General features: G+C 65.1%; 157 protein-coding genes, 1 tRNA gene and 1 pseudogene. 82 read left to right on the top strand and 77 right to left on the bottom strand.

Annotated features, from left to right (window positions below; translation table 11 throughout):
- The 3 genes and pseudogenes from AC1Q7Q_RS30660 to AC1Q7Q_RS30650 all read right to left on the bottom strand — a co-directional run.
- Positions 1 to 191 (bottom strand): annotated as a pseudogene (locus AC1Q7Q_RS30660) (peptidyl-prolyl cis-trans isomerase); the annotation flags it as partial.
- A 104-nt stretch (positions 192 to 295) separates the two neighbouring features.
- Complete coding sequence (locus AC1Q7Q_RS30655) at positions 296 to 2,110, bottom strand: ShlB/FhaC/HecB family hemolysin secretion/activation protein (RefSeq protein ID WP_492387247.1); 1,815 nt, start codon at positions 2,108 to 2,110, stop codon at positions 296 to 298.
- Positions 2,107 to 4,653, bottom strand: a complete 2,547-nt coding sequence (locus AC1Q7Q_RS30650; protein ID WP_492376750.1) for a filamentous hemagglutinin N-terminal domain-containing protein — start codon at positions 4,651 to 4,653, stop codon at positions 2,107 to 2,109. The genes AC1Q7Q_RS30655 and AC1Q7Q_RS30650 overlap by 4 nt, the downstream gene beginning before the upstream one ends.
- Before the next feature lie 611 nt (positions 4,654 to 5,264).
- On the opposite strand from AC1Q7Q_RS30650, the gene AC1Q7Q_RS30645 reads away from it, so the two are divergent.
- The gene (locus tag AC1Q7Q_RS30645; protein ID WP_492376751.1) at positions 5,265 to 7,571 is read left to right on the top strand and encodes a putative bifunctional diguanylate cyclase/phosphodiesterase; all 2,307 of its coding nucleotides are present in this window, start codon (positions 5,265 to 5,267) and stop codon (positions 7,569 to 7,571) included.
- A 350-nt stretch (positions 7,572 to 7,921) separates the two neighbouring features.
- Here the strand turns inward: AC1Q7Q_RS30645 and AC1Q7Q_RS30640 are convergent, their stop codons facing one another.
- From AC1Q7Q_RS30640 to AC1Q7Q_RS30630, 3 genes are all read right to left on the bottom strand, one after another.
- Positions 7,922 to 8,206: a hypothetical protein gene (locus tag AC1Q7Q_RS30640; RefSeq protein ID WP_492373185.1), complete on the bottom strand. Its 285-nt coding sequence runs from the start codon at positions 8,204 to 8,206 to the stop codon at positions 7,922 to 7,924.
- A gap of 25 nt (positions 8,207 to 8,231) precedes the next feature.
- Positions 8,232 to 8,555: a hypothetical protein gene (locus tag AC1Q7Q_RS30635; RefSeq protein WP_492373186.1), complete on the bottom strand. Its 324-nt coding sequence runs from the start codon at positions 8,553 to 8,555 to the stop codon at positions 8,232 to 8,234.
- 167 nt (positions 8,556 to 8,722) lie between these two features.
- The gene (locus AC1Q7Q_RS30630; protein ID WP_492373187.1) at positions 8,723 to 9,580 is read right to left on the bottom strand and encodes a DUF6348 family protein; all 858 of its coding nucleotides are present in this window, start codon (positions 9,578 to 9,580) and stop codon (positions 8,723 to 8,725) included.
- Positions 9,581 to 9,794: 214 nt separating this feature from the next.
- On the opposite strand from AC1Q7Q_RS30630, the gene AC1Q7Q_RS30625 reads away from it, so the two are divergent.
- On the top strand, positions 9,795 to 10,871 hold the full coding sequence (locus AC1Q7Q_RS30625) for a helix-turn-helix transcriptional regulator (RefSeq protein WP_492373188.1): 1,077 nt from the start codon (positions 9,795 to 9,797) through the stop codon (positions 10,869 to 10,871).
- Between the two features lie 8 nt (positions 10,872 to 10,879).
- Here the strand turns inward: AC1Q7Q_RS30625 and AC1Q7Q_RS30620 are convergent, their stop codons facing one another.
- Positions 10,880 to 11,641, bottom strand: coding sequence for a hypothetical protein (locus AC1Q7Q_RS30620; protein ID WP_492373189.1), 762 nt, complete (start codon positions 11,639 to 11,641; stop codon positions 10,880 to 10,882).
- Between the two features lie 226 nt (positions 11,642 to 11,867).
- Between AC1Q7Q_RS30620 and AC1Q7Q_RS30615 the strand changes: the two genes are divergently transcribed.
- The 9 genes from AC1Q7Q_RS30615 (at position 11,868) to AC1Q7Q_RS30575 (ending at position 26,170) form a co-directional block, all read left to right on the top strand.
- On the top strand, positions 11,868 to 12,374 hold the full coding sequence (locus tag AC1Q7Q_RS30615) for an SMI1/KNR4 family protein (protein WP_492373190.1): 507 nt from the start codon (positions 11,868 to 11,870) through the stop codon (positions 12,372 to 12,374).
- A 57-nt stretch (positions 12,375 to 12,431) separates the two neighbouring features.
- Positions 12,432 to 14,009, top strand: a complete 1,578-nt coding sequence (locus tag AC1Q7Q_RS30610) for an AI-2E family transporter (protein ID WP_492373191.1) — start codon at positions 12,432 to 12,434, stop codon at positions 14,007 to 14,009.
- Between the two features lie 13 nt (positions 14,010 to 14,022).
- The gene (locus tag AC1Q7Q_RS30605) at positions 14,023 to 14,766 is read left to right on the top strand and encodes a hypothetical protein (protein WP_492373192.1); all 744 of its coding nucleotides are present in this window, start codon (positions 14,023 to 14,025) and stop codon (positions 14,764 to 14,766) included.
- A gap of 345 nt (positions 14,767 to 15,111) precedes the next feature.
- Positions 15,112 to 15,912: a hypothetical protein gene (locus tag AC1Q7Q_RS30600; RefSeq protein ID WP_492373193.1), complete on the top strand. Its 801-nt coding sequence runs from the start codon at positions 15,112 to 15,114 to the stop codon at positions 15,910 to 15,912.
- Between the two features lie 438 nt (positions 15,913 to 16,350).
- Positions 16,351 to 17,505, top strand: a complete 1,155-nt coding sequence (locus AC1Q7Q_RS30595) for a hypothetical protein (protein WP_492373194.1) — start codon at positions 16,351 to 16,353, stop codon at positions 17,503 to 17,505.
- A gap of 361 nt (positions 17,506 to 17,866) precedes the next feature.
- On the top strand, positions 17,867 to 19,399 hold the full coding sequence (locus AC1Q7Q_RS30590) for a TIGR02677 family protein (RefSeq protein WP_492373195.1): 1,533 nt from the start codon (positions 17,867 to 17,869) through the stop codon (positions 19,397 to 19,399).
- A complete protein-coding gene (locus AC1Q7Q_RS30585) occupies positions 19,396 to 20,682 on the top strand; it encodes a TIGR02678 family protein (RefSeq protein ID WP_492373196.1) in 1,287 nt (428 codons plus the stop codon). The genes AC1Q7Q_RS30590 and AC1Q7Q_RS30585 overlap by 4 nt, the downstream gene beginning before the upstream one ends.
- Positions 20,683 to 20,684: 2 nt before the next feature.
- On the top strand, positions 20,685 to 24,878 hold the full coding sequence (locus tag AC1Q7Q_RS30580) for a TIGR02680 family protein (RefSeq protein WP_492373197.1): 4,194 nt from the start codon (positions 20,685 to 20,687) through the stop codon (positions 24,876 to 24,878).
- A gap of 14 nt (positions 24,879 to 24,892) precedes the next feature.
- On the top strand, positions 24,893 to 26,170 hold the full coding sequence (locus AC1Q7Q_RS30575) for a TIGR02679 family protein (RefSeq protein ID WP_492373198.1): 1,278 nt from the start codon (positions 24,893 to 24,895) through the stop codon (positions 26,168 to 26,170).
- 66 nt (positions 26,171 to 26,236) lie between these two features.
- Here AC1Q7Q_RS30575 and AC1Q7Q_RS30570 read toward each other — a convergent pair whose 3' ends face one another.
- The 3 genes from AC1Q7Q_RS30570 to AC1Q7Q_RS30560 all read right to left on the bottom strand — a co-directional run bounded on the left by AC1Q7Q_RS30570 (position 26,237) and on the right by AC1Q7Q_RS30560 (position 28,629).
- Complete coding sequence (locus AC1Q7Q_RS30570; protein ID WP_492373199.1) at positions 26,237 to 27,160, bottom strand: hypothetical protein; 924 nt, start codon at positions 27,158 to 27,160, stop codon at positions 26,237 to 26,239.
- Positions 27,161 to 27,164: 4 nt separating this feature from the next.
- Complete coding sequence (locus AC1Q7Q_RS30565; protein WP_492373200.1) at positions 27,165 to 28,250, bottom strand: type IV toxin-antitoxin system AbiEi family antitoxin; 1,086 nt, start codon at positions 28,248 to 28,250, stop codon at positions 27,165 to 27,167.
- Positions 28,251 to 28,362: 112 nt separating this feature from the next.
- Positions 28,363 to 28,629: a hypothetical protein gene (locus AC1Q7Q_RS30560; protein ID WP_492373201.1), complete on the bottom strand. Its 267-nt coding sequence runs from the start codon at positions 28,627 to 28,629 to the stop codon at positions 28,363 to 28,365.
- Positions 28,630 to 28,839: 210 nt separating this feature from the next.
- Between AC1Q7Q_RS30560 and AC1Q7Q_RS30555 the strand changes: the two genes are divergently transcribed.
- Positions 28,840 to 29,184 carry a hypothetical protein gene (locus AC1Q7Q_RS30555; RefSeq protein WP_492373202.1) on the top strand — a complete coding sequence of 115 codons (345 nt, stop codon included), beginning with the start codon at positions 28,840 to 28,842 and terminating at the stop codon, positions 29,182 to 29,184.
- Between the two features lie 51 nt (positions 29,185 to 29,235).
- Here the strand turns inward: AC1Q7Q_RS30555 and AC1Q7Q_RS30550 are convergent, their stop codons facing one another.
- The 9 genes from AC1Q7Q_RS30550 to AC1Q7Q_RS30510 form a co-directional block, all read right to left on the bottom strand.
- Positions 29,236 to 29,403: a hypothetical protein gene (locus AC1Q7Q_RS30550; protein ID WP_492373203.1), complete on the bottom strand. Its 168-nt coding sequence runs from the start codon at positions 29,401 to 29,403 to the stop codon at positions 29,236 to 29,238.
- Between the two features lie 11 nt (positions 29,404 to 29,414).
- Positions 29,415 to 29,852, bottom strand: a complete 438-nt coding sequence (locus tag AC1Q7Q_RS30545; protein ID WP_492373204.1) for a hypothetical protein — start codon at positions 29,850 to 29,852, stop codon at positions 29,415 to 29,417.
- A 103-nt stretch (positions 29,853 to 29,955) separates the two neighbouring features.
- Complete coding sequence (locus tag AC1Q7Q_RS30540; RefSeq protein ID WP_492373205.1) at positions 29,956 to 30,417, bottom strand: hypothetical protein; 462 nt, start codon at positions 30,415 to 30,417, stop codon at positions 29,956 to 29,958.
- 2 nt (positions 30,418 to 30,419) lie between these two features.
- Positions 30,420 to 30,647, bottom strand: coding sequence for a hypothetical protein (locus AC1Q7Q_RS30535; protein WP_492373206.1), 228 nt, complete (start codon positions 30,645 to 30,647; stop codon positions 30,420 to 30,422).
- 263 nt (positions 30,648 to 30,910) lie between these two features.
- Entirely contained in the window at positions 30,911 to 31,192 is a 282-nt protein-coding gene (locus AC1Q7Q_RS30530; RefSeq protein WP_492373207.1) for a DUF1484 family protein, read from the bottom strand.
- Positions 31,193 to 31,509: 317 nt separating this feature from the next.
- Entirely contained in the window at positions 31,510 to 31,851 is a 342-nt protein-coding gene (locus tag AC1Q7Q_RS30525) for a DUF1484 family protein (protein ID WP_492373208.1), read from the bottom strand.
- Between the two features lie 188 nt (positions 31,852 to 32,039).
- Positions 32,040 to 32,333 carry a DUF1484 family protein gene (locus AC1Q7Q_RS30520; RefSeq protein ID WP_492373209.1) on the bottom strand — a complete coding sequence of 98 codons (294 nt, stop codon included), beginning with the start codon at positions 32,331 to 32,333 and terminating at the stop codon, positions 32,040 to 32,042.
- 244 nt (positions 32,334 to 32,577) lie between these two features.
- The gene (locus tag AC1Q7Q_RS30515; RefSeq protein ID WP_492373210.1) at positions 32,578 to 32,955 is read right to left on the bottom strand and encodes a hypothetical protein; all 378 of its coding nucleotides are present in this window, start codon (positions 32,953 to 32,955) and stop codon (positions 32,578 to 32,580) included.
- 179 nt (positions 32,956 to 33,134) lie between these two features.
- Positions 33,135 to 33,425, bottom strand: a complete 291-nt coding sequence (locus AC1Q7Q_RS30510; RefSeq protein ID WP_492373211.1) for a hypothetical protein — start codon at positions 33,423 to 33,425, stop codon at positions 33,135 to 33,137.
- Positions 33,426 to 33,713: 288 nt separating this feature from the next.
- Between AC1Q7Q_RS30510 and AC1Q7Q_RS30505 the strand changes: the two genes are divergently transcribed.
- The 4 genes from AC1Q7Q_RS30505 (at position 33,714) to AC1Q7Q_RS30490 (ending at position 38,562) form a co-directional block, all read left to right on the top strand.
- Entirely contained in the window at positions 33,714 to 35,291 is a 1,578-nt protein-coding gene (locus AC1Q7Q_RS30505; protein WP_492373212.1) for an AAA family ATPase, read from the top strand.
- 20 nt (positions 35,292 to 35,311) lie between these two features.
- Positions 35,312 to 36,187 carry an HNH endonuclease gene (locus AC1Q7Q_RS30500; RefSeq protein WP_492373213.1) on the top strand — a complete coding sequence of 292 codons (876 nt, stop codon included), beginning with the start codon at positions 35,312 to 35,314 and terminating at the stop codon, positions 36,185 to 36,187.
- 687 nt (positions 36,188 to 36,874) lie between these two features.
- The gene (locus AC1Q7Q_RS30495) at positions 36,875 to 37,870 is read left to right on the top strand and encodes a hypothetical protein (RefSeq protein ID WP_492373214.1); all 996 of its coding nucleotides are present in this window, start codon (positions 36,875 to 36,877) and stop codon (positions 37,868 to 37,870) included.
- A gap of 251 nt (positions 37,871 to 38,121) precedes the next feature.
- Complete coding sequence (locus tag AC1Q7Q_RS30490) at positions 38,122 to 38,562, top strand: very short patch repair endonuclease (protein WP_492373215.1); 441 nt, start codon at positions 38,122 to 38,124, stop codon at positions 38,560 to 38,562.
- Between the two features lie 45 nt (positions 38,563 to 38,607).
- Here AC1Q7Q_RS30490 and AC1Q7Q_RS30485 read toward each other — a convergent pair whose 3' ends face one another.
- The 7 genes from AC1Q7Q_RS30485 to dnaA all read right to left on the bottom strand — a co-directional run bounded on the left by AC1Q7Q_RS30485 (position 38,608) and on the right by dnaA (position 51,804).
- A complete protein-coding gene (locus AC1Q7Q_RS30485; protein ID WP_492373216.1) occupies positions 38,608 to 39,561 on the bottom strand; it encodes a PD-(D/E)XK motif protein in 954 nt (317 codons plus the stop codon).
- Positions 39,554 to 41,869, bottom strand: a complete 2,316-nt coding sequence (locus AC1Q7Q_RS30480; RefSeq protein WP_492373217.1) for a Z1 domain-containing protein — start codon at positions 41,867 to 41,869, stop codon at positions 39,554 to 39,556. Before AC1Q7Q_RS30480 ends, AC1Q7Q_RS30485 begins: the two co-directional genes overlap by 8 nt.
- The gene (locus AC1Q7Q_RS30475) at positions 41,862 to 43,811 is read right to left on the bottom strand and encodes an ATP-binding protein (protein ID WP_492373218.1); all 1,950 of its coding nucleotides are present in this window, start codon (positions 43,809 to 43,811) and stop codon (positions 41,862 to 41,864) included. The genes AC1Q7Q_RS30480 and AC1Q7Q_RS30475 overlap by 8 nt, the downstream gene beginning before the upstream one ends.
- The gene (locus tag AC1Q7Q_RS30470; protein ID WP_492373219.1) at positions 43,808 to 45,373 is read right to left on the bottom strand and encodes a DNA cytosine methyltransferase; all 1,566 of its coding nucleotides are present in this window, start codon (positions 45,371 to 45,373) and stop codon (positions 43,808 to 43,810) included. Before AC1Q7Q_RS30470 ends, AC1Q7Q_RS30475 begins: the two co-directional genes overlap by 4 nt.
- Before the next feature lie 299 nt (positions 45,374 to 45,672).
- Positions 45,673 to 48,210: a DNA topoisomerase (ATP-hydrolyzing) subunit B gene (gene gyrB / locus AC1Q7Q_RS30465; protein ID WP_492373220.1), complete on the bottom strand. Its 2,538-nt coding sequence runs from the start codon at positions 48,208 to 48,210 to the stop codon at positions 45,673 to 45,675.
- A gap of 227 nt (positions 48,211 to 48,437) precedes the next feature.
- Positions 48,438 to 49,562, bottom strand: coding sequence for a DNA polymerase III subunit beta (gene dnaN / locus AC1Q7Q_RS30460; protein WP_174424425.1), 1,125 nt, complete (start codon positions 49,560 to 49,562; stop codon positions 48,438 to 48,440).
- A 457-nt stretch (positions 49,563 to 50,019) separates the two neighbouring features.
- Positions 50,020 to 51,804: a chromosomal replication initiator protein DnaA gene (dnaA, locus tag AC1Q7Q_RS30455; protein WP_492373221.1), complete on the bottom strand. Its 1,785-nt coding sequence runs from the start codon at positions 51,802 to 51,804 to the stop codon at positions 50,020 to 50,022.
- 1,011 nt (positions 51,805 to 52,815) lie between these two features.
- On the opposite strand from dnaA, the gene rpmH reads away from it, so the two are divergent.
- The 6 genes from rpmH to AC1Q7Q_RS30425 all read left to right on the top strand — a co-directional run bounded on the left by rpmH (position 52,816) and on the right by AC1Q7Q_RS30425 (position 56,313).
- Positions 52,816 to 52,950, top strand: a complete 135-nt coding sequence (rpmH, locus tag AC1Q7Q_RS30450; protein ID WP_006578231.1) for a 50S ribosomal protein L34 — start codon at positions 52,816 to 52,818, stop codon at positions 52,948 to 52,950.
- A 118-nt stretch (positions 52,951 to 53,068) separates the two neighbouring features.
- Positions 53,069 to 53,530 (top strand): ribonuclease P protein component, encoded by a 462-nt coding sequence (rnpA, locus tag AC1Q7Q_RS30445; RefSeq protein ID WP_492373222.1) that lies wholly within the window; start codon positions 53,069 to 53,071, stop codon positions 53,528 to 53,530.
- 13 nt (positions 53,531 to 53,543) lie between these two features.
- Positions 53,544 to 53,828, top strand: coding sequence for a membrane protein insertion efficiency factor YidD (gene yidD / locus AC1Q7Q_RS30440; protein WP_082054956.1), 285 nt, complete (start codon positions 53,544 to 53,546; stop codon positions 53,826 to 53,828).
- Positions 53,829 to 53,850: 22 nt separating this feature from the next.
- Positions 53,851 to 55,521: a membrane protein insertase YidC gene (gene yidC / locus AC1Q7Q_RS30435; protein ID WP_492373223.1), complete on the top strand. Its 1,671-nt coding sequence runs from the start codon at positions 53,851 to 53,853 to the stop codon at positions 55,519 to 55,521.
- A gap of 223 nt (positions 55,522 to 55,744) precedes the next feature.
- Positions 55,745 to 55,981, top strand: coding sequence for a type II toxin-antitoxin system ParD family antitoxin (locus AC1Q7Q_RS30430; protein WP_492373224.1), 237 nt, complete (start codon positions 55,745 to 55,747; stop codon positions 55,979 to 55,981).
- A complete protein-coding gene (locus AC1Q7Q_RS30425; protein WP_492373225.1) occupies positions 55,978 to 56,313 on the top strand; it encodes a type II toxin-antitoxin system RelE/ParE family toxin in 336 nt (111 codons plus the stop codon). Before AC1Q7Q_RS30430 ends, AC1Q7Q_RS30425 begins: the two co-directional genes overlap by 4 nt.
- A gap of 173 nt (positions 56,314 to 56,486) precedes the next feature.
- Here the strand turns inward: AC1Q7Q_RS30425 and AC1Q7Q_RS30420 are convergent, their stop codons facing one another.
- Entirely contained in the window at positions 56,487 to 56,873 is a 387-nt protein-coding gene (locus AC1Q7Q_RS30420; protein WP_043351066.1) for a VOC family protein, read from the bottom strand.
- 65 nt (positions 56,874 to 56,938) lie between these two features.
- Complete coding sequence (locus AC1Q7Q_RS30415) at positions 56,939 to 57,376, bottom strand: PaaI family thioesterase (protein WP_441639335.1); 438 nt, start codon at positions 57,374 to 57,376, stop codon at positions 56,939 to 56,941.
- Positions 57,377 to 57,618: 242 nt separating this feature from the next.
- On the opposite strand from AC1Q7Q_RS30415, the gene AC1Q7Q_RS30410 reads away from it, so the two are divergent.
- Both AC1Q7Q_RS30410 and mnmE read left to right on the top strand, forming a co-directional pair.
- A complete protein-coding gene (locus AC1Q7Q_RS30410) occupies positions 57,619 to 58,455 on the top strand; it encodes a CHAD domain-containing protein (protein ID WP_492373226.1) in 837 nt (278 codons plus the stop codon).
- Between the two features lie 14 nt (positions 58,456 to 58,469).
- A complete protein-coding gene (mnmE, locus tag AC1Q7Q_RS30405; RefSeq protein ID WP_492373257.1) occupies positions 58,470 to 59,924 on the top strand; it encodes a tRNA uridine-5-carboxymethylaminomethyl(34) synthesis GTPase MnmE in 1,455 nt (484 codons plus the stop codon).
- 155 nt (positions 59,925 to 60,079) lie between these two features.
- On the opposite strand, the gene AC1Q7Q_RS30400 is transcribed toward mnmE, so the two are convergent.
- From AC1Q7Q_RS30400 to AC1Q7Q_RS30390, 3 genes are all read right to left on the bottom strand, one after another.
- On the bottom strand, positions 60,080 to 60,790 hold the full coding sequence (locus tag AC1Q7Q_RS30400) for a hypothetical protein (protein WP_492373227.1): 711 nt from the start codon (positions 60,788 to 60,790) through the stop codon (positions 60,080 to 60,082).
- Between the two features lie 556 nt (positions 60,791 to 61,346).
- Positions 61,347 to 61,886 carry a hypothetical protein gene (locus tag AC1Q7Q_RS30395; RefSeq protein WP_492373228.1) on the bottom strand — a complete coding sequence of 180 codons (540 nt, stop codon included), beginning with the start codon at positions 61,884 to 61,886 and terminating at the stop codon, positions 61,347 to 61,349.
- Positions 61,887 to 62,463: 577 nt separating this feature from the next.
- Positions 62,464 to 63,303, bottom strand: coding sequence for an AraC family transcriptional regulator (locus AC1Q7Q_RS30390; RefSeq protein ID WP_492373229.1), 840 nt, complete (start codon positions 63,301 to 63,303; stop codon positions 62,464 to 62,466).
- Between the two features lie 426 nt (positions 63,304 to 63,729).
- On the opposite strand from AC1Q7Q_RS30390, the gene AC1Q7Q_RS30385 reads away from it, so the two are divergent.
- Positions 63,730 to 64,182 carry a PA2169 family four-helix-bundle protein gene (locus AC1Q7Q_RS30385; protein WP_006162538.1) on the top strand — a complete coding sequence of 151 codons (453 nt, stop codon included), beginning with the start codon at positions 63,730 to 63,732 and terminating at the stop codon, positions 64,180 to 64,182.
- Between the two features lie 95 nt (positions 64,183 to 64,277).
- Here the strand turns inward: AC1Q7Q_RS30385 and AC1Q7Q_RS30380 are convergent, their stop codons facing one another.
- Positions 64,278 to 64,955 carry a methyltransferase family protein gene (locus AC1Q7Q_RS30380; RefSeq protein ID WP_492373230.1) on the bottom strand — a complete coding sequence of 226 codons (678 nt, stop codon included), beginning with the start codon at positions 64,953 to 64,955 and terminating at the stop codon, positions 64,278 to 64,280.
- Between the two features lie 242 nt (positions 64,956 to 65,197).
- Between AC1Q7Q_RS30380 and AC1Q7Q_RS30375 the strand changes: the two genes are divergently transcribed.
- The 7 genes from AC1Q7Q_RS30375 to AC1Q7Q_RS30345 all read left to right on the top strand — a co-directional run bounded on the left by AC1Q7Q_RS30375 (position 65,198) and on the right by AC1Q7Q_RS30345 (position 70,664).
- A complete protein-coding gene (locus tag AC1Q7Q_RS30375) occupies positions 65,198 to 66,373 on the top strand; it encodes an acyltransferase family protein (RefSeq protein ID WP_492373231.1) in 1,176 nt (391 codons plus the stop codon).
- Between the two features lie 170 nt (positions 66,374 to 66,543).
- Complete coding sequence (locus AC1Q7Q_RS30370; protein ID WP_492373232.1) at positions 66,544 to 67,761, top strand: acyltransferase family protein; 1,218 nt, start codon at positions 66,544 to 66,546, stop codon at positions 67,759 to 67,761.
- Positions 67,762 to 67,879: 118 nt separating this feature from the next.
- Positions 67,880 to 68,293: a hypothetical protein gene (locus tag AC1Q7Q_RS30365; RefSeq protein WP_416050059.1), complete on the top strand. Its 414-nt coding sequence runs from the start codon at positions 67,880 to 67,882 to the stop codon at positions 68,291 to 68,293.
- A gap of 351 nt (positions 68,294 to 68,644) precedes the next feature.
- Positions 68,645 to 69,223, top strand: coding sequence for an OB-fold protein (locus tag AC1Q7Q_RS30360; RefSeq protein WP_492373233.1), 579 nt, complete (start codon positions 68,645 to 68,647; stop codon positions 69,221 to 69,223).
- 45 nt (positions 69,224 to 69,268) lie between these two features.
- Entirely contained in the window at positions 69,269 to 69,472 is a 204-nt protein-coding gene (locus AC1Q7Q_RS30355) for a hypothetical protein (protein WP_174424410.1), read from the top strand.
- A 247-nt stretch (positions 69,473 to 69,719) separates the two neighbouring features.
- Positions 69,720 to 69,953, top strand: a complete 234-nt coding sequence (locus AC1Q7Q_RS30350) for a hypothetical protein (protein WP_492373234.1) — start codon at positions 69,720 to 69,722, stop codon at positions 69,951 to 69,953.
- A gap of 183 nt (positions 69,954 to 70,136) precedes the next feature.
- On the top strand, positions 70,137 to 70,664 hold the full coding sequence (locus tag AC1Q7Q_RS30345; RefSeq protein WP_492373235.1) for a hypothetical protein: 528 nt from the start codon (positions 70,137 to 70,139) through the stop codon (positions 70,662 to 70,664).
- A gap of 73 nt (positions 70,665 to 70,737) precedes the next feature.
- Here the strand turns inward: AC1Q7Q_RS30345 and AC1Q7Q_RS30340 are convergent, their stop codons facing one another.
- From AC1Q7Q_RS30340 to AC1Q7Q_RS30330, 3 genes are all read right to left on the bottom strand, one after another.
- Positions 70,738 to 71,709, bottom strand: a complete 972-nt coding sequence (locus AC1Q7Q_RS30340; RefSeq protein WP_492373236.1) for a M14 family metallopeptidase — start codon at positions 71,707 to 71,709, stop codon at positions 70,738 to 70,740.
- Positions 71,710 to 71,831: 122 nt separating this feature from the next.
- The gene (locus tag AC1Q7Q_RS30335) at positions 71,832 to 72,800 is read right to left on the bottom strand and encodes a Bug family tripartite tricarboxylate transporter substrate binding protein (protein ID WP_416050054.1); all 969 of its coding nucleotides are present in this window, start codon (positions 72,798 to 72,800) and stop codon (positions 71,832 to 71,834) included.
- Between the two features lie 200 nt (positions 72,801 to 73,000).
- The gene (locus AC1Q7Q_RS30330) at positions 73,001 to 73,930 is read right to left on the bottom strand and encodes a LysR family transcriptional regulator (protein WP_492373237.1); all 930 of its coding nucleotides are present in this window, start codon (positions 73,928 to 73,930) and stop codon (positions 73,001 to 73,003) included.
- Positions 73,931 to 74,100: 170 nt separating this feature from the next.
- Here AC1Q7Q_RS30330 and AC1Q7Q_RS30325 point away from each other — a divergent pair, with 170 nt between their 5' ends.
- Positions 74,101 to 74,994: a MerR family transcriptional regulator gene (locus AC1Q7Q_RS30325; protein ID WP_492373238.1), complete on the top strand. Its 894-nt coding sequence runs from the start codon at positions 74,101 to 74,103 to the stop codon at positions 74,992 to 74,994.
- A gap of 30 nt (positions 74,995 to 75,024) precedes the next feature.
- On the opposite strand, the gene AC1Q7Q_RS30320 is transcribed toward AC1Q7Q_RS30325, so the two are convergent.
- The 6 genes from AC1Q7Q_RS30320 to AC1Q7Q_RS30295 form a co-directional block, all read right to left on the bottom strand.
- The gene (locus AC1Q7Q_RS30320; RefSeq protein ID WP_492373239.1) at positions 75,025 to 75,189 is read right to left on the bottom strand and encodes a rubredoxin; all 165 of its coding nucleotides are present in this window, start codon (positions 75,187 to 75,189) and stop codon (positions 75,025 to 75,027) included.
- Positions 75,186 to 76,058 carry a metal-dependent hydrolase gene (locus tag AC1Q7Q_RS30315; protein ID WP_492373240.1) on the bottom strand — a complete coding sequence of 291 codons (873 nt, stop codon included), beginning with the start codon at positions 76,056 to 76,058 and terminating at the stop codon, positions 75,186 to 75,188. The genes AC1Q7Q_RS30320 and AC1Q7Q_RS30315 overlap by 4 nt, the downstream gene beginning before the upstream one ends.
- A gap of 70 nt (positions 76,059 to 76,128) precedes the next feature.
- Positions 76,129 to 77,091, bottom strand: a complete 963-nt coding sequence (locus AC1Q7Q_RS30310; protein WP_492373241.1) for an alpha/beta fold hydrolase — start codon at positions 77,089 to 77,091, stop codon at positions 76,129 to 76,131.
- Complete coding sequence (locus AC1Q7Q_RS30305) at positions 77,088 to 78,002, bottom strand: SDR family NAD(P)-dependent oxidoreductase (protein ID WP_492373242.1); 915 nt, start codon at positions 78,000 to 78,002, stop codon at positions 77,088 to 77,090. The genes AC1Q7Q_RS30310 and AC1Q7Q_RS30305 overlap by 4 nt, the downstream gene beginning before the upstream one ends.
- A gap of 66 nt (positions 78,003 to 78,068) precedes the next feature.
- Entirely contained in the window at positions 78,069 to 79,667 is a 1,599-nt protein-coding gene (locus AC1Q7Q_RS30300; protein WP_492373243.1) for a flavin-containing monooxygenase, read from the bottom strand.
- 273 nt (positions 79,668 to 79,940) lie between these two features.
- Positions 79,941 to 81,044 (bottom strand): AraC family transcriptional regulator, encoded by a 1,104-nt coding sequence (locus AC1Q7Q_RS30295; protein ID WP_492373244.1) that lies wholly within the window; start codon positions 81,042 to 81,044, stop codon positions 79,941 to 79,943.
- Positions 81,045 to 81,237: 193 nt separating this feature from the next.
- Between AC1Q7Q_RS30295 and AC1Q7Q_RS30290 the strand changes: the two genes are divergently transcribed.
- From AC1Q7Q_RS30290 to AC1Q7Q_RS30265, 6 genes are all read left to right on the top strand, one after another.
- Positions 81,238 to 81,822, top strand: a complete 585-nt coding sequence (locus tag AC1Q7Q_RS30290) for a hypothetical protein (RefSeq protein ID WP_492373245.1) — start codon at positions 81,238 to 81,240, stop codon at positions 81,820 to 81,822.
- A 21-nt stretch (positions 81,823 to 81,843) separates the two neighbouring features.
- On the top strand, positions 81,844 to 83,439 hold the full coding sequence (locus AC1Q7Q_RS30285; protein WP_492373246.1) for a GMC family oxidoreductase: 1,596 nt from the start codon (positions 81,844 to 81,846) through the stop codon (positions 83,437 to 83,439).
- Positions 83,440 to 83,717: 278 nt separating this feature from the next.
- Positions 83,718 to 84,653 carry a TetR/AcrR family transcriptional regulator gene (locus tag AC1Q7Q_RS30280; protein WP_492373247.1) on the top strand — a complete coding sequence of 312 codons (936 nt, stop codon included), beginning with the start codon at positions 83,718 to 83,720 and terminating at the stop codon, positions 84,651 to 84,653.
- Positions 84,654 to 84,944: 291 nt separating this feature from the next.
- Complete coding sequence (locus tag AC1Q7Q_RS30275; protein WP_492373248.1) at positions 84,945 to 85,820, top strand: DUF1571 domain-containing protein; 876 nt, start codon at positions 84,945 to 84,947, stop codon at positions 85,818 to 85,820.
- Positions 85,821 to 86,203: 383 nt separating this feature from the next.
- Positions 86,204 to 87,427, top strand: coding sequence for a DUF2957 domain-containing protein (locus AC1Q7Q_RS30270; protein ID WP_492373258.1), 1,224 nt, complete (start codon positions 86,204 to 86,206; stop codon positions 87,425 to 87,427).
- Between the two features lie 35 nt (positions 87,428 to 87,462).
- Entirely contained in the window at positions 87,463 to 88,314 is an 852-nt protein-coding gene (locus AC1Q7Q_RS30265) for an OmpW/AlkL family protein (RefSeq protein ID WP_492373259.1), read from the top strand.
- 80 nt (positions 88,315 to 88,394) lie between these two features.
- Here the strand turns inward: AC1Q7Q_RS30265 and AC1Q7Q_RS30260 are convergent, their stop codons facing one another.
- On the bottom strand, positions 88,395 to 88,853 hold the full coding sequence (locus AC1Q7Q_RS30260) for an Lrp/AsnC family transcriptional regulator (protein ID WP_492373249.1): 459 nt from the start codon (positions 88,851 to 88,853) through the stop codon (positions 88,395 to 88,397).
- A 154-nt stretch (positions 88,854 to 89,007) separates the two neighbouring features.
- Between AC1Q7Q_RS30260 and AC1Q7Q_RS30255 the strand changes: the two genes are divergently transcribed.
- Positions 89,008 to 89,616: a glutathione S-transferase family protein gene (locus AC1Q7Q_RS30255; protein ID WP_492373250.1), complete on the top strand. Its 609-nt coding sequence runs from the start codon at positions 89,008 to 89,010 to the stop codon at positions 89,614 to 89,616.
- A 24-nt stretch (positions 89,617 to 89,640) separates the two neighbouring features.
- Here AC1Q7Q_RS30255 and AC1Q7Q_RS30250 read toward each other — a convergent pair whose 3' ends face one another.
- Positions 89,641 to 90,372, bottom strand: a complete 732-nt coding sequence (locus tag AC1Q7Q_RS30250) for an oxygen-binding di-iron domain-containing protein (protein WP_492373251.1) — start codon at positions 90,370 to 90,372, stop codon at positions 89,641 to 89,643.
- A 208-nt stretch (positions 90,373 to 90,580) separates the two neighbouring features.
- On the opposite strand from AC1Q7Q_RS30250, the gene AC1Q7Q_RS30245 reads away from it, so the two are divergent.
- Positions 90,581 to 91,717, top strand: a complete 1,137-nt coding sequence (locus AC1Q7Q_RS30245; RefSeq protein ID WP_492373252.1) for a CapA family protein — start codon at positions 90,581 to 90,583, stop codon at positions 91,715 to 91,717.
- Positions 91,718 to 91,721: 4 nt separating this feature from the next.
- On the opposite strand, the gene AC1Q7Q_RS30240 is transcribed toward AC1Q7Q_RS30245, so the two are convergent.
- From AC1Q7Q_RS30240 to AC1Q7Q_RS30225, 4 genes are all read right to left on the bottom strand, one after another.
- Positions 91,722 to 92,180, bottom strand: a complete 459-nt coding sequence (locus tag AC1Q7Q_RS30240; RefSeq protein ID WP_492373253.1) for a GNAT family N-acetyltransferase — start codon at positions 92,178 to 92,180, stop codon at positions 91,722 to 91,724.
- Between the two features lie 210 nt (positions 92,181 to 92,390).
- The gene (locus tag AC1Q7Q_RS30235; protein ID WP_416050037.1) at positions 92,391 to 93,866 is read right to left on the bottom strand and encodes an efflux transporter outer membrane subunit; all 1,476 of its coding nucleotides are present in this window, start codon (positions 93,864 to 93,866) and stop codon (positions 92,391 to 92,393) included.
- Between the two features lies 1 nt (position 93,867).
- A complete protein-coding gene (locus AC1Q7Q_RS30230; RefSeq protein WP_492373254.1) occupies positions 93,868 to 97,020 on the bottom strand; it encodes an efflux RND transporter permease subunit in 3,153 nt (1,050 codons plus the stop codon).
- A gap of 30 nt (positions 97,021 to 97,050) precedes the next feature.
- On the bottom strand, positions 97,051 to 98,283 hold the full coding sequence (locus AC1Q7Q_RS30225; protein ID WP_492373255.1) for an efflux RND transporter periplasmic adaptor subunit: 1,233 nt from the start codon (positions 98,281 to 98,283) through the stop codon (positions 97,051 to 97,053).
- 446 nt (positions 98,284 to 98,729) lie between these two features.
- Between AC1Q7Q_RS30225 and AC1Q7Q_RS30220 the strand changes: the two genes are divergently transcribed.
- A complete protein-coding gene (locus AC1Q7Q_RS30220; protein WP_492373256.1) occupies positions 98,730 to 99,491 on the top strand; it encodes a TetR family transcriptional regulator in 762 nt (253 codons plus the stop codon).
- 34 nt (positions 99,492 to 99,525) lie between these two features.
- On the opposite strand, the gene AC1Q7Q_RS30215 is transcribed toward AC1Q7Q_RS30220, so the two are convergent.
- Positions 99,526 to 100,683 (bottom strand): ABC transporter substrate-binding protein, encoded by a 1,158-nt coding sequence (locus tag AC1Q7Q_RS30215; RefSeq protein ID WP_492373260.1) that lies wholly within the window; start codon positions 100,681 to 100,683, stop codon positions 99,526 to 99,528.
- A 247-nt stretch (positions 100,684 to 100,930) separates the two neighbouring features.
- Here AC1Q7Q_RS30215 and AC1Q7Q_RS30210 point away from each other — a divergent pair, with 247 nt between their 5' ends.
- The 9 genes from AC1Q7Q_RS30210 to AC1Q7Q_RS30170 all read left to right on the top strand — a co-directional run bounded on the left by AC1Q7Q_RS30210 (position 100,931) and on the right by AC1Q7Q_RS30170 (position 111,071).
- Positions 100,931 to 101,605, top strand: coding sequence for a response regulator (locus AC1Q7Q_RS30210; protein WP_043352486.1), 675 nt, complete (start codon positions 100,931 to 100,933; stop codon positions 101,603 to 101,605).
- Positions 101,605 to 103,074: a sensor histidine kinase gene (locus AC1Q7Q_RS30205; RefSeq protein ID WP_492376765.1), complete on the top strand. Its 1,470-nt coding sequence runs from the start codon at positions 101,605 to 101,607 to the stop codon at positions 103,072 to 103,074. The genes AC1Q7Q_RS30210 and AC1Q7Q_RS30205 overlap by 1 nt, the downstream gene beginning before the upstream one ends.
- 372 nt (positions 103,075 to 103,446) lie before the next feature.
- A complete protein-coding gene (locus tag AC1Q7Q_RS30200; RefSeq protein ID WP_150986401.1) occupies positions 103,447 to 104,415 on the top strand; it encodes a tripartite tricarboxylate transporter substrate binding protein in 969 nt (322 codons plus the stop codon).
- A gap of 242 nt (positions 104,416 to 104,657) precedes the next feature.
- Positions 104,658 to 105,131 carry a tripartite tricarboxylate transporter TctB family protein gene (locus tag AC1Q7Q_RS30195; protein WP_043350988.1) on the top strand — a complete coding sequence of 158 codons (474 nt, stop codon included), beginning with the start codon at positions 104,658 to 104,660 and terminating at the stop codon, positions 105,129 to 105,131.
- A 16-nt stretch (positions 105,132 to 105,147) separates the two neighbouring features.
- A complete protein-coding gene (locus tag AC1Q7Q_RS30190) occupies positions 105,148 to 106,662 on the top strand; it encodes a tripartite tricarboxylate transporter permease (RefSeq protein ID WP_492376764.1) in 1,515 nt (504 codons plus the stop codon).
- 299 nt (positions 106,663 to 106,961) lie between these two features.
- Entirely contained in the window at positions 106,962 to 108,020 is a 1,059-nt protein-coding gene (locus AC1Q7Q_RS30185; protein WP_492375451.1) for an AbrB family transcriptional regulator, read from the top strand.
- A 39-nt stretch (positions 108,021 to 108,059) separates the two neighbouring features.
- A complete protein-coding gene (locus AC1Q7Q_RS30180; RefSeq protein WP_492375452.1) occupies positions 108,060 to 108,500 on the top strand; it encodes a PaaI family thioesterase in 441 nt (146 codons plus the stop codon).
- A gap of 67 nt (positions 108,501 to 108,567) precedes the next feature.
- Positions 108,568 to 109,497 carry a patatin-like phospholipase family protein gene (locus AC1Q7Q_RS30175; protein ID WP_492375453.1) on the top strand — a complete coding sequence of 310 codons (930 nt, stop codon included), beginning with the start codon at positions 108,568 to 108,570 and terminating at the stop codon, positions 109,495 to 109,497.
- A gap of 80 nt (positions 109,498 to 109,577) precedes the next feature.
- The gene (locus AC1Q7Q_RS30170; RefSeq protein WP_492375454.1) at positions 109,578 to 111,071 is read left to right on the top strand and encodes a dihydrolipoyl dehydrogenase family protein; all 1,494 of its coding nucleotides are present in this window, start codon (positions 109,578 to 109,580) and stop codon (positions 111,069 to 111,071) included.
- A 14-nt stretch (positions 111,072 to 111,085) separates the two neighbouring features.
- Here AC1Q7Q_RS30170 and AC1Q7Q_RS30165 read toward each other — a convergent pair whose 3' ends face one another.
- From AC1Q7Q_RS30165 to AC1Q7Q_RS30120, 10 genes are all read right to left on the bottom strand, one after another.
- Complete coding sequence (locus AC1Q7Q_RS30165) at positions 111,086 to 111,985, bottom strand: ChaN family lipoprotein (protein ID WP_492375455.1); 900 nt, start codon at positions 111,983 to 111,985, stop codon at positions 111,086 to 111,088.
- 52 nt (positions 111,986 to 112,037) lie between these two features.
- Positions 112,038 to 112,358 (bottom strand): DUF2149 domain-containing protein, encoded by a 321-nt coding sequence (locus AC1Q7Q_RS30160; RefSeq protein WP_441640460.1) that lies wholly within the window; start codon positions 112,356 to 112,358, stop codon positions 112,038 to 112,040.
- Positions 112,355 to 112,864: a MotA/TolQ/ExbB proton channel family protein gene (locus AC1Q7Q_RS30155; protein ID WP_492375456.1), complete on the bottom strand. Its 510-nt coding sequence runs from the start codon at positions 112,862 to 112,864 to the stop codon at positions 112,355 to 112,357. The genes AC1Q7Q_RS30160 and AC1Q7Q_RS30155 overlap by 4 nt, the downstream gene beginning before the upstream one ends.
- Before the next feature lie 6 nt (positions 112,865 to 112,870).
- Entirely contained in the window at positions 112,871 to 116,998 is a 4,128-nt protein-coding gene (gene cobN, locus AC1Q7Q_RS30150) for a cobaltochelatase subunit CobN (protein ID WP_492375457.1), read from the bottom strand.
- Between the two features lie 21 nt (positions 116,999 to 117,019).
- Positions 117,020 to 119,305, bottom strand: a complete 2,286-nt coding sequence (locus AC1Q7Q_RS30145) for a TonB-dependent hemoglobin/transferrin/lactoferrin family receptor (RefSeq protein ID WP_492375458.1) — start codon at positions 119,303 to 119,305, stop codon at positions 117,020 to 117,022.
- Positions 119,306 to 119,586: 281 nt separating this feature from the next.
- On the bottom strand, positions 119,587 to 122,784 hold the full coding sequence (locus AC1Q7Q_RS30140) for an efflux RND transporter permease subunit (RefSeq protein WP_492375459.1): 3,198 nt from the start codon (positions 122,782 to 122,784) through the stop codon (positions 119,587 to 119,589).
- A gap of 18 nt (positions 122,785 to 122,802) precedes the next feature.
- Positions 122,803 to 124,047, bottom strand: a complete 1,245-nt coding sequence (locus tag AC1Q7Q_RS30135) for an efflux RND transporter periplasmic adaptor subunit (protein WP_492375460.1) — start codon at positions 124,045 to 124,047, stop codon at positions 122,803 to 122,805.
- 198 nt (positions 124,048 to 124,245) lie between these two features.
- Positions 124,246 to 124,875, bottom strand: coding sequence for an MOSC domain-containing protein (locus AC1Q7Q_RS30130; RefSeq protein ID WP_492375461.1), 630 nt, complete (start codon positions 124,873 to 124,875; stop codon positions 124,246 to 124,248).
- A gap of 147 nt (positions 124,876 to 125,022) precedes the next feature.
- Positions 125,023 to 126,198 (bottom strand): MFS transporter, encoded by a 1,176-nt coding sequence (locus AC1Q7Q_RS30125; RefSeq protein WP_492375462.1) that lies wholly within the window; start codon positions 126,196 to 126,198, stop codon positions 125,023 to 125,025.
- Positions 126,199 to 126,351: 153 nt separating this feature from the next.
- Positions 126,352 to 127,365 carry a D-2-hydroxyacid dehydrogenase family protein gene (locus AC1Q7Q_RS30120; protein ID WP_492375463.1) on the bottom strand — a complete coding sequence of 338 codons (1,014 nt, stop codon included), beginning with the start codon at positions 127,363 to 127,365 and terminating at the stop codon, positions 126,352 to 126,354.
- Positions 127,366 to 127,933: 568 nt separating this feature from the next.
- Here AC1Q7Q_RS30120 and AC1Q7Q_RS30115 point away from each other — a divergent pair.
- Positions 127,934 to 129,790 (top strand): phosphoenolpyruvate carboxykinase (GTP), encoded by a 1,857-nt coding sequence (locus AC1Q7Q_RS30115; protein WP_492375464.1) that lies wholly within the window; start codon positions 127,934 to 127,936, stop codon positions 129,788 to 129,790.
- A 284-nt stretch (positions 129,791 to 130,074) separates the two neighbouring features.
- On the opposite strand, the gene AC1Q7Q_RS30110 is transcribed toward AC1Q7Q_RS30115, so the two are convergent.
- Both AC1Q7Q_RS30110 and AC1Q7Q_RS30105 read right to left on the bottom strand, forming a co-directional pair.
- Positions 130,075 to 130,743, bottom strand: a complete 669-nt coding sequence (locus AC1Q7Q_RS30110) for a response regulator (protein ID WP_492387246.1) — start codon at positions 130,741 to 130,743, stop codon at positions 130,075 to 130,077.
- Positions 130,740 to 132,185, bottom strand: a complete 1,446-nt coding sequence (locus AC1Q7Q_RS30105) for a cache domain-containing protein (protein ID WP_492376162.1) — start codon at positions 132,183 to 132,185, stop codon at positions 130,740 to 130,742. The genes AC1Q7Q_RS30110 and AC1Q7Q_RS30105 overlap by 4 nt, the downstream gene beginning before the upstream one ends.
- A 391-nt stretch (positions 132,186 to 132,576) precedes the next feature.
- Here AC1Q7Q_RS30105 and AC1Q7Q_RS30100 point away from each other — a divergent pair, with 391 nt between their 5' ends.
- From AC1Q7Q_RS30100 to AC1Q7Q_RS30090, 3 genes are all read left to right on the top strand, one after another.
- The gene (locus AC1Q7Q_RS30100) at positions 132,577 to 134,649 is read left to right on the top strand and encodes a carbon starvation CstA family protein (protein ID WP_183035997.1); all 2,073 of its coding nucleotides are present in this window, start codon (positions 132,577 to 132,579) and stop codon (positions 134,647 to 134,649) included.
- A 93-nt stretch (positions 134,650 to 134,742) separates the two neighbouring features.
- Complete coding sequence (locus tag AC1Q7Q_RS30095) at positions 134,743 to 134,937, top strand: YbdD/YjiX family protein (RefSeq protein ID WP_006162283.1); 195 nt, start codon at positions 134,743 to 134,745, stop codon at positions 134,935 to 134,937.
- Positions 134,938 to 135,170: 233 nt separating this feature from the next.
- Positions 135,171 to 135,641: a hypothetical protein gene (locus AC1Q7Q_RS30090; protein WP_043350936.1), complete on the top strand. Its 471-nt coding sequence runs from the start codon at positions 135,171 to 135,173 to the stop codon at positions 135,639 to 135,641.
- A gap of 338 nt (positions 135,642 to 135,979) precedes the next feature.
- On the opposite strand, the gene AC1Q7Q_RS30085 is transcribed toward AC1Q7Q_RS30090, so the two are convergent.
- Complete coding sequence (locus AC1Q7Q_RS30085) at positions 135,980 to 136,285, bottom strand: hypothetical protein (protein ID WP_150987611.1); 306 nt, start codon at positions 136,283 to 136,285, stop codon at positions 135,980 to 135,982.
- Between the two features lie 192 nt (positions 136,286 to 136,477).
- Here AC1Q7Q_RS30085 and AC1Q7Q_RS30080 point away from each other — a divergent pair, with 192 nt between their 5' ends.
- A complete protein-coding gene (locus AC1Q7Q_RS30080) occupies positions 136,478 to 137,380 on the top strand; it encodes a LysR family transcriptional regulator (RefSeq protein WP_150987609.1) in 903 nt (300 codons plus the stop codon).
- A 76-nt stretch (positions 137,381 to 137,456) separates the two neighbouring features.
- On the opposite strand, the gene AC1Q7Q_RS30075 is transcribed toward AC1Q7Q_RS30080, so the two are convergent.
- The 4 genes from AC1Q7Q_RS30075 to AC1Q7Q_RS30060 all read right to left on the bottom strand — a co-directional run bounded on the left by AC1Q7Q_RS30075 (position 137,457) and on the right by AC1Q7Q_RS30060 (position 143,276).
- Positions 137,457 to 140,171, bottom strand: a complete 2,715-nt coding sequence (locus AC1Q7Q_RS30075; RefSeq protein WP_492376173.1) for a DNA topoisomerase III — start codon at positions 140,169 to 140,171, stop codon at positions 137,457 to 137,459.
- Between the two features lie 269 nt (positions 140,172 to 140,440).
- Positions 140,441 to 140,845, bottom strand: coding sequence for a thioredoxin family protein (locus AC1Q7Q_RS30070; protein WP_492376172.1), 405 nt, complete (start codon positions 140,843 to 140,845; stop codon positions 140,441 to 140,443).
- Between the two features lie 98 nt (positions 140,846 to 140,943).
- Positions 140,944 to 142,107 (bottom strand): DNA-processing protein DprA, encoded by a 1,164-nt coding sequence (dprA, locus tag AC1Q7Q_RS30065; RefSeq protein ID WP_492376171.1) that lies wholly within the window; start codon positions 142,105 to 142,107, stop codon positions 140,944 to 140,946.
- Entirely contained in the window at positions 142,104 to 143,276 is a 1,173-nt protein-coding gene (locus AC1Q7Q_RS30060; protein WP_492376170.1) for a LysM peptidoglycan-binding domain-containing protein, read from the bottom strand. The genes dprA and AC1Q7Q_RS30060 overlap by 4 nt, the downstream gene beginning before the upstream one ends.
- Positions 143,277 to 143,438: 162 nt before the next feature.
- Between AC1Q7Q_RS30060 and def the strand changes: the two genes are divergently transcribed.
- The 10 genes from def (at position 143,439) to AC1Q7Q_RS30010 (ending at position 154,058) form a co-directional block, all read left to right on the top strand.
- On the top strand, positions 143,439 to 143,954 hold the full coding sequence (def, locus tag AC1Q7Q_RS30055) for a peptide deformylase (RefSeq protein WP_492376169.1): 516 nt from the start codon (positions 143,439 to 143,441) through the stop codon (positions 143,952 to 143,954).
- A gap of 134 nt (positions 143,955 to 144,088) precedes the next feature.
- Complete coding sequence (gene fmt, locus AC1Q7Q_RS30050) at positions 144,089 to 145,102, top strand: methionyl-tRNA formyltransferase (RefSeq protein WP_492376168.1); 1,014 nt, start codon at positions 144,089 to 144,091, stop codon at positions 145,100 to 145,102.
- 91 nt (positions 145,103 to 145,193) lie between these two features.
- Positions 145,194 to 145,835 carry a LysE family translocator gene (locus AC1Q7Q_RS30045; RefSeq protein ID WP_492376167.1) on the top strand — a complete coding sequence of 214 codons (642 nt, stop codon included), beginning with the start codon at positions 145,194 to 145,196 and terminating at the stop codon, positions 145,833 to 145,835.
- A 187-nt stretch (positions 145,836 to 146,022) separates the two neighbouring features.
- The gene (htpX, locus tag AC1Q7Q_RS30040; protein WP_174424359.1) at positions 146,023 to 146,883 is read left to right on the top strand and encodes a zinc metalloprotease HtpX; all 861 of its coding nucleotides are present in this window, start codon (positions 146,023 to 146,025) and stop codon (positions 146,881 to 146,883) included.
- A 232-nt stretch (positions 146,884 to 147,115) separates the two neighbouring features.
- Positions 147,116 to 148,468 carry a 16S rRNA (cytosine(967)-C(5))-methyltransferase RsmB gene (rsmB, locus tag AC1Q7Q_RS30035; protein WP_492376166.1) on the top strand — a complete coding sequence of 451 codons (1,353 nt, stop codon included), beginning with the start codon at positions 147,116 to 147,118 and terminating at the stop codon, positions 148,466 to 148,468.
- 175 nt (positions 148,469 to 148,643) lie between these two features.
- Complete coding sequence (locus AC1Q7Q_RS30030; protein WP_150987592.1) at positions 148,644 to 149,363, top strand: DUF4390 domain-containing protein; 720 nt, start codon at positions 148,644 to 148,646, stop codon at positions 149,361 to 149,363.
- Positions 149,360 to 151,828: a sensor histidine kinase gene (locus AC1Q7Q_RS30025; RefSeq protein ID WP_492376165.1), complete on the top strand. Its 2,469-nt coding sequence runs from the start codon at positions 149,360 to 149,362 to the stop codon at positions 151,826 to 151,828. The genes AC1Q7Q_RS30030 and AC1Q7Q_RS30025 overlap by 4 nt, the downstream gene beginning before the upstream one ends.
- 52 nt (positions 151,829 to 151,880) lie before the next feature.
- On the top strand, positions 151,881 to 152,585 hold the full coding sequence (locus AC1Q7Q_RS30020; protein WP_043350899.1) for a response regulator: 705 nt from the start codon (positions 151,881 to 151,883) through the stop codon (positions 152,583 to 152,585).
- A gap of 60 nt (positions 152,586 to 152,645) precedes the next feature.
- Positions 152,646 to 152,721 (top strand) — tRNA-Phe (locus AC1Q7Q_RS30015).
- 536 nt (positions 152,722 to 153,257) lie between these two features.
- Positions 153,258 to 154,058, top strand: a complete 801-nt coding sequence (locus tag AC1Q7Q_RS30010; protein ID WP_492376174.1) for an aquaporin — start codon at positions 153,258 to 153,260, stop codon at positions 154,056 to 154,058.
- On the opposite strand, the gene AC1Q7Q_RS30005 is transcribed toward AC1Q7Q_RS30010, so the two are convergent.
- Entirely contained in the window at positions 154,042 to 155,775 is a 1,734-nt protein-coding gene (locus AC1Q7Q_RS30005) for a carbohydrate porin (RefSeq protein WP_492387245.1), read from the bottom strand. The genes AC1Q7Q_RS30010 and AC1Q7Q_RS30005 overlap by 17 nt on opposite strands.
- A gap of 480 nt (positions 155,776 to 156,255) precedes the next feature.
- Between AC1Q7Q_RS30005 and AC1Q7Q_RS30000 the strand changes: the two genes are divergently transcribed.
- On the top strand, positions 156,256 to 157,389 hold the full coding sequence (locus tag AC1Q7Q_RS30000) for a TRAP transporter substrate-binding protein (RefSeq protein WP_174424353.1): 1,134 nt from the start codon (positions 156,256 to 156,258) through the stop codon (positions 157,387 to 157,389).
- A 105-nt stretch (positions 157,390 to 157,494) separates the two neighbouring features.
- Positions 157,495 to 158,385: an EamA family transporter RarD gene (gene rarD / locus AC1Q7Q_RS29995; RefSeq protein WP_492375414.1), complete on the top strand. Its 891-nt coding sequence runs from the start codon at positions 157,495 to 157,497 to the stop codon at positions 158,383 to 158,385.
- A 241-nt stretch (positions 158,386 to 158,626) separates the two neighbouring features.
- On the opposite strand, the gene AC1Q7Q_RS29990 is transcribed toward rarD, so the two are convergent.
- The 4 genes from AC1Q7Q_RS29990 to AC1Q7Q_RS29975 form a co-directional block, all read right to left on the bottom strand.
- Positions 158,627 to 159,610: a 2-dehydropantoate 2-reductase gene (locus tag AC1Q7Q_RS29990; RefSeq protein WP_492375415.1), complete on the bottom strand. Its 984-nt coding sequence runs from the start codon at positions 159,608 to 159,610 to the stop codon at positions 158,627 to 158,629.
- Positions 159,611 to 159,657: 47 nt separating this feature from the next.
- Positions 159,658 to 160,422, bottom strand: coding sequence for a class II aldolase/adducin family protein (locus AC1Q7Q_RS29985; protein WP_492375416.1), 765 nt, complete (start codon positions 160,420 to 160,422; stop codon positions 159,658 to 159,660).
- Positions 160,423 to 160,627: 205 nt separating this feature from the next.
- Positions 160,628 to 161,596, bottom strand: a complete 969-nt coding sequence (locus AC1Q7Q_RS29980) for a DUF2272 domain-containing protein (RefSeq protein ID WP_492375417.1) — start codon at positions 161,594 to 161,596, stop codon at positions 160,628 to 160,630.
- A gap of 238 nt (positions 161,597 to 161,834) precedes the next feature.
- Entirely contained in the window at positions 161,835 to 162,113 is a 279-nt protein-coding gene (locus AC1Q7Q_RS29975) for an HU family DNA-binding protein (RefSeq protein WP_006162250.1), read from the bottom strand.
- Between the two features lie 1,399 nt (positions 162,114 to 163,512).
- On the opposite strand from AC1Q7Q_RS29975, the gene AC1Q7Q_RS29970 reads away from it, so the two are divergent.
- Complete coding sequence (locus tag AC1Q7Q_RS29970; RefSeq protein WP_492375431.1) at positions 163,513 to 164,070, top strand: SET domain-containing protein; 558 nt, start codon at positions 163,513 to 163,515, stop codon at positions 164,068 to 164,070.
- A gap of 46 nt (positions 164,071 to 164,116) precedes the next feature.
- Here AC1Q7Q_RS29970 and AC1Q7Q_RS29965 read toward each other — a convergent pair whose 3' ends face one another.
- The 4 genes from AC1Q7Q_RS29965 to phhA form a co-directional block, all read right to left on the bottom strand.
- Complete coding sequence (locus tag AC1Q7Q_RS29965) at positions 164,117 to 165,736, bottom strand: sensor histidine kinase (protein ID WP_492375418.1); 1,620 nt, start codon at positions 165,734 to 165,736, stop codon at positions 164,117 to 164,119.
- A gap of 25 nt (positions 165,737 to 165,761) precedes the next feature.
- Positions 165,762 to 166,466: a response regulator transcription factor gene (locus AC1Q7Q_RS29960; protein WP_043350877.1), complete on the bottom strand. Its 705-nt coding sequence runs from the start codon at positions 166,464 to 166,466 to the stop codon at positions 165,762 to 165,764.
- Positions 166,467 to 166,610: 144 nt separating this feature from the next.
- Positions 166,611 to 166,928, bottom strand: coding sequence for a 4a-hydroxytetrahydrobiopterin dehydratase (locus AC1Q7Q_RS29955; protein ID WP_253929198.1), 318 nt, complete (start codon positions 166,926 to 166,928; stop codon positions 166,611 to 166,613).
- A gap of 156 nt (positions 166,929 to 167,084) precedes the next feature.
- Positions 167,085 to 168,017 (bottom strand): phenylalanine 4-monooxygenase, encoded by a 933-nt coding sequence (gene phhA / locus AC1Q7Q_RS29950; RefSeq protein ID WP_441635869.1) that lies wholly within the window; start codon positions 168,015 to 168,017, stop codon positions 167,085 to 167,087.
- 290 nt (positions 168,018 to 168,307) lie between these two features.
- Here phhA and AC1Q7Q_RS29945 point away from each other — a divergent pair, with 290 nt between their 5' ends.
- The 4 genes from AC1Q7Q_RS29945 (at position 168,308) to pbpC (ending at position 177,819) form a co-directional block, all read left to right on the top strand.
- Positions 168,308 to 168,787 carry an Lrp/AsnC family transcriptional regulator gene (locus tag AC1Q7Q_RS29945; RefSeq protein ID WP_150987569.1) on the top strand — a complete coding sequence of 160 codons (480 nt, stop codon included), beginning with the start codon at positions 168,308 to 168,310 and terminating at the stop codon, positions 168,785 to 168,787.
- A gap of 109 nt (positions 168,788 to 168,896) precedes the next feature.
- Complete coding sequence (locus tag AC1Q7Q_RS29940; RefSeq protein WP_492375432.1) at positions 168,897 to 174,905, top strand: alpha-2-macroglobulin family protein; 6,009 nt, start codon at positions 168,897 to 168,899, stop codon at positions 174,903 to 174,905.
- Entirely contained in the window at positions 174,902 to 175,603 is a 702-nt protein-coding gene (locus tag AC1Q7Q_RS29935) for a lysoplasmalogenase (protein ID WP_441635822.1), read from the top strand. Before AC1Q7Q_RS29940 ends, AC1Q7Q_RS29935 begins: the two co-directional genes overlap by 4 nt.
- Positions 175,600 to 177,819: a penicillin-binding protein 1C gene (gene pbpC, locus AC1Q7Q_RS29930; protein WP_492387244.1), complete on the top strand. Its 2,220-nt coding sequence runs from the start codon at positions 175,600 to 175,602 to the stop codon at positions 177,817 to 177,819. Before AC1Q7Q_RS29935 ends, pbpC begins: the two co-directional genes overlap by 4 nt.
- On the opposite strand, the gene AC1Q7Q_RS29925 is transcribed toward pbpC, so the two are convergent.
- Together AC1Q7Q_RS29925 and AC1Q7Q_RS29920 are read right to left on the bottom strand one after the other, a co-directional pair.
- A complete protein-coding gene (locus tag AC1Q7Q_RS29925) occupies positions 177,820 to 178,746 on the bottom strand; it encodes a LysR family transcriptional regulator (protein WP_492375420.1) in 927 nt (308 codons plus the stop codon).
- Between the two features lie 55 nt (positions 178,747 to 178,801).
- Positions 178,802 to 180,346: an MFS transporter gene (locus tag AC1Q7Q_RS29920; protein WP_492375421.1), complete on the bottom strand. Its 1,545-nt coding sequence runs from the start codon at positions 180,344 to 180,346 to the stop codon at positions 178,802 to 178,804.
- A 185-nt stretch (positions 180,347 to 180,531) separates the two neighbouring features.
- Between AC1Q7Q_RS29920 and AC1Q7Q_RS29915 the strand changes: the two genes are divergently transcribed.
- From AC1Q7Q_RS29915 to AC1Q7Q_RS29900, 4 genes are all read left to right on the top strand, one after another.
- Positions 180,532 to 181,422: a LysR family transcriptional regulator gene (locus AC1Q7Q_RS29915; protein ID WP_492375422.1), complete on the top strand. Its 891-nt coding sequence runs from the start codon at positions 180,532 to 180,534 to the stop codon at positions 181,420 to 181,422.
- Positions 181,423 to 181,574: 152 nt separating this feature from the next.
- The gene (locus AC1Q7Q_RS29910) at positions 181,575 to 182,579 is read left to right on the top strand and encodes an aldo/keto reductase (protein ID WP_492375423.1); all 1,005 of its coding nucleotides are present in this window, start codon (positions 181,575 to 181,577) and stop codon (positions 182,577 to 182,579) included.
- A gap of 85 nt (positions 182,580 to 182,664) precedes the next feature.
- Positions 182,665 to 183,624: a delta(1)-pyrroline-2-carboxylate reductase family protein gene (locus AC1Q7Q_RS29905; RefSeq protein ID WP_492375424.1), complete on the top strand. Its 960-nt coding sequence runs from the start codon at positions 182,665 to 182,667 to the stop codon at positions 183,622 to 183,624.
- Positions 183,625 to 183,853: 229 nt separating this feature from the next.
- A complete protein-coding gene (locus tag AC1Q7Q_RS29900) occupies positions 183,854 to 184,582 on the top strand; it encodes an OmpW/AlkL family protein (protein WP_492375425.1) in 729 nt (242 codons plus the stop codon).
- Positions 184,583 to 184,648: 66 nt separating this feature from the next.
- On the opposite strand, the gene AC1Q7Q_RS29895 is transcribed toward AC1Q7Q_RS29900, so the two are convergent.
- Positions 184,649 to 184,861 (bottom strand): heavy-metal-associated domain-containing protein, encoded by a 213-nt coding sequence (locus tag AC1Q7Q_RS29895; protein WP_043350852.1) that lies wholly within the window; start codon positions 184,859 to 184,861, stop codon positions 184,649 to 184,651.
- 263 nt (positions 184,862 to 185,124) lie between these two features.
- Here AC1Q7Q_RS29895 and AC1Q7Q_RS29890 point away from each other — a divergent pair, with 263 nt between their 5' ends.
- The 5 genes from AC1Q7Q_RS29890 to AC1Q7Q_RS29870 form a co-directional block, all read left to right on the top strand.
- Positions 185,125 to 187,605 carry a heavy metal translocating P-type ATPase gene (locus AC1Q7Q_RS29890; RefSeq protein WP_492375426.1) on the top strand — a complete coding sequence of 827 codons (2,481 nt, stop codon included), beginning with the start codon at positions 185,125 to 185,127 and terminating at the stop codon, positions 187,603 to 187,605.
- Positions 187,602 to 188,102, top strand: a complete 501-nt coding sequence (gene cueR, locus AC1Q7Q_RS29885) for a Cu(I)-responsive transcriptional regulator (RefSeq protein WP_492375427.1) — start codon at positions 187,602 to 187,604, stop codon at positions 188,100 to 188,102. Before AC1Q7Q_RS29890 ends, cueR begins: the two co-directional genes overlap by 4 nt.
- Positions 188,103 to 188,152: 50 nt before the next feature.
- Positions 188,153 to 189,100 (top strand): alpha/beta hydrolase, encoded by a 948-nt coding sequence (locus AC1Q7Q_RS29880; RefSeq protein ID WP_492375428.1) that lies wholly within the window; start codon positions 188,153 to 188,155, stop codon positions 189,098 to 189,100.
- Positions 189,101 to 189,270: 170 nt separating this feature from the next.
- Positions 189,271 to 190,971, top strand: a complete 1,701-nt coding sequence (locus AC1Q7Q_RS29875) for a GMC family oxidoreductase (protein WP_492375429.1) — start codon at positions 189,271 to 189,273, stop codon at positions 190,969 to 190,971.
- Between the two features lie 402 nt (positions 190,972 to 191,373).
- Positions 191,374 to 191,520 (top strand): ATP-binding cassette domain-containing protein (locus AC1Q7Q_RS29870; RefSeq protein WP_492387248.1); only part of this gene is annotated, 147 nt, incomplete at its 3' end.

The following is a 191,520-nucleotide window of genomic DNA, read 5'->3' as shown; positions in this document are numbered from 1 at the left end:
AGCTCGCGCGCGATCAGCTGCTGCTTGATGGCGTTGCGTGTTGCGTCGTTGTCGGGGAGTTGTGCCTGCTGCATGGCACGGGTGATCTGGTCATCGGGGATTGCCACGCCGTTGACCGAAGCGGCAAGGACAGGCTGCAGGCTGAAAGCCAATGCGGTGGTGGCGATAAGGCGAAAGATCTGCGATTGCATGTTGGTTTCCTTTGACATCGGGTATCGGGTATCGGGTATCGGAGTTCTGCGTTCTGCGTTCTGCGTTCTGACGGGCCGCTTCAAGCCCAGCACATCGGCACAGCTCAATAGGTCCAGTTGAGCGTGGCCAAAAAAAGCGGCGCCTTTGTGCCCAGGTAGCTGGGCTGCGCGAGCGGCACGCCAACCAGCAGCTCACTGGTGAATGTTTGCTTGGCCCACTGGGCCGAGAGACGAATGCCGGCGCCGGTGCCAGCCACCGATTGCCAGTCACGGGTTGCGACCGATTGGGTCTGGCCGCCGTCCAGGAACAGGTACGGCTCCATGCGGATGCCGGCCAGCGCCGGCGCGTTGGCCCACACCATCTCGTTGCGCAGATACGCGCCACGGTCACCAGCGATGGCGCCTTCGCGGAAGCCGCGCACGGTGCTGACGCCGCCCGCGTAGATCTGCTCGGAGCCGAACAGCGCCACGTTGGCCCACTGCGCGACGAGCTGCGCACGCCAGGCCAGCAGGGCGTCGAATGCCCGCGGCAACGGCAGTTGCAGGCTCGCATTGGCATCGAGCTTGGTGAACTGCGCATGCGCTTCGTCAGAGCGGATGTCGGCGGGGTCGCGGGTGGCATTGATCAGCCGCAACCCGCGCGAGACGCCCGCCTCGGCCGTGGCATAGCCCTGCTGGTCGTTGGCGGCAAAGCGCCGCAATCCGCTCCAGGCCGCGCGCAGCACGGTGAGCCGCTGGGGATCCAGCTCCAGGTTGTTGATCTCGCGCTCGCTCTTGCGATAGGTGAGGGTCAGGTCGAAAGCCTGCCGCCCGCTCCGGTCGCGGGTAAGGACCCGGTTCCAGCCCAGCGTGTGGCCAAAGGTGCGGCCGTACAGCAGCGCGGTATCGCCAATGGCGGTCTGGTACTCGGATATCGAGCCGGTATAGCTGAAGGTGTTGTAGCCGAACGGCGCCGCCGCCGAGAGCACGGCCGCATTGGTATCGCGCGTGCCCACATAGCTGGCGGAGACCGCCTCCTGCAAGCCCAGTGCGTTGTCGGCATCGATGCCCAGCCGCGTGCGCGAGATGCCCGTGGTCCGGCTGCCATAGTTGTCGACGCCGGCATTGAAGCGAAAACGGTCACCGGGCTGGTTAGCCAGCGCCACCACCGAGCTGCCCGGCGTCTGCCCCGGCAGTATCTGCAGCTCGGCCCGGTTGCGGCGCAGGCGGTTGACCTGGTCAACCCCTTGCTCCAGATCCTGCAGGCGCAAGGTGTCGCCCGGCGCGGGGAATTGCCAGCCCGTGCCAGCGTCTGTCAGCAGCCCGCCGCCCACGGTATCGAGCCATCCGCTATCTTTGCCATCGACGCTACCATCGCCGCCGCGCAGGCGGATGGCGCGCCCGTTGAGGCGGATCGATTCGACCGTGCCCGGCACAACCGTGACCATCAGCACGCCGGAGGCAAGATTCTGCTCGCCCAGATAAGCACGCGTGGTGATAAACCCCCGCGCCACAAAGGCTTCGGTAAAGCGCCGCAGCAACAGGTTGATGCGATTGGTCCCCAACGACTTGCCAACGAAGGGGGCCGTGATGGCGCTGATCTCGGCATCCGACAGCACGGTATTGCCGATCACCTGGATACGTTGGATCTCGAACGTGGCCGATGTCTCGGGCACCGCCTCGATGGGTGTGTCGGGTGGCAGAACCTGCTGGCTCTCGATCCGGGCCGGTGGCTGGGTGGCCTCACGCTCCAGGTCGCGCTGGCGCTGCTCGCGCAACAGGCGCTGTGCCGGATCTTCCGGCGTGAGTTGGGGCAATGGCGCCGCCGATGGCAACGGCATTGGCGGTACCTGAGCCTGCACGGAACCGGCAGACAGGATCGCCAGGGCCGTCATGGACAGCCGGAGCCGGAATCGGAGCGGGGTAGCGCGCCGCATCATTGCCACACCCAGGAAGTGAAACCGAGATGGTTCTCGACGGTGACGGGAACGCGCTGGCGCGGCCGCTTCACCATGGTGGTGCCCGCAATGGCCACGTCACCCTCGAAACTGCCCCCATCCGCTACGGTGTCGCCGCTGATGCGCGTGCGGCCCGCCGCCATCCAGCTGCCGCCGATGTCCGTGGCGTAGAGCCTGGCCCAGGTGTCGCCAAAGAAGGCCTTGAAGCCCCGGTCGCGCGCGATCGCCGAGTAGCCGGTCACACCAGCGGCGTAGGTCAGCGGCGCATTGACCGTCAAGTCACCCAGCGCCAGCACGCGCCCACCTACGTTCGCGGCCAGCTTGCCCGCCTGAATGTCGATATGGCCACCGGCGGACAACAGGCCACCCGTCACGGTGGTGGTCGATGACGCCGAGGTGCGGCAGATGATCATGCAGCTGCGGGAATAATGCGCGGCGCCCCTGGTGATCCCTTCGGTGCGGAACGTGTCAGCCGCGCGCACCTTGATGTCGCCGTTGTTGGCATAGATTTCCCCGCCGGTGTTGATGACGTTGCGCCCGGTGAGCGTGGTGCCCTTGTCCGAGAGCAGATAGGCAATCTGCGCCGGCCGGTCAACCTGGCCATAGTCCACGTCAAAGCGCGCGCTGGTCTTGGTCAGCACCAGCCAGCGCTGGCCGCTGCCGGTCTGGTAGCTTGGCTGCTCGCCATTGGCACCGGCCTGCTTGGTGATCTCGTTGCGCAGGTCGCCGCCGGCCGTCACGGCAAGGTAGCCGTTCGACAGCATGCGGCCATAGCGGTTGATGACATCGCCCCCGGCCCGGACCGTGACATCGTCGCCCGCACCGAAGAAGATCCCAAGATAGTCCGGGGTGGAGGTATTGAGCACGGTGCCGCCCGTCAGCACGGTCACGGCGCCGGCGGACTGCGCTTGCCCCACGATGCGCGATTGCCCCTGGATCAGCGCGCCCTGGCTGGTCAGCTCGCGGTCGGACTGCAGCAGCACGCCACCCTGGGTGGCCACCAGCGTCGATTGCGCGGCGGCCGAGTCAAGCAGCACCGACCCCGCATGCAGCCGCACATCGGTCGCGGCCAGCACGCTGCTGTCACGCTGGACATAGCTGCCGGTGGCATCGATGGCCACGGCGGCGCCGGAGGCGCGTATGGCGGTGCCCTGCAACGCAAGATCGCGCACCTGGATACCAGTGCCGGCGACGCCGTCGACATCGGTACCGGACAGCGCCGCCGTATCTGCCTGGATGCTCAGCGAGCCATTGCGCGAAGTCAGTGCCGTGCGCGTGTCAGCCTGCGTGGTCTGGAGCCGCGATGTCGCAATGACGAGGTTGCCCGCGGCCGAGGCCTGCGTGCCGGCAAGCGCAATGCCCGCGCCAGCGTCCAGAAGCCCGATACCGCCGCTGGCGCTCAGCACCGAGCCGGTCAGCCTGATGGGTTCGCTGTGTGCCTGGCCTGCCGCGCCCATCACCAGATCCCCCGTTGCGTGGGTGCCGGCTGCCAGCGTGGTGGCATGCAGGTCAATGCGGTCGGAGGTGACTTGCAGATGCCGGCCGGCATCCAGGTTGCCTGTGCCAAGCATGCCGCCAGTGCCAATCACCACATCCTGCAGCGCTTGGATCTTGCCGGAGGCGAGTTGCAGATCACCGGTGCCGGAGACCGCGAAATCGCCGGCGATGGCGTAGGCCGAGCCGGCATGGCGCACCCCGGCGCCTTGGTCGGTCACCAACAGTGCGATCCGCCCTGAACTCAGGCTACCCGCGGCCGTGATGTCCAGCGCGATGCCCTGGCCTGGGTTCACCGCGGGCGCGGTGTATTTCACCCACGGGTGCTTTCTTTCCGGATCGTTGTCCGTCGGAGACAGGCTTGTATCGATCTCGGCGCTGCCGGTCCCCGCCACGGCACGGATGCTTGCGTTGGCATCCCCATAAAGATTCTCGACCCTACCGCCCACCCGGATTTGCTTGGCTACGAGTTCCAGGTTCTGCAAAGTGCCTGACAGACCGCCGGGGCCGATATCAATGGTGCCCTGGCTGGTAGTGAGGACAACATTGCGCTGTAGCTGGCCGTTGGCGACGGTGAGATTGTTGAACGACACCTGCCCGGTAGTCAGCGCAAGATTGCCAATGTTATGCACCGTCATGCCATTTACGGTGATCCCGTTGGGATTGGCCACAATGACATTGGCGCGGTTTCCCAGCACATTCAACGGCCCTTCAAGCAATGACGGATTGGTACTCGTGACCTGATTCAGGATGGTGCGGGCCAGCGCCGCGCGGTTATCAAGATCGACGCCGGCGCGCGGGACGTTGAAGTCCCGGTAGGTGTTGGTGGAAACGCCGCCAACCGCATTGGTGATGCCAACGGTGATGCGGCCATTGGCCCCCACCGTGACCGTGGGCGCGCTGTTGCCGCCATCGGGCACCACGCCTGCGGCAAGGCAAGTGCCGGTGAGCAGGAGCGCCCCCCAGGCCAGAGCGGAAAGCCGCAGGCCGTGCGCCGCCATTGCGGTGACCGTCGTCTTTTGCTGCTCCATCCCAGTCTCGCCACGCCGCACAGGACCTCTCCCATTCTCAAAGTGCGCGCGAACGAAATTGGATAAGACGATGCGTAAGGCGATTCCCATGCTCAACAAGGAAACGCCGCCACGATGCTGCCGATTCTGTCGCGCTGAATTTTGACGCGACATTAGCAGAGTGCCATCGTAAAAAATTTGGGAAATTTCCCAATCTTCCGGCGTTTATTCGCTTCCGATGGCTCGGCGAACGCATCAGTCAAAGGATTTAACAAAAATTCAACAATTGTGTCCGCAACAACGGCCATGCTTTAATCAGGTGTTAGTGAAACTGAACTCATGGTCTCAACCGCGCTTTCCGCAGGGGCAGTGATCGCTCCTGAAGAGGCAAAAGGAAGAAGGGCAGTTGTTTATAACGGCGCCCCGACCGCGAGGCATCACCCTACGTAGGGAGGGCGGAGCGCTGGGGGGGCCGATGACGAGAGGGATGCGGGCAAAGGAAGACAGCTCGCGTATTGAGGCTAGCGGCAGCCGATGACAACGACTTCACCGAGGCAGCAGTTTTGGTCGCAAGAACGCGCCAATGTTCGTAGAATGTTGCCACCCGCTAGGCTCAAACAGGGAGCGCAGCCATGAAAGAAAGCCCGGTGCCAGCCGATTCCGGCGATGCCGCATCGCTCCCAACCAGTCGCCCTCCCTCCGACCTGGCCGACGAGATGCTGGCATTCGAGCAAACGGTACTGCGGCTGATCACGCGCAATATGCCGCTTCCGGCGCTGCTCGCCGAGGTATGCCGCCGCGCCGAGACGATGCTTGGCGAAGGGCCGTCATGTTCCATCCTCCTGCTCGATGGCGATGGCACGCACGCGAAATTCGGCGCGGCGCCCTCGTTGCCCGACGCGTTCAGCGCGGCGATCGACGGGCTCCAGATCGGCCCCGGTGCCGGCTCATGTGGCACGGCCATGTTCGAGCGGCGCATGGTGGTGGTGGAGGATATCGCGACAGATCCCTTGTGGGACGATTATCGGCAGCTTGCGTTGCCGATCGGGCTGCGCGCCTGCTGGTCGATTCCGTTCCTGGACGATGCGGGGAAGGTGCTCGGGGCGTTTGCGGTCTACTATCGCGTCCCGCGGCGACCGACCGCCAAGGAAGAGACGATCCTGCACAACATCGGGCAGAGCGTGGGCCTTGCCGTGCATCAGGATGCGATTGCGCAACGGCTTGCGCAGAGCGAAGAGCATCACCGCTTCGTTGTCGATCTCCTGAGCGAAGGCATCCTCGTGCTAACGCCAAGCGGTATCGTGTTGGCATGCAACCCAAGTGCGCAGCGCATGCTACGCTCGGCGACGTCGCTGGTTGGCAGCAATATCTACGGCAACGTGGCGCGGTCGTTTCATGACGACGGATCGCCGATCGCGTTCTCGGACCGGCCAACGTCCCGCGTGATAGCGACGGGGCAACCGGTTCTTGGCGAGGTGATCGGGCACGAACTGACCAATGGCGAGATCATCTGGATCAGCGAGAATGTGGTCCCGATCATCAAGCCCGGCGAGACGGCACCGGGTTCCCTGCTGGTCTCCTTTGTGGATATCGGGCCGGTACGCGACGCCACCCAGCGCTTGAAGTATCTCGCGACGCGAGACTCCCTGACGGGACTATTCAATCGCAGTTATCTTGCCGACCGGATGACCGAAATACTCGCGCCCGGCGACAACGACGGACAAGACCCGCTGCGCGTTGCCATCGTCTACGTCGACCTGGACGGCTTCAAGCTGGTCAACGACTCGGCCGGGCATGAAACCGGCGACGCCCTGTTGCGCAGCGTCGCCCAGCGGCTGAGCGGATGTGTACGAGAGGACGACACGCTCGCACGCGTGGGCGGCGATGAATTTGTGATCGTGATACGCGGCTATCGCAGCACCGAAGAGATCGCCGCGCTGTCCGCGCAGCTTCTCGAGTCCATTGCACTGCCGTTCACGGTCGGCGAGAACGCCTATTTTATTGGCGCTTCGATCGGCATCAGCCTGTTTCCAGAAGACGGCCGTGACGCCGCAACGCTGCTGCGCAATGCGGATTCCGCCATGTACTACGCCAAGCAACTGGGGCGCAACAGCTTCCAGTTCTTTACGGCGTCGCTTAACTTACGCATGCAGCGCCGCTTTGCCGTGGAGCAATCCTTGCGGCGCGCGCTGACCGCGGGCGAGCTCAGTGTCGTCTACCAGCCCATCGTGGAAAGCCAGAGCACAAGCGCGGTTGGCGCGGAAGCCCTCCTGCGATGGCACAGCGCCGAACTCGGTCACGTCTCGCCGGAGGAGTTCATTCCGGTCGCGGAAGAGACAGGCATGATCGTAGCCATTGGCCAGTGGGTGCTGGAGCGGGCATGCGCGCAAGCAGCAGAATGGCGACGCACCATCGCACCGGATCTTTCAATGGCGGTGAACCTGTCCCCGCGCCAGATCAACGCAGGGTTGGCGCAGATGGTCCAGGGCTGCCTCACGCGCGCGGGGCTCGATCCCAGTGCGCTGGAGTTGGAAATCACCGAGGGGCTCTTGATGATGGATAGCGAAACGGTGATGCCGGCGCTGACATCGCTGACCCGTACCGGCGTGAGGATTTCCGTCGACGACTTCGGCACGGGATACTCGTCGCTATCCTATCTGAAGCGCTTCCCGCTTCATAACCTCAAGATCGATCGATCATTCGTCGCCGGGCTGCCAGACAATCGCGACTCCACCGCGATTACCCACGCTGTCGTCGCGATGGCGCACTCGCTCGGCATGAGCGTAACGGCGGAGGGCGTGGAAACCCCGGAACAGGCAGCCTATCTACGTTCCTTAGGCTGTGAAAGACAGCAGGGCTTTCTATTCTGCCGGCCCGTGGAGCCTGCGGAATTTGCACGCCGGCTAGGCGAGCTTGGCTCGGCGGCGGACGCAAAGTAGGGAAAATCCGGCGCTACCGTAACGCCCCTCTCCCATTTCATGGGAGAGGGGAGCAAACCAGCGTATTGCTGCTGGCCACTCGCACCCGTATGCCGTACTCACACAAAGTCCGAAGCTCCAAACTTTCTAACGGATCAATACACCTTTTCGTGTGGGCTGATGCATCGCTGGGCTAAATCCAGCGCCGCCGTGGCTCCCCTCTCCCGCATGACGGGAGGGGTTGGGGGAGAGGGCGGGCCTGCGCAAAAGCGAGGCGCATCACGTTGAGCGTGCGCCCGCCCTCTCCCCCGGCCCCTCTCCCATTTCATGGGAGAGGGGAGCAAATCAGCGTATTGCTTCCGGCAGCCGCGTTACTCAAGATCCTCCACAAGCACCTTTCCGTATGCGGCGGCAGCGGCAACGATGAAGCCAAGCACTTCGGCACTCAGGCCATTGATTCCCGAGAAACTGCAAAAATAGAATCCGTAGGGCTCCACGCTGGCGATGGCATCGGGCATTTGGCCCGAATTCCCCGGCGACCGGAAATCAAAGCCGGAGGAACCCTTCTGGCCTGCCCCGCCGCCCGCGCGGCCAAGGATTTTCTCGGCGATGTCTTCTGACGGCAGGTCAACGACGATCTTGTATTCAATACCCATTCTGACATCTCGGTAAATGCTGGCGCTACCAGAAGCGGATCGCCCCGCCCAGCATGAAGAAGATCAAGACCAGCCCGTACTCCCCGAGGAGCAGCGGCGCGATCGTCAGCAAGCCCTGGAGGACCACCGCCACCTTCCAGCGCCTGGACAAGCCATAGCGCCACCAGTACAGCGCATGCAGGATCATGGTCAGGCCGTTGGCCACCCAGACCACGCCAAGGGCCATGATGTAGTTCTGCTGTGCGATCCGCAACACCAGGAGCAGCACACCTACCATCAAGATCAGCAGCGATCCGACGCCAAGCAGAGCACGGCCCGTGGTGACCGGGTCGGACGTAGATCGTGGCATTGCATTTCCTTTGTCAGCGTGAGGCACGCCAACCAACGTTTTCAAGGTCAGCGTGTTTGTGTCCGCCGTTCCTAACCAAGCCAGCTGCGCAGGGACCGGCCACAGCGCTGGCAAACGCGCGGCGGCAAGAGCGGTGGCAGCTGCCACCCAATCGCCCTATCGCTCTTTCAGTCCAGGTTGCGCACCACCACAAGCTGCTTGCGGAATTCAAATCCCATCTCCGGCCAGGTCTTCACGTAGTCCATCAAAGCCAGCTGGCCTGCCGGATAGTCTTCGCCGTTGACACGGCAATCCGCCTGGATCTCGCCCTCGGCATCGCGCGCGGCGTACAGGCGGATGGCGGCGAACTCGGATGCCTCAAGCAAGGGACGAAAGGCGTCAATCGAGTTCGTCAGCAAGCAGCATGGGCAGAAGTCGTGCGCATCGCTCTCGCTCTCACTCTCGCTATCCTGCTCGCTCGCCTCGCGGGCGGCGGCCGGGCATGACGGCTGCGCATGCGGCTTCGCCATGTAATGCGAGGCTGGGCCAAACACCACGCGGCGACGCAACGCCCGGTGGCCCGCCTCGCCAGGGAACTCCATCGTCATCGACATGCACTCGGTGACTTCGGCGCGGGTGCCCTCGCGCAGCGCCACGGCGTCGGTCCTGGCCCATTGCGTAAAGCCATTGCGCATGGCAGTTGCCGCGTCGTTATCGCTGGCCGCATGCTGGAACTCGAAGCACCCATCGGGTACGAGCCGTTCATGGCAGACCTGGATGGTAGTCGATGACTGCCCCATGCCGTTCTCGTGCAGATGCCATCTCACCAACCGCGGAAGCAGCCACAGGCCCTCGGCGGTCTGCAGCCAGGCTCCATGACGGGACACCGGCTGGCTCTCGGCCATCAGCACGTCCTGGAGCAAGCTCGTCAGGTCGATGTTCTCCGCCCGGCTTTCGTCGTTGCGGGTAGAGGCAATGGAGAACACAGAGGTCGTGCCGGGATTGCCCGGGTGGATCCGTGGCGTGTAGTTGGATTCCGATGTCATCTGAATACTGTGCTGCTTGGTAATAGGCTTTGGGATCGATCCGCGCCGAGTTTACAGGTTTATGCCGTAGCCGGCATAGGCTGGGCTCGATCAGCGTGCGGACGTACGGCTGGACAACGCTTGTCCGGTCCGAATACGATACCGGCGATAACAAAACTCATGCCTCACCCAAATGCCGACTCCCGCCGAAGTACAACGCGCCGTCCTGGACATCATGGCTTCGCAGCGTCGCGATGCATGGAAGTCTCCCGAACTCAAGCACGCAGTCATGGCAAAGCTGGGGATGTCAGGGGACCAGGAAAAGGACGTTCGCCGTGCCTTCGCCGCACTGGAAGAACAGAACTACCTGGCGGGTGAAGGCAATGGTTCCGCAAGACAGTGGAGACTGCTGGCAAACGGGCCGGCAGCTGCCGTCCGGCCATCAATCGATCTTTCGCTGGCGCTGCTCAAGCTGCGTCAGCTTGCGCGACACCACCTTCCCAACAGTGTCATCGGCGACCTCGAAGGATACTTTGAAGGTGCTGCGCGCGTGCTCCGCGCGAACCCCATCGACAGCCGCTCGGAAAGCGCGCTGGCGTGGATGGGCAAGACCGCGCGCCTGGACGCCGGCTACCCCTTGATCCCGCCAACAGTCGACGAACAGATCTTCGAGACCATCTGGGCCGCGCTGTACCTGGACCAGACGCTATTCGTGCGCTACCAGGTGGCGGCCAGGGAGATCACGCAGCCCAAGGAATACGAGGTGCTGCCCTATGCCATCGTCGAGAAAGGCTCGTTCTGGTACCTGGTGGTCAAGCACCGGCGCTCCAGCGGCAAGCAGGGCTCGCCATGGTTGATGCGGCTCGACCGCATGCTTGCGGTAGAGAACCGCGGCTTCGTGCTCAAGCGCGAGCACGGGTTCGACCTGCAGGCCTTTATCAAGGAGGAGAAGGCGCTGGAGTGGTTCGCCAGCACGCCCGAGCCACTCGTTCTGCGCGTGCGCGAGCGTGGGTCCGTCCCAAGCCAGTTCCGATCCGTGCGGCTCTCCGACGATCAGTGCATCACCGAGGAGGAGGGCGGCTTTGTCCTGACCGCCACCGTTGCGCCGTCGATCGCGCTGAACAACCTGCTGCTGGAGCGCTCGCCGTTTGTGGAGGTCATTGCCCCGGCAAGTGTCCGGCGCGAGATCGGCAAGCTCCTCAGGGAAGCCGCTTCGAGGTACGCCGACGACGGCTGCAACGATGACGATGACGATGACAACACCGCCGGGCCAGCGTCCACGCAGCCATCGTCCCTGGGGTCGGTCACGTAAGGGAAGCCCTAGCGCATCAGATCCGGCCAGGGAAACGCAACCACCAGATCCGCGCTCGCCTTTTCGAAAGGGCGCGCGGAGTACATCAAGCGCCGGGCGATGACCCCGGTGCGCTGGCGCAGCGCGGCAATGGCCGCGCTCGGGCCCGCAATGGAGATCCAGGAGGGCGCCGCGTATCCTCCACCGATCAAAGCGACCAGATCCTCTTCGATCTTGCCGGCCAGGCGCTCGGGCGCGGGGTCGGTTTGCTGCAGCAGCAAGCAGGTGGTATCCAGCGATGCCAGCTCCCGCAGCCACCTGAGCGGCTCGCTGCCCGCAGCCAGCAGCGCGGCCGGATCCAGCGTCGAGCGCAAGAGAATGCCCAGCGCACTCGCCAGGCTGCGCGAGCCAGCGAGGATCCAGCTGCCCGCACGAACGGCCGGCAGCTGGCTGGCAGCACCGAGCACAAGCGCAATCTCAAGGCTGCCCGTGTTGCGCGCCTTCCTCATCGCCTGCACCGGCCCCATGGCATTCCACGTCGCGCCCCCGTTAGCGCCGGTCAGGCGCGCAGCGTCAACCAGGTGGACAACCACGTCGGCGCGCGCGCCGGCATGCCCGGCCTGCATCCATTCCAGGGCACCCGCAAACGTCGGGCAATCCATGATCACGCCCTGCACCTCCTCCGCCGAGAAACCCCACCGCTGAATCGCAACCCGCAGCGGCTTGATCGGGGTCAGCACGTCGTGGCCGATGGTCACGATGGTCATGTCGAGGGGGTCGTTCTGATGCATTTGCAGGCTCCTGTGTATCGGTAGCCGCAAGTCTGCTGCCCGCACCGGACAATTCGCTGTCCGGTATCGCCTCCAATATTCACTCCTGTCATGCAGTGGAATGCCATGCAACCTCAATCGGCTGCCCAAGAAAAAAGATCCAAGATTTCCCTAAAGTTATCCGAGGAATGGCCGATCTGGAATTGGCGAACGCATCACACGGCAACGCGCATCACTGGAATCCAAGATGAACACGCAATGGCAACGCCTGATAGCCCGGCTGACAGCACACCACCCGGACCGTCTGGCAGGACTCAACCCACCCGCATCGGCCGAACGGGTGGCAGACCTTGAGCGCGAGCTCGGCGTGTCCTTGCCCGATGACTACGTGCAATGCCTGCTGGTGCACGACGGCCAGGATCGCCACGCCGAATGGCTCTTCGACGGCGCCGAATTCCTATCCACCACACGCGTGCTGCGTGAATGGACGGTGTGGCACGAACTCTGGGCCAGCGGCGAGTTCGCGCAAATGACCGCAAGGCCGGATCCCGGGGTGAAGCCACTGTGGTGGTCGCCAAAATGGATCCCCTTCACCTACAACGGCGCCGGCGATCACCTCTGCCTGGACCTGGACCCGGATACCGGCGGCCAGTACGGCCAGGTCATCGCCCTGTGGCACGACGCCCCCAAGAGAGAGCGCATTGCGGACAGCTTCGGGCAATGGTTCTCGCAATTCACCGAGCGCCAGCGCTAAGCAAGCGAACCACAGCCAAGTCCAACCAAGCCCAACCAAGAGAAGCAAGAGCAAGCAATGAGAGAATCCGCAACGCAGCTGCGTGAGCAACGGCTTCAAACCCTATTCGACGATTGCCAGCAGCATGTGCTTGCCCAGATCATCGGCCCCTTTGGCTTGTCCACGGCGATGTTCCAGGACAAGACCGGCGGCAACGTCACCACCGCTCACAACTTCGCCCAAGGCACCACCGCAACGGACGACGACCAGGCGCGATACGCGCGCTTCCGGCAAAGCGCCGACGAGTTCGACCGCGCCAGCTACGCGGCAAGCACCACCGACTGGCAACGCAAGCGCGACAGCGCGGCGCAAAGCGGCATCGATGGCTACACCGGCAAGCCGCTCAGTGAAGACTTCGACCTGGACCATGTCGTTCCGCTCAAGGCCGTTGCCACCGATCCCCGCGCGCACCTTGCGCTTGGCGAAGTCAAGGACGGCACTGCCAGCGTCGACAAGATCAAGACGCTCCTGAACGACGACGCCAACCTTGTCGGCACCGACGCCAGCCTGAACCGATCGAAGAGCGACAAGGATGCCCAGGAATGGGCCCGCGCCAATAAAGCCGGCCAGGACGACAAAACCAACGCCGAGCACTACGAGGTGGATCCCAAGCGCATGGACGAGGCCTACCGCACGGCCTCCGACAAGATCAACGCCACCATCGACACCAGCCTGCTCAAAAAGCAAACGGGCGAGCTCCTGACCACGGGCCTGGACCAAGCCGCGCGCATGGCCGTGCGCCAGGCGCTAGGGCTGCTGCTCACCGAACTGGTCAACGGCCTGTTCAATGAGTTCAAGGTCCTGATCAAACGGGGCGTGGAGGCAGGAAAAACGCTCTTCCAGGACATTCGCGAGCGCCTTGGCCGCGTCATCCAAACCGTGGCGGCCAAGCTGCCAGATGCCATGGGGCAACTGCTTGGCGGCGGCGTCAGCGGCTTCATGAGCAATCTGCTCACGTTCCTGATCAACTCGTTCATCACCACGGCCAAACGCATCGTCACCGCCTTGCGCGAGGTACTGCTCGGCCTCTATCGCGCGTTCAAGCTCATCGCCATGCGGCCCGCACACATGACGCCGCGCGAGGCCATGCAGGCGGCGCTGAAGATCCTTGCCACCGTCGTCGCCACCACGGTCGGCGTGCTGCTTGAAGAAAGTGTGTCAGCCTTCATGCTCACCATTCCCTTCCTCAAGCCATTTGCCGATGTGGTGTCCCCCGTGCTGGTGGGCATTGTCAGTGGCCTGCTGTCCGCCTACCTCGCCTATCAGATCGACAGCGCATTTGACCGGCAGGCACGCGACGAGAAGCTGCTGGACGAACTCATGGCCGACGCACAACGCCGCGCCGGGTTCGCGGAAGAACTGCGCGCCCTGTGTGACGCCTCCCTGCGCAATGTCGAACAGTACGCCCAAGCCATGCAGGGCTACGCCGACATCGGCGCGGCCTATGGCCAGGCAGGACAGACGAGCGCCCTCACCCTCGCCAGCCTGGAGCACACCAATGCCCAGACGCGCGAGCAGGTTCGCCGCAGCCACGAAGGCGTTGCCAGCATCGAACACCGTCAACAGCAAATCGACGCATTCCTGAACCATCTCTAAAACGGACAGCAGCATGAGTTACGCAGGCAAGCAGGATCTACAGATCGTTCACGCATTCTCCTCGGTGGAGCTGCCAGAGCATATTTTTAGTTCCGGCAAGATCCAAGAACTGGTCTCCCGCATGGCAGACGCCAAGAACGCCACCGAAGGCGACGGCAATCGCCTCGCCCGCCTGCGCCGCGAGAAGTCCAGCAGCAATTTTGTCAGCAACTGGTGGAACGACCTCGACGACAAGATCCAGGATGCCAGCCTTGACCTTAGCCAATCCATTGGCAGCCTGACCCAGCGATCCGCGGAACTGCTGGCCGTCAATACTGCCATCTCCAAGGTGCTCAGCGACCAGCAGCAGGTGCTGCTAGAGCAGCAATCACAACTGCGCCAGCAAGCCACCGCGCTTGCCGAGCAGAACAAGCAGATCCGCGCCCAGCAGGACGAACTCGCGCAGCAGCAAACCGCGATCAACGCCGCAAACGAAGGCCTGCTGCAAGCCAAGGGCGTGTCCCAGGAACAAGCCCTCAAGCTCATCGGCTGCGTGCAACGCGTGGAAGCCGCCGAAGCCAAGATGGAATCGGCGAACCAGGCACTGCTCCAAGGCATGGAAGGCCAACTCGCCCAGGCCGCGCAGACACAACTCGCCAAGCTCCGTGCGGAGCAGCTGCAGGGCACAAAGCGCACCCGCTATGCCATCGCGGCCGCGCTGAGCCTGAGCGTGCTATCGATTGCGCTGCAGCTGGCGCTGCACTTCGGCGCCAGGTAAGTCACTGAAGGTGTGGCACCGGATCGGGCGGTGCGTCCCCCGGTTGCAAAAAACGGTTCATCCGACGTTTGTGTGGGTCGATGCATCGCTGGGCTAAATCCAGCACTGCCGTAGCTCCCCTCTCCCGCATGGCGGGAGAGGGGTTGGGGGAGAGGGCGGGCCTGCGCAAGCGCGAGGCGCATCACGTTGAGCGAGCGCCCACCCTCTCCCCCGGCCCCTCTCCCATTTCATGGGAGAGGGGAGCAAACCAGCGTTGATGCAGAAGTCGCAAGAACCAAAAAAACAAGCGCGTCACGCGATAGCGGCGCCGCATTGCCAGATAAAAAAGTAGAGGAAACCGAGTCCATGTCGGCAGCCAGCCAAATCCTGAGATTCTTCGTGTACCTGTCGATATTCGCGGGGCTGCTCATGCTGCGCAACGCGCTCGTCCCCCACAGTTATGACGAGCCGGTGCTCTTTCTCCTGACGGTTGCCGCAGCCGCGATACTCTGCATGCTGTATTACATCGTGTCCGAAGGACACTGGGCGGAGATTGCCGGCAACATCGTGATCTCGCTCGCGCTCACCGTTGCCGCGGCCCTGTTTCCGCCGCTGGGCATCCTGGTTGTGCTCTGGGTGCTCTTCAACATCGCCAAAACGCTTGCGTCCATCGTCCAGCTACTGCCGCTAGCCATAGCCAGTGTGCTGTTGTACGTACTACTCTTCCCTGCGCCAGTTCTGCGCGCGGTAGGGCTGCAAGGATTCCTCGGACTGCCGGTGCTGATCGCATACGCGGCATTCAGCATCCTCTACGCCGCAAAGGCCGCTCGAGACCCCATGAAGCTTGGACTGTTCAAGCTATCCATCATGCTGCTCTCCGTCCCACTGCTGGCTCTGCTGATCGCGTCGATTCGGTCGGGACTGCAAAATCTGTTCAGGCAATCGCTCACCTCAACGTCCCGGGCCATCCAGATGCCTCAGACCGTCCAGGCACACGTCCGCGCTGGCGTGCAGGTTGACGCCTACACGCGAGCCGTCTCGAAGACCATCACCGAGACGGCAATCTCCACGACGGTTGGGACCGGCGGCGTCATGATTGGCGTGGGTGCGGAACTGGTGAAGGGAAACAAGCCGTCTGAGCGTGGCGATCGCGACGGCGCGCGGTAACACGGAAGGCCGCCGTACTGCCGGGCCGTGAGACATCGCTGTGCGGCGATGGGCGCCTCAAGCATCGTTCGCCGCTCGCTGCCGCTGGCTGGCCACACCAGCCAGACCGCTCGAGATCGGGCGTTTGCAGCGTTGTTTGGTGTGGATGGATGGCCGGCCTAACTACTTTAACAGCGTGAAGTGGCCGTCGAAGACGGCGTCGCATCCGAGGTGAATTTGTGAGGCATCGGGGTATCTTGAGCGGTAGAGTGGCTCAAGATTGGACCGAGCCGATTGCCGAGGTTACAATGCCGCCACAGGTGCCCACCTTACTTGCACACGAGTAAAAAAAGGCGTTGCTCCACTGTCACTGAAGAACTTCTCTTTAAGCCTCGTCGTCGGGGACTTAAACGTGTGCGCCTGACCCGTATTCGGCGTGGCGTTGAGGAAAGTTTTGTCATGACAATCAATGAACTCGCGCACTCCGCGCAGCAGCATCTCCTTGCCAGCACAGGCACCCAGGTCAAGAGAACGCACATCTACGAGTTGCTGGCGGCCACGTTTGGTTTTCGCTCCTATGCCGCATTCAATGCTGCGGCCGTTTTCACTGAGCGCCACCTATCCACGCGAACGACGCGTATCGATGACGCCGACATCCGACATCGCTGCGCGCAGCTCGGATACCAGCCAGAAGTTGCGAACGCTGTCAGCCTCGCCCTGCCGGCCTTCTTGGCCTTGCACCACATCGGAGCCATTCGCATCGCGGCATTGGTGAATGTACTGCGCGGCGAGCTGGCAAGGCATGACGGCTATCCTGCGGTTCAAGACGATCCAGAAGACGACGGATTAGATGAGCGTAACTACGATCGCGCTGATCGCTGGGCGGAGCCTGACGATTTGGCATTTCCCATCCTGCTCGACGGACTGGAAACGCATGCAGCGAAAGGACGTGCTCTGGCCCACTATGCACTGGCACTGCTCCACGCTCCCGACGACGAGGATGAGGATCGGGAGGTTGGCCGCGGCTACTGGTACTCCCAAGCCCAAAAGGGACTGATCTTGACTGGCGTGGAAAAGGAGTGGGCGGATGCGGAAGCCGCGCGTCTCGCCAAAGAAGGGAAATACGCTCGCCACCTTCGCGAGGCGGCACGGCTGGGGCAGCGGGACGCCATGCTCGAGTTGGCCGAGCAGTTTGATGATCCGGCCTTCTTCGAGCAAGAAAGCGCAGAGGTCAATGCGGACCCCGCCTTCGTCGCCGAAATCGCCGAGCGCCTCGGTAGACAGGACGACGCAAGGAAGTGGCTCACCAAAGCGGCCGAATCCGGTGACACTGAGGCGATGCGACAATTGATCGAGGAGTATGACCACGGCGATTTGCAGCGCTGCTGGACCTGGATATACCTCGCGGAATTATTCGGAACCGACCTGACCAAAGACGACTATTACGCCATCGACGAGCATGGCTCCCCATACGACGACGATGTTGGCGGGCCAGCGTACGTTGGGGGACAGGACGGGGTGAAGTTGGATCCGATCAGCCCGGAGCAGGACGCTGCCGCTCGGCTTGCAGCAGAAAGGCTTTTCCGCGAGATCGAGCCGACTTCGGGCAAGTGAAATAGTTGGGGCGAGGCCCTGCGCCTCGCCAAACGCTAAGCAAAGGCTGCCTGGAGATCAGTTGGCGGAGGCTTAGGCATTTTCCATGGCTGCAGACTGTTCTAGCCCTGCCATTTAGACGCGCCAACAAGAGGCCTCCCTGGGCTCTTGATGCGTAGGATAAGTCCGACCTCCCCTCCAAATTCAGCACACGCCTTACCGGAGATGCAACATTACCGATCTGTGCTGCGGCCACTCTGCCACATGAAAAGCGGATGCAAGCCGACTTATTTGCGCCCCATTCGCCACAAATTGGCATACCATTGCAAATCTGGACCACCGTCTTGCTCCCAACGCAGCATCCACCGTAGGAGGCGGCCAAGTGTCAACCTCAAGCGATTCTGCCGATTTGTTCCGGCACGTAAGCGCCGAGAAGGCTTTGCTCTATCGCGCCATCATGAGCGTCTTCGCCGCCGCAAAGCGGCAGTACCGCTTGCAATTGCGCCCTGATGAAGTACTGGCGGAGGCCGAATGGCCGGACGGTACACCCCGCATTGAAGACGTCAACCTCGCGCTGGCGCAACTCACCGCCTGGGGCAATTTGCAATCGCAGCCGGATACCGCTCGGGTGGCCAGCCTCAACGATTTCTACCGCGCGCGCTTTTTGTACCGGCTCTCACTCGGCGGGGAGGCGGTCGAAGCTGCCCTCGTGGTATTCGCCCATAGCTTGCAGCGCCGCGCCGAATTGCAAACTGTGGCGCTTGAGGATATCGCCAGCCGGCTCGCCGCGCTGCAAGCACTGCTCGATGGCAACGGCGACACCAGCGACGCCGATGTCGCCAAGGTCCACGAAATCCTGCGCGATCTCGTTCTCGTCTTCGAGAACCTGGCCGACAATGCCCAGGCGTTCATGGCCGGGATCGCTCGCAGCATCGAACTGCAACGCGCCGAAGCGACTGCCGTGGCCTCCTACAAGCGGCGTCTGATCGACTATCTTGAACGCTTCATGGGCGACTTGGTGCGGCGTTCGGACACAATCGCGCGGCTGCTGCTAGCCCTGGGACCACGCATTAACCTGGCGCTGCAGCAGGTGGCGGAGCGTGAAGCACGCGACGCTGCGCCAGGCGACGAACTCGAACTCGCCGAAGAGCGTGCACGCCGCTGGCGAGCCTGGCTCGAACGCTGGAAAGGCCTGCGTGGCTGGTTCCTTTCCACTGGTCAGGAGCCGCCACAGGCCGAACTGCTGCGGGCCCGGGCGCGTGCTGCGATTCCGCAATTACTTGGAGCAATCGCCGCGCTCAACGAGCGCCGCAGCGGTCGTAGCGACCGCTCGGCCGACTTCCGTACGCTTGCCGGGTGGTTTGCCTCCTGCGACAACGACGACGACGCCCACCGTCTCGCACGGGCCGCGTTCGCGCTCAATCCCGCGCGACATTTTTCCCTCAACCCACTGAATGATGCTGACTTACCAGCCAGCACGCCCTGGGCCGACGCACCACCATTAGAGATCAACCCACGACTGCGCGAATATGGCGAAGCCGCACCGCGCGGCCCTTTGCCAAAGGTGCGGGACCGCAGCGCAGAACGCGCTCTGATGGCAGTCCAGTTTGCAGAAGAGTCCCGCCAGGTCGAAGCCGCGAGGCAGCACCTGGCAACTGGCCGCGCAACGCTACTTTCGGAGCTCGGCGAACTCGATCTGCCGACGTTCGGACTGTTCCTGAACCTACTTGGCGAAGCGCTGAGCGAACAGGCCCGCCCCGACAAGCCGGTCGAACGGCAAACCGGCGACGGGCTACTGCGAATCTGCCTTGAACCCCTCGAGGCCGACAGCCTTGCACTCATCACTACGCCCTCGGGCGTGTTCTCAGGGCGCGATCACCGGCTGACAATCAGCTCCACCCAGGAGTTAGAATGACCGCGCGCCGCCGGAGCCCGCGTGGTGCGGGTAGTCCAAGCAGCCAGCACATCGGCGAGCTGCAGACGCGCCAGCAACAGGACGAATTTCGCAGCGCGCTGCGCGCCTTGCTGATGCAGCCGTTGCTCAACCCCGCGCATGCCGACTTCCCGGCCGTACGGCGCCAAGCCGACAAGCTCCGCGAGTGGTTCGCTCGCGAAGCCGGCTGGGTGCTGCACGTCGAGCGCGACGGGGCGCGCCTGTATAAGCGCCCGGCCGACCTGCAGGATGCGACGCGTGGCATGCCTGGCTATGACCGTCGTCGCTACGCACTGCTGAGCCTGGCCTGCGCGGTCCTGGAACGTGCCGACCCGCAAATCACGTTGCAATTGCTCGGCGACCGTGTGATGGAACTTGCAGCCGATCCCGCGCTGCGGCTCAGCGGCTTCGTCTTCACGCTGAGCAGCGCAGCCGAGCGGCGCGAACTGGTCACCGTCTGTCGCAGTCTACTGGAACTCGGCGTGCTGCAGCGGGTCGCTGGCGACGAGGAAGGCTTCGTCCACGCACAAGAAGGCCCACACGGCGACGCGCTCTACGATGTGCAGCGCCGCGCCCTGGCAGGCATGCTGGCTGCCGTGCGCGGGCCTTCAACGTGGGCGCCGGGAGAGGCCCCGCTGGATTTCTCGGCGCGGTTGCACTCGCTGGTCTCCGAACATGTCGCCGACAGCGAAGAGGGACGACGCCTCGCGCTGCGTCACGCACTTTCAAGGCGCCTCCTCGATGACCCTGTTATCTACACCAACTCGCTCGACGCAGAATCCCAGGCATATTTCATCAACCAGCGCGGGGTAATGGCGGCGCGCATCTGCGAAGTCACCGGTTTGGTTGCCGAACAGCGTGCGGAAGGCCTTGCACTGACCGACGACGGCGCGCTAACCGATATCGCGATGCCTGCCGAAGGCACCGAGGCACACGTCACATTGCTCGTCGCCGAGCATCTGGCAGCCCAAGTCCGGGAACATGGCGCAGGTGCGACGACAACGGCCGGGGCCATCGCCGCTTTCCTGCGTGCGGCGACCGATCGCTATGGCCGCTATTGGCGTAAGTCCGCGCGCGAGCCAGGCGCCGAGCGCGAACTGGCGCAGATTGCGCTCGACCGGTTAAATAATCTCCAACTGATCTCGCGCGACGGCGACGACATCTGTGCGCTGCCAGCGATCGCCCGTTTTGCGCTCGGTGAAGCACAAGTGCACACGCAAGCGAACACACCCCACACCGATCCCCGCAACGCCACCCTGTTCTAGACATGAGCGAAGACGATATTTTCGCAACAGCGACAGCCACTGCCTCAGTCGCAGTTCGCCCAGCGTTGCCCGAACCCCAGCGGGAACGCTGGCAACCGCTTCGCCTCGGTCTGGTCGAGCTGTTTCACTATGACAGCGAAGAGTTTTGGTTTCGCGACGGTCACTTGCTGCTGCGTGGCAATAACGGCACCGGAAAGTCAAAGGTCCTGTCGCTGACGCTACCTTTCCTGTTTGACGCCAACCTGCGATCGGGACGCATCGAGCCGGACGGCGACAACGGCAAGAAAATGGCCTGGAACCTGCTGTTGAACAGTTACCCGCGCCGCATCGGCTACACCTGGATCGAATTTGGCCGACGTGCGGCGGATGGCAGCACGCACTATGTGACGCTAGGTGCGGGCCTCTCAGCGGTAGCGGGGCGCTCGCAGGTTGAAAGCTGGTTCTTCATACTTGCAGATGGTGATGATGGCGGCGCGCGCATCGGGCGCGACCTCTGGCTGACCAACGCACAAGGCGTAGTACTCACCCGCGAACGCCTGCGCGAAGCCATTGAGGGCTGCGGGCAACTGTTCGACACGGCCAACAGCTACCGCCGCGCAGTCGACGAGCGGCTGTTCCAGATCGGTCAACGCCGTTACGACGCGCTGATGGATACGCTGATCCAATTACGCCAGCCACAGCTTTCACGTAAGCCAGATGAAGCCGGGCTTTCGCACGCACTCACCGAAGCGCTGCCGCCGCTGCCACAGGAGTTGCTTACCGACGTCGCCGTGGCCCTCAACCAACTCGAAGAGGATCGCCGGCAACTGGATGACGTGAGGGCTCTGGAGGGTGCGGTTAAGCGCTTCGACCAGCGTTACCGCATCTATGCCAGCATGCTCAGCCGACGCCAGGCGCGCGAGCTACGGCAAGCGCAGACGGAGTTCGACAACGCCAGCCACGCTCGCCTCCAGGCGCAAGCGGGTCTGGGCGCGGCGCAGACTGCCGAGACGGCGGCGGTGAATGAGCTCAAACAGGCGGAAAGTGCTCTGGCGGCGAAACGCAGCCGCCTGGAGACCTTGCAGTCCGACCCCACCATGCAGGACGCGAACCGGCTCGATAGTGCAAATAAGGACGCCATCAACAGATGGAAGGCCGTGGAAGACCAGAAGGCCCATTGCTCCCAGGCCGATGGCCGGCTGCAGCGCGAGACTCAATCCAGCGAACTGTGCGCTCAGCGTGCCGCCGAGGCGGAGCAGGCCTTGCTCGACGTGCGTGAGGAATACGCCGTCGACGCCGCGAGCGCTGGCATTGGTTCCAAGTTCGCCGAAAGCCCTTTGCTCACAATAGAGCCCGCAGCGCTTGCCGACTTGGCCTCGCACGATTTTGAGGCTGCCCCACGCGCGTTGCGCACCGCGATTGACAACCGCCGCGAACAGTTGGCTGTACTGGAGCGGCGCCACAGCGCGGTGCAGCAAGCGTTGCAAGCGCTCACGCAACGTCAGCAGGCACAAGGCGAATGCCAGGAGGAACTGGAAGAGGCCACGGTGCAGCGCACAGAAGCAGACATGGCGGCGGAACAGGCCGGACAGACACTGGTTACTGACTGGGCAGAGTACGCTGCCACCCTGGTACAACTGCGCATCGACGCGGAAACCCCGCTGCAAGATTTGGGCGAGTGGGTAGTACGCCCCGAAGGCGACAATCCCTGTCGCCTGGCCTTGCAGCAAGCGCAGCAAAACGCGCAAGTGCAGCACGCCGCCCGCCAGGCGGAAATTGATCGCCGCCGCAGTGCGCTGCAACTGGAATGCGCCGAACTCGATGCCGAACGCGCCGGACTGCTCGCGGGCCGCGACGCTATGCCACCGACGCCTCATACACGCGGCTCCGACACCCGTGGGGCGCAGGCTGGCGCGCCACTGTGGCAGCTAGTTGAATTCCGCGAACACGTGGACGCAGCGCAACGGGCAGGACTCGAAGCTGCGCTGGAGGCGTCCGGCCTGCTTGACGCCTGGGTAACGCCCAGTGGCACGTTGCTCGCAGACGAGAAGGGCGAGCCTTGGCTGGATAGCCAATGGACACTGCGGCCGGGTACGCTCGGTGCAACGCTGGCCGAGTGGCTGTGTGCCGATGTCACCGCGGAAGGGCCGGTACCAGCCGCACTGATCGAACGGCTACTGGCTAGCGTAGCTTGCGGAGCAGACAATGACGCCGAAGCCTGGGTCGCCCCCGACGGGCGCTTCCGTCTGGGAACGCTCGCCGGCGCATGGACCAAGCCGCAGGCGATATACATCGGCCAGCGTGCCCGTGCCTTGGCGCGCCAGCAACGCGTTGCCGCCATCACGGTGCTACTCGCCGGCCTTGCCGACGAGCTGGCGCAGGTGCAACTCGATGACGACCGGCTGGCCGATGATAGGCGCCAGGCCGGGCAAGAATGGGCGGGGGCACCGTCCGAGCAGGCACTGCATCAGGCGCTGCGTGCCGCCGCTTCGGCCGCCCGCGATTATCAGGCGGCACGCGGCCGGCTAGATCGGGCCGAAGCACTGTGCCGCGCCGCCGAAAGCGAAGTGCAATCCGCACGCGACGCCTTGCGGCACGACGCCACCGACATGGGCCTGCCGCTTGATGCCGAAGCACTCCCCGCAATCAATGCAGCCATACAACGTTGCCTCGACGGTCTCTACCGGGTCCTGCAGACGGCGCAGGAATGGCGGCGCGCGCAGCCCGAACTTGCCCGGCAGCGAGCGCGCGAAGCCGAAGCACAGGCCCATCTGAATCAGATTCAAGGTCAGCTTGCGGCCTATCGCATAGAAGCTGAGGAAGCCCAGGCCCGCTTTGAAGTATTGCGCGACACGGTCGGTGCCGACGTGGACAACCTGCTCAAGCAATTGCGTGAAGCGCGCGAAGCTGTAGGGAAGGCGGTAGAGGCGGAGCGTGAGGCCTCCGATAGCCGCCGCATCGCGGGTGAGGAGCGCGCTCGGGCGGGCGCCCAGGCCGGGACTGCCGAGCAAGCGCTCGCCCAGCGCGGCGAGGCGCGAACCGTCGCCGTCGCGCGCCTGCAGCACTTCGCCGCTAGCAGCTTGCTGTCGTCGGCCTTGCCCACCCTGGAATTGCCCGATCTGGGCAGCGCCTGGACTATCGATCCTGCGCTGACGCTGGCACGCCGAGCCGAGCAGGCACTGGCCCATATCTCCGATGACGAAGCCAGTTGGAACCGAGTCCAGCGGCTGATCAGCGAGGATCTGCAAGACCTGCAGCGCGCGCTTACCGCGCTTGGCCACCACGCGACGGCGGAGGCCAACGACTGGGGCTTTGTAGTGCACATCATTTATCACAACCGCCCTGAGCGGCCCGACTTGCTCGCGGCCCGGCTTGCCGATGACATTGCGCAGCGCAGCGAACTGCTGTCAGCCAACGAACGCGCCATCCTCGAGAACCACCTTCAGGCGGAGATCGCCTCTGAAGTGCAGCGGCTATTGCGTGCGGCGGAGCATCAGGTCAATGCCATCAACAGCGAACTGCATAAGCGGCCGACCTCCACAGGCGTACGCTACCGGCTGCGGTGGCAGCCGCTCGGCACAGATGAGGGCGCGCCCGTCGGACTCGATGCCGCGCGCGAGCGGCTGCTAAACACGAGCGCCGACCTCTGGTCGGCCGAGGACCGGCGCGTCGTCGGGACCATGCTGCAGATGCGCATCACGGCCGAACGCGAGCGTGCCGACGCCGAACCCGGTGGCACTGCAGGAGATGGCGGCGGCAGCCTGATCGACCAACTTGCGCGCGCCTTGGACTACCGCCGCTGGCACCATTTTCGCGTGGAGCGGCTCCAGGACGGACAGTGGCGCAAGCTGTCCGGACCGGCATCCAGCGGTGAACGCGCACTCGGTCTGACCGTGCCACTGTTCGCCGCCATCTCCAGCTTCTACAGCCAAGGCTGCAACCCGCAGGCGCCGCGGCTGATGTTGCTCGATGAAGCGTTCGCCGGCATCGACGATGCCGCCCGCGCCCACTGCATGGGACTTATCCACGAGTTCGATCTCGATTTCGTCATCACCAGCGAGCGCGAATGGGCCTGTTATGCCGAATTACCTGGGGTAGCGATCTGTCAACTGCAGCGGCGCGAGGGCATCGACGCCGTGTTCGTCTCCCGCTGGATGTGGGACGGTCGCGCCCGACGGCGTGAAGCGGATCCGGACCGACGCTTTGCTACATCATGAGGAGCAACGATCCGATGGCGCGCCTGGCGGTTGACCCCCGTCTGCAATCGCTGCTCGGCGGCCCCGCGTTGGCTGGACTGCGGCTGCGGCTGCGCAAACGCTTCGCGAGGCTACTGAGCGACGCACCGCCGCCGGCCTTGCGCATTGGCGGCCTGAGTCCGGTTGAATACGAAGCGCTTGCGGTACTGACAGGGCGCCGCCCGAGCCAAGCGCAATCGCTGCAACTCGACCTCGCCGCCATCGATGCCAGATTGCGTGAGGCTGGCATTGCCGACTCCTTGCGGGATGCACTCGAACGGCTCGACGGCCCGATTGAAAACACGGCCTCGGCACGCGCAGAGCAACACGCGCAATGGTCAGCCGTAAGCAAGGCTTGCCATGATCCAGCACTCGCGAACTATCTGCAAAAGCCGCAGGCGTTCGGTTTACTCAAACGACTTGCGCGGCAAGACCCGCTAGCCGCGAGCCAACTCCTCGAACGAGCTCAGGCCGTCTTGTCGCGGATACCGGCCAGCGGAGTGCCACGCGCACAACTGGCGGCCGAGACGCTCGGCAATGCGCATGCGCTCGACAACGGCCAGGCTACAGCGACCCTAGTCCTTGCCGTATTGCGGCAGCGCGACAGGACAGTGATGCCCGGAACACGCACCGATACGCAAGCGCAGGCCGACGACGCTGCCAGCCCCGAACAGCGCGACGAATCCACACGCGAGACCTGGGCCCGGGCCGGCATTCTGGTCAACGAACTGGCAAGACCGGTGCTGTTCTTGAATCTTCCCGTGCTGGCAGAGGCAGCGAGCGTCAACCCCGCGGGCGAGCCCGGCTACCTCTCGCTACGCCGGCTCTTACGCGCGCCGCCAGCATGGGCCGTGAGCGAGCGCACTGTGTATGTCTGCGAGAATCCCAACCTTGTTGCCATCGCCGCGGACCTTCTCGGCGAACACAGCGCACCGCTCGTCTGCACCGACGGCATGCCCGCGGCAGCGCAGCGTACGCTGCTTGACCAACTGCACCGCGCTGGAGCACACCTCCACTACCACGGCGACTTCGACTGGCCCGGCATCGGAATTGCCAACCATGTCATGCGTGCCTGGGGAGCGCGGCCCTGGCGTCTCCAAGCAACCGACTATGAGGCGGCAGCGCTTGAGGCACCGCACACAGAACGCGATCTGACCGGAGCGGGCGTAACGGCAACGTGGGATCCGGCTTTGACCGGCGCGATGCGAAAGCACGGATTGTCCATTGCCGAAGAAGCAGTGGCCGCGTCGCTCTTGCCAGATCTGCGGCTATAGCAGGCAGGTAGCCGTAGAAACTTCGGGCGATTCGTCTTTGCTGGCGGAGATCTTTGCTGCCGATCTCTACGCTTGCGAAGCGCTATCGCGCCCGCCCTCAACAAGCCGCAGGAATTCCGTGACCATGCCTGATATCTGGCGTTGCTCCAGAATGCGCGTCTCGGAAAGATCTTCATCCGAGCCGTACATGAATCGCGCGCATGCTACCGGGCCGTCCCGCAAATGCCCCTCGACGCCGTCTGCGCCACAGAAGCGCAGGCGCAATGCGTCGAGAGCGCTATCCACAGCTTTTGCGTGCTTGCCCTCGCCGCGTCGCGACCTGAATTGCTCCGCGACCCATTCGAGGTGTCCCGCGTAGCGCATGACGTGCACAAGATCCGCAGCATCCTTGTTCTCTGCGCGATCATCAAACGCCAGCGCTTTCAGGACGAGGAAAGCCGTCACATCAGCGTAGCGTACCGTCTCCGTCGCAACCCCACCGCCGTCAAGCAATTCAGCAGTGATCTCTCGTTGAGCAAACCAGTCATGGACGATCCCGATATGATTGATCGCAAGCGCCGAGATGCCCTCACCGTCGACTGTACCCACCTTCCCGCCAGGCAATTCTTCGCTTGTATCCCGCAGGAATTCGATCATCACATACTCGTGCGCGGATACCTGCCGCTGCCAGCGCCAGCTACTGGGCTTGCCATTGGCGTTCACATACCTCGCAAACCCCCAATCCTTCAACTGCTTGGCCAAATCTCTGTATGCATCGCCGGCGGCAAGCACTTGCAAGTTCAGAACAATGTCTACATCAGAGGTGCCTGCGTGAGCCGGCACATCCGGCGGCTGCTCTGGCGTGAGGTAGCGCGGAACAAGACCGCCAACCAGACGTAAGGTCGGCTTGAGGGTGCCAAACCCACGGAGCAGGGTGATCAATGCCCGTTCGCAAGCGAGCGTGTGTTCTGCGTTGTAACCATCGGCGGTTGCCGGTTTGGAGAGGGCCATGAGGTCAGATTTTCAGGATGTCCGAGCGAAGTTGCGAAGCAAGTTCCTTGTTGCGGCCGCGGCCGTCCAGCAAGTCCAGGTACATGATGAACGCGCTGGCCAGGTGCGAGGGAGGATCCGAGTGTTCTCCTGTGAATAAGGAACTCGCACCACTGCGCTCGATGAGGGTGACATTCGAGCCTTTCTCCACCTCCTGCAACCCCAGCGCCTTTGCGTAGTCGGGCGCGCTGCCAGGCGGAACAATGATTTCTGCGCTCTCCACGTGCGTAAGCAGCGGTGACACAGCATTCGCCGCAGCGGTGCTGGTGAATGCCCAGCCCCTCAGCGCCTCGCGTTCCAGCTTGTCGGCGATAGCCAGAAGCATCGCCTTCGGGTTGTGGGTGTATGCAAACCAGCGTGTTTTATGTTCCTTGCGAACACGCCAGGCGTCGGCCCACAAGTCAAGCAGCACACCTGGCTGTGCAAGTCGCCGGCGTAGCGTTCGCCCACTGCCTTTGGACTCCAGCAACTCCCGGCGTTCCAATTCTTGCAAGGTGAGCGACACCGTGTAGGCGGAGGTTTCGGCGAGGCTGGCAATCTCAAGCCCGGTCAGCCATTTCTGATGGGAATGGAGCAGGGCATGTATGACCTGCTCCCTCGCGCCAGTGAAGAGCGATTCTGCGCGCCGGGGCGAACCTGGTTTCGCCAGGCGATCGATGTTGATCAGCCAGTCCTTGTGCTTAAGGTACAAACTTCCACTGGCGTCGAAGTAGCCTATGTTGCGCTCGCGCAAGATCTCCCGCGCCCCCGCGCTAAGTTGCTCGGCAATCACGAAAAGGGCCGTGTTGGTCGCGTCTTCCAGGGACAGTCGATACTCTTCCAGCCGCCACACGGCGTTCCGAATGTCGCGCGGGTAGCCTACCCGCAGGATCTCGGCAGCGAGGCGAAGGTCAACGCCCTCCACACTCACGAGCAGGTCCAGCCGACCAGGGCGTCCATGCGCCTGAAACGGTACTTCTGTGTGCCGTTGCCCAGAGAGCTGTTTTTCGGTGGAGCCTTCGAACGCTTCGACAAACCGTGCTATCAACGACTCGGTGAAATCGGAATTCATGTGAATTTGCTGATCAGCAAAATTGTGGGACTCATGCTTAGTTTAGCTATTTTTTATTGTTTTGCTGTACAGCTAACCATGAAAAATAGCTATACGTGTCATATACAGCACCTTAAGTGCAATTACCCCTCAGGCCGACATCGGCGCGCAGGGCGCCTGGTGCTTCAAGATGAACATGCTCAAAGGTGTTCGTTTCCCCATCGAACTCCTGGCGTTTCGGCATTTTTCGGCATGGATAGCCAGCTGCCGGCACGCGTGCGCGCTGCAGGCCGGCCTTGCCTAGCTCGGCGACCAGGCGGCGGCAGTTTGCGTCGAGCTGACGGTGATCGACATTATCGAGGGCACCGCTGGAGATCCAGGTTTTCTCGCCCGTGACCACATAGCACGCGCCGTCGCAACGTGCGCTGCAAAGCTAAGTCCTGCCTGGCGGAATCGAGTAATCCAGCCTTGCATGGGGCTTGAGCGTAGAAGGCTGCGCCGAAGGTTCGGCGCCACACAGATCGCCTCCTGCACAAGAGAATAATGTTCACAAGCGCGGAGCCAGCGTGGCAGGACCAGACCACCTCAACAGAAGAGGGGGCAAAACAACATGCATCACCAAGCTAAACGAGCCGCAATGATTGCGGCCGTTGCCCTGTTTGTCGGGGCCGCAGCCTATGCGCAGACGCAAGCGAGCCAAGGCGACGTCAGCAAGGCGCAAAGGATGTCGGTCTGCCAGTGCGTAGCCGACCTCCTCTTCATGGCCGCTCAACAGCGCGATACGGGGGTGCCCAGGCAAGATGTACTGACGAAAGTGAATCAGGTTGGCGGGGGCGACCCGCTCTTTCTCTCCACCGCCACCGAGGCGACAAACATTGCGTACGACATGCCGCAGATATCGCCGGCGAAACTGAGAAAGATTCACATCGAGAGGTGCAGGAAGGGGGGCAGATGAAGAATGTGGACGTCAGATCCTGCCCGGCGAGTGGCGCGATCGTGTGCCGCGTCAGCGGTGCTTGGTCTTGTCCGCAGCGCGGTACTTGCTCTCCAGCCTCGCAAGCACAGCTTCAGCAAGCTTAGGGGTGCCACTTGCCATGCCCGCCGCAATTGCGGCGCGCAGCGCCTCCAGTTCGATGCCGTTTGACAAAGAGGCTACCGGGCGGGGAGAAGTCATCCAGCGCACGCCTAGCGAATCTGCGAGGTCGGTTCCGGACCTGGGCAGCAAGGGTGCGGACACCCCGGCATGAAATCGATATTTGCAAAGTTCGGCGCCAGCGATTTGCCTGGGTTGTGGCGGGCGATTTCCATGGAGATCATGCTCGCCGGCACACCAAATGTTGTCAGCAACTGCTTCAAGTGCGCTGTGCGCTTACGCGCGAGAACATGACTGACACCAAACGCGGGGGCCTCATACAGGGCGATGTGAAAGCCCTGCTTGTTCGCATATTTCCCGGGAGAGTCGATCATCCACTCCGCCATTCTGCGAACTTCCGAAGCGGGCAGGCGATCCGCACCGGGCTCGAAATGGCTGTTGAAGGAAATATTGAAGCTGCAAGCCAGGACGGGCTGCGCCAAGATCGCTGCTGCTGCTGCAACCGTGTGGAAGTACTTGGACAATGACATAGGCGGCCACGTTGTCGGCATTCTCAATGCACTGCGGGTTCTTTGCCGCAGCCTGCCGTTTGACAACAGGCTGCCGGGCAGGGAGGCGTCATCTAGCGCATGCCTAGCGAATCTGCGAGGTCGGTTCCGGACCCGGGCAGCAAGGGTGCGGGCACCCCGGCATGAAATTGATATGCGCAAAGTTCGGCGGCTCCGCCGACTTGCCAGGTTTGTAGCGGGGGATTTCCATGGAAATCATGCTCGCCGGCACGCCAAAGGTCGTCAGCCAATGCTCCAGGTGAGATACGCGCTTGCGCGCGAGCGCATTGCTGACACCAGCGGTGGGGGCCTCGTAGACAAGAATGTGAAACTCCTTCTTGTTCTCAAAGGCTGCCGGATCGTCGATCATCCACTCCGCCAGTCTGCGAACTTCCGAAGCCGGCAGGCGATCCGCACCCGGCTCGAAATGGCTGTTGAAGGAAATGTCGAAGCTGCAAGCCAGGGCGGGCTGCGCCAAGATCGCTGCTGCTGCAGCAACCGCGCGGAAGTATTTAGACAATGACATCGGCGGCCACGTTGTCAGCATTCTCAATGCACTGCGGGTTCTTTGCCGCAGCCTCCTGTTTGGCGGTATATAGCTGATGGAAGAAATCCTCTCGCCATTGCATTGGAAATTAGCACCCCGCCGGTGCCGGTCTTGTCGCCATGTTTCAGGGCCTCTCGCATATCGTCCATGCCATCCTCCGTTGTCAGGTCGCCGACGCGCAAAGTGGTCGGACACCTTGCCAATATGCCTGCGGATCGGCTGATCAGCATTGGGAAATTTCCGCAAGAACGCGAAGAGAATTCCCTCAGTGAACGGGAATGCGCCATGAGACTGGGAGGCGGGTTCTCATCCGGACGCCGCGCAGGACGACGGCAGTCTTGGCTCAGCTTGCCGACTGCCCGAACCTCCCCGCGTCATCTGCGGGCCTGTCCCTTTGTGCAGCGGCTCAGGCTGAGGTCAGCACGCATGATTGTTCCGCCATGAACAGTACGCAACGTTGACGGCTGAGCGGATGCCGCCCAGCCATCGGCTCTCAGAACAACTCGTCGATACGATTCACGCTGGCGTCAAGCTGCTGCCGCAACGGCGCCAGCAGGCTATGCAGGCCAACACAATCGATTGCCGCGTCGGCTTGCAGATCGAGCAGCGTCAGGATGGCGCCCAGGCCCGCGCTGACGCGCAGGAGTTCGTCGAAGCTCTGCATGATGGCTTCGCGCTTGAGGTCATCCGGCGGGGGGGTCGTTTCCTCCGGCAAGAGCGCTTGGGCAATCATGCTGAGCGTGGATGCATCGGCGGTGGGAGCGAGTGTTTTCATGCGTGCGGCCATGGGATCACCTCTTTGGCGAATGACAGGGTGTGTTGATTGGTCGTCGCGCCCGTGTCGGCTTGCTGGGTTAGGCCGGCCGGGCGAGGGGGCAGCGATTGCCTCGCGCCCCAGATGCTCAACAACCCAGCTCCCCGCCAAGGTACTGGCGGGGGCTGGGTACTGCGGTTACCCCGGTCATGTCCTGCAGGTCCCCTCTTGTGAGGGACTGCTGCAGGGATCCCGTTCTCGATTCAGTGGTAGCGATGTTGGCCAAGTGGGCCAACGGCATGATTTACGTGGCTACGCCGTGTGGCCGAAGACCTTGCCTACGTGGGGGTAGAGGCGGGCCGCGACACAGGCGCGGATCGCGAACGAACCCCGCAGGCCCGGGTACAGCGCTGGCACCGGTTCACTGCCTGGTCCAGCTGCTGCTTCAGTGGCATCAGCAAGGCACGCAGACGGCTATCGCCCGCGTGCAGGTTCAGCAGCGTGATGACGGATTCCAGATGCGCGCTGATGCGCAGCAGTTCGTGGCAGCCTTGGTGGGTAGCCTCGTGGCTCGGATCCGCTTCGTGGTCCGGCAGCAAGGGCTCAGCGATCAGCCTGGCTTCCACGGCGGCTTCCCGCGCTTCGGCAGCGGTGCGCGGGCGACGTTGGCGGGCGGTCATGGGTACCTCCTGTTTTGTGGTCGGGGTGCGGTCAGGGTGCAATCGCGGACATCGGTATGGCGATGGGCGGCGTTGGCGACCATCGTCCCGGCACGCGGCGGCGGCGGGGGCTTGCCTCGATAGGCGTGTGACTCCCCACCGCCTGCGGCCTTGCGGGCTGCGGTGCAGGTGTGGGGAACGGGTGTGGCTCAGTACAGCGCTTGCACGCGGTTCACTGCCTGGTCCAGCTGCTGCTTTAGCGGCGCCAGCAGGGCATGCAGGCCGTTGTTGGCGGCTTGCTCGTCGGCCTGTAGCTGCAGCAGGAGCAGGAGGGATTCCAGGCCTGCGCTGACGCGCAGGAGGTCGTGGCAGGATTGGTGGATGGTTTCGTGGGTTGGGGTGGTTTCGCCTGCTTGGGCGAGGGGTTCAGCGATCAGCTTGGCTTCCGTGGCTGCCTCTCTTGCTTCGGCAGCGGTGCGCGGGTGGCGTTGGCGAGCGGTCAATGGCGTCTCCTGTTCCATAGGGGTAGTCGAGTCGTCCGGAAATGCAGTACGTCATCAGGTGCCGACGAGCGTGCGCCAAGCGAATAGGATTGCCGCCGCATGGGCGATAATGCGACTGGCTATGCCTCTGACACCCGCCCGCGCACGCTCGCGCCGGCGGGCTTGATTGCTTTTTGAGAACGCAAATGGCCCTCAGCTCGACAAGTTTTTTGTCGAGCCGTCAGTCTGGCTATGCAAGCCCCGCTCACTGTAGCCGGGTACTAGAAAAACAACCCGGTCCTTGGCAACTGCTATCGCTCCCAAGGGCTTGTACGGATGAGTTGAAGCTCGGCAGCGGCCAGCGGGCGCTGCCTAAGGAACCGATCACAGACATGAATTTAGACGACGAGAATAATTTATGCCAATAGATATGCGCCATCGCGTCGTCGAGTTGATAGATTTTGTGACAGACAGTCATCGTCGGTTCAAGCACATGGAAGACCTGACTGGCATCAAGGCCGCCAGCTGGAAGAACACCTACCACCAGGATCAGCGTGTCGTTCAGGAGATGGTCGAGGCCATCGGAAAGGTTTGGCCGCAGTACGGATACTGGCTCGTCACTGGGAAAACGGACGAGGAGCATGGGCATACGTCGCCGATTCGGGATCGGATTGCGCAGGATTTGGAGAAGGTTAGGAGAACGGAAGGGTAATCTGAGCTTCCTACACCATCCCAGAATCTACCCTTAGTGAGTTTTACAACACGATCGCCCCTAAGGGCAGGGAAAGGTGGGCGGGCTTCGTGGCGGTGCTGATTGTTGAATCAGCCGTTCACCGAACGGCCGGCATCAAGGCTATGTGTGAGTATGCTCGGCGGTGCCACGTCGACCTCGTCAGGGGTCAATTCAACCTCAGTCGAGTAGTCGCTGCCATGCGCAACATGGTTATTGGCGAGCAAGCATCGGCCTCCCGGACTGAAATGCTCCCGGCCGTCAAGCCCCTTCCATTGCACGATGGATTGAATGGTGAGCACTCCATTGACCAGTCTTTGACCAAATTCCTTAGTTCGGCGCACAAACTCAATACGGTAGTCGGAAGACTCATGAGCATCCACGAAAAACTCTAAGCTTCGATACGCGGGGGAACGATTCCATCAATCTGTTGCATCGACTGGTTGAATTCTCACCAAGGTGCCGCCGTTCGCGAACATGTGGAGTCGGCATATCGGATTCAGGGCAGTGCCCTTCGGCAGTGGGGTATATATCATCCAGAGAATGGCCGATATGTTGCTGGCGTGAGTTTATTTTAGTGTTCAAAAACTACCGAGGAAGCCCCCCCCTGTTGTAAGTTGGGGTCTTCTGGCATCCCCCTAACTGAGTTTAGTTTAATAACGGACCATGAAATGACCATAACATTCAAGGTCGTCTCCCGTAGCGACCGTTCGGTCGTCCCCGCAGAGAATTTCATTCATCTTGTCGCGGACAACTGGGACGATTACTCGTTCAAGACCTCTTTCGACGTTGTCGCGATTGATCGCACGGGCCATCGAACTGACCTTGGCACCGTCAAGATCGGGTACTTAGGTCAGCAGCACGGCTGGAGCAGAGACGCAATGCAGAATCCATTCCAGGAACTGCCTCCGCAATGGTTCTCGCTAGGACAGGACGTCGATTATTATCTCAACGTGCGAGAAAAACTGAACCCCGATCTCGCCACACAACTCCTGCACGGACTCAGAGACGTAGTCTCTGACAGAAGCCGTCTACTGGCTGCCGAGAGTGAACCCGTATTTCAGAACTCGCTAATGCGAGGCGTTAGTCTTTCGGTTATTCATGGTCAATTCCAGCGCGTGCTCAATGGCGATGTCGCGCTGACAGAATTTCGATTTTCCTATCGCCACTCCGGCGATGAAAAGCGGGCTTCTGTAAGCCTTAATTTCCATGTCGAGCCGGCGTCGAAGCCATCCACGAACGTACATGTTCTGATCGGCAGAAACGGAGTTGGCAAGACAACGTTGCTAAACAACATGGTCGGTGCGATTCTCGCACCGCCTAAAGAAAACGAGTCCGGCGGCCGATTCTTCGAGCTCGATGGGTGGGGAGGCGAGAGCGCTCTTTCTAGCGACTATTTCAGTAGTGTCGTGTCTGTATCGTTCAGCGCTTTCGATCCGTTTATCCCCCCCGTCGATCAACCTGACAGAAGCAAAGGCGTTGCCTACTTCTATGTCGGTATGAAGAAATCCCGTGCCGACCACGAAGACAAAAAGCGTCAGGAGCCACCGAAGAGTGACGTGGACCTTGCCAACGACTTCATCGAGAGCTTGCAATCCTGTCTTAGCCAGCCTGCGAAAAAGGAGAGATGGAGAGCGGCAATTGAGAGGCTGGAATCGGACGAGAATTTTGCGGACATGTCGCTTGGTCGTTTGCTTGAAATAGATCGAGATGAGGCCGTCGTTCTAGCCCGATCGCTAGTTGGACGAATGAGCTCCGGCCATTCCATCGTCCTCTTGACCATCACCAAGCTCGTCGACGCAGTGGAAGAGAAGACACTGGTCTTGATGGACGAGCCGGAAAGTCATCTTCATCCTCCGCTTCTTGCCGCCTTCACACGTGCCCTGGCTGACCTTCTCCACAACCGTAACGGGGTGGCGATCATTGCTACTCACTCGCCAGTGGTCGCTCAGGAGGTTCCCCGAGTCTGTGTGTGGAAACTGACACGATTGCGCGCTGAAGGCCGCGCCGATCGTCCAGAGCGCGAAACTTTTGGGGAAAACGTCGGGGTGCTTACTCGCGAGATCTTTGGCCTCGAAGTTACCAAGTCAGGTTTCCACGAAATGCTGGAGCGTGCAGTGACTGAGGGAGGGACGTTTGAGACCATATTTCACGAATACAAAGGGCAATTGGGGTTCGAAGCACAAGCGATCGTGCGTTCTCTCATAACAGCCCGTGATTCCGCAACGATTCCGCCCTATCTGTTATGAGACGACTAGAAAAACCAACATTGAGTGCGATCAGCGTGTTCGATGACTGTGTGAAAGGAATCGTTGACCAAGAGCTAGCAGATCGATTCTCAGCAGCGCGAGCTGAAATACATGCGCAACTCCGTGAGTACGACGTCAAGGCCGGCAATTTCACGTTGTATTCGTTCGCTGCATGTGATTGGGGAAAAAAGGAACAGATCGTGCTGGCTAAACTGAGCAAGGGGGAATTGGTCGAGCTTTATTCTACGCACATGGCAGCGAAGAACAGTGCAGGGCGCCATCACTACGACCGTCTAATTATGCTAGCTCCGCTGGGTATCTGTCCGTTTTGCGGATTCGGCCACGCGTCTACGCTCGACCATTTTCTTTCGAAATCGCGTTACCCGGCGTTTTCAGTGCTCACGACCAATCTGGTGCCAGCGTGTAAAGACTGCAACACCGGGAAAGGAGCTCTGACACCGGGAATGCACGGTCAGATGCTTCATCCCTATTTTGAAGATGCAATTCTTGAAAATGAGGCGTGGCTATTTGCCAAGGTTGTCCAGTCGGCACCCGCAACAGTGCGTTACGAGGTGGCGCCACCCTCGACGTGGTCTGTGGATTTGGCTACGCGTGTACTCAATCATTTCAAGGATCTGGATCTCGCACGGAGATTCGCGATTCAGGCGGCGCCCGAAATCATCGAGATCGGCGATTTATTGGATGCGTTGGGATCTACTCAGAGTAGGCAGGCACACCTTCTAATGCTTGCTCAGATCGAACGGACGAAAAGAAAAAATTCTTGGAAGGCCGCGATGTATGAAGCGCTAGCGACGAGTGATTGGTACATCCTCGGCGGGTACCGAAATGCCCCCCCTTTGGCGGGAACGGGTTTTTTAACAGGAAGTGCCACCTAAGCAAAGAGAAGTTGGCCGAGCAGCGATGCTTCTACGAGCCGTATGTGCGGGACAGGGAAGTCCCTTATATTTGAAGAGCTCGCTCTGGGGGCAAATTCTGACATGGTTTCAGGGGTAGCCAGCCCCTGGTCCGATCGACGATCGTTCAATACATGCATTTCTGAGAGGTCGAGTTATCATGGCCGTGGTCGAATTAAGGGTCAGTTTGAGTTTTTCAACATAATCCAACCATTTTGGCCATTTCCCGTCGGACCGGGCCGATTTGTCCAAGGACGAACTTGCCCATCGAGCCGGTACCGACCTTCCCTATATGAGTTTAGTTGAGCCGCGCGGCAGAGCTTGAGGCGATATATCCCTTCACAGAGACGCCAAGCGCCCCCGTCCGAGGTGAGCTCCAAGTTCATTGGCCTCCCCCCTACGGCTTTGCAGACTATCGCACATGCCGGGCCCTCCGCTGAGCGGTGGGGGGCCCCGTCATTCTCTTCGAGTAGGGCTTGAGGACGTTTGGCGAGCGCACGGGCCAAGATGCCTAACTCATGAGCCTGACAAGTGTCAAGAAATTCTCGCCGGCACATTTTGACCCCGCAGTTACAGATCTGCAACCTGCAAGTAAAATGCTTGCTACTCCTCACTTTGCACATCTGCCTAGCTTACAGAGCAGGGTAGCGTACCTACGGAAACCCCGAAATGAATGTCGAGATCGAAACACTCCGCATTGCCAATGACGAAGACGCGTGGGCATTGCTATCAAGCTGGATTCGCGGGGATGAGTTGGGCGTGTTGGAATTCGACAATTGGCCCCGTTTAAGCATCAAGATCGATGGCGACGCCTATAAGTCGTCCCTTCGATCCGGGCAGATGGAGGCTCTGATTGGCTTCAAAACCTCGATGGGTCGTGCTTATGCGGCCATAGCGCATGGGGCATACGATAAGAGGCGCCTGAAGAAATCCGAAGATGAGCAGCTAGAGTTCACAACTACGGTCAGGAAGGGGTCTTCGATCACCGAAACAGACCTAAGCCCTTTGGTTAACTCCGTGGCTCAGCTTATCCAAACACATCCGATTGAGTCGTTAATTGCAGCAGTCGTCGTGGGACTAGCTATTGTTTCACGTCCCATGATATTGAAGCACTTCGATAACAAAGCGAAGCAGATGGATGTTGAGGAGAGACAGGCCTTGCTGTCCCTGACTCAGAAAATCACAGACAGTGACCGTGACAAATGGAAGGTAATGGATAAGGCGATTGCCAAGTTGTCGAGGCGCTTCCCCGCATTGGACATGCTTATTCCAGATGTTGCCTCAAGCTATTGGCATCTAGCGACAGCATCTGCCGATGCCCGTCGCGTCGAACTGGCTGATGTTGGTTTAGACAGTGATCATCTGGAGATCCTTTCGGAGCGACGAGCACGACGGAACACGGAACGTGAGACCGTAACGGATATCTTTGTGGTCGAGGGGATTGTCAAGATAGGTGACCGATACCGCCTTCAACTTCGATCAAAGACTTATCATTTCTCTGCAATCTACCAAAAACCTAACATGACAGAAGGTCGTGTGCGACGACTCTTTGGATGTATGACAGATACGAGAGAAATTGAGGCCACCATCGAAATCAAGATCGTGGAAAAATCGCAGGTCTCAGGGCGACTGCTTTCATTTAAGCCCGTAGCACTGGACGAATAGTTGCTGCTTCCAAACGGAAGATTATTGTGCATCACAATCGCGGAGATCCGTATTTGGAGACACCAGCGTCGCCGCCATATGTGTTACTTTTCCCTCGCGTCTACATGAGCCTCCCGAATACTATCGGTAAGCGGTCGGATAAACCACCGCCAAAATTCCTCGGCGCTGAGAATTCTGATAGCTATCCGCATGATGAGATACTAGACTAAAGAGTCGCCCAAGATATACCAGCGGAACTAGGCCGACCGAATATGACCGACGTCGTAGATCAAGCAACTCGCAGCCGGATGATGTCTGGTATTCGTGGTAAGAACACCGCACCAGAGTTGGTCGTGCGCAGAACCCTTTTCTCAGCTGGATTCCGATTCCGCCTACACCGGAAAGATTTACCCGGAGCACCAGACATTGTCATGCCTGGCCGAAGGGTAGTTATCTTTGTCCACGGATGCTTCTGGCACAAGCATCGAGGATGTCGGTACTTCAAGCAGCCACAAACGAATTCGGAGTTCTGGCTATCAAAGCTCGAGAAGAATGCGCAACGTGACAGGAAAGCGAGCAGCGAACTGCAATCAGCTGGCTGGAGAGTTCTAACTATATGGGAATGCGCGACAAGGCAAATTAATTCGACCGATCTTCTATCTATGGTCAGAGCATGGATCGATGGCAACGCGACTTCCGGAGAGATACCATGACGCAGAACCTCACATTATCGCTGCAATGGCAGCATTATCTCCTCCTCACATGTCACTTACAATAGCTGTCACTTCGTCTTCACCGAGTGTCGCCTGCGCTGAGATGTCGATCGAATATTTGATACTGACGATACCACGCGGGGGCACATAATCATCAGGAAGGCGAGGAAATGAGCCTGCCACATCGAAGATAAAAACGCTGCGGAGATTGAAGCGCAGAAGCGTACCTGACTGCCTTAGCCCATCGTGCCATTTAAGATTCTTTAGATTCTTCTCAAAAATATCAATTGCCCGTCCGTCTCGTCCCAGGACGCGATAGATATCATCGATCTTTGTCGCAATGGTTTCTTCTCCCCCAATCGACTTCTCCAGTTGAATGCTGGCGAAAAGCAGGCGCTTCCCGGGCGGTGCGCGAAGCTGATCAAGACGAGAAATCTCGTGTCTGTCCTCGGAGGTCGTAGTAGTTTTGACTTCAATGTGCGTCGACTGACCGACAAAATCATGCCGCTCGCGCTGGGGGCCGCTCCACAATTCACATGCGCGTGAACCAATCGCCGGTATGAGGATACGCCAGAGGACCCACAGCTCGCCGAAAAGACCAATTTGCTCGCTGTTGGAGATCTCCGGGCCGCCATTCTTGAAAGCATTGCGGAATTCGGTAATTGTCTCAGTGACGGCATGAATAGGAAGACGACGCTGGACTTCTATCGCGTAGACAATTCTGTTCGCGACAAGTGTGAACAGTTCCTCGTGGTGACTACCTGCCGACACGTCGATGTACGTGCGATCACCCTCAACAACCCGGACCGAGAAGGCTTGCATGTCACTCGGAAACTCTCTAGGCTCTTCAGCAACAGCAACCAAAAGATGGAGCCGACCGTCCGCATCAATGCCGATTAGACATCCATCTAGAGCTGGTCCCACCACCTCTGTGGTGATTCCTACTCGCCCCCTCTGCTCTCGAAGGATTCTCCATCGATTTGCGTTGATCTCAACCATTGACAATCTTTCCGTTTACCAAATACGAAGCATCTTCGTCAGAAGTTCGCGGCAAAGAGAGGGCAAGGCCGATCACAGTTCTAACTGGCGCCTGCAATGGTTCTGGGTCCAGAGGATAGATAATCAAGAGCCCTTGATTCGACGGGCGATCCTGCCGCATTTCTCTTGCGTTGTATCCCACCGCCGTTTTATGGGTCTCGGGGCCGCCATGTAGATCAACCCCCTCGTGTCTCGGATCCGTCAAAATACCGATCGACTCCGCGGCAGTAGGTGATCGGCGCACCAAGCCATATGACTGCGAGCCGAGGAGCACCTGGCGGTCTCGCTCGGGATTAGCGACAAAAATCGTCCAAGAAATCAGTTCGCCAACTGTGGCCCGCTCGATGATCCAGTCAGCAATATCGCCACTCAGGAAAGATACCGTATCCTCGTGAACGACTATATTTCGCAAGTAAGCCGCGATAGCGTGTGCAGGGACATCGTACGCCAGCCGTCCACCGTGACTGTCATGAGCCGGTATATAGTGGGTTAGTAGCTCAGCAGTCAGCTGGATGTTGTGTTCAAGAGCACGAGGGCTCCGCAACGGCAATAAGATAGTCTGTGGGTTCTCACCGGACCAAGAGCGGCTGTATTTTTCCAGGGTCTTGCTCTTGACTTTGCTTGTCAAAAGCAAATTGGCGTGCGCCCGCATCTTAATCGCCATCTCGTCGGGGCGACGCTCAGCACGATTCATCGCAACAATTGAGTCCCGCAGAGATTCTTCCACAAGGGCTAATTCAACAAACCACTGGGCGATGGTCTCCGTTGTCCAGATGCGGATCAGATCCTCGTATCCCGCACGAAACCCGTACCAACGTGCCATCTGCAAAAGCGAGTCAGCCATGGTGGTAGTGCGCAGGAAATAGGCTATGGTCAATCCTTCCAGGGTTAACCCACGGGAGAGCCGATTGCCACCAACAGCAATCAGCTGCCGCTCAGGATTGCTTTCGTAGTTTAATTCCTCGCCAGTCGTACTATTGAGAACAACGACATCGAGCCGCGCAACATTTGTCTCAGCCTCATTGAGTACGTCCTGAGTGTCCACACCCTTGGGCAACGCAACTGCTCCGAGGTCTCCAAGGGCCGATCGAAGCATTCCCTTAAGCGAACCAGGTATAACTCGCTCCTGATCGCGCCATGCCTTGATTTGGGCTCCTATGGCTGCTCCGATGCGAAGCTGATCATGCTGCTGCTGACTCACGTGAACGAGCATTGTGTGCGGCTTCCCCCTCTGGCCGCGGAGATTCCTAATGGCACCGGCTACGCAATAGACCAGTACGGCATCACAGAGGGACTGAGGGAGGGCTTCCGGGCGTTGCACCACAAGCGGATCATGCTTCCGCCGCCGCTTGGATTTCAGGGCGCGGACATCGATATCTGCAACTACGCGAATCACATCGCGGCCGTGCGCCGACACGCCGAAGAGTTCTTCGGTGCCTGTATAACCGTCAGGCCTCGGTAGCTGAATCACGAAGTCCTTTGGAAACAGATCTTCTCCCACTTCCCTGTCAACTGCTGTCGGATCAATCAGGATATTGGCGAAGGGAGTGGCAGTGTAGGCAATGTACGTCGCTCGAGGGATCCTTTTCAGGATGTCGCGGATGAGTGCGTTGGTGAGAGAAGGATCCGTGTCGTCACCGTCTGCATCGTCCACGCTGGGATCTACACGATTCCCTTTGGTGTTAATTGAGGCCTGATCAGCCTCATCATCAATCACGATCGTGGGGATTTCGCCTAGCTGCCCCTCAAGCTTCGTGATCCACTCTTGCAAGCGCCTTAGAATAGGTGGGATCTTCTTCGCTACAACAAGGACTGTGCGCGCTGACGCGAACCCGTTGGGCACTGGCGGGACAGAGAAGTCCTCGTCCTCTGTAGTGAGGGATACCCAGTTGGCTCCGACACTCACAAGCTCTTTGTTGAGACGCTTTTGAGTCTGGTTTCGAAGGGAGTCATGGATCCCTGAAAGGACTATGACCAACCGATAGCCGACGTCTGCAGCGCGTGCGGCGACAGCCGTGAAGTTTGCGGTTTTACCAGATTGCACGTAGCCGACCACCAAGCCTCGGCATTGGTATTCCGTCCGCTTGATATCGGTTGTCTTCCCTATAATCCTTAGGGACTCTTCTTCTACGGAGTCAACCTGGTGTGATTTCCAGTTTGGCCGGGAGCGCAAGAGTTCCTCGTGACTCCACCAATTGGTCCACGTGGTGCCATCACTCCAGTTACGGATTTTTGGTCTGAGGATAAAGCGCCGGGCCGATTCAGGCATTGTCCGAAAGATGCTTGAGTACGTCGGCCTTCTCCAGAGCATGAAGAAACTGGGACAGTGCAGCCTTGGCCACAGGGTCCTTTTCGACGGCTCTTACCAAGTCCACCAGCGCAGGGATCTTCCCAGATACCTCGACTACTTCCCCGGTAAAGGAAGACTTGCGTTGCCATGGCGATTGATCGTCCTCGACGATCCGAATGCTTGTCTTCTCGACCTTAGCAGGTGGCTTTGGGGATGCCCCCTTTGTTGTTTTTGGTGAGATGCCATCGTTCTGCCTTTCTGAAGCATCGGGCTTTTCTACACGCTTCACCGTTCTATATCGACTGCGGGCCTCAGCCCGGCTCGCCTTGACGATTTCCTGAAGACTGGTGCTAACGCTAACGGGGAGTTTGACAATCTGCTTCGAGATATCGACCTGTAGCGCGTCGTCGCACGACCGATCAAAATCGACTGAAACACGCAGAAGCTTCGTCTTCTCCTCTAACGCAAACATCCCCTCCCAGCCACCCCATTTGATCAAACGTCCAAGGCGATAAAAAAATAGTCCTTGTGTCTCGTTTCTTCGGCCACCGAGAGAAATCCGATCCAATGCATTACGCACTGCATCGGCCCCTTCCTTCTCGTGATAGCGCCGCAAGTCCTCTTCGGTCGGAGTGATGCACGGCTCAAAAGTTATGACTCCCTTTTTTTCGGGGTCATGCTCATTCAAAACAATCGACCTGGGATCATAGTGCTTGGTAAGCGGATGCCCCATCGGATTATTAGGCACAAGAGCCACTTCATTCACCAGAATGGTTACCTTCTCCCGGCCTTGCACCTTTCCTTCAAGGAAGCGATGGAACACAAGCTCCAGATGTTCGCGGATCGAGGTAACCTCAACGGCGTATGGCTCTATGCCTTTAGTTAGGGGAATCTCGACGGGTGGCCTCATCTCAGTAAGGAGGACTGCGGTCCCCGTTCCTGGAATCTTCGTCGCCACGTCGTATTTCGCCTCAATCGGCGTAAAGAGTACTTCCCACTTACCAGTCTTCGCCAGATGGTTTTTATCCCAGGTCATATGGCTCAGTTCGCCATCGCTTGCCTTGGTCAATACCGTCAAGCAATCGGCTTGAGACCAGGACGCCCCCTTAAGCCCATAGCCAAACTTCCCGAGATCATTCCCTTCGTACGATCGACGGTTCCCTACTCGCATGGCGCCCCGCAGCTGAGTGGACGTCATCCCGCTTCCATTGTCGCGCACACACATCCAGCGACCGCCCAGATTAGGATTAGGGAAGTGTATGGAGATTTCTGTTGCACCGGCAGAAATACTGTTGTCTACCAAATCGGCGACAGCACTTGGCAGCTTATGGCCTGCACGAGCCAGAATATCGAATAGTCCGAGTGGATCGGGTTCGAAACCGGTGGTTGACGCAACGGGTAAAGTCATCAATTCCACCTTGGGAAATAGGAGGGGAAAATTATCGCCTAGCACGCGGCGGCAGTGTGCTCCTTCTTCACCATATAGAGCGATCATCCCGCTTTTGAGCAACTGGGCACTTTCACCATGATTAACGATCGCGGCATGTGCCTGGTGGTCCTTCGGGATGACGACCCAGCTTGCCGATGCTGGCGACTGGGACGAATCGACTACCATCGCGAAAAGCACGCCCGGTTCGACAAAAGAGTAGTGTGTACTCTTAGGGCAATACCCCTCAAAGCGCCAGTTTTTGTCCTGTCGCTTTAACCACTGCTGCGTCTCAATGACGCTAGCTTCTTCCTCGATACAGCGACAGTTAATTAGAATCTTGTCGGCGTCTTTGGCTGAAGGAAAGACACGATCAACTACAGTCCCATCGAAATTGATAGCCCTTTGCTTCGATCCCTCCTTCTTCTGTCTCCGATACTCGTGAAACATACCAAGCTCAGAATGCCTCAGCAACCGCAAGATTGTAAAGATCATGGTTTCCCTGGCGTGCTGGTGATCAGTGATTGCTGAATCCCGAGTAGCTCCACCCGAATGTCAGGAATGGCCGGTGCACCAAGAGTGCTTCTGATTGACATCGCGATAGCATAAGCGAATAGGGGAGGCACAGCGTTTCCAATCTGCTTGAAAGCGGCATTCATTGAGCCCTTAAAGACGAAACCATCGGGGAATGATTGCAGACGAGCTGCCTCACGCACGGAGATGGTTCTGGCCTGGTCGGAATCATAGTGGATATGTGAGTACGAATCCTTCCCAAGGTGAGCCAACAGAGTACGAACCGGCTTGTCTCTATTTAGCTTCCACCATTTATTCGGAAACTTACCGGGATCGTAGGGAATACGCCAACTCTTTATGAAGTCACGTACTTCGGCGTGCCGTGCATCCGTGGTCAGACCTTTTCGCTTGCGCGAAGCTAGCCAGTCGGCAATTTTTCCCTCAACGTAGCCGTGGATCTCGGGGTATTGCATGCCCTCGTCGATTTCAGCGAATATCTTGTAGTCGCGCGGCAGGTATCGGATAACGTGCCCGGTCGTCCGATCCGTCTCAAACCCGATCCATTGCCGCATGAGCCGCGAGTAGGCGGTGCTAGGCTTCGCATTGGCGTAGTTCACTGGCTCCATTGGATCCTTGCGACCGCGCCGGAGTTTACCCTGCATGAAGAGATCCAGTGCAGGTATCGCGGGAAGATCTGCGAGTGCCTCCTCCGCCGTGGTGGTTGCAGGAGATGAGCTGACCGGATCGCTTATCCACCGGTGGTGACTTGAGCCATCCGCAATAACAATTTTGCGTGCAGTGTTCTTGGTGCCCTCATAGCCGGATGGCAGTACGACGTGATGTGTTGGCGTTGGAAACAGCGGCGCCAAGCCAGAATCACGATGAATTCCGATTAGAATCATGCGCTCGCGGGTCTGCGGGACCCCATACCAGGAGGCATTCAGGAGCGAATACGAGACTTCATAGCCCTCTTCTGCCAAGCTCTTTGCGACTAGCTCCGCAACGTTACTGCCGCCATGATTCAACATGTCGGGAACGTTCTCCATTAGAAGTGCGACGGGCTGAGTTTCGCGGATGTAGTGTACGTATCGCTGCCAAAGATTGACGCGCCCGTCCACCAGGAAAGCTTGGTCAGCAGTGGCTTCCTGACGGCGGTGTGCCTGCTCGCGAAGCTTCGCTCGCCCAACCCTCGCAAACGCTTGGCAGGGAGGCCCCCCCACGAGAACATCAACTTGGTCTTCGACAGGTCCGGCCAATGCCAATTCCCGGAATATGCTAGCGGGATCTTCTTCGGTTACATCCCGAGCGACATGATGAGCTGCCCTATCACCGCCGTGAGTCCGAGGACCGAAATTTGCCCCATGAGATTCGGCAGCGAACGGCTCGATCTCGACCGAGGCCACTGGTACGAAACCCGCGGTCAAAAAGCCCAATGAAATGCCGCCGCATCCCGCGAAGAGATCCATGTAGCGGATGGGTTCGCCGTTCCGGATACGGCGTGCTTTTTTGGCGATAAGGGGATTAGGGATGGTAGTGGCAGACATTCCAGCAGATGGTCTCTTGGCCGTGGGCCAGCGCTAGTTAACGACGCCGGTACTGGACTAAAGAGTACCGACTGTCGAAAACGTGCAATTTATCGAAAATAAAGGCGGTCAACTATCAGTTCAGATGTCCTTGCTGTCTCACCAACTGCGTTCTGCCAGTCTCAGTAGGCCTGACCGTGGGTCACTATTCAGCGTGTGGCGCGAACTACAGTATCGCAGCTGATAGCAAAAACACACGTCGCTCGGCATAGATGCGCGTAAGCCGGCTATCGCCGGCATGCGCGCACTAGCTGCAAACATCAAACATCAATATTCCGAGCCACCAACGCATTCGACTCAATAAAATTCCTACGCGGCTCAACCTCATCCCCCATCAGCGTAGTAAAGATCTGATCCGCCGCAATAGCATCCTCAATCTGCACCTTCAGCAGTCGGCGCTGGGTAACGTCCAAAGTAGTCTCAAACAACTGCTCAGGATTCATCTCCCCCAGCCCCTTATAGCGCTGACGAGACACCCCACGCTCGGCCTCAGACAACAACCACTGCATGGCAGCATGGAAGTCATTCACCGTCTGGTCGCGCATCTTCTCGCCCTCGCCACGGCGCACCTTGGTGCCTTCCGCGATCAGGCCCTGGAAGGTCTTGGCGGCCAGCGACAGCGCGGCGTAATCCGCGCCGTGGACAAAGTCTGCATCCAGGTGAGACAGGCGCACATTGCCATGATGCCGGCGGGCGATCATCAGGCGGTGCTTGTCCGTCTTCTCGTCAAACTGTGCATAGACATCTGCCGTGCCGTCGTCGTTCACGGCGGCGCCTAGCAGGGTCTTGGCGTGCATTTCCGACAGCTTGGCCTTGAGCGCGGTGGCTGAGGCTTCGGCGGCGGCGGCGCTGTCCAGGTCCAGCTCGATGCCGTCGGCAATGGCGCGCAGGGCGTCGCTGTCCACGATGCGGGCCAGGCGGCCGATCACGGCTTCGGCCAGTTGGTATTGGCGGGCCAGCTCAGTCAGGGCGTCGCCGGCGACTTCGCTGCCGTCGGGGTTGACCAGGGCGGCCTTTTCCATGGCCAGGCGCAGCAGGTAGGCGTTGAGCTCGTTGTCGTCCTTGATATAGCGCTCTTCCTTGCCGTGCTTGATCTTGTACAGCGGCGGTTGGGCGATATACACGTGGCCGCGCTCGATGATGTCGGGCATCTGGCGGTAGAAGAACGTGAGCAGCAGCGTGCGGATGTGGGAGCCGTCCACGTCCGCGTCGGTCATGATGATGATGCGGTGGTAGCGCAGCTTGTCGAGGTTGTAGTCGTCCTTGCCGATGCCGGTGCCGAGCGCCGTAATCAGCGTGAGCACTTCCTGGCTGGAGAGCATCTTGTCGAAGCGGGCGCGTTCCACGTTCAGGATCTTGCCCTTGAGCGGCAGGATGGCCTGGAACTTACGGTCGCGGCCTTGCTTGGCGGAGCCGCCTGCGGAGTCACCCTCCACCAGGAAGAGTTCGGACTGGGCGGGGTCTTTTTCCTGGCAGTCGGCGAGCTTGCCGGGCAGGCCCATGCCGTCGAGCACGCCTTTGCGGCGGGTCATTTCGCGGGCCTTGCGGGCGGCTTCGCGGGCGCGGGCGGCGTCGACGATCTTGCCGCAGATGATCTTGGCGTCTACCGGGGTTTCCAGCAGGAAGTCGCCGAGGGCCTTGGCGACGAGTTCTTCCACGGGCAGGCGCACTTCGGAGGAGACGAGCTTGTCCTTGGTCTGCGAGCTGAACTTGGGCTCGGGCACCTTGACGGAGAGCACGCAGGCGAGGCCTTCGCGCATGTCGTCGCCGGTGGTTTCTACCTTGGCCTTTTTGGCGATCTCGTTTTCTTCGATGTACTTGTTCATCACGCGCGTCATGGCGGCGCGCAACCCGGTCAAGTGGGTGCCGCCGTCACGTTGCGGGATGTTGTTGGTGAAGCAGAGTACTTGTTCGTTGTAGCCGTCGTTCCACTGCATGGACACTTCTACGGCGATACCGTCTTTTTCGGTGTTGGCGTAGAAGATGTTGGGGTGCAGGGTGCTCTTGCCGCGGTTGATGTATTCAACGAAGCCTTTGACGCCGCCGGAGAAGGCGAAGTCTTCTTCCTTGCCGGTGCGCTGGTCGGCCAGGCGGATGTGCACGCCGTTGTTCAGGAACGAGAGCTCGCGGATGCGCTTGGCGAGTATCTCGTAGTGGAACTCGACGTTGGTGAAGATTTCTTCGTCGGCGAGGAAGTGGACTTCGGTGCCGCGCTTGTCGGTGGGGCCGATCACCTTCATCGGCGAGACTTCCACGGGCACGCCGTCGGGGCCGGGCACGGTTTCCACGACGCGGTTCTGCACGGCGCCTTGGGCGAACTCGAGCAGGTGGGCCTGGCCGTCGCGGCGCACGGTCAGGCGCAGCCACTTGGAGAGGGCGTTGACGCAGGACACGCCCACGCCGTGCAGGCCGCCGGAGACCTTGTAGCTGTTCTGGTTGAACTTGCCGCCGGCGTGCAGCTCGGTCATGGCGATTTCTGCCGCGCTGCGCTTGGGTTCGTGCTTGTCGTCGAACTTGACGAGCGGGGGAATGCCGCGGCCGTTGTCGGTGATGGAGATCGAGTTGTCGCTGTGGATGGTGACGGTGATTTCCGTGCACCAGCCGGCCAGGGCTTCGTCGATGGAGTTGTCCAGCACTTCAAATACGAGGTGGTGCAGGCCGGTGCCGTCGGACGTGTCGCCGATGTACATGCCCGGACGCTTGCGCACCGCCTCCAGGCCTTCCAGGATCTGGATCGAGCCTGCGCCGTAGCTGTCTTGCTGTTGCGGTTGCGATTGCGGTTGTTGCTCTTCGGTCATGTTCTCTTACTCACGGCGAATGCGGCGATCTCTCGTCACGCCCGGATGGGCGCGCCCGGATCGGGCCGCATAGCGGGTTACATAAAAACGGCAAAAGGGGCGGATCTCGACGATCCGGCCCCTGGTGCGGCGGGTCTTGCGCGGGGCCCCTGGGGCTGCTGCGCAAGCCGTGGTGTGCCGTTAGATGCTCCGGTTTTGCGTATCTTGTGGTCCTTGTTACCGGCTCATCAAATGCGCATCGGCATGACGACGTACTTGAAGTTGTCGTCTTCCGGCACGGTGATCAGCGCGCTCGAATTGGAGTCGCCGAGGCTGACCTGGACTTGCTCGCTCTTGAGGTTGGCGAGCACGTCCAGCAAATAGGTGACGTTGAACCCGATGTCGAGCGCGTCGCCCGAGTAATCGAGTTCGAGTTCTTCCTGCGCTTCTTCTTGATCGGCGTTGGTGGAGCTGATCTTGAGTACGTGCGTATCCAGGATGCAGCGCACGCCCTTGAACTTGTCGGTGGTCAGGATGGCGGTGCGTTGCAGGGCTTGTTGCAGCTTGACGCGGTCGATGGCGAAGGCGTTCTTGTAGCCCTTGGGGATCACGCGCTGGAAGTCCGGGAACTTGCCTTCGACCAGCTTGGAGATCAGCTCGATATTGGCGAAGGTGAACTTGACCTGGTTGGCGGCCAGTTGCACTTGCACGGGATCGTCGTTGTCTTCGAGCAGGCGTTGCAGCTCGAGGATGGTCTTGCGCGGGATGATCACTTCCTGGCGCGACGGGGCGCCTTCGCCACTGGTGGCTTCGGTGTCCAGTTCCACGCCGCAGTAGGCCAGGCGGTGGCCGTCGGTGGCGACTGCCATGACCTTCTTGCCGTCCACCACCAGCAGCATGCCATTGAGGTAGTAGCGGATGTCTTGCTGGGCCATGGCGAAGTGAACCATGGCGAGCAGGTGCTTGAAGGTCTTTTGCGGCAGGCTGACGGACGCGCCGAACTCGCTGGCTTCGGCTACCGTGGGGAATTCTTCGGCGGCCAGGGTCTGCAGCGCGAAGCGGCTCTTGCCGGACTGCACGGTCATGCGCTTGTCGTTGAGCGACAGGGCGACTTCGCCGTCGGGCATGGCGCGCAGGATGTCGAGCAGCTTGCGGGCGGCCACGGTGGTGGCCACGGTGTCGCTGCCTACGCCGCATTCGGCGTGCGTGGTGATCTGGATCTCGATGTCGGTCGAGAGGAAGGATACGTTGGACCCGGACTTGCGAATCAGCAGGTTGGCCAGGATCGGGAGTGTGTGGCGGCGCTCCACGATGCCGCTCACGATTTGCAGCGGACGCAGCAGATTGTCTCGCGAGGTTTTGACCAATTGCATTGAATTTATCCTTCGTCGTTTGTAGTAAGCGACCGCGGGTGTGCACTGACTGGCACTAACTTGCTGCGCAGTTTCCGGAACTGCTTCCAAAACGCTTTGGAATCAACAAGTTAATTCGCCATTGTACCAAGGATAAGCCGCTGCGGTGAAGCGGGAGAAGCGCGATCGGAGGATGAAATTGTGCGCAAAGCGACACAAATTCAGACTTCTTCGGTGGCTGGCGACTGTTGTCGCTGGCCGCCCCCTCCGCCCGCTCGTCCCGACTCACCGCAAAGCCTTAGCCCAGGCCGTTTTCATGGCAATGTTCCGCAATGCCCCGGTGTTGCTTTCCGATTGATTCATGCGCCGGATCCTGCCCGGCGCGTACCCTACAGTATGCCAGCCCCGCGTGACGGGGCTGGCAAATGCTGCTTCATTGCTGCTTCACTACTGTTTCACTACGATTTGACGCTCGAGGTCAGCCCTTGAGCGTCTGTTCCAGCACGTGCAGCTCATGGTTGAGCTGCGCGTCCTTGCTGCGCTCATCGGCGATCTTGCGCACCGCGTGCAGCACGGTGGTGTGATCGCGCCCGCCGAACAGCTCGCCGATTTCCGGCAGGCTTTTCTGCGTGAGTTCCTTGGCCAGGTACATGGCAATCTGGCGGGGCCGCGCGATATTGGCGGGCCGCTTCTTGCTGTACATGTCCGCGACCTTGATGTTGTAGAAATCCGCGCAGGTTTTCTGGATGTTCTCGACAGAGATCTGGCGGTTCTGCACCGTCAGCAGGTCCTTCAGTGCTTCACGGGTGACATCGATGGTGATGTCCTTGCCGTGGAAGTTGGAGAAGGCCAGGATCTTGCGCAGCGCGCCTTCCAGCTCGCGCACGTTGGATCGCAAATGCTTGGCGACGAAGAAGGCGACTTCCTCGGGCACGCTCACATTCTCGGCGGCGGCTTTCTTCATCAGGATGGCGACGCGCATCTCCAGCTCGGGCGGCTCGATGGCAACCGTGAGGCCGGAGTCGAAGCGCGAGATCAGGCGATCGTCGATGCCGCTGATTTCCTTGGGGTAGGTATCGCTAGTGATGATCACCTGCGCCCGGTTGGCGATCAGGGCTTCGAAGGCGTAGAAGAACTCTTCCTGCGTGCGGTTCTTGCCGGAGAAGAATTGAATATCGTCGATCAGCAGCAGGTCGAGCGAGTGGTAGTAGCGCTTGAACTCGTCGAACGCCTTGCGCTGGTAGGCCTTGACCACGTCGGAGACATATTGCTCGGCGTGGATGTAGCGGATGCGGGCGCGCGGGTTCTCCAGCAACATGAAGTTGCCGATAGCGTGGATCAAGTGGGTCTTGCCCAGACCTACGCCGCCATACAGATAGAGCGGGTTGTAGGATTTACCCGGGTTGTTGGCCACCTGGATGGCGGCGGCGCGCGCGAGCTGGTTGGCCTTACCGGTGACGAAGTTGTCGAAGGTAAGGATGTGGTTCAGGCGCGAGCGCTCGTGCACCGAGTCGTTCTGCTGCTGGCCGCCATGCTGGTTGCCGGGGTGGCCTTGGTGGCTTTGCTGGCCCGGATGACCTTGATTGCCCTGATGGCCTGGATGGCCGCCCTGGTTACCGGGGTGGCCGCCCTGCATGGGCTGCTGCGACGGCTGCACGCGGTAGGAGCGGGCGCTGGCCTCGGCCGGGTCCAGCTGCGGCACGTCGATATCGACGATCTCGCCACCCATGCCGCCCATGTTGCTTTGGTTGGCGTTGCCGGGATAGTTGCCGCCATTGCTGCCGTTGCTGCCATTACCCTGGTTGCCGGGGTAGGGCGCTTGCCCGCCGCGTTGGCCGCCTTGGTTCATGGGGCCGTAGCCCTGGCCGCCCTGGCCCGGCTGCATGCCGGGCTGGCCGAAGTTTTGCGACAGCGGCTGGCCGGACGGATAGCCGGGGCCGGCGTGCTGTGGCGCCATGCCGGGCTGGCCCGGCTGGCCGGCCTGCTGCGGGTAGCCGGCGGCAGCCCGGCCCGAGGCGGCGGGGTCCAGGACAAAGTGAACGCTGACGTTGGCTTCCCAGTATTCGCAGGCGAGCGCGGTGATGCGGCCGGAAAACTGGCTTTTTACCCAATCGAGCTTGAAGCGGTTGGGCGCGGCGATCCGCAGCGCGTGCGCGTCCTCGTCGAAGGCGACAGGCGCCAACGGCTTGATCCAGGTCTTGAACTGTTGCGGCGTCAGTTCGCGCTCGAGTTGCGCGGCTGCTGCCTGCCAGAAATCTTGCATTGTTTTGTTGTTCGGTGTTCGCCACGGTGCATGGACAGCCCGGCCGAATGGACGACAGGCAAGGATCGGTGAGGCATCCCTGCCGTGAGTTCATGCAACCAGAACGCGATCGCTAAGCGATCCGCAAATGACCCCGCAGCCCGGGCCCCATGGTGATCGACGCGACAAGCGGGAGCCGCTGACGAGCGAGGCGACGAAATCGTCGCTTGCCCGTTGCGCGTCCGTTGTCCGGCATGCCAGGGTGTTGCCCGGGTTGCGCTTGCGCCACGCAGCCCGTGTGGTGTTTGGACCCGGATTGTACCCCCCGCCCCAAGTTATCCACAAAGGATAAGTCTGTGGATAAGTTGTGAAAAAGCAGTGGATTGTTGTGCACAACCCTAGTTCTGGCGCGGGTTTCCGGGTAGCCAAAACACGGGAAAACCTAGTCGAAACAGTGACTTCGCTCACCTTGGCCAACCCCGGGTGGCACCCCCGAAGAAAAAAAACTTACCCACTGGCGATTGTGGACAATGAAATACAACGGCCTGTTGCGTGTTTTTGAGGCAGGGGTGCCTCACAAGGCTCTAATCCATCTGTAGTCTTGACACGTCGCGCGAAACTCAGTTAAATGGCGGGTTCTGCGATGCCGCAGGGGATCACGTATGCGCATCGCCGGGTCTGACCTGTTCCGTGCAAGACTGGTGCGAATCCTTGGTGTTTGACTAAGCTGAGACGCGCCGGAAACAGCTGGATTGGCCGGAACAGGCAGCGGGCCGGGCAGGCTGATGGGGTTGGAACGGATGGGTTGGTTTTACGCTTCCGCTCCGGCAAGATTCCCTCCCACAACTGCTTCGCGCGGCGTCGATGTCCGATTCGTCGGTGCCATCGATTCGCGAGATACACGGCCGGCAGCAAGATCACCATAGCAGTCGGCAACACCGCAAACCGCGGCAGCCCCATGCGAACCATACGCGGCGGCGCCCGGCTTAACGCCGGAAGCCGGGCGAGCCCAGATCAACCAGAGAGTGCAACATGAAACGTACATACCAACCTTCCGTTACCCGCCGCAAGCGTACCCATGGTTTCCGCGTGCGCATGAAGACCCGCGGCGGCCGTGCCGTCATCAACGCGCGTCGCGCCAAGGGCCGCAAGCGCCTGGCAGTCTAAGGGCCTGGCGACCGGCCACGGCGGTGCAGCAGCTTGCGCCGCCTTGGCCACTCGCCTCGCCTTTTGGACGGCCGGTAGCCAGCAGCCAAGCACAGCTTTTCCGCTCGCTTTGCCTAGCGTGACTACCTTTGCCTACCCTAAAGCCGCGAGGCTCACAAAAACGGATGAGTTTTCATCCGTTTTTGCATTGCGTCCGCGCCGACGCAGCCAGCATTTCGTGCTGTACGTGGGCGAGAACGGCCTGCCGCAAGCCCGCCTGGGCGTGGTGGTTGGCAAGAAGTTCGCAGCGCGTGCCGCCGAGCGCAACCTGGTCAAGCGCATGGTGCGGGAACTGTTCCGCCAGCGGCAGGACAAACTCGCGGGCCGCGATGTGTTGCTGCGCCTGCAAGCCAAGTTTCCGCGCGCGGAGTTTGCCAGCCGCACCGCCATACGCCGGGTGTGCCTGGCCGAGCTGACCGGCTTGTTCGAGGTAGCGGTGAAGCCGCTTGCCCCGCGCCCTGCTGCCCCTTCCGGGGTGTCGCCGCCAACGTCCGCCGAGGCTGCGCCCACGGAAGTCCCGCCCTCGGGCGCTCCTGCCTGACCGGCCCGCTGCCATGAAGCGAATCCTGCTTGCCCTGCTGCGCATCTACAAGATCGCCCTGAGCCCGTTTTTTGGCTCGCAGTGCCGCTTCCTGCCCACCTGTTCCGATTACGCCCGCGAAGCGATCCTGTGCCATGGCGCAGGGCGCGGCAGCTGGCTGGCCGCATGCCGGCTATGCCGTTGCCATCCGTTCACGGATGGCGGGTATGATCCGGTGCCACCGGCATCGGCAACAAAGCAAGACCGGGCTCGCCCCGCGACTGGCCATCCAGTCACGATCCGGCTACCCCGCCCCTGATTTCCCCCGACCACAGCGAGACATGGATATCAAACGCACCATACTCTGGGTCATCTTCTCGATGGCCCTCGTGCTGCTCTACGACAACTGGCAGCGCGCCAACGGTCACCAGTCGATGTTCTTCCCGAGCGCGACGCAGCAGGCTCCGGCAACCGCAGGCGGCGCTTCGGCCCCGCAAGGCGATGTGCCCAAGGCCAATGCAACGGCCGGCACCGCCGCAGGCGCTCCGGCGTCCGTGCCGGTAGCCGCGGCCCAGCCCAGCGGCGAGAAGATCGTGGTCAGCACCGACGTGATGCGTGCCCAGATCGATACCGCCGGCGGTATCCTGACGCGCCTGGAACTGCTGAACCACAAGGAGCATGACGGCAAGCCGGTCGTGCTGTTCGAGCGTGACCAGACCCGCACCTATATGGCCCGTTCCGGCCTGATCGGTGGCGACCTGCCCAACCACACCACGGTGTTTACCGCTTCGGCGGGCCCGCGCGACCTGGCTGGCTCGGACAAGGTGTCGTTGACGCTGACGGCGGAGAAGGACGGGGTCAAGCTGGACAAGACCTATACCTTCCACAAGGGCAGCTACGTTGTCGACACGAAATTTGCCGTGACCAACGACAGCGGCAAGCCGATCTCGCCGACGCTGTACATGGAACTGACGCGCGACGGCAGCAAGGTCGAGCAGTCGCAGTTCTATAGCACCTTCACCGGCCCGGCCATCTACACCGACGCCGACAAGTACCACAAGATCACCTTCGACGACATCGGCAAGGGCAAGGCTTCGGTACCCGCGGCCGGTACCAGCGGCTGGGTGGCGATGGTGCAGCATTACTTTGCCTCGGCGTGGATTCCGCAATCGGGCAAGGAGCACAGCTTCTACGTCGAGAAGATCGACAACAACCTGTTCCGCGTGGGCGTGCAGCAGCCGCTGGGCGCCATCGCCCCGGGCGCCACGGTGAGCACCGATGCGCGCCTGTTCGCCGGCCCGCAGGAAGAGCGCATGCTCGAGAAGATCACCCCGGGCCTGGAACTGGTGAAGGACTACGGATGGCTGACCATCCTGGCCAAGCCGCTGTTCTGGCTGCTGGAAAAGATCCACGGCTTCCTGGGCAACTGGGGCTGGTCGATCATCGGCCTGACCGTGCTGATCAAGCTGGTGTTCTTCCCGCTGTCCGCGGCTAGCTACAAGTCCATGGGCAAGATGAAGGACCTGCAGCCCCGCATGACCGCGATGCGCGAGCGCCACAAGGGCGATCCGCAGAAGATGAACCAGGAGATGATGGCGCTGTACCGCACCGAGAAGGTCAACCCGCTGGGCGGCTGCCTGCCCATCGTGATCCAGATCCCGGTGTTCATTGCGCTGTACTGGGTGCTGCTGTCTTCGGTGGAAATGCGCGGTGCGCCTTGGCTGGGCTGGATCCATGACCTGTCGGTGCCGGATCCGTTCTACATCCTGCCGGTGCTGATGGCCGTGTCGATGTTCGTGCAGACCAAGCTGAACCCGACCCCGCCGGACCCCGTGCAGGCCAAGGTCATGATGATCATGCCGCTGGTGTTCTCGTTCATGTTCTTCTTCTTCCCGGCTGGCCTGGTCATGTACTGGGTCACCAACAACGTCTTGTCGATCGCGCAGCAATGGCAGATCAACCGGATGCTTGGCAAGAACAAGGCGAAGACCGCCGCGGTGGCCAAGGGCTGAAGTTGAAGTTGGGCCAGCGGGTGGCAAACCCGCGCCGGCCCGGCACGTGCACCAAAGAGGTCGCTCAAAGCGTCAATGGCGGCCTCACTGAAATCCCCCGCAAGTTTCGGCTTGCGGGGGATTTTGCTTTTCCGGAGCGTGCTTCGCCAGGTGACGTTGCCGTGGCAGCAAGACGCCATGCAGAAAGTTTGCCAAATTTTGCCAAACTCGCTAGCATGAAACCATGAGCACAATGAATATCTCTCTGCCTGACACGCTCAAGGCCTTTGTCGATGAGCAAGTCAACCAGCGCGGCTACGGCACCAGCAGCGAGTACGTGCGCGAGCTGATCCGCAAGGATCAGGATCGCCAGCACCTTCGCGGCCTGCTTTTGGCGGGTGCCGGTTCGGCGCCGACTACGCCGGTGGATAGCGACTACTTCGACGCCCTGCGAGCGCGGGTGCGCAACGCTCGGGGATGAGGGCCAAGCCTGTCATCCCGAGAGCGCTTGCCAGGCGTGATGTCGAGGAAACGGTCAGCTACTATCTGAACGAAGACGCTGAGCAGGCAGCACTTGGATTCATTGACGCGCTGGAGCAGGCCTACGTGCGCATTGGCAAGTATCCAGCCTCCGGCTCACCCCGCTACGCACACGAGCTTGATCTTCCGGGCCTACGCACCTGGCCTCTGGCGCGCTACCCGCACATCGTGTTCTACGTTGAGCGCGACGACCACATTGATGTCTGGCGCGTCCTGCATGGCATGCGAGACATCCCCGCCTGGCTGCGTGACAGCGACGAGGTTCCTCGTTAACGCTTGCACAGGCGCGGCTCGGCGCAAGCGACCATCGGACCGTCTCGCCAATCCAGCCGATTGCCCGCCGTCTCCCGCACCATCGCCAGTCCCGCCAGCGGCAGCCTTGGCACCGTTGCGGCGTAGCTGGCCATGAAGTGCAGCACGACGTGGCTGGCGCAGGCGCCCCCGTATCACTCAGGCGCGTGGCACACCGCTTCGATATTGTGGCCGTCCGGGTCCAGCACAAAGGCGCCGTAATAATTCGGGTGATAGTGCGGGCGCAAACCCGGCGCGCCGTTGTCCCGGCCGCCGGCCGCCAGCGCGGCCTTGTAGTAGGCATCCACCTGTGAGCGCGAGTCCGCGCGAAAGGCGATATGCAGCGGTGGCTGGTTGGGCGTGCCGTTGCTGATCCAGAACTCGGGCTTCTCGGGCGGGCCGAAGCCGGCCACGTCGGTGTGGCCGGTCACACTGGCGGGCAACTCCATGTTCTTGATGAAGCCGAGCGCGGCCAGCGCCGCGGTGTAAAAGGCCCGGCTCTTCGCGAAATCGCTGACGACAACGCCTGTGTGGTCGATCATCTTGCAGTGTCTCCTTGGGTGTTTTTTGTAGTCCGGCGTTGGCTCAGTATTTGCTCAGTATTGGCTCAGGCCAGGTCGAGCACGCTCATGGTGGCGTTGAAGCGGCTGACCAGCACCGCCTCGCCGTGCACGCTGGCGAAGACATCGGCCTCCACCACGATGATGGTGCGGCCGGATTTCAATACGTCGGCGCGGCAGGTCAGGCGATCGCTGCGGGCGGCGCGCAGCAGGTTGATCTTGAATTCGGCGGTGACCACATGGCGCCCGGCGTCGAGCATGGTGCTGGCGGCCGCGCCGGCGGTGTGGTCGGCGATGGTGGCTTGCACGCCGGCATGCACGATGCCGCCGTGCTGCAGGTGGCGGGGCGTGACCAGCAGTTCGCTCTCGCACCAGCCCGGCCCGCAATCCACCAGCCGGATGCCGACGTCCGCGACAAAGGCAGCCTGGCGAAAGCCGGCCTCGATGGTGTCGCGCAGCAAAAGCCGTTCTTGTTCGGTGGACATGGCGCTGCTCCTCGCACTGGTGGTGATCGGGTACGGCCTTGTGATGGCTGGCCGGCTGGCGTTGCCAGCACGCATTGCAACCCGAAGCGCGCAGGCTGTCAATGGAGTGCGGCGCAACCGGCACAATCGCCTACACTGATTAGACGTGCCCGGAAACATGCCCTGAAGCTGGCCTCCGCAAGATCAGGCTGTTCCGGTAGCTATGCCCACGCCGATACGTTATGCGCGCCGCCAACCTTCCCATGCAGTTGCAACCCCGCATGCGCGCCATCGATGCCTTCATCGCGCTTGGCGATGCGGGCCTGGTGGCGGTTGCCGATCAGCTGGATGCCTTGCACCGGCGCGACCATCCCGATGATGTGCATGCGTTGCGCGTTGCGGTGCGGCATCTGCGCGCGGTGTGCTGGGCATTTGCCCCAGCCCTGCCCAAGACCATCCGCGCACGCTGGGATGATTGCCTGCGCAAGCTGGCGCAGGCCGCCGGCGATGTGCGCGACTGGGACGTGTTCATCAGCGAGACCTTGCGCCCGGCGCTGGACTTGCAGCCTGAGGATCCGGTGCTGCTGGCGGTGCATGACACCGCGATCACGCGCCGCCACTACGCACGCGCCACCATGCTGGCGCAGCTCGCCGAACACCAGCACTGGCCGCTGCCCGTGCTGCACCGCGACCTCACGCATCTGGGTAATGGCGGCACGCAGCGGGCGGGCCCCGCCGCGCAGGAGCGGCTGGCGGCGTTCGCGCGCCGGCGGGTGCGCCGCGCGCGCAAGCGCGTGAAGTCGCTGGCGCGCGCAGCGCGCTCGGAAGACCTGGCGCGCGTGCATCGCTTTCGCATTGGCAGCAAGCGGCTGCGCTATGTGATCGAAGCCCTGAAGCCGGTGCTAGCCAAGCGCTATGCCAAACGCCTGCACGGCAAGCTTGTGAAGCGGCAGGGCAGCCTGGGCGGCCTGATCGACGGCGCGGTGGCTCGCCGCCTGATGATGGCGTGCCTGGACATGCCCGCAGCGGATGCGCAGGATGTGCCGAATGCGCCAGGTGCCACGGTTGCGCCGGATCGATCTGCGACAATATCGCCATGACTGCCACGACCGCCATGACCGCAACCCACTCCCTCCAGCCTCGCTCCGCTCGCGCCACGCCCATTGCCGCCATTGCTACCGCGCCCGGGCGCGGCGGCATCGGCGTGGTGCGCGTGTCCGGCCCCGACGTGAGCGCGATTGCGCAGGCCGTGTGTGGCCAGGCGCTGAAAGCCCGCCACGCCACCTACCTGCCGTTCCTGGATGCGCACGGCAAGGCGATCGACCATGGCCTGGCGCTGTACTTCCCCGCGCCGCACTCGTACACCGGCGAAGAAGTGCTCGAGCTGCAGGGCCACGGCGGCCCGGTGGTGATGCAGATGCTGCTGGCGCGCTGCCTGGATGCCGGCCGCGAGATAGGCCTGCGCGTGGCCGAGCCCGGCGAGTTCACGCGCCGCGCCTTCCTGAATGACAAACTCGACCTGGCCCAGGCGGAAGCCGTGGCCGACCTGATCGAGGCCAGCACCGAAGCCGCCGCGCGCTCGGCCGCGCGCTCCATGGAGGGCGTGTTCTCCGACGCCATCCGCGCGCTGGTGGAACAGGTGATCCACCTGCGCATGCTGGTGGAAGCCACGCTGGATTTCCCCGAGGAAGAGATCGACTTTCTGGAAGCGTCCAACGCGCGCGGCCAGCTGGCCAATATCCGTGATGCGCTGGGCGGCGTGCTGGCGCAGGCCAAGCAGGGCTCGCTGCTGCGCGAGGGCTTGTCGGTGGTGCTGGCGGGCCAGCCCAATGTGGGCAAGTCGTCGCTGCTCAACGCGCTGGCCGGCGCGGAACTCGCCATCGTCACGCCGATTCCCGGCACCACGCGCGACCGCGTGCGCGAGACCATCCAGATCGAAGGCATCCCGCTGCATATCATCGACACCGCCGGCCTGCGCGAAGACGCCACCGACGAAGTCGAGCGCATCGGCATCGAGCGCACCTGGGAAGCCGTGGGCCGCGCCGACCTGGTGCTGCACCTGGTGGACGCAGCCGACTACGTGGAGCACGGCTTGTCGGAGATCGACGACGCCATCGACGACCGCCTCTCCGGCCACCTGCCGCCGGGCTCGCCGATCCTGCGCGTGGTCAACAAGATCGACCTGGCGCCCAAGGTAGGCGAGCGCCACTTCGGCGCGGATCGCCCGCACGTGGTGGCCGCCATCGGCCCGAACCCGGCCGAGGTATGGATATCAGCACGCACCGGCGCTGGCATCGACCTGCTGCGCGGCCAGTTGCTGCGGCTGGTGGGCTGGCAATCCGGCAACGAAGGCACCTTCCTCGCGCGCGAGCGGCACCTCACCGCGCTGCGCAACGCGCAATCGCACCTGGACCTGGCCGAAGAGCGCGCGGCGCAAGAGGCGCAGGCGCTGGACCTGTTCGCCGAAGAACTGCGCCTGGCGCAGGACCATCTCAACAGCATCACCGGCGAGTTCAGCAGCGATGATCTGCTGGGGACGATTTTTACGCGGTTTTGTATTGGCAAGTAGGCGAGTAGCAAGGGTTGCCAAGCGACGCCAATGATGGGCCGCCAAACCCTTGTGCGGCAAGGTGCCGGGCTCATGGCCCAGGCAGATCTTTGCACACATGAAGCCGAACGCTATGCGGTTTCCGCGACAACCTTCCGCGGCTTGAGGGGGCGCCATCAACACCTGCGTATCGGGATGTAGGCGCGAATAAACAACCGGCCCTGCCCGCGAGCCGTTGGCGGATCCTCGGCATCATGGATTCCCGGCGGGTACTTCCGCGCCCGCCGAGGCGGCACGAAGTCATCGGGAATGGATGCGATACCGTCGAACAGGGACGTCTGCAGCTTCACCATGTACTCTGCCCGCCGTAGTCGTCGGCGAAGGGTGCGGGCCGCAATCGCAAAGTGGTCTGCGATGGCTGCTCGGTCGTCCCCCATGTTCGCGAAGACCCGGAGGTAGGCAACGGCCTCGGCAAACCGGCCCAGTACTTGCTGCTCCTGCGAGCGCTCCTCCTCTCGCGCGGCCAGAGCGAAGGACGGGTCCGAAGCTTCTGGCGCCGCCAGAGCGGTGGCAATAGGGTTCTCTCGCATCCCGCCGTCGTCGTCCTCGCGCTGCTCGTCCAGGCGCACCGCAAAGCGAAATCGCTTGTCGGCGAACTTCACGAAGCGGTTGTAGAGCCTCCCCAGGATCTGCTGATGAAATCCTGTGTCCCCCGCGTCTGGAGGTGGGTCGCGATCCCTGCTCAGTTCATTCGCCACCAGCCAGGCCTCGGCCTGCAAGTCCTCAACCGTCGTTTCGCCGCGGGAACGACTCGCTATTCTGCGCAGGTCGGCGATGATCGAGGGAATGAGTCTGGCGAAGAAGGTGCTGGCGGAGCGGACTGACATGGATGGCGGGCAGCAAGGACAGCCGGCAAGAAAGAAGAAGAGGCGATGGCAAAGCGAGGGGACTTAGGAACGTACCTGGATCGTTCACTGGTCGAGCGCTCCGGCAGTCTGCCGAGTGGGAGTAGCCCGGCCAGGCTATGCATCGTGAGAAACCGCGACTACGCTAGCGGATAGCCTGAGCACCCTAAGGATGGATAACCATCAAACGCTTCAATCTATCTCTCCAAGATCGCCTGATCATGACCTCGAGAATATTCTCTCTATCCAATCCTTGGTTTCCATACCCAGGAAATACAAAGCAAGGCCAATTATGATAGCGGGAAGATACCCGGCTATCATCCCCACACAAACCTCAAACAGGAAATAAATCAGGGATCCAATGACGGTCTTTAGTTTTTCCAAGGGAATCTCCCAAAGAGTCGGCGAGACTACAATGTGGGGATTAACCTTCCTCCAACATCATCCCACCCCATACAGCGGCGGGGAACACCGCACCATCGGCGTCCTTCATTTCCTTGGCAGGCAAAGCTGGCATAGCCGATCCGGCTCAGATCGATCAGTTCTTGATAAATCTGAGGAATATGGAGAAGACGGTCGTAAGAATAAGTGCGCAGAACAACATGGAAATGGCCTGTGCCATCAAGACTCCGCAGAGTGAATAAATGCGAGTCACATTTTCCATGGTCGTACTTAGAGCCTCCACGGCAATCAAGATCGAGTACAACCAAACCACAAGCATGACGACAGGCGAATCAATAAACAAAAATAGTACGCCTGAAATAATGCCAGAAAAAAAAGTGGCGGCTGCCAGAAGATTAAACAGGTCCCCTTTGCCATCCCAGCGAGCACCGCGCCGAACCCACCAATTGAGAATTGCGTAGATAAGAATAAAAGCGGCCCACGATGCAACGATGCCTGCGGCAATAGCCACTGGAAGAGGGAGGTTTACTGCGTCGGCCGTCCCGTTCTCTGCGAGCGACAATCCAGTTAACAATCCGACAAAGGTGACAGCAAGCACTGATTTCCACCGGGGGAAACCAAAACACTGGATTGGCAGTTTACGAAGCAGAACCAAGCCGAAAGAATGGCGGATCATTTTGAAACCTCCGATAGTTGAAAACCAAGGAACCGGCAGCAATAGCTTGAAATATGCACAAGCCATTGAACCTGGTTTCGCTTCCGTCCCGGCCCGAAGCGTTGCTCCTGAATGTGAGATTCGTAGCGTCTTCCTTCGCAAAGACCATATCCAACACCGAGCAATAGATCTGCGTGTTAGGCCTGCTGAGGTAAGCGCTTATCGTTGGATAACCTAACGCTCAGATAATAAATGCGAATCGCACTCATTGTCATTGCGAAATTTCCCATTTTTTGCATGGAACCTGCTGAACAACGGCGTCGCCACAGCAGCGGTGACGAACGTGACGATTTCCTGCGGCGCAGTGCACGCGCGGGTGTCCACCCTGGCGGGTTCCACAACGGCGGGCTCCACCGACGGCTCCGGGACCGCCACTTCGTTCAAGAGCCCGTTTGGCGTGGCGCTCGATGCAAGCGGCTACCTGTACGTGGCCGATAGCGGAAACTCTGAAATCCGCATGATCACCCCGGCAGGCGTCGTTACCCCGGCGCGGGGGGAATGTCCGCGCGCGGAAACAGGCGTGCCTGTGCGGTGCGCGTCAGCCCTGCTTCACCGGCATGCAGATCCGCGTCTGCAACTGCGCGGGCGGCGTGGTGCGAGGATCGTTCACGTACTGCTCGAACATGGGAAAGTCCGCCGGCACGACCCCGCTGGTCGGCAGCCATTCCGAGAACATCCAGTTGTACGCCTTGCTCATCTCGTTGTAGGGGCCTGTGTAAGTCAGTATCGCGCAGCGGCCCGCCGGGATGTCGAATCGCTCCAGTTCCTCGCCCAGGTCGGCATCCGGCGCAACCGGCATGCCGGCCAGCGAGCGCAATTGCGCTACCGGCACCTGCTCGGGATCGCTGAAGTACACGCCAAAGCCGATGGCGTCCGGGCTGGCAAGGCCCCGGCTGGCCGCCAGCATGAAGACGCGGGTGAACACCGGGCCGATTTCCTGATAGCTGCCACGATGGGGCAGCGTGGCCAGAACGGTGCCGGGAAAGGTTTCGATCGTGATGGGATACATGCCTAGCTCCTGAGGGTTGAAGGGACCGGAGCGGGCTGCGCGATAACGCCCCGGCGGTATGCCGAAGGCCGCGCCAAATGCCCGGTTGAACGCTGCGTCCGACTCGTAGCCGGCGCGCAGCGCCACATCACGCAATGAAGCTTCGGTACCCGCCAGCGCGATTGCCGCACGGTGCATGCGGATGCGTTGTACCGTGGCGTTCACCGTTTCTCCCATCATGGCGCGATAGACGCGATGGAAGTGATACGGCGACAGGCAGGCCAGGTCGGCCAGTTGGTACAGCTCCGGGTCGGCGTCGGGGTGGCTTGCCAGCCACCGCAGGACGGGTTCCATGCGTTGGGCGTACTGGATTCGGGTCTCGGGTTTCATGTGGTCTCCATGGCGTGCAATCTACTGGCAGCCGGTTTGCAGATTTTGCGGTTTTTTTGTGGCTTGGCTAGCGCAAAGTGCTGGCAAGCGCATGCGGATCGGTTGCGGGCCGGTTCCGGCAAGCTGCAGCGCACAAACCGGTCAGCGCTCCCCCCCAACGAGTCCGCACACCCTCCTATACTGAAATCCCACCCCATCTCGCCCGCCGCTGGTCCACGCGGCTGCCAGCGCGCGAGCCAATAGCAGAAGTGCCGCGCGGCAAGCCAACCAGGCAAAGCAAGCACAGGAAGCAGGGGCCTGAATCCCGGACGGGCATCGACGCCAGGCGTGTAGCGTGCGGCGCGGATGTACGCGGGGGTTCACACGAGAATTCGCACGAGAATTCGCACGGGCTCCTGTCCATGCAAGACCGGCAAGGAGATCATCATGACCAACGCGCAAGGACAAATCGTCGGCACCCTGAACCACCTGATCGAGGTTGGCAAGGACGGCGAGCTCAGCTGCACGACCGGCGCCCGCGAGGTGCATAACCCCGAAATACGCGCGATCCTTACGGGCACGGCGGAATCGTGCCGCGCCTCGGTGATGGAGTTGCAGGCACTGGTGACATCGCTGGGCGCGGAGCCCCGGGATCGCGGCAGCATGGGCGGCACGCTGCATCGCGGCTGGATGGAAGTGTTGCACGTGATCGCACCGCACAACGACGATGCGGTGCTGCAACTCTGCGAGCGCGATGAGGAAACGGCGAAACGCGAGTACCAGTCGGCGCTGATGAAGGACATGCCGCCCGAGATCCGCGCGGTGGTGCAGCGCCAGTACGAGGGCATACAGTGGCATCACGATCGCATCCACGCCATGCGCGGGATGCAGATTCACTGAGGCTGCGATGCGCTGATCGTCGGCAATCCGCTGCGATCAGTAGCAAAGACCGCAGCAAAGACCGGCTGCCTGCCTGACGCCTGACGCCTGATGAGCTACCAGACGAACGGGACCAGCCGGTATCTCACCCGGGCCGCATAGGCCGCGTAGCCCTTGAGGCCGCGCTGCAGCTCGCGGTCTTCCATTGCCGTGCGAAACACGATGGCGCCAATGAGCACCGGCGATGCGGCCACGCCGTACCAGGAGCCGAGCATCAGCGCATTGGCCGGCAGGAACACCAGCATGGTGGCGTAGAGCGGGTGGCGAACCACGGCGTAGGGGCCGCTCGACACCACCCGGTGCCCGCGCTCGGCCTGGATCCTGACCACGGCCGCGAGGAAGGTGTTTTCGTGAAACACGCGGTCGATCAGGAGAAATGACAGCACCAGCAGCACTGCGCCCAGGCACTGCAGCCACAGCGGCATCGCGGACCAGTGAAAGCGCACCGCATCCAGGCCCATCAGCACCATCCAGGCGATCCACGCCACGAGCACGAACGGCAGCAGGATCTTGTCCCAGAACGGCTGGCCGCGTTGCAGCGGCATCTTCATGCGCTCGGCGAGCAGTGCCGGATCGTGCCGCGCCAGGCGTTGCGTGAGCCAATAGCCGCCGCCAAAAAACAGGATGAGATAAGCCCAGGCGGCGGGCCAGGCCAGCGTACCCGCCGCGCCAAACAGCAGGGCCGCAAAGAGCAGGCCCTCCGCCGCCAGCGCCATTCCGACCTTGAATCCCATGGCGCCTGCCTCCTTGCCGCCGAACCGGTAGCCGCGCGTTTGTCATTCCTGCACGTTAGCACGCACTTGGTATGCCGGCGCACAGAGCGCGCCGGCGGGGCAAGCTAGATTCATTCCGCATGCTCACCGGTTGCGCGCGCCGCGCGCGGCCACCGCGACGCCGCAGAGCGTTGTGGCGCGGCGGCAAGCGAGGGGGGCATGGCAGAGTACCGCGCCCCCCGATACCTTGAGGGGTAGGAAAAATGAGCCGTCGCGTTCTAGAGCTGACCGGGCTTCGCAGCGTCGCGGTCATGCTGGTGGTCATCAGCCATGCGGAGCACATGGCCAAGGGGGGGTACACGGGATTGCTTGTGCCACTGCGGTATTTCGCGAATGGCGGCGTCGGCGTGTTCATCTCGTTCGTGTTGAGCGGTTTCCTGATTACGGAGCTGCTGCAGGCTGAGTGGCGCGCCTGCGGCTCCATCAAGCTGATGCGTTTCTATGGCCGCCGCGCGCTGCGCATCTGGCCGGCTTTCTATGTCTACCTGATCGCGCTTGGCCTGTTCGGCATCGTCGGGCTGATCGATGTGGATGCGCGGCAGCTCCTGTTTGCGGCCGCGCACCTCTGGAATTACTCCGAGTTGCTCGGGCTGGGCAACGTCAACATGGCGCATCCCACCGGCGCGTGGCTGCTCGGCCATTTCTGGACGCTGGCGCTGGACGAGCAGTTCTACTGGCTGTGGCCGCCGGTGCTGTTGCTGCTGCTGCGCGGCAAGGACCCGCGCTGGCTGGTGCTGGTGATCTTGCTGATGCCGCTGGTGCGGGTGCTCTGCTATTTCACAACGCCTTCGTTGCGCGGTCAACTGGGGTTGATGCTGCACACGGGCGTGGACCCGGTGCTGATGGGATGCTACATCGCCCTGGACCGCGAGCGGCTCAAGGCGCAGCTGAACGCACGCTTCGCCGGCGCATTCGTGCTGCCGGCGCTGATCCTGGTACTGCTGCTTGGCCTGCCGGTCATCGGCACCCTGGCCGGCGGCATCTGGACGGCGACCTATGGCCCGGTGGCGCTGGCGGCGGCGGTGGGCCTGCTGATCCTCGCTGTGGTGGAGCGGCCCGAGTTGTGGATATCGCGCCTGCTCCGGAGCAAGGCCTTTGTGTTCGTGGGCACGATCTCGTTCAGCTTGTACGTCTGGCAGCAGCTGTTTACCAGCACGGCGTCGCCGCTGGCGCTGCGCTTCCCCTATTGCATCCTGGAGGCACTAGCAGCCGCGGCGCTGAGCTACGTGCTGGTCGAAGCGCCATTTCTGCGGCTCAGGAGCTGGCTTGGCAAACGAGCGCGGGCAACAGCCATGGAGGCGGGGAGCGAGGAGGGCGGCGCACCCGCGCGCAGCGTCGAGGCCGAACCGCTCCAGGACTTGCCGCAGCAGGCCTTGTAAGCGGCGTTGCACTGCTGGCCTGTGTGTTGACCTGTGTGTTGGCCTGGGTTGGGCTGTGTTGGCTGCCACACCAACGCAGGCCAGGCCGCGCGGTACCTTTTGACATTGCACCACGGCAGCCCGGTGGGCCCGCCCGCGCCGGGCGTGGCCATCCCAGGCAGGGAGTGAACATGAACCGAGACGGTACGCACGTTTGCGCGCTCGACGGTGTGCGGGGCCTGGCGGTCCTGATTGTCATGCTCTATCACTTTGCCCATGTGGGCCTGGTGTCGGACCTGCCGCTCGACCGCCTGTTCTACCAGTTGTCGATGACGGGGTGGATTGGCGTGGATATCTTCTTTGCGCTGTCGGGATTCCTGATCACGGGCATCCTGCTGCGCACCAAGGGCGCGCCCAACTTCCTGCGCGCGTTCTACGGGCGCCGCGTGCTGCGCATCTTTCCGCTGTACTACTTCTACCTGGCCGTGCTGTTTCTGCTGCTGTTCCCGCTGATCTCGCACCGCGTCGGCGCCTTTGAGCAGGCCAAGCTGGAGGCGGTGCAGGCCAGCTGGCCGTGGTTCGTGCTGTATCTGTCCAACCTCAAGCAGGCGCTGACCGGCACGTTCTTCGGCGCGGGTGCGGGGCATTTGTGGTCGCTTGCCATCGAGGAGCAGTTCTACGCCGTGTGGCCCTTGCTGGTGCTGCTGCTGCCGTTGGCCGCCATGCGCCGGCTCTGCCTGGTGCTGCTGGCGGGAACGCTGGCGGTGCGTGTCGGCATGGTGTTGCAAGGCTATAGCGCGGACGCCATTTCGGTGTTCACGCCGGCCCGGCTGGATGGCCTGGTAGCGGGTGCGTTGCTGGCGATGGCGGTCCGGCGCGGATTGCACTTCAAGCCCTGGCTGGTGAAGGCGGCGCCATTAGCGCTGCTGGTGCTGGCGGGCGGGCTGGCGGCCATGGGTTCCCGGCTGGAATCCAGCCCGCTGATCTACACCGTGGGCTTCTCGGTGGTTGCCGTGGTGGCGGTGGGCCTGATCTACGCGGCCTGCGCCACGGACCGGCACGTCGTGTTCAGCAACCGGTACCTGGTGTTCCTGGGCAAATACAGCTACGCGCTTTACGTGTTCCACCCGATCATCCGCGTGGTGGCGGTCAAGGCGTTCGGCGAGCCGCGCCTGTTGTTCGGCAGCCAGATCCCGTGGCAGCTGGGCTTTTCGGCGGCGTGCCTGTGTGCCTCCATCGCAGCGGCCTTGCTGAGCTGGCACCTGATCGAAAAACGCTTCCTGGGGCTCAAGGACATGTTGTTCCCCGACCGGACTCCCACGCCAGCGCCGCCCCCGCCATCCGCCGCCTTGCCGACGCGGGACGCATTTGGCGCCGACCCCGCCAGGCGCGAACGGCCCATCATCTAGGCGTGCTGATCCGCGGCGGGCGGCGGCCTGGCAATGCCGGGCCGCCGGCCCACCGATGAATCGCATGCGGGCACGGCCAACCGCTACAATGGGCCGTTTCAGCGAACGAGCCCCTGCCATGACCGATCATCCCCGCTTTACCCTCAATCGCTCGCTCGTCGTATTGGTGCCGCAGCAGCCTTTCTTCGAATGGATCATGGCCGTGGATATCGACCCGGTAGCCACGCTGACCCTTGAGCATGTACGCGAGGACCAGAGTGTGTTCCTGGTGCCGGACGATGTCTCGACCACGTCGGAAGCGCTGCAGTGGGTGGAACAGCGCTGGCGCGCCTTGTTCGAATTCATGCTGGGGGAGTGGTTCGACGAAAGCCTGTGGCCGCAAACGCTGACGCTGCAGCAGTTCCGTGACTGGTTCACCGTGCAGCACCACTCGATGGTGTTCGACATGGCGCCTGACACCCCGGTCGAACATGAAGACTGGGAAGACGAGGACGAAGACGACGACGAAACCGGGCTGCGGCACCTTCATTGATCGCGGCTTGCCGGTTGCGGCTTGATGCGGCGCAGCCAGGCAGCCCCGTAGCAAGCCAGCCTTACGTCACGCCATCGCCATGAAGTGCATGCGCATGCCCGCCCGGATCCCCACACGGCACCCCGCCCAGGCTGTGGACAAGTCTGTGGAAAAGACCGAACAACCCTGTGGGCAAAGCTGTGGGCAACTTTTTTGGCAAGCCCCGCCCGAACACCTGACCTGGCACCGCCAGGCCTTGCCACAGGCGGGCTGGCAGCCGAGCCGAGCGTGCCGGCGCACAGTGCGCGCGATTGATGCGCGCAGCCGGTGCCTGACAGCGCAATGGCCCATTTCTATCGCAGGAAACCCCGGATGTTGAACCGTACCCAGCAAATCCTTATCGGCGTTGTCGCCCTTGCCGTCCTTGGCATGTTGTGGCTCACCGGCAACCATGAAGAGCAGCAGGAAGAGCCGGCCCCCGAGCCGGTCGCGGCAGCGTCCGCGGCGGTGCCAGAGCCCAACGCCGGCGCGCGCGGCGTGCCCAAGAACGGCACGCTGGACCCGATCAGCATCGACCCGAACCGCTCCACCGACATCCTGCCGCAGTACCAGGCGGACACCCTTGTCGACGATTACCAGGAGAACGCCGGCGCGGCCAACGACCGCTACCTAGGCAAGTATTTCATCGTGGAGGGCGTGGCCAGCGGCGTGCGGCGCGAGGGAAACGACACGGTCTTCCTGGATATCCGCTCCAATAGCCCGACCCTGGTGGTGCGCGCCAAGCTCCTGCCGATCCAGATCTGCGGCCCCGCCGGGCGCACCTGCGAGGTGGAAGCGCGCGGCACCATGGTCCGGCGCGGACAGAAGGTGGCCGTGGAATGCACCGGCGCGGGCCAGGTGGAAGGCTCGCCCGTCCTTGAAGATTGCCTTGTGCGTGGCGGCGCCAACTGAGCGCGAGCACTGACTTAGCCAGATTTACCCAGATCGACATCCAGCATGCAAACCCTGCTTTCCGTACTCGCCCTGACCATCCTGATCGTCACCGTGGTGGGCCTGGTCTCGCCACCGTTCATCAGCAACGCCTTCCTGAAGGGCCGCCCGGTGGGGCGCCTGCAGATCCTGCTGGTGGGGGTGTTCCTTGCCGCGATCTGCCTGATGGTGGTGGGCACGATGGCCAGCGGGGGGGCGGCAAAGGCCTGAGGCCACCAACCGGGCCAAGACCGCGCGCCATGACGACGGTTGTCTCCCCCTCTCCCCTCGGTTAACCAGTACGCCAATCGCCACTCCGGCGGCATGTAGGACACATCCCACAGCAGGATCGGTGCGCTATCGATAATGGCGCGTTCCGGCGTTGTGTATCTTTCCATCACGATACGAATAAACGTCAACGACGGGACAAGGCAAAGCGGCCCGAAGCTCCCCCGGAGCGAGGGCCGCGCTGAATATCATGATGGAAGATCTCTCCCGGGGCACGCTGCCTGCCCGCCAAGTCCAGCAAGTCCAGGCGCTCGCCAACATTCTCGCCATCACGCGCCGCGAGTGGCGGGTGACCGGGCTCGGTCGCCTTGCCGTGGATCATGGCCGCCCGGGCTGCCGCCGCGACCAGCTCGCGCAGCGCGCGGCCCGCGCCTTCGAGGCGCAGGTGATGGCGCTACGCTGCCGGCAGGCCATTGTGCTCTGAGGCTAACCTCGGGCGAGCCACAGAACCGCAGCAGAACCGGCGCTGGACCGGCACAGGACCGGCACAGGACCGGTTTACCCGCGCTGTTCCAACGATTGCCGCCGCCGCAATGGCCTAAAGTTGCCTGGCGCGCATGCCGACAACACGGTTCGGCACCCTTGCACCAGCGTTTCCAGGAACATCATGAAAAAAGCACTGCTAGCCGCCAGCCTAGGCTTGCTGGTCACCGGCTGCGCCACGTACCAGGCCGTCGTCCCGGTCGACCGCGGCGACCGTATCGCCTCCATGCAGCCGGCCGACGGCACGCTGTTTTGCGTGATCGCCAACCCGGGCAGCGGCGGCAATGCCTATGCGGAATTCATCCGCGACGCGGTGCAGCAGCGCGGCTTTGAGTTCAAGATGCTGTCGCCCGGCTCGTCGGTGGCGTCGTGCCCCTATACCGCCACGGTCTACATGCAACGCCAGACCTACTGGCGCGATTTCCTGAGTACGGCAGAGATCATCGTCTATATCAACGGCGAGCGTGCCGGCAAGGCGAACTACGACGCCCTGCGCAGCGCCGGCGGCATCAACCTGAGCAACCTGGTCCCGCCCGAGATGAAGATCGACGAGCTGTTCGAGCAATTGCTGCCCGGCATGCGGCCAAAGCCGTCCACGGCAGGCACGCCAGGTGCGCCGGCCGCCCCGCAATCGCCAGCTACGCCAGCCTGAACACCTCCGCCGCCTTGACGACGGCGTACCCATTACAGCGATAAGTGCGCGCCTGCGCACTTAAATCAGCCGGTCAGCCTACCACCTGCCCCAGCCGCACCACGGTCACGCCCGGGCGCAGTTGCCGCAGCGACGGCATCACCAGCACGCAATCCGGATACGGTGTGACCACCGGCTCGCCGTCGCGCCAGCCGATCACGGTGCCGGCTTCGGCGAAGGTTTCCAGCCCGGTGTATGGGCCGGCGAAGCGGAAATCCATGCTGCTGGCGACCACGGGCTCGGTCACGCGTACCACCCGCTGCGGCGCCACGGGCAGGAGCCAGCCGGCAGGCACGTCACCCGCATCGATCACGCCGGCATGGAGCAGGAAGCGCGCGGTGCTGTCCTGGGCCACGCCCACGGCCGCGGTTTCCCAGTGCTGGCCGCATTCGATCAACAGCGCGTTCCTGGCGCTGGCGGGGTCGCCAAAGCCTGCGTAGTCGCGCATGCGCCGTCCTTCCGGATGGCCCTCGTCCACGATCACATTGGCGGGCGCGCCCACGGCGCGCGACAGGGCAATGCCCTTGTCGAGCGGGCCGGACACGATCAGCGGCAAGCTCTTCTCGTGCATGGAGTGCAGGTCGAGCAGCAGGTCCACGGTATCGATGACCGGGCGCATGGCGCGTGCGCGGCGCAGCTCGGACGAGTCACGGGTGGTGTCGTCGAGCACGGCGGCCGTCCACACGCGGTTGAAATCCTGGTCGACATAGCGCGACGCATCCGGGCGGGCGGCATCGAAGCTGAGGTACGCGTCGACGTTGGCAAAGGCCAGCGTCAGGCGGCCGCGGCGTGGGCGCAGGCCCAGGTCCAGCAGCGCCTTGACGGTGATGGCGCCGCACACCTCGTTGCCGTGGGTCAGCGCATTGACCATCACGTGCGGGCCGGGCACGCCGCTGTCGAAGGTGTGGACATAGGGCACGCCGGCGTTGCCGGTGGCGTAGGCGGAGATATCGGGGAATTCGACTTCAACCGGGTATGCGTCGAAGCTGGGGGCAGTGGTCGTCATGTTTTTTGATCGGCAAGATTGCCAGTGATAGCGACTGAACAGCGAAAGAAGCAGGGAAGGCAGGCGGCAACCGCCGGCACCGCCACTTGCGACAAGCAAATGGTACGCCTGCCGCCGTCCCCTTATTCGTGAATGCCGGCAGTCTGCACGATGCTCTTGTACTTCACCGTCTCGCGCTTGATAAAGCTGGCGAACTGGCCCGGGCCGCCCGGCGCCACTTCCACGCCGGCCTCCGCCAGCTTCTTCTTCACGTCGGGCATGGCCAGCACGGCCTGCATCTCGGTGTTCAGGCGATCGACCACGGCGCGCGGCGTATTGGCCGGCGCCATCAGGCCAAACCACACGCCCATGTCCACGCCCTTGAGCGCGCTGCTTTCCGCCAGCGCGGGCACGTTGGGCGCCACCTGGGCGCGGTGCCCTTCGGTCACGCCGTAGGCCTTGACCCGGCCAGCCTGGATATGCGGCAGTGCCGACGACAGCACCATCACGGCGAGGTCGATCTGGCCGCCGAGCAAGTCGGTGGACATGGCGGACGCACCCTTATAGGGCACATGGGTGATGTTGACCTTGCCTTGCTGCTTGATCAGCTCGCCGGCCAGGTTCAGCGGCGTGCCCACGCCGGACGACGCATAGGCCAGCTTGCCCGGCTGCGCCTTGGCCAGCGCGATCAGCTCGTCGGCGTTCTTGGCCGGCAGCGCGGACTTGCCCACCAGCACCATCGGCTGGGTGCCGACAAAGGTGATCGGCGCCAGGTCGCGCTCGCCGTCGTAGCGCACGGCGGGGTTGGTCAGGCGCGCGATCGAGACCTCGCTGCCCGAGCCCATCAGCAGCGTGTAGCCGTCGGCGTCGGCCTTGACCACCTTGGACGCGCCGATGGTGCCGCCCGCGCCGCCCAGGTTCTCGATCACCACGCTCTGGCCCAGGCGCTTGCCCAGTTCCGGCGCGATGGTGCGGGCCACCAGGTCGACGCTGCCGCCCGCGGTGTAGCCCACCACCAGGGAAATCGGCTTGGTCGGCCAGCCCGAGGCGGCAGCGCCGCCGGCAAGCAGGCAGAAGGATGCGGCAGCAGCCGCACGCAGCAGTTTGTTCATGGCAGGTCTCTCCGTTTTTAGATTTGCGCCGTATGCAGACAGGCAAGGTATGCAGGCATGCGGCGATCTTAGAGAGCGTGCGGGCGCAGCAACGTGCGGCTTTGGCAATGGCGCTTGCCGTTTTGGCAAGGGTGGGGGATCGGGGGCTGGGATCAGGCGCCAGCCGCGCCAAGGCGGACCCAGCGCGTGGCGCTGGACAACTAGCCCGCCACCGCCGCATGCCAGAAGGCCTCGCCCAGCGCCCGCATGGGCGCGCGCGGGCGATACAGCAGGATCTGCATCACGAGATCCGTTTCGCCGCCCACCTCCAGCCCGGCGCGCACCAGGCGACCGGCATGCAGGTCATCGGCGATCAGCCGCGCGGGCAGCCACGCCAGGCCCATGCGCTGGCGCACCATTTCATGCACGGATTCGGCGAAATCGCTGACCGCGATCACGTCGAGCCGGCTGGCCAGCCCGCGCCGCGCGATCTCGCCGTTGACCATGCGGCCCAGGGTCAGCGTCTGCGCGTAGGCGATCATCGGCACCGGGGCGCGCTGGCCGCGTGCGAGCAACTTGTACTGTGGCCCGCCACCATCCGCCGCCGCGCTCACGCAAACGAGGCGCTCCTCGCCCACAAGGTGGTATTGGTAGCGCGCGCCGTCCAGCGTCACCGGCTGCTCCGGCGAGTTGTAGCAAAGCAGGAAATCCGCGTCGCCTTCGGTGAAGATCGCCAGCGCGTCGTGCGTGGGAAAGGTGGAAAGCCGCGTGCGAAACCCCGCGGCCGCCTTGTCGTTGCGCAGCGCATGGCGCAGGCCGGCCAGCCACGCCGGCACCATCGAGCGCGCCAGCGTCTTGCCGGTGACGATCACCACGGTGCTGGCATCGGCCCGATGCGCCGCGCGCAGCGACATGCGCGTATCGTCCAGCGTGCGCAGCGCGCTCTGCGCGGCCTCCAGGAACTGCCGCCCCTCATCGGTGAGGCGCACCGGGAACACGCTGCGATCGATCAGCGGCGCGCCCGCCCAGACTTCCAGCGCCTGCATGCGGCGCCCGAATGCCGGCGGCGTGACGTTACGCAGCTCCGCCGCGCGCGCCAGACTGCCGGCCTGGGCCAGGCACACAAAATCCTCCAGCCAGCGGATATGCATAAGGACTCGCGCCAGGGCGCGCGCAGAAGTTGAATGGGGACGATCCGGGCAAATGCCGCCGTCGCGAAGAGCGGCGCTGCGAATATTGTAGCTGTAGCGGTGCGTGTCCCGAGGCGCAGCGCCCGGCATACGACACACGGCAGACGCACGACTCGGGTAGAATTTTTGCCATGGCCTTCTTCAAGCGCAGCACTGCGCCCACCTCCTCGTCGTCATCGGCGTCCGCCGCCCACGATGCCGCCGGCTCCGGCAATGGCAATGGCACGCCGCCGGAATACACCATCGACGAACTGGCGCGGGCGGCCGGCACCACGGTGCGCAATGTGCGCTCCTACCAGGACCGCGGCCTGATCGATCCGCCCGAGCGGCGCGGCCGGGTGGGCATCTACACGCAGACGCACCTGGGCCGGCTACGGCTGATCAACCACCTGCTGGCGCGCGGCTACACGCTGAACAATATCCAGGAGCTGCTCAAGGCCATCGTGGAAGGGCATGACCTGCGCTCCATCCTCGGGCTGGAATCCGCCATCAGCAGCCCGTGGACCGATGAAGTGCCGCGCCACTATTCCTACCTGGCGCTGGCCAAGCTGTTCGGCCGCGCGATATCGCGCCCGGCGCTGGCCAAGGCCATCGCGCTCGGCCTGCTGGAGCCGGACGGCATGGGCTACCTCGCACGCAGCCCGCGCACGCTGGCTGCCGGCGCGGAGATCGCGCGCGCGGGATTTCCGCTGGAAGATGTGCTGTCCATCGTCGAGCACGCACGCGGGCACTTCGAAGCCGTATCGGACCGGATCGTGGCCATGGTGGTGCGCGAGCTGGACCGCTTCGGTGAAGGCAAGCTGCCACCGCCGCAGGACGTGCCGCGGCTGGTGGATATCCTCTGGCGCATCCGCCCGCTGGCCATGGTGGCGGTAGAAGCGGAGATGATGCGGGCCATGGAACAGTCAGCCAATAAATACCTCGGCGACCGCGTGGCGGCCATCATCGAGCACTTGCACGACGCGCCGGAAGACGGCGGCGCGGGCAACGCGCCAAAGGCCGGGCCGCGCAAGGCCAGGCGCTGATACAGGTACGTGCCCGCTCTAGCCGGCTACCTAAAGCGCCACCATCTGGAAATCCCCCTTGTGCATGCCGCAATCGGGGCAGCTCCAGTCTTCCGGCACGGCACTCCATGCCGTGCCAGGCGCGATGCCATGCTCCGGCATGCCAGCGGCTTCGTCGTAGACCAGCCCGCAGATTTCACACTGCCAGACCTTCATGCCGCGGCCCTCACCGAAGGCGCCCGGCTGGATACGCCGGCGCGCGCGGAGGTGGCCTCGATCTCTGCGATCAGCGGCTCGATACGCGCCAGCTGCGCACGGTTGTCGTGATCCCACGGGTGGAAGCCCGGCCGGAAATAATCGAACCACTCCGGAATCATCTTGCGCAGCACGCCAGGCTTGCCCCACAGGAAACGCACCACGCCGCCAAAGCCGCCGAGCTTGTTGCGGCACTCGCGATCCGCCATCACCAGCCGGATGTGGAATACGAACACCATCGCCCAGAACGTCACCGTGGTGGTGAGCATGGTGAAGGTGCGCAGCAGATAGCGATATAGCCCCGGCTTCATCACGGCATTCCACACGTCGTAGGCCACGGCCTTGTGCTCGGTCTCTTCCAGCGCGTGCCAGATCCACACCTGGTGGTAGCCGGGCTCGGAGCCGCCCATCTGGTCCGGGTCCGCCAGCAGCCCGCCGGCAAGCATCGCGGTGTAGTGCTCGAGCGCGATGGTGTGCGCAAGCTGCCATGACTTGGGCAGTATCTTGCGCAGCACGTTGAGCAGTTTGCCGACGAACCGATCGAGCGGCTCGGCGGGCAGGCCCGCATCCGTCATCAGCCGGTTGTAGAGGATATGCTCGCGCGTGTGCATGGCCTCCTGGCCGATAAAACCCGCGATGGCGCGCTTGAGCTCGGGGTCGGTCACGTCGTCGCGATAGGCGCGCACGCTGTCCATGAAGAAGCGTTCGCCCGCCGGAAAGAAGATCGAGAGCGCGTTGACGAAGTGGGTGACATGGCGGCCCCGCACGTGCCAGTCGCCGATGCGGCTGGCGGGCAAGTGGGGATGCACATCGCGTCGGACTGGCATCATGATGAGTACTCCTGTCGATTCGTGGAATGCGTCGGGTGCGTCGGGTGCGGTGCGTATTTCAGCGGTGGCCTCAGCGCCCGTCGAGAAAAGGCAGCAGGTCCGCCGCCACGCGCTGCGGATCCTCTTCCATCGGGATATGGCCCAGGCCGGCGTAGCGCTGCAGCCGCGCGCCAGGAATGCGCCCGGCAAAGGCTTGCGCATGCGCCGGCGGGATCCAGCGGTCACGCTCGCCCCACAGCACCAGCGTGGGCGAGCGGATGCCATTGAGCGCCTGCGTGTCGAGCGCGTCGAAGTCCAGCTTGGGCACCATGCGGCCGACCGCTTCGCGGCTGCCCTCGGCGTAGAAGAAATCGACATAGCGACGGAAGGTGCCTTCGTCCACCCGCGAGGCATCGCCGTAGACGTCGCGCGTGGCGGCGCGGATCACGCACTCCGGCAGCAGCCACGGCGCCGACCAGCGCACCGGCGCGTGGTTGAACAGCGCGATGTACAGCGGCAGCTTCATCGGGAAACCGGCGGCATCGATCAGCACCATCTTGTCGACGCGCCCGGGATGGCGCGCGGCCATGTCCCATGCGATCAGGCCGCCCAGCGAGTTGCCGATGACGCTGGCGCGCTGCAGGTGGATGGCGTCGCAGAAGGCGTCGATAAAGCGGCGGTACGTGTCCACATCCATGGTGAGAATGCGCCCGCGCGCATCGCGCAACGGCCCGGTCAGGCCAAAGGGCGGCAGGTCCACGCGCAGCACGCGATAGCGTTGCGCGAGTGCCGGCAGCACACCTTGCCAGGTGTGCAGCGAAGCGCCGAAGCCATGGATCAGCAGCAGCGGCTCGCCGCCGGGCACGCCTTCATCGGTGTAATGCACGAGCGTGCCCATGACCTGCACCCAGCGCGAGGCGGGCAGCGCGTAGCGTCTGGCGAGCGTTTCACGCGACAGGCTAAACAGCCCTACGCGGCCCTGGCCGAACCAGCGCGTGAGCGCGCCGGGTGGCTGCGAGAGGCGGCTGTCCGCCGGCATGGCGACGCGGTTCATTGCGCATCTCCGCCATTGCCGCTGGCCTTGGCCGGCACCGTGTTGGGCACGTCCGCGGCAGGCTTGCCGAGCGGGCCTTTGCGGCGCGCGTCGAACACCACCAGCTTCTGGTAGGCCGCAGGCAGCAGCCGCGCCATCATGTCGGCGGCAACCGCATCCGGGCCGATCAGCACGCGGCGGCGGTTGTGGCGCACGCCGTTGAGGATCACGCGCGCGGCCTTGTCCGCCGTGGTGATGAAGTACTTCTCGAACTCATCGCGGCCCTGCTGCTCATCGTGCACCAGGAAGCCGGTGACGTTCGCGGAGATACGGCTGGCCTGCGCAATATTGGTCTTGATGCCGCCCGGGTGCACGCAGGTCGCGGACACGCCGCACGCCTGCATGTCGAGCTCCTGGCGCAGCGATTCCGTAAAGCCACGCACCGCATACTTGCTCGCGTTGTAGCCGCTCATGCCGGGCTGCGCGAAGATGCCGAAGATGCTCGACGTATTGATCACGTGGCCGTCGCCGCTGGCCTTCAGGTAAGGCAGGAACGCCTTGGTGCCATGCACCACGCCCCAGAAGTTGATGCCCATGATCCATTCGAGGTCATCGTAGCTCATGCCCTCGATGGTGCTCGACAGCGCCACGCCGGCATTGTTGAAAATCAGGTTGATGCGCCCGTGCGCGCGCGCGGCCTGCTCGGCCCAGGCGTACATCGCGGCGCGGTCCGATACATCCACGCAGTGCTGCGTGAACACCAGGCCTGGCGCCGCGCGCATGACCTCGGCCACCGTCTGCGCGAGGCCTTTTTCATTGCGGTCCGACAGCGCCAGCTGGCAGCCTTCGCGCGCCAGCGCGAGCGCCAGTGAGCGGCCCATGCCGGAGCCTGCGCCGGTAATGGCGGCCACCTTGTTCTTGAAATCCTTCATGCGGTGTCTCCTCGGTGTTCTTCTGGTGTGCTTCTGGTCAGCTTCGCGGCCGGGCACGCAACGCGCTCACGCCTCGATGGCCCGGTTGGCTTCGCTGGCTGCGTTGGCTGCATTGGGTGCGAGCGCGTGGTGCATCAGCGGGCGGATCTCGTAGTCGGCCATGCGAAAGCGTGCGGTGGCGCGGCGGAACTGCCAGGTGAACCCGGGCCACAGCGTGGTGTTCTTGCCGGTCTTGGGGTCGAGGTACCAGCTCACGCAGCCGCCCTCCGACCACACCGCGCCCGCCAGCTTGCGCTGCAGCCCCGCGTTGTAGTCGCGCTGCGCGGGCGGGCGCACGTCGATGGCCTGCACACGCTGCTGGCCCATGGCCTTGAGCGCGCCGAGGATGTAGTTCACCTGCGACTCGATCATGAACACCATCGAGCTATGCCCCAGGCCGGTGTTCGGCCCCACCACCAGGAACAGGTTGGGGAAGCCGGCCACGGTGGTGCCCAGGTACGCCTCGGCGCCATCGCGCCAGGCATCGAGCAGATCGGCGCCGCGCTGGCCGAGGATGGCGCCGCGCGGAATCGGATCGGTGGCGTGAAAGCCGGTGCCAAAGATGATGCAGTCCGCCTTGCGGCGGGTGCCGTCGCGCATCACGATGGCGTCTTCCTCCACGTGGTCGATGCCGCAAGTCACCACATCCACGTTGGCGCGCGCCAGCGCAGGGTAATAGTCGTTGGAGATCAGCACGCGCTTGCAGCCGATGGTGTAGTCCGGCGTGACGGTGGCACGCAGCGCGGGATCGGCGATCTGCCGCTTGATATGGCGGCGCGCGATGCGCGCCACCACCGTCATCAGCTTGGGATGGATCACGAAGCCAAGCACGCGCGACTCCAGCGCCCAGTAGATGCCGGTGCGCATCAGCTTTTGCGTGAGCGGCAGGCGGCGGAACAGCCAGCGCTCGGCGGCTGACACCTTGCGATCGGGCTTGGGCATGATCCACGGCGGCGTGCGCTGGAACAGGTCCAGGTGCGCCACCTGCGCAGCGATCTGCGGCACGAACTGGATGGCGCTGGCGCCAGTGCCGATCACCGCCACGCGCTTGCCCGCCAGCGCGTAGTCATGGTTCCAGTGCTGCGAGTGAAACGCCTCGCCGCGAAAGCGCGCCAGGCCCGGGATATTGGGATACGCCGGCCGGCTCAGGCCACCCATGCCCGACACCAGCACGCGAGCCCGCACGCGCTTGCCATCGGCCATGTCGAGCTGCCACGTGCCGCTGGCGTCGTCCCATGCGGCGCGGCGCAGTTCGTGGTTCAGGCGCAGGTGGGGGCGCAGGCGGAACTGGTCGGTGCAGCGTTCCAGGTAAGCGCGGATCTCCGGCTGCGGCGAAAACATGCGCGACCAGTTGGGGTTGGGCGCGAAAGAGAACGAGTACAGATGCGACTGCACATCGCAGGCGCAGCCCGGATAGTGGTTGTCGCGCCACGTGCCCCCCACCGAGGCGGCCTTCTCGAACAGCGCGAAGTCATGCAGGCCTGCCTGCTTGAGGCGGATCGCCATGCCCAGCCCGGCGAACCCGGTGCCGATGATGGCGATATCGATGTGCTCGGTGGGGCCGGGCCCCTCCGGTGACGGCTGGGCTGTGGATAACTCTGGGGGCAGGTCTGCTGGCGCATTCATAAGCTGTCTCTCGTGTCGCTGGCGTGCACGGCGGGATGCCGCATTGCGTCGCAACATCCTTGATTGTGACATTGATGAATGTCATCGTAGGCACGCCAGCGCCCCGGGTCAACTCGGAGATTTGAATCGCCATTCTAATTTTTAGCGGATTTTAGTGGCTTATTGAGCGCATAAAACAGGAAGAAAGCGCGCTTTCCCGCACCAAGGGGCGTACCCACCGCTGCGTTTGAAACCGGCACCAATCTGTCGAACATGGCAGAAAGGCGACGTTGGCTATCCCGGCGCGCGCCCCAGCAACCGCTTTCGCCAGGCATTCGGGGTTTCCTGCGTCCAGCGTTTGAACGCATGGCTGAACGCGCTCTGCTCCGAAAAGCCAAGCAGCATGGCCAGCTGGGCGAGGCTGATGGCGGGGTCGGCGAGGTAATGCTCGGCCTGCGCGCGGCGCACCCCGTCGACCAGCGCGGAGTAGTTCAGCCCCTGCGCCTGCAGCCGCCGCTGCAGCGTGCGCACCGGCAAGCGCAGATGCGCCGCCACCGCCGCGATCGGCACCTCGCCCCGATGCAGCGCCGCGCTGATAAAGGCCCGCGCCTGCGCGATCTCGCCGGTGCCGTCCGCCTCCAGCGCGCGCAGCTGGGCCTGGGCGATGCGCGTCATCTGTGCCTGCATTTGCGCATCGGCCTGCATCGAAGGGCGCGCCAGCAGCGCGGGATCGATGTGCATGGCGTGGCGCCCGGCGTTGAAGACCACCGGGCAGCCGAATACCCGGCTGTAGTCGTCGGCGTGGCCACCGGGTGGTGGCGCGTGGGGAAACTCGATACGCTCGGCAAAGAAGCCGTCGCCCAACAGCCAGCGGGCAAAGCCGATCCACGTGGCCATGTGCAGCTCGTGCGCGTGGCGCGACAGCGGGCCGTGCTGCGCCTCCCACGTCATCCACGCGCCCTGCGCCGTTTCATGCAGGCGGGTGCGGCCGATATCGTTGGCCAGCACCTCGTAGCGGATGCCCTGCAGGATGGCCTCGCGCACCGTGGGCGTGGTCAGCACCACATAGCCCATCTCGGCATAGTGGCGCGGCCGGAACGCCGCGCCCGCGTGCAGGCCCGCCAGCGGATCACCGGCGGCGCGCTCCAGCGCATCGAGCAGCGTCAGGTAGTGCGCAACGCCGATGCGCGTGGCGGGGCCGGCCGGGCTGTCGAGCAAGGCGGGATCGAGCCCTGCGAGCACGAGCTGGTCGGCCGGCGCGATGCCGGCGGCCTCGCCGTAGTCGAGCACGGTGCGCAGGTAGGGCAGCGACACGGTGCCGGGCGTCTCGGCGACGTAAGCTGCGCTGGCGATGTCGGTGATAGCAGCGGCGGGGAGCGCCGCGTTGGCGCGTGGCATCAAATCACCTGTCATGCGGGATCAAGACCGGGGCCCGATCTTTATCCAAACTGCGGCGAGCGTCAATGCGGGGTATCGGCAACGCGCATCGCATGGCCCGCGCAATGCACCCGCAATGCACCCGCAATGCACCCGCAATGCACCCGCAAAAGACCCGCAAGCAGACGGATAAGCGCAAAACAGGAGACACACCATGCACACCCCAGCCACCGAGCCGCCCGCGTGCGCACTGTCGCGGCGCGGCTTTCTCAAGATTGGCTTTGGCTTGTCCGCCGCACTCGCGTGCGCCGGCCTGGTCCCGGCATTGTCCGGCTGCGCGCCCGCGCACAAGCAACCCGCCACCGGCATGCAGTTCCTGCGCGAAGGCGACGTGGCGTTGTTCACCGCCTTGCTGCCCGCCGTGGTGGCGGAGCTCGCCGAGCGCGAGCGCGGCTCGCGCGAACTGCAGCTCGGCCAGGCCGTGCGCAATGTCGACGCCACATGCGCCGCCATGGATGCCAACGCACGCGCGGAACTGCGCAAGCTGCTCGACCTGCTCGCCATCGGGCCGTTGCGCTGGGTGCTCGCCGGCGTGGGCCAGGAATGGAAGCAGACCGACACGCAGCAGGCGCGCCGCTTTCTCGCGCGCTGGCGCGCCAGCCGCTTTGCCACCTTGAATGCCGGCGCCGTGGTGCTGGTCAAGCTCAGCAGCGTGGGCTACTACCTGCTGCCGGCAGCGTGGGCGGGCAGCGGATATCCCGGCCCCAATCCTGCGGTCTTTCGTGCGCTGCACACCTGAAATCCAATACACGAGTACCTCATGGCCATTCCCGATATCTATAGCGCCGGCATCGCCGCCGGCTGGAACGTGGTGGACGGCGCCGCGCTCACCGCGCCGCTTTCGCTCGACGCCGACGTGGTGATTGTCGGCAGCGGCGCCGGCGGCGGCGTGGCCGCCGAGATCCTCAGCGAGGCCGGTCTGCGCGTGGTGCTGGTGGAGGAGGGCGCGCTGCGCACCTCCGACAGCTTCAAGGACATGGACGAGGGCCGTGCCTATCGCGAGCTGTACCAGGAGGGCGCGGCGCGCGCCACGTCCGATGGCGCCATCGCCATCCTGCAAGGGCGCTCGGTGGGCGGCAGCACGACGGTGAACTGGTCGTCGAGCTTTCGCACGCCAAAGGAAACGCTGGCGCACTGGGCCGCGCACCATGCGGTGAGCGGCCACAGCGCCGCGGACATGGCACCGTGGTTCGAGCGCATGGAGGCACGGCTGTCGGTGGCGCCGTGGGGCATGCCGCCGAACAACAACAACGATGTGCTCAAGCGCGGCTGCGACAAGCTGGGCTGGGAGTCGCACGTGATCCCGCGCAATGTGAAAGGCTGCTGGAACTCCGGCTATTGCGGGCTGGGCTGCCCGGTCAACGCCAAGCAATCGATGCTGGTATCGACCATTCCCGCCGCGCTCGCCAAGGGCGCCACGCTGGTCCACCGCGTGCGGGTGCGCGCGCTGGAGCATGACGGCAAGACGGTCACCACGCTTGCCGGTGAAGCGCTGGGTGCCGATGGCCGCACGCCCACCGGCATTGCGGTAACGGTACGCGCGCGGCACTACGTGGCGGCCGGCGGCGCCATCAACACGCCGGCGCTGTTGCTGCGCTCGCGCGTGCCGGACCCGTATCAGCGGGTCGGCGCGCGCACCTTCATCCATCCGGTCAACCTGAGCGTGGCGGTGATGCCCGAACAGGTCGACCCGTACTACGGCGCGCCGCAATCGATCGCCTCCGATCACTTCCAGTGGAAGGATGGCGCCACCGGCCCGATGGGCTACAAGCTGGAAGTGCCGCCCTTGTTCCCCGGCATCAGCGCGGGCGTGTTCAACCAGGTGGGCGAGGCGCTGCGCACCGACATGGCCGCGCTGCCGCATACCAACGCGATGCTGGCGCTGCTGCGCGATGGCTTTGTGGCGCAGAGCGAAGGCGGGCGCGTGCGCATTGCCGACGATGGCAGCCCGGTGCTCGACTACGACATCAGCGACTACGTCTGGGACGGCATGCGGCGCGCCTGGCTGAGCATGGCCGAGGCGCAGTTCGCCGCAGGCGCGCTGCGGGTGCGCCCAGCCCACCTGGACGCGCCGTACTATGACAGCTGGGCGCAAGCCAGGCAGGGTATCGCCGCGCTGCCGCTGGCCAAGTTCCGCGCCGCGCTGTTTACCGCGCACCTGATGGGTGGCTGCGCCATGAGCGACCAGCCGCAGGGCGGGGTGGTCGACAGCCATGGCCGCCATCACCAGCTGGCCAACCTGTCGGTGCTGGACGGCTCCGTGTTTCCGACCAGCATAGGAGCGAACCCGCAACTGTCTGTTTTTGCACTCAGCGCGCAGAACGCCCAGGCGCTGGCGGCGCGGCTGGCCGGATGAGCGCGGCCCGCCAATCCGCGCGGCTACGGGCGTTGGCTCGCAAGGACACGCCCCCCTTAAGCAGGGAAGTAAAATCCCGCATGGCGCGCGCGGCATGCGGGCACAATCAAATCGGATTAGAGGCATCGCTCCAAAATTACACTTGTGAAACGCCCGCAGCGCTCGCTAGGCTCCGTACAACTGTTTCAAGCATCCGTTTGCCGTCAGAGCAAGGAGCTGTTGCAGTGCGTGGAATTTTGCTGGGGTTGTGCGGCATGACCATGAGAGAGACGCCCCCTATGAAGACCGGAAGAGGCACGGCAGGAGACACCAAGGCCCGCATTCTCGACGCCACCGAGCGTTTGTTCATCGAGGTTGGTTACGAAGGCACCTCGCTAAGGCAAGTGACATCGCGCGCGATCGTCAACCTGGCCGCCGTCAATTACCATTTCCGCAGTAAAGAGATCATGATGCAGGCGGTCCTGGGCCGCCGGCTCGACCCGCTCAACACGCGCCGCCTGGCGCTGCTCGATGCCTGCGAGGCACGCTGGCCGGGGGCGCAGATACGCTGCGAACACGTGATGGGTGCGCTCTTCGTGCCCGCGCTGCAAATGGCGCGCGAGCCCGACGTGGGCGGCCCGTCGTTCCTGCGGCTGCTGGGGCGCGTGTATTCCGATACCTCGCCATTTATCCAGTCTTATCTGCTTGGCCATTACGCGCCGGTGTTCGGCCGCTTCTCCGATGCCTTCGCCCGCGCGCTGCCCGAGATCCCGCCACAAGAACTGGGCTGGCGCCTGAACTTCGCGCTCAAGGCGCTGGCCGGTGTGCTGGCCGGCGAGGAGCTTGGCAACCTGCTGCCGGCCTTTACGCAAGGCAAGGACCTGAGCGACGCGCACGTGCTCGCGCAGTTGAGCGCGATGGTGGTGGCTGCGCTCAAGGCACCCGTGCCCGCCAGCCAGCAGCTGTGCGCGCTGCAGGACGTGTTCCAGATCGGCGAGACCCAGCAAGCTGAAGAGCATGCCGGGCAAGCCGCGCTGACTGCCCTGGTGGCAGAACAGGCGCAACGCGCCGACACCCTATCCGTTGCCGCGCGCAAGACACGCCGCGCGGCACGCAACGAGGGCGCGACACGCGCTGCCGTCACCAGCATGGCGGTGCGCGGCGCGCGCGAGCACCCCATCGTCTTCCCGAGCAATCCGCTCGACGACTGGATGCGTACCCGCTCCAGAACCTAGCGGCGCGCTGGCGCCGGCCAACCGCCGGCGCAGGCCTGGCCGCCTCCAGGAACCCGAGTTGCAAGTGCCCCGCTTGAGCCAGGCATCCGGCCGTCCTTAGCCCGGCATTTCCGCAGCGATCCGCACTCGGGCATTCCGTTCTCAACGACACCACGCGTGCGTCCCGCGCACGCGGTGGACCGCTGTCGCCCGCGTTTTCCGCGCGGGCCGACACCACAACAGGAGATCCGCATCGTGAAAGCCTTGTATTCCCACGCGCCGAGCGCAACCGTATCCGCATCGAGAAGGTCAATGCCCTTATTGCGCAATCTTGCGGCCACCGTCGCATTCGCACTCGCGATGGCCTTGCCCGCACCCGCACAGACGCAGCCGCAGGCGAGCGCCGGTTCGGGCACCGCCTTCGACGGGCTCGGCGCCCAGCAACAGGCCGCGCTGCTCTCGAAGCAGATCGCCAGCGGCGAACTGGCGAAGCTGCCCGACGAGCAACTGCTTGCGGCCATCAACGCATTGCAGCCCGAGGCCGCGCTGCTGTGGGCCAAGGCCGAGATGAACCGCTACCCCGAGTACGAGTACTGGATGACGCGCCAGGAGCGCCTCAACGGCCAGTGGCAAGACCAGCCCGCGCGCATGATGATCCGCTACCGCCACGCGCCGCGCCAGCTCTATGCGAAGTGGCTGCCGGGCGGCAGCCAGGCCGGCCAGGAAATCCTCTACGACGAGACGCAGCGCAAGGATGAGATGTACGGCCACCTCGGCGGCATGCTGGGCTTCACCTCGATGTGGATCGCGCTCGACGGCACCATCGCGCGCGCGCAGTCCAACCACACGGTGCGGGACCTGGGCTTCCAGTACGTGGTGTCGATGCTGGAGCGCGATGCCAGGTCGCTGCGCGCGGCCGGGCTCACGGAGAAGTTCACGCGCGCGGACATCGTGCAGGAGCAGGGCATGCGCATGGTCGCGCTCACCTGGGATCTGCCGGCCGGTGCGCCACGCTATTACGCCAAGCGGGTGCAGCTGATGCTGGACCTGAAGAACCCCTGGCCGCGCGTGGAAACCGCCTGGGATGCCGAGGGCAACATGGTCGAGAAGATTGTCTTCGAGAAGGCGGTGCGCAAGACCTTCGACGCGAGCGCCTTCGATGCGAAAAACAGCGACTACAAGTTCTGATGCTGCATCACCGTGCCCGCCATGCAGCGCCGCGCGCGTTTGAATCTGCTTGCGCGGGCACGCGTGCAGCAGTTTGAACAAACGGCGCGAGCGCTTGCGCAGCGGTGGCAAGGGCACGGCGCGCCATGTTTGGAACGCGCACTCTATTGACGCTCGCTTGCCCCGGCAGCGAGAGTCGCAGCACGGAAAAGGACGATGCGTTGCCAAGCATAGCGGCACGCAAGACAAAACAAAGCGGCACCACGCGCGACACAGCGCTTCAGGAGACAAGCATCATGCATCAGCATCCTTTGCAGCACGGACAGCATCGGCAGCGTACGCCGTGGAGAAAACATCATGGGCAGCGGATCCTGCGCTACGGCGTGGCGCTGCTGGGTGCCACGATGCTGGCCGCCTGCGGCGGCGGCGGCGATGGCGGCAGCGGCGGTGGCAGCGCCGCCGCGAGCACCAGCTCCGCCCCGGCCACACCAGTGCGCCTGTGTCCCGCGGCACTCGACTACACCACCACCTTCACCGGCGGCACCGGCTCGGGCGAACTGGTCAAGGTGCAGATCGACACCACCAGGAAGACCTGGCAAGTGACCTTCCTCGACTCCTCGGTGCCGCGCACCACGGGCACGGTCATGCCGACCCGCAGCGACACCACCGGCGGCCAGAACGTGATGACGGGCACGCTGTCGCAGGAAACAGGCCTGCCCACCGACAAGCTCAACCAGTGCGCGTTCCAGCTCAACGGCGCAAGCCTGGACCCGAATCGCCCCGCGCGGCTGTTCGTTGGCGAAGGCGTGGCGGGCGGCACCATTCCGGGTGCGCGCATCCAGTTCAATGGTGTCCTGGGTGCAGGCGCGGTGCCGGATACCACCTTCCCGTATTTCCAGTTCATCGGCTTCGCGCAGACCGAAACCGACCTCACCAAGATCGCCGGCCAGTACAACGGCTACGGCTTTCACGAGGTGCCGTCGAAGAACTTCCAGACGGTGGCGCAGGACTACCGCATGGCGCTGGCGGCCGACGGCTCGTTCCAGGTGTGCGACAACAAGACGGGCGGCACCTGCTCGCAAAAGGGCAAGAACTTCGTGCCCCAAGCCAACGGCAGCCTGATGTCGGCCAACTACAAGGGTGAGATCGATCCGCCCACGCTCGGCGCGACGCTGGGCCGCGCCTACCTGATCGTGGGCAAGCTACGCGGCCAGTTGGTCCCGGTGATGATCCGCGTGGGCTACGCCAACGGATCGCTCACCAACGGCATGCCGCTGGGCGCCGACGACGAGATCGGCATCGGCATGATGGCGCCAGCCATCGCCGTGACGCAGGGCACGGTCAACGGCGAGTACGTCGGCGTGGACAGCAACTTCGACTACCGCACCACCGCCCTGGTGGCAGCGGACGCGGCCATGCTCGACCCGTTCCACCCGTCGGACGCCTCGCTCGCCACGGCGCTCAAGCTGGACTTCTCCCAGCAGTTGCCCGGCGTGGTCACCACCACGCGCAAGGATGGCGCGGCGGGCAGCCCCACCGGCAAGTTCATCTTCACCGGCGGCGTGTTCGGTTTCCTCGAGTCGCGCAGCGGCAGCCCGTACTTCACCATCGGCGCCTTCGTGCAATGACGGCCATGCAATCCAACTTATTCCGGGAAGACAAGATGACGAAGAATGCCTTTCGTTTGGCAGCGCCCTTGCTGATCGCCGCGCTCGCCTGGCTGGGCGGCATGCCCAGCGCCCATGCACAGAAAGCCGGTGACAACGTCGTCGCTGCCGGCTGGTTCCACATCAACACGAGCGGCAACAGCAGCCCGTTCACCACCAGCGTGATCGATGCGCCCATCAATGGCCCGCTGGGCTTGCCGTCGTCATTCACGGCGCCGGGCAGCAGCATCAGCACATCCAACGCGGACACGCTGGGGCTGACCTTCAGCCACTTCTTCACGGACCACATCGCGCTCACGGCGGTGGGCGGCATTCCGCCCAAGTTCAAGCTCTACGGCCACGGCAACCTGATCCCGCCGGGCCCGGCGGGCGCGCTGGGGCAGCAGCCGCTGGGCGACCCGGGCCTGAACCCGATCATCACCAGCGCACGCCAGTGGAGCCCGGCGTCGATGGTGCAATACCACTTCTTCGAGCCTACCGCGCGCGTGCGTCCTTTCCTGGGCATCGGTGTGTCGTACAACTTCTTCACCAACATCGAGCTCAACCCGGCGTTCGCCGCCTCGGTCAACAACAACCTGGGCGCCACGCTGGCCGCCGGCGCCGGCAAGCCGGGGCCGACCTCCGTCGAGGCCAAGGCGTCGAACTCGTTCGCGCCGGTGTTCAACATCGGCGGCTCCTTTGCGATCACGGACCAGTGGGGCCTGACCGCATCGGTCACCTACATTCCGCTCAAGACGACGTCGTCGATGATCATCAAGGCGTCCGACGGCACGGTGTTGTCCACCTCCAAGGCCACCATCAGCCCGAACCCGCTGATCATGTTTGTGGCGGCGACGTATAAGTTCTGAAGTGGGCAAAGCCGCTTGCGATGACGAGGGCTGTCACTCCCTCTCCCACAAGTGGGAGAGGGGAGCAAACCAGCGCTAGATCAAGCCGTTCGAACTCTCACGGCCGGTACCGTCACGGTCTTGCGCACAGGGCTTGAGAGCACCAGCGATGTGGTCACCGAGCCGTGGGCCGCGAGCGTGTCGACCACGTGCTCCAGGTCGGCCGGATCGGCGATGGCGCAACGCACGATAAAGCAATGCGCACCGGTCACGCGATCGGCGCTCAGCACTTCGGGCATGCTCTCGAACAGCTTCACATACTTCTGGATATAGGCGTGCGTGGTCTCGATATGGATGATCGCCTGCAGGCCGACGCCCAGCGCGCGCAGGTTCACCCGCGCGCCGTAGCCCTCGATCACGCCCGCGTCCTCCAGCTTGCGCACACGCTCGCTCATGGCGGGCTGCGACAAGCCAATGCGCTTGCCCAGCGCTGCCAGGCTCTGGCGGGCATCGGCCTGCAGCGCCTCCAGGATCAGTCGGTCTTTCTTGTCCAGCTCCATCCCATTCTCCTATGGCACCTGTTGCGCGCCACCGATGAATCATCGGTGCGCGGTGCCGATTTCCGATGCCTTGCCATTCGTGGCGACGGCTGCTGCGATTATGCTGGAACTCAGTGCGGCTCAATGCGCAGCCCGATATCCTTCCGGAGGCAATATGCAACTCATCGGCATGCTCGACTCACCCTATGTGCGCCGCGTGGCCATCTCACTGCGGCTGCTGGACCTGCCGTTCGAATATCGAGCCGTCTCGGTGTTCAGCACGTTCGAGCAGTTTCGCGCGATCAATCCCGTGGTGAAAGCGCCCACCCTGGTTTGCGACAACGGCGTGGTACTGATGGAGTCCGGCCTGATCCTCGACTATGCCGAGACGCTGGCCACGCGCAGCCTGATGCCCGCGCAGCACAAGCAGCGCCAGCACGCCTTGCGCGTGATCGGCCTGGCGCTGGCGGCGTGCGAGAAGACGGTGCAGATCGTCTATGAGCGCAACCTGCGCCCGGCGGAAAAGCAGCACGAGCCATGGATCGAGCGCGTGCAGGGGCAGTTGCATGCCGCCTACGCGGCGCTGGAAACCGAACTGGCGGGGGCCGCGCTTCCCGCGGATGAGCGCTTGCTCATGCAGGCCGACGTGACCGCCGCCGTGGCGTGGGGCTTCACGCAGCTGATGCTGCCGGCATGCGTCGAGGCGTCAGCGTATCCTGCGCTGGCGGCATTCAGCGCGGCCGCCGAACGCCTTGCCGTGTTCAAGGACACGCCGCAGACCTGATCCACTGCCGCGCGCCAGCCGTGCTTAGTGAGCCAGGGCCTGGGCGAGCGCGCGCAGCAGGCCGGCGCCGTCGCCGCGCCAGGCGCTGCCATGCATGCAGGCCAGGGTGGTTGGCTGCAGCAGCGCCATGCGCTCCAGCATGGCGCCGGCGTTCGGCGTGTGGGAGAAGTAATCCATGCCGCGCCGGAACGCTTCGCTCGGCCCGAGGATGTCGGCCTCGGTCAGAGGCTGGAGCTCGGCACCGCCCTGGCTGAACAAGTCGCCGCAGAGCAGCGTGCCGGTGCGCTCCTCCATCATGAGCCCGCACTCCCAGGCATGCGGCAAGTGTGGCGTATCGAACCAGCGCACGGTATGGTGGCCAAGCGGCACGGCTTGCCCGTCCGCCAGGCCCTGCGCGGGCCGGTCGGCCAGGTCGTTGACGGACACCATGGCGGCGACGGTGCCGCACAGCGGCGATGCGTGGGGCGCCGCCGCCAGCCATTCATTGAGCGAGCCGCACTCGTCGGCTTCCACGTGCGAAAAGGCAATATGACGCAGCCGGCCCGGTGCGATCACGCTGGCCACGGCTTCATGCACCAGCGGGAACATCTTGCGCAGCCCCGTATGGAACAACAGCGGCTCGTCGTCGACGATCAGGTACTGGTTGAAGGAGAAGCCGCCCGGCCCACCGTCGATGTGGACCGGGGTATTGATCCGATAGATCCCGTCCGCGATTTCGTGGACGTTGGTGCCCGACCGGGCGTTGGTGACGGTCATCGTTGTCTCCTGGAAATCGTCTGGGCGCGGGGACCGGCCGCCTGCGCCGGCCTGCTTCATTCTAGTCACTGCAACGCCACAGGCATGCCACCTTTTGCTTGGCCGGGCTGCACATGGGGCGCTCGACGGCGCAAAATGGGGACGACGATCCGGCAAGCGGGCGGCCGCGCCAGCCGGGAAGAGGGAAGAGGGAAGAGGGAAATGCGCGATGGATGACGTGACTCGGGCAGCCCGCGACAGCGTGCGTCTGTTCCTGTGCGGCGATGTGATGACCGGCCGCGGCATCGACCAGATCCTGCCGCATCCGGGCAAGCCGCACCTGTTCGAGGGCTGGCTACGCTCGGCAGTCGACTATGTCGAGCTGGCCGAGCGTGCCACAGGCGCGATACAGCGGCCGGTTGATCCTGCCTATCCGTGGGGCGACGCGCTCGCGCAGCTGGATCGCTTCCGGCCGGATGTGCGCATCGTCAACCTGGAAACGGCCGTCACCGTGAGCGAGGACGCACAGCCGGGCAAGGGCATCCACTACCGGATGCACCCCGCCAATGTGGCGTGCCTGCGCAGCGCGCAGCTCGATTGCTGCGTGCTGGCGAACAACCACGTGCTGGACTGGGGGTGCGCCGGGCTCGACGAAACCCTGGCAACCTTGCACGGGGCAGGCATGCGGACCGCGGGCGCCGGACGCGACGAGGCGCAGGCCAGCGCGCCTGCCGCGATCGCGCTCGCGCAAGGGGGAAGGGTGCTCGTCTTTGCCTATGCCACCGCGGCAAGCGGCGTGCCGGCGGACTGGGCCGCGGCCCCCGGGCGCGCCGGCATCCATTTCCTGCCCGACATTTCGGTGCGCGCCGCCGATGGGGTTGCCCGCCTTACGGCAGCAGCGAAGGGCGCGGGCGATATCGTGGTGGTGTCGCTGCATTGGGGCGGCAACTGGGGCTTCGACATTTCGCGCCAGGAGCAGGCCTTCGCGCACCGGCTGATCGATGCGGGCGGCGCCGATATCGTGTACGGGCACTCGTCCCATCACATCAGGGGTGCCGAGGTGTATCGCGACCGCCTGATTCTCTATGGCTGCGGTGACTTCCTCAACGACTACGAAGGCATCGGCGGATACGAGCGATACCGGCCCGACCTGGCCTTGATGTACTTCCCGCTCGTCGACGGCGCAACCGGCGCATTGCGCCAGCTGTCCGCCGTGCCGATGCAGATCCGCCATTTCAGCCTGCGCCGCGCACCGGAGCAAGGCGTGTCGTGGCTCTGCGCCACGCTGGACCGGGAAAGCGGCAAGCAGGGCACGCACGCGACCCGTGTGGCGGACGATACCCTGGCGTTGCGCTGGGACGGCTAGCGCGCTACGCGCGCATGGCTTTCGCCATCTCGCTCGTGGCGTGCCAGCCCAGCGCGACATACAGCGACCGGCCCATCTCGGTGGCGTGCAGGATCGCGTACTGGAGGTCGCGCCTGGTGAATTCGTCCTCCGCCAGCTGCATGAGGCGGCGCCCCAGCCCCTGCTTGCGATGCGTAGCCTCCACATACACGTTCAGCACGTAGCCACGCTTGTCCTGCAGGGGATGGGCCGGATGCGGCGGCCAGTCGATCGCCATCAGGCCAATGCCGCCCACCGGCTGGCCCTGGTCCATCAGCACGAAGCCGAAGTAGCTGCCATCGCGCAGGCGCGGCACAAGCCATGGCCGGAACTGCTGCGTCATGGCCTGCAGGACCTCCTCGCCGCGCCCGGCCTCGCGGAACATGGATTCGCGATGGCGGCAGACCAGCTCGACATCATCGGTATCAAGCGGGCGGACTTCCATGGCAGGCTTCCTTGGGGATTTGCGTGGGTGGTGGGAGAGAGAATTTGCGCGGCGCGCACCGACATCCTAACGCAGTGCATTGCGATTCGGAGAACTTCCCACCGGCGCCATGGCCCGAAGCCGGGAATAAAAAAAGCGAAGCGCTGTTGGCGCTTCGCTTCGAGGCCATCCGGGCTGAATGCACCGGATGGCAGGACGAACCCTTCTGCCTTACTGCGTGGTCACGGCCGGCTTGACGTCCACCGAGGCCACCGGTCCGGTCTCGCTCAGGCCGCCGCCAAGCGACCGGTACAGGTCGATGGCATTGTTCAGGCGCAGTTGCCGCGCCTGGATCAGGGCCTGGTCGGCAGCGAACAGCTGACGCTGCGAGTCGAGCTGGTCCAGCTGGCTGGCCACGCCATTCCTGAAGCGCATCGTCGACAACTCGTAGCGCGCTGCCTCGGCGTTGCGCACCTGCTCCTGGCTGGTCACCTGCTCTTCCAGCGTGCCGCGCGCCACCAGTGCATCCGCCACTTCCGCGAAGGCCGTCTGGATGGTCTTCTCGTAGTTGGCGATCTGGATATTCTTGCGCACGTTGGTCAGGTCCAGGTTGGACAGGTTCCGGCCGTAGTCGAAGATCGGCAGCACCAGCTGCGGTGCGAACGACCACGCGCCGGTGCCGGAATCGAACAGGCTCGAGAAGGTCGGGCTGATCGCGCCGGCATTGGCGGTGAGCGTAATGCGCGGGAAGAACGCCGCGCGCGCCGCGCCGATATTGGCGTTGGCGGAGAGCAGCAACTGCTCGGCCTGGCGGATGTCGGGACGCTGCTCGAGCAGGTCCGACGGCAGCCCTGCCGGGATGTCGCTGATGATCCGCTCGTCCGACAGGCGCATCGGTGCAGGCAGGTTCTCGATGGTGCCAAGCGGCTTGCCCACCAGCACCTCAAGCGCGTTCTGCGCCTGCGCGCGCTGGCGTGCCAGCTGCGCGGCGGAAACGCGGGCCTGCGCCACCAGCGATTCGTTGTCGCGCAGGTCCAGCGCCGACGTGGCGCCCGCATCGAAGCGTTGCTTGGCCAGGCTCAGCGTGTACTCGCGCGTCTTCAGCGTGTTCTGCGCGAGCTCGTATTGCTCGGCGAAAGAGCGCTCGGACAGGTAGGCCTGGGCGACCTCGGAGACCAGCGAGATCTGCGCGGAACGGCGTGCTTCCTCGGTGGCGAAGTACTGCGACAGCGCCGCGTTGGACAGACTGCGCACGCGGCCGAAGAAGTCCAGCTCGAACGAAGTCACGCCGGCGCCCGCCTGGAAGTACTCGGAGACAAACGGCTTGCCGGTGGCCGACTGCAAGGCGGGGGTGCGCGAACGGTTGAAACCGCCGGTGGCGTTCACCGTGGGCAGCAGGTCGGCGCGCTGCACCTGGTACAGCGCGCGCGCTTCCTCGATGCGCAGCGCAGCGGTGCGCAGGTCGCGGTTGTTCTCCAGCGAGGTGGCAATCAGCACTTGCAGGCGCGGGTCGCGGAAAAACTCGCGCCAGCCGATCTCGCTCGCCCGGCGGGTTTCGCCGGTCTTCACTTCGGCGGCCGCGTAGCCTTCCGGCGCGGCCGGGAAGCTGGTGGCCACCGGCGGGGCAGGGCGTTCATAAACGGGTGCCAGTGTGCAACCCGAGAGGACGCCCGCCACCAGCAACAGCGTGGTCAGTGTCTTTGTCATGTCAGATTCCTTCCTTGGGTTCGAGCCCTTGCTCGTTCAGCATCTGCTCGCGCTTGCTGCCCTTGAAGCGGCTACGGATCACCACGAAGAACACCGGCACCAGGAAAATCGCCAGCACCGTGGCGGTGATCATGCCGCCGATCACGCTGGTACCGATGGCGCGCTGGCCGCCCGAGCCCGCGCCGCTGGCGATCGCCAGCGGCAGCACGCCCAGGATAAAGGCCATCGAGGTCATCAGGATCGGGCGGAACCGCAGGTGCACGGCTTCGAGCGTAGCGTCGATGACGCTGCGGCCCTGGGCCTGCAGATCCTTGGCGAATTCCACGATCAGGATGGCGTTCTTCGCCGACAAGCCAATCGTCGCGATCAGGCCCACCTTGAAGTACACGTCGTTGGGCATGCCGCGCAGGGTCACACCGAGCAGCGCGCCGAGCACGCCGAGCGGCACCACCAGCAGCACTGCGACCGGGATCGACCAGCTCTCATAGAGCGCGGCCAGGCACAGGAACACGATGATCAGCGACAGCGTGTACAGCATCGGCTCTTGCGAACCGGCCAGGCGCTCTTCATAAGACTGTCCCGACCACTCGAAGCCGAAGCCCGGCGGCAGCTTGGCGAAGTTGTCTTCCATGATCTTCATGGCTTCGCCGGTACTGCGCCCCGGAGCGGCCTGGCCAGCGATCTTCACCGCCGGCAAGCCGTTGTAACGCTCCAGTCGCGGCGAGCCCATGATCCACTTGGAAGTGGCAAAGGCGGCGAACGCAACCATGTCGCCGTTGCTGTTCTTCACGCGCAGCTTGGTCAGGTCATCGGGCAGCTTGCGGTCGTTGCCTTCGGCCTGGGCGATCACCTTGCGCACACGGCCTTCGTAGATGAAGTCGTTGACGTAGGAAGAGCCGAACGCGATGGCCAGCGTCGCGTTGATATTGGCCACCGACACACCCAGCGCGCGTGCCTTCTCGCGGTCGATGTCGATCTGCAGCTGCGGCGCGTCTTCCTGGCCTTCGGGGCGAACGCCCACCAGCGCGGGATTCTTCGCGGCCATGCCGAGCATCATGTTGCGCGCTTCCATCAGCTTGGCGTGACCCTGGCCGGTGCGGTCCTGCAGGCGGAAGTCGAAGCCCGAGGAGTTGCCCAGCTCGGAGATCGCCGGCGGGTTAAGCGGGAAGATGATGGCGTCCTTGATGAAGGACAGCGCACCAAACGCCCGGCCAACCAGTGCCTGCGCGGTCTCGTCCTTGCCGGTGCGGTCCTTCCAGTCCTTCAGGCGCACGAACGCGATACCGCCGTTCTGGCCGCGGCCGAAGAAGGAGAAGCCCGCCACGGTGATCATCTGGTCCACTACCTTGGATTCCTTCTGCAGGTAGTAGTCCTCGATCTGCTTGAGCACGCCGATGGTACGTTCCTGCGTGGCGCCGTTGGGCAGCTGCACCACCGTGATCATGTAGCCCTGGTCTTCCTCGGGGAGGAAGGAGGAGGGCAGGCGCTTGAACAGCACCACCATACCCACGACGATGAGCGCGTAGATGATCAGGTAGCGCCCGGCGCGCGCCAGGATGCGGCCCACCATGCTCTGGTAGCCGGTGGCGGCGCGTGCGAAGGTGCGGTTGAACCAGCCGAAGAAACCCTTCTTCTCGTGGTGGTGGCCAGCCTCGACCGGCTTGAGCAACGTGGCGCACAGCGCCGGCGTGAGCGTCAAGGCCAGCAGCGCCGAGAACGCGATCGACGCGATCAGCGACAGCGAGAACTGGCGGTAGATGTTACCCACCGAACCCGAGAAGAACGCCATCGGGATGAACACCGCGGTCAGCACCAGCGTGATGCCGACGATGGCGCCGGTGATCTGGCCCATGGCCTTGCGCGTGGCGTCGCGTGGCGAGAGTCCTTCCTCGCTCATGATCCGCTCGACGTTTTCCACCACCACGATCGCATCGTCCACCAGGATACCGATCGCCAGCACCATGCCGAACATCGTCAGCACGTTGATGGAGAAGCCGAAGGCCAGCAGCATGCCCGTGGTGCCCAGCAGGGCCACCGGCACCACCACCGTCGGGATGATGGTCGCGCGGATGTTCTGCAGGAACAGGTACATCACCAGGAACACCAGCACCACGGCTTCGACCAGGGTCTTGATCACTTCCTCGATCGAGATCTTGACGAAGGCCGAGGTGTCGTAAGGCACGGAGTACTGGTAATCGGCCGGGAAGAACTTGGAGAGCTCTTCCATCTTGGCGCGCACCGCGGTGGCGGTGGCCAGGGCGTTGCCGCTCGGGGCCAGCTTGATGGCGATGGCCGCCGAGGCCTTGCCGTTGGTACGGGCCAGCGTGGAGTAGTCGGCACCGCCGAGTTCGACGCGGCCGATGTCCTTGATGCGCACCGAGGAGCCGTCCGGGTTCGTGCGCAGCAGGATATTGGCGAACTGCTCCGGCGTGGTGAGGCGGCTCTCGGTGGTGACGGTGGCGTTGAGCTCGGTGCCCTTGGGCGACGGCGTGCCGCCCAGCTCACCCACGGCGACCTGGACGTTCTGCTCCGAGATGGCGGCGGTGACGTCCTGCGGCGTCAGGTTGAAACCGGTCAACTTGGCCGGGTCCACCCAGATGCGCATGGCGTACTCGGTGCCGAACAGGTCGGCCTGGCCCACGCCCGGCACGCGGCGGATCGAATCGATCACGCTGGACGAGATGTAGTTGCCCAGCTGGATGGCGTCGGCCTGCCCGGACTTGGACGCGACCGTCAGGAACATCATGTAGTTGTTCCCGGCCTTGTCCACGCGCACGCCCTGCTGGCGCACTTCCGCCGGCAGGCGCGCTTCCACGCGCTTGAGGCGGTTCTGCACCTCGACCGAGTTCAGGTCGATGTTGGAGCCCGGCTGGAAGGCGATCGTGATCGTCGACAGGCCGGTGGCTTCGCTGGTGGAGTTGTAGTAAAGCAGCCCGGGAATGCCGTTGAGCTCTTGCTCGATCACCGTGGTGACCGAGTCTTCAAGCGTCTTGGCGGATGCGCCCGGATAGGTCGCCGTGACCGAGATCGTCGGCGGGGCGATGTTGGGGTACTGGGCGATCGGCAGTTGCACCACCGACAGCAAGCCCCCCAGCACGATGATCAGCGCAAGCACCCACGCGAACACCGGCCGGTCAATAAAAAACTTGGCCATAACACTGGCTCCCTTCGAATTGCGCTGTGATTAGCCCTGCTTGGCGTCGGCCTTGTCAGCGGTCACCGCGGCAGGAGCCGAGGCTCCGCTGGCGGCCGGCTGCGTGGCGGGAGCCGAGGCGGCGGCGGTCTTCGAGACAAACGGCACGGCCTTGGCGGGCGCGCCGACCTTGACCTTCTGCAAGCCCTCGACGATCACCTTCTCGCCACCCTTCAGGCCCTCGGTGACGATCCAGCTCTCGCCGATGGCCTGGGGCGCCTTGACCGGCACCGCCGCGACGTTGCCGTCGCCGCCCACCACCATCACCGACGCGCCTTGCGCATTGCGGATCAGCGCGCGTTGCGGCACGGTCAGCGCGTTTTCGTCCACGCCCTGCTCGATCTTGACGCGCACGAAGGTGCCCGACAGCAGCTCGCGCTTGGCGTTGGGGAACTGCGCGCGCAGCGTGATGGCGCCGGTGGTCGGGTCAACCGTCATGTCCGAGAACAGCAGCTTGCCGGTTTGCTCGTACTCGCGGCCGTCCTCGATGAACAGATGGACGCGGGCGCCACCGTCGACGCCCTTGACCTTGCCGCTCTCGATGGCGCGGCGCAGCTTCATCACTTCGCTCGCGGGCTGGGTGAAGGTCACCCAGATCGGGTCGACCTGCTCGACCATGGTCAGCTTGGTGGCTTCGCCGCTGCCGACCAGCGCGCCTTCGGTCACCAGCGCGCGGCCCACGCGGCCGCTGATGGGCGCGGTGACGGCGGTGTAGCCGAGGTTGATCTGGGCGGTGGAAACGGCAGCCTTGGCCGAGGCAATGTCGGCGGTGGCCTGGCCCGCGGCCGCCACGGCTTCGTCGTATTCCTGCTTGCTCACCGCGTTGACGGCGACCAGCGGCTTGTAGCGCTCGGCCTTCTGGCGGGCCGCCACGGCGTTGGCTTCGGCACGGGCAAGGCTGGCCTTGGCCGACTCGAGCTGTGCCTGGTAGGGCGCAGGGTCGATCTTGAACAGCAACTGGCCTGCCTTGACCTCGCCGCCTTCCGTGTAGTTACGGGACAGCACGATGCCGGCAACCCGTGCCCGCACTTCGGCGGTGCGCACGCCTTCGAGGCGGCCCGGCAGTTCATTGATAACAGAAACGGTCGTAGGCGTGACGGTGACGACACCCACTTCCGGCGGCGGCATGGCGCCGCCCTGCGGCTTCTTTTCGCCGCAGGCGGACAGCGCAAGCGCCGACAACACGGCAGCGGCAACGCAAGTGATACGTTGGGACTTCCTCATCGATAACCCCATGATGGCAATTTGAGATCGGCCGCATGCGCTCCCGGTGTCGTATCCGGATACGGCGCGGCCCACCGCTGGCAGATGGCACAGAGGCGGGCAAAAAGAGTAATGCTAGCCACAATTTGCAACGCTGACGTGGCACATGCGACGAAAGGTTGCAAATTAGTAACGACATGCCGACATGGCAGCGTGAACCGTGGAGCGGTGCGCGCCGCCGTCTGCCAGCCCATCACGCCGATGGGCTGGCCGAAAGTCAGGCGAACGCGTATTATATATACATTCAAGCATGTATGTAAGAACTTGTTGCAACGCGGCGATAGCCGCCCTATATATCCACGTCCTAACGCGCCGGCGCGGCGCGCACAGTGCAAGGCGGGCTTCACCGCCAGCACTCAGGGAGACAGAACCAGACCGGTCCCTCGTGGCCGGCACCAGAGAACATCATGGTCAGACGCACCAAGGAAGAGGCGCTTGAAACACGCCATCGCATTCTCGACGCGGCCGAGGCGGTATTTCACGCCCGCGGCGTTGCCCGCCCTTCGCTAGCCGATATTGCGGAGGCGGCCGGCGTGACGCGCGGCGCCATCTACTGGCATTTCAAGAACAAGAGCGATGTCTTCGCCGCGATGTCCGACCGCGTCCACCTGCCGCTCGAGGCACTGTGCGAGCCGGGACGCATCGCGAGCCAGGAAGACCCGCTTGGCAGCATCCGCGACATCTGCGCCTTTGTGATGCGCCAGACCGTGGAAAACCCGCAGTGGCGGCGCGTGTTCGAGATCGTTTTCCACAAGTGCGAGATGGTGGCGGACAACGGCGCCATCTTCGAGCGGCAGCGCCAGTCGCACCAAGAGGGCACGGTGAAGATGCGCGAGCACCTGCGCATGGCGGTGGACCGCGGGCAGTTGCCGGCCGACCTCGACCTGGACCTTGCCGTCAATGTGTTCCACGCCTCGATTGGCGGCATGCTGTCGCACTGGCTGTTCGCCCCCGAGGAATTCGATCTCGAGAGCAATGCCGAGCGGGTGGCCGACGCCTTCATCGACACCCTCAAGCTGTCGCCGGCTCTGCGCCAGGGTTATGTGGCGCGTCCCGTGCCGAAGCTCGAGGAAGAAGTTGCCTCGATGTGCCAGGAGGCCAAGAAGAAGGCCGAGGCCGAGACCAAGCAGGCTGCGCAGACACTCACCGCCAAAGCGCTACCCGGCTGATCGCCGCAGCGGCGCGAGAGCCGCTCAGCCCCACTCAGCCCCGCACGGCCTCGCGCCAGCGTGCCAGGAAATTGCGCTTGCGCAGCGTGTCCTGCGCCGCCAGCAGGCCGGGGCCGACGCTGATCGGCTTGAGCGCGTAGCCCAGCCGCTCCGACAGCGCCGCCGCGGTGTGCTCGCTGTCGGTGTCGGTGCGGATCGTGTAGAGCTGCGAGGCGCTCTGCCCCAGCAGCGTCTGGCCCGCACGCGAGAGCAGGAAATCCAGCCATAGCCGGGCCGCATTGGGATGCGGCGCGCGGCGCGCGATGAAGGCCACGCGCGACATCACCAGCGTGTAGTCGCGCGGCGCGATGACATCGATCTCCGCCCCGCGCTCCATCAGCGACAGCGCGTACGAACCCAGCAAGTTGTAGCCCATCACGAATTCGCCGGAGGCGATACGCTCGATCATGTTCGCGGTGGACGCCGACAACTGCACGCCGCAGCGCCCCAGCGCCTGGGCCAGATACCAGAACTCATCACCCATGCGCGCGTCCTGCTGCGCCAGCAGGTAGCCCACCCCGGATTTTTCCACATCGTAGGTCACCACCCGCTGGCGCCAGCGCGGCGTGTTTTCCTGCAGCAGGCGCGCCAGGCCGGTGCGGCTGCGCGGCGTGCGCATGCCGGCAAAATGGCGGCGGTTGTAGACGATCACGGCGGGCTCGAAGGTGGTGCCCCAGGCTTCATCGCGCCAGGCAGCCCACGCCGGCAGGCCGGCCCGCTCGGGCGAGGGGTAGCGCAGGGCATGGCCATCGTTGACGAGCTTGATCTGCAGGTCCATTGCCGTGCTCCACAGCACATCGGCGTAGTCGGGGCCGCCCACCTGGCCCGCGCCCAGCGCGGCGCTATCGGCCAGGAAACGGCCGTTCAACTCCAGCGTGTTGAGGTCCTGATAGCGCACCTTGATGCCGGGGTAGCGTGCCTCGAACGCGGCCAGCAGCGGCCGCGCGATTTCCATGTCGGTGGAGGCATGCACGTTGACCGAGCCTTCCTGCACACCCCGCGCGATGATCTCGGCGTAGCTTGCCGGATAGCCCGCCGGCACCGGCGCAACGGCCTGGGCATGCACGCCATGGCTCAGCCCCGCCAGCGTGGCCGCAGCGGCGCCGGCCAGGACGCGCCGCCGGTGCCAGCTTTCTGGCAGTTCGGCAACCATGGCGGGAGGCGTGAAGGGCAAGGGCAAGGGGGACGGGGAGGGGGGCAGCTTGCGCAAGGCGGGAACCATCGGTGGTGACATCGGTGGCCAAAAAAGGGGCCATGGCGCACTCGCCGCGCGCAGCCCGGGGCGGAGGTATTATAAGCGCCCGCGGCGTGTCCTCGCGGGGGCGGCGGCCTTGCCAGCCATGGCGGCGCAGCCATCGCATGATTTCAAACGGACGCTTACCTGGCAGGGGAGGACCGCCGTGCGCTTATTGCTGGTGGAAGACGAGATTGAACTGGCGCGCTGGGTTGCGCGTGCCCTGGAGCAGGGCGGCTTTGTCATCGAGCATGTGGCCGACGGCCTGCAGGCCGAGGCGCGGCTGATGGCCGAGGAATACGACGTGGTGGTGCTGGACCTGCGCCTGCCCGGCAAGGACGGGCTGGCCGTGCTCAAATCCATGCGCGGGCGCGACGACCGCACCCCGGTACTGATCCTGACCGCGCAAGACACGCTCGACGAACGCGTGCGCGGCCTCAACCTCGGCGCCGACGATTACCTGCCCAAGCCCTTCGCCATTGCCGAGCTCGAAGCCCGCATCCTGGCGCTGATCCGGCGTAGCCGCGGCCGCGCGCATCCGCGCCTGCAGTGCGGCACGCTGGTGTTCGACGGCGAAACGCGCAGCTTTACGCTCGAAGGTGCGCCGCTCGCGCTGACCCCGCGCGAATCGACCCTGCTGGGCGCGCTGCTGGCCAAGAGCGGCCAGCCGCTGACCAAGGCACAACTGCTCGACAAGGTGTTCTCGCTCGATGCCGACGTCAGCCCCGATGCCATCGAAGTGCTGGTCTACCGGCTGCGCAAGAAGCTCTCGGGCCACGGCGTGACCATCGTCACGCTGCGTGGCTTCGGCTACCTGCTGGAACCGGAAGGACAGCCCTGATGCTGCGCCGCCTGCCACGGCACTGGTTGCGGCGCTGGCTGCAAGGCAGCCTGCGCCGCCAGTTGCTGCTGCTGCTCGTGCCCGCGCTGGCGGCCATGATGGCGCTCGACACTTGGCTGACCTACGGCACGCTGCGTGATGCCGCCAACGCGGCCTACGACCGCTCGCTGTACGGCTCGGTGCGCGCCATCGACAACGCCATCGGCATGGCCGGCGAAAGCGTGCAGATCGCGCTGCCGGACGCCGCCATGGAGATGTTCGAGACCGCGGCGCAGACCCATGTCTTCTACCGCGTCTCGCTGGAACGCAACGGCAAGATCGAAACCGTCACCGGCTACGACGACCTGCCGCTGCCCAAGGCAGAGATCGCCAGCAACCAGCCGCGCTTCTACGACGCCGACTATCGCGGCGACCCGGTGCGCATCGCCGTGCTGGCGCACCCGGTGTATCGCCCCAACGCCCACATGCGCGTGATCGTGCAGGTGGCAGAAACCGCCGAGCCGCGCTTTGCGCTGATCGCCACCGTGTGGCGCGGCGCGCTGGCGCGCGACGTGCTGCTGATCCTGATCAGCGCGGGCATCCTGGTGGCCGGCATCACCTATGTGCTGCGCCCGCTGGCGCGCGTGCGCGACGACGTGCAGGCGCGCTCCGCCGACGACCTCACGCCGCTGGCCTTCGACCATGTGCCCATGGAAGTCCGCCCGCTGGTCGATGCGGTCAACCTGCACGTGTCGCGCTCCGCCGCCATGACGCAGGCCCAGGCGCAATTCATCGCCGACGCCGCGCACCAGCTGCGCACGCCGCTGGCCATCCTCAAGACGCAAGCCGAATTCGCCCAGCGCCAGCTTTGCGCCAGCGCAGATCCCGCGCGGGCGCGGGACGCCGCCGGTGAGGCGGTAGGCGGCATCGTCACGCAGCTGGAGCAGGCCGCGCGCCTGACCAACCAGCTGCTGGCGCTGGCGCGGGTACGGCAGCACCCGGGCAGCGACGCGCCTGGCGAAGCCGAGCCGCTGGAGCTGATCGACGCCGTGGCCGTGGCCGAGCAGGTGGCGCTGGACTACTTGCCGCTGGCGCGCGGCAAGCAGCAGGATTTTGGCTGGGAGCGCCCGCAGGGGCTGGCGCTGCCCGTACGGGCCGATGCCGCGCTGTTGCGCGAGGCCTTTGCCAATCTTGTCCACAACGCGATCCAGTATTCGCCGCGCGGCAGCCGTATCACGCTTTCCGCCGCGCGCGTCGGGGACGCCGCCTGCCTGGTGGTGGAGGATGATGGGCCGGGCATTCCTGCCGAGGAACGCGAAAAAGTATTTGCGCGGTTTTACCGCCGGGTTGGGAACGTGGAGCCGGGCTCCGGCCTGGGACTGGCGATCTCCCGCGAAATGGCGGCGCGCTTCGGGGGAACGGTAGCGCTGGGGATTGCGCTGCAGGGCAAAGGGGTTCGGGCGGTCCTGACGCTGCCGATCGGGGAATGAGAGGGCGCTAAAAAGACCAGAAAATCCAAAAAAAGCAAATGTCCATACATCCGACCCCACGTAAACCCCACCCCATTGCCTGACAAATTGACAGCCTTTTGACAGTTTCTACCCCCTAGAATCGCGCCATGGCCGCTGTACCGGCCAGACCAAGTCAGAAAGTCAAAGAACAAGTCCGGCATGCAAGCGCTGCCAGGGACAGGAGACAACGCCTAGCCACCCGGTCAACGCACGCAGCGCCGGCGCACCGCACGACTCTCTCGCCCCCGACAGCCAGCTTCACTGCCAGCCGGACACCTCCGGGGTCGGTCCTCGCCAGCAACGCCGGCAACCGTTCACCGGCAATCCTCTGAAAAAGAACAGGAGACCGTAATGCGTCGTTCGATTCATCGCTTTGCCCACGTCGTCATGGCTTCGGCCGCGATCACCGCCACCGTGGCTGCCGCGCCCGCGTTCGCGCTCGACAGCGTGAAGTTCATGATCGGCGCCAACCCGGGCGGCGGCTTCGACCAGACCGGCCGCTCGCTGGGTGCGGCGCTGGTTTCCGCCGGCGTGGCCAAGACGGCCTCTTACGACAACAAGGGCGGCGCGGGCGGCACCATCGGCCTGACGCAGTTCGTCAATACCGACAAGGGCAACCCCAACGCGATGATCGTCACCGGCGCGGTGATGGTTGGCGCGATCGAAACCAACCATCCCCCGGTCACGCTAAAGAACGCCACCCCGATCGCTCGCCTGTTCGCCGACACCATGGTGATCACCGTGCCGGCCAACTCGCCGCTGAAGTCCATGAAAGACCTGACCGCACAGCTCAAGGCCAACCCGGGCAGCGTGAGCTGGGGCGGTGGCTCCAAGGGTTCGATCGACCACATCCTGGCAGGTCTGGTAGCCAAGGAAAGCGGCGTGGATCCGAAGAAGATCAACTACGTGCCTTTCCAGGGCGGTGGTGAAGCCTCGGCATCGATCCTGGGCGGCCACGTGACCGTCGGCCTGGCCGGCGTGTCCGAGTTCCTGCCCTTCATCAAGAGCGGCAAGATGCGCGCGCTGGCCGTGACCTCCAAGGACCGCACCGCCGATATCCCGACGCTCAAGGAGCAGGGCATCAACGTGGAGATCTACAACTGGCGCGGCGTGTACGGCGCGCCGGGCATCACCGCCGAGCAACGCAAGGCGCTGGTGGATGCGGTGGTCAAGGCAACCGAAACCCCGCTGTGGAAGGAAACGCTGGCCAAGAATGACTGGACCCCGTTCCTGCTGACCGGCGACGAGTTCGGCAAGTTCGTGGACAGCGAGTCGGCCCGCCTGGGCGGTTCGCTGCGCGAGCTGGGCGTAGCGAAGTAAGCCACGCTGCCTGAGCGTTTCACCGCATTATCGTTTCAGCGTTTTACCTGTCGGCCCTGCCTGCGGCGCACCGTATCGCTCGGTGCGCATGCGGCAGGCGGGGGTCCGGTGTCCACCTGCGATACCCAAAAACCAAACTACACATCGCCGGACCCCCGCCTTAAGCGGGGACGACAAACCGCGGGACGCCAAGGGCCGGACAACACGGCCGCAGGCACCGCTTGAAGGAGCCACTTCCAATCATGAAACCCTCACACCTGGCGATCGGCATTGCCGTATTGCTGCTCTCCGCCTTCTACTTCGTCGGCCTGTCGGGCATCTCCGGCGACGAAGGCTATGCCGGCCTGTCGCCGCGCTTCATGCCCACGCTGGTTGCCATCGGCCTGGCCGCATGCGGCGCGGCGCTGACCTGGCAAGGCATTCGCGGCGGCTTTCGCAATATGCCGGAAGAAGACGCCGAACTGCCCGACGCCCCGCACAATTTCCGCGGCTTCCTGTGGGTGGCTGCCGGCCTGGTGGCCAACATGGCGCTGATCGGCACACTGGGCTTTGTGCTGGCGTCGACCCTGCTGATGGTCTGCGTGGCGCGTGGCTACGGCAGCAAGCGCTTTGTGCGCGATGCCCTGATTGGCCTGTGCATTACGTTGCCGATGTGGGCACTGTTTGAATTCCTGCTCGGCATCAATTTGCCGTTGCTGCCCGTCGCCGGGTTCTGAACGGAGCTGATGATCCATGGATACGCTTAACCTGCTGATGCATGGCTTTGCCATCGCCATCACGCCAATCAACCTGATGTGGGCCCTGGTGGGCTGCTTCCTGGGCACCGCCATCGGCGTGCTGCCGGGCATCGGCCCCGCGCTCACGGTAGCGATGCTGCTGCCGCTGACCGCCAAGGTGGAACCCACCGCCGCGCTGATCATGTTCGCCGGCATCTACTACGGCGCCATGTACGGCGGCTCCACCACCTCCATCCTGATGAACACGCCGGGCGAGTCGTCGACCATGGTCACGGCGATGGAAGGCAACCTGATGGCCAAGAGCGGCCGCGCCGGGCCGGCGCTGGCCACGGCGGCCATCGGCTCGTTCGCCGCGGGCACCATCGCCACCGTGCTGTTGTCGATGTTCGCGCCGGTCGCGGCCGACGTGGCGCTGCAGTTCGGGCCCGGCGAATACTTCATGATCATGCTGCTGGCCTTCACCACGGTGTCGGCGGTGCTGGGCTCATCCCTGCTGCGCGGCATGACCAGCTTGTTCCTGGGCCTGGGCATCGGCCTGATCGGCATGGACTCGCTCTCGGGCCAGACGCGCTACTCGATGAATGTGCAGGAGCTGTACGACGGCATCGACATCGTGGTGGTCGCGGTCGGCCTGTTCGCGGTGGGCGAGGCGCTGTTCAACGCCTTCTTCCCGCAGCCCGCGGGCGGCTTCAACAAGCTCAGCTCGGTCATGATGACCAGGTCGGACTGGAAGCGCTCGGTGCCGGCGTGGATCCGCGGCACCATCATCGGCTTTCCCTTCGGCCTGATCCCGGCCGGCGGCGCGGAAATCCCGACCTTCCTGTCGTACGCCACCGAGAAGAAGCTGTCCAAGCACAAGGATGAGTTCGGCACGGTGGGCGCGATCGAAGGCGTGGCTGGCCCCGAGGCCGCCAACAACGCCGCCGTGACGGCCACGCTGGCCCCGCTGCTGACGCTGGGCATCCCCACCTCGAACACCACCGCGATCCTGCTGGCGGCGTTCCAGAACTACAACCTGCAGCCGGGCCCGATGCTGTTCCAGACTTCGGGCGACCTGGTGTGGGGCCTGCTGGCTTCGCTGTACATCGGCAACGTGATGCTGCTGGTGCTGAACCTGCCGGCGATCGGCCTGTGGGTGCGCATGCTGCGCATCCCCACGCCGCTGCTGTATGGCGGCATCCTGATCTTCGCGGGCCTGGGCGCCTACGGCATCCGCCAGTCGTGGTTCGACCTGCTGCTGCTGTTCATCATCGGCGTGCTGGGCATGGCCATGCGCCGCTTTGACTTCCCGACCGCACCGGTGATCGTGGGCATGATCCTGGGGCCGATCGCGGAGAAGCAGCTGCGCAACGCGCTGTCGATCAGCCAGGGCGACTGGTCGATCTTCGTGACCCAGCCGATCTCGGCCACCATCCTGGCCATGACGGTGGCGGTGGTGCTGATCCCGCGCATCCTGGGCTGGCTGGCCCGGCGCTCAGCGCGTGGCAAAGTGGCTGACGCCACAGGTTGATTAGCGCAAAATGCGGGCAAGGCCCGGCACTCCAGGGTGCCGGGCTTTTTGCCTTTTGCTTGTTGACTGTTGACCCGGCTGGCACTGCGCATGTGGTCTCCCCTCTCCCACTTGTGGGAGGGGCCGGGGGAGAGGGCGGGCGCTGCCTACGCCGCCATGCCGGAAAAAACCATGGGCTTCGTTTCTCGTGGCTCCTAGCTAAGCCACCCCTCTCCCCAACCCTCTCCCCCTGAGGGGAGAGGGAGTAAACACCGTCGTCATCTCAGATGGCTTTGGCGCAATAGCCAGGCCGCTGCAACATGCCCTCTCTCCTTCACCGCTGGCGTCCGGTCCTCTCGACGCTGCTGCTCGGCCTGGCCGCCGCGCTCGTTTGCACGCTGCTGCACACACCGCTGCCATGGATGATCGGCCCGCTGCTGGCGGTAGCCATCGCGCGCATGCGCGGCGCGGACCTGCGCGCGCCCACGCAGGCGCGCAACGCCGGGCAGTGGGCCATTGGCACCTCGCTCGGGCTTTACTTCACATCTGACGTGGTGGCGCGGCTGATCGAGTTCCTGCCGTATATCGTCGCGGGCTCGCTGTTTGCGCTGCTGCTCGGCTGTGGCGGCGCCTGGCTGCTGCGCAAGACCACCGGCGTGGCGTTCAAGACGGCGTACTTCTCCACCGCCATCGGCGGCGCGTCGGAGATGGCCAACCTGGCCGAGCGCAACGGCGCGCGCATCGACCAGGTGGCGGCTGCGCATTCGCTGCGCGTGCTGATGGTGGTGGTGGCCGTGCCCGCGCTGTTCCAGTACGGCGGCATCCACGGGCTTGACCCATACGTGCCCGGGCCACGCACGGTGGACTACCTGTGGCTGCCCGTGCTGATCGCGATCACGGTCAGCGTGGCGCTGGTGCTCAAGCGCTTCAACCTGCCCAATCCCTTCGTGATCGGCACGCTGCTGGCAGCCGCCGTGCTGACCGCCTCGGGCTTCGAGCTGTCCGCCATCCCCACGTGGATGAGCCGCGCCGGCCAGCTGATGATCGGCGTGTCGCTGGGCGCGCGCTTCTCGCGCGACTTCCTCCATACCGCGCCACGCTTTCTCGGCGGCGTGGCGGTGTACACGCTGGCGGCGCTGGTGCTCTCCGCGCTGTTTGGCTGGGGCCTGTCGGCACTGTCCGGCGTGCATCCCGCCACCGCCATCCTCGGCACCACGCCCGGCGGCATCGCCGAGATGTGCATCACGGCCAAGGTGCTGGAGCTTGGCGTGCCCCTGGTCACCGCCTTCCACGTGATCCGGATGGCCTTCGTGGTGCTGTGCACCGGCCCCCTGTATCATTGGCTCAAACATCGTGCCGCGCCGCAGGAGACGGAATAGCAACCTGGCCCGGCCCCATCCCAGACAAACGGGCGTGCCATGCCAGAGCCAACGCTAGTACCAACGCCGGAATCCGGCTTCACGCTTGCCGATATCGACCACACCCTGCAGCGGGTACTGGCGCCATGGGTGCGCCAGCTCGGGCTGCGTGCCGAGCACGTTGATGCGCAGGGCGTAACGCTGCGCCTGCCTTTTGACGAATCATTTCGCCATGCGGGTGGCGTGGTGTGCGGCCAGGTGCTGATGTCCGCGGCCGATACCGCCATGATCGTGGCCATCGCCAATGCACTTGGCGCCTTCAGGCCGATGACCACTGTCACGCTCACCACCAACTTCATGCGCCCGGTGATCGAGGGCGACGTGCTGGTGCGCGCCAATGTGCTGCGCCTGGGCAAGACCGTGGTGTTCGGCGAAATCGAGCTGACCGGCACCGATGGCAAGCTGGCCGTGCAGGCCACTACCACTTACGCGCTGCTGTGAGCGGCGCATCACCCAATTGCACGCCAAATCGCACGCCAAATTGCACGCAATCTCCCAAGCCATCTCCATGCATGAGCCCCGCAGCCTGACGCCTGCCCCCATCCAGCCCGCCGCCGCCTCGCCGTTCGACCAGGTGGTGTTTGCCGGCGGCGGCAACCGCTGCTGGTGGCAGGCAGGCTGGTGGGATACGGTGGCGCCCGAGCTGGGGCTGCGCCCGCGCGTGATCACGGGGATCTCGGCCGGGGCCGCCACGGCGTGCATGATCTATACGCACGACTCCCGCCAGGTGATGGCGTACTACGGCCAGGTGCTTGCCGGCAACCGGCGCAATGCGTACTGGGGCAACCTGCTGAGCAAGCAACGCGTGTTTCCGCATTACGGCATCTACCGCACCGCATTGCTGAACATCTTCGGCGAGGGCCGCCTGGCAAACCTGCAGACGGCGCCGGAGATCCGCATCGGCGTGGCCCACATCCCGCGCTGGAGCGGCCCGCGGCTAGCGGTGATGGCCGGGCTGGTCGCCTACAACATCGAGAAGCACTGGCTCAAGACCTTGCACCCGCGCCTGGGCCGCAAGCTAGGGTTTCATCCCGAGTTCGTGCGCGCGCAGGACTGCGGCTCGCCCGAGCAGCTGGCGGACCTGCTGCTGCAATCGTCCTCGACCCCGCCCTTCACGCCGGTGCTGCGGCGCGACGGCCGGCCCGTGCTGGATGGCGGCATGGTCGACAATGTGCCGGTCGACGCGCTCGACGCAACGCCCGGCAACGTGCTGGTGCTGGTGACGCGGCTCTATCCGCGCCCGCGCCGCTTTGTCCTGCAACATGGCGTGCAGCGCCGGCTCTACCTGCAACCTTCGCAACGGGTACCGATCTCGAGCTGGGACTACACCCAGCCCGGCGCGATGATCGGTGCCTACGAACTCGGCCGGCGTGACGGGGAAACCTTTTTGCGTGACTGGCCGTCTGTCATGAAGACGGAGCTTGGCACCGCCGGGTAGCGCTCCCGCGCGCCGGCCGTGCTCGCGGCTCCGTCATCACGATGTGCAATGCGGCCTTCGCGCCGCTACTGGAGGCATTGATGACGAAACGCCAGGCAAGATCCACGACCGAGCGTCAGAGCGCCCGCAGGGCCAGCACCGAGCAGGCTGTCGAGCAAGTCCCCCGTCGTGGCAAGCGCAAGGCCGGCGCGCAGCGCGAAGCGGATTTCGTGGTGATCGGTGCCGGCTCGGGCGGCGTGGCGGCTGCGCGGCGCGCGGCCACGCTGGGCGCGCGCGTGGTGCTGGTGGAGCGCGACGAGATCGGCGGCACCTGCATCAACCGGGGCTGCGTGCCCAAGAAAATGCTCTCGTATGGTGCCAGCCTCGCGGCGGTACTGTCAGGCTGCCTTTCGCACACCGGCGGCAAGGAAGACTGGAGCGATGCCATTGTGCGCGTCAACGCCGAGATGGCGCGGCTGCACGTGGCCTACACGCACCGGCTGCAGCAAGCCGGCGTGGAACTGCTACGCGGCGACGCCACGGTGAGCGCCGCCGAGCAGGTACAGGTGGGCGCCGAGACCATCCGCGCCAAACGCATCCTGATTGCCACCGGCGCACGGCCGCGCGCGTTGCCGGTGCCGGGTGGCGAGCTGGCCTGCACCTCCGACGACATCTTCACCTGGCAAAGCCTGCCAGCCTCGCTGGTGGTGATCGGTGGCGGCTATGTGGCGGTGGAGCAAGCCTCGATCCTGTCGCGCTATGGCGTCAAGGTGGAGATGCTGGTGCGCGAGGCGCGCCTGCTGGCGCGCTTTGACCACGAAGTGGCCGAGGCGCTGGCCGAGGCGCTCACCGCCAAGGGCGTGCGCCTGCATTTCAATGCCGAGGTGACGCTGCTGAACCAGGCCAACGGCGCCATTGACGTGTGCTACCGGCAGCATGGCAATGGCGCGGATCGCGCGGACGGCGGCAACAATGGCAACGGCAAGGACCGCATCCAGACCGTGCGCGCGCAGGCCGCGCTGGCGGCTATCGGGCGCGACCCGCATTGGGATGGGCTAGGCCTGGAGGGGCTGGGCATCGCGAAAACGCAGAAGGGCGGCATCCAGGTGGACCGCTCGTTCCGCACCAAGGTGCGCTCGATCCATGCCATTGGCGATGTCATCGACGGCCTGCACCTCACGCCGGTGGCCGGCGCTCAGGGCCGCTGGCTGGCCGACCGCCTGTTCGGCCGCCGCGGCGACCGCGCGGATTTCGACCTGGTGCCAACGGCGGTGTTCTGCGAGCCGGCCATCGGCAGCGTGGGACTGACGGAGCAGGCGGCCATCGAGGCAGCTGGCAAGCCCGAGCGCATCCACACCGTGGTGCGCCGCTTCGTCTCGCTGGAGAATCGCTTTGCCGGCAGCGAGCAGGCGTCCATGGTCAAGCTGGTGGTGAATGCGCGCAGCGGGCGCGTGCTGGGCGCGCACATGATGGACAATGCCGCCGCCGAGATCATGCAGGCGTTTGCCGTGGCGGTGCGGCTCGGGGTAAAGCTGTCACACCTGCAGACCACGGTGCAGCTGCATCCCACCGTGGCCGAGGAGCTGTTCGGCTAGGCGCGCCGCCGGATTCAGGCCGGCTCGGCCATCGCCGCCGGCTTGGCGCCCTCGCACGGATCGGGCCGCTTGTGCACCGGCACCAGCACCACGCGGTCATAGGCACCGATCTCGCGGCCGCTGGCCTGCTCCAGGTAACCCACGCTGTAGATCGCGCCCGGCTCGGCGGCGAGCCAGCGCGGCGCGCCCACATCGCGCCGCACGTGGCCGTTGCCGGCGATCAGCACGGCGCCGCGGTCGGCGTATTCACGCATGGAGGCAGCCATTACCGCATCGCGCGCGGCCTGCGCGTCCAGCATGCCGGGCAGCATGGCCTTGGGGAAATTGCCGCAGTGGCCACGGTCGAGCACCGCGGTCTGCTCGGTCACCACGTCCGCGGGCAACGGCGCGGCGAGGCCGAGGCGCTTGCGCTGCGTCGCATCGAACACGCCATCCAGCCCGCCGCGTATGATCTTGCCCGCATCCGCGCGCGACAGGTTGGCCGCCACCAGCGGCAGGTCGTAGCGCAAGGCCAGCGCCACTACCGGCGTGTAAAGCTCCCACTGCCAGCTCTTGCCACCCGCCTGCGCCACGACATACGCCGCGTCGCCGGGCCGCTCGCGGCGGGCGCGGTCGATATCGGCCTGGCGCTCGCGGTCGAACTGTTCCATCGCGATGGCCGGGCGCCAACCGGCCGCCAGTGCGTCCGACAACGCCAGCAGGCGCCGCTTTTGCCCATCGGCGTTGTCGTGGACCTCGCCCAGCAGCACGTAGGTCTTGCCGGTGAACTGATGCGCGACATCGCCAGCCACGGCGGCAGGCGGCGTGCCCGCGCAACCGGCGAGCGCGGCGAACATGGCGGCCGCGAGCGCCAGTCCGGCGGCGCGGGTAGGGACAAAGCTGGCTAGGCTGGCAACGCTGTGACGAATCTGCATGGCTAAGTAATCCTGGTTGCGATGGCTCGCTCGTGCTCATTATTGCGCAGTTTTACTGCGCGGCCGCGGCTTCCGGCACATACACCATCGAGCCGTCCTGCAACCGGTACGCCACGCCGGCCTTGGTGCCGTCGCCGCTGCCGACCTGGCCGCTGGCCTGGTAGCGCACGACCTTCTCGCCTTGCTTGGAGACGATCTCCATGTTGGGCTTGCCGGGATTGGTGATGATGGTGACGTCCGCGTGCGTAAACGGGTTCATCGGGTTCTGCGCGATGGCCACCAGCAACGCGGCGATCACCACCAGGAACACGTCGATCAGGTTGACCACCGACAGGATGGGATCGTCGGCCTCGCTCTCCTCCAGGAACTTCATGCGCCGACCTCCCATTGCGGTTGATGCTTGCCCAGCCACACCAGCTCCTCGGCGAGCCAGCGGCGGCGCACGTTGACCACCCAGAAGGTGATGCTGGCAGCGATCAGCGCGAGAATCACCGCGGAAAACGCGATGGTGAGGTTCTCGCCCACGTTGGCGAGGTTGCCGCCGGACAAGCCCTTGAGCGCGGGACCCATCGGGATCATGGTGGCCACCAGTCCCAGCATCGGCGCGACGCGCGTGGCAATGCGCGGCCACTCCAGCAGGCGGTGCGCGGTCACGTCAAGCGTGTCCGGGTCCTGGATGCGGTGGCGCAGCGCGAACGCTACCAGCACATAGCCGCGTCCCGTCTCGATGCCGTGGCGGCGGCGTTGCCAGCCTTGCGTGATGAACTCGCCGAGCGCCCAGAAGGCGTACAGGAACAGCAGCCCGATCAGGGCCAGCGTCGGAAACAGGAACAACTGGCCGACGTCGTACATCAGGGTTTCAAGCAGGGTAGGAGTCATGATGCCTCAGCGGGTTTCGGATTGTTTTTGGACGAAGGGCGCAGCGCCAGCGCGGCGGCGCGCGCTGAGGGCGCCGCCAAGCATGGCGCCGGCCAGTGCGATGCCGCCGGCAAGCCACGACAGCACGGGCACGAGAGCCGCCGCGGGCGGCGTTTTCTCTACCAGTTGCATGCCTTGCACCGGCACCGTTTGCGGCTGTGCCTTGGGCTCGGGTTGCGGCTCGGGTTGCGGCTCGGGTTGCGGCTCGGGTTGCGGCTCGGGTTGCAGCTCGGGCTGCGGCTTGGGTTTGGGCTGCGCTTGCTGCTGAGCAGGACGCGGTGCCGCCTGCGGGGCTGCTGCTGCCGGTGCGCCGGCGGGCGGTGCCGCCGGAGCCTGCGTGCCATAGCCCGCGGCGCCGGGCGCCGTGGCCTGCTGCTGCACGTAGCGATTGAAGCTGCGGTTGTCGCTGCGGATATCGTGCCGCTGCGACAGCGCCTGCCACCTGTCGGCCAGCGTCTTGAGCATCTCGGGATCGGCCCCCCAGTAGCCCTTGCGTGCGGCTTCCAGCATGCGCTCGATCACCTGTGCCTGGGCCTGCGGCGCGTTCTTCTCGAACCATGCGTCCAGGCCGAGCTTGTGCTTGTCCTTGACGTAGACCTCGGCGAACTCGGTCCACTGGTCGTCGCGCACAATCTCCGGCGCGACCGCGGTCCAGCCCCAGAAGTTGTTGACGGTATCGAGCACATTGAGCGCGCCGCTATAGCCCTCGGCCTTCATGCCTTCGATCCAGCCGGGATGGAAGTAGCGCGTGCGCAGCTCGGTGGCGAGGAACGATGCCGCCGTCTGCGTGCGCGCGTTGTTGGCGTCGCGCAGGTTGGAGATCAGCAGCTCCGGCGCCTTGCCCGTCAGGTGGCGCACGGCCAGGCCGATGCCGCCGAGATACTGGAAAGGATCGTCGGTGGTCAGCATGCCGTACAAGTTGGAGCTGCGCGCCAGCAGCGCGCCTTCCACGCCCTTGAGGTTCTCCGCGTAGAGATTCAGTTGTGGCAGTTTCTCGCCCCACGTCTTCTCGTCGGGCCCATAGCCGTATTGCATGCGCTCGAGATAAAGCTTGGCCAGCTTGGCGTCCGCTTCCTTGCCGCTGCCGAAGCTGTCGCTGGCCAGCGTAGCGTCGTTCAGTCCCGTGCCATAGTTGCCGGTTTCGCTGGCGAAGATGCGCGTGAGCGCCAGCGACTCGATGCGCTCCGGGGTCATGTCCGCGGCCTTGCGTTGCGCCAGCCGCGCGCTGAGCACGCGCGTGCTGGCGGCAACGGCGTTGTCGGGCTCGGGCTGCGCGGCGGCGAGCTTGACCGCTTCGGCCAGCCACTTGATCAGGTTGGGGAAGTGATCGCGATAGAGGCCGGTCGCGGACAGCACCACGTCCACGCGCGGCCGCCTGAGCTCGGCGGCGGGAATCGCTTCCACGCCGACCACGCGGCCGCCGCCGTCCCACTTCGGGCGGACGCCCATGGCGGCCATCGCCTGCGCCTCCAGCATGCCCTGATGGCGCATGGTCTCCACGCTCCACAGCGAGAAAGCCAGCTTGGTGGGCCACTTTCCGTTGCGCTTGCGCCAGTCGGCAATCATGCTCTGGGCCGCGGCCTGGCCGGCCTGCCACGCTTCGCGACTCGGTACCTTCGAGGGATCGAACCCATACAGGTTGCGCCCGGTCGGCAGTGCGTCGGGATTGCGCACCGGGTCGCCGCCGGTGCCGGCCAGCACATAGCGGCCAGCCAGCGCGGTGAGGATGGATTCGCTCTCCGGCGCGGCGTCCAGGCTGGCGTACAGCGTGCGGGCACGCTGCATGTCTTCGCGCTGTTCTTCGCGCTGTTTGGCGTCGGCAAGGTTGGTCAGCGGCGCGCCGTCGATCACGTACTTGCGCAGCATGGCGTACGGCGCCGATTGCGCGAGCTGTTTGTAGTCAAGCGCGAACAGTTCTTCCGGCTCGTCGGGAAACACGCGCTTGAGCCACGGTTGCCCGAGCATGGCCATCACCGTGTACAGCCGCAGCTCGGGATCCTGCGACTGGCCGAACGTATGCAGGCCGTAGGGCTGCAATGCGCCGGCGAGCTCGTGCAGATGCGTGTGCAGCGCGTCGAGGTATTCGGCAAACTGCGCGCTCGCGCGCGCTTGCGGCCAGCCCATGTCGTCGAGCAGGTGCATGCGCGCGCTGCGCTTGAGGACGTCCTCGCGCAGCGTGTCCTTCACTGCGCCGTCGTCCTGTTGCAGGTAGTTGTGCAACTGGTCGTGCAGCGCCGACAGATCGGTGTGCAGGCCCGCCGGCTTGAACGGCGGCGTCTGGTGGCTGACGATGGTGGCGCGGCCGCGGCGCTTGGCCTGCAGCGCCTCGCCCACGTCATCGACGATGTAGGGATAGATCACCGGGACGCTGCCGAGCACCAGGTAGGGCTGGTCGGTCACGGACAGGCCGCGCTCCTTGCCCGGCGTCCATTCCTGCGTGCCGTGGGTGCCGTAGTGCACCAGCGCCTCGCGCCCTTCGCGCGCCCATAGGTAGGCCGCCATGTAGAAATGGCTAAGCGGCGTCTTGGTGGAGTGATAGAGCGCTTTCTCGGCGGCTTCGTCGCGCTCGCCACGTGGCGGTACCGGCATCAGCGCCACGTTGCCAAGCTGCAGGCGCGGGATGGCGAAGCCGGCCACGCCGTTGCGCCTGATCGCCATCGACGAGGCTTCGGGTTCGCCCCAGCGCGCGCTGACCTCGGCGCGAAACGCAGCGGGTTGCGCGTCGTACCAGCGGCGGTATTGCGCCATCGGCATCCACACCGCGCGATCCGCATCGAGCAGCGCGGCAAGCTGTCCATCGCGGTAGAAGGGCGCGAGCAATGCGCCCAGGTCGCGCTGCAGCGTGAGCGCATCCGCAGCGTCGGTACGGTAGCCGGCCGCATGCAATGCGGCCAGCGTGGACGACAGGCTGCGCGGCAGGTTGAGGAACGATGCCGACAGATTCTTCTCGCCCGCCGGATAGTTGTAGAACAGGATCGCCACGCGCTTGTCGGCGTTCGGCGTGCGCTGCAGGCGCGTGAGCGCCAGCGCCTTGTCCGCCACGGCATCGAGCTGCGCCGGCAGGCTGACGATGCTGCCGTCCTTGTGCGAGGTGGCGGCGGCCAGCATGGGATCGCTCACCCCGGCCAGCTCGGGCTGCACGAGGTAGAAGGGCGTGTCGGTCAGGCTGATGCCGTGCGGGTCGCGCTCCCAGTCCTGCGCGTCGCCCTTGCGATAAGGCATGACCTGCAGCACCGGGATGCCGAGCGCCTCGAACTCCGCCTTGCGGCCTGCCGCGTTGAGCATGATCTGGCCGTTGATGAGCACGTCGACGATGCGCTTGCCGCCGGGGGCGGCCATGCGCAGCACGCCGTGCGCATCTATGACGCCGCTGTAGAACACCAGCGCACGCGCGCCGCGCGCTTCGATGCGCGTGATCAGGTCGTCGATGAAGGCGCTGTCCAGACCCGACACGTAGGCCTGGTGGATGGCGACGCCGATCACCGGCTCGCCCGCATGGCCGGACACCTTGAGCGCGTCGTCTGGCGATGCGGTGACCACGCTGGCGAGCCGCGGATGGTAGTAAGCGGCCTTGGGGAAAACGACCGGCGCGGGAATGGCGTTGTCCGCGTGCAGCTTGAACTGCTGCGCGGCCAGTGTGCGCATCATCGCGTCGAAGTTGGCGCGGCCGCCGTTGACGTAGTACGCCTGCAGCTTCGCGCCCAGCGCGCTATCCACGCCGTGCGCATCGAAGCGGTCAGTGGCAATCAGCAGGCGCGGCACGCGCGCATGGGTCCACAGCGGCCCGAGCTTGGCCAGCATCTCGGTGACGATGTGGTCGCGCGGCGCGTCCAGGATCAGCAGGCCGGCGCCGTCGATAAACGGCGCGATATCCTGCGCGCTCATGCGCTCCAGGTAGCGCGCGTCCAGCGTCATGCCGTGTGCGCGCGCCATGGCCTGCAGCGGCTCGAATTTGCCAGCGGGCACCGGCGAGGTGGTCAGCACCGCGATGCGCGGCGCTGCCGACGCTGGCTGCATGCCGAGCACCAGCCAGGTTATCCACAGCAGGCACAGCGCGCGGAGAAACCGCATCTTGGTCTTATCTTGTGGGGACATGTCGGGTCGATTCGCCTCCGGTCAGAACGACAGCTTCACGCTGGCGGCAAAGGTACGTCCTGGCTGCGTGTAGAAGTCCAGGCCCGGCTCGCTGGCGGCCACGCTGCCTTGGCGCACATCGCCCCACAGCCAGTACTTTTTGTCGAACACGTTATTCACCGACAGCACCAGGCTGGCGTAGCGGTTAAAGCGCCACCAGCCCTGGATGTCGGCCACGCCATAGCCGCCCGGCTTGAAGTAGGCGAACGAGGTGTCGTCGGTGCGCGTCACGGCGCGCGCGCCGCGCCAGCGCAGGCTGGCGCCCTGGCCCTGGCTGCTGCTGCCGCGCTCCCACGTCAGCGCGGCGCTGGCGCGCAGCGGCGAGACGCTGTTGAGGGGCTGGCCGGTCTGCTCGTTATTGCCGTGCGCGTAGGCCACCGCGCTGTCCACGCGCCATTGCGGCAGGAAGCGGTAGCTGCCGCGCCACTCGGCGCCGTAGATGCGCACGCTGCTCTGGTTGCGGTACTGGTACGTCGCACGCAGGCCGGCAAGACAAGCGGGGTCCGACGGGCAGCGCAGCGCGACTTGCTCGATGAAGTCCTTGTAGCGGTTGTCGAACACCGCGACGCTGGTCTGCACGCGCTCATCCGTATAGCGCGCGCCGATTTCGAACGAGCGGCTCTTCTCCGGGTTCAGGTCGCCATTGGGCGCGGCGCCGTAGCCCTGGATGGTGTTGCGGAAGCTGCCGTTGATCTCCTGGTAGTTGGGCGCGCGGTATCCGAATACGTACTGGGCCCACAGGTTGATGCGGTCGGTGGCTTGCCACAGCGCGGAGAGCTTGGGCGACAGTGCCGAATCACTCTTGCTGATGGCGGGCTTGGAGGCCACGCTGTTGTAGAGCTTGTCGTCATCCGGGCCGAGCGAGTAGTGGTCAAAGCGCATGCCCGGCGTGAGCGTGAAGCGGCCGCCGGCGAACTGCAGTTCATCCTGCACGAAGATGCCGGTCTGGCGCGTTTCGCCCTTGGGAAAATCGTGGATCGGGAAGTTGTCGCCGGCCAGCGATTTGGACACCACGCCGGTGGTGCGGTTGTAGGTGGTGCCGTCGCGCATCTCGCTGGTCTGGGTACGCAGGAAGTCCACGCCGGTGATCAGGCGGTGGCCAACAATGCCGGTGTTGAACGACTTGTCGGCCTGCACGTTGAAGCCGGTCTGCTGCTGGCGGAAGCCGAACAGCAGGTTCACGTCGCACAGGCTGCTGCCCGCCGTGGAGCCCGAGCAACCCGAACTGGTGCGGCTGCGCACCTGGTTGGTCACGGTGTTGGACTCGCTCTCCTGGTAGAACACCGCCGCGCTCAGGCGATCGATGACGCGGCTGGCCGGCTTCCATTCGTAGTCCAGGCTGACGCGGTTGCGCGACAGGTCTTCGGTGCCGCTGGCGGAGGTCACGCGCGGCAGCGCCGTGGACAGCCGGCGGATATCGGTGAAGGTGTCGTTGTCGCGATGCTCGTAAGTCAGCTTGAAGCGATGGCCCACGGCGGGGTCGAGCACGATCTTGCCGAGCCACGCGTTGGTCTCGCTGTTCTGCGGATTGGCCTTGGTGCGGCCGGTCGACGTGGTGTCGTTGCCGCCCATGCTCTGCACTTCGTGCCCCTTGCGGTGCGCGTACATGAACAAGCCCTTGATGGTCTCGTTGCCGCCGGCCACGCCCGCGGTCTGGCCGAAGCTGCGGTCGATGCCGTTCCACGACAGGCCGGCTTCGCCACCCACCGCGCGCCCGCGCATGATGTCCTCGGGATCCTTGGTGACGTACGACACCACGCCGCCGATGGCGTCCGAGCCGTACAGGCTGGAAGCCGGCCCGCGCAGCACCTCGACCCGCTTGAGGAAGGAGAACTCGGGCGCGTCGCGCGTGGCGCTGGACAGGTTGGAGGGGCCGCCGCCGTTGTAGTAGTCGGGCAGGCGCACGCCGTCGACCATCAGCAGCACACGGTTGTCTTCGATGCCGCGGATATTGATGCTGCCGGCGCCAAAGCGGCGACGGTCGCGGGGCACGTCGATATCAGGCTCATCGGCGAACAGGGCGGCCTCGTCAACGGGCTGGGCGCGTTCGATCCGGCTGGCGTCGATGGCGGTGATGGTGGAGGCAACGGCGTCGGCGCGCTCCTCGGTGCGCGTGGCGGTGACCACCACCTCGCTTAAGTGGCGGGCCGGGTCGGCGGCCGGCTCGGCAGCCAGGGCAGGGCCACCAAGGGCGGCGCAGACGGCGGCGATGGGCGCGACTCGGATAGGGGCAGAGGCGCGCAAGCGCGCCAGACAGCGGCGTTTCATGGATTTTCCCTAAAGAAAGCGAAACGCTGGCTGGCTAGTGCGAAAACTGTGGCTCGCTCGCGTGGTCAGGCGTGGCTCGGCGAACCCGGTCACGCATTATTGAGAATGCGAATTATTATCAATAAGTAACCATTTGTAAAGCATGGATCACCACAATCCATGCTCCTGCGCACGAAGCGCCGCGAGTCGTGGCAATGCCGCAACGAAGCCGAAACAAAAAGGGCGGTGCCGACCGATACGGCACCGCCCCCGAGGCGTCGCGATTGGCTACGGCAGCACGCTCAGTGCGCGGCCTCCCCGCCCACCAAGGCCGGCAGGCGATTGCCTTCGTCGTCGATCTGCAGCGGGCCGGTGCCCGAGAACCGATCGAGCGCCAGATAGATCACCGGCGTGATGAACAGCGTGATCACCTGCGAGAACAGCAGGCCGCCCACCACCGCCAGGCCCAGCGGCTGGCGCAGCTCGGCGCCCGCGCCCAGGCCAAGCGCCAGCGGCAGCGCGCCCATCACGGCGGCGAAGGTCGTCATCATGATCGGGCGAAAGCGCAGCAGGCAGGCCTGCCGGATCGCGCGCGCCGGGGCCATGCCCTGCTCGCGCTGCGCCGCCAGCGCGAAGTCGATCATCATGATGGCGTTCTTCTTGACGATGCCGATCAGCATCAGCACGCCGATGGTGGCGATCAGAGACAGCTCCACGTCGAAGATAAAGAGCGTCAGCAACGCGCCGACGGCCGCCGACGGCAGGCCGGCCAGGATGGTCAGCGGATGGATGTAGCTCTCGTACAGCACGCCCAGCAGCGTGTAGATCACCGCGAGCGCCGCCACCAGCAGCAGCACCTGCGTAGCCTGGGACGACTGGAACACCGCCGCATCGCCGCCCCAGCTCGTGAAGATCGAACCCGGCATGGCGATCTCTTGCTTGTAGCCATCGATCTTGGCGGAGGCCGCGCCCAGCGCCGCGCCCGGCGCGAGGTTGAACGACACCGTCACCGAGGGCAGCTGGCCCTGGTGGTTCACGGCAATCGGCCCGACCCGGCGCTCGGTAGTAGCGAAGGCGGAGATCGGCACCATCTGCCCGGTCTTGCTGCGCACGTAGATCTTGGAGAACGCGGTCTCGTCGGCACGGTCAATGTCGGCCGCCTGCAGGATCACGTAGTAGTTGTCGATCGGCGTGTAGATGGTCGACACCTGGCGCTCGCCAAAGGCGGAGTACAGCGCCTGGCGCACGTCCTGGATCTGCACGCCCAGCGCGTTGGCCTTGTCGCGGTCAATCGACAGCTGCGCTTCCAGGCCCGACTGCTGCGAATCGCTGGTGACATCGCGGAACAGCGGATCGGCGCGCATCTTGCCCATCAGCTTGTCGGAGTACTCCTGCAACTGGCCGGCCTTCACGCTTTGCAGCGTGTACTGGTAGCGGCTCTTGCTCTGGCGCCCGCCCAGGCGCAGGTTCTGCACCGGCGAGAAGTAGACCGCCAGGCCGGCGATGCCCGAGACGTCCTTGCGCAGGGACTCGACCACCTTGGCCATCTTGGGGCGCTCGCCCAGCGGCTTGAGCTCGATGAACATGCGGCCCGTGTTGATGGCGGGGGAGGGCCCACCACCGATCGAGATCACGATGCTGCGCACCGCCGGGTTCTTGCGCATGCGCTCGGCCGCATCGCGCAGGCGCTCGGCCATGGCGTCGAAGGAAATATCCTGCGGGCCTTCGGCATTGACCTGGATCTGCCCGATGTCTTCTTCCGGGAAGAAGCCCTTGGGAATCATCACGAACAGCACCGCGGTCAGCACGAAGGTCAGGCCGGCCACCGCCAGCACCGACTTGCGGTGCGCCAGGCACCAGTCAAGCCCGCGCGCATAGCGGTGGAGCGTGAATTCGAACAGGTTCTCGAACCACTGGGTGGAGCGCAGCCCGATGGTCTGCTTCTGCACGATGGCCGGCGCGTGGCCGGCATCCGCGTGGTCGCCATAGGCATGTTGCGACTCGTCGATCGGCACGTTCTCGGCCGACAGGAAGCGCGCGCACAGCATCGGGATCAGCGTGAGCGACACCAGCGCCGATACCAGGATGGCCAGCGACACCACCGCCGCGAACTCGTGGAACAGCAAGCCGATCACGCCTGGCATGAAGAAGATGGGGATGAACACCGCCACCAGCGAGATCGAGATCGAGAGGATGGTGAAACCCATCTCGCGCGAGCCGACCAGCGCGGCCTTGAGCGGCGGCACGCCCTCCTCGATATGGCGCACGATGTTTTCCAGCATCACAATGGCGTCGTCCACCACCAAACCCACGGCGAGCGTGATGGCCAGCAGCGACACATTGTCCAGGCTGTAGCCGAAGGCCTTCATCAGCGCCACCGTGCCGATCAGCGAGATGGGCAGCGACACGGTCGGAATCAGCGTGGCGGCGGCGCGGCGCAGGAACAGGAAAATCACCATCACCACCAGCCCGACGGTCAGGGCCAGCGTGAACTGCACATCGTGGATGGATTCGCGGATCGACTGCGAGCGGTCGTTGACCACCGCCACGTTGACCGAATCCGGCATCTGCTGGATCAGGCGCGGCAGCGCGTTCTTGATGGCGTCCACCACCGCCACCGTATTGGCATCCGGCTGGCGCAGCACGGCCAGCACGATCGAGCGCTCGTTGTTGAGCCAGCTGCCGGTCTTGATGGTCTCGACGCTGTCTTCCACATCGGCCACGTCAGACAGCCGCACCAGCGCGCCGCTGGGCTGGCTGGCCACGATGATGTTGCGGAACGCGTCGGCGCTGGCAAGCTGGCGGTTGGCCTGGATGGTGAGCGTCTGGCGCGCGCCGTCCAGCGTGCCGACCGGTGTATTGGCGTTGGCACGGTTCAGCGCCGTGGCCAGCTCATCCAGCGTGAGGCCGCGCGCGGCAAGCGCGTCCGGGTGGGCGCGCACGCGCACGGCGAAACGCTTTTGCCCGAATACCTGCACCTGCGCCACGCCTGGCAAGGTGGCCAGGCTAGGCGAGATCAGGTTGTCGCCGAAGGCGTTGAGCTCGGCCAGGCTCATGGCCGGCGAGTTGATCGCCAGCAGCAGCACCGGCGCATCGGCCGGGTTGACCTTGCGGTACGACGGCGGCACCGTCATCTCGATCGGTAGCGCGCGCTGCGCGCGGAACAGCGCCGCCTGCACGTCCACGGCCGCGGCGTCGATGTCGCGGTCGTTGTTGAACTCGATGGTGATGCTGGAGTTGCCGAGCGTGTTCGACGAGCTGATCACCGACACGCCGGGAATGGTGGCGAACTGCTTTTCCAGCTGGGTCGCCACCGAGGCCGCCATGGTCTCGGGGCTGGCCCCGGGCAAGGTGGCCGTGACCTGGATCACCGGCGAGTTGAACGACGGCAACGCCGCGATCGGGATGGTGGGGTAGAGCGCAATGCCGGTGACGATCACTGCCAAGCACAGCAGGATCGTCATCACCGGGCGGCGGATACAAAGCTCGGACAGGGTCATGGTGTCAGTGCCCTGGGCTCAATGCTTGGCATTGGCGTTAGCATCGGCGGCGGCAGCGCTTGCCGCGCCAGCCTTGGCCGCGGGCGTCGCTTCCCGCACCATGCTGCCGGCGCGCAGGTTCTGCGCGCCTTCCACCACCACGCGCGTGCCGGGCGGCACGCCGTCGATCACGGCGGCGCTGGCGGTGGAGACTTGCACCTTCACCGGCATCGGCTTGACGCGGTTGTCCGCCTGCACCGCGTAGACAAAGCGGCCTTCCGGCCCCGTCACCACCGCCTGCGGCGGCACCGACAGCGCGTTCTTCAAGGTCTGCACCACGGCGTCCACGTTGGCATACGTCCCGGGCCACAGGCGCTGCTCGTCGTTGTCGAACTGCGCCTTGATGCGGATGCTGCCGTACTGCGGGTCCACCGTGTTATCCACAAAGCTGATCTTGCCGGTCACAGGGGTCTTGCTGCCGTCGTTGGGCAGCGCGGTCACGGCAACAGGGCCGGCGTGCAGCGCCTCGCGCAGCGCGGCGAGCTGGCGCTCGGGCAGGGTGAAGGTGACGGCAATCGGCTGCACCTGGGCGATGGTGACCATCGGCAGGGCGCTGTTGGGCATCACCAGCGAGCCGGGGAACATATTGATCACGCCGGTGCGCCCGCCGATGGTGGCGCGGATGGCGCCGTAGCTGACCGCCACGCGGCTGGCCTCGATGGCGGCCTGGTCGGCGCGCAGGGTGGCCTCGAAGCCGTCGACCTTGGCCTGGGCCGTGTCCACCGCGCTCTTGGAGATGAAGTTGCGCTGCAGCAATTCATTGCTGCGCACCAGCGTGCGGCGGGCATCGGAAAGGTCAGCCTGGTCGCGCATCAGCTGGGCCTGGGCCTTGGCGAGGTTGGCCTCGTCCATGCGGGTGTCGAGCGTGAAGAGCAGGTCGCCCGGCTTGACCGTCTGGCCTTCCTTGATATGCACGGTGCGCACGGTGCTGGACACTTGCGGGCGGATCTCCACCGTGGCGAGCGCGCTCACTGTGCCGTTGGCCGTCACCCGCAGCGGCACGTCGCCCTGCTGCACCACCGCAGTGGCCACCACCACCACAGGCGGCGCCTTGGCCGCCGGCTTGGGCGCCGTCCAGGCACGCCAGCCGAACCATCCGCCAGCAGCCAGCGCAATCAAGACCGCGCCGAGCAACCAGGGCGACACCCCCTTGCCGGTACCCGTGGAAGGACTCCACTTAGCGTCGACGAAGCCCTTGGCCTGGTCGATCCCGTTCGTTTTCATGTGAGGACTCTCTGACAGTGCGCGCAAAATGCGCCCGCTCCCCCGTGGCCCGGCCTTCTGGGAAGCCGGTGCCGCGCCGCGGAAAACCGCTAGTAGTACAGGATCAAGGGCGTTGAAGGCCAGTACCCATGCAATCCGCGCCATTACAAACTATTACAGCGCGAAGGGATACTTGCTTGTATCGAGAGCCAAACATTATCAGAAAAGCAGGATCTGGCGGCCATTGCGTTGCCGCGCGTTGATGCTTTCTATCGACACATCGCGCGGTCCCGGCTTGATGATCACCGCGGCGCCGGCCTGGAGATCGCCGGGGGTGACTACGCTCAGGTAAATGCCGGAATAACCGCTTTGCACCATATGCTTGATCGCATGGCGGTAGCCCATCACGGCGTTGAACTTGTAGCAGGGCTGGCGCGGCGACTCCACCTGGAGCACTACGTCGCCAATGCGCAGCAGATCCCCCACCCACAGATCAGTCTCGAGCACGCCCTCCAGGGTCAGGTTTTCGCCCATGGCGCCTGGCACGAGCGGCTTCTCGGCCTCGGGCAGCCGTGCTTCCCGGCGGCGCGCGTTCCACCAGGCGTAGTGTTCGGCCGGGTAGGCGTAGACCGCCTTGTCCAGGCCACCGTGCACGCTCAGGTCGGCCTGTTCGTCACCCGCCAGCCCCAGCGGACGCACCGCCACCGACAGCGGGTGCAGCAAGGTGCTGAGCGGATGCTTGCGGATGCCGGACATCACCACCGCCTCGGTGCCCACCGCCGCCACGACGAGCGGGCCCGCCTTGCCGACGCTGATGGCGATGAGGCGCATGCCGTTGGATGTGCTCATGCCGTCTCCTTGATCCTGTGTCCTTTATCTTAGCGCCGGGATTTTCCAAACAGAGGTATCAAGCGGCTGCCACGTGTGCGGCGCCGCACGGCTGGCGGCATTGTTCGCTTTGTCTGCTTTGTCCAGTGGGTCGATGAGCCGGTTGGCTCAGGCCTGCTGCCGCGCCGTCTCGCGCAAGCACCCGCGCTGCCCCAGCACCCGAGCGCGCTGCGACACCACCAGCGCCAGCAGCATCAGCACTGCCGCACCCCAGTGCAGGGAGTCGGCGCCGGCGGTTGCGTAGATCGCCGCGCCGCCCATCGCGCCCAGGGCCTGGCCGAGGTAGATGGAAGACGAGTTGAGCGAGATCGATACCGCCGCGCGCTCCGGCGCCAGCGCTACCAGCCGCGCCTGCTGCGCGCTGTTGGTGGCAAAGCCGCCGACACCCCACAGCATGAAGATGAGCACCAGCGCCACCGGCCCCAGTGTCGCCAGCGGCCACAGCAGCATGGCCGCCAGCGAGGTCAGCATGGCGGCCTGAACGATGCGCGCGGGCGTGGCCCGATCCATGCGCGACGCCGCCAGCACATTGCCGCTGACGCCGCAGGCGCCGTAAGCCAGGAACATCAGGCTGAGCGTGCCGCCGCTGATACCATGCACGTCGCGCAGCAGCGGGGCAATATAAGTAAACAGCGTGAACATCCCGGCCGACTGGATCATGGTGGTGGCCACCACCAGCACCATCGGCGTGTGCCGCAGCACCGCACCCCAGGCCGCCCGGCCCACCGGTTCCACATACAGCCGCGCCGGCAAGGCCCGCCACACGCCCACCGACGCGCCCAGCGCCAGCAAACCCACCAGCCCCATGCTGAAGCGCCAGCCCAGCGTGCTGGCGATCCACGTCCCCATTGGCACGCCCACCACGCTGGCCACGCTCCAGCCCAGGAAAACAAAGCTGATGGCGCGCCCGCGCGTCTGCGCGTTGACTAGCAACGGCAGGGTGGCGGCGGCTTGCGGGGTGAAGATGGCCGCGCCGATCGCGCTCAGCAAGCGGATCGCCATCAGGCTGGCAAAGCTCGGCGCAAAGGCCGCGGCCAGGTGCATCGCGGCATAGACCAGCAATGAGCCCGCCAGCAGCAGCCGGCGGTCGATGCGCGAGCCGAGCGTGGCGAACAAGGGCGCGCCGACGCAGGTCGCCAGCGCAAACACGGAGATCAACTGGCCCGCGGTGCCGGCTCCAAGCTGGAAATCGCCGGCAATGTCATTGAGCATGCCGGTGACGATCATCGCGCCGGTACCGATGACAAAATTGCCAAGGCACAGCATCACGAGCCTGGGATCCATGGCGACGGGGGCGGAGAAGGAGGTGCGGAGGACGAAAAACGCGGCCAGAGGCCGCGCGCGAAGTCCGAGTGTAGCGGTTTTGCCCGGTTCGCGTTGAGCGTAGCGCACTCGCCGGCGGGGAGGCCGGCGGGGCGCTCGCCTGCGGGCTAGCGCTTAGCGCGACAGCGCCGGCGTCAGCGCCTTGGGATTGGCGATGCTGTCATGCTTGCCGCTCAGCACATCGAGTATGTTCTGGAAGGCGATGCGGAAGTACATCTCATAGCTTTCGCGTTCGACATAGCCCAGGTGCGGCGTGCAGATGCAGTTTTCCATGCGCAGCAGGGCGTGGCCCTGCAGGATGGGCTCGGACTCGAACACATCGACCGCCGCCATGCCGGGGCGGCCGCGGTTGAGCGCGGCCAGCAGGGCGTTTTCCTCGACCAGCTCGGCGCGGCTGGTGTTGACGAACAGCGCGGTGGGCTTCATGCGGGAGAAGTCGGCCAGCTTGACCAGCCCACGGGTCTCGTCACTCAGGCGCAGGTGCAGCGACAGCACGTCGCTGTCGGTAAACAATTGCTCCTGCGACCCGGCCACGGCCAAGCCGTCCGCGCGCGCGGCGTTCTGCGAGTTCTCGCGTCCCCATACCAGCACTTTCATGCCGAAGGCGCGGCCGTAGCCCGCCAGCAGCTTGCCGATCTTGCCGTAGCCCCAGATCCCGAGCGTCTGCCCGCGCAGCACCTGGCCCAGGCCGAAGTTGGGCGGCATGGTGGTGGACTTGAGCCCGGACTGCTGCCAGGCGCCATGCTTGAGGCTGGCCACATACTGGGGAATGCGGCGCTGGGCCGCCATGATCAGGGCCCAGGTGAGCTCGGCCGGGGCCACGGGCGAGCCCGCGCCTTCCAGCACCGCCACGCCGCGTTCCGTACAGGCCTCGACATCCACATGGCCGCCAACGCGCCCGGTCTGGCTGATGATCTTGAGCTTGGGGAGTTTTTCCAGCAGTTGCCGGGTGATGCGCGACCGTTCGCGGATAAGCACCACGGCTTCCACGTCGGACAGGCGTGCCGCCAGCTGGCCAACGCCCTTGACAGTGTTGTTGAACACCTTGACGTCATGGCCATCGAGCAGGCTGAAGCACGACAGCTTGCGAACGGCATCCTGATAATCGTCGAGTACGGCAATCTTCATCGGAAACTCTATTTTGGCTATCGCAAGGTGCGCACACCCACATTGCCGCGCACCCATCAACGTTATAGTTTTAGCATCTGCCGCCCGACACCGCACCGAGTGCGCAACGCGGCGGGAACAATCCCGCGCGACGCGAAAGTGAGCCGACGGACAGGCAAACGAGACAATACGGCATGGCCCGGAATCGCGCACAAACATTGCTGCGGAGCAAAAAACAGCGGCGAGCGGCGGTGGTATCCTTGCCGGTTCCGGTGCCGCCCCAGATTGTCGGTCGAGCCTTGCTCCCGTCACCCGGGCCGCGCCGGACAAAGCCTGCCCGGCCCTGCCACAGGCGAAGCGCCACTGTAGCGCAGCCGCGGGGCCTGTCGCGACCTTTTGCGCAGTTCCGGTCGCTGTGCAGTTGTAACGGGATGTGACGATCCTGGTCAGAGCCGTCCTATGCGGCCCGGTGCGGAACCAGCGGCGAATTGCCGCGGTCTGCCCAGGTCATGGGGCGCTGCCAGCCGTCTCCCGACCGCGGCAACCGGCCTGGCTTTGCAAGATTTCCTTTACGCTTTGGAGTAGCAGTATGAACCACCCCGCCATGCAGGGCACGCCCGCACTCAACGTACCGGCCTGGGTCAAGCACCAGAAGCTGGTCGCCTGGGTGGCCGAGTTCGCGGCCCTCGCCAAACCCGACAATATCTACTGGTGCGACGGCTCGCAGCAAGAGTACGACCGCCTGTGCGAGCAGATGGTCGCCGCCGGCACCATGAAGCGCCTGAACCCGGCCAAGCGCAAGAATTCGTTCCTGGCGCTGTCCGATCCGTCCGACGTGGCGCGTGTGGAAGACCGCACCTTCATCTGCTCGCAGAAGAAGGAAGACGCCGGCGCCACCAACAACTGGACCGCCCCGGCTGAAATGCGCCAGACGCTGTCCGGCCTGTTCGACGGCTGCATGCGCGGCCGCACGCTGTACGTGGTGCCGTTCTCGATGGGCCCGCTGGGCTCGCCGATCGCCCACATCGGCGTAGAGCTGTCGGATTCGCCGTACGTTGCCGTCAATATGCGCATCATGACCCGCATGGGCCGCGCCGTGTTCGACGTGCTGGGCACCGATGGCGAGTTCGTGCCGTGCGTGCACACCGTGGGCAAGCCGCTGGCTGCCGGCGAGAAAGATGTGGCCTGGCCGTGCAACCCGACCAAGTACATCGTCCATTTCCCGGAAACGCGCGAAATCTGGTCGTATGGCTCGGGCTACGGCGGCAACGCCCTGCTGGGCAAGAAGTGCTTCGCACTGCGCATTGCCTCCACCATGGGCCGCGACGAGGGCTGGCTGGCCGAGCACATGCTGATCCTGGGCGTGACCTCGCCGGAAGGCAAGAAATACCACGTGGCCGCCGCGTTCCCGTCGGCTTGCGGCAAGACCAACTTCGCCATGCTGATCCCGCCCAAGGGCTTCGAAGGCTGGAAGGTCACCACCATCGGCGACGACATCGCCTGGATCAAGCCGGGCCAGGACGGCCGCCTGTACGCCATCAACCCGGAAGCCGGCTACTTCGGCGTGGCCCCGGGCACCAGCGAGAAGACCAACTTCAACGCGATGGCTACCCTGAAGGAAAACGTCATCTTCACCAACGTGGCGCTGACCGATGACGGCGACGTGTGGTGGGAAGGCATGAGCAAGGAAGCCCCGGCGCACCTGATCGACTGGCAGGGCAAGGACTGGACCCCGGCCATCGCCAAGGAAACCGGCGCCAAGGCTGCCCACCCGAACGCCCGCTTCACCGCCCCGGCAGTGCAGTGCCCGTCGATCGACGATAACTGGGACAACCCGGCTGGCGTCGCCATCGATGCGTTCATCTTCGGCGGCCGCCGCTCCACCACCGTGCCGCTGGTGACCGAGGCGCGCAACTGGACCGAAGGCGTCTACATGGCCGCCACCATGGGCTCGGAAACCACCGCCGCCGCTGCTGGCCAGCAAGGCGTGGTGCGCCGCGACCCGTTCGCCATGCTGCCGTTCTGCGGCTACAACATGAGCGACTACTTCGGCCACTGGCTGGCGCTGGGCAAGAAGCTGGAAGCGTCCGGCGCCAAGCTGCCGGGCATCTACTGCGTCAACTGGTTCCGCAAGGATGAGGCCGGCAACTTCGTGTGGCCGGGCTTTGGCGAGAACATGCGCGTGCTGTCGTGGATGATCGACCGCGTCGAAGGCCGAGGCAAGGGCACCGACCACGTGTTCGGCACCTCGCCCAGCTTCGAGGACCTGAACTGGGAAGGCCTGGATTTCACCAAACAGCAGTTCGAGCAGGTCACCTCGATCGACCACGCCGCCTGGCAGAAGGAACTGGAGCTACATGAGGAGCTGTTCACGCAACTCAAGCACAACCTGCCGCAAGCCCTGGTGGATGCCAAGGCCGCGCTGGCCAAGCGTCTGGCTGCCTAAATAACAGGCACATCCACCGAAGCCGTCGAACAGGCCAAAGCCAGGCGCCACGACGACGGCTGTCGCTCCCTCTCCCCTCAGGGGGAGAGGGCCGGGGAGAGGGGTGGCTTAGCTAGGAGCCACTTGAAGCGAAGCCCGTGGTGTTCTCCAGCACGCAGGCATGACGAGCGCCCGCCCTCTCCCCCAGCCCCTCTCCCGCGCGCGGGAGAGGGGCGCGCGACAACGCAGATCCAGCTTCGTCAGCAAGCGCTAAAGCCCACTCCGTCAACTGGAGTGGGCTTTTTTCATTGGGAGCCGGTCGGGCCACCCTCCGTGCTCCCTTGCTCCACGGCGAACTTCACCAGCTCCGCGCGGCCTTCGATGCCCAGCTTGCGCCGCAGGTTGAGCCGGTGGGTCTCGATGGTGCGTACCGACACGCCCAGCGCGGCGGCAATGTCCTTGTTGGCCTGGCCGCGGCCGATGCAGTTGAAGATGTCGCGCTCGCGCGGGGTAAGCGCATCGAGCGGCCCGGCGGCCGGGGTTTGCTCGGCCATGCTGCGGGCAATGCGGGCGCTGTAGAAGACGCGGCCGGCCAGCACCGCGGCAATCGCGGCCATTAGCTCGTCGGCGGGTGCATCCTTGAGCACATAGCCGCGCGCGCCGGCTCGGATCGCCTGGCGCACGTATTCGAGGTTGTCGTGCATCGACACGATCAGCACGGCCAGCTCCGGATAGTCCTCATGCAGCGCGGCGGCCAGCGCGATGCCGCCCATGCCTCGCATGCCGATATCGGTGATGACCAGTTCAGGCATGTGCTCGGCGCTGGCCCGCGCCAGCCAGGCCAGCGCCGCCTCGCCGTCGTCGGCCTCGCCCACCACCGTGAGCTCGGGTTGCAGGCTAAGGCGCATGCGCATGCCGTCGCGCACCAGCGCGTGGTCGTCGATCAACAGGACGCGGGCGGGGGCGGGGGTCATGAGCGGGGGTTTCCTTGTGAATCTGGCGAATCCGGCGAATCCGGCGAATCCGGGTTGTGGCGTGTGGCCGACTGCGCCGGCACCACCGGCACCACCGGCACCGCCGCGCTCAGCCGGGTCGAGCCCGGGCCGGAGACGATATCGAACTCGCCGCCCAGCGCGGCGATGCGCTCGCGCAGGTTGCGCAGGCCGATGCCGCGCTTCGGATCGAGCTGCATGCGCGCCACGTCGAAGCCGGCGCCGTCATCCTGCACGGTCAGCCGGGTAGCGTTGGCATCGAACGCCAGCCCCAGCGTGACATGGCGCGCATGCGCATGCCGCTCCACATTGGTCAGCGCTTCCTGGGCGATGCGATAGAGGGCTGTGGCCTGCTCGTCAGCGAGTTCGCGCGGCTTGCCCGTGTGCGACACGGAAATCTGCAGCCCGCTGCCTTCCTGCATCTCGCGTGCCAGGTGCTCCAGCGCGGCGAACAGGCCAAGGTCATCAAGCAGGGCAGGCCGCAGGTTGCGCGCCACCCGGCGCACCTCATTGAAGACCGTATCCAGGCGGACCAGCGCCGTGCCAAGCACGGGCGCCACCGACTGGCCCTGGTCCGGGGCCATGCGCAGGCGGTTGGCGGCCGTCTCCAGCAGCAGCTTGACCGACACCAGCAACTGGCTGATGCCATCGTGCAACTCGCGCGACAGCCGCGCGCGTTCCTCTTCCTGCGACTGCACCACGCGCTGCGCCAGCTGCCGCAGCTTGGCGTCGGCCTCGCGGTGCTCGCTCACATTGAGCGCCAGGCCGCTGGCGGCCACCAGCAGGATGCTGATCGCAGCAATCACGCCGATCCACGCCATGGTCTCGCGAATATCGGTCTCCGCCCGCGCATCGAGCTGGCGCAGGGTGCGCTCCACGTCGTCGAGATAGATGCCGGTGCCCAGCATCCAGTTCCACGCCGGCACGGCGACCACGTAACCCAGCTTGGGGGCCAGTTGCTGCGAGGAGGGTTTTCTCCACATATAGCGCACCGACCCACCGCCGGAGCGGGCCGCGGCGATCAGCTTCTGGATGGTGAGCGCGCCCTGCGGGTCCCGCAGGCTCCATAAATCCTGTCCGACCAGCTCGGGCTGGCGCGGGTGCATCAGATTGCGGCCTTGCAGGTCATAGAGGAAAAAATAGCCGTCGGGGCCGTAGTCCAGGCGCGCCAGGGCCTGCATGGCGGCGTCACGGGTGGCCGCATCGTTGTGGCCCGAGCGCACCATCGGCGCGATCGCGCTTTGCGCCAGTTCTACGTAGTGACGCAACTCGGCTTCCTTGCTCTGCAGGTAGGCCGCCTCGACCAGGGCGCGCTCGTGGCTTGCCAGCTGGGTGGCTTGGTAGCGCACGGCCAGCGCGATGCCGAACATGGCCACGGCGAGCGGCGCGACGGCCAATAACAGGATTTTCTGACGGAGTTTCATCGGGACCGGGGTAAACACGGATGACGCGCAAGCGGCATGCGAGCGTCGATCTACGTAGTAACACGCAGCATCGCTGCGTAGTTCCGCGCTTGTGCCGCCAGGGACGGGTGTCAATACTACACGCCAGACGCACGCGCGCCGCTCAAGCGGCGTAATGCACGCGTCCTGCGCAGTGGGTGCGGCTAGCGTCTATGCTGTTTGCATCGCCCGCCTGCGACGACCAGATCCGGATCTTGCGAGACATACCGGGCGCCGACGGAGACATGGCAGGGACCATCCCGCCACCCCCCCTCCGCCCGCCGCCACCAGGGGACGCCGCCCAGGCGCCCCCCTTGCTTCCGGCACCTGCCGCCGCCGGCATTCCTAAAAATGGTCTGAGGAGACCCTCATCATGAATCGCATCGGGCAACACCTGGTGTGGCTGGCCGTCGCCATCCTTGGCGCCTTCGCCTTTGCCACCGTTGCACTGTCTCGCGGCGAAGCCGTCAGTGCCTTGTGGATCGTGGTCGCCGCGATCTGTATCTATCTGATCGCCTACCGCTACTACAGCAAGTTCATCGCCGAGAAGGTGATGCAGCTCGACCCCAAGCGCATGACGCCGGCCTGGCGCCATAACGACGGGCTGGACTACGTGCCGACCAACAAGGCCGTGCTGTTCGGCCACCACTTCGCCGCCATTGCCGGCGCCGGCCCGCTGGTGGGTCCCGTGCTGGCCGCGCAGATGGGCTATATGCCCGGCATGCTGTGGATCCTGGCGGGCGTGGTGTTTGCCGGGGCAGTGCAGGACTTCATGGTGCTGTTCATCTCCACGCGCCGCGACGGCCGCTCGCTGGGCGACCTGATCAAGTCCGAGATGGGCACGGTGCCAGGCATGATCGCGTTGTTCGGCTGCTTCATGATCATGATCATCATCCTGGCGGTGCTGGCACTGATCGTGGTGAAGGCGCTGGCGGATTCGCCCTGGGGCACGTTCACGGTGGGGGTGACGATTCCTATCGCCCTCTTCATGGGCATCTACACGCGCTATATCCGCCCGGGCCGCATCGGCGAGGTGTCGGTGATCGGCTTCGTGCTGCTGATGCTGGCCATCATCGGTGGCCAGTACGTGCATGAAAGCGCGGTGCTGGCACCGTTGTTTACGTACGACGGCAAGGCGCTGACGTGGATGCTGATCATCTACGGCTTTATCGCTGCCGTGCTGCCGGTGTGGCTGCTGCTGGCCCCGCGCGACTATCTCTCCACTTTCCTGAAGATCGGCACCATCATCGCGCTGGCCATCGGCATCCTGATCGTGGCGCCGGAGTTGAAGATGCCGGCGTTCACCCAGTTCGCCAAGGGCGGCGGCCCGGTGTGGTCGGGCAACCTGTTCCCGTTCCTCTTCATCACCATCGCCTGCGGCGCGGTGTCGGGCTTCCACGCGCTGATCTCCTCGGGCACCACGCCCAAGCTGCTTGAGAGCGAAGCGCATATGCGCTTTATCGGTTACGGCGCGATGCTGGCCGAATCGTTCGTGGCCATCATGGCGCTGGTCGCGGCCTCGGTAATCGAGCCGGGTGTGTACTTCGCCATGAACAGCCCGGCAGCCGTGATCGGCACCTCGCCGGAATCGGTGGCCCAGGTGGTGTCGGGCTGGGGCTTCGTGATCACGCCGGATGTGCTGATCCAGACTGCCAAGGACGTTGGCGAGAACTCCATCATCTCGCGCGCCGGCGGCGCACCGACGCTGGCGGTGGGGATTGCCCACATCCTGCACCAGGTGGTGGGCGGCCAGGCCATGATGGCCTTCTGGTACCACTTTGCCATCCTGTTCGAGGCGCTGTTCATCCTGACCGCGGTGGACGCGGGCACCCGCGCCGGGCGCTTCATGCTGCAGGACCTGCTGGGCAGCTTCGTGCCCTCGTTCCGCCGCACCGACTCGCTGCCGGCTAACCTGATCGCCACCGCGCTGACCGTATCGTTCTGGGGCTACTTCCTGTACCAGGGCGTGGTTGACCCGCTTGGCGGCATCAACACGCTGTGGCCGCTGTTCGGCATCTCCAACCAGATGCTGGCCGCGGTGGCGCTGGTGCTCGGTACCTGCGTGCTGGTGAAGATGAAGCGCGGGCAATACGCCTGGGTCACCCTGGTGCCCACCATCTGGCTACTGATCTGCACGCTGACCGCCGGCTGGCAAAAGCTGTTCGACGCCGATCCCAAGGTCAGCTTCCTGACCCACGCGGCCAAGTTCAGCGACGCCATCGCCCAGGGCAAGGTACTGGCCCCGGCCAAGTCGATGGAGCAGATGCACCGCATCGTCTTCAACGACTACCTGGATGCCGGGCTGTGCGCGCTGTTCATGTTCGTGGTGCTGTCGATCGTGTTCTACGGTTTCAAGACCGCGATGAAGGCCCGCGCGGAAAACCGGCCGACCGACCGCGAAACCCCGTTTGAACCGATGCCGGCTTCGGCTTCGGCACAGCATTGAGTGCGTGCGCTGGCCACCGGCCAGCGCTCACCCGATGTCGGGATTGGAATTGGATTTGGATTTGGAATTGGATTTGGAAACAGGAGATCCATCATGCTTGAGCAACTTGGAACCATGGGACGCTACCTGGGCCAGTCCCTGCGCCTGATGGTGGGTTTGCCGGATTACCAGACCTATGTGGCGCACATGGAGGCCACCCATCCCGACCGCGAGCCCATGACCTACGAGGCGTTCTTTCGCGAACGGCAGGAGGCCCGCTACGGCGGGGGGCAGGGAAAATGTTGCTGATCTGCACGTGGCACGCGGTTCGCTCAGGGGGGGGAATGCGAGTGCGCGTAGCCGCACAACAGTCCTAACCCCGTAGTAACTCCGCGCTTCACGCCGTTAAAGAACGGGCCGCCAATTCTGGCGGCCCGTTTTACGTTTCTGCAGCGGTTACAGGGCCTTACACGTGGTTACAGCAAGCTCGCGGCTACATCTCTACACTTGCGTCACAGTTGCTCAACCCAAGGAAGAAGAACATGTCTCGGCATCCCGTTCGCAGTTTCACCCTGGCCATCGCCCTGGCGGCATCCGCGCTGCCGGTGTTTGCGGGCGATATGAATAATGCCCTCGGCGGCGCACTCGGCGGTGTCGCCGGCGCGGCGGTCGGTGGCGCTCTCGGCGGCTCGACCGGTGCGGTGATCGGCGGCGCGGTTGGCGGCGGCGCAGGCGGTGCGGTCACGTCCAACCGCCGCGAGCGCACTGGCGCCATCATCGGCGGCGCGCTGGGCGGTGGCGCAGGCACGGCGGCGGGCAACGCCATGGGCGGGCGCACCGGCGGCCTGCTGGGCGCAGCGGTTGGCGGTGGTGCGGGCGCCGCGCTGGGCGGCAACGTCTCGCGCAGCAACTCCTACGCTGACGAACGCGGCCGCGGCTACCGCGACGACCGCTATTACCGCAGCGGCTATAAGCGCAAGCACGGCCGTGGTCACCACCATCACGACGACTGATCTGCCTGGCGCAGGTGGGGATCATCCCCGCCCGCCGGCAGCCGGCCTGCGATGCCGGCAACAAGAACGGGCCATGACTGGCCCGTTTTTTTATGCCGTGATTTATGTCGCTGCGGCCCGAAAACCTCGCCGGGGGTATCATGCATCACCCGACACCGACAAGCGTGTGCAACAAAGCGGTGCCCCAAAAGCAAACACGCCCGTACCGGCGTGGTACGGGCGTGTCCTCCAGTTAGTACGGAGAAGGCGCTTTCGCACCCTCCCCGTCGGCCTGTGGAGATCAGCCGAAAGGGGCGGAACCGCCATAAGACGCGGTTCCCGCCGACAGGCCGCCTGAATTACAGGGCAGCGGCGCCGTCGGTAAATACGTCGAACTTGCCGGCCTTGGCGCCGTCGGTGTACGGGTCGAACTTGCCAACGCGGGCACCGTCCGTGAACGGGTCGAACTTGCCGGCACGGGCGCCGTCGGTGAAGCTGTCGAACTTGCCAGCCTTGCCGCCGTTGCTATAGACCGAGGTCTGGGTGGCGCGGGCGCCATCGGTGTACGGGTCGAACTTGCCGGCCTTGGCAAAGGCGGGGGCGGCGGTCAGGGCGGCTGCGAGCGTGGTGGCAGCGGCGATCAGGGCGAAACGTTGGCTTTTCATGATTGAATCCTTTCCACAGGCAGGACACCTAGTCTTCTCAGCAGCCTTCGCTGCAATGCGGCATCCGATGGCTCCATATTAGGTATTTCCCTGATATGAATAAACATTGCCCCCGACAATGATTAGTTGTAGTTTTGACAATAAATAGCCCACTTTCCGTAAAAGTTCGCGGGCAAGACTGGAGACTATGTCATGGACCGGCTGCAATCGATGCGCGTCTTTTCCAAAGTGGTCGAACTGGGCAGCTTTGCTCGTGCAGCGCAACAATTGGAAATGTCCAATGCGGTAGTCACGCGCTACGTAGCCGACCTGGAGAGCCACCTTGGCACGCGGTTGCTGAACCGCACCACCCGCAGCCTGTCGCTGACTGACGCCGGGGAGACCTACCTGCAGCGTTGCCAGCAGATCCTGGAAGATGTGGAGGAGGCCGAATCGGTAGTGACGGCGCGCAGCCAGTCGCTCTCGGGCACACTGCGGCTGGTGGCGCCGGTGATGTTCGGCCTGCACCTGCTGCCCGCCACGCTGGCACGTTTCCAGGCCCTGTATCCCGAGGTGGTGTTCGACGTGCTGTTATCGGACCGTATCGTCGATATCGTCGAAGAGGGGCGCGACGTAGGCGTGGTGTTGTCCGACCTGGGGCTGGGCTCGCACCTGGTGGCGCGCCCGCTGATCTCGGCAGAGATCATCCTGTGCGCCTCGCCAGGCTACCTGCGCCAGCACCCGCCGCTGCGCCAAGCGCACGAACTGACCAACCACCGCTGCATCGCGATGCGCATCCCCACCGCTGAGCATGAATGGACGCTGTCGGGCCCGGAGGGCGAGGTAACGGTGCCGATCCGCCCGGGCCTGCTGTGCAGCAATGCCGAGTTGGCGCACCAGGCGGCGCTGGCCGACATGGGTGTGGCGATGCTGTCTGCCTATCTGGCGCGGCCGAATATTGAAGCGGGGCGGTTGACGCACATCCTCCAGCAATACCGACTGCCGAAGCGCGATGTCAGCGTGGTCTATCCCAGCCGCAAGTTCCTGCCGACCAAGGTCCGCGCCTTTATCGATTTCCTGCTCGAAGAGGGCAAGATCCGCAACGACAACCAATAAGGGGAACGCAGGATCGAGGGCTACTAAAGGGGGAAGGGAAGCGCGGAGCCGGCGTCCTGCCGGCTCCGCGAGCAACTCACTCTTCCTCGGCGTCGGCCGTGGCTTCGTCGTCGGCGCGGGACTTGCCGGTAGCGCGCTTGGCTGCTGGCGTCTTGGCCGCGGCTTTCTTCGCTGCGGGGGCCTTCTTGGCGGCGGGAGCTTTCTTGGCCGCCACCTTCTTGGCCGGCGCCTTGGCCTTGCTCACCGTTTCGCCAGCCTGATCCTCGTCGCCAGCCTTGGCGGACGCGGTCTTGGCCGCGGCGCCCTTGGCCGCCGTCTTGGCGCCCGCCTTGGGCTCGCGTGCCTCGAACTCGAAGCCGATCTTGCCGTCCGGCTGCTTGGCCAGGAAGGCCTTGAAGTTGCGCCCGGTGCGCGATGACTTGAAGCCGGTCAGCAGATCCGTACGGCCCGCGCCCAGCAGCTTGCCGATCTGCTCGCGCGAGATCTCCTGCTGCAGGATGATCTTGCCCGTGGTGAAGTCACAGCTCTTGGGCACGGCCACGCTGTTCTCGCACACGTACTTCATGCCGTGCTCGTAGACCGAGCCACCGCACTTCGGACAAGCGCCAACCGCTTCCTGGCCGCTGAAGTCGACCGGCTCGCCGTCGTTGTCGTCGTCATTCTGGCCGAAGTCGAATTCCATCTTGTAGTGGCCTTCGTCGTCCTTGCCCAGCTTCAGGATGGCGGCAAACGGCCGGCCCATCTTGCTGCGGAAACCCTGCAGCGGACCAATTTCCTTCTTCAGCAGCAGTTCTTCGACTTCGTCGATCTCGAACTGGCGCCCACCCGGGATCTTGCTGATCGAGAACTCGCACGCGGTGCAGGCAAAGCGGCGGTAGTTCTCCTTGACCTGGCTGCCGCACTGCGGGCACGGCGTGGCCAGCGTGGCGTAGTCGCCCGGGATGGTGTCGCTGTCGTATTCCTTGGCGCGCTTGACGATCTGCTGCGTCATCTGCGCGATCTCGCGCATGAACTCGTCGCGCTTCAGGCCACCGCGCTCGATCTGCGACAGCTTGTGCTCCCATTCGCCGGTCAGCTCGGCCTGGGTCAGTTCCTGCACGCCCAGGCCGCGCAGCAGCGTCATCAGCTGGAAAGCCTTGGCGGTGGGAATCAGCTCACGGCCTTCGCGCACCAGGTATTTCTCGGCGAGCAGCCCTTCGATGATGGCCGCGCGCGTGGCTGGCGTGCCCAGGCCCTTGCCGGCCATGGCCTCGCGCAGCGCGTCGTCGTCCACCAGCTTGCCGGCGCCTTCCATGGCGGACAGCAATGTGGCTTCGTTGTAGCGTGCGGGCGGCTTGGTGGTCAGCATCACGCCGTCGACCTTGTCGACCTTGACGCGCTCGTCCTTGGCCACCGCCACCAGGTTGGCATCGTCGCCCTGGGCTTCACGCCCGTAGACCACCAGCCAGCCGGGATTGACCAGGACCTTGCCTTCGGTCTTGAAATGATGGCCCGCCACCTCGGTGACACGAGTGGTGACCTGGAACTCGGCCGCCGGGAAGAACACCGCCAGGAAGCGGCGCACCACCAGGTCATACAGCTTCTGCTCGGGCTCCGAGAGGTTCTTCGGGGCTTGCAGCGTCGGGATGATAGCGAAGTGATCGCTGATCTTGCTGTTGTCGAAGATCTTCTTGTTGGGCTTGATCCACCCGCTGGCCAGCACCTTCTTGGCATGCGGCAGGTAGTTGGGCGAGCTCTCGGCCAGCATGTCCATGGTCTGCTTGACCGTGTCCATGTAGTCCTCGGGCAGCGCGCGCGCGTCGGTACGCGGGTAAGTCAGCACCTTGTGCTTTTCGTACAGCGCCTGGGCCAGGCCGAGGGTGTTCTTGGCCGAGAAGCCGAAGCGCGAGTTGGCCTCGCGCTGCAGCGTGGTCAGGTCGAACAGCGCCGGCGACTGCTGCGTGGACGGCTTGGACTCTTCGGTGACGGTGCCGGTCTTGTCACGGCAGGCCGCCACGATGCTCTTGGCCTCGGCCTCGCTCCACAGGCGCGACTCGCGCGTCTCGGGATCGAACTCGCTCTTCTTGAACTTGGGGTCGAACCAGCGGCCTTCGTAAAGGCCGGCGGCGGCGATGAACTCGGCGCGCACTTCCCAGTAGTCGCGCGGGACGAACTTCTTGATCTTCTCTTCGCGCTCTACGACGATCGACAGCGTGGGGGTCTGCACCCGGCCAACCGTGGTCAGGAAGAAGCCGCCGCCCTTGCTGTTGAACGCGGTCATGGCGCGCGTGCCGTTGATGCCCACCAGCCAGTCGGCTTCCGAGCGGCAGCGCGCGGCGTCCGCCAGCGGCAGCATGTCGGCATCGTCGCGCAGGCGGGCAAAGCCGTCGCGGATCGCCTGCGGCGTCATCGACTGCAGCCACAGGCGCTGCACCGGTTGCTTGGCCTTGGCATGCTGCTGGATCAGGCGGAAGATCAGTTCCCCTTCGCGCCCCGCGTCGCAGGCGTTCACCAGACCGGTAACGTCCTTGCGCTTGATCAGGCGGTTGAGCACCTTCAGCCGCGACTCGGTCTTGGCGATGGGGCGCAGGTCGAAGTGGGGGGGAATCACCGGCAGGTTGGCGAAGCTCCACTTGCCTCGCTTGACTTCGTATTCGTCCGGGGCGGCGATTTCAACCAGGTGGCCGACGGCCGACGAAAGAACGTAATCGTCACTTTCGAAGTATTCGTCATGCTTGGTAAAGCCCCCGAGGGCACGGGCTATATCGGCAGCAACCGATGGCTTTTCCGCGATGATGAGGGCTTTTGACATGGATCGGGTCCTTGCTGGCCGCACTCTGGCGGCCTGCGAATTGTTGCCACTAAGGGCTCTGCACTATATGTAAACAGCGAGCTTGGGGCTTTGAGGCGCCAATAATAAGCGCGGTTCCGACGGCGGTGCAAGCAAGCTGCCGTCGCCGTCGCCGTCAAACAGGCGCTGCTGGCATGTGGGCCGGCCCTGAACAGCCACCGCCCACTTCGTTTTTTGACTGCGATCCGGCGCTCATGCTCCTGGCTTGCGCCAGACGCCGATGACCGGGGTTAGTCGTCGTTAGCGTGCGGCGCCAGCCACTCCAGCACGTTCGGCACCGCTGCGCCGGCCGTTGGCACCATCGCCGCGCCGCGCGCCAGCATGCGCTCGAGCACTTCAATATGCGGCAGCAGCGTGCCGTAGAACTGCGGCGCGCCGCCCGCCGCGGGTTGCACCAGCAGCGTCGGAAAATTATCGATATCGAGATCGCCCAGCTGGTCGGCATGGGTTTCGATATCGATCCAGACGAAGCAATCGCCGGGAAACCGGACGGCAAGCGCCGCGAACGCCTCCTGGTAGGTCCCGCAGGTGCCGCACCAGGCTGCGCACAGGCAGGCTACCAGGCGGCCTTGCGGACGCGCTGCCAACACCTGGGCGATTGCGCCCGAGTCCTGCTCCGGAAAGTAAACGGTCATGATGGGGGAAACATGAGCCTTTTCAGGCACGGGAAATCGTTTGATTGTAGCGGTCGCCAGGAAATCCGTATTTCGGCCGGCGGTACCAGGGTCGCTCACTAGCTTACCCGGCGATAGACATTGCCCGGCAGCCGCTCCACCGAGCCCGCCAGTTCCAATGTCAGCAGGCTGGCCACCACTTGCTCGGGCGGCAGGGCAGTGCGCGCACACAGCGCGTCCAGCGTGACGGGGTCGTGGGTGAGCGTCAGGCCCAGGACATCGTCCAGCGCCGGCATGGGCGCAGGCGCCACCGGCCGGGCGGCATCCCCGGCCATGCCGAGTTCCTCGAGCACATCCTGCGCGGTTTCCACCAGCTTGGCGCCCTGGCGGATCAGCAGGTGGCAACCCTTGGACAGCGGCGCATGGATCGAGCCGGGAATGGCATAGACCTCCCGTCCCATCTCGGCTGCCAGCCGCGCGGTAATGAGCGACCCCGATCGCGCCGCCGCCTCCACCACCAGCACGCCGCGCGCGAGCGCCGCGATGATGCGGTTGCGCTGGGGAAAGTGGTGGCTGCGCCCGGGCATGCCAAGCGCAAACTCGCTGACGATGGCGCCATGGGCCGCGATGCGGTGGGCCAGGTCGCGATGGCGAGCGGGGTAGACCAGGTCGGCACCGGTGCCGATCACCGCCACGGTGCCGCCAGCACCTTCCAGAGCACCTTCCAGAGCGCCTTCCAGTGCCCCCTCGTGCGCTGCGCCATCGATGCCCAGCGCAAGCCCCGACACCACCGTCAGCCCGGCGCCGGACAACACGCGGGCAAAGCGTCGCGCATCCTCCGTGCCCTGCACGGTGGCGCTGCGCGCACCGACCATGGCAATGGCCGGGCCGCCAAGCGCGCCCAGCTGGCCTTTGACGTACAGCACCAGCGGCGGGTCGGACAGATCCAGCAAGGCACGGGGATAGGCGGCATCGGCCAGCGTCACCACATGGTTGCCCGGCTCGGCGGCCCAGGCCACGGTGCGCTCGACCAGCGCCATGGTGACAGCATCGGGCGGTGCCAACAGCGCCCGGGCTTGCTTCTCGGGGATGACCGCCGCCAGTGCGCTGACGGTCTGCGCCAGCAGCTGGTGCGGCAGCCCGAAGGTGGCCAGCAACTGGCGCAAGGCTCCTGTGCCCAGGCCACGGGCACCGGTCAGCCGCAGCCACGCCTCGATATCGGCAGCGCTGCGGGTGGTGGGCACCGGCGCCGGGTTGGCGCCGGTTGCTGCCAGCCCGGTCAACGCGGCGAAGTCACGCGGTCGCCCACCTCGATCGCGTTCGAGGCATCGGTGACCAGGGCATAGGCCACGCCGGGAAACACGCGGAACACGAAGGCCAGGCCATAGCGCTCGTCGGGCAACTGGATGGCGCGGTTGCCATCCGTGCGATCGCGCACCACCTGGCCGGCGCGGGACAGCGCGAGCACATGGCCGGGCTCGAGGCCCGCGGCGGTGCCGATATTGAGCACGACCACCTGCTTGGCGCCGCCGAACTGCACGCCGCCGTAGACCGCCGCGATGCGGCCATCGAGCATGACATCCGGCGCGCGGGGCACATAGCGCACCGGCTCGCGCGCCGGCTGGGGCATCAGCAAGGTGCCAGAGCCCATTTCCTGCTGGGCCGCCGTGACCTTGACGGTAGTTACCGCGTCGAAGCCTTCCGGCGGGCGCGACACACGGACATTGCCCTGGTACTCGGCTTCATAGCCCAGCACGCGCCCGGTAACCGGGTCCTTGACCGGCTTGACCGGCTTGAAGGCCTGCCAGTCGCTGCCGACCACCGCCTCGGGCGGGGAAATGCCGCGCGCATAGGCTGTGTCGCCCATGCCCAGGTAGACCCGCGACTCGGGCAGGGCGATGATGCGCGCCGAGGTCTCCAGCGTGCCCTGGTCCACCACCAGCGGGCGGATCAGGAACGGCTCGATGTCCTTGGCGGGAATGCTGGCGATGGCGCCATCGGGCCCGCCTTCGCTGCGCACGCTTGGCGTGAGCCGCACCGTGCCGCCAGCATCGGGGCTGGTGGAAAGCCAGGCGCGGCCGTCGCGCTGAATCAGGTACAGGACCTGGCCGGGATAGATCAGGTGTGGATTGCGGATCTGCTGCTGGTTCATCCCCCACAGCTCGGGCCAGCGCCAGGGCTGGCGCAGGAAGCGCCCGGAGATCCCCCAAAGCGTGTCACCCCCTCGCACGACATACTGCTGGGGCGCGTCCGAAGCCAGGTCAGCAGCGGCAATGCCTTGCTGCGCGGTAACGGCGGCCTGGGCCCGCTGGGCCGGGGTGACGGTAAGATCGGCGGCATGTACTGGCGCCCCTGTGACGGCAGTGATTCCGGCCGCACACAACATCCAACGGGCAAACGCGTACGGCCTGCGGCCCGGCGCCGCCTGGTGTTCTTTGGTAAGATCGCGCATTTTCTCGAACCGGCTGGCAGAACAGCCGGATTGACCCTGGAGAGCGTGCCTGTTGCGGCGCGCCTTGAATTTTTGTACTTGCGCCCCGATTCTGCATGTAAACACCCGTAGCCGCAACGCGCGGGTCACATGTGTGAGCGGCAGGCGTTGCGCCCCAGCATCATGGCTAAACTCGATATCCTGACCTACCCCGATCCCCGCCTGCATACCGTGGCAAAACCGGTTGCCGTGGTGGACGACCGCATTCGCAAGCTGGTAGAGGACATGGCCGAGACCATGTACGAAGCCCCCGGCATCGGACTGGCCGCGACCCAGGTGGACGTGCACGAACAGGTGGTGGTGATCGATATCTCCGAGACCCGTGACGCACTGCAGGTCTTCATCAACCCGGAGATCGTCTGGTCCAGCGACACCCGCAAGGTGGCGGAAGAGGGCTGCCTGTCGGTGCCCGAGGTCTACGACCGGGTCGAGCGCCCGGACCATGTGCGCGTGCGTGCCCTGAACGAGAAGGGCGAGCCCTTCGAGATCGAAGCCGACGAGCTGCTGGCCGTGTGCATCCAGCACGAGATGGACCACCTCAAGGGCAAGGTCTTCGTCGAGTACCTGTCGCCACTGAAGCTTCAGCGCATCAAGTCCAAGCTGGTCAAGCTGCACAAGCGCGAACGCACCCGCATGTAAGGCAGCCGCGGCCGGCCGCGCGCCGGCACTGGCCTGCTACCGGCCAGCTAGCGGTCTGCTATCGTATTGCCTTCCCGATGAATCAAGTTACCGGCCGCTGATGCGGCCGGTGCCGCTTTATGCCGGAGCGTGCCATGTCCCAAGCCGCAAGCCCATCCCAAGCGCTGCGCGTTGCCTTTGCCGGCACGCCCGAATTTGCCCGCGTGGCGCTCGAAGCCATCCACGCCGCCGGTTTCCCGGTGGTGGCTGTGCTCAGCCAGCCCGACCGGCCAGCCGGCCGCGGCTTGCAGCTGCAGGCCAGCCCGGTCAAGCAGTACGCGCTGGAGCAAAGCCTGGGCCCGGTGCTGCAGCCACGCTCGCTGCGCCGCAACGGCAAGTATCCTGAAGAGGCCGGTGCCGCCGTGGACGCGCTGGCGCAGATCGCCCCGGATGTCATGGTGGTGGCCGCCTACGGCCTGATCCTGCCGGCCGAGGTGCTGGCGTTGCCGCGCTACGGCTGCCTGAACATCCATGCCTCGCTGCTGCCGCGCTGGCGGGGCGCCGCGCCCATCCACCGCGCCATCGAGGCTGGCGACGCGCAGACCGGCATCACGCTGATGCAGATGGACGAAGGGCTGGATACGGGCGCGATGATCCAGGGCGAAACCGTGCCGATCGGCCCCGGCGACACCACCGGCACCCTGCACGATGCGCTAGCCGCGCTGGGCGGGCGCATGGTGGTGGAGGCGCTGCGCCGCCTCGCCGCGGGCCAGCCGCTCACCGGCACGCCGCAGCCGGCCGAGGGCGTGACCTATGCCGAGAAGATCGCCAAGGAAGAAGCCCCGCTGGACCTGCGCCGCCCGGCTGCGGCGCTGGCCGCCCAGGTGCGCGCCTTCAATCCGTTTCCCGGCGCCACCGTGCAGGTCGGCGAGACCGTCATCAAGTGCTGGCAGGCCCAGCCCCTGGCGTCCACGGCCAGCCACCCGCAGGCGCCGGGCACCGTGCTCGCGGCGGATGCCGATGGCGTGGTGATCGCCTGCGGCGAAGGCGCGCTGCGCGTGACCGAGTTGCAAAAGCCGGGCGGGCGCCGCGTGCCGGCCCAGCAATTCCTGCAGAGCATGCCGCTGCCGCCGGGTACCTGCTGCGCCGTGCCTGGCGGCACGGCATAATCGCCCTGCGCTAGCGGCAAAGCCACGGTGGCTGACTTGCCGCAGCGCGCTGCGCGCCCCATTTCTGTAGCTCATCCACCGGCAGCCAACCATGCTCGGCATTACTGACCTTCCCTTGTTCGTCGGCGCGGTGTTCCTGCTCAATGTGACGCCTGGCCCGGATACCGCCTATATCGTCGGGCGCAGCGTGGCGCAGGGCAGGGCGGCAGGCGTGGTCTCGGCGCTCGGGGTCAGTGCCGGATGCTGCGTGCACTCGCTGGCCATCGCCTTCGGCCTGACTGCCTTGCTGGCGGCATCGGCCACCGCCTTTACCCTGATCAAGTTTGCCGGCGCTGCCTATCTGGTGTGGCTTGGGCTGCGCCTGATCTGGCAGCGATCCGCGCCCGCCGGCGCGGACGCTGCCCCCGCTGCCCAGCCGGGCACGCGCGGCCTGCGCGCTTTGTTCATGCAGGGCTTTCTCACCAATGTGCTGAATCCAAAGGTGATCCTGTTCTTCATTTCCTTCTTCCCGCAGTTCGTGGATCGCAACGCCGAGCATCAGGCCCTGGCATTCCTGGCCCTGGGCGGCGTCATGGTGGCGATGTCGACGCTATGGAACAGCCTGGTGGCATGGATGGCGGGCACCCTGACCCGCCGCGCCAGCGAGGTGCCGCGCCTCAAGTGCTGGATGGATCGCATTGTGGGTATTGCATTCATCGGGCTGGGTGCGCGCCTGGCCTTCGCCCAACGCTAGGAACCGTTGCCGAACCTGCTGGCGCAACGAATGGCCGCCGGCACCGGCTGCCCTTTTTTTAGGCAGGTGACGGTTGAATTTCCGGGGCGGGGTACTATCTAAACAGCACCGCGTCACGCTTTCCGTAGCACGGCCAGCCCGGCCACCGGGCGCGCGCGCGAGGATGATTTTTTCGGAGATCACGACAATGTTCAACTGGGTCAAGACCTTCATGCTGATGGCCGCCATCACGGCGCTGTTCATCGTCATCGGCGGCATGATCGGCGGCCGCAGCGGCATGATGTTCGCGCTGATCATGGCGCTGGGCATGAACTTCTTCTCTTACTGGTTCTCGGACAAGATGGTCCTGCGCATGTACAACGCGCAGGAAGTCGACGCGAGCACGGCACCGCAGTTCTACGGCATGGTGCAGGAGCTGGCGCAGCGCGCCCAGCTGCCGATGCCGCGCGTGTACCTGATCAACGAGGATGCGCCCAACGCCTTTGCCACCGGCCGCGATCCGGAGCATGCCGCCGTTGCGGCCACCACGGGCATCCTGCGGGTGCTATCGGAGCGCGAGCTGCGCGGCGTGATGGCCCACGAGCTGGCTCACGTGCAGCACCGCGACATCCTGATCTCGACCATCGCCGCCACCATGGCCGGCGCCATCGCCGCGCTGGCCAACTTCGCCATGTTCTTTGGCGGGCGCGACGAGAACGGCAACCGCTCCAACCCCATTGCCAGTATCGCGGTGGCAATCCTTGCCCCGCTGGCAGCCTCGCTGATCCAGATGGCAATCTCCCGCGCCCGGGAATTCGAGGCGGATCGCGGCGGCGCCACCATCAGCGGCGACCCGCAGGCGCTGGCGATGGCGCTCGACAAGATCCATCGCTATGCGCAGGGGATTCCGTTCCCGACCGCGGAGCAGCACCCGGCCACGGCGCAGATGATGATCATGAACCCGCTCTCGGGCAGCGGCATCGCCAACCTGTTCTCGACCCACCCGGCCACCGAGGAACGGGTGGCGCGGCTGATGCAGATGGCACAGACGGGCGTCTATCCGGTGTAAGCGCGGCCCAATCGAGGCACAAGCGCGGTCCAAGCCGCCGCGCTACCCCCTCGCCGCGGCCAGCCAGGCGCAAAATCGCCGGTCCCCGCCACATACAGGGTAAACTGCCCGCCGTGCTTCCCCGGAAGCGGCGGGCAGTGTTTTTTTGGCCTCGCCCGGCCTTGCCGCCAGTCCTCGCCGCTTGCGGCTTGCCCCCTGCCACCCCGTCTTACCGTCTCACTGCCCCACTGTCATGCGCCTGCAACACGAATCCCTCGCCTTCCAGATGCTCGCCGCCGCGGCTGCCGTACGCGGCGTCAACGAAGGCAGCGCGCTGCCGCTGGCCATCGAGAACGCCGCTGCCCAGTACCGCCTGGACCGCGTGCGCGACGCCGCCACGCGTGGCGCCCTGCAGGACCTGGCCTATCGCACCATGCGCCAGTTCGGCACGGCGCGCGCGCTGGTCACCAAGCTGGTGACCCGGCCGCCCGGCGCGCTGGTGGACTCACTGCTGGCCGTGTCGCTGGCGCTGCTGGTCGAGGACGAGCAGGGGGAAGGGGGCTATACCGAGTTCACCGTGGTCGACCAGGCCGTCAGCGCGGCAGCCTCCGAGCCCAAGACCGCGCACGCACGCGGGCTGGTGAACGCCGTGCTGCGCCGTTTCCTGCGTGAACGCAAGGCACTGCTGGCCGAGGTGCGCCAGGACGACGAAGCGCGCTGGAACCTGCCCGCATGGTGGCTGGATGCGCTGCGCAAGGCGTACCCGGACCAGTGGACCGCGCTGGCCGAGAGCGCCAATGTGCGCCCGCCCATGACCCTGCGCGTCAATACGGCGCGGGTCTCGGTGCCCGACTACCTCAAGCGCGTGCTCAATGCCGGCATGGCGGGCGTGGCCATCGGCCCGCAGGCCGTGCGGCTGGTGCGCGCGTTTCCCGTGTCGCAGATCCCCGGGTTTGCCGAGGGCGATGTCTCGGTGCAGGACGCCGGCGCGCAACTGGCCGCTGCGCTTCTGGACCTGGCCGACGGCCAGCGCGTGCTCGATGCGTGCGCTGCGCCCGGCGGCAAGACCGGCCACATCCTTGAACTCGCCAACGTGGAAGTCACCGCGCTGGAGAGCGACGCGCAGCGCGCCACCCGCATCGACGAGAACCTCGCGCGCCTGGGCCAGCAAGCCACCGTGGTGGTAGGCGACGCAAGCCGCCCGCAGGACTGGTGGGACAACCGCCAGTACGACCGCATCCTGGCCGACGTACCGTGCTCGGCCTCGGGCATCGTGCGCCGCCACCCGGACATCCGCTGGCTGCGCCGCGAGGTGGATATCCCCCGGCTGGTCACCGAGCAGCGGCGCATCGTGTCACAGCTCTGGAGCCTGCTCAAGCCGGGCGGCATCCTGGTCTATGTCACCTGTTCTATTTTTCCAACGGAGAACGAAGAGCAGGCGCGCTGGTTTGGTGCACAGCTACCAGATGCGATACGATTGCAAGCGCCCGGCCAGATGCTGCCGGGCAGCAAGGATCAGTTGGCCGGTGGCGGAAATGGCAGCCAGGAAGGCCTGCCCACCGATCACGATGGCTTCTTCTACGCCCGTTTCCAGAAACGACCCTGACCGATCCCAATCGATCCCAATGCCGAACCCGCTTCGCTTGTTCGTCCTTCGCGTCCCAGACGACAGTGCGTGCGTGTCCCTTGCTGCAGCCCGGGCAGCTGGTTCAGTAGCCGGCGCCGGCCCGCTATGCGGCGCGCGCGCGCGGCTGGCGTCGTGGTGGCTCGCGGCGACGATCATGCTCGGTATCCTGATGACGCTGGTCGCGCTGCCGGGCACGGCGCGCGCCGACGGCATTGAAGTCAACGAGGCCCGCATCGAGTACCAGGATGGCGGCTTCGATCTGGCCGCGAGTTTCGATTTCGATCTGCCGCCGCCGCTTGAAGACGCGCTCAACAAAGGCATCTCGCTGTATTTCGTCGTCGATTTCCAGCTTTCCCGCCCACGCTGGTACTGGTTCGATGAAAAACCCGTCAATGCCAGCCGCAGCGTGCGGCTGTCCTACCATCCGCTCACGCGCCAGTACCGCGTGTCCACCGGCGGCCTGCAATTGCCGTTCATGCGCCTGAAGGGCGCGCTGCAGTTCATCCAGCGCGTGCGTGGCTGGCGCGTGTTCGAGCGCAGCATGGTCAAGCCGGGCGAGACCTACCAGGCCGAAGCGCGCATGCGCCTGGACCTGACGCAACTGCCCAAGCCGTTCCAGATCAACGCCGTCAACACCCGCGAGTGGAACCTGGCATCGGAATGGCGGCGCTTCAGCTTCACCGTGCCGAGCGAATTCCCGCCGCCGCCCGCGCCCACACCACCGCCGCAACTGGTGCCCGTGCCGACACCGGCGCCGGCGTCTGCCGCGTCCGCCGCGGTGGCCGGGGAAACGCGTGCGGTGCCGTTCGCGCAGACCGTATCGACCGTGCTCTCTCCCACCACCCTGGTGCAGCCGGCCGCGGGCCAGCCATGAGCGCCCCCCCCAGCCTGTGGGACAGCCGGTTCCGGCGCGTGCTTTACCGCGTCGTGGCGGGGATCATCGTGTTCCTGGCGCTGGTGCTGGTGGCACTGCTCGCCGGCGCCTCGGCCAATACCGAATTCTTCGATCGGTACTTCACGCTGCTGTTCAAGATCAACCTGGTGATCGGCATCCTGCTGGTGCTGATCATCGGCGCGCTGGCGCTGACCCTGTGGCTGCGCTACCGCCGCGGCAAGTTCGGCACGCGGCTGATGACCAAGCTCGCCGTGTTCTTTGGCGTGGTGGGCGTGCTGCCCGGCGTGCTGATCTACCTGGTGTCGCTGCAGTTCGTCTCGCGCAGCATCGAGTCCTGGTTCGACGTTCGCGTCGAGACCGCGCTCGAGGCCGGCCTCAACCTTGGCCGCTCCACCATCGACAGCTCGTTGTCGGACCTGCAAGGCAAGGCGCGGCTGATGGCCGACCAGCTCACCAGCTCGCCCAACGTTGCCACCTCGCTGCAGCTCAACCGGCTGCGCGAGCAATACGGCGTGCAGGAAGCCGCCATCTTTACCGGCAGCGGCCGCGTGATCGCCACGGCGTCGAGCAACTATGCGTCGCTGGTGCCGGACCTGCCCTCTGGCGTGCTGGCCGAGCAGGCCCGGCTGGCCGGCGGCTATGCCGCGGTGGAAGGGGGCACCGATCCATCGGTCGATAGCCATCACCAGCCCGAGCGTACCGATGGCGCCCACCTGTACCGGCTGCGCGTCATCGTGCCGCTGGGCCCAGCGCCCACCGCGCAAACCGAAGCACCCCCAACCGCGGATAGCGCCAGCCGGCCCGCGGGCAAGCCGGCCCTCAATGCTGCCGGCCGCTGGGCCGGGTCGGGGCTGTCGGTCGAGCGCCGACCCGAGGACGCCGCATCGTCCGGGTTCGGGCTGGTGGGCGACACGGTGCGCGAGGAGCGCTACCTGCAGGTCGTGCATCCGGTGCCGGCAGCGTTGGCGCGCAATGCCGACGAAGTCCAGCGCGCCTACCAGGAGTACCAGGAAAAGGCGCTCGGCCGCACCGGCCTGCGCAAGATGTATATCGGCACGCTGACGCTCACGCTGTTCCTCGCGGTGTTCATTGCCGTGATGCTGGCGCTGTTGCTCGGCGGGCAGCTGGCGCGGCCGCTGCTGATGTTGCTGCAAGGGACCAAGGAAGTGGCCGAGGGCGACCTCTCGCCCAAGCGCGAGCTCAAGAGCCGCGACGAGCTCGGCATGCTAACGCAGCAGTTCAACATGATGACGCGCCAGCTGTCGGAAGCGCGCATCGCGGTGGAGCAGAACCGCAGCGCGCTCGAGAAATCGACGGCGTATCTCGAGAGCGTGCTGCAGAACCTCACCGCCGGCGTGTTCGTGTTCGATCGCCGCTTTGTGCTGATCACCGCCAATCCCGGGGCCGAGCGCATCTTCCGTCAGCCGTTTTCCGGCGCTCTGGGCCAGCCCATCGACAGCATCCCGGTCCTCGGCGAGTTCGGCGACATCGTGCGGCAGGCCTTCTCCGAGCAGAGCACCAGTGAAATGCTGGGCGGCGCGCAGCACTGGCAAAAGCAGATCGAGCTGCCGCAGAGCGACGAGGAACAAGCGCTTACGCTGCTGGTGCGCGGCGCGCGCCTGCCGGGCGGGCGCGGCGACGAGCGCGACGAACCCGGCTACGTGGTGGTATTCGACGACATTTCCGATGTGATTTCCGCTCAACGCTCGGTGGCGTGGGGCGAAGTGGCACGGCGCCTCGCGCATGAAATCAAGAACCCGCTGACCCCGATCCAGCTCTCGGCCGAGCGCCTGCAGATGAAGCTCTCGCCCAAACTGGAGGGCACCGACGTCGACGTGCTCAAGCGCGGCGCCACCACCATCGTCAACCAGGTGCAGGCCATGAAGCGCATGGTCGACGACTTCCGCGATTACGCCCGCACGCCGCCAGCGCTGTTGCAGTCACTACAGCTCAACGGCCTGGTCGCCGAAGTGCTGCATCTCTACGGCATCGACGACACCGGCACGTACGAGCACGCCGTGATCCATCCGTCGCTGGCGGCCTGCCTGCCCGAAATCAAGGGCGATCCGACCCAGCTGCGCCAGGTGATTCACAACCTGCTGCAAAACGCGCAGGATGCGGTGGCGGACAACCTCGGCGCGGCTAGGGCGGCGCCCCATATCGCTCTGCACACCGAGACTGTAGAATACAAAGATTCTGCCGGCGAAGACCGGCAGGCCGTCAAGCTCACCATTGCGGATAACGGTCCCGGTTTCGCTCCGCGTATCCTTAGTCGCGCGTTCGAGCCGTATGTGACCACCAAGGCCAAAGGAACAGGCCTGGGTCTTGCAATGGTGAAGAAGATCATTGACGAACACGGCGCACGCATCGAGTTGCGCAATCGCATGGAGGGCTCCGACATCATCGGGGCGCAGATCTCCATCCTGTTCGTTAAACTGGCATAGTCAATGTGCGGCCCCGAACCCGGCAAGCCGCGGTGGGGTCAAGAGGGGAAGTATGGCAACCATCCTCGTAGTCGACGACGAAATGGGTATCCGGGAGTTGCTCTCGGAAATCCTCAGCGACGAAGGCCATGTGGTCGAAGTGGCAGAAAACGCGCAGAAAGCGCGCGAGTACCGTGCCGGCAATACGCCAGACCTGGTGCTGCTTGACATCTGGATGCCCGATACCGACGGCGTCACGCTGCTCAAGGAGTGGTCGGCCCAAGGCTTGCTCTCCATGCCCGTCATCATGATGTCGGGACACGCAACCATCGATACCGCGGTGGAGGCAACCAAGATTGGCGCGCTCAATTTCCTCGAGAAGCCAATTGCCTTGCAAAAGCTGCTTTCGGCAGTCGAGCAGGGCCTGGCGCGTGGCATCGAGCGTCCGCGCTCGGGCGTGGCCGCAGGCGCGGCGCTGCCCGCGAACGGCAATGGCGAGGGCACGGCGGCGATTGCCGCGGAAAGCGCCGCCGAGACCGCCAATGGCAGCCCGCAACGCTTGCCAGAAGCCGAGATGCATTTCTCTTTCGACATGCCGCTGCGCGAAGCACGCGACCTGTTCGAGCGCGCTTACTTCGAATACCACTTGCTGCGCGAGCACGGCAGCATGACCCGCGTCGCAGAGAAAACCGGCCTCGAACGCACCCACTTGTACCGCAAGCTCAAGCAGCTTGGCGTGGAACTCGGCCGCAACAAGCCGGAACCTGCGGAACAATGATGCGGTGATGCACGCAGCTCTTGACCGGGTCGAAAAGCGCTGTTATAGTTTCGCTTCTTTGGCCCGGTAGCTCAGTCGGTAGAGCAGAGGATTGAAAATCCTTGTGTCGGCGGTTCGATTCCGTCCCAGGCCACCAGCATTACGAAAAAGCCCAAGGTCTGAAAAGGTCTTGGGCTTTTTCCATTGTGGCCATCGTTTCATCGCTGCCTTGCAGGCCTTCTTCCGGCGCGTCTCAGAGGCGCGGCCCTGGGCGCTAGACCCTCCCCCCATCCACACGCATTTGGCCACTTAGAACACGGCCTGGACGCGGCTATCGCCTCTGCTGCTGCGGCCTCGCCGCACGCGCGCAAACCCTTGCTATATCGCCTGCCACCGCCTAATGTTTAGGCACGAATTCGTCCGTCCAGTGCCATCGCGTCCGCGATTATCGGCATTGCGCCAATTACCCCCAAAATCCGCTTTTCGCATTTGATCCTGACCTCCGATTTTCGCGATGTCATGCCACCATCCATGCCATCCCGATAGCGATTCAGCCAAGCACGCCAAGCATTCGATACCACCGGTTCATTCAAAACAACCCAAGCATGCATTGACGCTGCGAGGCGAAAGACGAAACACTGCGCGCTCCCGCCCATCACTGCAAACCCGATGCACGCGCCTTCCCCCGAAACCATGGCCGACCCGGCCCACGCTGCCGAACCACACAGCGCAAGCGTACCTGCGGCTGCGAGCACGCTCTGCCAGCGCCTGGTCGCGGAAGGACTCGGCACGGCGCTGCTGGTAGCGGTGGTGGTGGGCTCGGGCATTCGTGCGCAGCAGCTGGCCGGCGGCAATGTCGCGCTGGCCTTGCTGGCGAACTCGCTGGCCACGGGCGGCGGGCTGATTGCATTGTTGCTCGCGCTGGGACCGGTCTCGGGTGGGCACTTCAACCCGGTCGTCACGCTCTGCGCGATGGTGCGCGGCGCGCTGCCGGCGCGCGATGCCTGGCGCTACGGACTGGTGCAGATGGGCGGCGCCATCGCAGGGGTCGCCTGCGCGCATGCGATGTTTGGCGAGCCGACGCTGGCCTGGTCGGCGCAAAGCCGTACCGGGCCATCGATGTGGTGGAGCGAGTTTGTTGCCACCTTTGGCCTCGTCGGCATAGCGATTGGCACCGGGCGCAGCCGGCCCGGGCTGGTGCCGTTCGCAGTGGCGGGCTATATCACTGCAGGGTACTGGTTCACGGCATCGACGTCATTCGCCAACCCGGCGCTGACCCTTGCGTGCGCGCTGACGGCAACCTTCACCGGCATTCGCGCCATCGATGTGCCGGGCTTCGTGCTAGCGCAGCTAGCGGGCGGGCTGAGCGCCGCGCTGGTCTTCCACTGGCTGCTGCGAGCACCCGCGGTGCTGCCGGGCCGCGCGCCGCTCACGCGCAAGGCGCCATGGCGAGCAGCGGCTGCAGCCGCTATCGCGCCTACCAGCGGCGATTGAGCTGTACGCCGAAGATTGAGCCCGAGGTCTGCGAAGCCCAGGTATCGGTGGGTGAGGCAAAGGCGATGCCGTCCACGTCGTTGGCCTTGCTGTAGGTGTAGAAGGCGCGCAGGTTGGCATTGCCGGCCGCCTTGCCAAGCGTGAAGGTAGGCGCCACGGTCACCGCAGTGCGCTGTCCGCTGGCGCCGAAGCCCGAAGAGATCTGGTCGTGCGCCACTTCGAAGGTCAGCTTGAACTGGTCGCTGGCGATATAGGCGGGGCGCACGCGCGTGGCCATCCATTGCAGCGTGCCCACCGGCGAGCGGTCGAACTGCATGCTGGACTCAACCGAGCCCGCCAGGCCCAGCCCCGAGCGTTGCTTCCACTCCATCGATTCGGCCACGCGTACCCGCGACAAGGCGGGCCCCATGCCGGTGTAGCCGGTCAACGCGTTACGGCTGCCCTCGCCAAACTGCATGCCGAAGCGGTTGGTGCCGGCGAGCACGCCTTGCTGCTCGTGCATGGCCGACACCCACCACGCACTGCCGGTCTGCTGGATCAGCGGCTGCGCTTCCACCCGCGTATAGCCCAGTTGCACCGAGCCTTTCTCATTGGTGGCGATGGGCGCGGTGCGCAGCGAGTGATAGCTCGGCAGGTTGGCGCCGTTCAGGTCATTGCGCGCGGTGTACTGGTAGTTGAGCGCGATGTCGCCAAAGCGGGCGTTATCCACGCCGAAACGCATCGCCGGCGATGTAGGCGGCAGCAGTCCCGACGACATCAGGAACGATGCGCTCTCGCGCCGGCCGGCCCACATCGTGGCGCCGTCCAGCACCGACAGCCCGCTGACCGAGGTATAGATCTGCGGCAGCAGGGCATAGGGATCAACCGCGGCCGGGCGGCCATTGATCGACGTGGCATCGGTCCCCTTGGCCTGCGCCACCAGCTGCACCTGCGCGCCGCCGTCGAGCGAGAACAGGGACTCCTTGACCTTGACCTCGCCGGTGCTGCGGCACGCGAGTCCGCCACCGATGCCGGTGGACAAGGTGCCGCCGCCAGCGCAGGCACGGGTGGCGGTGGTGCGATCGTCATACGCGGCGCGCCCGCTGTAGCCAAGCCGCCAGACCTGCTCGCCGGCAGGATCATCGGCGGGCAGCTGGGACACCAGCGCATAGCTTTCGCCGGCCAGCGCCGGCGTGTCGGCATCCTCGCCCTCGGCGGGCGTGGCAGCCTTCGGCATGGCGTCCGCCACGAACTCGCCAAGGCGCTTGGGAAAGAGCACCACGGGCGGGGGAGGCGCAACAACCGGCTCCGGGGGCAAAGGTGGATCGGGCGGGCCGGCGAGCTCGATACCGTTGTCATCCAGCCCGGCATTGGCCCAGGTAGCAGGCGGAGGCGGCTCAGGCAGGGCGGGGGGGGTGGCGGTGCTGGTGGCGGGCGAAGCACCATCAGCGGCGGCGGCTTTGGGCGCTTCCGGCGCGATAGCCGCGGCAGGGGCGTCGCCGGCTATCGGGGCCGCGGCCGCTTGTTCATTCGAAATCAGCGCTGCCAGCGGATCAGCCTCAGGCGGGGTCGCCGCACGCTGTGCCGCCGTGGGCGTGGCCGGCACATCGGCTGCCGCCAGGTCAGGCCCGGTCTGCGCGCACGCGTTCAATCCCCAGGCGGCCAGCACGGCAACGGCGAGGCAACGCGAGCGGAGCGCCGGCAGGCGGCCGGAGGCGGGCGAAACGGCAAACAACATAGGGCAGGACCAGTAAGGCGTGATTTTTTAACAGTCGACCGATTGGACCGCAAGCGGGGTTACAAAATCCGCGGCGGGGCGTCCTTCTCACCATATGGAATACGTCGCTTGCGGCATCTGGCACGCGATGGCGCGGTCATGCCAATGGGAGCGGAGCGGGATGACAGGACGATGTACGGCCGCCCCTAAATCTGCACTTTCCTAGCGAAAACCCGGACTTGCGCGGCCCCCCGTGGCGAAAGGGCCACCGCTATAATCATCGGGCCTGTCCGACGGGTACGGACCGGCGCCCCCGAGCCTGTTACGAAGGCATGCCAGGATACGCCACATTCCTGGCGTGTCTCCGTAACAGGCTCATTGTTGCGCGGTGGCCTTACCCTGGCTGCTTGCGCGTCTCGGTACAGAGCGCAATGCCCGCGCATGACGCGGGCGTGCCTACCCCCTGCTGCCGCACTAAAAATCTATAAAAGAGGAGAAGTCATGGAACGTCGTTCCTTTCTGTTGAAGGCATCGGCCGTGGCCGCCACGGGTGCGCTGGCCGCGTGCGGCAAGGAAGAAAAGGCCGCCGCGCCGGCCGCCGCCGGTGCCAGCGCGCCGGCCGTGATCGGCAGCAATCCGGCCGTGGAATGGCGCCTGGCTTCGAGCTTCCCCAAGTCTCTTGACACCATCTACGGTGGCGCCGAGCTGCTGTCGCAACGGGTCAAGGAACTGACCGACGGCAAATTCAACATCAAGGTCTTCGCCGCCGGCGAACTCGTGCCGGGCCTGCAGGTGCTGGACGCGGTGCAGAACAACACCGTCCAGATCGGCCACACCGCCGGCTACTACTACTTCGGCAAGAACCCGACGCTGTGCTTCGACACCACCGTCCCGTTCGGCCTGACCTCGCGCCAGCAAAACGCCTGGATGATGCAGGGCAACGGCATGAAGCTGATGCGCGAATTCTTCAAGGAATACAACGTCGTCAACTTCCTGGGCGGCAATACCAACGCGCAGATGGGCGGCTGGTTCCGCAAGGAGATCAAGACGGTTGCCGACCTGCAGGGCCTGAAGTACCGGATCGCAGGTTTCGCTGGCGTGGTGCTGTCGCGCCTGGGCGTGGTGCCGCAGCAGATCGCTGGCGGCGACATCTATCCCGCGCTGGAAAAGGGCACCATCGATGCGGCGGAATGGGTTGGCCCGTACGATGACGAGAAGCTCGGCTTCTACAAGGTCGCTCCGTACTACTACTACCCGGGCTGGTGGGAAGGCAGCGCGCAGCTATCCTTCTATTCGTCGGCAACCGAGTACGAGAAGCTGCCCGCGCTGTACAAGCGCGCGCTGGAAACGGCCACGATCGAAGTCCACACCAACATGATGGCCAAGTACGACGCGGTCAATCCGCAAGCGCTGGCCCGCCTGCTGGAAAACGGCGTGAAGCTGCGTCCGTTCTCCAAGGAAATCATGGAGGCCTGCTTCAAGGCCACCCAGGACGCCTACGCCGAGGAAACCGCCAAGAACCCGTCGTTCAAGAAGATCTACGACGACTGGCGCGTCTTCCGCAACAACGAAGCAGCGTGGTTCAACGTGGCCGAGCAAGCATTTTCGCAGTTCAGCTTCGCGCGCAAGCTGTAAGCGTGCTGCCGCCATCCATGCGAGGTGGCGCAAGCCAGCCAAAAGCCCGTGCCCGGCACGGGCTTTTTTACGCCGGTAGAATCCCCCGATTCCTTGGGACTCTTCATGCAAACCGGCATCTTCTACGCGTTGCTCGCCTACATCATCTGGGGCTTGCTGCCGCTCTATATCAAATCCCTCCACGGCATCGCGCCTATGGAGATCCTGCTGCACCGCATGGTGTGGTCGCTGGTGTTCCTGGGGCTGGTGCTGACCTGGCGGCGCCACTGGGGCTGGCTGCGCGGCGTCTGGACCAATCCGCGCCTGCTGGCCGGCTTCGTCGCCAGTGCGCTGCTGCTGAGCGGAAACTGGTTTCTCTACATCTGGTCGGTATCGAACGGCCGGGTGGTCGACGCCAGCCTGGGCTACTTCATCAACCCGCTGTTCAATGTACTGCTGGGCGTGCTGTTCCTGCACGAGCGGCTGCGTCCCGGCCAGTGGGCCTCCATTGCGCTGGCTGCGGCAGGCGTAATCTGGCTGACCGTGGCAGCAGGCCAGTTGCCATGGATTGCGCTGGCGCTGGCCGCCACCTTCGGCGGCTACGGGCTGCTGCGCAAGACCGCTACGCTGGGTGCGCTGGAAGGCCTCTCGCTGGAGACCATGCTGCTGTTCCCGCTGGCGGCAAGCGCCCTGGCGTACCTGTTCGCGACGGGGCAAGCCGACTTCACCGAGGTGGGCGGCGGGGTGCAGTTGCTGGCGCTGCTTGCCGGGCCGGTCACCGCCGTCCCCTTGCTGCTGTTTGCGGCCGGCGCGCGGCGTATCCCGCTGTCCTTGCTGGGGCTGCTGCAGTACACGGGCCCGACGCTGCAGCTGCTGCTCGGCGTATGGCTCTGGAACGAGCCGTTCCCGGCCAGCAAGCAGATCGGCTTCGCGATGATCTGGATATCGCTGCTTGTTTATGCGGTCGAGGGGATATGGGCGGGGCGCCAGCGCGCGAAGCTGGCGACGCAAGGGTGAAAAAGGGGCCTCATGGAGGCCCCTTTATATTTCCGCTAACAATGAACTAGACCGATTATTAATAGAAAATATTTCTCACGTAGATAATTTTCGTGTCTTCAAGGCAATCCACTCAACGAGCAGTGGGCCAAGTCTTGGCAATTCAGGTCAAAATAATTCTTACTATCTATTGATCACAAAATAGATAGGCCATCTTGATTAGTGGCATGAATACCCAACTCCGTTACCCGGACACACCCCGTCAATAAAGCCCACGCACCTGCGCATGTAGCCGTACCAGCCCCAGCAGCGCATCGATGTTGGGGGTCGCGATCCCGACGTGCTCGCCGATTTCCCGCACCGATGCCACCAGCGCATCGATCTCCACTGGCCGCCCGGCCTGCGCATCCTGCAGCATCGAAGTCTTGAAAGCGCCCAGCTTGCGCGTGACCTGGCTGCGCTCCTCGCCGCTCTGCGCAATCGGGCAACCGATGACCGCGCCGATCTTGCTGGCTTCTTCCATCACCGCCAGGCAGAAACGATTGACCAGCGGATCGTCGAGGATGCGGTCGCAGGTGGCACCGGTCAGCACGGAGACCGGGTTCATCGTCATATTGCCCCACAGCTTGAACCAGATGTCCTGCTGGATCGCGGCGCTGCGCTCGACCTCCAGGCCACCACTGGCGAGCAGGCTGGCCACGGCCTCGAGCTTGCCGGCTGCCATGCCCGTAGCGCCACCCGCGGCGCCCAGGATCAGGCGCGCGCCAAAGCCGTGGCGCACAGTGGCCGGGGCCGGCGTGGAGGCGGTCAGGTGCACCACGCAGCCGATCACCTGCGCGGCCGGGATGGCGCGCGCAATGGCACCTTGCGGATCCACGGTGCGCAGCGACAATCCGGCATGCGGGCCGGGCCGCTCGAAGAACCACCACGGCACGCCGTTCATCGCTGTCACCACCACCGTATCAGGGCCGATCAGTGGCCCGATGGTCTGCGCCAGCTGCGGCAATGCCGGGGCTTTCACCGCCAGGATCACCACATCTTGCGTACCTAGCGCTGCGGGATCGCCTTGCGCATTGACCGGAAACGTCTCGGTGCGCTCGCCCTCGATCAGGGTCAGGCCTTGCGAGCGCAGCGCCTCCAGCGTCTGGCCGCGCGCCAGTGCGTTCAGCGCCTGGCCGGAACGGGCGAGCCGCGCGCCGATAAAGCCGCCGACGGCGCCTGCGCCGACGATGCATAGGGATGTCATGACTGCCTTGTTTCTGTAAGTTTATTCTCGCAACGAATCAATGATTGCTAATCACGATACGATTCATCGATGCGATCAATTTCACGGGTCAGTGCTGCGAACACATCTTCGCCCGCGCCGAACTTGGGATTGAATTGCAGCGAGTCGCGCGTGCACTTGCGCTGGACCTCTTCGAGCACCGGCAGCGCCGCCCCCATGGCCAGCGTGGCCAGCTGGATCTCGCAGGCGCGGTTGAGCAGCCAGAGCGTGGAAAAGGTACGCGCAATGCTGTCACCCCAGGCCAGCAGGCCATGATTGCGCAGGATCACAGCGGGCTTGTCGCCGATATTGCGCACCAGGCGCGGCCCTTCGTCTTCGTGCACGGTGATGCCCTCAAACGGATGGTAGGCCACCTTGTCGAACAATTGCGCTGCGTAAAAGTTGCTCATCGACAGGCCCTGCGCCGAACAGGCGACCGCCATGCCCGCCGTGGTGTGCGTGTGCATGACGCAATGCGCGCCCGGGATGCCGGCGTGGATGGCCGCATGCACAGTGAAGCCGGCCGGGTTGACCGGCCAGCGGCTCTCGCCGATGACCTGCCCCGCCAGATCGATCTTCACCAGGTTGGAAGCGGTCACCTCCGCATAGCGCAGGCCGAAGGGATTGATCAGGAAATGGGGATTGCTGCCATCGCCGCCAGCCTCCGGCGGCAAGCGCAAGGTGATGTGGTTGTAGATCAGCTCGGTCCAGCCCAGCCGGTCGAAGATGCGGTAGCAGGCGGCGAGCTTGACGCGCGCCTCCCATTCCGCCGGATGACAGTTGGCAACAGCCATGCAGGTCTCCTCTCGCGTTGCTTGCGGCGTCGGTGCGCGCGCTTCCGGAATGCGGTTCAGGTGGGGTCGGGCCAGGATGCTAGCGCGGGAAAAACCATGCCGCTGCCCGATTGATTACCATGTTAATGATTTTGCAGGACTGGTCAAGCCGGGGGCTACCCGCGTGCGCCGGCCTGACGGCCGGGCAACCAGCAACGCCTCAGCCTCAAGGCAGCGTGTTGCGCATGATCAGCAGCCACGGCATGTGCGAGTTGGTCACGCTGTCGATCATGCCGGAGTCACCGAGCTCGATCAGCTCCATCGACACCGATTGCTGGACATTGCCGCCGATGGCCTTGACCAGGTGTGCCGCCGGGTCAACCTCGACCACGATGTCGCAGTGCATGGGCGTGGTGCCAAAGCCGATCTCGGCCACGCTGTCGAGGTACTTGTCGCGCCCGCGCGCGGCGCAGATCACATCGCCCGGGCGGGGCATGGCGGGCAACGGCTCGATGCGGAACGCCGGCGCGGGCAAAATGCCGTCGCGCGCGTCCACCACGTACATCGAGTGCGAATCGCCGGTCAGGAACTGGCGGTCGTCCAGGCCGGCCTTGCGCATCACCCAGGAAATAAACACAGCAGACCAGGCCCAGTTTCCCTGGGTGATCTGGCGGCAGGTGACAGCCTTGCCCACGATGGCCCAATAGCGTTGGGCGAGCTTGCAACCCTGGGGCGTGGCCTCCATGCCGGTGCCATCGGGAAAGCGCAGGCAGGCTGACTCGCTGCCATCCTCTTCCTCGCGATCGGCGGAGCGGTCCGCGGCATCCACACCATCCTCATTGGCCCCCGCCACCGGCATGCCGGGCAATACAGGCGCCGGTAGCGGGCTGTCGGCCACGCACGCGGTGTCGTCGCGGCCCAGGCGCACGGTCTGGCCACCCCAGCGCTGCCACTCCTGCCAGGCGATCTCGACGATGCGCTGGCGCTGCGTGGCGCCGGACGTTGTCACGGGTCTCTCCGTATCGGGGAGGGGGGTCGCCTGAGGCCGGGCGGGCGGAGAAGGCGTGGTGCAACCCGAGACCAGCGCGAGCGCCATCAGCAGGCGCAGGCCAAGCCCTCGTGCCTGTGGAAAATTTTGTGGGAAACGTTGTGAATAAAGCTGTGGAAATCTGCCGCGCGGCGAACGAAGGTGCATGAGAGGCCTACTGAGCAGGACGCCCTAGACCCTTGTATTTACAGAGAGAAGGCGCCGATAGGGCACGATCTTACCGGGCTGGCGGAGGGTGCGGCGTATACGGCGAAGCGGCAGGATAACCGCGGGTCAAACACTGTGGATAACGCGCCCCGCCTGGCGCTCACCCATGCCATCAGGCAACTGGTGGCGGCACGGCGGGGTTGATCCAACGGGGCTGGCACGAAACCGCCCGCGGGACTCACTGGTTCACTGCGTCCTTGAACTTCTGGCCAGCCTTGAACTTGACGGTCTTGGCGGCTTCGACCTTGATTTCTTCGCCGGTGCGGGGGTTGCGCGCCATGCGTTCGCCGCGCTCGCCCTGGCTGAAGGTGCCAAAGCCGATCAGGCTCAGGGTGTCGCCCTTGGCCACGGCCTCCATGATGGCGCCAAGCGTCACGTTCAGCGCTTGTTCTGCCTTGGCTTTGGTCAGGCCGTCCACGCCGGCCGCGATGGCGTCGATCAGTTCGGTTTTCGTCATGCTTCACTCCGTGTCGAGTTGATAAAACAAGGACGCCTGGCTGGGCCGGCGCACTGCGCACCGGCGCCGGCAAAGGCGCCGCGGGCCACATCATACCGTGTCGGGCCATGCCAACCGGGAACAGATTGTTACAGCGCATCCTGCTCCAGGCCGCGCTGGCTGGGGCTTTGTGGGGATTCGCGGGGATAGGCAGGGCCTTCACCGGCGTCAGGATGCGCCTCAGGCGAGTTAACACGCCCAGGTGTCCCAGAGGGCATCCACGCCTGAAAAACGGCTCAAATCGCCTTGTAGGCCCTCTCAGGGGCATTGCATCGCAGAAGCGCAGTCCGGTGCGTATAGGGCGAAATCGCTCTGATGCCCGGGCCTCGGGCGTGTGCCAGCGGCAGTTGGCCGGCGCGCAGCGACTATCCCGGCCCGTGAAGGGGCCTGACAGGCGCTGTGGGCGATTCTTTCGCTGGAGCCGAGCTGCGGGGACTGCGCACCCACCGCAGCGTAGCAACGAGGCTCAAGGGGCTTCCAGGCAAGATATGCACTATTGTGCATGGTGCTCGATAGGCAAGCGCGGCCGGCATCCCGGGGCTATTCGCGTCATGCATGCGCCGACCGGGGGGCAAACGGTGCGCGTTTACGCGCCAGGCGGCGCGGACGTATACCGCGACCAAGCGGCACGTATACGACGTCCGTCCAGCATGGCGACGGGACGTATACGCACTCTTTCTCGTCAAAAAAACCATGGGAGCGGGCCAGTAAACCGTGCCTCGGCCAGCAAATTCCTTCTGCTCAAAAAAGAAGCCACGTCTGAAGCGGCTCTTCAGCCATTTATTTTTTGCCTGGTTCTCTTTGCTCGCCGATAGCAGGACGCAGTCCTTTCTGTTTACTTCTTTCTTTAATGTATACAGATAGTAGTAGTAGGTAAACGGCGGCCCTTTCTGTGGATAACCCAGTAAACGATTTTAAAATCAGTGTGTTGTAAGAAGCAGAAGTGGTGGGACCCGGTGTTGGCGGACGTGGATGACTTAGCCTTTTGGTGGAGGGGGTCGGGCGCAACCCTCCGACTTATGCCTGATGCATCCCCATGCCAACCCCAGGCAGCCCACATGAATTGCATGTCTTTATCCCCAGATTTTTGCCGGGTTATCCACAGGCGATCGACGGGGTTTCGGTTGTATACGTAAACGCCGAAGCGCTGATTGAGGCTGTTTTTGATGATGGGCCTCCCCGTAAACCAGTGCGCCGTATACCTGGCTCGGTGTGTGCAGGTTCAGGCGGGCTGCGCGTATACGGCTATTTGCCGGCAAGGGGATGCCGCGGTCAATATGGGCAGGTATCATCGCCATCGCGCCCGGGCGGCGCGCAGCCACGCGGGGTGGCAGGCAGGCGGATCTATACGGGATGGCACATGGCGGAACAGGCAAAGCAAGAGGAATTGAAGCAGGAAGAGACTGAGGCGAAAGACGCCAAGCGCGTCAAGAGTCCGAAGGAAGGCAAGCGCAAGACCGCGTCCGACCGCGTTGAAGTGCGCCGCTCGGGGGTGCATGGCAAGGGCGTCTATGCGAACGCGCCGATTGCCGAGGGCGAGCGCATCATCGAATACAAGGGCGAGCACATTTCTTGGAAGGAAGCGCTCAAGCGCCATCCGCATGATCCGGCGGATCCCAACCATACCTTTTACTTCAGCCTGGAAGACGGCGACGTGATCGACGCCAAGTTCGGCGGCAACCGCGCGCGCTGGATCAACCACGCCTGCGAGCCCAATTGCGAGGCGCGCGAGAAGAAGGGGCGGGTGTTCATCCACGCGCTGCGCGACATCGCCGGCGGTGAGGAGCTGTTCTATGACTATGGGCTGGTGATCGACGCGCGCTACACCAAGAAGCTCAAGAAGGAGTTCGAGTGCCGTTGCGGCAGCCCGAAATGCCGCGGCACCATGCTGGCGCCGAAGGAAAAAAAGGCCAGGTAGAGCGCTGGAATAGAGAGGGGCGAGCCGCTTCGCGGCTTGTCCTGCCTCAGGCCGTCCCCGCGGCCTCGCACGGGATGCGGATTACAAAGCGCATGCCGCGCACCTCGGCCTCCTCGCCGGAGGCGGGCACATCCTCGATGCGGATGGTGCCCTGATGCAGGCCGATGATCTCATGCACGATCGCCAGCCCCAGGCCCGCGCCGCCGGGCGGTTGCGCCGGTGCATTGGGCCCCGGCGTATGGTCGCCGCGGAAGAAGCGCTTGAAGACTTCCTCGCGGCGCGCCAGCGCAATGCCGGGCCCGTTGTCTTCCACCATCACCACCGCCATGCCGCGATGGCCGAGCGCCTCGCCGCCGGCGCGCACGGTGATGCGCCCGCCAGGCGGCACGTATTTCACGGCATTGTCGATCAGGTTGCTGAGCGCTTCGCGCATCAGCAGGCGGTTGCCGCGCACCGTCGAGGGCGCCGCGCCGGTAAAGGTGGGGCCGGGCAAGGTCTCGAAGCCCAGGTCGATCTGGCGGGCCAGCGCCTGCGGCACCCACTCGGCGCCGGTCTCGAAGGCCAGCGTGGCCAAGTCGAAATGCTCGATCGGGCCCAGCCGCTCCAGCGATAGTCCGGGCTCCGCACGGGCCAGCGAGAGCAGCTGGTTGGACAGGCGCACCGCGCGGTCCGCCGCCGATTGCAGCTCGCGCAGCGCGTGGTCCGTCACTGCGGGATCCACCGACTGCACCGCGCGGTCGGCATGCAGCTTGACGGCGGTCAGCGGCGTGCGCAACTGGTGCGCGGCATCGGCGATGAACTTGCGCTGCGCGTCCAGGGCATCGCGCAGCCTGGCCAGCAGTGCGTTGAGCGCGCGGATCAGCGGCTCCACTTCGGCCGGCACCTGGGTTTCATCGAGCGGCGCCAGCGAGCGCGCCGTCTGGCGATTGAGCTTGTCGGTGAGGATCTGCAGCGGCACCAGCTCTTCCTTGAGCACGTGCGAGAGGATCAGGCTGCCTACCACCAGCAGCAGGATCAGCGGCACCGAGACCGAAAGCAGGATCTCGTTGGCGGCGGTCTCGCGCCGGTCCAGCAGCTCGGCCACTTCCACCACGATGGGCCCGCGCGGGACGCGCCCGGCCTCGCTGGTGGCCAGTTCATCCGAGGCTGGGCTGGGCAGGTTGACCGGCAGCCGCACGGCGCGCACCTGGCGCCCGCTGAACCAGGCGTAGAAGAGCCGCGCATCGTGCAGCGAGGTTTGCCCGGTGCCGTAGCCCAGCCAGGTATCCATGCCGCCGATCAGCCCGTCGGGGCCGTGGATGCGCCAATAGATGCGGTCGGTGCCTTCGGCCTCGACCAGCGTCTGCGCAATCATCGGGATGTCTTGCTCCAGCCGGGGGCCGGCAATGCGGATCTGCTGGGCGATATTGTTGGCCACGCCATACAGCGCGCGGTCGAATACCTGCGTGGTGTAGTGCGCCGCCAGCCAGTAGGAGAGCGAGCCGCTGGTCAGCACCAGCGCGAACAGTGGCGTGGCCAGCGCGCGCAGCAAGTGCACGCGAAGGCTTTGCGTGGAGGCCGAGCGTGCGGATGGCGTCGCGGCGGCCGTTGGGGCTTTGCCGGATGCGCCGCTGGTGGCATCGGTCAGGGCCTTGGGAGGCTGGGTAGGACGTGGGCGCAGCCACATGGCGGGCTTCTCCCTGGGCGCGGCGTCAGGTGCCGGCGCGGATCTGCAACAGGTAGCCGAAGCCGCGCACGGTCACGATCTCCACGTCGCATTCTTCAAGCTTCTTGCGCACGCGGTGCACGTAGACCTCGATGGCGGTATCGCCGACCGTGTCGCCGCCTTCCCCTGCGGGATGGGCGAAAGTGGCGAGGTGGTCCTGCAGCTGCGCCTTGCTGACCACACGGCCCTGGCGCTGCAGCAGCAGCTCCAGCACGGCGAATTCGCGCGGCGAGAGCTCCAGCGGCTTGCCATCGATGAACATGCGGCGGTCGTTGCCCGACAGGCGTAGCCGGCCGAGCCGCACGTCGCGCTCGGGCGCGGCCTCGCCGTGCTGGCTGCGGCGCAGCAAGACGCGCACGCGCGCCTCCAGCTCGGGCAGGGCGAAGGGCTTGACCAGGTAGTCGTCGGCGCCGGCGTTCAGGCCGGAGAGCTTGTCTTCGAGTTCGTCGCGCGCGGTCAGGATGATGACCGGCGTGGTGCGGTTGCGGGCGCGGTAGCGCGCCAGCAGGGTCATGCCGTCGATGCCGGGCAGGCCCAGGTCGAGGATCACCAGGTCGTGTTGTTCGCGCAGCAGGTGCTCGGTGGCGTAGACGCCATCGTGCACCACGCGCACCTGATGGCCGGCTTGGGCCAGGCCGGCTTCGACGCCACTGGCGATCTGACGGTCGTCCTCGATCAGAAGGATACGCATGGTGGCAGGCTGGGAGGCTGGAAAGGGATCGGGAGAGTAACGAAAGTTACAAACGGTCAGCCACCGATTGTACAGCGCACGACCGCCAGCGAGCTTTCGGTTTGCCTACAGTCTCCAGCGTGTCCCGCCTTGCCGCATGCGTACTCAGGCTTTCGCCAGCGAAGCAGCCGCGCGGTCCATGAAGGCGGCCAGGTCGGTGTCGCGCCGGGTCAGGCCGTTGGCGTCATGGGTGGACAGGGTGACGTCGACCCGGTTGTAGACGTTGAACCACTCCGGATGGTGGTCGGCCTTTTCCGCGGCCAGCGCCACGCGCGTCATGAAGGCGAAGGCAGCGTTGAAGTCGGCAAAGGTAAAGCGCTTGTGGATCGCATCGCGGTCATCGACGGTGCTCCAGCCGGGCAGGCTGGCCAGCAGCGGTGCACGTTCTTCAAGCGTTAGGGGCACGACAGGCGCAGGGGACATGATGGGCTCGATGGTCGAAAAGGAAGTTGGCAAGGGTCAATGCCGGCCCGCCGGCTCGGCCTCCCGGCCCTTGCGATGTGCATTGAGGCGGAGGCGGAGCGGGCACGCCGTCATTGTTTCACAAAGGGCGCGCGCGGGTAGCGAGGGTAGCGCGTGTCAGACGTCGTCGCTGTCGGCCCAGCCTTCGCGCGAGCCGCGCTGGAGCACGAGGTCGGATTGCCCCACGTCGCCCGCGCCCAGCGTGGGCTGTGTGCGCAGTTCCTCATACAGCGGCGCAAAGTCGGGGCGGGTGGCGTCGAACAGTTGATCGAAGCTGTCGATCACGAAGTACGTCTTCTGGAAAGTGTCGATGCGGTAGCGCGTGCGCATGATGCGCCGCACATCGAAGCCGATGCGGTTGGGGCTGGCCGAGTCCAGGCTGTAGATCGATTCGCCCTGGCTCGACAGGATGCCCGCGCCGTAGATGCGCAGGCCTTCCGGTGTGCGGATCAGGCCGAATTCCACGGTGTACCAGTACAGCCGCGCCAGCATGTCGAGCGCGCCCAGCGAGGCGGCCTTGAGCCCGCCCTTGCCGTAGGCCTCCATGTAGTTGGCAAAGACCGGGTTGATCAGCAGCGGCACATGGCCGAACACATCGTGGAAGCAGTCGGGCTCCTGCAGGTAATCGAGCTGCTCGGGCTTGCGCATCCACCAGCTGGCGGGAAAGCGGCGGTTGGCCAGGTGCTCGAAGAACACGGCATCCGGCACCAGGCCGGGCACCGCCACCACCTGCCAGCCAGTGGCGCGCATCAGGGTTTCGTTGAGCTGGTCGAAGCTGGGCACGCGGTCGCGCCCCATGCCCAGCGTGGACAGGCCTTGCAGGAACTCATCGCAGACGCGGCCGCGCAGCATCGAGGCCTGTCGGTCATAGAGCTTGGCCCACACCGCGTGGTCGGTGTCCGTATAGCGGTCCAGTGGCTGCGCGATGGTGAAATCGGGGCGCAATTCCTGGCCGGACAGCAGGCCGGCGTCGAATTGTTCCTTGAGCTTGTCGGTCAGGGTGCCGGAAAAGCTGGCCTGGGCGTCGCCAGCGTGGGTGGCGGTAGCCATTGCGTCCATGATGTTTTATCTCCTGCAGATTTACCGCACAGTTTAGCGAGGAGGTGACGCGAATGGCCCGCAAAAGCGGCTTGGTTTCGTCAGGTGATGCATCAAGTACGCAAAAATTTGGTATTGTTTGCGGGAAATATGCGCGGGTGCGCTGCCAGTGACAATCGGCGTGCCGACAGGCGGCGGCGGGGGTAGCATTCCTACCCGCAGGCCTGGTGCACAACAAGAAGCGATTCCGACTCGACTAACGCGTCGAACGTGTCCAAGGCGACCGAAGCGACCGAAGCGACATGACTATGATCAATCTCGACCCATTCGACCTCGCGCTGCTGGCGGCGTTGCAGACCGACGGCCGCTCCACCCACCAGCAGCTCGCCGAGCGCATTCATCTCTCACCCAGCCAGATCGGGCGTCGGCTCGCGCGGCTGGAGGCCGACGGCGTGATCACCGGCTACCGCGTGGTGCTCTCGCCGCCATCGCTCGGGCTTGGCGTGCTGGTGTTCACCAGCGTCAAGCTGGCCCATCACGGCGACACCATTGTCGAGCGCTTCCGCGAGGACATCCTGCTGCTGGAAGAAGTGCAGGAGTGCTACTCCGTGGCGGGCGAGGCCGACTACCTGCTGCGCATCATGGTGCCCGACCTGCCGACGCTGGCTGAATTCACGATGAAGAAGCTCATGCGCGTGCCGGGTGTGGAAAGCGTGCGTTCCAACATCGTGCTGACCGCGCTCAAGCGCGACGGGCCGTTGCCACTGTCGCATTTGCGCTAGCCGGCGGGCCGCTCGCAGCGCGCGCGGGCTTGCGCTTGCCATCGGCGCATGTCACCCTCGCCGGGTGCCGTAATCGGGAGGGGGCAGGATGACGCAGATCGTCGCGCGGATGGACAAGCGTGAGAGACGTGAGATACGTGGGTACTGGTGGGCCGCCGCGGCCTGCCTGCAGGCAGTGTTGGCGACGATGCCGGGCTCCGGCCAGGCAGCGCAGGTGGTCCGCTTCTCGCCGGAGGGCGAGGTCGCTCGCGTGCGGCAGGTGGCGATCCGCTTCGACGAAGCCATGGTTCCGCTGGGCGACCTGCAGGCGAGCCCGCCCGCCACGGTGTCCTGCAAAGGCAGCGCGATCACCGGACAGGCACGCTGGATCGACGCGAAGAACTGGGCATTCGATTTTGCGCGCGACCTGCCGCCAGGCGTCAAATGCACGGTGCGCATGGTGGCCGGCCTCAAGAGCGAGGCCGGCAAGGCATACACCGGCAAGCCGGAGTATCGCTTCGAGACCGGCGGGCCCACCGTGGTCTCCGCGCGTCCCGGCGGCGGTGAGATCGAAGAGGACCAGGTCTTTGCGCTGCGCTTCAACGGCCCGGCCACCGCCGACTCGGTGCGCAACGCCACCTGGTGCCAGGCGCAAGGCCTGGGCGAGCGCATTCCCGTGCGTCTCGTCGCCGGCAAGGAGCGCGACGCCGTGCTGGGCGCGCTGCACTGGAAGCTGAAGGCCGACGAGGTGGATGCCGTCCACCTGCTGGCCTGCCAGCAGCGCCTGCCGTCCGGCGCACGCATGCAGCTGGTGCTGGGCAGCGGCGTCGCCACGCCTTCGGGGCTGGCCACGCGCGACGAACGGCGCTTCGACTACACCGTGCGCGAGCCCTTCACCGCGAGCTTTACCTGCGAGCGAGAGCGCGCGCAGTCGCCCTGCACGCCATTGCGGCCGATCTCGCTGTCGTTCTCCGCGCCGATCTCGCGCAAGGACGCCGAGCATATCCTGCTCAATACGCCGAAAGGCCCGCGCGCCCCGCAGTTCGAGCCGGAAGCGGCGCGCGACGCGCCCGTCAGCAGTGTCAGCTTCAAGCCACCCTTTGCCGAGAAGGCCGAGTTCACGTTGTCTGTACCCGCTGGCCTGAAGGACGACAGCGGCCGCGTGCTGTCCAATGCCGAGCTCTTCCCGCTCAAGGTGGGCATGGCCGCGATGCCGCCGCTGGCGAAATTCTCGGCCGCGCCGTTCGGCGTGCTCGAGCGTTTTGGCGAGCTGCCCAAGGGCAAGCCAGCGGCCGACTATCCGGCGCTGCTGCCGGTGACGCTGCGCAATGTCGAGGCCGACCTGCCGGTGCAAGGCGTGCGCGCGCAAGCCGGCACGGTACGCCGCCTGAAGGTGGACGACGATGGCGCGGTACTGCGCTGGTACGGGCTGGTTCGCCGGCTGCACGAAGGCAGCTGGACGCGCGGCGAGCTTGATGCCATTCTCGCCGGCCGCTCGCCGTCCGCGGTCAACAACCCGCGCAATGCGCCTTCCATCGAGACCCGCTCCATCTCGCTGCTCGATGGCGTGGCCGGTGCGCGCAAGCTCGCCATTCCGCAACTGGTTGAGCCGGGCGGCAAGGCGCCACGCCCGTTCGAGGTGGTCGGCATTCCCCTGCCCGAAGCCGGCTTTCATGTGGTGGAGATCGCTTCGCCGATGCTGGGCGAGGCGCTGCTCGGCAAGCCGGCGCCCATGTACGTGCGCACCGCCGCGCTGGTGACCAACCTCGGCGTGCATTTCAAGCTCGCGCGAGGCCCCGGCAAGATGACCGCGCTGGCGTGGGTCACTACGCTCGACGATGGCAAGCCGGTGGCCAACGCCGCGGTGGCGCTGCGCGATTGCAGCGGCAAGCTGCTGGCCTCGGGCCGCACCGATGCCGCCGGGCTGGCGAGTTTCAACGGCCTGGACGACGTGCGCGAGCGCAGTTGCGACGACACCGGGCTGTCCGGCTATTTCGTTTCGGCACGCATCGCCGCGGACCATCCGCAGGCACGCGGCCAGGCCGACATGGCCTTCGTGATGTCCGACTGGAACCAGGGCATCGAGAGCTGGCGCTTCAACGTGCCGACCGACACCAGCGCGGTGCCGGACGTGCGCGTCCACACCATCTTCGATCGTACCTTGCTGCGTGCCGGCGAGACCGTGTCGATGAAGCACATGATCCGCACCGAGACTGCGAATGGCTTCGCATTGCCGGGCGCGGGCGATCCCTTGCCAGAGAAGCTGGTCATCCAGCATGAAGGCAGTGGCCAGACTTACGAGCAGCCGGTGCAATGGCGCAGCACTGCTACCGGTGGGCGCAGCGCCGAAAGCACGTTCGCGATTCCCGCGGCGGCGAAGCTGGGCGTCTATACGGTGTCGTTCAGCGATGCGAAGGACCGTGTGCTGGACAGCGGCAGCTTCCGCGTCGAGGCCTTCCGCCTGCCGGTGCTGGCGGGCACGCTCAAGGCCGGCGGCGGCGGGGCGCTGGTGGCGCCGCCCGAGGTGCCGCTCAACCTGGAAGTGCACTACGTGTCGGGTGGCGGCGCGGCAGGCTTGCCGGTGCAGGTGTCGGCGCTGCTGCGCGACAAGTACGTGCGCTTTGCCGACTACGACAGCTATGCCTTCGCCCCGCCGCGCAAGCCGCAAAAGGACAGCAGTGGCGATGAGGACGAGGGCGAGGACGGCAATGCGCAGCGCGACGACGCGCAGAAGCTGGTGGCCGACAAGCTGCCGCTCAAGCTCGACAAGAACGGCGGCGGCACGCTGACCCTCAAGAACATGCCGCGGCTCGAGGCACCCAAGGACCTGGTGGTGGAGTCGGGCTTTGCCGACCCCAATGGCGAGATCCAGACGCTGCGCCAGACCGTGCCGATGTGGCCGGCGGGTGTGGTGGCAGGCATCCGCACCGAGAGCTGGGTCTCGGTCAAGCAGAAGCTTCCCGTGCATGCCGTGGCGCTCGATCCGCAGGGGCGGCCGCAGGCCAACGTGCCGATCTCGCTGCGCGCGCAGGTGCGCATCACCACCTCGGTGCGCAAGCGCGTGGTGGGCGGTTTCTATCGCTACGACAACCGCAACGAGAACAAGGACCTGGGCATCGTGTGCGAGGGCCGAACGGATGCGCAAGGCCGCATGCAATGCGACGTGACGCTGCTCGAGGCCGGCCAGGTGGAACTGATCGCGCAGGCTCGGGATAACGCGGGACGTGTATCGCAGGCCGCCACCTCGGTCTGGGTGACGCGCCAGGGCGAGCTGTGGTTCGGCGGCGAGAACAACGACCGCATCGATCTGCTGCCCGAAAAGAAGGCCTACGCGCCGGGCGAGACCGCCGTGTTTCAGGTGCGCATGCCGTTCCGCCACGCCACCGCGCTGGTGGCGGTGGAGCGCGAGGGGGTGCTGGAGACCAGCGTGGTGGAGCTCAACGGGCGCGATCCCACGGTGCGGGTCAAGGTAAGGCCGGAGTGGGGCCCCAATGTGTATGTGTCGGTGCTGGCGTTGCGTGGACGCTTGCGCGAGGTGCCCTGGTATTCGTTCTTCACCTGGGGCTGGCGCCAGCCAACCGAGTGGTGGCAGGCGTTTCGCAGCGAGGGCCGCGAGTACGCCGCGCCGAGCGCGCTGGTGGACCTGTCCAAGCCGGCATTCCGCCTCGGGCTGGCGGAGATCCGCGTGGGCAACGAGGGCTACAAGCTCGACGTGAAGGTGACGCCCGACAAGACGAGCTACCCCGTGCGCGGCAAGGCGCAGGTAGCGGTGCAGGTGAAGCTGCCCGACGGCAAGCCTGCCGCCAATGGCGAAGTCGCGCTTGCCGCGGTGGATGAAGCCCTGCTGGAGCTGATGCCGAACACGAGCTGGGATCTGCTCGACGCCATGCTGCGCCGGCGCAGCTATGGCGTGGAGACCGCCACCGCGCAGATGGAAATCATCGGCCGGCGCCACTATGGCCGCAAGGCCGTGCCGGCGGGCGGCGGCGGCGGCAAGAGCCCGACCCGCGAGCTGTTCGATACCTTGCTGCTGTGGAATCCGCGCGTGCAGCTCGACAGCGAAGGGCGCGCCACGCTGACGGTGCCGCTCAACGATTCGCTCACGCGATTCCGCATTGTGGCCGTGGCCGACCTGGGCGTGGGCCGCTTCGGCAATGGCAGCGCCACCATTGCTGCCACGCAGGACCTGCAGCTGATCTCGGGACTGCCGCCGCTGGTGCGCGAGGAAGACCGCTATCGCGCCATGTTTACGCTGCGCAATACCACGCAGCGCGCGATGACGGTGCAGGCCGTGGCGCGTGTGAGCCCGCCGGGACAATCCGCGCAGCCGCAGGCGCTGGCCGCGCAGACAGTAGAGATTCCCGCGGGCGAATCGCGCGAGGTCGGCTGGGATGCGGCCGCGCCGCTGTTGCCGGCGGGCTCGTCGGCCCAGGACGGCATGGTGCAGTGGGAGGTGGAAGCGACCGAGGCCGGCAAGACGGGCGGCGCCAGCGACCGCGTCAAGCTCTCGCAGCAACTGGTGCCGGCGGTGCCGCTCACCGTGCAGCAAGCCACGTTGGCGCAGCTCGCGCCAAACCTGTCGGTGCCGGTACGCGCACCGCAGGGCGCGCTGGCCGATGGCGCGGGCCAGCCTCGCGGTGGCCTGCAGGTGAACCTGCAAGCCTCGCTGGCAGGCGGCATGCCGGGCGTGCGCGAGTGGTTCCGCAACTATCCGTTCTCGTGCCTGGAGCAGCGTGCCTCGCGCGCGATCGGGCTGGGCGATGCGGCGCAGTGGAATGCACTGACTACGCAACTGCCCGGCTATCTCGACAACGACGGGCTGGCCTCGTATTTCCCGCTGCAAAACGACGGCAACGCCGGCAGCGAGGTGCTGACCGCCTACCTGCTGGCGGTGTCCGACGAAGCCGTGCGCGCGGGGCTGCCGCTGCGCCTGCCCGACGAAACGCGGGCCCGCATGGAAAGCGGATTGGCCGCGTTCATCGAAGGCCGCATCAAGCGCGAACGCTGGGCACCGACGCAGGATCTGGAAGTGCGCAAGCTGGCCGCGCTAGAGGCGCTCTCGCGCAGCGGGCACGCGCAGGCGCGCATGCTGGGTTCGATCCAGATCCTGCCGGCGCAGTGGCCCACCTCCGCGCTGCTCGACTGGATTGCCGTGCTGTCGCGCGTGCAGGATATCCCGCAGCGCGACGAGCGCCTGGCGCAAGCGCAGCAGATCCTGCGCTCGCGGCTGACCGTGCAAGGCACGCGGCTGGCGTTTTCCACCGAGCGCGACGACAACTGGTGGTGGCTGATGAGCGGCGGCGATCTCAACGCCGCGCGCCTGCTGGCCTTGTCGCTCGACCTGCCCGGCTGGAAGGACGAAAGCGCGCAACTCGCTACCGGCTTGCTCGGCCGGCAGATGCGCGGCGCCTGGGGCACGACCACGGCCAACGCCTGGGGCTCGCTGGCGATCACGCGCTTTGCGCAAGCCTTCGAGAAGACGCCGGTGTCGGGCGCCACGCGCGTGACGCTGGAGGGGGTGCCCGATGCATCGCGCAGCTTCGACTGGGCGCGCGCCGGGAAGGTGGATGGCGTGGCAAGCGGCAGCATCAGCCTGCCGTGGCCACGCGCGGGCGAGTCCGCCACGCTGCAGGCCGTGCAGCAAGGCGCCGGCAAACCCTGGGCCACGGTGCGCGCGCTGGCGGCGGTGCCGCTGGCCGCGCCGCTCTCGGCGGGCTACCGCATCACGCGCAGCGTGACGGCGGTGGAGCAGGCGGTGGCCGGCAAGTGGTCGCGCGGCGACACGTATCGCGTGAAGCTGGAGATCGATGCGCAGGCCGACATGACCTGGGTGGTGGTGAGCGACCCGGTGCCCGCCGGCGCCACCATCCTCGGCAGCGGCCTCGGGCGCGACTCGGAGATCGCCACGCGCGGCGAGCGGCGCAAGGGTGCATGGCCTGCGTTCACCGAGCGCACGCCGCAGGCCTTCCGTGAGTATTACGCCTACATGCCGCGCGGCAGTGCCACGGTGGAATACACCGTGCGCCTGAACAATGCCGGCGAGTTCGCTTTGCCGCCCACCCGGGTCGAGGCGATGTACGCGCCGGATGTATTCGGCGCGCAACCCAATGCCAGACTGACCGTAGGAGCACGCCCTTGAGCTGGCTTGCAATGATGATGCCCGCGCGGGTGCGCGAGTGGTGGCTGGCCGGCACCATGGCCGGCCTGGTCTACGGCGGCCTGCTGGTCACCGTCGCGATGGACTCGCCGCCCGGCGCGCCGTTGAACGGGCAGATCGCCTTCCAGCCTTTGTGGAAGACTGCCATGGCGCTGCTGCTGGTACGCGCCGCGCACTTCCATCCCTTGCGCCGCGAGCGGCGCTGGCTGATGGCGGCGCTGCTGTTCTCCGCGCTGGGGGACTTTCTGTTGGCGATGCCGTGGCTGTCATTCTCCTTCATCGGCGGCCTTGGGGCTTTCCTGATCGCGCACTTCGCTTACCTCGGCTTGTTCGTGCCCATGGCGGGCGACGGGCGCGCGCATCGCCTGATTGCTTGCGGTGTGGTCGTGGGCGCGGCCGGCGTGATGCTCGCGCGCTTCTGGCCCAATCTGGGCACGTTGGCGGTGCCGGTCTCGGTCTATGTCGGCGCGCTCGCGGCGATGGCCTGCGCCGCGTTGCTGGCGAAACTGCCGACGCCGCTGGCGGCAATCGGTGCGCTGTGTTTCGCCGTGTCTGACGGCTTGCTTGGCACCGCCCGGTTCCTCGTGCCGTTCGATACCTTTGCGCTCGGCATCTGGTGGACCTACGCGGCCGCACAAGTGCTGCTGGTGGCCGGCGTGGCGGCCGGGCGGGACAAATGAAGGCGGGCCTGCGCGCGCTAGCCGTGATGGCCTGCGTGGCCTGTGCGCCCGCGCATGCGCTTGCGCTTGCGTCCTTCGACAGCGTGCGCGCCAGCTGGCGCAGCGCGGATGTGGTGGTGCTCGACCGTCATGGCGAAACCCTGTCCCGCGTGCGCGACGATTTCCGTGCGCGCCGCGGCGACTGGGTCACGCTGGCGGAGATATCGCCCGCGGTGCGCACCGCTATCGTGCTGTCGGAGGACCGCCGCTTTTATGCGCACAGCGGCGTGGACTGGCAGGGCGTCGCCGCTGCCGCGTGGGCCAACCTGTGGAACACGCGCACACGCGGCGCCTCCACCCTGACCATGCAGCTCGCCGGCTTGCTCGACGAGGACCTGCGGCGAGCCGACGGCGGCCGCAGCGCGAGCCAGAAGATGGCGCAGGCCGTGCGTGCGACGGCACTGGAGCGCAACTGGAGCAAGGACCAGATCCTCGAGGCGTATCTCAACCTGGTGCCGTTTCGCGGCGAGCTGGTCGGCCTGTCCGCGCTGTCGCAGGCGCTGTTCGGCAAGTATCCGAGCGGCCTCGACGCACGCGAGGCGGCGCTGGCGGTGGCGCTGGTGCGTGCGCCCAACGCGCGTGCGCCGCAGGTGGCGCAGCGCGCGTGCGGCATCCTGCGCGAGCAACAATTGCCCAAGGCATGCGATGGGCTGGACGGCTTCGCGCAACTGGCGCTGCTGCGCAGCGGCGCCAGCACCACGGGCACGACATCGATGCCGAACCTCACGCCAAACCTCACGCCAAACCTGGCACCGCATCTGGCGCGCTTGCTGGTGTCGCAAGCCCGCGGCGCCGGCCCGGTGCCTGCCACCATCACGTCCACGCTCGATGCCGGCCTGCAGCGCATCGCCACGGCGAGCCTGGGTCGACATCTGCGCGAGCTTGCCGGGCGCAATGTGGAAGACGGCGCCGTGGTGGTGATCGACAACGCGAGTGGCGACGTGCTGGCCTATGTGGGTTCGTCTGGCGCGTTGTCGGCGGCCGCGCAGGTCGACCACGCGGCCGCGCCGCGCCAGGCCGGATCCACGCTCAAGCCGTTTCTCTATGAGCAGGCGCTGGAGGCACGGCGGCTGACCACGGCATCGCTGCTGGACGACCGGCCTGTCAACCTGCCCACGGGCGGCGGCGGGGGTCTCTATGTGCCGCAGAACTATGACCGGCAGTATGCGGGCTGGGTGAGCATGCGGGCCGCGCTGGCGTCGTCGTTGAACGTGCCCGCGGTGCGCACGCTGGTGATGGTCACGCCGTATCGCTTTCACCAGCGGCTGACCGCGCTCGGCTTGCCGCTGGCGCAGGCCGGCGATTACTACGGCTACAGCCTTGCGCTGGGCAGCGCCGATGTGCCGCTGGTCGCGCTTACCAATGCCTATCGCGCCTTCGCCAACGGTGGGCGTTTTGCGGGCGTGCGGCTGCGCGCCGATGCACCGCCAGTGACCGTGCGCGCGGTGATGTCGCCTGCGGCAAGCTATCTGGTTGCCGACGTGCTGTCGGATCGCCACGCGCGGGCGCGCACGTTTGGCCTGGACAGCCCGCTGACCACGCGCTTCTGGACCGCGGTCAAGACGGGCACGTCGAAGGACATGCGCGACAACTGGTGCGTGGGCTGGTCGCAGCGCTACACGGTTGGCGTGTGGGTGGGAAACGCCAGCGGCGCAAGCATGCATGAGGTCTCGGGTGTGTCCGGCGCCGCGCCGGTGTGGCACGAGATCATGGAGGCGCTGCACCGCTCGGTGCCGAGCGTGGCGCCGGCCATGCCCGCCGGCGTGGAGCGTGTGCCGTTGCGCTTCGCCGACGATCTCGAGCCCGCGCGCGATGAGGTCTTCCTCGCGGGTACCGCCATGCGCGTTGTCAACATTGCCAGCGCGGATAGCGTGCGTGCCACCAAGGATCGCGTCACTGCCATCGCCAGCCCTGCCGACGGCACCGTGTTCGCGCTCGATCCCGATATCCCGCCGGCGGCGCAGCGCGTCTGGTTCCATGCCGAGGGCGTCAGCGGACAGACCGCGCGACGCGTGAGCTGGCGCATCGACGGCAAGCCGCTGGGGCGCGGCGGCCAGCTCTCCTGGCTGCCCTGGCCGGGCCGGCACGAAGTGGAGTTGCTGGATGCCGCGGGCAAGGTGGTTGACCGTATCGGCATCGAAGTGCGCGGCGCCGTAGCCAAGGCGCCGCGCCGCTGATTACGCTGGCGCGAGCGGTGCGCGCGCCTTGAGGAAGTCGACGAACACGCGCAGCTTGGCCGGCATCAGCAGGCGGCCCGGGTAGTAGAGGTAGAAGCCATCGAACGGCGGCAGCCAGTCGTCCAGCACCGTGACCAGCTGGCCCGAGGCGAGAGGCGCGTGCAGCAAGGCCTCGAACTCGTAAAGCAGGCCGAGCCCGGCGAGCGCTGCCTGGTGCAGCAGGGCCTTGTCATTGGCGATCAGCGCGACGCCGGTATCGACCGTGGCCTGGCGCGCGGCGTGCATGAACTCCCAGCGATAGACCTGGCCCGCGGGGCCGAAGCGGTAGTGCAGGCAGGCATGCGCCTGCAGGTCGCGCGGCAGCTTCGGCTCGCCATGGCGCGTGAAGTAGTCCGGCGTGCCGGCCACCACCATGCGCATCGGGCCGGTGATGGGAATCGCCACCATATCGCGCTGCAGTGCTTCGCCCAGGCGCAGGCCTGCATCGAATCCCTCCGCGATCAGGTCGGTAAAGCGGTCGTCGACGGCCACGTCGACGCAGATCGACGGATAGAGCCGCATGAACTCCACCAGCACCGGTTGCAGCGCGGTGGCCGCAGCCGAGTATGAGGTGGTGATGCGCAACGTGCCGGCGGGCATTTCGCGCTGCTGGCGCGCGTCGTCGGCCGCAGCCCCGATCTCCGTCAGCGCGGGCTCCACGCGGGCCAGCAGCGCGGCGCCGGCTTCGGACAGGCCGACCCGGCGCGTGGTCCGTTGCAGCAAGCGTACGCCCAGGCGCTGCTCAAGCTGGCGGATGGTCTGCGAGATGGCCGATGGGCTGACCGCCAGCGCGGCGGCGGCGGCGGTGAAGCTGCCCAGGCGCGCCACGCGGACGAAGGCGGCCATGGCGGGCAGCAGGTCGGGGTCAAGGGAGACGTCAGGCTTCATGGTGCGGCGAGAGTAGCATGGCGCGCCTTGCCGCGAAGCATGCGGCGGCGCGTCGCTAACGCAAGGCTTCTGGCGCGGATACTGACAGATGCGGCAACCGTGAATGGCTGAGCAAGGCAAATACCAATGCCGCCGACGCAACGGTGATCGCTGCGAGGATATACAGCAGGAGCCGGAAGGCATCGCCATAGCCTTGCACCAGTGCCTGCTCGCTCGCCTGCGGCAGCAGGGCCATGGCGCGGGGCAGGTCGCCCATGGCGAGGCGGTGCGCGGCTTGCGCCAGCGCGGCCGAGGGCGCAGTGGCGATGGCGTGCAGCCTGGACTGGGCAAGCCCGGCAAGCATGGCGCCAACGATGGCCAGGGCAATGCCTTCGCCCGCCACCCGCGTGGTGCTGAAGATGCCGGTGGCCATGCCCGCGCGCTCTTTGGGTACCACGCTGACGGCGAGGCCATCCATCAGGCCCCAGGGCAGGCTGATGCCAAGGCCAATCGCCAGCATGGGCAGCGCCAGCCTGGCGCTTGGCTGGCCCGGTGCGCATTGGGCCAGCCATAGCAGGCCGCCGGCGCACACCAGCAAGCCCAGGCCGCAGATCAGGCCGGCCGAGAGCCAGCGGGTCAGATGGCCGGCCAGCAGCGGCACCACCAGCATGGGTGCGGACAGTGCAATCATCATGCGGCCGGCTTCGATCGCGCTGTAGCCTTCGATGCCGATCAGGCGGACCGGCAGCAGCACTTGCAACACCACGTACGAATACGCGGGCGCGGCGGCCAGAAATTGCACGCCGACAAAGCGCGGATAGCGAAACAGCGACAGGTCCAGCATAGGCGCAGGCACGCGCTGCTCGATCATGACGAACGCCAGCATCAGCACGGCGGCGCTGGCCAGCAGCACGACCACCGGCACGCTGCCCCAGCCGCTGTCTGGTGCGCGCAGCACGGCATAGGTGAACAAGCTCAGCGCGCCGGTAAAGGTGCCCGCGCCTGGCCAGTCGAGCCCGCTGGCGGCGGGGTCGCGCGACTCGCGCATGCAGCACGCGCCCAGCACCACGGCGCAAATGGCGATCGCTGCCGCGCTCAGGAAGACGCTGCGCCAGCTGGCTTGCTCGATCAGCCATCCCGCCAGCACCGGCCCGAAAGCGAGTCCCACGCCGAACGTGGTGCCCAGCAAGCTGAACGCGCGGGTGGCGGCCTGCCCCTCGAACTCCTGCGCCAGCGCTGCCATGCCCCCGGCGAAGGCGGCGGCGCCAGCCACCCCTTGCGCTGCGCGCAGGCCATCCAGCCAGGCGATGTCGGGCGCTGCCGTGAGGGCGAGCGAGCTAAGCGCAAAGCCGGCAATGCCGGCGAGGAAGACGCGCTTGCGCCCGAAGCGGTCGGCCAGCGCGCCGGCTGCCATCAGGCAACTGCCAAAACACAGCATGAAGGCGTTGGTGACCCAGTTCAGCGCGATGGGGCTGCCGCCGAGATCGGCAGCGATCGCTGGCAAGGCCACCGCCGGGCCGGTGAAGCTCAGGGGCATGGCCAGCGCGGCGAGACAGACCGCGCCAAGGATCAATAGTTTTTGCGCCGTGGTGTGCGCGGCGTCAGGTGCAGCTTTGGGCATCGGGAGTCCGGGTTGGAGGGCGGGGCGGGCGTCGCACGTTGCTGGCGCCGATAGCACGTGGCTGTGGCCAATCGCGAAAGTGGACTAATGATAGGATGGCATTAATACGTCTTAAAGCACCTGGATTTCCGTGTTTTGCGGACAAAAATTCTCTAATGAAGCGGTATAGATAGTCATGGATCGTCATGGACAGTCTTAGTGGCCTGTACGCCTTTGTGCGCGCGGCGCAGACCCGGAGCTTCGTCGCGGCGGGACGGCTTCTCGGCGTCTCGCCATCGGCCATCGGCAAGAGCGTGATGCGGCTCGAGGCCAGGCTTGGCATCCGGCTGTTTCACCGCAGCACGCGGCAGATCCGGCTGACGGAAGAGGGCGCGCTTTTCTTCGAGCGCTGCCGCCGCATCCTCGAGGAAATCGACGACGCGGAACTGGAGTTGTCGCGGCTGCAGGAGGCGCCGCGCGGCCGGCTGCGCATCAGCGTCCCGGCGATCGGCTATCGCCTGTTGCTGCCCGAGCTGGCCACGTTTTGCGCTGCCTATCCGGAGATCGAGTTCGACCTGGATTTCAGCGACCGCATGGTGGACGTGGTGGAGGAGGGCTTCGACCTGGTGATCCGCAGCGGCGAGTTGGTGGATTCCCAGCTGATGGCGCGGCGCCTGCGGCCTTTTCGCCAGGTGGTGTGCGCCGCGCCGGACTACTTTGCGCGGCGCGGCATGCCCAGGCGGCCGAAGGACCTGGAGCAGCATGTTTGCCTGCGCTATCGTTTCCCCTCCAGCGGGAAACTGCAGGATTGGGTGTTGACGCAGGATGCCGAAGACGAGGAAGTGCGTTTGCCGGGCACGTTCGCCTTGAACAACATCGAAGGCGTGCTGGCCGCGGCGATCGGCGGCCTGGGCATTTGCTACGTGCCGGATTTCGTGGCGCGGGAGGCGCTGCACGACCAGCGGCTGGTGACGGCGCTGGACACGTTCAACGTGGTGCAGGGCACCTTCTGGATGCTGTGGCCATCGAGCCGGCACATGCTGCCTAAGCTGCGGGTGCTGGTTGACTTCCTGTCCCGCGGGGAGAACCCGGGATGAGAGCCCATGGCCCTTCCCATCGCCCATGGTGTCCAGCTTAAGAGGGTAGCCCGATTGTGAAGCTGCGCTTCATGACGCATGCAGCGTAGCCGGCTGTTTCCGCGCCCCGGCCTTGGCGATACTGCCGAGGTTCCTCAACCAAGGAGTTCCGCATGACCGCACTACGCAAGCTGGGCCGGCATGGCCCACAAGTATTCCCGCTTGGCCTGGGCTGCATGGGCATGAGCGAGTTCTACGGCGCGCATGATGATGCCGAATCTATTCGCACTATCAATTACGCCATTGATAATGGTGTTAATTTTATCGATACGGCTGATATTTATGGCCCGTACACCAACGAGAGCCTGGTAGGCCGGGCCATCGCGGATCGCCGCGACAGCGTGGTGCTTGCGACCAAGTTCGGCATCGTGCGCGACGCCGCCAACCCGGTGGCGCGCGGCGTGGATGGCCGGCCCGAATATGTGCGAGCCAGCTGCGACGCCAGCCTCAAGCGGCTCGGGGTGGAGCATATCGACCTGTACTACCAGCACCGGGTCGATCCGCAGGTGCCCATCGAGGAAACCGTGGGCGCGATGGCGGAACTGGTGAAGGCGGGCAAGGTACGCTGGCTGGGACTGTCGGAGGCCGGCGCGCAGACCATCGAGCGCGCGCATGCCGTGCATCCCATCACCGCGCTGCAAAGCGAGTATTCGCTGTGGACGCGCGACGTGGAGGCGGGTGGCGACCAGAGCATTCTTGCTACGTGCCAGCGGCTCGGCATTGCCTTCGTGCCGTACAGCCCGCTGGGCCGGGGCTTCCTGACCGGTGCCATCCGCAGTCCTGAGGATTTCGCGCAGGACGATTACCGCCGTTCCAGCCCGCGTTTCATGGGTGAGAACTTCGCGCGCAACCTGGCGCTGGTCGACAAAGTGAACGCGCTGGCGCGCGACAAGGGCTGCAGCCCGGCGCAACTGGCGCTGGCGTGGGTGCTGGCGCGTGGCGAGATGCTGGTGCCGATTCCCGGCACGCGGCGCGTGGCCAACCTTGACGACAACCTTGGCGCGCTGGACGTGGTGCTGGACGCGGCCGACATGGCGGCCATCGACGCCGTGTTCCCGGCAGACGCAGTAGCGGGTACGCGCTATCCGGGGCAGGTGATGTCCTTGCTGGCGCGCTGAACCGGCTGAACCTGTGGAGCGTGGGGGGCCGGTGGCGAGTTCGCCGATAATCCAGCATCGCGAACCGCCTCCGGAGTCACCCGTCATGTCCGTTGCCCTGCTAGACGCCGCCCAGACCGCGGCCCGCCTGCCTTACCCCGCGCTGGCCGGCGCCATTGCCGCCATGCTGGCCGAGCTGCGCGCGGGCACGGCCATGGCGCCGCCGCGCATTGCGTTGCCTGTTGGGGACCCCGCCGGCGGGGAAGGCACGCTGCTGGTGATGCCGGCGCGCAACCGGGAGCTGGTGATGACCAAGAACATCACCGTGCACCCCGGCAATCCGCAACGCGGCCTGCCCAATATCCTCGGCGAGGTGGTGGTGGCCGACGCCCATACGGGACGCCGGCTGGCGCTGCTGGACGGGCCCACCGTGACGGGCCGGCGCACCGCCGCCGTGTCATTGCTGGCGGCGCAGAGCTTCGCGCCGGATCCCGCTGGCGAGCTGTTGATCGTCGGTGCTGGCGTGCAGGCGCTGACCCATCTGGAAGCCTTTGCCGCCGGCCTCTCGCCGCGCCGGGTGTGGCTGCATTCGCGCACGGCCGCCAAGGCCGAAGCCCTCGCCGCGCATGCGCGCACGCTGGGCGTTGAGGCGCAGACGGTGGATGACGTGCGCACGGTCCTGCCGCGCGTGTCGATGGTGGTGACGGTGACGTCCAGCCTGGTGCCGGTGCTGCCGGACCTGGATAGCGGGCTGTGGCGCGACGATCATTTCATCGCCGCGGTGGGCGCGTTCCGCCCGGAGATGTGCGAGCTGCCGCCGGCGCTTTGCCAGGCGGCCTCGGCGCACGGCCGGCTGCTGGCCGACACCTTGTTCGGCATCGAGGAGGAGGCGGGCGACCTGCTGCAGGCGGGCATCGCTTGGTCCACCGTGCAGCCGTTCGAGCACGCGATCCTCGTCGCGGACGCACTGCGCGCGCGCCGCGGCAGCCCGCTGGTCTTCAAGAGTGTCGGTTACGCCCTGTGGGACCTGGCCGCGTGCGTGCTGGCGAGCGCCGGCACAGCGTAATTCCCTTGCCACGAGTAGGCCTATACCGTGCAGTAGGTTTTTGTCCGGCGAGCGTCGCAAATTGCATACGGTTTCGCCGACCGATTTGGCTCGTTTGCCCGCTTTTTTAATGGTTAACCCGTGATTTAGGGGCGGGCTTCTACAAAAGTGTTAAGCGTTTGAAACAGACGGGTCACACCAGACGGGATAATGCCTGCCTCGGGTAGAGAGTTAATAAGGAGCAAGAGGCATGTCCCCCAAGAAGATCCTGCTGGCCAGCGTAGCCATGCTGATTGCTGGCGCCGCGCAAGCGCAGAGCGCCGGCAGCAATATTGTCAGCCTGGGCTGGTTCCGCGTGATGCCGACGAGTTCGGCCGATGCGCTGGTCGTCGATAGCATCGGCGGCTTCCCCGTCAACCAGACCGAAGCCGGCACGAGTGCCAAGATCAAGTCCGCGGATACGCTTGGCATCGCGTTCACGCACTTCTTTACCGACAATATCGCAGGCGAATTTGTGGCGGGAATTCCGCCGAAGCACGATGTAGAGGGCGCTGGCACGTTTGCCAAATACGGCACGCTGGGCAATGTGAAGCAATGGAGCCCGGCGGTATTGGTGAAGTACTACTTCGGGGAAGCGAAGACCAAGTTCCGCCCCTACGTGGGCCTTGGCGTGAACTACACGTGGTTCACCGACGAGACCATCAACAACCAGACTTTCGTGCGCTCCGAGTTTGGTCCGAACGCCAAGATGACCGCGAGCGCCAAGAGCTCGTGGAATCCGGTGTTCAATGTCGGCGCGAACTACGCCATCACCGATAACTGGTTCGTTGGCCTGTCGGTGTCCTACCTGCCGCTATCCAGCACGGCCACGCTTACCACGCAGAACGCGGGCGCGGCAGGCAATGCTACCGTGGTGTCGCATACCAAGATCAAGATCGATCCGGTCGTGACCTACCTGAACGTCGGGTACCGCTTCTAAGCGGCTCGCCAGACGACAAAACGGGCGCCATTGCTGGCGCCCGTTTTGCTTTGTGCCGCTTCTGGCTCAGCCCGCGGCCTGGGTGCTGCCCTTGACGGGATAGCCTGCAGCCTCGATGGCTTCGCGCAGCGCTTGGCCGCTGGCGGTGGCTTCTACCGTGACTGCCTGCGCGGGGATGTCGGCCGACACCTTCGCGGCGGGATCGAGTGCTTGCACGGCGCGGGTGATGGCGCCCACGCAATGGCCGCACGACATGCCTTCAACCTGGAACTGGATCATCTGGAATCTCCTGTTGGTACCTGGGGTAAGGAATCAAGGTGAGCATCCGGCCGTCCAAAAAGCGTACCTGTCGCTGCGCTGGCCGGGCCGGACTTCGGTCTACCCCTGAAGTTTGCACCTTCCCACCGTGGGAAGCGCAAGGCCTTTTCCAGACGTTCTCGCGTTCGGCACGTGATGAATGCGTTGCTTGCACGCGGGCTTGACCTTCCCAACATGGTAAGGTCCATGATGTGGTTGTCATCACTGTGGACCCGATCCCTGCCATGCCCGCTAACACCCAACTCCTTCCCGTACCCGGCGCAGCAGCAGGCGCGCCGCCCTCCGAATGGCGGCTGCCGATCGGCGGCATGACGTGCGCCTCGTGCGTGCGGCGCGTCGAGACCGCGCTGGGCAAGGTGCCTGGCGTGCGCCAGGTCGCCGTCAACCTCGCCACCGAAGAAGCCACGCTGCAGGCCGATAGCGCTGCCGTGCTGCCGGCCGCCGCCGAGGCCGTGAGGGCTGCCGGCTACGAGGTGCCGCACCAGGCCATGACCTTGTCCATCAGCGACATGACGTGCGCTTCCTGCGTGGCCCGCGTCGAGCGTGCGCTGAAGGCCGTGGCCGGCGTGGTGGATGCGCAGGTCAACCTGGCGACGGAGCAGGCTGAGGTGACCGTGCTGCGTGGTGCCGTGGATGCCGATGCGCTGGCCGCTGCGGTGGCGCGCGCCGGTTATGGCGCGGTGCCGGTCACCGGCGAATTGCCGGCTGGGGCGGTGCCTGGCGAAGGCTTCTGGTCTGGGCCATGGCCGGTGGCGATCTCGGCGGCGCTATCGTTGCCGCTGGTGGCGCCCATGGTGGCCGAATGGTTCGGCGTGCACTGGATGCTGCCGGCCTGGGTGCAGTGGCTGCTGGCCACGCCGGTGCAGTTCGTGTTTGGCTGGCGTTTCTACAAGGCTGGCTTCAAGGCGGTGCGCGCGGGCGCGGGCAACATGGATCTGCTGGTCGCACTCGGCACCTCGGCGGCTTATGGCTTGTCCTTGTGGCTGATGTGGCGTGGCGCGGACGATATGCCGCACCTGTACTTCGAGAGCGCGGCAGTGGTCATCACGCTGGTGCGCCTGGGCAAGTGGCTGGAAACCCGCGCCAAGCGCCAGACGGCGGACGCCATCCGCGCGCTGGCCGCGCTGCGCCCCGATAGCGCGATCGTGCGCCGCGACGGCGCGGAGATGAGCGTGCCGCTGGGCTCGGTGCGGGTCGGCGATGAGATCGTGGTGCTGCCGGGCGCACGCGTGCCCGTGGATGCCAAGGTGATCGAAGGCAGCAGCCATGCGGACGAATCCATGCTGACCGGCGAGAGCCTGCCGGTACCGAAGGCACCCGGCGCGCTGCTGACCGGCGGCGCCATCAACTACGAAGGCCGCCTGGTGGCGCGCACGGTGGCGGTGGGCGCGGAGACGGTGCTGGCGCGCATCATCCGCATGGTCGAGCACGCGCAAGCGGCCAAGGCGCCAATCCAGCGCATGGTCGACCGCGTGAGTTCGGTGTTCGTGCCGGTGGTACTGGGCATCGCGCTGGTCACGCTGCTAGGCTGGGGCCTGTTCGGCGGCAACTGGGAGGCAGCCTTGCTGAACGCGGTGGCGGTGCTGGTGATCGCCTGCCCGTGTGCGCTCGGCCTGGCCACGCCGACCGCGATCATGGCGGGCACGGGCGCGGGTGCGCGCGCCGGCATCCTGATCAAGGACGCCGAGGCGCTGGAAGTGGCGCACCGGGTCAAGGTGGTGGCCTTCGACAAGACTGGCACGCTCACGGTGGGTAAGCCGGAAGTGGTGGCGCTGGCGGTGCCGGCAGGTGCCGGTGACGATGACGATGCAGAGCCACGCTTGCTGGCGCGTCTGGCCGCGCTGCAGGCCGGCAGCGAGCATCCGCTGGCGCACGCGGTGCTGGCAGCGGCCCGCGCGCGCGGCATCCACGCGCCGACGGCTACCGATGTGCGTGCATTGCCCGGCATGGGCTTGTCCGGCAAGGTCGATGGCGTGGCATTGCAGCTTGGCAGCGAGCGCCTGCGTGCCTCGCTGGGCGCAGCGGCGGGTACGCTCGAAGCGCAGGCGCAGGCACTGCAGCAAGCGGGCCGCACCGTGTCCTGGCTGATCGAGACGGGCGCGGCGCGGGATGCGTCGCCCGCGCAAAACCGCGTGGTGGGGCTGGTTGCCTTTGGCGACGCCATCAAGCCTGGCGCGCGGCGCGCGATCGAGCGGCTGCGCGCCGCCGGCGTGCGCACGGTGATGCTGTCCGGCGACAACCGGGGCGCCGCCGCGCGCGTGGCCCAGACGCTGGGGCTGGACGAGGTGCAGGCGGAAGTACTGCCGGCCGACAAGGCCGAGCGCGTGAACGGGCTCAAGGCGGGCGGCACCGTGGTGGCCATGGTTGGCGACGGCATCAACGATGCGCCGGCCCTGGCCGCGGCGGATGTCGGCATCGCCATGTCGACCGGCACCGATGTGGCCATGCATGCCGCCGGCATCACGCTGATGCGCGGGGACCCGGCGCTGGTGGCCGACGCACTGGCGATTTCGCACCGCACCGTGCGCAAGATTCGCGAGAACCTGTTCTGGGCCTTCTTCTACAATGTGATCGGCATCCCGCTGGCGGCGGCCGGCCTGCTCAACCCGGTAGTGGCCGGCGCGGCCATGGCATTCTCCAGCGTGAGCGTGGTCGGCAATGCGCTGCTGCTGCGGCGCTGGAAGCCGGCGGGAGAGCAAGCATGAATGTCGGCAAGAATATCGGCGAAGCGGCACAGGCTTCCGGCGTCTCCGCGAAGATGATCCGGCACTACGAGTCCATCGGCCTGCTGGCGCCACCGCCGCGCAGCGAGGGCGGCTACCGCCGCTACGACGAGCGCGCGGTGCACACCTTGCGCTTCGTGCGGCGTGCCCGTAATCTCGGGTTCTCGCTGGACGAGATACGCGGGCTGCTGTCGCTGTGGCACGACCGCGCGCGGGCCAGCGCCGACGTCAAGGCGCTTACCTTGCGCCACGTGGCGGACCTGGAGCAGCGCATTGCCGAACTTGCCGCCATGCGCGACACGCTGCGCCAGCTGGCCGAGGCCTGCAGCGGCGATGCGCGGCCCGACTGCCCGATCCTGGCCGATATGGCGCAGGCAGGATTCGGCCTGGCGGCGGAGCAAGCGGATGCGGGCGGCAACAACGATGGCGCGGTGCCGGCCTGCCATCGTCACGGCGAGGACAGCACCGCGGCCTCCTAGTCAGGGAAGGCTGGCGGCATCGTAGCGGAACACAGATGGAGATCAACCGAATGGATCGACCGAGTACCGCTGCTTGCGCCGAGCCGGCCGACGTCGGCGCCGATGGCGCCGGCCCTGCCGCGGCGGCCCCCGCGCGGCCCGTCACCCCCATCGAAAGCCGCCAGCGCATGCGCGACGGCACGGAACTGTTCCTGCGCACCTGGCAGCCCGATCCCGAGCTGTTCCCGGAACCTGCCGGTTCGCTATTGCTGGTGCACGGCCTGGCCGAGCATTGCGGGCGCTACCAGCACGTGGCGGAGCTGTTGTGCGGCCTGGGCTTGCGTGTGCGCGCCTACGACCAGCGCGGCCATGGCGCCAGCGGCGGTCCGCGCATGGTGGCGGAGCATCCGGATGTGTTCGTCGAAGACCTCACCGAAATCCACGACGCCGCGGTGGGCCAGTGGCAGGAGCTGCCGTTCCTGCTGGGGCACAGCATGGGCGGGCTGGTGGCCGCGTGCTTCGCCACCGCGCGCGTGCGGCCCATCCGCGCGCTCGTGCTGTCATCGCCGGCGCTGGCCTTGAGGCTGTCCGCCCCGATGCTGGCCCTGCACCGTATGCTGCTGACGCTGGTGCCGCGCCTGCGCGTGCCCAACCCGATCGATGCGCGCTACCTGTCGCACGACGCCGCGGTGGTGGCGCAGTATCGCGCCGATCCGCTGGTGCAGGGCACCATCAGCGCTGGCGTGCTGGAGACTTTTGTGCGCGGCATGGCGCAGGCGCAAACCGACGCGCCCCTGCTGGAAGCACCCATGCTGATGCTGGTGGCGGGCGACGATCGCATCGTCGATCCGGCCGGCAGCCGCCGCTTCTTCGACAACGCGCCGCCCGACCTGCGCGACGCGCTCTGGTTCGACACCGGCTACCACGAGATCTTCAACGAGGCACAGCCGCTGCGCGGCGAGGTACTGGCCGCGCTCACCGGCTGGCTGCGCAAGCATCTGCAGCCGCAGGCGGCGTGAGCGCGCATGATGTGTCCCTGGCTGCCATCACCTGAACCATTGCGCGCAGCCATGGCCCAAGTTCGGCATGCCGCGTATGGACGCACGCATTTGCCATCCTGGCGGGATATTCCCGCGCGGGCTCATCATCAACCTTTCCAAACGTGGCGCAAGGCCTGACAAGAGAAAGCATGGAGACATACGACTACATCATCGTCGGCGCCGGATCGGCCGGCTGCGTGCTGGCCAACCGCCTGACCCAGGACCCTGAGGTGAGCGTGCTGCTGCTGGAAGCCGGCGGGCGCGACGACTACCACTGGATTCACATCCCGGTGGGCTACCTGTATTGCATCGGCAACCCGCGCACCGACTGGATGTACCGCACCGTGGCGCAAGCCGGCCTGGGCGGCCGCTCGCTGGGCTACCCGCGCGGCCGCGTGCTGGGTGGCTCGTCCTCGATCAACGGCATGATCTACATGCGTGGGCAGCGCGAAGACTATGACGACTGGGCGCGCCTGACGGGCGACGACGGCTGGCGCTGGGACAATGTGCTGCCGCTGTTCAAGCGCAGCGAGGACCATCATCGCGGCGGCGACGAATTCCACGGCGCAGGTGGCGAATGGCGGGTGGAAGGGCAGCGCTTGCGCTGGGACATCCTGGAGCGCTTTATCGATGCCGCCGAGCAGGCCGGCATCCCGCGTACCGATGACTTCAATCGCGGCGACAACTTTGGCGTGGGCTATTTCGAGGTCAACCAGCGCCGCGGCATTCGCTGGAATACCGCGAAGGCGTTTCTGCGCCGCGCGGCGGAACGGCCGAACCTGACGATCGTCACCGGCGCCCAGGTGAGCGCGCTGACGTTCGAGGGACGCCGCTGCACCGGCGTGGACTATCTCGGCGGCGGCAAGCCATTCACGGCGGCAGCGCGCGAGGAGGTCATCCTGGCAGCGGGCGCGGTCAATACGCCGCAGTTGCTGGAGCTGTCCGGCATCGGCCAGCCCGAGCGGCTGCAGGCGGCGGGCATCGCGGTGCGCCATGCGTTGCCCGGCGTGGGCGAAAACCTGCAGGACCACTTGCAGCTGCGCAGCGTGGTCAAGGTGGAGGGCGTGCGCACGCTCAACACGCGCGCGGGCAGCTGGTGGGGCAAGCTTGGCATCGGCCTGCAGTACGCGGTCAACCAGAGCGGCCCGATGAGCATGGCGCCGTCGCAGCTCGGTGCCTTCGCGCGCTCGGATGCATCGTATGCGCGGCCCAACCTCGAGTACCACGTGCAGCCGCTATCGCTCGACAAGTTCGGCGATCCGTTGCATCGCTTCAATGCGTTCACCGCCAGCGTGTGCAACCTGCGCCCGACCTCGCGCGGCAGTGTGCACATCGCCGATCCGGATTTCCGCCACGCGCCGGTGATCGCGCCCAACTATTTGACGACCGACGCGGACCGCAAGGTCGCGGCGGATTCGCTGAGGCTGACGCGGCGCATCGTGGCCTCGCCCGCGCTCGCGCCCTACAAGCCGCAGGAATGGCTGCCGGGCGCGGCGTTCGAGACCGACGAGCAACTGGCCCAGGCGGCGAGCGAGATCGGCACCACCATCTTCCATCCGGTGGGCACCTGCCGCATGGGCCGACCCGATGACCCGCAGGCCGTGGTGGACCAGCGCCTGCGCGTGATTGGCATCGATGGCTTGCGCGTGGTCGATGCATCGATCATGCCGCTGATCACCTCGGGCAACACCAACTCCCCGACCATCATGATCGCGGAGCGCGCCAGCGACATGATCCGCGAGGACCGGCGCCGGCGCGCGAGCGGCGTGGCGCAAGGGGGTGCGCACGGCGCTGTTTCCCCGGCGGGAGCTTCGCTGGCCAGCAAAGCGGGGGCCACAACCCAGGCCTGAGTACGCCGCTTGTCGCGAACGCGCGGCAAACGCGCGGCAAACCTGACACCAACCTGACATCTGGTTCATGTTTCATAATCAGTGCAAACCCGGATGTTTTGCGACGCAGCAGACGCACACAATAGACGCCGAGATGCCGTGCAGCACCGCTCACATTGGCGCGCCCCCACAAGGGCGCGTCGCGCGTTCCGGGACGGGCGCGCACGGCGGACATCCAGGCAGCAATACAGGCAGCAAATAAATACAAGCAAATACAAGCGGCGCGAGAGCCGCAACAGCCACGGGGAGCGCAACTGGATTGGCGCGACCTGTGCGGTGGTGGTGCGACTGGCACCACAGTTCTGACCATTTGGCGGTGCCGACCAGAAGCCGGCGCCGCTGCAAGAGGGCGGGCAGGAGACCATGAATCAGCAAGAAACGATCCTGGAAACGCGGAACCTCACCAAGGAATTCAAGGGGTTCACCGCGGTAAGCGACGTCAACCTCAAGGTGCGGCGCGGCTCCATCCATGCCTTGATCGGCCCCAACGGCGCCGGCAAGACCACCTGC

It is taken from the genome of Cupriavidus sp. GW823-FHT07A04 (assembly GCF_058794615.1).
This window is presented reverse-complemented; position numbering and strand designations above follow the sequence as displayed.

What these genes read in the sequence shown, in the direction of transcription:
- AC1Q7Q_RS30655 (WP_492387247.1), bottom strand. Translation starts at nt 2,110, where the DNA reads ATGATGCGGCGCGCTACCCCGCTCCGATTCCGGCTCCGGCTGTCCATG.
- AC1Q7Q_RS30650 (WP_492376750.1), bottom strand. Translation starts at nt 4,653, where the DNA reads ATGGAGCAGCAAAAGACGACGGTCACCGCAATGGCGGCGCACGGCCTG.
- AC1Q7Q_RS30645 (WP_492376751.1), top strand. Translation starts at nt 5,265, where the DNA reads ATGAAAGAAAGCCCGGTGCCAGCCGATTCCGGCGATGCCGCATCGCTC.
- AC1Q7Q_RS30640 (WP_492373185.1), bottom strand. Translation starts at nt 8,206, where the DNA reads ATGGGTATTGAATACAAGATCGTCGTTGACCTGCCGTCAGAAGACATC.
- AC1Q7Q_RS30635 (WP_492373186.1), bottom strand. Translation starts at nt 8,555, where the DNA reads ATGCCACGATCTACGTCCGACCCGGTCACCACGGGCCGTGCTCTGCTT.
- AC1Q7Q_RS30630 (WP_492373187.1), bottom strand. Translation starts at nt 9,580, where the DNA reads ATGACATCGGAATCCAACTACACGCCACGGATCCACCCGGGCAATCCC.
- AC1Q7Q_RS30625 (WP_492373188.1), top strand. Translation starts at nt 9,795, where the DNA reads ATGGCTTCGCAGCGTCGCGATGCATGGAAGTCTCCCGAACTCAAGCAC.
- AC1Q7Q_RS30620 (WP_492373189.1), bottom strand. Translation starts at nt 11,641, where the DNA reads ATGCATCAGAACGACCCCCTCGACATGACCATCGTGACCATCGGCCAC.
- AC1Q7Q_RS30615 (WP_492373190.1), top strand. Translation starts at nt 11,868, where the DNA reads ATGAACACGCAATGGCAACGCCTGATAGCCCGGCTGACAGCACACCAC.
- AC1Q7Q_RS30610 (WP_492373191.1), top strand. Translation starts at nt 12,432, where the DNA reads ATGAGAGAATCCGCAACGCAGCTGCGTGAGCAACGGCTTCAAACCCTA.
- AC1Q7Q_RS30605 (WP_492373192.1), top strand. Translation starts at nt 14,023, where the DNA reads ATGAGTTACGCAGGCAAGCAGGATCTACAGATCGTTCACGCATTCTCC.
- AC1Q7Q_RS30600 (WP_492373193.1), top strand. Translation starts at nt 15,112, where the DNA reads ATGTCGGCAGCCAGCCAAATCCTGAGATTCTTCGTGTACCTGTCGATA.
- AC1Q7Q_RS30595 (WP_492373194.1), top strand. Translation starts at nt 16,351, where the DNA reads ATGACAATCAATGAACTCGCGCACTCCGCGCAGCAGCATCTCCTTGCC.
- AC1Q7Q_RS30585 (WP_492373196.1), top strand. Translation starts at nt 19,396, where the DNA reads ATGACCGCGCGCCGCCGGAGCCCGCGTGGTGCGGGTAGTCCAAGCAGC.
- AC1Q7Q_RS30580 (WP_492373197.1), top strand. Translation starts at nt 20,685, where the DNA reads ATGAGCGAAGACGATATTTTCGCAACAGCGACAGCCACTGCCTCAGTC.
- AC1Q7Q_RS30575 (WP_492373198.1), top strand. Translation starts at nt 24,893, where the DNA reads ATGGCGCGCCTGGCGGTTGACCCCCGTCTGCAATCGCTGCTCGGCGGC.
- AC1Q7Q_RS30570 (WP_492373199.1), bottom strand. Translation starts at nt 27,160, where the DNA reads ATGGCCCTCTCCAAACCGGCAACCGCCGATGGTTACAACGCAGAACAC.
- AC1Q7Q_RS30565 (WP_492373200.1), bottom strand. Translation starts at nt 28,250, where the DNA reads ATGAATTCCGATTTCACCGAGTCGTTGATAGCACGGTTTGTCGAAGCG.
- AC1Q7Q_RS30555 (WP_492373202.1), top strand. Translation starts at nt 28,840, where the DNA reads ATGCATCACCAAGCTAAACGAGCCGCAATGATTGCGGCCGTTGCCCTG.
- AC1Q7Q_RS30550 (WP_492373203.1), bottom strand. Translation starts at nt 29,403, where the DNA reads ATGACTTCTCCCCGCCCGGTAGCCTCTTTGTCAAACGGCATCGAACTG.
- AC1Q7Q_RS30545 (WP_492373204.1), bottom strand. Translation starts at nt 29,852, where the DNA reads ATGTCATTGTCCAAGTACTTCCACACGGTTGCAGCAGCAGCAGCGATC.
- AC1Q7Q_RS30540 (WP_492373205.1), bottom strand. Translation starts at nt 30,417, where the DNA reads ATGCTGACAACGTGGCCGCCGATGTCATTGTCTAAATACTTCCGCGCG.
- AC1Q7Q_RS30535 (WP_492373206.1), bottom strand. Translation starts at nt 30,647, where the DNA reads ATGCTGATCAGCCGATCCGCAGGCATATTGGCAAGGTGTCCGACCACT.
- AC1Q7Q_RS30530 (WP_492373207.1), bottom strand. Translation starts at nt 31,192, where the DNA reads ATGAAAACACTCGCTCCCACCGCCGATGCATCCACGCTCAGCATGATT.
- AC1Q7Q_RS30525 (WP_492373208.1), bottom strand. Translation starts at nt 31,851, where the DNA reads ATGACCGCCCGCCAACGTCGCCCGCGCACCGCTGCCGAAGCGCGGGAA.
- AC1Q7Q_RS30515 (WP_492373210.1), bottom strand. Translation starts at nt 32,955, where the DNA reads ATGCTCCTCGTCCGTTTTCCCAGTGACGAGCCAGTATCCGTACTGCGG.
- AC1Q7Q_RS30505 (WP_492373212.1), top strand. Translation starts at nt 33,714, where the DNA reads ATGACCATAACATTCAAGGTCGTCTCCCGTAGCGACCGTTCGGTCGTC.
- AC1Q7Q_RS30495 (WP_492373214.1), top strand. Translation starts at nt 36,875, where the DNA reads ATGAATGTCGAGATCGAAACACTCCGCATTGCCAATGACGAAGACGCG.
- AC1Q7Q_RS30490 (WP_492373215.1), top strand. Translation starts at nt 38,122, where the DNA reads ATGACCGACGTCGTAGATCAAGCAACTCGCAGCCGGATGATGTCTGGT.
- AC1Q7Q_RS30485 (WP_492373216.1), bottom strand. Translation starts at nt 39,561, where the DNA reads ATGGTTGAGATCAACGCAAATCGATGGAGAATCCTTCGAGAGCAGAGG.
- AC1Q7Q_RS30480 (WP_492373217.1), bottom strand. Translation starts at nt 41,869, where the DNA reads ATGCCTGAATCGGCCCGGCGCTTTATCCTCAGACCAAAAATCCGTAAC.
- AC1Q7Q_RS30475 (WP_492373218.1), bottom strand. Translation starts at nt 43,811, where the DNA reads ATGATCTTTACAATCTTGCGGTTGCTGAGGCATTCTGAGCTTGGTATG.
- AC1Q7Q_RS30470 (WP_492373219.1), bottom strand. Translation starts at nt 45,373, where the DNA reads ATGTCTGCCACTACCATCCCTAATCCCCTTATCGCCAAAAAAGCACGC.
- gyrB (WP_492373220.1), bottom strand. Translation starts at nt 48,210, where the DNA reads ATGACCGAAGAGCAACAACCGCAATCGCAACCGCAACAGCAAGACAGC.
- dnaN (WP_174424425.1), bottom strand. Translation starts at nt 49,562, where the DNA reads ATGCAATTGGTCAAAACCTCGCGAGACAATCTGCTGCGTCCGCTGCAA.
- dnaA (WP_492373221.1), bottom strand. Translation starts at nt 51,804, where the DNA reads ATGCAAGATTTCTGGCAGGCAGCAGCCGCGCAACTCGAGCGCGAACTG.
- rpmH (WP_006578231.1), top strand. Translation starts at nt 52,816, where the DNA reads ATGAAACGTACATACCAACCTTCCGTTACCCGCCGCAAGCGTACCCAT.
- yidD (WP_082054956.1), top strand. Translation starts at nt 53,544, where the DNA reads ATGAAGCGAATCCTGCTTGCCCTGCTGCGCATCTACAAGATCGCCCTG.
- yidC (WP_492373223.1), top strand. Translation starts at nt 53,851, where the DNA reads ATGGATATCAAACGCACCATACTCTGGGTCATCTTCTCGATGGCCCTC.
- AC1Q7Q_RS30430 (WP_492373224.1), top strand. Translation starts at nt 55,745, where the DNA reads ATGAGCACAATGAATATCTCTCTGCCTGACACGCTCAAGGCCTTTGTC.
- AC1Q7Q_RS30425 (WP_492373225.1), top strand. Translation starts at nt 55,978, where the DNA reads ATGAGGGCCAAGCCTGTCATCCCGAGAGCGCTTGCCAGGCGTGATGTC.
- AC1Q7Q_RS30420 (WP_043351066.1), bottom strand. Translation starts at nt 56,873, where the DNA reads ATGATCGACCACACAGGCGTTGTCGTCAGCGATTTCGCGAAGAGCCGG.
- AC1Q7Q_RS30415 (WP_441639335.1), bottom strand. Translation starts at nt 57,376, where the DNA reads ATGTCCACCGAACAAGAACGGCTTTTGCTGCGCGACACCATCGAGGCC.
- AC1Q7Q_RS30410 (WP_492373226.1), top strand. Translation starts at nt 57,619, where the DNA reads ATGCAGTTGCAACCCCGCATGCGCGCCATCGATGCCTTCATCGCGCTT.
- mnmE (WP_492373257.1), top strand. Translation starts at nt 58,470, where the DNA reads ATGACCGCAACCCACTCCCTCCAGCCTCGCTCCGCTCGCGCCACGCCC.
- AC1Q7Q_RS30400 (WP_492373227.1), bottom strand. Translation starts at nt 60,790, where the DNA reads ATGTCAGTCCGCTCCGCCAGCACCTTCTTCGCCAGACTCATTCCCTCG.
- AC1Q7Q_RS30395 (WP_492373228.1), bottom strand. Translation starts at nt 61,886, where the DNA reads ATGATCCGCCATTCTTTCGGCTTGGTTCTGCTTCGTAAACTGCCAATC.
- AC1Q7Q_RS30390 (WP_492373229.1), bottom strand. Translation starts at nt 63,303, where the DNA reads ATGAAACCCGAGACCCGAATCCAGTACGCCCAACGCATGGAACCCGTC.
- AC1Q7Q_RS30385 (WP_006162538.1), top strand. Translation starts at nt 63,730, where the DNA reads ATGACCAACGCGCAAGGACAAATCGTCGGCACCCTGAACCACCTGATC.
- AC1Q7Q_RS30380 (WP_492373230.1), bottom strand. Translation starts at nt 64,955, where the DNA reads ATGGGATTCAAGGTCGGAATGGCGCTGGCGGCGGAGGGCCTGCTCTTT.
- AC1Q7Q_RS30375 (WP_492373231.1), top strand. Translation starts at nt 65,198, where the DNA reads ATGAGCCGTCGCGTTCTAGAGCTGACCGGGCTTCGCAGCGTCGCGGTC.
- AC1Q7Q_RS30370 (WP_492373232.1), top strand. Translation starts at nt 66,544, where the DNA reads ATGAACCGAGACGGTACGCACGTTTGCGCGCTCGACGGTGTGCGGGGC.
- AC1Q7Q_RS30365 (WP_416050059.1), top strand. Translation starts at nt 67,880, where the DNA reads ATGACCGATCATCCCCGCTTTACCCTCAATCGCTCGCTCGTCGTATTG.
- AC1Q7Q_RS30360 (WP_492373233.1), top strand. Translation starts at nt 68,645, where the DNA reads ATGTTGAACCGTACCCAGCAAATCCTTATCGGCGTTGTCGCCCTTGCC.
- AC1Q7Q_RS30355 (WP_174424410.1), top strand. Translation starts at nt 69,269, where the DNA reads ATGCAAACCCTGCTTTCCGTACTCGCCCTGACCATCCTGATCGTCACC.
- AC1Q7Q_RS30350 (WP_492373234.1), top strand. Translation starts at nt 69,720, where the DNA reads ATGATGGAAGATCTCTCCCGGGGCACGCTGCCTGCCCGCCAAGTCCAG.
- AC1Q7Q_RS30345 (WP_492373235.1), top strand. Translation starts at nt 70,137, where the DNA reads ATGAAAAAAGCACTGCTAGCCGCCAGCCTAGGCTTGCTGGTCACCGGC.
- AC1Q7Q_RS30340 (WP_492373236.1), bottom strand. Translation starts at nt 71,709, where the DNA reads ATGACGACCACTGCCCCCAGCTTCGACGCATACCCGGTTGAAGTCGAA.
- AC1Q7Q_RS30335 (WP_416050054.1), bottom strand. Translation starts at nt 72,800, where the DNA reads ATGAACAAACTGCTGCGTGCGGCTGCTGCCGCATCCTTCTGCCTGCTT.
- AC1Q7Q_RS30330 (WP_492373237.1), bottom strand. Translation starts at nt 73,930, where the DNA reads ATGCATATCCGCTGGCTGGAGGATTTTGTGTGCCTGGCCCAGGCCGGC.
- AC1Q7Q_RS30325 (WP_492373238.1), top strand. Translation starts at nt 74,101, where the DNA reads ATGGCCTTCTTCAAGCGCAGCACTGCGCCCACCTCCTCGTCGTCATCG.
- AC1Q7Q_RS30320 (WP_492373239.1), bottom strand. Translation starts at nt 75,189, where the DNA reads ATGAAGGTCTGGCAGTGTGAAATCTGCGGGCTGGTCTACGACGAAGCC.
- AC1Q7Q_RS30315 (WP_492373240.1), bottom strand. Translation starts at nt 76,058, where the DNA reads ATGATGCCAGTCCGACGCGATGTGCATCCCCACTTGCCCGCCAGCCGC.
- AC1Q7Q_RS30310 (WP_492373241.1), bottom strand. Translation starts at nt 77,091, where the DNA reads ATGAACCGCGTCGCCATGCCGGCGGACAGCCGCCTCTCGCAGCCACCC.
- AC1Q7Q_RS30305 (WP_492373242.1), bottom strand. Translation starts at nt 78,002, where the DNA reads ATGAAGGATTTCAAGAACAAGGTGGCCGCCATTACCGGCGCAGGCTCC.
- AC1Q7Q_RS30300 (WP_492373243.1), bottom strand. Translation starts at nt 79,667, where the DNA reads ATGAATGCGCCAGCAGACCTGCCCCCAGAGTTATCCACAGCCCAGCCG.
- AC1Q7Q_RS30295 (WP_492373244.1), bottom strand. Translation starts at nt 81,044, where the DNA reads ATGCCACGCGCCAACGCGGCGCTCCCCGCCGCTGCTATCACCGACATC.
- AC1Q7Q_RS30290 (WP_492373245.1), top strand. Translation starts at nt 81,238, where the DNA reads ATGCACACCCCAGCCACCGAGCCGCCCGCGTGCGCACTGTCGCGGCGC.
- AC1Q7Q_RS30285 (WP_492373246.1), top strand. Translation starts at nt 81,844, where the DNA reads ATGGCCATTCCCGATATCTATAGCGCCGGCATCGCCGCCGGCTGGAAC.
- AC1Q7Q_RS30280 (WP_492373247.1), top strand. Translation starts at nt 83,718, where the DNA reads ATGAAGACCGGAAGAGGCACGGCAGGAGACACCAAGGCCCGCATTCTC.
- AC1Q7Q_RS30275 (WP_492373248.1), top strand. Translation starts at nt 84,945, where the DNA reads ATGCCCTTATTGCGCAATCTTGCGGCCACCGTCGCATTCGCACTCGCG.
- AC1Q7Q_RS30270 (WP_492373258.1), top strand. Translation starts at nt 86,204, where the DNA reads ATGCTGGCCGCCTGCGGCGGCGGCGGCGATGGCGGCAGCGGCGGTGGC.
- AC1Q7Q_RS30265 (WP_492373259.1), top strand. Translation starts at nt 87,463, where the DNA reads ATGACGAAGAATGCCTTTCGTTTGGCAGCGCCCTTGCTGATCGCCGCG.
- AC1Q7Q_RS30260 (WP_492373249.1), bottom strand. Translation starts at nt 88,853, where the DNA reads ATGGAGCTGGACAAGAAAGACCGACTGATCCTGGAGGCGCTGCAGGCC.
- AC1Q7Q_RS30255 (WP_492373250.1), top strand. Translation starts at nt 89,008, where the DNA reads ATGCAACTCATCGGCATGCTCGACTCACCCTATGTGCGCCGCGTGGCC.
- AC1Q7Q_RS30250 (WP_492373251.1), bottom strand. Translation starts at nt 90,372, where the DNA reads ATGACCGTCACCAACGCCCGGTCGGGCACCAACGTCCACGAAATCGCG.
- AC1Q7Q_RS30245 (WP_492373252.1), top strand. Translation starts at nt 90,581, where the DNA reads ATGGATGACGTGACTCGGGCAGCCCGCGACAGCGTGCGTCTGTTCCTG.
- AC1Q7Q_RS30240 (WP_492373253.1), bottom strand. Translation starts at nt 92,180, where the DNA reads ATGGAAGTCCGCCCGCTTGATACCGATGATGTCGAGCTGGTCTGCCGC.
- AC1Q7Q_RS30235 (WP_416050037.1), bottom strand. Translation starts at nt 93,866, where the DNA reads ATGACAAAGACACTGACCACGCTGTTGCTGGTGGCGGGCGTCCTCTCG.
- AC1Q7Q_RS30230 (WP_492373254.1), bottom strand. Translation starts at nt 97,020, where the DNA reads ATGGCCAAGTTTTTTATTGACCGGCCGGTGTTCGCGTGGGTGCTTGCG.
- AC1Q7Q_RS30225 (WP_492373255.1), bottom strand. Translation starts at nt 98,283, where the DNA reads ATGAGGAAGTCCCAACGTATCACTTGCGTTGCCGCTGCCGTGTTGTCG.
- AC1Q7Q_RS30220 (WP_492373256.1), top strand. Translation starts at nt 98,730, where the DNA reads ATGGTCAGACGCACCAAGGAAGAGGCGCTTGAAACACGCCATCGCATT.
- AC1Q7Q_RS30215 (WP_492373260.1), bottom strand. Translation starts at nt 100,683, where the DNA reads ATGGTTGCCGAACTGCCAGAAAGCTGGCACCGGCGGCGCGTCCTGGCC.
- AC1Q7Q_RS30205 (WP_492376765.1), top strand. Translation starts at nt 101,605, where the DNA reads ATGCTGCGCCGCCTGCCACGGCACTGGTTGCGGCGCTGGCTGCAAGGC.
- AC1Q7Q_RS30200 (WP_150986401.1), top strand. Translation starts at nt 103,447, where the DNA reads ATGCGTCGTTCGATTCATCGCTTTGCCCACGTCGTCATGGCTTCGGCC.
- AC1Q7Q_RS30195 (WP_043350988.1), top strand. Translation starts at nt 104,658, where the DNA reads ATGAAACCCTCACACCTGGCGATCGGCATTGCCGTATTGCTGCTCTCC.
- AC1Q7Q_RS30190 (WP_492376764.1), top strand. Translation starts at nt 105,148, where the DNA reads ATGGATACGCTTAACCTGCTGATGCATGGCTTTGCCATCGCCATCACG.
- AC1Q7Q_RS30185 (WP_492375451.1), top strand. Translation starts at nt 106,962, where the DNA reads ATGCCCTCTCTCCTTCACCGCTGGCGTCCGGTCCTCTCGACGCTGCTG.
- AC1Q7Q_RS30180 (WP_492375452.1), top strand. Translation starts at nt 108,060, where the DNA reads ATGCCAGAGCCAACGCTAGTACCAACGCCGGAATCCGGCTTCACGCTT.
- AC1Q7Q_RS30175 (WP_492375453.1), top strand. Translation starts at nt 108,568, where the DNA reads ATGCATGAGCCCCGCAGCCTGACGCCTGCCCCCATCCAGCCCGCCGCC.
- AC1Q7Q_RS30170 (WP_492375454.1), top strand. Translation starts at nt 109,578, where the DNA reads ATGACGAAACGCCAGGCAAGATCCACGACCGAGCGTCAGAGCGCCCGC.
- AC1Q7Q_RS30165 (WP_492375455.1), bottom strand. Translation starts at nt 111,985, where the DNA reads ATGCAGATTCGTCACAGCGTTGCCAGCCTAGCCAGCTTTGTCCCTACC.
- AC1Q7Q_RS30160 (WP_441640460.1), bottom strand. Translation starts at nt 112,358, where the DNA reads ATGAAGTTCCTGGAGGAGAGCGAGGCCGACGATCCCATCCTGTCGGTG.
- AC1Q7Q_RS30155 (WP_492375456.1), bottom strand. Translation starts at nt 112,864, where the DNA reads ATGACTCCTACCCTGCTTGAAACCCTGATGTACGACGTCGGCCAGTTG.
- cobN (WP_492375457.1), bottom strand. Translation starts at nt 116,998, where the DNA reads ATGTCCCCACAAGATAAGACCAAGATGCGGTTTCTCCGCGCGCTGTGC.
- AC1Q7Q_RS30145 (WP_492375458.1), bottom strand. Translation starts at nt 119,305, where the DNA reads ATGAAACGCCGCTGTCTGGCGCGCTTGCGCGCCTCTGCCCCTATCCGA.
- AC1Q7Q_RS30140 (WP_492375459.1), bottom strand. Translation starts at nt 122,784, where the DNA reads ATGACCCTGTCCGAGCTTTGTATCCGCCGCCCGGTGATGACGATCCTG.
- AC1Q7Q_RS30135 (WP_492375460.1), bottom strand. Translation starts at nt 124,047, where the DNA reads ATGAAAACGAACGGGATCGACCAGGCCAAGGGCTTCGTCGACGCTAAG.
- AC1Q7Q_RS30130 (WP_492375461.1), bottom strand. Translation starts at nt 124,875, where the DNA reads ATGAGCACATCCAACGGCATGCGCCTCATCGCCATCAGCGTCGGCAAG.
- AC1Q7Q_RS30125 (WP_492375462.1), bottom strand. Translation starts at nt 126,198, where the DNA reads ATGGATCCCAGGCTCGTGATGCTGTGCCTTGGCAATTTTGTCATCGGT.
- AC1Q7Q_RS30120 (WP_492375463.1), bottom strand. Translation starts at nt 127,365, where the DNA reads ATGAAGATTGCCGTACTCGACGATTATCAGGATGCCGTTCGCAAGCTG.
- AC1Q7Q_RS30115 (WP_492375464.1), top strand. Translation starts at nt 127,934, where the DNA reads ATGAACCACCCCGCCATGCAGGGCACGCCCGCACTCAACGTACCGGCC.
- AC1Q7Q_RS30110 (WP_492387246.1), bottom strand. Translation starts at nt 130,743, where the DNA reads ATGACCCCCGCCCCCGCCCGCGTCCTGTTGATCGACGACCACGCGCTG.
- AC1Q7Q_RS30105 (WP_492376162.1), bottom strand. Translation starts at nt 132,185, where the DNA reads ATGAAACTCCGTCAGAAAATCCTGTTATTGGCCGTCGCGCCGCTCGCC.
- AC1Q7Q_RS30100 (WP_183035997.1), top strand. Translation starts at nt 132,577, where the DNA reads ATGAATCGCATCGGGCAACACCTGGTGTGGCTGGCCGTCGCCATCCTT.
- AC1Q7Q_RS30095 (WP_006162283.1), top strand. Translation starts at nt 134,743, where the DNA reads ATGCTTGAGCAACTTGGAACCATGGGACGCTACCTGGGCCAGTCCCTG.
- AC1Q7Q_RS30090 (WP_043350936.1), top strand. Translation starts at nt 135,171, where the DNA reads ATGTCTCGGCATCCCGTTCGCAGTTTCACCCTGGCCATCGCCCTGGCG.
- AC1Q7Q_RS30085 (WP_150987611.1), bottom strand. Translation starts at nt 136,285, where the DNA reads ATGAAAAGCCAACGTTTCGCCCTGATCGCCGCTGCCACCACGCTCGCA.
- AC1Q7Q_RS30080 (WP_150987609.1), top strand. Translation starts at nt 136,478, where the DNA reads ATGGACCGGCTGCAATCGATGCGCGTCTTTTCCAAAGTGGTCGAACTG.
- AC1Q7Q_RS30075 (WP_492376173.1), bottom strand. Translation starts at nt 140,171, where the DNA reads ATGTCAAAAGCCCTCATCATCGCGGAAAAGCCATCGGTTGCTGCCGAT.
- AC1Q7Q_RS30070 (WP_492376172.1), bottom strand. Translation starts at nt 140,845, where the DNA reads ATGACCGTTTACTTTCCGGAGCAGGACTCGGGCGCAATCGCCCAGGTG.
- AC1Q7Q_RS30060 (WP_492376170.1), bottom strand. Translation starts at nt 143,276, where the DNA reads ATGCGCGATCTTACCAAAGAACACCAGGCGGCGCCGGGCCGCAGGCCG.
- def (WP_492376169.1), top strand. Translation starts at nt 143,439, where the DNA reads ATGGCTAAACTCGATATCCTGACCTACCCCGATCCCCGCCTGCATACC.
- fmt (WP_492376168.1), top strand. Translation starts at nt 144,089, where the DNA reads ATGTCCCAAGCCGCAAGCCCATCCCAAGCGCTGCGCGTTGCCTTTGCC.
- AC1Q7Q_RS30045 (WP_492376167.1), top strand. Translation starts at nt 145,194, where the DNA reads ATGCTCGGCATTACTGACCTTCCCTTGTTCGTCGGCGCGGTGTTCCTG.
- htpX (WP_174424359.1), top strand. Translation starts at nt 146,023, where the DNA reads ATGTTCAACTGGGTCAAGACCTTCATGCTGATGGCCGCCATCACGGCG.
- rsmB (WP_492376166.1), top strand. Translation starts at nt 147,116, where the DNA reads ATGCGCCTGCAACACGAATCCCTCGCCTTCCAGATGCTCGCCGCCGCG.
- AC1Q7Q_RS30030 (WP_150987592.1), top strand. Translation starts at nt 148,644, where the DNA reads ATGCTCGGTATCCTGATGACGCTGGTCGCGCTGCCGGGCACGGCGCGC.
- AC1Q7Q_RS30025 (WP_492376165.1), top strand. Translation starts at nt 149,360, where the DNA reads ATGAGCGCCCCCCCCAGCCTGTGGGACAGCCGGTTCCGGCGCGTGCTT.
- AC1Q7Q_RS30020 (WP_043350899.1), top strand. Translation starts at nt 151,881, where the DNA reads ATGGCAACCATCCTCGTAGTCGACGACGAAATGGGTATCCGGGAGTTG.
- AC1Q7Q_RS30010 (WP_492376174.1), top strand. Translation starts at nt 153,258, where the DNA reads ATGGCCGACCCGGCCCACGCTGCCGAACCACACAGCGCAAGCGTACCT.
- AC1Q7Q_RS30005 (WP_492387245.1), bottom strand. Translation starts at nt 155,775, where the DNA reads ATGTTGTTTGCCGTTTCGCCCGCCTCCGGCCGCCTGCCGGCGCTCCGC.
- AC1Q7Q_RS30000 (WP_174424353.1), top strand. Translation starts at nt 156,256, where the DNA reads ATGGAACGTCGTTCCTTTCTGTTGAAGGCATCGGCCGTGGCCGCCACG.
- rarD (WP_492375414.1), top strand. Translation starts at nt 157,495, where the DNA reads ATGCAAACCGGCATCTTCTACGCGTTGCTCGCCTACATCATCTGGGGC.
- AC1Q7Q_RS29990 (WP_492375415.1), bottom strand. Translation starts at nt 159,610, where the DNA reads ATGACATCCCTATGCATCGTCGGCGCAGGCGCCGTCGGCGGCTTTATC.
- AC1Q7Q_RS29985 (WP_492375416.1), bottom strand. Translation starts at nt 160,422, where the DNA reads ATGGCTGTTGCCAACTGTCATCCGGCGGAATGGGAGGCGCGCGTCAAG.
- AC1Q7Q_RS29980 (WP_492375417.1), bottom strand. Translation starts at nt 161,596, where the DNA reads ATGCACCTTCGTTCGCCGCGCGGCAGATTTCCACAGCTTTATTCACAA.
- AC1Q7Q_RS29975 (WP_006162250.1), bottom strand. Translation starts at nt 162,113, where the DNA reads ATGACGAAAACCGAACTGATCGACGCCATCGCGGCCGGCGTGGACGGC.
- AC1Q7Q_RS29970 (WP_492375431.1), top strand. Translation starts at nt 163,513, where the DNA reads ATGGCGGAACAGGCAAAGCAAGAGGAATTGAAGCAGGAAGAGACTGAG.
- AC1Q7Q_RS29965 (WP_492375418.1), bottom strand. Translation starts at nt 165,736, where the DNA reads ATGTGGCTGCGCCCACGTCCTACCCAGCCTCCCAAGGCCCTGACCGAT.
- AC1Q7Q_RS29960 (WP_043350877.1), bottom strand. Translation starts at nt 166,466, where the DNA reads ATGCGTATCCTTCTGATCGAGGACGACCGTCAGATCGCCAGTGGCGTC.
- AC1Q7Q_RS29955 (WP_253929198.1), bottom strand. Translation starts at nt 166,928, where the DNA reads ATGTCCCCTGCGCCTGTCGTGCCCCTAACGCTTGAAGAACGTGCACCG.
- phhA (WP_441635869.1), bottom strand. Translation starts at nt 168,017, where the DNA reads ATGGCTACCGCCACCCACGCTGGCGACGCCCAGGCCAGCTTTTCCGGC.
- AC1Q7Q_RS29945 (WP_150987569.1), top strand. Translation starts at nt 168,308, where the DNA reads ATGACTATGATCAATCTCGACCCATTCGACCTCGCGCTGCTGGCGGCG.
- AC1Q7Q_RS29940 (WP_492375432.1), top strand. Translation starts at nt 168,897, where the DNA reads ATGGACAAGCGTGAGAGACGTGAGATACGTGGGTACTGGTGGGCCGCC.
- pbpC (WP_492387244.1), top strand. Translation starts at nt 175,600, where the DNA reads ATGAAGGCGGGCCTGCGCGCGCTAGCCGTGATGGCCTGCGTGGCCTGT.
- AC1Q7Q_RS29925 (WP_492375420.1), bottom strand. Translation starts at nt 178,746, where the DNA reads ATGAAGCCTGACGTCTCCCTTGACCCCGACCTGCTGCCCGCCATGGCC.
- AC1Q7Q_RS29920 (WP_492375421.1), bottom strand. Translation starts at nt 180,346, where the DNA reads ATGCCCAAAGCTGCACCTGACGCCGCGCACACCACGGCGCAAAAACTA.
- AC1Q7Q_RS29915 (WP_492375422.1), top strand. Translation starts at nt 180,532, where the DNA reads ATGGACAGTCTTAGTGGCCTGTACGCCTTTGTGCGCGCGGCGCAGACC.
- AC1Q7Q_RS29910 (WP_492375423.1), top strand. Translation starts at nt 181,575, where the DNA reads ATGACCGCACTACGCAAGCTGGGCCGGCATGGCCCACAAGTATTCCCG.
- AC1Q7Q_RS29905 (WP_492375424.1), top strand. Translation starts at nt 182,665, where the DNA reads ATGTCCGTTGCCCTGCTAGACGCCGCCCAGACCGCGGCCCGCCTGCCT.
- AC1Q7Q_RS29900 (WP_492375425.1), top strand. Translation starts at nt 183,854, where the DNA reads ATGTCCCCCAAGAAGATCCTGCTGGCCAGCGTAGCCATGCTGATTGCT.
- AC1Q7Q_RS29895 (WP_043350852.1), bottom strand. Translation starts at nt 184,861, where the DNA reads ATGATCCAGTTCCAGGTTGAAGGCATGTCGTGCGGCCATTGCGTGGGC.
- AC1Q7Q_RS29890 (WP_492375426.1), top strand. Translation starts at nt 185,125, where the DNA reads ATGCCCGCTAACACCCAACTCCTTCCCGTACCCGGCGCAGCAGCAGGC.
- cueR (WP_492375427.1), top strand. Translation starts at nt 187,602, where the DNA reads ATGAATGTCGGCAAGAATATCGGCGAAGCGGCACAGGCTTCCGGCGTC.
- AC1Q7Q_RS29880 (WP_492375428.1), top strand. Translation starts at nt 188,153, where the DNA reads ATGGATCGACCGAGTACCGCTGCTTGCGCCGAGCCGGCCGACGTCGGC.
- AC1Q7Q_RS29875 (WP_492375429.1), top strand. Translation starts at nt 189,271, where the DNA reads ATGGAGACATACGACTACATCATCGTCGGCGCCGGATCGGCCGGCTGC.